The 230686-nt window shown below is 44.0% G+C and carries 218 protein-coding genes, 10 pseudogenes, 2 riboswitches and 1 other annotated feature (2 of these 231 cut by a window edge); of the genes and pseudogenes, 178 read left to right on the top strand and 50 right to left on the bottom strand.

The window, feature by feature from the left end:
* On the bottom strand, nucleotides 1-792 hold the 5' portion of the coding sequence (locus tag NLX82_RS01585; protein ID WP_069080287.1) for an amino acid permease. Its footprint begins 525 nt before the window's first position; only the first 792 of its 1317 coding nucleotides appear in the window; the start codon lies at nucleotides 790-792; its stop codon lies off the left edge, out of view.
* A gap of 115 nt (nucleotides 793-907) precedes the next feature.
* On the opposite strand from NLX82_RS01585, the gene NLX82_RS01580 reads away from it, so the two are divergent.
* The 17 genes from NLX82_RS01580 to NLX82_RS01495 all read left to right on the top strand — a co-directional run bounded on the left by NLX82_RS01580 (nucleotide 908) and on the right by NLX82_RS01495 (nucleotide 21731).
* Entirely contained in the window at nucleotides 908-1804 is an 897-nt protein-coding gene (locus tag NLX82_RS01580; RefSeq protein WP_076159370.1) for a LysR family transcriptional regulator, read from the top strand.
* 126 nt (nucleotides 1805-1930) lie between these two features.
* Nucleotides 1931-2488 (top strand): outer spore coat protein CotE, encoded by a 558-nt coding sequence (locus NLX82_RS01575; RefSeq protein WP_013310588.1) that lies wholly within the window; start codon nucleotides 1931-1933, stop codon nucleotides 2486-2488.
* A 121-nt stretch (nucleotides 2489-2609) separates the two neighbouring features.
* A complete protein-coding gene (locus NLX82_RS01570; protein WP_076159222.1) occupies nucleotides 2610-3845 on the top strand; it encodes a putative amidoligase domain-containing protein in 1236 nt (411 codons plus the stop codon).
* Nucleotides 3846-3955: 110 nt separating this feature from the next.
* Complete coding sequence (gene mutS / locus NLX82_RS01565) at nucleotides 3956-6775, top strand: DNA mismatch repair protein MutS (RefSeq protein WP_254347430.1); 2820 nt, start codon at nucleotides 3956-3958, stop codon at nucleotides 6773-6775.
* Between the two features lie 63 nt (nucleotides 6776-6838).
* Nucleotides 6839-9013 carry a DNA mismatch repair endonuclease MutL gene (gene mutL / locus NLX82_RS01560; protein WP_068942656.1) on the top strand — a complete coding sequence of 725 codons (2175 nt, stop codon included), beginning with the start codon at nucleotides 6839-6841 and terminating at the stop codon, nucleotides 9011-9013.
* Between the two features lie 12 nt (nucleotides 9014-9025).
* Nucleotides 9026-9877 carry a class I SAM-dependent methyltransferase gene (locus NLX82_RS01555; RefSeq protein ID WP_068942654.1) on the top strand — a complete coding sequence of 284 codons (852 nt, stop codon included), beginning with the start codon at nucleotides 9026-9028 and terminating at the stop codon, nucleotides 9875-9877.
* Nucleotides 9861-10841, top strand: coding sequence for a tRNA (adenosine(37)-N6)-dimethylallyltransferase MiaA (miaA, locus tag NLX82_RS01550; RefSeq protein ID WP_023989044.1), 981 nt, complete (start codon nucleotides 9861-9863; stop codon nucleotides 10839-10841). The genes NLX82_RS01555 and miaA overlap by 17 nt, the downstream gene beginning before the upstream one ends.
* A gap of 20 nt (nucleotides 10842-10861) precedes the next feature.
* On the top strand, nucleotides 10862-11107 hold the full coding sequence (hfq, locus tag NLX82_RS01545) for an RNA chaperone Hfq (protein WP_023989043.1): 246 nt from the start codon (nucleotides 10862-10864) through the stop codon (nucleotides 11105-11107).
* A gap of 190 nt (nucleotides 11108-11297) precedes the next feature.
* Nucleotides 11298-13958 (top strand): PBP1A family penicillin-binding protein, encoded by a 2661-nt coding sequence (locus NLX82_RS01540; RefSeq protein ID WP_028540710.1) that lies wholly within the window; start codon nucleotides 11298-11300, stop codon nucleotides 13956-13958.
* Nucleotides 13959-14122: 164 nt separating this feature from the next.
* A complete protein-coding gene (locus tag NLX82_RS01535; RefSeq protein WP_028540711.1) occupies nucleotides 14123-14680 on the top strand; it encodes a ribonuclease FAU-1 family protein in 558 nt (185 codons plus the stop codon).
* On the top strand, nucleotides 14677-15372 hold the full coding sequence (locus tag NLX82_RS01530; protein WP_023989041.1) for a YdcF family protein: 696 nt from the start codon (nucleotides 14677-14679) through the stop codon (nucleotides 15370-15372). Before NLX82_RS01535 ends, NLX82_RS01530 begins: the two co-directional genes overlap by 4 nt.
* A 115-nt stretch (nucleotides 15373-15487) precedes the next feature.
* Nucleotides 15488-16471 (top strand): AAA family ATPase, encoded by a 984-nt coding sequence (locus NLX82_RS01525; RefSeq protein WP_025718768.1) that lies wholly within the window; start codon nucleotides 15488-15490, stop codon nucleotides 16469-16471.
* A 113-nt stretch (nucleotides 16472-16584) separates the two neighbouring features.
* Nucleotides 16585-17871: a GTPase HflX gene (gene hflX / locus NLX82_RS01520; RefSeq protein WP_023989039.1), complete on the top strand. Its 1287-nt coding sequence runs from the start codon at nucleotides 16585-16587 to the stop codon at nucleotides 17869-17871.
* Between the two features lie 111 nt (nucleotides 17872-17982).
* Nucleotides 17983-19236, top strand: coding sequence for a methionine gamma-lyase family protein (locus tag NLX82_RS01515; protein ID WP_076159213.1), 1254 nt, complete (start codon nucleotides 17983-17985; stop codon nucleotides 19234-19236).
* A gap of 83 nt (nucleotides 19237-19319) precedes the next feature.
* The gene (locus tag NLX82_RS01510; RefSeq protein ID WP_007430683.1) at nucleotides 19320-19733 is read left to right on the top strand and encodes a MerR family transcriptional regulator; all 414 of its coding nucleotides are present in this window, start codon (nucleotides 19320-19322) and stop codon (nucleotides 19731-19733) included.
* A 117-nt stretch (nucleotides 19734-19850) separates the two neighbouring features.
* Nucleotides 19851-21179, top strand: a complete 1329-nt coding sequence (gene glnA / locus NLX82_RS01505; protein ID WP_013310575.1) for a type I glutamate--ammonia ligase — start codon at nucleotides 19851-19853, stop codon at nucleotides 21177-21179.
* Nucleotides 21180-21545: 366 nt separating this feature from the next.
* Nucleotides 21546-21731 (top strand): hypothetical protein, encoded by a 186-nt coding sequence (locus NLX82_RS01495; RefSeq protein WP_068942649.1) that lies wholly within the window; start codon nucleotides 21546-21548, stop codon nucleotides 21729-21731.
* Between the two features lie 28 nt (nucleotides 21732-21759).
* Here the strand turns inward: NLX82_RS01495 and NLX82_RS01490 are convergent, their stop codons facing one another.
* Both NLX82_RS01490 and NLX82_RS01485 read right to left on the bottom strand, forming a co-directional pair.
* Nucleotides 21760-22116 (bottom strand): DUF6199 family natural product biosynthesis protein, encoded by a 357-nt coding sequence (locus NLX82_RS01490; RefSeq protein WP_237449129.1) that lies wholly within the window; start codon nucleotides 22114-22116, stop codon nucleotides 21760-21762.
* Nucleotides 22100-22534 carry a hypothetical protein gene (locus tag NLX82_RS01485; RefSeq protein WP_023989036.1) on the bottom strand — a complete coding sequence of 145 codons (435 nt, stop codon included), beginning with the start codon at nucleotides 22532-22534 and terminating at the stop codon, nucleotides 22100-22102. Before NLX82_RS01485 ends, NLX82_RS01490 begins: the two co-directional genes overlap by 17 nt.
* Before the next feature lie 472 nt (nucleotides 22535-23006).
* Between NLX82_RS01485 and NLX82_RS01480 the strand changes: the two genes are divergently transcribed.
* From NLX82_RS01480 to NLX82_RS27490, 5 genes are all read left to right on the top strand, one after another.
* A complete protein-coding gene (locus NLX82_RS01480; RefSeq protein WP_023989035.1) occupies nucleotides 23007-23204 on the top strand; it encodes a hypothetical protein in 198 nt (65 codons plus the stop codon).
* Nucleotides 23205-23327: 123 nt separating this feature from the next.
* Nucleotides 23328-23603, top strand: a complete 276-nt coding sequence (locus NLX82_RS01475) for a hypothetical protein (RefSeq protein WP_023989034.1) — start codon at nucleotides 23328-23330, stop codon at nucleotides 23601-23603.
* 54 nt (nucleotides 23604-23657) lie between these two features.
* On the top strand, nucleotides 23658-23876 hold the full coding sequence (locus NLX82_RS01470; protein ID WP_254347429.1) for a hypothetical protein: 219 nt from the start codon (nucleotides 23658-23660) through the stop codon (nucleotides 23874-23876).
* A gap of 144 nt (nucleotides 23877-24020) precedes the next feature.
* Nucleotides 24021-24191: a hypothetical protein gene (locus tag NLX82_RS01465; RefSeq protein WP_023989032.1), complete on the top strand. Its 171-nt coding sequence runs from the start codon at nucleotides 24021-24023 to the stop codon at nucleotides 24189-24191.
* A 170-nt stretch (nucleotides 24192-24361) separates the two neighbouring features.
* Entirely contained in the window at nucleotides 24362-24487 is a 126-nt protein-coding gene (locus NLX82_RS27490; RefSeq protein ID WP_023989030.1) for a hypothetical protein, read from the top strand.
* A gap of 61 nt (nucleotides 24488-24548) precedes the next feature.
* Here NLX82_RS27490 and NLX82_RS01460 read toward each other — a convergent pair whose 3' ends face one another.
* A complete protein-coding gene (locus NLX82_RS01460; protein WP_023989029.1) occupies nucleotides 24549-24875 on the bottom strand; it encodes a hypothetical protein in 327 nt (108 codons plus the stop codon).
* A gap of 135 nt (nucleotides 24876-25010) precedes the next feature.
* Between NLX82_RS01460 and NLX82_RS01455 the strand changes: the two are divergent.
* From NLX82_RS01455 to NLX82_RS27885, 5 genes and pseudogenes are all read left to right on the top strand, one after another.
* A pseudogene (locus tag NLX82_RS01455) lies at nucleotides 25011-25648 on the top strand (hypothetical protein).
* A gap of 302 nt (nucleotides 25649-25950) precedes the next feature.
* Nucleotides 25951-26208, top strand: coding sequence for a YdcF family protein (locus NLX82_RS01450; RefSeq protein WP_071558643.1), 258 nt, complete (start codon nucleotides 25951-25953; stop codon nucleotides 26206-26208).
* Nucleotides 26209-26264: 56 nt separating this feature from the next.
* The gene (locus tag NLX82_RS01445; protein ID WP_071558644.1) at nucleotides 26265-26720 is read left to right on the top strand and encodes a DinB family protein; all 456 of its coding nucleotides are present in this window, start codon (nucleotides 26265-26267) and stop codon (nucleotides 26718-26720) included.
* 404 nt (nucleotides 26721-27124) lie between these two features.
* The gene (locus NLX82_RS27890) at nucleotides 27125-27343 is read left to right on the top strand and encodes a hypothetical protein (RefSeq protein WP_023989025.1); all 219 of its coding nucleotides are present in this window, start codon (nucleotides 27125-27127) and stop codon (nucleotides 27341-27343) included.
* The gene (locus NLX82_RS27885; RefSeq protein WP_370671133.1) at nucleotides 27297-27521 is read left to right on the top strand and encodes a DNA methyltransferase; all 225 of its coding nucleotides are present in this window, start codon (nucleotides 27297-27299) and stop codon (nucleotides 27519-27521) included. Before NLX82_RS27890 ends, NLX82_RS27885 begins: the two co-directional genes overlap by 47 nt.
* A 116-nt stretch (nucleotides 27522-27637) precedes the next feature.
* Here the strand turns inward: NLX82_RS27885 and NLX82_RS01435 are convergent, their stop codons facing one another.
* Complete coding sequence (locus NLX82_RS01435) at nucleotides 27638-28195, bottom strand: MepB family protein (RefSeq protein WP_254347427.1); 558 nt, start codon at nucleotides 28193-28195, stop codon at nucleotides 27638-27640.
* Between the two features lie 482 nt (nucleotides 28196-28677).
* Here NLX82_RS01435 and NLX82_RS01430 point away from each other — a divergent pair, with 482 nt between their 5' ends.
* Both NLX82_RS01430 and NLX82_RS01425 read left to right on the top strand, forming a co-directional pair.
* Nucleotides 28678-29457, top strand: coding sequence for a collagen-like protein (locus tag NLX82_RS01430; protein ID WP_254347426.1), 780 nt, complete (start codon nucleotides 28678-28680; stop codon nucleotides 29455-29457).
* Nucleotides 29458-30045: 588 nt separating this feature from the next.
* Nucleotides 30046-30186: a hypothetical protein gene (locus tag NLX82_RS01425; protein ID WP_179086224.1), complete on the top strand. Its 141-nt coding sequence runs from the start codon at nucleotides 30046-30048 to the stop codon at nucleotides 30184-30186.
* A 64-nt stretch (nucleotides 30187-30250) separates the two neighbouring features.
* Here the strand turns inward: NLX82_RS01425 and NLX82_RS27485 are convergent, their stop codons facing one another.
* Nucleotides 30251-30493: an IS3 family transposase gene (locus NLX82_RS27485; RefSeq protein ID WP_081391287.1), complete on the bottom strand. Its 243-nt coding sequence runs from the start codon at nucleotides 30491-30493 to the stop codon at nucleotides 30251-30253.
* Between the two features lie 983 nt (nucleotides 30494-31476).
* On the bottom strand, nucleotides 31477-32382 hold the full coding sequence (locus NLX82_RS01415; RefSeq protein WP_254347425.1) for an EamA family transporter: 906 nt from the start codon (nucleotides 32380-32382) through the stop codon (nucleotides 31477-31479).
* A 666-nt stretch (nucleotides 32383-33048) separates the two neighbouring features.
* Here NLX82_RS01415 and NLX82_RS01410 point away from each other — a divergent pair.
* From NLX82_RS01410 to NLX82_RS01380, 7 genes and pseudogenes are all read left to right on the top strand, one after another.
* A pseudogene (locus NLX82_RS01410) lies at nucleotides 33049-33186 on the top strand (PTS transporter subunit EIIB); the annotation flags it as partial.
* Between the two features lie 200 nt (nucleotides 33187-33386).
* Nucleotides 33387-33563: a PTS glucose transporter subunit IIA gene (locus NLX82_RS01405; protein WP_254347424.1), complete on the top strand. Its 177-nt coding sequence runs from the start codon at nucleotides 33387-33389 to the stop codon at nucleotides 33561-33563.
* Nucleotides 33536-33724, top strand: coding sequence for a PTS glucose transporter subunit IIA (locus NLX82_RS01400; RefSeq protein ID WP_335582454.1), 189 nt, complete (start codon nucleotides 33536-33538; stop codon nucleotides 33722-33724). Before NLX82_RS01405 ends, NLX82_RS01400 begins: the two co-directional genes overlap by 28 nt.
* Nucleotides 33725-33746: 22 nt before the next feature.
* Nucleotides 33747-34851 (top strand): annotated as a pseudogene (locus tag NLX82_RS01395) (family 1 glycosylhydrolase).
* 399 nt (nucleotides 34852-35250) lie between these two features.
* Nucleotides 35251-35733 carry a hypothetical protein gene (locus tag NLX82_RS01390; protein ID WP_254347423.1) on the top strand — a complete coding sequence of 161 codons (483 nt, stop codon included), beginning with the start codon at nucleotides 35251-35253 and terminating at the stop codon, nucleotides 35731-35733.
* Nucleotides 35734-36113: 380 nt separating this feature from the next.
* Nucleotides 36114-36476 (top strand): annotated as a pseudogene (locus NLX82_RS01385) (Kelch repeat-containing protein); the annotation flags it as partial.
* A gap of 13 nt (nucleotides 36477-36489) precedes the next feature.
* Complete coding sequence (locus tag NLX82_RS01380; RefSeq protein ID WP_254347421.1) at nucleotides 36490-37305, top strand: Kelch repeat-containing protein; 816 nt, start codon at nucleotides 36490-36492, stop codon at nucleotides 37303-37305.
* Between the two features lie 57 nt (nucleotides 37306-37362).
* Here the strand turns inward: NLX82_RS01380 and NLX82_RS01375 are convergent, their stop codons facing one another.
* Complete coding sequence (locus tag NLX82_RS01375; RefSeq protein ID WP_023989013.1) at nucleotides 37363-37695, bottom strand: hypothetical protein; 333 nt, start codon at nucleotides 37693-37695, stop codon at nucleotides 37363-37365.
* 887 nt (nucleotides 37696-38582) lie between these two features.
* On the opposite strand from NLX82_RS01375, the pseudogene NLX82_RS01370 reads away from it, so the two are divergent.
* The 5 genes and pseudogenes from NLX82_RS01370 to NLX82_RS01345 all read left to right on the top strand — a co-directional run bounded on the left by NLX82_RS01370 (nucleotide 38583) and on the right by NLX82_RS01345 (nucleotide 42287).
* Nucleotides 38583-38829, top strand: a pseudogene (locus tag NLX82_RS01370) (YolD-like family protein).
* A gap of 152 nt (nucleotides 38830-38981) precedes the next feature.
* Nucleotides 38982-40127, top strand: coding sequence for a hypothetical protein (locus tag NLX82_RS01365; protein WP_254347420.1), 1146 nt, complete (start codon nucleotides 38982-38984; stop codon nucleotides 40125-40127).
* Nucleotides 40128-40141: 14 nt separating this feature from the next.
* Nucleotides 40142-40528: a hypothetical protein gene (locus tag NLX82_RS01360; protein WP_028541735.1), complete on the top strand. Its 387-nt coding sequence runs from the start codon at nucleotides 40142-40144 to the stop codon at nucleotides 40526-40528.
* Between the two features lie 496 nt (nucleotides 40529-41024).
* Nucleotides 41025-41294: a CPCC family cysteine-rich protein gene (locus tag NLX82_RS01355; RefSeq protein WP_023989009.1), complete on the top strand. Its 270-nt coding sequence runs from the start codon at nucleotides 41025-41027 to the stop codon at nucleotides 41292-41294.
* An 885-nt stretch (nucleotides 41295-42179) separates the two neighbouring features.
* Entirely contained in the window at nucleotides 42180-42287 is a 108-nt protein-coding gene (locus NLX82_RS01345; RefSeq protein ID WP_023989007.1) for a hypothetical protein, read from the top strand.
* An 856-nt stretch (nucleotides 42288-43143) separates the two neighbouring features.
* Here NLX82_RS01345 and NLX82_RS01340 read toward each other — a convergent pair.
* From NLX82_RS01340 to lexA, 5 genes are all read right to left on the bottom strand, one after another.
* Nucleotides 43144-43635: a PLAT/LH2 domain-containing protein gene (locus NLX82_RS01340; protein WP_068942634.1), complete on the bottom strand. Its 492-nt coding sequence runs from the start codon at nucleotides 43633-43635 to the stop codon at nucleotides 43144-43146.
* Nucleotides 43636-44334: 699 nt separating this feature from the next.
* Entirely contained in the window at nucleotides 44335-44475 is a 141-nt protein-coding gene (locus NLX82_RS01335) for a hypothetical protein (RefSeq protein ID WP_175405307.1), read from the bottom strand.
* 40 nt (nucleotides 44476-44515) lie between these two features.
* Complete coding sequence (locus NLX82_RS01330) at nucleotides 44516-44680, bottom strand: hypothetical protein (protein WP_013310546.1); 165 nt, start codon at nucleotides 44678-44680, stop codon at nucleotides 44516-44518.
* 236 nt (nucleotides 44681-44916) lie between these two features.
* Nucleotides 44917-45219 carry a hypothetical protein gene (locus NLX82_RS01325; RefSeq protein WP_028541732.1) on the bottom strand — a complete coding sequence of 101 codons (303 nt, stop codon included), beginning with the start codon at nucleotides 45217-45219 and terminating at the stop codon, nucleotides 44917-44919.
* Between the two features lie 281 nt (nucleotides 45220-45500).
* The gene (gene lexA, locus NLX82_RS01320) at nucleotides 45501-46127 is read right to left on the bottom strand and encodes a transcriptional repressor LexA (RefSeq protein WP_013310545.1); all 627 of its coding nucleotides are present in this window, start codon (nucleotides 46125-46127) and stop codon (nucleotides 45501-45503) included.
* A 188-nt stretch (nucleotides 46128-46315) separates the two neighbouring features.
* On the opposite strand from lexA, the gene NLX82_RS01315 reads away from it, so the two are divergent.
* The 4 genes from NLX82_RS01315 to NLX82_RS01300 all read left to right on the top strand — a co-directional run bounded on the left by NLX82_RS01315 (nucleotide 46316) and on the right by NLX82_RS01300 (nucleotide 48580).
* Nucleotides 46316-46684, top strand: a complete 369-nt coding sequence (locus NLX82_RS01315; RefSeq protein WP_034095187.1) for a LysM peptidoglycan-binding domain-containing protein — start codon at nucleotides 46316-46318, stop codon at nucleotides 46682-46684.
* Between the two features lie 108 nt (nucleotides 46685-46792).
* A complete protein-coding gene (locus NLX82_RS01310) occupies nucleotides 46793-46999 on the top strand; it encodes a DUF896 domain-containing protein (RefSeq protein WP_013310543.1) in 207 nt (68 codons plus the stop codon).
* Nucleotides 47000-47120: 121 nt separating this feature from the next.
* Nucleotides 47121-47630 carry a hypothetical protein gene (locus tag NLX82_RS01305; protein WP_025724118.1) on the top strand — a complete coding sequence of 170 codons (510 nt, stop codon included), beginning with the start codon at nucleotides 47121-47123 and terminating at the stop codon, nucleotides 47628-47630.
* A 155-nt stretch (nucleotides 47631-47785) separates the two neighbouring features.
* Nucleotides 47786-48580 carry an HAD family hydrolase gene (locus NLX82_RS01300; RefSeq protein WP_218061355.1) on the top strand — a complete coding sequence of 265 codons (795 nt, stop codon included), beginning with the start codon at nucleotides 47786-47788 and terminating at the stop codon, nucleotides 48578-48580.
* Between the two features lie 99 nt (nucleotides 48581-48679).
* Here the strand turns inward: NLX82_RS01300 and NLX82_RS01295 are convergent, their stop codons facing one another.
* Entirely contained in the window at nucleotides 48680-49222 is a 543-nt protein-coding gene (locus NLX82_RS01295) for a 1,2-dihydroxy-3-keto-5-methylthiopentene dioxygenase (RefSeq protein ID WP_023989001.1), read from the bottom strand.
* 281 nt (nucleotides 49223-49503) lie between these two features.
* Between NLX82_RS01295 and metH the strand changes: the two genes are divergently transcribed.
* The 26 genes from metH (at nucleotide 49504) to NLX82_RS01165 (ending at nucleotide 77134) form a co-directional block, all read left to right on the top strand.
* Nucleotides 49504-52944, top strand: coding sequence for a methionine synthase (gene metH, locus NLX82_RS01290; protein ID WP_069080595.1), 3441 nt, complete (start codon nucleotides 49504-49506; stop codon nucleotides 52942-52944).
* Nucleotides 52945-53023: 79 nt separating this feature from the next.
* A complete protein-coding gene (gene rnz / locus NLX82_RS01285; RefSeq protein ID WP_076159192.1) occupies nucleotides 53024-53953 on the top strand; it encodes a ribonuclease Z in 930 nt (309 codons plus the stop codon).
* A gap of 463 nt (nucleotides 53954-54416) precedes the next feature.
* Nucleotides 54417-55265 carry a TIGR01457 family HAD-type hydrolase gene (locus NLX82_RS01280; protein WP_081384262.1) on the top strand — a complete coding sequence of 283 codons (849 nt, stop codon included), beginning with the start codon at nucleotides 54417-54419 and terminating at the stop codon, nucleotides 55263-55265.
* A gap of 70 nt (nucleotides 55266-55335) precedes the next feature.
* Nucleotides 55336-56154, top strand: coding sequence for an Fpg/Nei family DNA glycosylase (locus tag NLX82_RS01275; RefSeq protein WP_028541727.1), 819 nt, complete (start codon nucleotides 55336-55338; stop codon nucleotides 56152-56154).
* Complete coding sequence (locus NLX82_RS01270) at nucleotides 56144-56992, top strand: deoxyribonuclease IV (RefSeq protein ID WP_179085389.1); 849 nt, start codon at nucleotides 56144-56146, stop codon at nucleotides 56990-56992. The genes NLX82_RS01275 and NLX82_RS01270 overlap by 11 nt, the downstream gene beginning before the upstream one ends.
* 72 nt (nucleotides 56993-57064) lie before the next feature.
* Complete coding sequence (locus NLX82_RS01265; protein ID WP_025724126.1) at nucleotides 57065-57403, top strand: cyclic-phosphate processing receiver domain-containing protein; 339 nt, start codon at nucleotides 57065-57067, stop codon at nucleotides 57401-57403.
* Nucleotides 57400-57714 carry a thioredoxin family protein gene (locus tag NLX82_RS01260; protein WP_076159187.1) on the top strand — a complete coding sequence of 105 codons (315 nt, stop codon included), beginning with the start codon at nucleotides 57400-57402 and terminating at the stop codon, nucleotides 57712-57714. The genes NLX82_RS01265 and NLX82_RS01260 overlap by 4 nt, the downstream gene beginning before the upstream one ends.
* Nucleotides 57711-58484: an ABC transporter ATP-binding protein gene (locus NLX82_RS01255; RefSeq protein ID WP_023988993.1), complete on the top strand. Its 774-nt coding sequence runs from the start codon at nucleotides 57711-57713 to the stop codon at nucleotides 58482-58484. Before NLX82_RS01260 ends, NLX82_RS01255 begins: the two co-directional genes overlap by 4 nt.
* A gap of 22 nt (nucleotides 58485-58506) precedes the next feature.
* The gene (locus NLX82_RS01250; RefSeq protein WP_068942695.1) at nucleotides 58507-59565 is read left to right on the top strand and encodes a 23S rRNA (cytidine(2498)-2'-O)-methyltransferase RlmM; all 1059 of its coding nucleotides are present in this window, start codon (nucleotides 58507-58509) and stop codon (nucleotides 59563-59565) included.
* A 181-nt stretch (nucleotides 59566-59746) separates the two neighbouring features.
* The gene (locus tag NLX82_RS01245; protein WP_081326442.1) at nucleotides 59747-61240 is read left to right on the top strand and encodes a serine/threonine-protein kinase; all 1494 of its coding nucleotides are present in this window, start codon (nucleotides 59747-59749) and stop codon (nucleotides 61238-61240) included.
* A 39-nt stretch (nucleotides 61241-61279) separates the two neighbouring features.
* The gene (locus NLX82_RS01240; RefSeq protein WP_068942623.1) at nucleotides 61280-62266 is read left to right on the top strand and encodes an SAF domain-containing protein; all 987 of its coding nucleotides are present in this window, start codon (nucleotides 61280-61282) and stop codon (nucleotides 62264-62266) included.
* 22 nt (nucleotides 62267-62288) lie between these two features.
* On the top strand, nucleotides 62289-63002 hold the full coding sequence (locus NLX82_RS01235) for a hypothetical protein (RefSeq protein WP_068942622.1): 714 nt from the start codon (nucleotides 62289-62291) through the stop codon (nucleotides 63000-63002).
* Entirely contained in the window at nucleotides 62999-63856 is an 858-nt protein-coding gene (locus tag NLX82_RS01230) for a hypothetical protein (protein WP_068942621.1), read from the top strand. The genes NLX82_RS01235 and NLX82_RS01230 overlap by 4 nt, the downstream gene beginning before the upstream one ends.
* Nucleotides 63857-65692, top strand: a complete 1836-nt coding sequence (locus tag NLX82_RS01225; protein WP_068942620.1) for an ATPase, T2SS/T4P/T4SS family — start codon at nucleotides 63857-63859, stop codon at nucleotides 65690-65692.
* A complete protein-coding gene (locus NLX82_RS01220) occupies nucleotides 65682-67766 on the top strand; it encodes a hypothetical protein (protein ID WP_076159181.1) in 2085 nt (694 codons plus the stop codon). Before NLX82_RS01225 ends, NLX82_RS01220 begins: the two co-directional genes overlap by 11 nt.
* A gap of 51 nt (nucleotides 67767-67817) precedes the next feature.
* Nucleotides 67818-68297: a hypothetical protein gene (locus NLX82_RS01215; RefSeq protein WP_023988985.1), complete on the top strand. Its 480-nt coding sequence runs from the start codon at nucleotides 67818-67820 to the stop codon at nucleotides 68295-68297.
* Nucleotides 68298-68337: 40 nt separating this feature from the next.
* Nucleotides 68338-68733 (top strand): hypothetical protein, encoded by a 396-nt coding sequence (locus NLX82_RS01210; RefSeq protein ID WP_076159178.1) that lies wholly within the window; start codon nucleotides 68338-68340, stop codon nucleotides 68731-68733.
* Nucleotide 68734: 1 nt separating this feature from the next.
* Entirely contained in the window at nucleotides 68735-69289 is a 555-nt protein-coding gene (locus NLX82_RS01205; protein ID WP_254347419.1) for a hypothetical protein, read from the top strand.
* Nucleotides 69276-70265, top strand: coding sequence for a hypothetical protein (locus tag NLX82_RS01200; protein WP_076159172.1), 990 nt, complete (start codon nucleotides 69276-69278; stop codon nucleotides 70263-70265). The genes NLX82_RS01205 and NLX82_RS01200 overlap by 14 nt, the downstream gene beginning before the upstream one ends.
* A gap of 183 nt (nucleotides 70266-70448) precedes the next feature.
* Nucleotides 70449-72002, top strand: coding sequence for an ABC-F family ATP-binding cassette domain-containing protein (locus NLX82_RS01195; RefSeq protein ID WP_023988981.1), 1554 nt, complete (start codon nucleotides 70449-70451; stop codon nucleotides 72000-72002).
* Nucleotides 72003-72095: 93 nt separating this feature from the next.
* A riboswitch (TPP riboswitch) is annotated at nucleotides 72096-72204 on the top strand.
* A gap of 264 nt (nucleotides 72205-72468) precedes the next feature.
* Nucleotides 72469-73062: a thiamine phosphate synthase gene (locus NLX82_RS01190; protein WP_023988980.1), complete on the top strand. Its 594-nt coding sequence runs from the start codon at nucleotides 72469-72471 to the stop codon at nucleotides 73060-73062.
* Between the two features lie 64 nt (nucleotides 73063-73126).
* Nucleotides 73127-74275 carry a glycine oxidase ThiO gene (gene thiO / locus NLX82_RS01185; RefSeq protein ID WP_023988979.1) on the top strand — a complete coding sequence of 383 codons (1149 nt, stop codon included), beginning with the start codon at nucleotides 73127-73129 and terminating at the stop codon, nucleotides 74273-74275.
* Complete coding sequence (gene thiS, locus NLX82_RS01180) at nucleotides 74272-74475, top strand: sulfur carrier protein ThiS (protein ID WP_013310519.1); 204 nt, start codon at nucleotides 74272-74274, stop codon at nucleotides 74473-74475. The genes thiO and thiS overlap by 4 nt, the downstream gene beginning before the upstream one ends.
* Nucleotides 74476-74477: 2 nt before the next feature.
* Nucleotides 74478-75245 carry a thiazole synthase gene (locus tag NLX82_RS01175; protein WP_076159169.1) on the top strand — a complete coding sequence of 256 codons (768 nt, stop codon included), beginning with the start codon at nucleotides 74478-74480 and terminating at the stop codon, nucleotides 75243-75245.
* Nucleotides 75242-76303 (top strand): ThiF family adenylyltransferase, encoded by a 1062-nt coding sequence (locus tag NLX82_RS01170; protein WP_076159165.1) that lies wholly within the window; start codon nucleotides 75242-75244, stop codon nucleotides 76301-76303. The genes NLX82_RS01175 and NLX82_RS01170 overlap by 4 nt, the downstream gene beginning before the upstream one ends.
* Nucleotides 76304-76441: 138 nt before the next feature.
* On the top strand, nucleotides 76442-77134 hold the full coding sequence (locus NLX82_RS01165) for a response regulator transcription factor (protein ID WP_023988976.1): 693 nt from the start codon (nucleotides 76442-76444) through the stop codon (nucleotides 77132-77134).
* Nucleotides 77135-77200: 66 nt separating this feature from the next.
* Here NLX82_RS01165 and NLX82_RS01160 read toward each other — a convergent pair whose 3' ends face one another.
* Entirely contained in the window at nucleotides 77201-77698 is a 498-nt protein-coding gene (locus NLX82_RS01160; protein WP_028541710.1) for a C40 family peptidase, read from the bottom strand.
* 280 nt (nucleotides 77699-77978) lie between these two features.
* Nucleotides 77979-78620, bottom strand: a complete 642-nt coding sequence (locus NLX82_RS01155) for a thiamine diphosphokinase (protein ID WP_023988974.1) — start codon at nucleotides 78618-78620, stop codon at nucleotides 77979-77981.
* A gap of 148 nt (nucleotides 78621-78768) precedes the next feature.
* Between NLX82_RS01155 and NLX82_RS01150 the strand changes: the two genes are divergently transcribed.
* Nucleotides 78769-79233, top strand: coding sequence for a low molecular weight protein-tyrosine-phosphatase (locus tag NLX82_RS01150; RefSeq protein WP_023988973.1), 465 nt, complete (start codon nucleotides 78769-78771; stop codon nucleotides 79231-79233).
* A gap of 144 nt (nucleotides 79234-79377) precedes the next feature.
* Here NLX82_RS01150 and NLX82_RS01145 read toward each other — a convergent pair whose 3' ends face one another.
* A complete protein-coding gene (locus NLX82_RS01145; protein ID WP_025724149.1) occupies nucleotides 79378-80112 on the bottom strand; it encodes an alpha/beta hydrolase in 735 nt (244 codons plus the stop codon).
* A gap of 255 nt (nucleotides 80113-80367) precedes the next feature.
* On the opposite strand from NLX82_RS01145, the gene pdhA reads away from it, so the two are divergent.
* The 8 genes from pdhA to NLX82_RS01100 all read left to right on the top strand — a co-directional run bounded on the left by pdhA (nucleotide 80368) and on the right by NLX82_RS01100 (nucleotide 91782).
* Nucleotides 80368-81435 (top strand): pyruvate dehydrogenase (acetyl-transferring) E1 component subunit alpha, encoded by a 1068-nt coding sequence (gene pdhA / locus NLX82_RS01140; RefSeq protein ID WP_013310511.1) that lies wholly within the window; start codon nucleotides 80368-80370, stop codon nucleotides 81433-81435.
* 100 nt (nucleotides 81436-81535) lie between these two features.
* On the top strand, nucleotides 81536-82516 hold the full coding sequence (locus tag NLX82_RS01135) for an alpha-ketoacid dehydrogenase subunit beta (RefSeq protein WP_013310510.1): 981 nt from the start codon (nucleotides 81536-81538) through the stop codon (nucleotides 82514-82516).
* Nucleotides 82517-82550: 34 nt separating this feature from the next.
* The gene (locus NLX82_RS01125) at nucleotides 82551-84164 is read left to right on the top strand and encodes a 2-oxo acid dehydrogenase subunit E2 (RefSeq protein WP_053325598.1); all 1614 of its coding nucleotides are present in this window, start codon (nucleotides 82551-82553) and stop codon (nucleotides 84162-84164) included.
* A gap of 3 nt (nucleotides 84165-84167) precedes the next feature.
* Entirely contained in the window at nucleotides 84168-85589 is a 1422-nt protein-coding gene (gene lpdA, locus NLX82_RS01120) for a dihydrolipoyl dehydrogenase (RefSeq protein WP_023988970.1), read from the top strand.
* Nucleotides 85590-85843: 254 nt separating this feature from the next.
* Complete coding sequence (gene thyA / locus NLX82_RS01115) at nucleotides 85844-86638, top strand: thymidylate synthase (RefSeq protein WP_023988969.1); 795 nt, start codon at nucleotides 85844-85846, stop codon at nucleotides 86636-86638.
* 17 nt (nucleotides 86639-86655) lie between these two features.
* Complete coding sequence (locus NLX82_RS01110; protein ID WP_023988968.1) at nucleotides 86656-87144, top strand: dihydrofolate reductase; 489 nt, start codon at nucleotides 86656-86658, stop codon at nucleotides 87142-87144.
* Nucleotides 87145-87382: 238 nt separating this feature from the next.
* Nucleotides 87383-88870 (top strand): glutamate synthase subunit beta, encoded by a 1488-nt coding sequence (locus tag NLX82_RS01105; RefSeq protein WP_023988967.1) that lies wholly within the window; start codon nucleotides 87383-87385, stop codon nucleotides 88868-88870.
* A 563-nt stretch (nucleotides 88871-89433) separates the two neighbouring features.
* Nucleotides 89434-91782 (top strand): type IA DNA topoisomerase, encoded by a 2349-nt coding sequence (locus tag NLX82_RS01100; protein ID WP_076159555.1) that lies wholly within the window; start codon nucleotides 89434-89436, stop codon nucleotides 91780-91782.
* A 69-nt stretch (nucleotides 91783-91851) separates the two neighbouring features.
* Here NLX82_RS01100 and NLX82_RS01095 read toward each other — a convergent pair whose 3' ends face one another.
* Both NLX82_RS01095 and NLX82_RS01090 read right to left on the bottom strand, forming a co-directional pair.
* Entirely contained in the window at nucleotides 91852-92616 is a 765-nt protein-coding gene (locus NLX82_RS01095) for an HAD family hydrolase (protein ID WP_068942617.1), read from the bottom strand.
* Between the two features lie 66 nt (nucleotides 92617-92682).
* Nucleotides 92683-93600, bottom strand: coding sequence for a hypothetical protein (locus NLX82_RS01090; protein WP_025722652.1), 918 nt, complete (start codon nucleotides 93598-93600; stop codon nucleotides 92683-92685).
* A 437-nt stretch (nucleotides 93601-94037) separates the two neighbouring features.
* On the opposite strand from NLX82_RS01090, the gene NLX82_RS01085 reads away from it, so the two are divergent.
* The 5 genes from NLX82_RS01085 to NLX82_RS01065 all read left to right on the top strand — a co-directional run bounded on the left by NLX82_RS01085 (nucleotide 94038) and on the right by NLX82_RS01065 (nucleotide 99461).
* Nucleotides 94038-95195, top strand: coding sequence for an MFS transporter (locus NLX82_RS01085; RefSeq protein ID WP_071558664.1), 1158 nt, complete (start codon nucleotides 94038-94040; stop codon nucleotides 95193-95195).
* A gap of 82 nt (nucleotides 95196-95277) precedes the next feature.
* Entirely contained in the window at nucleotides 95278-96003 is a 726-nt protein-coding gene (locus tag NLX82_RS01080) for a phosphonate ABC transporter ATP-binding protein (protein WP_023988962.1), read from the top strand.
* Nucleotides 96000-97334: a hypothetical protein gene (locus NLX82_RS01075; protein WP_023988961.1), complete on the top strand. Its 1335-nt coding sequence runs from the start codon at nucleotides 96000-96002 to the stop codon at nucleotides 97332-97334. Before NLX82_RS01080 ends, NLX82_RS01075 begins: the two co-directional genes overlap by 4 nt.
* 1 nt (nucleotide 97335) lies before the next feature.
* The gene (locus tag NLX82_RS01070; protein ID WP_023988960.1) at nucleotides 97336-98034 is read left to right on the top strand and encodes a response regulator transcription factor; all 699 of its coding nucleotides are present in this window, start codon (nucleotides 97336-97338) and stop codon (nucleotides 98032-98034) included.
* Nucleotides 98031-99461: a sensor histidine kinase gene (locus NLX82_RS01065; RefSeq protein ID WP_023988959.1), complete on the top strand. Its 1431-nt coding sequence runs from the start codon at nucleotides 98031-98033 to the stop codon at nucleotides 99459-99461. The genes NLX82_RS01070 and NLX82_RS01065 overlap by 4 nt, the downstream gene beginning before the upstream one ends.
* A 79-nt stretch (nucleotides 99462-99540) precedes the next feature.
* On the opposite strand, the gene NLX82_RS01060 is transcribed toward NLX82_RS01065, so the two are convergent.
* Nucleotides 99541-100767 carry a glucose-1-phosphate adenylyltransferase gene (locus NLX82_RS01060; RefSeq protein WP_069080602.1) on the bottom strand — a complete coding sequence of 409 codons (1227 nt, stop codon included), beginning with the start codon at nucleotides 100765-100767 and terminating at the stop codon, nucleotides 99541-99543.
* Nucleotides 100768-101003: 236 nt separating this feature from the next.
* Between NLX82_RS01060 and glgB the strand changes: the two genes are divergently transcribed.
* Nucleotides 101004-102926 (top strand): 1,4-alpha-glucan branching protein GlgB, encoded by a 1923-nt coding sequence (gene glgB / locus NLX82_RS01055; protein WP_068942610.1) that lies wholly within the window; start codon nucleotides 101004-101006, stop codon nucleotides 102924-102926.
* A 21-nt stretch (nucleotides 102927-102947) separates the two neighbouring features.
* On the top strand, nucleotides 102948-104390 hold the full coding sequence (glgA, locus tag NLX82_RS01050; protein WP_076159558.1) for a glycogen synthase GlgA: 1443 nt from the start codon (nucleotides 102948-102950) through the stop codon (nucleotides 104388-104390).
* 88 nt (nucleotides 104391-104478) lie between these two features.
* On the opposite strand, the gene NLX82_RS01045 is transcribed toward glgA, so the two are convergent.
* Together NLX82_RS01045 and NLX82_RS01040 are read right to left on the bottom strand one after the other, a co-directional pair.
* Complete coding sequence (locus tag NLX82_RS01045) at nucleotides 104479-105549, bottom strand: glycine-rich domain-containing protein (protein ID WP_069080604.1); 1071 nt, start codon at nucleotides 105547-105549, stop codon at nucleotides 104479-104481.
* A 42-nt stretch (nucleotides 105550-105591) separates the two neighbouring features.
* A complete protein-coding gene (locus NLX82_RS01040; protein ID WP_069080605.1) occupies nucleotides 105592-106770 on the bottom strand; it encodes a M20 family metallopeptidase in 1179 nt (392 codons plus the stop codon).
* Nucleotides 106771-106918: 148 nt separating this feature from the next.
* On the opposite strand from NLX82_RS01040, the gene NLX82_RS01035 reads away from it, so the two are divergent.
* From NLX82_RS01035 to NLX82_RS01025, 3 genes are all read left to right on the top strand, one after another.
* Nucleotides 106919-108382: an ABC transporter substrate-binding protein/permease gene (locus NLX82_RS01035; RefSeq protein ID WP_023988953.1), complete on the top strand. Its 1464-nt coding sequence runs from the start codon at nucleotides 106919-106921 to the stop codon at nucleotides 108380-108382.
* A complete protein-coding gene (locus NLX82_RS01030; protein ID WP_013310491.1) occupies nucleotides 108369-109091 on the top strand; it encodes an amino acid ABC transporter ATP-binding protein in 723 nt (240 codons plus the stop codon). The genes NLX82_RS01035 and NLX82_RS01030 overlap by 14 nt, the downstream gene beginning before the upstream one ends.
* A gap of 235 nt (nucleotides 109092-109326) precedes the next feature.
* Nucleotides 109327-109495: riboswitch (cyclic di-AMP (ydaO/yuaA leader) on the top strand.
* A 6-nt stretch (nucleotides 109496-109501) separates the two neighbouring features.
* Nucleotides 109502-110170 (top strand): 3D domain-containing protein, encoded by a 669-nt coding sequence (locus NLX82_RS01025; RefSeq protein WP_069080606.1) that lies wholly within the window; start codon nucleotides 109502-109504, stop codon nucleotides 110168-110170.
* A gap of 198 nt (nucleotides 110171-110368) precedes the next feature.
* Here NLX82_RS01025 and NLX82_RS01020 read toward each other — a convergent pair whose 3' ends face one another.
* A complete protein-coding gene (locus tag NLX82_RS01020; RefSeq protein WP_023988951.1) occupies nucleotides 110369-111175 on the bottom strand; it encodes a polysaccharide deacetylase family protein in 807 nt (268 codons plus the stop codon).
* A gap of 305 nt (nucleotides 111176-111480) precedes the next feature.
* Here NLX82_RS01020 and NLX82_RS01015 point away from each other — a divergent pair, with 305 nt between their 5' ends.
* The 11 genes from NLX82_RS01015 to mobB all read left to right on the top strand — a co-directional run bounded on the left by NLX82_RS01015 (nucleotide 111481) and on the right by mobB (nucleotide 119425).
* Complete coding sequence (locus NLX82_RS01015; RefSeq protein ID WP_023988950.1) at nucleotides 111481-112503, top strand: NADH:flavin oxidoreductase/NADH oxidase; 1023 nt, start codon at nucleotides 111481-111483, stop codon at nucleotides 112501-112503.
* Between the two features lie 87 nt (nucleotides 112504-112590).
* Nucleotides 112591-113259 carry a PspA/IM30 family protein gene (locus NLX82_RS01010; protein ID WP_254347418.1) on the top strand — a complete coding sequence of 223 codons (669 nt, stop codon included), beginning with the start codon at nucleotides 112591-112593 and terminating at the stop codon, nucleotides 113257-113259.
* Nucleotides 113260-113390: 131 nt separating this feature from the next.
* Nucleotides 113391-113798, top strand: coding sequence for a DUF350 domain-containing protein (locus NLX82_RS01005; RefSeq protein ID WP_013310484.1), 408 nt, complete (start codon nucleotides 113391-113393; stop codon nucleotides 113796-113798).
* Nucleotides 113799-113822: 24 nt separating this feature from the next.
* Complete coding sequence (locus tag NLX82_RS01000) at nucleotides 113823-114329, top strand: DUF4178 domain-containing protein (RefSeq protein WP_076159561.1); 507 nt, start codon at nucleotides 113823-113825, stop codon at nucleotides 114327-114329.
* 13 nt (nucleotides 114330-114342) lie between these two features.
* Complete coding sequence (locus NLX82_RS00995; protein WP_025722664.1) at nucleotides 114343-115098, top strand: DUF4247 domain-containing protein; 756 nt, start codon at nucleotides 114343-114345, stop codon at nucleotides 115096-115098.
* Nucleotides 115099-115283: 185 nt separating this feature from the next.
* Nucleotides 115284-115736, top strand: a complete 453-nt coding sequence (locus tag NLX82_RS00990; RefSeq protein ID WP_068942596.1) for an SRPBCC family protein — start codon at nucleotides 115284-115286, stop codon at nucleotides 115734-115736.
* A gap of 192 nt (nucleotides 115737-115928) precedes the next feature.
* Nucleotides 115929-116642 carry a hypothetical protein gene (locus NLX82_RS00985; protein WP_076159564.1) on the top strand — a complete coding sequence of 238 codons (714 nt, stop codon included), beginning with the start codon at nucleotides 115929-115931 and terminating at the stop codon, nucleotides 116640-116642.
* Nucleotides 116593-117141 (top strand): accessory gene regulator ArgB-like protein, encoded by a 549-nt coding sequence (locus tag NLX82_RS00980; RefSeq protein WP_076159567.1) that lies wholly within the window; start codon nucleotides 116593-116595, stop codon nucleotides 117139-117141. Before NLX82_RS00985 ends, NLX82_RS00980 begins: the two co-directional genes overlap by 50 nt.
* Nucleotides 117114-117245: a hypothetical protein gene (locus tag NLX82_RS27480; protein WP_023988946.1), complete on the top strand. Its 132-nt coding sequence runs from the start codon at nucleotides 117114-117116 to the stop codon at nucleotides 117243-117245. The genes NLX82_RS00980 and NLX82_RS27480 overlap by 28 nt, the downstream gene beginning before the upstream one ends.
* A gap of 357 nt (nucleotides 117246-117602) precedes the next feature.
* Nucleotides 117603-118880: a molybdopterin molybdotransferase MoeA gene (locus NLX82_RS00975; RefSeq protein WP_076159570.1), complete on the top strand. Its 1278-nt coding sequence runs from the start codon at nucleotides 117603-117605 to the stop codon at nucleotides 118878-118880.
* A complete protein-coding gene (gene mobB / locus NLX82_RS00970; RefSeq protein ID WP_028541693.1) occupies nucleotides 118877-119425 on the top strand; it encodes a molybdopterin-guanine dinucleotide biosynthesis protein B in 549 nt (182 codons plus the stop codon). The genes NLX82_RS00975 and mobB overlap by 4 nt, the downstream gene beginning before the upstream one ends.
* A gap of 4 nt (nucleotides 119426-119429) precedes the next feature.
* Here the strand turns inward: mobB and xerS are convergent, their stop codons facing one another.
* On the bottom strand, nucleotides 119430-120530 hold the full coding sequence (xerS, locus tag NLX82_RS00965; protein ID WP_076159573.1) for a tyrosine recombinase XerS: 1101 nt from the start codon (nucleotides 120528-120530) through the stop codon (nucleotides 119430-119432).
* A gap of 116 nt (nucleotides 120531-120646) precedes the next feature.
* Here xerS and NLX82_RS00960 point away from each other — a divergent pair, with 116 nt between their 5' ends.
* From NLX82_RS00960 to NLX82_RS00930, 7 genes are all read left to right on the top strand, one after another.
* A complete protein-coding gene (locus tag NLX82_RS00960; RefSeq protein ID WP_254347417.1) occupies nucleotides 120647-121156 on the top strand; it encodes a GNAT family N-acetyltransferase in 510 nt (169 codons plus the stop codon).
* 284 nt (nucleotides 121157-121440) lie between these two features.
* Nucleotides 121441-123057, top strand: a complete 1617-nt coding sequence (locus tag NLX82_RS00955; protein WP_076159635.1) for an ABC transporter substrate-binding protein — start codon at nucleotides 121441-121443, stop codon at nucleotides 123055-123057.
* Between the two features lie 50 nt (nucleotides 123058-123107).
* On the top strand, nucleotides 123108-124034 hold the full coding sequence (locus NLX82_RS00950; RefSeq protein WP_254347416.1) for an ABC transporter permease: 927 nt from the start codon (nucleotides 123108-123110) through the stop codon (nucleotides 124032-124034).
* Nucleotides 124035-124064: 30 nt separating this feature from the next.
* A complete protein-coding gene (locus tag NLX82_RS00945) occupies nucleotides 124065-124961 on the top strand; it encodes an ABC transporter permease (RefSeq protein WP_254347415.1) in 897 nt (298 codons plus the stop codon).
* A 45-nt stretch (nucleotides 124962-125006) separates the two neighbouring features.
* Nucleotides 125007-127139 (top strand): ABC transporter ATP-binding protein, encoded by a 2133-nt coding sequence (locus tag NLX82_RS00940; protein ID WP_254347414.1) that lies wholly within the window; start codon nucleotides 125007-125009, stop codon nucleotides 127137-127139.
* A 114-nt stretch (nucleotides 127140-127253) separates the two neighbouring features.
* Complete coding sequence (locus NLX82_RS00935) at nucleotides 127254-128426, top strand: M20 metallopeptidase family protein (RefSeq protein ID WP_068942589.1); 1173 nt, start codon at nucleotides 127254-127256, stop codon at nucleotides 128424-128426.
* Between the two features lie 472 nt (nucleotides 128427-128898).
* Nucleotides 128899-131970: a X2-like carbohydrate binding domain-containing protein gene (locus NLX82_RS00930; RefSeq protein ID WP_254347413.1), complete on the top strand. Its 3072-nt coding sequence runs from the start codon at nucleotides 128899-128901 to the stop codon at nucleotides 131968-131970.
* A 345-nt stretch (nucleotides 131971-132315) separates the two neighbouring features.
* Here NLX82_RS00930 and NLX82_RS00925 read toward each other — a convergent pair whose 3' ends face one another.
* Complete coding sequence (locus NLX82_RS00925; RefSeq protein WP_025720621.1) at nucleotides 132316-133233, bottom strand: AEC family transporter; 918 nt, start codon at nucleotides 133231-133233, stop codon at nucleotides 132316-132318.
* Between the two features lie 250 nt (nucleotides 133234-133483).
* Here NLX82_RS00925 and NLX82_RS00920 point away from each other — a divergent pair, with 250 nt between their 5' ends.
* Both NLX82_RS00920 and NLX82_RS00915 read left to right on the top strand, forming a co-directional pair.
* Nucleotides 133484-134488, top strand: a complete 1005-nt coding sequence (locus tag NLX82_RS00920; protein ID WP_254347412.1) for a copper amine oxidase N-terminal domain-containing protein — start codon at nucleotides 133484-133486, stop codon at nucleotides 134486-134488.
* 188 nt (nucleotides 134489-134676) lie between these two features.
* Nucleotides 134677-135465, top strand: a complete 789-nt coding sequence (locus NLX82_RS00915; protein WP_023988932.1) for an SDR family oxidoreductase — start codon at nucleotides 134677-134679, stop codon at nucleotides 135463-135465.
* Nucleotides 135466-135559: 94 nt separating this feature from the next.
* Here NLX82_RS00915 and NLX82_RS00910 read toward each other — a convergent pair whose 3' ends face one another.
* Nucleotides 135560-136288 (bottom strand): DsbA family oxidoreductase, encoded by a 729-nt coding sequence (locus NLX82_RS00910; RefSeq protein WP_254347411.1) that lies wholly within the window; start codon nucleotides 136286-136288, stop codon nucleotides 135560-135562.
* A gap of 212 nt (nucleotides 136289-136500) precedes the next feature.
* Between NLX82_RS00910 and NLX82_RS00905 the strand changes: the two genes are divergently transcribed.
* The 11 genes from NLX82_RS00905 (at nucleotide 136501) to NLX82_RS00855 (ending at nucleotide 148604) form a co-directional block, all read left to right on the top strand.
* The gene (locus NLX82_RS00905; protein ID WP_053325576.1) at nucleotides 136501-137529 is read left to right on the top strand and encodes a LacI family DNA-binding transcriptional regulator; all 1029 of its coding nucleotides are present in this window, start codon (nucleotides 136501-136503) and stop codon (nucleotides 137527-137529) included.
* Nucleotides 137522-138400, top strand: coding sequence for a ribokinase (gene rbsK / locus NLX82_RS00900; protein WP_068942581.1), 879 nt, complete (start codon nucleotides 137522-137524; stop codon nucleotides 138398-138400). The genes NLX82_RS00905 and rbsK overlap by 8 nt, the downstream gene beginning before the upstream one ends.
* Nucleotide 138401: 1 nt before the next feature.
* Nucleotides 138402-138836 carry a D-ribose pyranase gene (gene rbsD, locus NLX82_RS00895; RefSeq protein WP_023988928.1) on the top strand — a complete coding sequence of 145 codons (435 nt, stop codon included), beginning with the start codon at nucleotides 138402-138404 and terminating at the stop codon, nucleotides 138834-138836.
* 30 nt (nucleotides 138837-138866) lie between these two features.
* On the top strand, nucleotides 138867-140348 hold the full coding sequence (locus tag NLX82_RS00890) for a sugar ABC transporter ATP-binding protein (protein WP_023988927.1): 1482 nt from the start codon (nucleotides 138867-138869) through the stop codon (nucleotides 140346-140348).
* Nucleotide 140349: 1 nt separating this feature from the next.
* Complete coding sequence (locus NLX82_RS00885) at nucleotides 140350-141318, top strand: ABC transporter permease subunit (RefSeq protein ID WP_013310465.1); 969 nt, start codon at nucleotides 140350-140352, stop codon at nucleotides 141316-141318.
* Nucleotides 141319-141352: 34 nt separating this feature from the next.
* Entirely contained in the window at nucleotides 141353-142273 is a 921-nt protein-coding gene (gene rbsB / locus NLX82_RS00880) for a ribose ABC transporter substrate-binding protein RbsB (protein ID WP_023988925.1), read from the top strand.
* Nucleotides 142274-142492: 219 nt separating this feature from the next.
* Entirely contained in the window at nucleotides 142493-143500 is a 1008-nt protein-coding gene (locus NLX82_RS00875; RefSeq protein ID WP_069080613.1) for an ABC transporter substrate-binding protein, read from the top strand.
* Nucleotides 143501-143532: 32 nt separating this feature from the next.
* On the top strand, nucleotides 143533-145248 hold the full coding sequence (locus NLX82_RS00870) for an ABC transporter ATP-binding protein (protein WP_069080614.1): 1716 nt from the start codon (nucleotides 143533-143535) through the stop codon (nucleotides 145246-145248).
* Between the two features lie 68 nt (nucleotides 145249-145316).
* Entirely contained in the window at nucleotides 145317-146267 is a 951-nt protein-coding gene (locus NLX82_RS00865) for an ABC transporter substrate-binding protein (protein ID WP_256715645.1), read from the top strand.
* Between the two features lie 224 nt (nucleotides 146268-146491).
* The gene (locus NLX82_RS00860) at nucleotides 146492-147556 is read left to right on the top strand and encodes a FecCD family ABC transporter permease (protein ID WP_025720646.1); all 1065 of its coding nucleotides are present in this window, start codon (nucleotides 146492-146494) and stop codon (nucleotides 147554-147556) included.
* 1 nt (nucleotide 147557) lies between these two features.
* A complete protein-coding gene (locus tag NLX82_RS00855) occupies nucleotides 147558-148604 on the top strand; it encodes a FecCD family ABC transporter permease (protein WP_075154258.1) in 1047 nt (348 codons plus the stop codon).
* Nucleotides 148605-148721: 117 nt separating this feature from the next.
* Here the strand turns inward: NLX82_RS00855 and NLX82_RS00850 are convergent, their stop codons facing one another.
* The 3 genes from NLX82_RS00850 to aiiA all read right to left on the bottom strand — a co-directional run bounded on the left by NLX82_RS00850 (nucleotide 148722) and on the right by aiiA (nucleotide 150408).
* On the bottom strand, nucleotides 148722-148889 hold the full coding sequence (locus NLX82_RS00850) for a hypothetical protein (RefSeq protein WP_007432475.1): 168 nt from the start codon (nucleotides 148887-148889) through the stop codon (nucleotides 148722-148724).
* 514 nt (nucleotides 148890-149403) lie between these two features.
* The gene (locus tag NLX82_RS00845; protein WP_141697507.1) at nucleotides 149404-149583 is read right to left on the bottom strand and encodes a hypothetical protein; all 180 of its coding nucleotides are present in this window, start codon (nucleotides 149581-149583) and stop codon (nucleotides 149404-149406) included.
* A gap of 69 nt (nucleotides 149584-149652) precedes the next feature.
* Nucleotides 149653-150408 (bottom strand): quorum-quenching N-acyl homoserine lactonase AiiA, encoded by a 756-nt coding sequence (aiiA, locus tag NLX82_RS00840; protein WP_254347410.1) that lies wholly within the window; start codon nucleotides 150406-150408, stop codon nucleotides 149653-149655.
* A 169-nt stretch (nucleotides 150409-150577) separates the two neighbouring features.
* Between aiiA and NLX82_RS00835 the strand changes: the two genes are divergently transcribed.
* From NLX82_RS00835 to NLX82_RS00810, 6 genes and pseudogenes are all read left to right on the top strand, one after another.
* Nucleotides 150578-150850 (top strand): hypothetical protein, encoded by a 273-nt coding sequence (locus NLX82_RS00835; RefSeq protein WP_028541675.1) that lies wholly within the window; start codon nucleotides 150578-150580, stop codon nucleotides 150848-150850.
* Between the two features lie 383 nt (nucleotides 150851-151233).
* On the top strand, nucleotides 151234-152190 hold the full coding sequence (locus NLX82_RS00830; RefSeq protein WP_103744538.1) for a tyrosine-type recombinase/integrase: 957 nt from the start codon (nucleotides 151234-151236) through the stop codon (nucleotides 152188-152190).
* A gap of 455 nt (nucleotides 152191-152645) precedes the next feature.
* Nucleotides 152646-153647 carry an ROK family protein gene (locus NLX82_RS00825; protein WP_254347409.1) on the top strand — a complete coding sequence of 334 codons (1002 nt, stop codon included), beginning with the start codon at nucleotides 152646-152648 and terminating at the stop codon, nucleotides 153645-153647.
* Between the two features lie 36 nt (nucleotides 153648-153683).
* Nucleotides 153684-154061, top strand: a pseudogene (locus NLX82_RS00820) (MFS transporter); the annotation flags it as partial.
* A gap of 533 nt (nucleotides 154062-154594) precedes the next feature.
* Nucleotides 154595-155401 carry an HAD-IIB family hydrolase gene (locus tag NLX82_RS00815; RefSeq protein WP_053325565.1) on the top strand — a complete coding sequence of 269 codons (807 nt, stop codon included), beginning with the start codon at nucleotides 154595-154597 and terminating at the stop codon, nucleotides 155399-155401.
* 60 nt (nucleotides 155402-155461) lie between these two features.
* Complete coding sequence (locus NLX82_RS00810) at nucleotides 155462-156364, top strand: ROK family protein (RefSeq protein WP_023988912.1); 903 nt, start codon at nucleotides 155462-155464, stop codon at nucleotides 156362-156364.
* Between the two features lie 358 nt (nucleotides 156365-156722).
* Here the strand turns inward: NLX82_RS00810 and NLX82_RS00805 are convergent, their stop codons facing one another.
* Together NLX82_RS00805 and NLX82_RS00800 are read right to left on the bottom strand one after the other, a co-directional pair.
* A complete protein-coding gene (locus NLX82_RS00805) occupies nucleotides 156723-158684 on the bottom strand; it encodes an endonuclease MutS2 (protein ID WP_254347408.1) in 1962 nt (653 codons plus the stop codon).
* 694 nt (nucleotides 158685-159378) lie between these two features.
* Nucleotides 159379-160563 (bottom strand): annotated as a pseudogene (locus tag NLX82_RS00800) (IS1380 family transposase); the annotation flags it as partial.
* A 105-nt stretch (nucleotides 160564-160668) separates the two neighbouring features.
* Between NLX82_RS00800 and NLX82_RS27880 the strand changes: the two are divergent.
* The 10 genes and pseudogenes from NLX82_RS27880 to NLX82_RS00755 all read left to right on the top strand — a co-directional run bounded on the left by NLX82_RS27880 (nucleotide 160669) and on the right by NLX82_RS00755 (nucleotide 168106).
* Complete coding sequence (locus NLX82_RS27880; RefSeq protein WP_028541667.1) at nucleotides 160669-160854, top strand: competence protein CoiA family protein; 186 nt, start codon at nucleotides 160669-160671, stop codon at nucleotides 160852-160854.
* Nucleotides 160802-161476, top strand: coding sequence for a hypothetical protein (locus NLX82_RS00795; RefSeq protein WP_068942561.1), 675 nt, complete (start codon nucleotides 160802-160804; stop codon nucleotides 161474-161476). The genes NLX82_RS27880 and NLX82_RS00795 overlap by 53 nt, the downstream gene beginning before the upstream one ends.
* Nucleotides 161477-161658: 182 nt before the next feature.
* The gene (locus NLX82_RS00790) at nucleotides 161659-161829 is read left to right on the top strand and encodes a hypothetical protein (RefSeq protein ID WP_023988909.1); all 171 of its coding nucleotides are present in this window, start codon (nucleotides 161659-161661) and stop codon (nucleotides 161827-161829) included.
* A gap of 356 nt (nucleotides 161830-162185) precedes the next feature.
* Nucleotides 162186-162881 carry a response regulator transcription factor gene (locus NLX82_RS00785; RefSeq protein WP_013310135.1) on the top strand — a complete coding sequence of 232 codons (696 nt, stop codon included), beginning with the start codon at nucleotides 162186-162188 and terminating at the stop codon, nucleotides 162879-162881.
* 1 nt (nucleotide 162882) lies between these two features.
* Nucleotides 162883-163938, top strand: a complete 1056-nt coding sequence (locus NLX82_RS27690; RefSeq protein ID WP_367995867.1) for a HAMP domain-containing sensor histidine kinase — start codon at nucleotides 162883-162885, stop codon at nucleotides 163936-163938.
* Nucleotides 163939-164159: 221 nt separating this feature from the next.
* Nucleotides 164160-165341: an alpha/beta hydrolase family protein gene (locus NLX82_RS00775; RefSeq protein ID WP_068942559.1), complete on the top strand. Its 1182-nt coding sequence runs from the start codon at nucleotides 164160-164162 to the stop codon at nucleotides 165339-165341.
* Between the two features lie 90 nt (nucleotides 165342-165431).
* Nucleotides 165432-166382 carry an ABC transporter ATP-binding protein gene (locus NLX82_RS00770; protein ID WP_254347406.1) on the top strand — a complete coding sequence of 317 codons (951 nt, stop codon included), beginning with the start codon at nucleotides 165432-165434 and terminating at the stop codon, nucleotides 166380-166382.
* Between the two features lie 13 nt (nucleotides 166383-166395).
* Complete coding sequence (locus tag NLX82_RS00765) at nucleotides 166396-167112, top strand: ABC transporter permease (RefSeq protein ID WP_023988904.1); 717 nt, start codon at nucleotides 166396-166398, stop codon at nucleotides 167110-167112.
* A 380-nt stretch (nucleotides 167113-167492) separates the two neighbouring features.
* A pseudogene (locus NLX82_RS00760) lies at nucleotides 167493-167740 on the top strand (YdeI/OmpD-associated family protein); the annotation flags it as partial.
* A 72-nt stretch (nucleotides 167741-167812) separates the two neighbouring features.
* Nucleotides 167813-168106: an ROK family protein gene (locus tag NLX82_RS00755; RefSeq protein ID WP_226887809.1), complete on the top strand. Its 294-nt coding sequence runs from the start codon at nucleotides 167813-167815 to the stop codon at nucleotides 168104-168106.
* Between the two features lie 159 nt (nucleotides 168107-168265).
* Here the strand turns inward: NLX82_RS00755 and NLX82_RS00750 are convergent, their stop codons facing one another.
* The 4 genes from NLX82_RS00750 to NLX82_RS00735 all read right to left on the bottom strand — a co-directional run bounded on the left by NLX82_RS00750 (nucleotide 168266) and on the right by NLX82_RS00735 (nucleotide 173857).
* On the bottom strand, nucleotides 168266-169654 hold the full coding sequence (locus NLX82_RS00750; protein WP_028541659.1) for a sigma-54 interaction domain-containing protein: 1389 nt from the start codon (nucleotides 169652-169654) through the stop codon (nucleotides 168266-168268).
* Between the two features lie 190 nt (nucleotides 169655-169844).
* Nucleotides 169845-170804 (bottom strand): DUF561 domain-containing protein, encoded by a 960-nt coding sequence (locus NLX82_RS00745; RefSeq protein ID WP_023988901.1) that lies wholly within the window; start codon nucleotides 170802-170804, stop codon nucleotides 169845-169847.
* Nucleotides 170805-170887: 83 nt separating this feature from the next.
* A complete protein-coding gene (locus NLX82_RS00740; protein ID WP_023988900.1) occupies nucleotides 170888-172132 on the bottom strand; it encodes an L-lactate MFS transporter in 1245 nt (414 codons plus the stop codon).
* Between the two features lie 117 nt (nucleotides 172133-172249).
* Nucleotides 172250-173857, bottom strand: a complete 1608-nt coding sequence (locus tag NLX82_RS00735) for an acyl CoA:acetate/3-ketoacid CoA transferase (RefSeq protein ID WP_023988899.1) — start codon at nucleotides 173855-173857, stop codon at nucleotides 172250-172252.
* A gap of 833 nt (nucleotides 173858-174690) precedes the next feature.
* Between NLX82_RS00735 and NLX82_RS00730 the strand changes: the two genes are divergently transcribed.
* The 6 genes and pseudogenes from NLX82_RS00730 to NLX82_RS00705 all read left to right on the top strand — a co-directional run.
* Nucleotides 174691-174987, top strand: coding sequence for a PTS sugar transporter subunit IIB (locus NLX82_RS00730; protein WP_023988898.1), 297 nt, complete (start codon nucleotides 174691-174693; stop codon nucleotides 174985-174987).
* 482 nt (nucleotides 174988-175469) lie between these two features.
* Entirely contained in the window at nucleotides 175470-175844 is a 375-nt protein-coding gene (locus NLX82_RS00725; RefSeq protein ID WP_226887810.1) for a hypothetical protein, read from the top strand.
* A gap of 380 nt (nucleotides 175845-176224) precedes the next feature.
* Nucleotides 176225-176899 carry a response regulator transcription factor gene (locus tag NLX82_RS00720; RefSeq protein ID WP_023988895.1) on the top strand — a complete coding sequence of 225 codons (675 nt, stop codon included), beginning with the start codon at nucleotides 176225-176227 and terminating at the stop codon, nucleotides 176897-176899.
* Entirely contained in the window at nucleotides 176896-178263 is a 1368-nt protein-coding gene (locus tag NLX82_RS00715; protein ID WP_071558674.1) for a sensor histidine kinase, read from the top strand. Before NLX82_RS00720 ends, NLX82_RS00715 begins: the two co-directional genes overlap by 4 nt.
* A gap of 228 nt (nucleotides 178264-178491) precedes the next feature.
* Nucleotides 178492-179454: an alpha/beta fold hydrolase gene (locus NLX82_RS00710; protein ID WP_202404184.1), complete on the top strand. Its 963-nt coding sequence runs from the start codon at nucleotides 178492-178494 to the stop codon at nucleotides 179452-179454.
* 189 nt (nucleotides 179455-179643) lie between these two features.
* Nucleotides 179644-179847 (top strand): annotated as a pseudogene (locus tag NLX82_RS00705) (ABC transporter ATP-binding protein); the annotation flags it as partial.
* A 134-nt stretch (nucleotides 179848-179981) separates the two neighbouring features.
* Here NLX82_RS00705 and NLX82_RS00700 read toward each other — a convergent pair.
* A complete protein-coding gene (locus NLX82_RS00700; RefSeq protein WP_068942553.1) occupies nucleotides 179982-181199 on the bottom strand; it encodes an MFS transporter in 1218 nt (405 codons plus the stop codon).
* Nucleotides 181200-181588: 389 nt separating this feature from the next.
* On the opposite strand from NLX82_RS00700, the gene NLX82_RS00695 reads away from it, so the two are divergent.
* Nucleotides 181589-182692 carry a DUF3900 domain-containing protein gene (locus tag NLX82_RS00695; protein ID WP_028541652.1) on the top strand — a complete coding sequence of 368 codons (1104 nt, stop codon included), beginning with the start codon at nucleotides 181589-181591 and terminating at the stop codon, nucleotides 182690-182692.
* A 118-nt stretch (nucleotides 182693-182810) separates the two neighbouring features.
* Here the strand turns inward: NLX82_RS00695 and NLX82_RS00690 are convergent, their stop codons facing one another.
* Complete coding sequence (locus NLX82_RS00690) at nucleotides 182811-183740, bottom strand: L-lactate dehydrogenase (RefSeq protein WP_023988890.1); 930 nt, start codon at nucleotides 183738-183740, stop codon at nucleotides 182811-182813.
* Between the two features lie 232 nt (nucleotides 183741-183972).
* Here NLX82_RS00690 and bcaP point away from each other — a divergent pair, with 232 nt between their 5' ends.
* The 11 genes from bcaP (at nucleotide 183973) to NLX82_RS00635 (ending at nucleotide 194340) form a co-directional block, all read left to right on the top strand.
* Nucleotides 183973-185364: a branched-chain amino acid transporter BcaP gene (gene bcaP / locus NLX82_RS00685; protein WP_254347405.1), complete on the top strand. Its 1392-nt coding sequence runs from the start codon at nucleotides 183973-183975 to the stop codon at nucleotides 185362-185364.
* A gap of 164 nt (nucleotides 185365-185528) precedes the next feature.
* Nucleotides 185529-186779, top strand: coding sequence for a WD40/YVTN/BNR-like repeat-containing protein (locus tag NLX82_RS00680; RefSeq protein ID WP_023988888.1), 1251 nt, complete (start codon nucleotides 185529-185531; stop codon nucleotides 186777-186779).
* Nucleotides 186780-186932: 153 nt separating this feature from the next.
* On the top strand, nucleotides 186933-187115 hold the full coding sequence (locus NLX82_RS00675; RefSeq protein WP_023988887.1) for a hypothetical protein: 183 nt from the start codon (nucleotides 186933-186935) through the stop codon (nucleotides 187113-187115).
* A gap of 188 nt (nucleotides 187116-187303) precedes the next feature.
* Nucleotides 187304-187699 carry a DUF2500 domain-containing protein gene (locus NLX82_RS00670; protein WP_013371386.1) on the top strand — a complete coding sequence of 132 codons (396 nt, stop codon included), beginning with the start codon at nucleotides 187304-187306 and terminating at the stop codon, nucleotides 187697-187699.
* Nucleotides 187700-187833: 134 nt separating this feature from the next.
* A complete protein-coding gene (locus NLX82_RS00665; protein WP_023988886.1) occupies nucleotides 187834-188583 on the top strand; it encodes an SDR family NAD(P)-dependent oxidoreductase in 750 nt (249 codons plus the stop codon).
* A gap of 120 nt (nucleotides 188584-188703) precedes the next feature.
* Nucleotides 188704-189126: a cell wall hydrolase gene (locus NLX82_RS00660; protein ID WP_023988885.1), complete on the top strand. Its 423-nt coding sequence runs from the start codon at nucleotides 188704-188706 to the stop codon at nucleotides 189124-189126.
* Between the two features lie 56 nt (nucleotides 189127-189182).
* On the top strand, nucleotides 189183-189638 hold the full coding sequence (gerQ, locus tag NLX82_RS00655) for a spore coat protein GerQ (RefSeq protein WP_023988884.1): 456 nt from the start codon (nucleotides 189183-189185) through the stop codon (nucleotides 189636-189638).
* 388 nt (nucleotides 189639-190026) lie between these two features.
* A complete protein-coding gene (locus NLX82_RS00650; RefSeq protein ID WP_175405309.1) occupies nucleotides 190027-191328 on the top strand; it encodes a hemolysin family protein in 1302 nt (433 codons plus the stop codon).
* Between the two features lie 203 nt (nucleotides 191329-191531).
* A complete protein-coding gene (gene bioB, locus NLX82_RS00645) occupies nucleotides 191532-192539 on the top strand; it encodes a biotin synthase BioB (RefSeq protein ID WP_023988882.1) in 1008 nt (335 codons plus the stop codon).
* Nucleotides 192540-192575: 36 nt separating this feature from the next.
* A complete protein-coding gene (locus tag NLX82_RS00640; RefSeq protein ID WP_023988881.1) occupies nucleotides 192576-193694 on the top strand; it encodes a glycerol dehydrogenase in 1119 nt (372 codons plus the stop codon).
* A gap of 154 nt (nucleotides 193695-193848) precedes the next feature.
* Nucleotides 193849-194340, top strand: a complete 492-nt coding sequence (locus tag NLX82_RS00635) for a hypothetical protein (RefSeq protein ID WP_023988880.1) — start codon at nucleotides 193849-193851, stop codon at nucleotides 194338-194340.
* A gap of 76 nt (nucleotides 194341-194416) precedes the next feature.
* Here the strand turns inward: NLX82_RS00635 and NLX82_RS00630 are convergent, their stop codons facing one another.
* On the bottom strand, nucleotides 194417-195649 hold the full coding sequence (locus tag NLX82_RS00630) for an aminopeptidase (RefSeq protein ID WP_023988879.1): 1233 nt from the start codon (nucleotides 195647-195649) through the stop codon (nucleotides 194417-194419).
* A gap of 162 nt (nucleotides 195650-195811) precedes the next feature.
* Between NLX82_RS00630 and NLX82_RS00625 the strand changes: the two genes are divergently transcribed.
* The 9 genes from NLX82_RS00625 to NLX82_RS00585 all read left to right on the top strand — a co-directional run bounded on the left by NLX82_RS00625 (nucleotide 195812) and on the right by NLX82_RS00585 (nucleotide 205873).
* Nucleotides 195812-196108, top strand: coding sequence for a hypothetical protein (locus NLX82_RS00625; protein WP_023988878.1), 297 nt, complete (start codon nucleotides 195812-195814; stop codon nucleotides 196106-196108).
* 126 nt (nucleotides 196109-196234) lie between these two features.
* Nucleotides 196235-197038, top strand: coding sequence for an MBL fold metallo-hydrolase (locus NLX82_RS00620; protein ID WP_023988877.1), 804 nt, complete (start codon nucleotides 196235-196237; stop codon nucleotides 197036-197038).
* A gap of 137 nt (nucleotides 197039-197175) precedes the next feature.
* Nucleotides 197176-198195, top strand: a complete 1020-nt coding sequence (locus tag NLX82_RS00615) for an aldose 1-epimerase (protein ID WP_013310435.1) — start codon at nucleotides 197176-197178, stop codon at nucleotides 198193-198195.
* Nucleotides 198196-198349: 154 nt separating this feature from the next.
* The gene (locus tag NLX82_RS00610) at nucleotides 198350-199051 is read left to right on the top strand and encodes a FadR/GntR family transcriptional regulator (RefSeq protein WP_075154251.1); all 702 of its coding nucleotides are present in this window, start codon (nucleotides 198350-198352) and stop codon (nucleotides 199049-199051) included.
* Nucleotides 199052-199153: 102 nt separating this feature from the next.
* The gene (locus tag NLX82_RS00605; protein ID WP_023988875.1) at nucleotides 199154-200698 is read left to right on the top strand and encodes a 2-isopropylmalate synthase; all 1545 of its coding nucleotides are present in this window, start codon (nucleotides 199154-199156) and stop codon (nucleotides 200696-200698) included.
* 165 nt (nucleotides 200699-200863) lie between these two features.
* Nucleotides 200864-202252 carry a class II fumarate hydratase gene (gene fumC / locus NLX82_RS00600; RefSeq protein ID WP_023988874.1) on the top strand — a complete coding sequence of 463 codons (1389 nt, stop codon included), beginning with the start codon at nucleotides 200864-200866 and terminating at the stop codon, nucleotides 202250-202252.
* A gap of 198 nt (nucleotides 202253-202450) precedes the next feature.
* Nucleotides 202451-203917: a potassium/proton antiporter gene (locus NLX82_RS00595; protein WP_023988873.1), complete on the top strand. Its 1467-nt coding sequence runs from the start codon at nucleotides 202451-202453 to the stop codon at nucleotides 203915-203917.
* Nucleotides 203918-204138: 221 nt separating this feature from the next.
* Nucleotides 204139-205260, top strand: coding sequence for a phosphodiester glycosidase family protein (locus NLX82_RS00590; protein WP_023988872.1), 1122 nt, complete (start codon nucleotides 204139-204141; stop codon nucleotides 205258-205260).
* 241 nt (nucleotides 205261-205501) lie between these two features.
* Nucleotides 205502-205873 carry a hypothetical protein gene (locus NLX82_RS00585; protein ID WP_023988871.1) on the top strand — a complete coding sequence of 124 codons (372 nt, stop codon included), beginning with the start codon at nucleotides 205502-205504 and terminating at the stop codon, nucleotides 205871-205873.
* Nucleotides 205874-206085: 212 nt separating this feature from the next.
* On the opposite strand, the gene NLX82_RS00580 is transcribed toward NLX82_RS00585, so the two are convergent.
* Nucleotides 206086-206649, bottom strand: coding sequence for a recombinase family protein (locus NLX82_RS00580; RefSeq protein ID WP_034095184.1), 564 nt, complete (start codon nucleotides 206647-206649; stop codon nucleotides 206086-206088).
* 318 nt (nucleotides 206650-206967) lie between these two features.
* On the opposite strand from NLX82_RS00580, the gene NLX82_RS00575 reads away from it, so the two are divergent.
* The 6 genes from NLX82_RS00575 to NLX82_RS00550 all read left to right on the top strand — a co-directional run bounded on the left by NLX82_RS00575 (nucleotide 206968) and on the right by NLX82_RS00550 (nucleotide 212641).
* Nucleotides 206968-207390 carry a MarR family winged helix-turn-helix transcriptional regulator gene (locus NLX82_RS00575; protein WP_023988869.1) on the top strand — a complete coding sequence of 141 codons (423 nt, stop codon included), beginning with the start codon at nucleotides 206968-206970 and terminating at the stop codon, nucleotides 207388-207390.
* A gap of 126 nt (nucleotides 207391-207516) precedes the next feature.
* On the top strand, nucleotides 207517-208545 hold the full coding sequence (locus NLX82_RS00570; protein WP_023988868.1) for an NADH:flavin oxidoreductase/NADH oxidase: 1029 nt from the start codon (nucleotides 207517-207519) through the stop codon (nucleotides 208543-208545).
* Nucleotides 208546-208589: 44 nt separating this feature from the next.
* Entirely contained in the window at nucleotides 208590-209333 is a 744-nt protein-coding gene (locus NLX82_RS00565; RefSeq protein ID WP_023988867.1) for an SDR family oxidoreductase, read from the top strand.
* A gap of 221 nt (nucleotides 209334-209554) precedes the next feature.
* Complete coding sequence (locus tag NLX82_RS00560; RefSeq protein WP_071558682.1) at nucleotides 209555-210190, top strand: NAD(P)H-binding protein; 636 nt, start codon at nucleotides 209555-209557, stop codon at nucleotides 210188-210190.
* 101 nt (nucleotides 210191-210291) lie between these two features.
* Entirely contained in the window at nucleotides 210292-210666 is a 375-nt protein-coding gene (locus NLX82_RS00555) for a nuclear transport factor 2 family protein (RefSeq protein ID WP_254347404.1), read from the top strand.
* 830 nt (nucleotides 210667-211496) lie between these two features.
* Nucleotides 211497-211749: a binding site (T-box leader), on the top strand.
* Between the two features lie 67 nt (nucleotides 211750-211816).
* Complete coding sequence (locus NLX82_RS00550; protein ID WP_023988864.1) at nucleotides 211817-212641, top strand: ATP-grasp domain-containing protein; 825 nt, start codon at nucleotides 211817-211819, stop codon at nucleotides 212639-212641.
* Nucleotides 212642-212887: 246 nt separating this feature from the next.
* Here NLX82_RS00550 and NLX82_RS00545 read toward each other — a convergent pair whose 3' ends face one another.
* From NLX82_RS00545 to NLX82_RS00540, 3 genes are all read right to left on the bottom strand, one after another.
* Complete coding sequence (locus tag NLX82_RS00545; RefSeq protein ID WP_483312053.1) at nucleotides 212888-215416, bottom strand: Tn3 family transposase; 2529 nt, start codon at nucleotides 215414-215416, stop codon at nucleotides 212888-212890.
* A complete protein-coding gene (locus tag NLX82_RS27875; protein ID WP_483312052.1) occupies nucleotides 215413-215856 on the bottom strand; it encodes a DUF4158 domain-containing protein in 444 nt (147 codons plus the stop codon). Before NLX82_RS27875 ends, NLX82_RS00545 begins: the two co-directional genes overlap by 4 nt.
* 146 nt (nucleotides 215857-216002) lie before the next feature.
* Entirely contained in the window at nucleotides 216003-216542 is a 540-nt protein-coding gene (locus NLX82_RS00540; RefSeq protein ID WP_023988862.1) for a helix-turn-helix domain-containing protein, read from the bottom strand.
* A gap of 269 nt (nucleotides 216543-216811) precedes the next feature.
* Between NLX82_RS00540 and NLX82_RS00535 the strand changes: the two genes are divergently transcribed.
* Together NLX82_RS00535 and NLX82_RS00530 are read left to right on the top strand one after the other, a co-directional pair.
* Nucleotides 216812-217225 carry a DoxX family protein gene (locus NLX82_RS00535; protein WP_028541642.1) on the top strand — a complete coding sequence of 138 codons (414 nt, stop codon included), beginning with the start codon at nucleotides 216812-216814 and terminating at the stop codon, nucleotides 217223-217225.
* A gap of 49 nt (nucleotides 217226-217274) precedes the next feature.
* Nucleotides 217275-218141, top strand: coding sequence for a VOC family protein (locus NLX82_RS00530; RefSeq protein WP_028541641.1), 867 nt, complete (start codon nucleotides 217275-217277; stop codon nucleotides 218139-218141).
* Between the two features lie 73 nt (nucleotides 218142-218214).
* Here the strand turns inward: NLX82_RS00530 and glsA are convergent, their stop codons facing one another.
* Nucleotides 218215-219153 (bottom strand): glutaminase A, encoded by a 939-nt coding sequence (gene glsA, locus NLX82_RS00525; RefSeq protein ID WP_254347403.1) that lies wholly within the window; start codon nucleotides 219151-219153, stop codon nucleotides 218215-218217.
* 135 nt (nucleotides 219154-219288) lie between these two features.
* On the opposite strand from glsA, the gene NLX82_RS00520 reads away from it, so the two are divergent.
* Entirely contained in the window at nucleotides 219289-220347 is a 1059-nt protein-coding gene (locus NLX82_RS00520; RefSeq protein ID WP_254347402.1) for a DUF1835 domain-containing protein, read from the top strand.
* A 107-nt stretch (nucleotides 220348-220454) separates the two neighbouring features.
* Here the strand turns inward: NLX82_RS00520 and NLX82_RS00515 are convergent, their stop codons facing one another.
* Complete coding sequence (locus tag NLX82_RS00515; RefSeq protein ID WP_254347401.1) at nucleotides 220455-220757, bottom strand: hypothetical protein; 303 nt, start codon at nucleotides 220755-220757, stop codon at nucleotides 220455-220457.
* A gap of 292 nt (nucleotides 220758-221049) precedes the next feature.
* On the opposite strand from NLX82_RS00515, the gene NLX82_RS00510 reads away from it, so the two are divergent.
* The 5 genes from NLX82_RS00510 (at nucleotide 221050) to katA (ending at nucleotide 225783) form a co-directional block, all read left to right on the top strand.
* Nucleotides 221050-221955 carry an NUDIX hydrolase gene (locus tag NLX82_RS00510; RefSeq protein WP_254347400.1) on the top strand — a complete coding sequence of 302 codons (906 nt, stop codon included), beginning with the start codon at nucleotides 221050-221052 and terminating at the stop codon, nucleotides 221953-221955.
* Between the two features lie 28 nt (nucleotides 221956-221983).
* A complete protein-coding gene (locus NLX82_RS00505) occupies nucleotides 221984-222466 on the top strand; it encodes a riboflavin biosynthesis intermediates N-glycosidase (RefSeq protein WP_254347399.1) in 483 nt (160 codons plus the stop codon).
* A gap of 5 nt (nucleotides 222467-222471) precedes the next feature.
* Complete coding sequence (locus tag NLX82_RS00500; RefSeq protein WP_254347398.1) at nucleotides 222472-223371, top strand: TIGR02452 family protein; 900 nt, start codon at nucleotides 222472-222474, stop codon at nucleotides 223369-223371.
* 60 nt (nucleotides 223372-223431) lie between these two features.
* The gene (gene cysC / locus NLX82_RS00495) at nucleotides 223432-224034 is read left to right on the top strand and encodes an adenylyl-sulfate kinase (RefSeq protein WP_023988854.1); all 603 of its coding nucleotides are present in this window, start codon (nucleotides 223432-223434) and stop codon (nucleotides 224032-224034) included.
* A gap of 291 nt (nucleotides 224035-224325) precedes the next feature.
* Nucleotides 224326-225783 carry a catalase KatA gene (katA, locus tag NLX82_RS00490; protein ID WP_075154248.1) on the top strand — a complete coding sequence of 486 codons (1458 nt, stop codon included), beginning with the start codon at nucleotides 224326-224328 and terminating at the stop codon, nucleotides 225781-225783.
* A gap of 119 nt (nucleotides 225784-225902) precedes the next feature.
* Here the strand turns inward: katA and NLX82_RS00485 are convergent, their stop codons facing one another.
* The 6 genes and pseudogenes from NLX82_RS00485 to nikA all read right to left on the bottom strand — a co-directional run.
* Complete coding sequence (locus NLX82_RS00485; protein WP_023988853.1) at nucleotides 225903-227213, bottom strand: MATE family efflux transporter; 1311 nt, start codon at nucleotides 227211-227213, stop codon at nucleotides 225903-225905.
* Entirely contained in the window at nucleotides 227180-228022 is an 843-nt protein-coding gene (locus NLX82_RS00480) for an ABC transporter ATP-binding protein (RefSeq protein ID WP_068938778.1), read from the bottom strand. The genes NLX82_RS00485 and NLX82_RS00480 overlap by 34 nt, the downstream gene beginning before the upstream one ends.
* Nucleotides 228015-228849, bottom strand: a pseudogene (locus NLX82_RS00475) (ABC transporter ATP-binding protein). The gene NLX82_RS00480 and the pseudogene NLX82_RS00475 overlap by 8 nt, the downstream one beginning before the upstream one ends.
* 7 nt (nucleotides 228850-228856) lie before the next feature.
* On the bottom strand, nucleotides 228857-229711 hold the full coding sequence (gene nikC, locus NLX82_RS00470) for a nickel transporter permease (protein ID WP_076295099.1): 855 nt from the start codon (nucleotides 229709-229711) through the stop codon (nucleotides 228857-228859).
* Nucleotides 229708-230652 carry a nickel ABC transporter permease gene (gene nikB / locus NLX82_RS00465; RefSeq protein WP_068938781.1) on the bottom strand — a complete coding sequence of 315 codons (945 nt, stop codon included), beginning with the start codon at nucleotides 230650-230652 and terminating at the stop codon, nucleotides 229708-229710. Before nikB ends, nikC begins: the two co-directional genes overlap by 4 nt.
* A gap of 1 nt (nucleotide 230653) precedes the next feature.
* Nucleotides 230654-230686, bottom strand: the 3' end of a protein-coding gene (gene nikA / locus NLX82_RS00460; protein ID WP_254347397.1) for a nickel ABC transporter substrate-binding protein. Its footprint extends 1503 nt past the window's final position; 33 of the gene's 1536 nt are visible here — the last part of the coding sequence; its start codon lies off the right edge, out of view; its stop codon occupies nucleotides 230654-230656.

Raw genomic sequence — 230686 nt, 5'->3', positions numbered from 1 at the left:
AGCCCGACTAATCACCCATACGAGCGAAGCATCCGAATCCCCTGCAAGGTAACTTTGTGTGCCCACAGTAGCCAGCGCAGTTAAGAAATAAAGCAAACCAACAATGACGGCTGCAATGGTCACGCCTTTAACGGCTGCTCTCTGGGGATTGGTGAATTCCTCTGACATATGGGACACAGCCTCCCAACCGATGAAGCACCAGAACAGAATCGCGGCCGCTTGACCGACAGGGAACCAGCCATGTGGAACAAACGGGGTGAAATGGACTGTTTCCATCTGAGGAAGTGCTGCGGCAATGGCGAATATGAGGACGGCAACGATAGCTATGACGACAGCGATCTGAATACGTCCCGCGACCTTCATGCCGATCCAGTTGATGATCAGGCCCACCGCCAACATAGCAGCGGCTAACATCATGCGGCTTTCATCTCCCCAGCCCATGGCTGCGGTCATATAGCCGGCTCCAGTGAGTGCGGCAACAGGTGCCCCAATCGGAACCGACATGAGAAAAAACCACCCGATATAAGCACCAGCACGTGGTGAAAAGGCCAACGTGACAAAATGCGATACCCCTCCCGCATTCGGAAATTTGGCGGATAGAAGACCCATGGAAAGTGCCATTGGCAGGATGAGCAGGGTCATAAAGCCCCATGCCAGCAGCGATGCCGGTCCCGCCATTTGGGCGGCAAGTCCAGGCACAATCAATATCCCTGAACCCAGTACAGCTCCGATATAGAGTGCAATGGCCTGTGGAAGACCAATGGTGGATTGAAGTTTACTTTCATTTGTCATGCAGAAAAGCCTTCTTTCTCTTGTTATTTTCTCCAGCTTATCAGATAATCAATCTATCGGAAAAACGGAATATAACGATTGCTTGCATCGGAAAAACCGATTGAAGGAGCGGATTATGGAATCGCGGCATTTGTTTACCTTTTTAACTGTAGTTGAGGCAGGCAGTTTTACGCGAGCAGCGCGTATACTGGATTATGCACAGTCGAGTATCACTGCTCAAATTCAAACGCTGGAGGCAGAGTTGGGTACGCCGCTTTTTGATCGCATTGGCAAGAAAATCATGCTGACGGATGCTGGACGACGTTTGCTGCCCTATGCGCAGGAAATTTCCAAGATGCATGCTATGGCCAAGGATGCGCTTCGTTCAGAAACGGAATTGGCAGGCACGCTGAAAATAGGAGCACCAGAGTCTCTGGCCGCTTTTCGTCTGCCGAGTCTGATCCGTGAGTACAGAGAACGGTATCCGAAGGTTAAAATTGTCCTTAAACCCGGCGAATGCTGGGAATTACGCGATTTGATCCGCTCCGGTGAGCTGGATTTGGCTTTTTTGCTTCAGCCTGAGACGGAGGATAGAGAACTGAATGTCACCACGCTTATTCATGAGCCGATGGCCTTGGTTGCTCCACTTAAGCATTCGCTGGTTACCTATACCCGGGTAGATCCTGCTGACTTGAAAGACGAAACCATTTTGCATACGGAGGCAGGATGTACGTACCGTATCCTTTTTGAGCAGTATTTGAATAAACACGGTATTTTTTCAGACCCTAGCCTGGAATTTTGGAGTATTGAAGCCATCAAGCAGTGTGTCATGGCTGGATTGGGTATTGCGCTGCTTCCGCTGGTAACGGTACAAAACGAGCTGCGAGAAGGTAAAATGGCGCGTTTAGCCTGGGATGACAGTGAACAGCAGGTGGCTACTCAGGTCGCCTATCACACGAAAAAGTGGAAATCCCCGGCTCTTAGTGAATTTTTACAGATCGTTGAGCAGCATGTAACACATTGGCGTGCATGAGTTCAAGCCATCGCGGCATATGCTTATACAAATAATATTTTTTCCTTTTCGCCTATTCACTCAACATTCGCCCACAACCTGCATACATATGTATGGAATGATTGATTGTATGGAGGAGGTTCAAGAATGGCATTAAGTCATAAAAATCGTAGAGAGATTATTACCAAAGCGATCTGTGGTAAAGGTCGCAGATTCTCTACCGTAACCCATACCGTAACTCCGCCGAATAATCCGACGAGCATTTTAGGGGCATGGATTATTAACCACCAGTATGAAGCTGTGGCGGCGGGGGACGGCATTGAGGTCGTCGGGACGTATGATATCAATATTTGGTACTCATACGATAAAAACTCGCAGACCGATGTGGCCAAGGAAACGGTGTCGTACGTGGAAAATGTGCCGCTCTCGTATCTTGATCCGAAGCACCGGGCGTCTACAGTGGAAGTATCCGCCGAAGCTACACAGGAGCCGAGTTGCGTCGAGGCCAGTGTGTCTTCTGGAGGTGGCAGCGTAATGATCCGGGTCGAGCGGGAATTTGCGGTGGAGCTGGTGGCGGAAACGAAGATTGTTGTAGAAGTATTCCCGAATGGTAGCAGCGATGATTTTGACAAAGACTTTGATTTTGGAGCGGAAGAGGGGGACTATGAGGAGCTCGACCCCGACCTCATTGACGACGAGCTCTGACAGAAGTAACCAAAAAGAGGGCCTCTTTACTCTTTGCGCCGGCTGATTCTGCGCAGGGGGCAAAGGCCCTCCTTTTTTGTTATTGTGGGTTGAAATCCGTACGTAGTCCGTAGGGGGGAATATGATGCAGCAGCCGGGACAGGCGCTCATACGCTTCAGACAGATGCCAAATGATGAAAAAAAGCGTAGACTGGAGCGTTCAGGCATAGCGGTGCAGTGGATGGATAGCAGTATAGCAGATTTTGCGATAGGCTACGCGGTGCAAATCCATCTACTGCGAGTGTTGGAAATTCGTAGACGTGCCATCGAAGGCCCTTCCAAAGTCCGCGCATACGATCTGTCTGAACTGGATCAACATTCACCGCTCTATGTCCGGATGGAGCGGCTGGCTGTACGAGCGTTGTACACACTGGGTTTGGACAGTGGTGAGGTGGTACTGACGCCGCTGGGGGAGCGCAGCTGTCAGGTGCGCGAAATCTCGGCACAGCCATGGCTGAACGATGGACGTTTGGCCACATTATATGAAATTGCTGCGCGCGAAGGGGATGTTGAGAGTGAGAATCTTTCAGCGCAACGAGGAAGAGATCGACTGCTCATCGGAATGGACCCTGAATTTGTGCTGGTTCGTATGCCCGAGGGACGGGTCGTTCCGGCCTCAAGATATTTGGGTCGTCTCGGCATAGCCGGCTGCGATGCTGTTACTCGTCGAGGACGAACACTGTATCCAGTCGCTGAGCTTCGCCCTGCGCCGAGTGGAGATCCGGCCCATCTGCTGAAGCACCTGCGTCAAGCTTTTGCAACAGCAGCCCGGCGCATTGCCGACCGCACACTCATCTGGCAGGCAGGGGGGATGCCGCAACCGGGTTTTCCGCTGGGCGGACATCTGCATTTCAGCGGGGTTTCGCTAAACGGTGCCTTGCTTCGGGCACTAGATAACTATTTGGCACTGCCTTTGGCGCTACTGGAAGACAAGCGTGCGGCTCGACGCAGACCGCATTATGGCAATTTAGGTGATTTTCGCCGTCAGTCGTATGGAGGCTTTGAATATCGTACACTGCCCAGTTTTCTTATCTCGCCACAGCTGGCGAAAGGTGTGATTGGAATGGCGTTTCTCATTGCCTCTCAATATCCGCGTTTGCAACGTAGGCCGCTGGGTGAGGAGGAGGCTCACAGAGCCTTTTATGAAGGAAATCAACTTGTCCTTAAGGAGTATATGGAACCTCTTATTTTGGACATGGTTTCACTGGAAATATACTCGCAATATGAAGCTTATGTAGCGCCATTGCTGGACAGCCTCCGCAAGGGGAAACAGTGGGATGAATCACGGGATTTGCGCCCGTATTGGAAGCTTACGTAAAATCAAGTGTCGACACCAGGAATGGTTTCATGTTATCGACTGTCATTTTTGATATAATGAGAGATAATTATAAGTTTAAACGGAACAAAGTGTGGGGGTTAGTAAACGGTATGTCCAAATATACACCGATGATTGAGCAGTATTTATCCATAAAAGAGCAGGCTAAAGATGCATTTTTGTTTTTCCGCCTGGGAGATTTTTACGAGATGTTTTTCGATGATGCAATTCTTGCATCCAAGGAGCTGGAAATTACACTTACGGGTCGTGAGGGTGGCGCCACGGAAAAAATTCCGATGTGCGGCGTGCCTTATCATTCAGCGGAAAATTACATACAGCGCCTCATTGAGAAGGGTTATAAAGTGGCCATCTGTGAGCAAATGGAGGAAGCCTCAGCTACGAAGGGGATGGTGCGGCGGGATATTGTCCGCGTTGTGACCCCGGGTACGGTAATGGAAGGCAAGGTGCTGGGTGACAAATCCAACAACTATATGGTATGTGTCACAGAGACGGACGGGATGCTGGCACTTGCGGCGTGCGACTTGTCAACAGGTGAATTGTATGTGACCTCTGTGCCTGATTCGAAAGAATGGCTACTAGATGAAATTAACATTTATGAGCCTTCCGAAATGTTGGGGGATGGTCATCTGCTCGATTTTGTGACAGCCCGTATGTCCCCCGTTGGACGGCGCGTTGTGTATACGGCTTGGGACAAATCCAAGGATGATCTGGTTCGGGATCAATTTGGCGAAGCCACATGGGCAAGGCTTACGGAGGAACGTAGACGGTGCGTATCGCGCCTGATTTCCTATTTGAATGAAACGCAAAAAAGATCGTTAGGCCAATTGACCCAAATCTCGGTATATGAGCCAAACCATTTTATGATTCTGGATCCATTTACCCGCAGGAATCTGGAACTGGTGGAGACGGTACGTGAACGCTCAAAGAAAGGCTCGCTGCTGTGGCTGTTGGATCGCACAGAGACTTCCATGGGAGCGCGTCTGTTGCGTCGTTGGATTGACAAGCCGTTGTTGAGCATCAGTCTTATTGAGGAGCGCTTGGAGGCGGTGGACAAGCTATACCACCAATTTATTTTCCGAGAGGATGTACGTGCTCAGCTTAAAGAGATTTACGATCTGGAGCGTCTAGTTGGGCGGATCGCCTTTGGTAGTGCTAATGCACGTGATCTGATCGCTCTCAAGCTGTCGCTGGCCCGAATTCCGTCTTTACGCGAATTGTGCGCTGAATCTCCTTCGAAGACGCTGAGACGAATTGCACAAACGCTGGATAGCTGTACAGACCTGTGTGCGTTGATTGAGGAAGCGGTGGCGGATGAACCGCCGATTTCCGTAAGGGATGGAGGTCTTATTAAGGAAGGCTACCATCAGCGTCTGGACGAACTGCGCGAGGCGAGTGTGAACGGTAAGCGTTGGATCGCTGAGCTAGAGGCCAAGGAACGTGCAGCAACCGGCATTCGGTCACTTAAGATTGGATACAACAAAGTATTTGGTTATTATATCGAGGTGACCAAATCCAATTTGGCTTCATTACCAGAAGGTCGATATGAACGCAAACAGACGTTGGCGAATGCGGAACGGTATATTACACCGGAGTTGAAGGAAAAGGAATCTCTAATTCTGGAAGCCGAGGATAAAATGGTTGATCTGGAGTACACGCTTTTCTCCGAGCTTCGCAGTAAACTGAACGCTGAAATTCCACGTTTGCAAAAGCTGGCAGAACAAGTGGCTGAAATTGACGTGTATCAGTCGCTGGCTTCGGTTAGCTCGGAACGGGGATTCGTGAAACCTGAGCTGACTACAGGATATGATTTCGTAGTGGAGCAGGGTCGCCATCCCGTGGTGGAAGCTGTAATGAAAGATGGCGGTTTTATCGCAAACAGCACGGTGTTGGAGGAAGCCGATGCGCATATTCTACTTATCACTGGGCCGAACATGGCTGGGAAAAGTACGTATATGCGTCAGGTTGCGCTTATTGCGATTATGGCTCAAATTGGCTGCTTTGTCCCTGCTGCACGTGCCAAGGTGCCAATGCTGGATCGCATTTTCACACGGATCGGCGCGGCGGATGATCTCATCGGCGGGCAGAGTACGTTTATGGTCGAAATGGCAGATATCCAAGTAATGACGGACAAGGCAACTCCGCGAAGCTTGATCATTATTGATGAACTGGGACGAGGTACGTCCACCAGTGAAGGAATGGCAATTGCACAGGCAGTCATCGAATTTGTCCATGACACGATTGGCTGTAAGGCGCTGGTATCCACGCATTTCCATGAGCTGGCACATTTGGAGCAAGGCCTGTCTTCGCTGCGAAATTACTCTATGGCCGTGCAGGAAAGCGGCGACAAGGTGAATTTCTTGCGCAAGCTCATACCGGGAGCGGCTAGCAGTAGCTATGGTATTTATTGTGCTCGGCTTGCAGGTTTGCCCAATAACATTATTGAGCGAGCGAATGGACTGCTGAATGGTTTTGAACAGGCAGCGGCTCAAGTAACGGCAGGTACCGAGACAGTAGTAGGAGGGAAGGAAGGGACTGATCTTCGTACAGTTTCAGGGACAGAAGATATTTCTTCTTTGACCGAATATAATTCAGGCCAGACATTGCGAGAAAGCGGAGAAACTGCATCATCAGCTCAGTCTTTATCACAGCAGGCCACCCTGGTAAAAGAAGATACTCTGCAGACGGTGGAAACTTCCAGCACGTTGGAGCAAGGAGCAACCGAAGTGGTACAGCTGTCCATTTTCGGAGAGCAGGAGCTTGCCGCCTCCAAGCCACACGCAGAGACAGTAGAGGCTAATCCGATTGTGCGCCAAATTTTGCGCAAGGTGAAAAATGCTGATGTCATGAATATGACTCCTTTACAGGCAATGCAGCTATTAAATGATCTTAAAAACAAGGCCAATGGCCTGTAGTTAAAATAAGTGACATTATTCTTATTTTTCATCACACTTTGAAGTCAGGAGGAGGTTAAAAGGATGTCTAAAATTCGGGTACTGGATGAACATATTGCGAACCAGATTGCTGCCGGTGAGGTCGTGGAACGTCCAGCCTCCGTCGTGAAGGAGCTGGTGGAAAATGCGATTGATGCAGGCGGTACGCGGGTGGACGTATGGGTAGAAGAGGGCGGCCTGCAAAGTATCCGGGTGACGGATAATGGAAGTGGCATTGAGCCTGAAGATGTGGAGACGGCATTCTATCGGCACGCGACAAGCAAAATTGGACATGGTCGCGACCTGTTTCAGATCACAAGTCTCGGCTTCCGAGGAGAGGCGTTGCCAAGTATTGCGGCTGTATCGAAAGTAGAGTTGCTTACAGCAGCCGGAGATGACGGACGTGCCCGTAAATTAGTGATTGAGGGCGGTAAGCTGTTGCTTCACGAGGATGCTGCTAGTAGACAAGGGACGGATTTTACCGTACGGGAGCTGTTTTATAATACACCTGCACGGCTGAAATATATGAAAACAATCCAGACCGAGCTGGGACACATTTCGGATGTATTGTATCGAATGGCGCTTTCGCATCCAGAAGTAGCCTTCACATTGCGGCATAATGGCAATACATTGCTGCAAACGCTGGGTAATGGTGATTTGCTGCAGGTGATTGCCGCTATTTACGGAACTTCTGCGGCGAAATCCATGCTGCTGCTGGAAGGAGAGAGCCTCGATTACCGAATTAGCGGCTATGTCAGCCGTCCAGAGTGGACGAGATCAAATCGAAATGCGATCTCTACGGTAGTGAATGGACGTTTTGTGCGAAGCTACGGGCTTAATCAGGCGTTGCTCAAGGCGTATCATACCTTGTTGCCGATCAATCGTTTTCCGCTGGCTGTGATCCAACTGGAAATGCATCCTTCTTTGGTGGATGTTAACGTTCATCCTGCCAAGCTGGAGGTAAGGTTCAGCAAAGAAGCTGAACTGTTTCAGTTGGTTGAAGATTCGGTAAAAGCTGTTTTAGGGCAGCAAGTGCTGATTCCGAAGGCAGTCAAGCGCGAGATCGGTGGCAAGGACAGTGGCTCGTTTGTGCAGGAGCAGTTTCACTTCTCGAAGGGAAATGGTGCGGAAGGGGATACTCCTTCCCGCAAAGACCGGGGGGGAGCACTGCCACTTTCCGTGACTTCGCCGGAGAGCCAGGAACCGCGCCAATCCAATTACTTGAACAGGAACGAAGAGAATAACAAAGGTAGCCAGGAGCGTGAGCAACGTCCGAGCAGGGATAGCCTCTCAGCCATTGGACGGGCAAACAACCTTTCAGGTAAAAGTATTAGTGATGATGAACTGGATGCAGATTTTGTAGAAGAAAACAGCGGGAATGAAGTTAGAGGGGACGTGCCGCTCCCTGATGGGGCGACTGTACAGTCGTCCGAAGGAGATAATGCCGCAATAGGCATATCTTCCTTATACAGTGGAGGGATACAGGAAACGGCTGCTTCTGCTGCTTACCCATCTTCTATGCCGCCGATTGCAGGACACACTACGGATTCCCGTCATTTCGCAGATCAGAAGCCGCGCCAGCAACGTCTAGATGCCGAGCAATTGGCAGCGGTATCGGGAGAAGTTCCAGAGTTGCCCACTTTTCCTGAACTGAATTTAATCGGTCAGCACCATGGGACATATCTGATTGCGCAGAACGACCAGGGCTTGTATTTAATTGATCAACATGCCGCGCATGAACGGGTGAATTATGAATTTTATTATGAAAAATTCGGCAATCCTGCGTCAGTATCGCAGGAACTGCTATTGCCAATTACACTGGATTTTACGCCTTCCGAGACGGAAAAGTTGAAATCAAGGCTGCACTGGTTTGAACAGGCAGGGGTGTATTTGGAGCATTTTGGCGGTCAAACCTTCCGTGTCAGCTCTTACCCGTACTGGCTTCCCCAAGGGGAAGAAGCGGATGTCATTGAGGAAATGGCCGGATGGGTGCTGGAGGAAAGAGCCATTGATCTTGCTAAGCTGCGGGAAGCAGCCTCAATCATGTGCTCCTGCCGGGCTTCGATTAAAGCAAACCAGAAGCTGACTGACCGACAGGCTATCGTGCTGCTAGAGCGTTTGGCAGCGTGCAAACAACCATATACTTGCCCTCATGGGCGACCTATTGTGGTTTCCTTTTCCACATATGATTTAGAGAAGCTGTTCAAAAGAGTAATGTAAGGGAGTATATATATGTTGCAGGATCGGGAAAACCGTGAAGAAGAAGAGCGGTCGAGGCTACGGGAGAAGCAAGTCGAATTACTGGTCACGACAGGGGATTCCCCCTCGGCAGAGGTTATGGAGCGAGCGAAGCTGCTTGCAGCCGAGTTAGGGGTGCTGTATGCCCCTCGTCGTGGCATATCGGTAGCTAAGCTAATTGCGGCTCACAGAGTCCGTCAAGCGTTGGTTCTGGTGCAGGGCGGAGTGAGGCTGATTAGTCCAGAACAATCACCGATGGTTTTTCACCCGAGTATGGGCTTCATTCGCGCCAAACGAGTATTAAAGGGTGAACCTGACCCGATGTTGACGGCTGCCCGGATCGTCCCGGGTGATATTGTGCTGGATTGCACCGCAGGACTTGGTACGGATTCTCTTCTATTTTCAATTGGAACTGGAAGCTCTGGACAAGTCACGGCTGTGGAGAGTTCTTTCCCCGTCTATGCTTTAATCAAGGATGGAATGAGGCATTACCGTTCCGGCAACGCTGAAGTAGATCAGGCCTTTTCCAACATTGACGTTCGTTTTGGTCATCATTTGGACTATTTGCGTAGTTTGCCGGATCGCAGTATAGATATTATTTACTTTGACCCTATGTTCCGTGATCCGTTGCTCGATTCCAGCGCAATCGGTCCATTGAGAGGGTTGGCTAACCCAGACGCGTTGAGTGAGGAAAGTATTATTCATGCGAAACGGATTGCACGAAAAACAATTATATTAAAAGAAAAACGGGGTAGCGGGGAATTTGCCCGCCTCGGCTTCCGTGTGGAGCAGCGGGGCACAACGAAAACAGTGTACGGAGTGATTGATATTGACAGTGGCACCTAAGCCTAAACTACTTGTTCTTGTTGGCCCGACTGCGGTTGGCAAGACGAAACTAAGCATCGAGATGGCTCGACAATTTGACGCAGAAATTATTTCCGGGGATTCCATGCAGGTATACCGTCGTATGGACGTTGGAACCGCCAAAATTTCCGAACAGGAAATGGAAGGAATCAAGCACCATTTAATTGATATTCATGAGCCTGAATACCCATATTCAGTAGCCCAATTTCAGGAAGACTGTCGTCGTCTCATACCTGATATTCAATCTAGAGGAAAGCTACCGTTTATCGTAGGCGGAACAGGTTTATATGTAGAATCAGTCTGCTATGAATACCAGTTTTCCGAGGTAGGGGCTGACGAAGCTTTTCGTCAGGAACAGCTTGACTATGCCGAACAGTTTGGAGCTGAGGCGCTTCATGCGCGACTACAGGCGGTTGATCCCGAAAGTGCACTTCGTTTGCATCCTAATGATCGTCGTCGTGTCGTTCGGGCACTCGAAATTTACCATGTTAGCGGAACGACACTTAGCTCTCAACTTGCCAGTCAAAAAAAGGAATCTCCCTACCAACTCTGCATTGTAGGTTTGACAATGGATAGGCAAATGCTATATAAACGTATTGAAGACCGAATTGACGGGATGCTCGATCAAGGGCTTGTTGCTGAGGTAACCTCCTTAATGGAACGGGGAGTGCGAAGCGATGCCATCTCCATGCAAGGTCTAGGCTATAAAGAGATATCCTCCTACCTGCGGGGAGAAGTGTCTTTGGAAGAGGCGGTGACTTGGCTAAAACGGGATACGCGTCATTTTGCGAAGCGACAGCTCTCGTGGTTTCGCCATATGAAGGATATCCAGTGGGTAGATGTCACTGATTTCGGAAATTTTTCTGCTCATGCAGCCCGAATACACGAAATTATAGCAGGAAAGTTCCGGACAGACCTTGAATATACTTCAAAACAATCCAAATGATTATTGGGGGTACGGCTAAAATGAACAAGTCCATTAATATCCAAGATACGTTTCTGAATCAATTGCGCAAGGATTCTATACCTGTAACGGTATACCTCATCAATGGATTTCAGGTGCGAGGGACGATTAAAGCATTTGACAATTTTACGATTGTTATCGACTCGGATGGAAAGCAACAGCTGATTTACAAGCATGCCATCTCCACCTTTACACCGCAACGCAATGTATCGCTTGTACAGCAACAGGATAACGCTAGCGATAACTGATTACGGCTTGACGGTCGCCCGGGTTCATGAAACTTTTCAGGCGCCCGTCTCGTCTAACTGTATAGGAATGTGACCGGGAGCAACCTGATCAGGGTTGTTCTTTTCATTCCGTTTACTTTCATGCTGCCGACAGCAAGCTTTAAGCTTATGTTAGGTATCATATGATTATTCGCGAAAGGGAGTCAGGGGAATGCCAAACGATTCATTGTCCAGATCCGGCAATCGCAATAGAAACACATCTAAAGAGAAGCCGAAGGGCAAGAAAAAGAAAATAACAGGTAAGCGAGTGGGGTGGACGCTATTTATTACAGCGGCGTTAGCCATATTTTGCGCACTTGGTGGATACTTATTTGTCATGGTTAATGGCGAAAAAATTTACAAAGCCAACAAGGACAAAATTACAGTGAACGAGACATCGAAGGTTTATGACCGCAACGGTGTGCTCATGGGTGAGTTGTCTGTGCAAAAAAGCGATCCTGTCAAAAGTGAAGAAATTCCACCGCTGCTCAAAAAAGCATTTATCGCAACCGAGGATAAGCGTTTTATGGAGCATCAAGGGGTTGATATTTGGTCTATCGGCCGGGCAGCCGTTAAGGATATCGTGGCCCGTTCGGCAGTGGAGGGTGGCAGTACGCTGACTCAGCAGCTGGCCAAAAACTTGTTTTTGACACGTGACAAAACCTTTTTCCGTAAAGCGACAGAGGTATCCATCGCAATGGCGCTGGAGCGGAATTTGACTAAAGATGAAATTATTACACTCTACCTGAACCGGATTTGGTTTGGACGCTCGTATTCTGGAATTAAGGCAGCGTCGGAAGGCTATTTTGGGCAAACGGATTTGAATAAATTAAAATTGTGGCAGGTCGCTACACTGGCAGCTATTCCAAAAGGGCCATCCAAGTATAATCCGATTAGTAACCCAGAAAACTCAAAGGCCCGGCGTGCTGTGGTTCTCCAGCTGATGTTTGAGCAGGGAATGATTGGAAAGCAGGAGATGGAAGAGGCCAAGGCTGTAAATTACGATTACAAACAGCCGGAAAAAGTTCAAAAGTATCAAAATTTTATGGAATACGTCATGGATGAGGCAGAGGATGCGTTGCCAGGAGTTAGCGGTAATGATCTGATTATTGGTGGTTATAAAATTCATACCACAATGGATGCCCAGGCTCAAAATGCGCTGGATCAGGCGATGGCAGATGATGACATGTTCGAAAAAAGTCCGGACGATCAGCCTGTTCAAGCCTCGATGGTCATTATTAACAACCAGACAGGTGGAATTGCCGCGATGGCACCCGGACGGGATTACAAAAAGGGAACCTTCAATCGTGCGACACAGAGCCGCAGACAGCCAGGATCGGCCTTTAAGCCGATTGTAGCCTATGCGCCAGCTCTTGAATCCGGTAAGTTTACGATGGATACCCCTTTGAGTAACGAACGCCAGAGTTTTAACGGATACAGTCCGAAAAACTTGCATGGTTACTCGTCGACCATCAGCATGCTCGACGCCATTACGAAGTCTGAAAATATTCCGCCTGTATGGTTGCTGAACCAAATCGGTGTGGAAAAAGGGGTTCAATTTGCCGAGAGCGTAGGCATTCCGATGGACAAAAATGATCACTCACTTGCTATCGCATTGGGTGGATTAAGCAAAGGAACGAATACCCTTGAAATGGCGCAGGCGTACAGCGCTTTTGCCAATAAAGGACAATTCCAAAAAGCTTATTCTATTAAGCAAATTAACAATAGTGATGATCAAGTTGTTTATACTCATGAAGAGGAAACTAAATCTGTAATGAGTGAAAAAACGGCTTATGAAATGACACAAATGATGCAAAATGTAGTCAATAGCGGTACAGGTCGCAAAGCACGTATTGACTGGCCTGTAGCTGGTAAAACGGGTACGACCCAAAGTGGGATTAGCGGTAACAGTGGTAACCGGGACATCTGGTTTGTCGGTTATACACCGGAATATACCGGAGCAGTATGGATGGGTTATGACAAGCCGGACAGCAAGCATATGCTGAGAAACTACAGTGGGCAGTCGGCAGCCTTTTTCGGAAGGGTCATGGGTGAAGCTCTCAAGGGACACCCGGTTACGCAATTCAGCGAGCCGAAGGGATATGAACCACCAGTTGAGCAGAAGCCAGAAGAGCCGGTTCAGGCTACCGCTCCGAGCGGACTGAGCGGGTCTTATAGTCAGGACACCCAAATTGTATCGTTATCCTGGACTGCGGCTACGGGGGATAATGTACAATACCGCGTGTATCGCAAGGGGACTTCCGATACAGGCTTTACGGCAATCATGGAGGCCATGAAGGGCACGAGTGGTGAAGACACGTCTCCTATAGCTGGAAACACGTATGAATATTATGTAGTAGCTTATGGGGCGGATGGTAAAGAATCCGAGGCTTCTAATACGATCCGTGTGGAAATTCCGGCTGAGACTACTCCGGTTGATCCACAGCCAGGGACTGATCCAAACGAGAATGGAACCTTACCGGATAATGGCGGGGCTACAGACGGACAAAACGGTACAGATCAGGGAAATACAACTCCTGGCGGTATCAATAACAATAATGGCTCAGGTCAGGTTCCGGCATCTCCTGGGGATACTAATGGGAATGGTGCTGGCGGCACAGGTAACAATAGTGGCAATTCCGGCAATGGAAACGATACTAATCAGGGAAATGGTCAGACTACTACACCGGATGCAGGTATTTCTGATGAAGATACTATGGTAAATCCAGAAAACACGGATGCATCTACGACTGAAGTCACAACGGATGGGACTCAAGAAGGCAATTCCAACGGTCATTCGAACTCCAATCGTGGACGTCACAATCGGAATTAGCAAGTATTGCTTTATGCAAGTTGAATTTGTTTCAAATCAAAGGTATTCTCAGTCCGTGAACTGGTCTGAGAATACCTTTTTTGCTGTTTTAAAGGGGTTCTTTTTGAGTGTACAGTTTAAATATGGTAAGCTGGTTTTACCAATGTTGGAGAGGAACATCATTTATGAAGCGCAAATTCGGAGACCGGGCCAACTGGCGCAGAATCACCAATCGCAAGTTTGCTTGCCGGTATGTAGAAAGTGACGCGTTTACAGGATATGTGACCCTGTATACAATTTTGAGTCTCAAGGAGCCGTTATGGAAAAGTTACGGTGGTCATACGTTTTGCATAGCCGATAAAGGATATTCCTGGCTGCAATATTACCCAAAAGGTGAGCACTATGTGGTGACTGCTATGTTTGACAATCGGGAGCAGATCGTTGAATGGTACATTGACACCTGCCGTAATCAGGGTGTGACCGATCAAGGAGTCCCATGGTTTGACGATTTGTATTTGGATGTTGTGGTGCTTAAAAACGGTGAAATCTTCCTAGTGGATGAGGATGAATTGGAGGAGGCGTTACAACGGGGGCATATCTCAACGCAAGAGGCAGAATTGGCTAACCGTACAGCGGCTGATGTGTTACATCAGATAGATGCCCACGTGTTCCCCTATTTTAAAATGTCACTGAAACACCGGTCAGAATGGTTTCACAACGGTGATTTCAAGAGAGAACGGTGAAAGTTTTGCAGTGGATTAAAGACACTGGGCCCAAACGTCCTGAGTTGAAAAGCAGGCAGAGTCGCCTTAAGAAAATATCTATGGTATCCAAGCGTCTTGTACTTTGTTTGATGATTTTCATTTTGGTCGGATTGGTATGGGCAGGTATCCGAGTGTGGAACATGAATACGGCTGCCTCTACCACTCCGCTCCAGCAAGTGCAAATTGGTATCGTACTAGGTGCTTCTATGTGGGGAGCTGAGCCCAGCCCTGGATTGAAGGAAAGGCTGGAAGAAGCCTTGCACTTATACCGCAACGGGACGGTACAGCGTCTAATTGTAAGTGGGGGACTGGATAAACCAGATTTTCCGTATACGGAGGCTGAGGGCATGCAACGCTATTTGGTAGATAAAGGGGTCCCTGTACAGCATATTGTGTTGGAAAACCATGCGACCAGTACTTACGAAAATCTGCTCTATAGCCAGCGCATTATGAAGGAATATGGATGGACCTCCACCGTGATCATTACACATAGCTATCATGGCCCTCGGGCGATGGAGATTGCTCAATTCTTGAATTTTGATCATCCTCAGATGGCTCTGACGGAATCCAAAGTGCTGAATATGCCAATTCATCAATCAAGAGAAGTATTGGCATACGCTAAATGGACGCTGCAACGGTGGTGGATCAGCGCTCAAACTTGGGTTGCCTGAATTTAAGAAAAGGCTTTGTGCACGTTCCCGTTGCTTTTATGCTAATAAGGACATGCCAGACCGAATACATTAATAGGGTAAGCTGTGCCTGAAGAAATGTTGAGGTGATGGATGCATGAACGGACGGGGAATCGCCGCGGGCAAGCGGTCGGAGGAGAGACCTTCCAGACAAATTAATGTCGTGCTGCGTAGCCCGGAGCCGATAGCTTCGGTGACTGTGGACGAGACGGAAGCAGTGGCTTCAACCAAGTCACAGGCTCTACCGCAGTATCTCAGTCTTTATCAGGAAATTCAGAAAGAACTCGATCATCTCGTCGGCTTGGATAACATCAAAGACCTGGTATTTGAGGTATATGCCTTTTTGCAAATCGCCCATATGCGCACGGATGCGGGATTGTTGAGCAATGCACACGTATATCACATGATTTTCAAAGGAAATCCAGGTACGGGGAAAACGACAGTAGCCCGCATTATCGCTAAAATGCTGCAAAAAATGGGGGTACTGAGCAAAGGTCATCTGATTGAGGTGGAGAGGGCTGATCTGGTCGGTGAGTATATTGGGCACACTGCACAGAAAACGCGAGATCTGGTAAAGAAATCTCTTGGCGGCGTGTTGTTCATTGATGAGGCTTACAGTTTGGCACGCGGAGGGGAAAAGGATTTTGGAAAAGAAGCGATTGATACCTTGGTAAAGTCCATGGAAGATCAAAAAAATCAATTTATTTTGATTCTCGCTGGATACTCGGGGGAAATGGACTTTTTTTTACGAACGAATCCTGGTCTTCCTTCTCGCTTTCCAATCCAGTTGGATTTTCCTGATTATACTGTAGATCAGCTTATCCAAATTTCCGAGATGATGGCCAAGGAGCGGGACTATATTCTCATGCCTCAGTCCATAATTAAAATGAAGGAGCATTTGCTAAACGAGCGTAATGACAGTCTTCATGCATTTAGTAATGCACGCTATGTTCGTAACGTGATTGAAAAAGCGATTCGGCACCAAGCTGTCAGGTTGCTCAATCAGTACCGGAGCGGGCAACCCGGCAAGCAGGAATTGATGACGCTGCGTCCAGAGGATTTGAAAATGGACAAAAGATAGGCGATAATAGGAATCTGAATCACATCGAATGGTATGACATCGAACGGGGGCCGGCCTGAACATCAGGTCGGTCTCTGTTCGAGAGTTGACATGAAAATAAAGGAGCAAACAATATGGCGAACTCCACTCATGATACACAAACTGAAATGCAGGACAAGGCGGTACTGGTCAGTCTGATTACGGATGAAGTCAAACGATCTGGCATCAATACGGAATACTCGTTGGATGAGCTGGTGAAATTGGCTGAGACAGCGGGAGTTGAAGTACTGAGCGTCCTGACACAGAATAAGGAAGCCAAGGATTCAAAATGGTTTATTGGCAAAGGAAAAGTAGAGGAATTGCGTGCAGTTGCTGAAGAATTGGGAGCGAATACAGCTATTTTTGATCAGGAGCTCTCGGGGGCCCAAGTACGGAATCTGGAAGAAAGTCTGGATCTCAAAATTATTGACCGGACACAGTTGATTCTGGACATTTTTGCTCAACGTGCAAAAACACGGGAAGGTATTATTCAGGTTGAACTGGCGCAGTTGTCATATTTACTCCCCCGTTTGTCTGGACATGGCAAAAATCTCTCGCGTCTCGGTGGCGGAATCGGAACACGTGGTCCTGGTGAAAGCAAGCTGGAGACAGACCGTCGTCATATTCGTGACCGAATCAGTGATCTGAAACGCCAACTGGAGGAAGTGACTCGTCACCGGTATTTGCACAGGGAGCGCAGACAAAAGAGCGGTATTGTTCAGGTTGCACTTGTTGGCTATACCAATGCGGGCAAATCGACGCTGTTGAAGCAACTGACAGCAGCCGATGTATATATTGAGAACCAACTGTTTGCGACGCTGGATCCTACCTCCAGAACAATGGAGCTACCGAGTGGAAAAGAAATTATTCTTACGGATACAGTCGGTTTTATCCAAAATCTTCCTCATGATTTGGTTGCTTCCTTCCGGGCTACTTTGGAGGAGGCGAATGAGGCTCATCTCATTTTGCATGTCGTGGACGCTTCCTCGGATATGCGAGACGAACAGATGAAAGTTGTAGAGACGATCTTGCAGCAGCTAGGGGCTGCGGACAAGCCTCAGATCGTATTATTTAACAAAAAAGATGCCTGTACCCCTGAGCAACTGGAAATGCTTCCTTCTGGGGAGGGCTATTTGAAAATTAGTGCTTTTGATGAAGGGGATTTGTTGCACATTCGTGAACTGATTCAAGAGCATCTGAGCGGTGATACGCTGAGATTCCGCATTCCTGCGGAACGTGGGGATTTAACCTCGGTGCTTTATCGAATCGGAGATGTACTGCTGACAGAGTATGATGGCAATGATGTCATTTATGAGGTTGAGATTCAAAGAGGCGAGTACGAAAAGTACGGTCATGCACTCAGCGAGTTCACAGAAGGTTAACATCTAATGATGTTTTTGGGTCAATAAAATGATAATACTCATCGTTCAAAGTGAACAATAATATAACATGAATAGCCTAAGGCTGCGTAAGAGAGAGGGTCAAGAAGGTAAATGGTAGTTTTTAGTCCAGAAATTCAGCAAATTCAGAAAACGGCAGAACATAAAATACAAGAACGTATACAGCACATAGATCATATTGTAGATTCAAATCAGTGGAAGGTAATTCAGGCATTTCAGCGGAAGCAAGTGAGCGATTTTCACTTTGCGGGTTCTACGGGATATGCTTACAATGACCGGGGACGTGAGGTGCTGGAAGAAGTCTATGCGGATGTGTTCGGTGCGGAGGCAGCGTTGGTGCGTCCGCATTTTGCCTCGGGTACTCATACAATTGCCACTGCTTTATTTGGTGTGCTGCGTCCAGGGGATGAACTGTTGTACATTACTGGGAGACCTTATGATACCCTCCACAAAGTGATTGGTAAGCCCGGCGATGGAACAGGATCATTGCAGGATTTTGGTGTTACTTATGGAGAAACCGCACTGACAGAGGAAGGTAAAGTGGACTGGGAAGCGGTGGAGGCTGCGATCTATGCCAATACCAAAGTGATCGGTATTCAGCGTTCACGCGGTTATGATTGGAGAGCTTCGTTTAGTGTAGCAGATATTGAAGAAATGACAGCACGTGTGAAGGAAATAAAACCTGACGTCATTGTCTTTGTTGACAATTGCTACGGTGAATTTACCGAGAAGTTGGAACCTACTCAGGTAGGTGTCGATTTGATGGCAGGTTCGTTGATTAAAAATCCCGGTGGTGGCATTGCAGAAACGGGTGGATATATCTGCGGCAAACAAAAGTATGTAGAGCTAGCATCCTACCGATTAACTGCACCTGGAATCGGTGGAGAAGTAGGTGCCATGCTAGGTACTACACGAGGCATATTTCAGGGACTATTCCTTGCTCCAACACTGGTTGGGCAAGCGGTTAAAGGGAGCGTATTCGCAGCTGCGGTCTTTGAGGAGATGGGATTTGAGACCAAACCTGCCTGGCATGAAGAGCGTACGGATTTGATTCAGGCTATTTCTTTTAGTGGACCAGAGCATCTAATTGCTTTTGTACAGGGCATTCAGCGTGCAGCTGCCGTGGATAGCCATGTGGTGCCGGAGCCGTGGGATATGCCGGGTTATGAGCATCCAGTTATCATGGCTGCAGGTACGTTCATACAAGGGGGAAGTTTGGAACTATCTGCGGATGCTCCGATTCGTGAGCCTTATATTGGTTACATGCAAGGGGGCTTAACCTACTCTCATGTTAAATTTGGAGTGCTTATGGCTCTGCAAACGATGAAAGAACGTAAATTATTGTGAGTTTTTCTAACATGTCATTGACACTTTGCATCAGCTAAATGTACAATAAGGTGAATAATAGATCACTGGAAGGTTGATGACAAATGGGCGACGAAATTCGCAGAAATATGGCCTTATTTCCAATAGGTATTGTCATGAAGCTAACGGACTTGTCAGCACGTCAGATTCGTTATTATGAACAGCATAACTTGATAGTTCCTGCCCGTACATCGGGAAACCAACGTCTTTTTTCTTTTAATGACGTAGAGCGTCTGCTTGAAATTAAGGCGTTGATCGAGAAGGGTGTTAACATTGCGGGAATTAAACAAGTCATGAATCCGGTTACCAAGGAATCGGAGGAAGCTACGGTTATTACAGCAGATACGGAAGTCAAACGCCGTGAAATGTCCGATACTCAGCTTCACCGCTTACTGAAACAACAACTTGTTGCAGGCAAAAGACCAGGACAGGTATCCCTGATCCAAGGCGAATTATCACGGTTCTTCAATAAGAGATAATGCTTTGACTTACCTCCTGGTATAAGGTCGCTTTACTTTAAAACCCGGTCTCATCATTTAAGTAATTTATAGAACAGCCGATTCGTATATAGTCGTTACAGAAAGGGAGAGGTTAGAGTGAGTTATAGCAGAGAAGATATCCTTCGGATTGCGAAAGAAGAAAATGTTCGTTTTATTCGTTTGCAATTTACAGATTTGCTGGGCACTATTAAGAACGTTGAAATTCCGGTTAGTCAACTGGAAAAAGCATTGGATAATAAAATGATGTTTGACGGATCTTCCATAGAAGGTTATGTGCGTATTGAAGAATCTGATATGTATTTATATCCGGATTTGGACACTTGGGTTGTATTCCCTTGGGTAACCTCGGATCGTGTAGCTCGTTTGATCTGCGATATTTATAAGCCGGACGGAGTTCCGTTTGCAGGCGACCCGCGGGGTATCTTGAAACGTGTACTTAAGGAAGCAGAAGAGTTGGGATACACTTCGATGAATGTCGGACCAGAGCCTGAATTCTTCTTGTTCAAAACGGATGAAAAAGGCGAGCCGACTACAGAACTGAATGACCAAGGCGGGTATTTTGACCTGGCTCCGATGGATCTGGGTGAAAACTGCCGTCGTGAAATTGTACTTAAGCTTGAAGAGATGGGCTTCGAAATTGAAGCATCTCATCATGAAGTTGCACCTGGTCAGCATGAGATTGACTTTAAATATGCAGATGCAATTAAAGCTGCCGACCAGATTCAAACGTTCAAGCTCGTTGTTAAGACGATTGCTCGTCAGCATGGTTTGCATGCTACCTTTATGCCAAAACCTTTGTTTGGTGTAAATGGCTCCGGTATGCACTGCAATCAATCCTTGTTTAAGGATAATGAAAATGTATTTTATGATGAAACGGATGAACTCGGATTAAGCCAGACGGCCCGCCACTATATGGCTGGTATTCTTAAACATGCACGTGCAATGGCAGCGATCACGAATCCAACGGTAAATTCCTACAAACGTCTCGTACCAGGTTATGAAGCGCCTTGTTATGTGGCTTGGTCTGCAAGCAATCGCAGTCCAATGATTCGGATTCCCGCATCTCGTGGTCTGAGCACTCGCGTCGAAGTTCGTAACCCTGACCCGGCGGCGAATCCTTATTTGGCCTTGGCAGTGATGCTGAGAGCCGGTTTGGATGGTATCAAACGTCAGTTGGCTCTGCCAGCTCCGATTGATCGTAACATTTACGTGATGTCTGAGGAAGAGCGGATTGAAGAAGGCATTCCAAGTCTGCCTGCAGACTTGAAAGAAGCTTTGTCTGAGCTTATTCGGAGCGAAGTTATCTCTGACGCACTGGGCGACCATGCTCTGGCCTACTTCTATGAGCTTAAGGAAATTGAATGGGATATGTACAGAACCCAAGTGCATCAATGGGAACGTGATCAATATCTGACGCTTTACTAAAATGGGAAATCCCTTGGCGCTCTAAGCGTTGAGGGATTTTTTTGTATGTGGGTAATCCATCCGTCATTTGAGACTAATTAGTTCTCCCCACAATCTCCCCATAAAAAAATATTATTGAAGTAGACTCCCGGTAAAAGACTCATATTTCTCCATGCTATTCATCTCTATTTTTTTGGAGATGTGTGCATAAACGTCGGCTGTGAAAAAATTTCAAACTAACGTTGAATGCAAATATGTGTTGGATGCCTTGAAAGTCTTAGAAAATGAAGTCATTACACTCGGGTATACTGGCTCTTCTAAGCTACTCACACTCCAAAGTGACGAGTCGAGTTTCTACATTGTTCTTCCTTATAGGTGGCTGGTTAGATGAGTAAATACTATGCGAGAAAAATGATTTTTACTACTTACTACAGCGGCAGTCGGTCTTTGAAGATTAAGGAAGTTCGTTTGCTGGAAGCTATGGATGAGAGACAGATTTCTGTTTTTGAAAACGTGAGCAGTGACATTTTGGGAGTCGCCGCCAAACAGCAAGTGCCTTATGGATGTGGGTAATTTGAGGATTGAAAACAGATAGTAGAACTTACAGGAATATAACCAAAAGTCCACATGTTAAAAAGAAGAACCCAAAGAGAATCGATACAGAGCCTCTAAATTTCATGTCATCAATGTAAGCATCACTTGGTTCTGAGTCACCTTTGATCTTCCAGGCTTCGTTTGCACGCCATCCCCAAGTGGGATTTCGTTTACTTAAAATACCAAGCGAGAAAAAAATAATCGCAATAAAAATAAGCATGAATCCCATTGGATCAGCCCCTTTAAGTAAACTATACCAAAAAAGAACGACAGATGGAAAGTATCGTCCCTCAAGAACGGATAGAAGAAAAATAAGAGGGCTTTGCCCTCCATCTGAAGGTGTAATTTTAATCTGAATAGGCAACCGCGTTAAAACTTTCTATTCCTATTCGGGTGGCATCCGCTGTGCAAAATAGATATAAGGTATACACCAATTCATTTGATGGTGGTAGAGGGACATTGTAATCGGAAGCATTAATGGTGACGACCTGCACAGCGTTGGGATTTGCCTCGGAGACACTAACAGAGTAAAGGGCGTAAGCAACAGGAGAGTCGAGAGTGCCTCTAACAATAGAAATAGCAATAACGGAGTCAAATGGTGGAGTAGTGGGAAATGAAAGCTCAGCAATCCCTGATAATTGTACACGCATATTTTCCCCAGCGCCCGTCACGTCTAAGCCAAGCTCTGCGATGGCTACAGGAGTATTGGCTGGCAAGGGAATTGAGATTGTATTACCATAGCTTGCATTTTGAGATGTTCGAGCATCTAACAATCTAGTCATTATCTCATCTCCTTTTTGATAGTTTATGCAGAAGATATTCAGTGTTGAGGGCTTGGTAGATATGCCTCTAAGCTAATGCGGTGTATTGCGTCATTAATGGCCCCGAAGAGTAGAGAGGAAGGATACAAGATGGAACTTAGCGAGAAACAGCTGGAGAATGTGAGCACGCTTGGGGCTTAACTTACAACAAGAAGCCGACAAAAAACAATTTTTACTGTGACACGGTCGATCGGTTTGGAATGATCTTGTTGCTAAAGGGTTAGCTACAAAACGAGGCGGACGGGATGAGAAAAGTGCATATTTTCGCCTGACATATGAAGATGCGAAGACCGTTTATACAAAGCCAATGCCATGAAAGTATTTTGGAGCATTGCATTAAAAAGTTTTGAACCCATAGGGGACAAGAAGGAGGGGAACTTTCCATAAAGGAGAGAGACACAATGCATCCCCTATACCAAAGGAGAGATAACCCGTGAGTAAATACAAAGTGTATGAAACAGTAGCGGTGAGACAGTTGGTTTATCTAGAAGAATACGAAGGGAATAGAATGCGTGAGATCGGAGCGCAGATTCGGTCTGAAAAGCCCAATATGATCATAACCCCACAAGAAATAGAAGAATTAGGGGGATTAGAACTGATTGACATAGATATTAGACAAATATACCTATAATGAGCGATAAGCACAGTGAGGTAATACACCTCAAACGCTACATAGAGCGGTTTTACGTGGATGAGGTAGGGAGTAACCACCAATACAATACGCTCACCCAGGAACGTTGGAAGGATGATAGATATGAATGTGTGGCCGATATCGGCTATTAAACAAGATGGTAAGTCCAGATGTGCCAACTGCGGAAAGCCGATAAGCGAAGCTAGAGAAAAACTTACAGGCAGGTTATACGATGGGGAGTTTGCTTGCTGTCGGGAATGTGATGATGAACATGAAGAATTAGGCAGCAGCCCCATTGAACATGGGATAAGATATCGTGATTTGAATATTAAGCCTATACAGGGTGTCGGTCACACGGCACCAAAGGGAGAATATATAGATGAAAATCGTAGTGAATAATGAGCAGGAAGCGGACTGCGTCGCTTCTTCCAAGACGGACACGAATATTCGATCATGGACTTGATCAAATCAGAAAAGGAAAAACAAGAAGACACAGAAGACTTGCAAGGAGAAGATTTTCGCATTTTGGCAGAAGGATTTTTTTGGTCAGAACTGCATATAGAGATTGATCGAAAAGAAGAAGAACTGAAATTTCGAAGACGACGATTGGGTGACAGGAGAATGCAACACTGTGGTACTCATACGACGGGAAACAATCGCGATGAAGATTAACCTATAGTGAGTGAAAAGCGATGGATTCTCCTGAATCGCGGGCTACTTGGCGATACGAGGATTGTTACAATCGTCTATGTCCGTGCTGCTCAGAACGTCTTATAGGAGACGATGAAGACGACGAATGCTGGGGGAGGAACAACAATGACAGATAAACCAGACTGGGAAAAGCGAATGGTTTACTGGATACTGGAAGCCGAAAAAGAAAAAAGTTGGGCAGATAATATAGAAAAACGGTTGTATTTTTCGAACACCGAAAATGAAATTATTGAAAGGAAACATAAAGGTACTCGTCGATACTCAAAAGGAATCTGAATCCCTAATACAACAAAGGATGCAGAGATAGCCAGACTAAACGGGTCACTCATGAAAGCCTTCCAGCTGTGGACTGATTATTTTAATGCACCGAACGCAGAGGGCAAAGTGTGTATTAATATCGAGTTATCTAAAGTGTTTGCGAATGCGGCGGTCAAGGAGGATGCCACATGATACGCGCATATACCACTATATTAGCTGCTGTACTGTTGTTTATAGGTGTAGTACAAGTAGATAGGTATATGTTGATTGAGACTGTGCCGGCAAGCGAGGTGAGGATTAAATATGGCAAATAATAACGATGAAAAAAATAAGCACCTATGAAAAAAAGTGCTTACTTTAAAGTTAGTTTTATTATTAAGGGAATATTTTGTAAATGTAGCCTTGATATAATGGGCATACTTTGTTGTTGCCTTTTTGTTGCCATTTATATAAATTAATATTTCCTCCAAATCCTCCTGTCATGTAAAATTTTTGAGTTGGAACTGTCGATTTCATATCCTCTTTAACTGTTGCACCTCTGATGCCACTTACCCATTTTTTGTTCCCTTGAGGCGGATCATATGGTGACTGAGAAGAAATATTTGCTGAAGTTGGGGCTTGTTCTGCAAAACCTAAAGACGGTACAGACAATGCCCCAAGAAGAACTGTGCCAGCAGCCAAAGCAATAATAGATTTTCTCAAAAGTAAAGCCTCCTTAGTTTGTTTTCTTCGTATGCAAACTATGGTGTAAGGTAATTATAGTGTTTTGATTTACATATATATACCAAAAATAACGATTTCACCAAATTATCACATTATATAAAGGAATGATAAACGATGAATGACGATCAAATGTGTATAGTTAATAGTCTTGAAGATGAGTCTTCTGATACACAAAAGATAATCCAGGTAAACTTTTTTCGGACATTGAGCAGGAAGATATTCGAAAAACAAAGTGGCTTCTTAGTAAGTATGTTGATATGATCGAGGTGATCAAAAACTATGAGTTTGCTCTCCAGTAGATTGAAAACGGAATGTCTGCGTATGAGTTACTTTCCGCCGAGGGGGCAATTGCAAAACGAGAGTCAGGTCAGGAGTTAACGGCAGGTGTAACAGCAAACGCTGTAATCCTAAAGGACAAACGGCATATGAATTACAAATTCTATCAATTCATCACAAACAATGTCCGCTTCGCCGTAAACAACATGAGGGATCCACACGAGGGACTTGCTGCTAAGCTGCTGTTCATAGACGGTAAAAAATACCTCAAGGCCCAGCAGTATATGGAGAAGGGATACAGAAAAGATGTGCCTAGTATCTCAGCCACGACATTTGCAGTTAAACGACGACGAGCGATTGTAAATATAGCAAACAGTCTTAAAATTAATCGGACTTTGGATTTTGTGGTTATTGACTATGGTCGGGGCCGCAACAAGGAGGGTGAAATCGGACTTAGGGTGCCAGAAGTAAATTAGACCGTAAGGGCTTAAGCCTTTGCGGTCTTTATTGAGGTGTCAGAAGAAAATAAAGTTCTAGACAGAAAAATAAAGTAATAGTCTGACGATGCTTCATTAAGCTAACGGGCAGGAAAATTTAACCAAATAGCGAATGGATAGTCTTTGAATACTTCGAAAATACCGGATTCCAGGGTGTTAATACTGAGGAGTTCTACATATGTCATTCCCCTTTGATTGTATTAGTGATTTTATGTTTTTCGAAACGGAGTTGGAACAGTCAGACATTATATTAATTCCCAGGAGCAAGTCATCCTCAATTAATGGAAAGAGTTGCAACATTGTACCATAGCGGTATCGCTCAATTTATTCTACCTTCTGGTGGTACGATCCCTCATGTAGAAACAGCCGAATGGGAGTTTCTAAAAAATGTCGGGGTAGCGTTAGGAGTACCTTCAGAATCATTACTTAAAGAAGATAAAGCAACTAATACCTTTGAAAATGTACGTTTCTCCTTGGAAGTGTTACAGCAACAAGGAATTCATCCAAAAAAGGTTGTTTTAGTTCATTCAAATGATTAAACTAACGAATAACAGTAGGTTCAAGTAATCGATGAAACGAAGAGGGGGGAACCGAAATGAAGACGATCAAGTGCATGATGGACCACCTGTACTGGGCGGACGGGCGCATCTTGGACGTGCTTGAGGAGAGTGAGACGAAGAACAAGGACCTTCTGAAGCTGGTTCGGCACGTCGCGGTCGCGGAACGAGTCTGGCTGTCCCGATTGCAGGGCAAGGGCAGCACGCAATATTCGTTGTGGGAGGAAGTGGAAGACCTGAAGGCGATCCGGACGATGTTCGAAGAAAACGCCGAGCAATATCGCGTCTATATCGAAGGGCTCGAGGAATCCGAGTTGGACGAGATGATCGACTATGCGAACCAGAGCGGGGTTCCGTTCCGAACGTCCGTACGGGACATCCTGTCGCAGGTCCTCTTACATGGGCAATATCACCGGGGGCAGATCAACCGGGCACTTCGGATCGAATCGGCAGAGCCTGCCCAAGTCGATTACATCACGTTCGCGAGGCTCTAACAGGGCCTAATAATCACCATTACTCGGAATGGGATTGGTATTGAACTAACGGGACACGTTAGTTTAATGGAACAGCGACAGTCTAGGACCTTTATTTTTTCATCCTTGGTTGTCGCTGTTCTAATTTCTAAGGTCAGTCTAAAACTTATTTTATGGAGTTTTCTTCGAACAATAAAGTTGTGTACTAGCGAGTCAACTACAATTATTTTCCCCTGTGCGATATACAATAAAGTTGTGTACCAAAATCCAATATTTGCGATTTATATTTTTTTTAATATTCTAAAAATATGTACGTTAAACCCTTATAAATATGTTCTCCTGTCTTTAACTTTTCAAATATTTCTTTACCATAATACCGCTCTCTATTTAAACCAAAGCAGCCGTCCTGATTTTAGCAACGCCTGATGACACTTGTTCATCAGGCTTTTGTTTCTACTAAGAAACATACTTTTGTTATTGTAGAAAGAAAATTTGAGGATGCTATGAATGCTGCTTCCTTTGGTTGGGCACAGTATCGTTTTAAACATGAGCCGATCTTTTACGCTCATCTGAAAAGCAAGGCTCCAGCCCGATACGGTGATCGGAACACAGACTACGGTATGGAAGGCTGGTCTTCCTGTTGAGGAACCGCTGCCTAGGACAGTATGGGAAGTTTCACGGGGCAATGTAAATAAGTATGTTCACCCCACTCAGATGCCCCTTGATCTACTAGCTATTCCCATTATGAATAGTAGCCAGCTTAGTGGCGTAGTTGTCAATTTCTTTGGCGGCAGCGGCTCTACCCTTATGGCCTGTGATTAGCTTGACCGCTGTTGCAGGACCATGGAACTGGACCCGGTATTTTGTGATGTGATTAAAATGCGATATCAGCTGGCAACCGGCATGGAGCCGGTACGTCTTTCTAATGTTGCAACACATTATTCTAAATCGTAAAGTACGTTTTCACGAGAAATGTCTATTGGTTCGTTTACAGGTATGTTAAGAAAATACTTTAACTGCCATGTCTGAGTTTTTTGAGCCTGGAGGCTTGTAGGCGTGTCCCATGGTGGATAAATACGTATTGCTCTTTTACCACCTTCACCTTTGTTAGATAATATTTTATGTTTAATCAGAATGGATTTTGGGAATACAAATTGCCCCAAGCTACTGTCTTTACGTGCACTAATAACCAAAAAGTCGATTGGATCTGATACGTCATAGGGTTGTATTGGTCCATCCCCAATTCTCTTATATATAGTCACAAATTGCCCGATCTTTTTTGGAGTTGTCTTTGCAATACGGAATCGTATAGAGTGGGCATTTAAATTAAAGAAGTAGGCCCCATAGTCAGAGTTTTGTTTTTCTGGAATTGGTCCAGTACATTTAAAATTGCATGGATTATAAACTGAAACTTTAGCGGCAAGCAGGTCGGTATGAATCTTATCAGATGCTGTCCAAGAATTTTGGTCACCAGAAGATATTTCTTTGTTAACCATTGTTATTTATTCTCCCCCATATATAAAACCGTTGTTTAACGTAGCATTCACTATATTAATGTAACCGCAGATGGTTCACAAGTTTGTGTATATTCTGCCTAGTATAAATAAAAAGGGAGACGCGTGAACGTCTCCCCAATGACAATGGGACAGACAACGAATAGCAAGAGACACTACTACAGCGCGAAATAGAGTTCGTAGAGGGTATCCTTGATCAATGGTATAGTACCGAAAGATTGTTAAGGCTGGTATAGCTCAGTGGGTCAAAGACCTACAGGCTAGAAATATAAAAATGCAGATAGTGCAGAATCTGGATCGGTTGATTGAACTGGATATAAGCTTCAGAAGGATGAGCTGTAATAATGCTAACACGATAGAGTCAGACCTATGCCTATTTTCCCAAGATGAAGTCAACAGCCCAATCTTTTTGGTTAATTGCACAATAAGCTACTTTGACTAGACTTTGGAGGTGATCATTAAATATGTTTCGACATTATTATTGGCAAAAGAAAATGCATCGGAGAAAATTTAGAAGATGTGTAGTTAAAAAAGTCAAAGTTTTACCGAAAGTTATTGTTAAAGGGATCCGAGGACCTCAAGGACCTCAAGGACCTCAAGGACCTCAAGGACCTCAGGGACCACAGGGACTGCCGGGTCCACAGGGAGTTCCAGGCGCTCAAGGCCAGCAAGGGCTACAAGGTTTTCAAGGAATTCCTGGACCAACAGGACCAGCAGGAGCAGTAGGTCCAGCAGGACCAGTGGGACCGGCAGGAGCGATAGGACCAGCAGGACCAGCGGGAACGGTAGGGGCGGTAGGACCAGCAGGAGCAACGGGGGCAACAGGGCCTGCAGGCGCCGGGATATCAGACTTCTTAAGTGTTTTCCGAGCAGATCCTGGTACGGGAACTGACACAGTTCCGGGTAACTCACCAATTACCTTTACTGGAGTTTTGGCTAATGTTGGTGGTGCATTTACTTTCACTCCTCCATCTCCAACGATAACAATCAACGAAACGGGGAGCTATCTAATAGATTTTACAATTCATAACCAAGGCAATGCTGACTTTAACCTTACCGTAAATGGATTCCCTGTTACCCCAGTTCCTTTCACGGGTAACGGTGGCGGACCAACTTCGGCAGAAGTCATTATTACTGTAGGGGTCGTTCCTACAACTATTCAATTAGTAAATGCAAATGCAACCCCAGCCCAACTTCATAACTTTACCAATACTACTCTTACTATATTAAAGTTGACTATTTAAGCCATTCTTAATGATATATAGAACATTATATGTAGCCGCTTTAGAAAAGACTGTACGATTTCATATCGTCAGTTTGTCTAATTACACTCATAGTAAGCAGACGTATTTATGGGGGGGATTGTGTAGCATGGCAAGAGAACGTAGTGGTAGTAATAAGATCCATTAAACATTACCACTACTCCAAAGCCTATCTTTAAAGTTAAAATGGAAAATCCGTAGTAACATGGTAAAAAGCAATGATATTATTCAGACATAGAAATATGGATGCTAAGAAGGTCAGGAAACTTTTCCTACCTTCTTTTTTTGTTGTGACAAAATAGGAACTATTGCTTTGATCCGTCAGAAACGACAACTCATGAGCGGCAATCAATATAAATTTTCTTTTTCGATTGGTCGCGAAAAATGGGAAGCTACAGAAGAACGGGCCGAGGTCGATTGGCCTAAAGTTTAGGCATTGCATAAGGAAGCCTTTAATCTTGTGTTGGTAGAAGGACTGACGGAGGATGAATACGAAAATGTAGACGAAGAGGGCATTAAGGAGTTGGACGGCCTCTTAGAACGATTTATATAAGGAGTCGTTTCCACCTGATGGAGATTATGAGCCTGACGACGAAGAAGGCCAAGAACAGAAACCGGGAATTCGAAATCATTCTCCATGGTGGTAAGGTAGAAAATAAAAAGCCGAAGAAGGTCAAGTCGCTATCTGATCTTGGTTTCTTCGCAAAGTAAATTAAGAAGCATCCGCAATCATGAAGTGACCCCTGTCAAGCAGACAGCTATCAAAAAGCAATAATTAAGCAGCCTGAGTCCTGTACTCATAAGGAGTCAGGTTGTTTAGTTTCTCTTGAAAGCGTTCATGGTTGTAGAAATGGATATACTTCTGGATGGCATGCTCCACCTGTTGAGCTGAGGCGAGAGGTATATTGAAATCCTTGGTCGCTATGCAGTAAGACCTCGCGCGTCCTGTCGCTTCCTTGCCTTTTTCACCGTATCTAACACCAGGCTCAAATCTTTCTGCGGCTGATCTGGTAGGCAACCATTACGTTGTTAAGAAGATCCTGAATCGCGGAAAGGAGAGTCTCTGTTCATTGAACATGAGGTAAGTGATGTCCGTTACCCACTTTTGATTCGGCTGGTCAGCCTTAAACTCCCGGTTCAGATGATTGCCAGAAACAACGTAGGCTACTTTCTTACCATAGTAGCACGATGCTATGTCCCTTACTAAGCAATTCTTGGATCACCGCAAACTTTTTACTCTTGGGTACAGCATCCATTCCTCCTTTCACATTTGCAAGAGCCTTTTTAGCATTTCATTTTCCGCTTCGAGGCGTTTCAGCTTGACCTCCGGATATTCGGGTCGTGTTCGAGGTCTGCCGATGCCTGGCCCTTTTGCTTTGCCTCGTTTTTCCTCTAGACCATTAACTTACTTATCTTCTCTTAGAAAAGGAAACCGGGATCGGCAAGAATACATGGATCTGGCGTATACCTGAAGCAATCCATGATTTAAACAAGCGAATCCCAAGGACTATCGAATTAACAGAAAATGATGATGTATACTTTCCAAATATTGAACAAATCTTTGAAGTTTACAAAAATGACAAGAACAGAATATTTAACGAGCTTCACTTCATCGAAGCAACTTTCATTTAGCATTATAATGAGGCTAAGAGTCTAAAAGAGGGGCTTAACCAGCCTAAAGATAATTTGATTATGCTTGATAATAAAAACAGAAAACATACGAGTTTGGAAAATTTGGGGAGCTATATTTGAAACTGAGGAATCTAATCCTGCGAAAAAAAATTTAACCTTTCAAACATGAAAAACAGGTTTAGCCATATATTCAAAAAGGACCGATAGGTCCTTTTTTGTTTGAACAGAGCGGGTGAATCTTCTAAGACTATGATTTTGAAATCTGGGATGAGCGTTATAAGCCCCCGCATTTTACACAGCGTTGCAAATGCTTCAAATCTTATTCTGAAATCATTGTCCATTTAACCTATTAAAATTATAGATATCTTGTTATACTGTGTTCTTCTTAACTAAAGTCTGTGGTCTTGATCCTCTGTGTCTTATGTTGCTAAATGCGATGCCGCATAAAATGATGATAACACCGATCCATTGAGACCAGCCTACAAATTCTTCTAATACAAGAGAAGACATAATAACGGCCATGGGTAATTCAGATGCAGTCATAATTGTACCCATTCCTGAACCAATATGTGGCATACCTATGGAGTACAAAAGCGGAGGCAGCACTACTCCGAATACCCCGAGGACTAATCCAAAAGGACTCAATCCTGTCAGCACATCGAGGTTAAATAAGAAGGTTGGCGGAAATACCACAAAAACAGTAATAACAGCTCCGGTTGAAAGAAGGGCGCTTTTCAGTATGGGCGAAGTTTCTTTCGCAACAGCACCACTGAGGAAAACAAATAAAGCGAATGTTGAAGCAGCCAATAGCCCCCAAATCGTTCTTTGCCACGAGAGCGAGAGATCACCTTGAGAAAAAATGTTTGCCGCCAAAACCGAGCCGATGAGCAGTATTCCAATCGAGATAAGTTTACCCCTGGTTGGTTTTTTCTTCTGGAGAACCCATTCGTATAGTGTCCCAATCCAAACAAACTGAAATAAAAGGACGATAGCTAGGGAAGCATTTATGGTCTGTAGCGATTGATAATAAAACATACCTGTCAGTCCAAATGGAATTCCGGATAGAAGGAGTTTTGTAACCTGCTTGTACGTAAGGTTTTTCTTTTTTACAAAAATTACAAACATCCAGCTCAAAACTGCACCAAAGAAATACTGCGCACCAGTTACCTCTGGTGTTGAAAAACCAGCGCTATATGCCAGTTTAACAAATGTGGAAAGTATGCCATAACAACAACCTCCCAAGAAAACAATAACTGCATAATGCCACAACTTCATGAACAATCCTCCTTTTTTGAATACAAAAAAGCCACACAAATGCGTAAAGGCATTCGTGTGGCGAAAATAGAGATGACTCTCTAGAAAAATCCACATCCATCGGGTTTTAGTATTTCGTTCATTTCGGTATCAGTATAAAAGCAAAGGTTTGTTCTTGTCAATAATCTGATTCGGAGAGAATCAGGATGAAATCTAAAGTAGGTCAAAGCGACAGTAACAGTTAAATACAAAGTAATATGATTAAATAGCAATCAAGCCCAAATTATTTTTTAAATATTTGGGCCAAAATTACTTCATATATGAAATGTAAGAATGTTCATGTGAATTCCTCTCTACAAGTTAAATTCCAGAGAAAAAAACCTTGCATTTTCAAAAAAGAGTGTTTTATTATTGTCCGCAAAGGGAGCTTGTACATCAACTGGATTGTGACTGTTCAATCAGGCAATACCATTTCTGGCCAGAAAAGACGTACCTTCAGCTAACTTTCACAAAATTTGAGGGCTGTGACAAATCGGAAATCGCTAACACAGCCTTACAGGATTTAACCGTCGCAGGGCAAAACCTGGATCGCTAAACTTCCAGCATGGTGATGTTGCCTAAGATCTATGCACGGGGCAGCTATTCAGTTTTTTTAATGCAAAGTCACAGCTGAGAGGAAGAGCATTCATGAATTATGACCAGTTGACCAAGGAGATTTTGTCTCGAGTTGGCGGTATTGAAAGCGTTACCATGGTTATTCATTGTGTAACACGATTGCGCTTTCAATTGAAGGACGAAGGATTGTCCAAAACGGAATGGCTGCGACAGGAATGATTAAAGGATTCAATGAACTGTTTTTGCTTTCGGTTGGATTACTGAAACATCTGGGACGTATCAATTGTCTTGACCTACTTCATTGGTTTTAAAGATCCAACAGAAACAATGTCAACAAATATGGGCGACAAACAAGAACCCATTCCCAACACAAGTCAATTGAATGACAACCATTTGAAATTGTTAGTCCGATGACCGGTACTGTTGTTAGACTCCAAGATATTAAAGACGAGACTTTTGCAGGAGAGCATATGGGGAAAGGGATAGCCATCCGCCCCACGAATGGACGTGTCGTTTCCCCAGTGAACGGCATTGTACAAACGATTTACCTAAACATGCCATTGGTCTCATTAGTGATGACGGGGTAGAAATACTCATTCATATCGGACAAGATACGGTTCAGTTAAAAGGTCAGCATTTCAATGCATTTGTTAAGGATGGTGATCGTGTTCAGGTCAGTGATGTCATTGTAGGGACCAAAAATGACATAGTTAATGAAAAAGAACAATTAATCAAAGTATATGTATAGAAAAATAGGGAGGTACGTGGAAATGTTTAATGAAATCACTAAATTCCCGGATAATTTTCTGTGGGGTGGAGCTACAGCTGCGAATCAAATTGAGGGAGCTTACCTGGCTGATGGTAAGGGACTGACGACCATTGATTTGATGCCGACGGGGCCCAAACGTAATCAGGTTTCGACTGGCAACTTAAATTCATTTGTACCCGAGGAAGGCGAGTTTTATCCTTCACATGAAGCTATCGATTTTTATCATCGTTATAAAGAGGATATCGCGCTTTTTGCTGAAATGGGTTTCAAATCATTTCGAATGTCGATCTCCTGGGCCCGTATCTTTCCCAATGGTGACGATATAACTCCAAATGAAGCAGGATTGCAATTTTACGATGACGTGTTTGATGAACTTCTGAAGTACAATATTGAGCCTGTCGTTACGATTTGTCACTTTGATTTACCCGTGAACTTGGCGAAAACGTATGGCGGCTGGAAAAACCGAATCATGATTAAACTATTTGAAAAATACTCTAAAACACTGTTTGAACGCTATAAAAATAAAGTGAAATACTGGATGACATTCAATGAAATTAATATGTTATTGCATCTTCCTTATACAGGAGCGGGCATTATTTTTGAAGAAGGCGAGGACAAACAACAAGTTCTGTATCAAGCAGCGCATCATGAACTGGTTGCAAGTGCACTAGCAGTCAAGGCTTGTCATGAAATTATTCCTAACGCCATGATGGGATGTATGTTGGCGGCTGGAAATGTGTATCCATACAGTAGCAATCCGGAAGATTACTGGGAAGTAATGAATCGTTGAGAACGGACTTGGTGCGCAAGATACTCTTATGGACAACGATACCATTGAAGACGATTACCGCATCTCGTATTTGGATCTTCACTTTGCAGAGATTGCTGAAGCAATAAAAGATGGGGGTGATATTATAGGGTACACAAGTTGGGGGCCGATTGATCTTGTGAGTAACGGTACCGGCGAAATGAAGAAGCGGTATGGTTACATCTATGTGGACAAAAACAATGACGGTTCTGGCACGCTTAGAAGAATTAGAAAGAAAAGTTTTCATTGGTACAAAGACGTCATTGCGAGTAATGGAACAAAGTACTTTCAGAAATAATCACTTTATCTGTAATGGACCGCATAATCTTAAATTTTTGAAACTGCTGCAAATTGAAAGGGCATCAGACACTGATGTTCTTTTCTTTAGTTAGGGTGAAAAATATTGTTTATTGAATTTGTTTGTTTATATCACCAAGTTTAGTGGCTTTGGTGTAATACAACCGTTGGGCGAGGATTTGATAGATATTGTGGACTACGGCGCAGTTGGAGAAGATTACACCGGAGTTAATTAAGATTAACGGATCTTATTTCTTTCGTGAGCAGTTTGAATTTAGAGTGGACGCGAAAAAGGAGACTTAATCAAATGTGTATTTTTCATGTCAGACAAAGCTCCCCTTACTTTGACAGTCATTAAGCTGTTTATTAATGAGTATTAAAAGAAGGAGAGGACAAAAAAATGAGAATGAAATTAGGAAGGAAAGCTACTTTATGTTTTTCCACAATCGCTCTCTTGTTTTCAATTATTGCTCCGTTGTCAGCTTCTGCAGATGCAGCAACTGTAACGCTTGACACTTACAAAAATTTTGAAAATCAAGAAATAGTTTTATCACAATCAGTAATATTAAAAGATGACACGGCATATACAGATGTATCAGTTACAGGGAAAAGAGTGAAACTTTCAATTAATGGTTTGGAAAATCCTTTTAATGCCAATTATAATAATCGTTTGGTCTGGACAAGTGATGAAAATACACCGAGTATAGAAAATACGTTATCAGTAAAAATTGCACCAAAAACAGGGAGTCTTTACGGTTCCAGTAGCTATGAGAACCTTTCTCTGATAAAACAAAAGATCAACTCTGATTCAAAAGTATATGGATGGATTCAATTAGAATCAAAAGAGTGGGCTAAAGCAGGATCAGCTATAATTAAATATTAAAAAATCCTTAACGTTTGAGGTAAGTGAATGCTCAAATAAAACAGAAATCTCTGCTAACCATAATTGGTCGGCAGAGATTTTTCGTTGACCAGTTTGAATTAGAGTAGATGTGAAAGGCTCAACTGGGTAACTGGTATGAGTCTTTTTTATACCCATTAAAAAATAAATATGAAAATATTTAGATTATATTTATAGATCAGCAAGTTTATGTTTAGGCAGGTTTTTAAGAATGATTTATCTTCGTAATAGTTCAATATATGGCTAGGAGGAGATCGAGTGATAAGTAAAATCAAAGCATTATGGAGTATTTTAATTGTAGTGATAGTGTTCTTGAATAGTCAGCTTTAGAGGTAAAAGCAGAAGCTGAAAGCGATGAATGGTCGATTAAAACGACTATGGAAAATCCTAAGGTGGTAAGTGCTGTTTCTGAATTGAATGGCAAGATATTTATTTTCGGTGGTTCTTCAGAATCAAACCCATATAAGGATGTTCAAATTTATGATCCGAAAAATAATATATGGGCCTCAGGAAGTAGCATGCCTACGGCTCGTTCTACAGCAACTTCCGTTGTTTATAGAAATGATATTTATGTTATTGGTGGCTATACAGGTAATGCCTTTAGCTGGACAGGAGGCTCCTCAGTAAATAATGTTGAAGTTTACAATACCCAGACAGATACATGGAGTGTTAGGAAAGCTATGCCGCAGGCTGGCTTTAGGTTCGTTGACAAGTGTTTTGTATAAGGGAAAGATTTATGTGTTTGGTGGGATGACAACAAATACGCGTTCAGTTGCTACTGTCCAAGTATATGATCCGGCTTCCGACAGCTGTTCAACGAAGAAACCTATGCCGAATACACTTCATGGTTCCTCTGCAGTTGTACATAAGGACAAAATCTATCTTGTAGCAGGTAGACATATTGATAATAATTCAAATGTCTCACTAAACACATTTCTTGAATGTGATCCTGATAACGATAACTGGTCAACTAAACCCAATCTTTTGACAGCACGTGGAGGGGCCCAAGCTGTCATTTATTCCAATAAAATATTTGCTATTGCTGGAAAAACTGAAGCAGGTGGACGTAGTTATGAACTTAATACAGTAGAATCCTTTGATTTTGAACAGAATAACTGGTCTCCTGAGGCTAGCTTAAAGCAAGCCAGAAGTGGGGCAGGGGCTATAACATTAGGTGGACAAATTTACGTTATTGGAGGAAGTCAGAGTACATTGGCAAATTCTCCGGTTAATACTATAGAGATATTCGGGAAGATTGACGGTTCCACACCTGAGCCGGCACCAACTCCCGAACCAACTGATCCATCTCTACCAACTGGGGACCGTGCAATTCTGGTGGTTACTATGACAACTGGTTTGGAAAAGGAGTTTGACCTAAGCATGAAAGAGGTCAATGACTTTATCTCATGGTATGAGGGCAAGCAGGCTGGTTCTGGATCGGCTTCATACGCCATTAATAAACACGATAATAATAAAGGTCCATTCAGCAGCCGAAAGGATTACATGCTATATGATCGTATCCTAACATTTGAAGTAAGTGAATATTCTAAATAAATTTAAAAGCTCTGCTAACCTTAATTGGTCGGTAGAGCTTTTAACTGTTCACGCCTCTTATAATGTATCAAGGTATTCTTTCTGGGATTTGATATAATCTTCCACACCATCATGATAGGTAAATCTACCGCCATTTTTATCAATAATCCAGTTGATCTTCTCGTCATTTAACAAGACTCCATACATGCAGTGATGAAGCAGTTCAATTTGTTTTTCATCCCTAATTCGGATCAAGTGTTTTTCTTGTTCGTCAATGAGGTACCATTTCGTTTCTGTTTCATCTACATCTAGATCTACATCCGCATCCACATACAGTATTGATACCGACAAGGGGAATGGCCAGTCAAACCAATGTTCTCGCTTGTCTTCTCTATAACCTTCAAATGCCATGGTTATTTCCTCCTACTTGGATAATTTCCTGATTAGTTAAATGTAACTAACGTGCTGCGATTGTACGCTTTATTGAACACTGTTTTTTGGGAACTCGCAGCTATCCTCAGCCTTTGGCATCTTGGCACCAATGGGGTGAATGACCTGCCGTTTGAGGTTGGCACGAACTGCGATGCGTCTGTTTAGGCTGGGTTAATGGGGGGGAGGTCCGAACTTTATTGTAAATCCCTCATTTGCTCAATTTGTAAAGGCAATGCTGGTTCAAGGGAGAATTTTCGGCAGTAGCCCCTTTTGACAATGGACGAGTAGGCTTTTAGGAATACACACATTAAATTTACTGCTGTTCTTGTCTTATCCTATTGGCTCAGGAATATCGCCCCCATATTCTTTCCATGGCTTTACGTGCGCCATCGTAAACTTCTGCAAAAGTTTAGTGTAACTTTGGCAACCGTCTATTCCGCTATTGTTGTTGCATAATAGTTGTGTCCACTTTCGTCGTTCATTGTTCTGATCTGTATAGTATACGGAAACGCCGGGTAACAAAAAAGTTGAACGCTTTGTTACCTGATATCGAACGCTACTCCAATACTCTACAATAATTCTGCTGAGCGAAGACGGGTGCCCAACATGATGGAACTGGAGATAAAGACAGGTAGCAGTGTAGTGGACATAAAGGCGCGCGGTTGCTGGCTTTGGGAAGAAGGGGACAACAAGAGCGATATGCGCTCTATATTGTAATCATAGAGGGCTGGGATGGTGACCAAAAGATCATTACATTTTCCTCGTCTGGAAATAGGCATTATACGTTATTAAACCTCCAATGATCTGGAGTTTATTTTTTGTACTCAGAATATAATTTGTGCATAACACATCAGGAGCCTACATACATGTCAAAAAGACTCGAAGGTAATGGATTATGGGAAAGCAGCTGCATCTTCATACTGGAACATAAGGAAGCGTATCTAAAGCTCATGAAAGACCGTCAAGGGCGCGGCAAGCCAGAGTTGGATGATCAGGAAGTGCAGCTAATCGAACAAGCGCTAATAGATTCCTACAACTCACGTACGGCTGTCACGCGGTGAGGATGATTTTAGCTGGATTAAGTTGGAGGATATTATTTCTGCAAGTACATAAAAGGCCCTAGGTAACCGGGTCTTTTTTACGTCTTTTACCAAGTTAAAATATGTTTACTATTTAATATTTTTCGTATATATTAATATTTGGAAATTATTTTTCATAAATTTTTCCTGCGAAAATAGATTGAATTAATAGAGGAGATTATCTCAATGAGCATTTCATTAAGAATAGAACGTAAATCCGGTGGTGAACCAATCGAGTTTATAAAAGGTGAGATCACTGGCTTTACTTATAAGAATAATAGTTCCATAAACCTTTCAGCTAAGTCTACAAACTTGGCTCATTCGCTACATATTCGAAGCAAAATTCCGCTTCATTCGCTTCCTTCAGTTATATACAATGCGGATAATTCCAACATGCTGTACACATGGGCAAACGCAGAATATAAACCTGATAGTGAGGACTACTATCGAAAATGTAACATCCAAGTCGTGAGAAATGAAAACGCGATCCGTGATATTACGTTTACACACGCTTATGTAGATAAGTATCAAGAACAAATTGATACCAGCAAAGAGATTCTTGAGTTTGAACTTGTTTTAAAACAAAAAGAAGATCAATTGGGAAAAATTCAGTACACTCCTCAGTTAGAACTTAAGGAAACAAGAGAACAGGATCAGCCTGATGTCTCGCAAAAAATACTAGAAGGCGCATATAGTAAGAATATGTTAGTGTATGCAGGAAATAATACTTTTCCGTTTGAAAATCCTATGGTAGAACTAGAAAAGACTTGGGTACGAGGCGTAGAGAAGGTAAAAGATTCGACAGACACTGTAATACATTTTCCTGATCGTAAAGCATTTACATTAGTAGCTGTTCCTATAGCTCGAAAGAAGTACGGGGACATCACAGCCAATTTACTTCAACATTCCCTTGATTACAAACCAGGACATTTACACTTTAATGAGTGGTCGTATGAGGCGCAGCAAATTAAAAAATCCAAAGAACATAATATGTATGTAATTGATAAAGCAGTACAAAAAGCTAACGACAAAAAAGTTAAAAGTTTTTCAAGTGAGGGGTCTATTGCAATTGAAAGTGACAGAGATTTGTATAACGCTTTTCACAAAATGAAGTACAAAATAGATGGAACATATGTAAAAGGACAATGGGAAATTACTACAATATATTATGATAAATATAATTTTGAATATAATTTTAAACAAATGTTTACTGGGGACAACAAGCTCGGTTGGGCTGCGGCCAACCTAACAAATTTAATGGAATCATGGGGAACACTCAATGAGTATACATCTTATGTTACAGTAACTGATACAAAAAAGGCTTGGAAGTGAGGTGTGAAGTGCAGATGAAGCGCAGATACATCTACATTTTGATCTCTCTACTAGTTATAGCTACTACTTTAATTTTTCTGGCAAATTCTGGAGACGACACAATCAGGAAGTACCCATATGGCAAAGATACGTTAGAGTTTTTTGGAGATGGGACTTTTCAGATTTACAGAGGAGGAGGAGCCGGTGAGCCTCCAATACTATACACTCATCAAATTGAAGCTCCAAATTCAGTGATTGATAACGTTCTGTCTTATAAAATAGAAAAAAATATCGTATACGTGGTTGGTGAAAAAGGCTTCATTAAATTGGATTCAAGTACCAACACGTACGAGCAAAAGAAACGGATTTCCGACTTTACTTCCAAAGATAGAGAAATATTCAATAAATTAATAGAAAAATAGAAGTTATCATAGCAAATGTGTTAGAAAGGGAGCTTTAATTTGTTCACTAAGGTTAAGTTAATATGCGCTTTAGTTGAGTAATTGTTATGTAAGTATTCTAAATTTATAAAGAATGGTTAACCACCAGTGGTGATTTTATGATTATTAAAATTGAAGGTCACTTTTTTCAAAATTTGATTACTGGTCACCAATGCACACAAGAAGAACTATATCAAAAGTATATACAAGCAAAAATGATAACTCTTAATATTAGAGATTTACCTGATATATTTTGTCGACTTCATAATTTTAATCGATTGCGTTTTGAAGATGACACAGAGGTTGGTTATGTGATTGATACAGATACAGACAGGATATACAGACCGATATATTGATGTTTAAAGCGATTTATCCGAAAGAGATCTTCCTATCTCCTTAAATTACAAGTAATGAAGGACTCACATAACTGGCTGACAGAACAAAAAATAGATACATAATAAGGAGAGGTCTTATAGCGGTGGGAAAATATACTTGTCCTTGCTGTGGTTACAAAACCTTAAACGATGAACCGCCTGGAACCTATGATATTTGTGAAATTTGTTTTTGGGAAGATGATGGTATTCAGTTTGCAGATCCTGATTATGATGGTGGGGCAAACATAGTATCTTTAAGACAGGGCCAGCAAAATTATAAAGTATTTGGCGCTTGCGAAGAAAAATGCATAGAGTTTGTGAGAAAAGCCTCAGATAAAGATATACGCGATACGAACTGGGAACCCTATAACTAACTGAAACGTTAGTTCTACTTGCCATCTAATGTTAAGAGGAATTTTCTTGAAGTTTTTGAAGGAGCAAATATAGATATGTGGGGTGGCACTGGAACGCGCCTAAGGGTTTAATCGATTAGCCAGGCAAAGAGTGGTACAAGGGCTTCTTCGGGGATTCCACCACAAATACGGCCTTTTTTATCGTTGGGGATAAGATCAAAGTAACAAGCCAAGGTACTTGGAACTGGACAGTACGTTTAATATCGTAAGGCGAGTAGCCTGACCTTACATAAATTCTTTTGAAATATCACCAAACCGTTGCATAATCCGAAAGAATGGGTGATACCCTACTGGCATGCGCTGACGGGATGTTTATTGTTTTGGAATATAGTAGAATTCATTAATTGAGTCTTGAGGAGTGAAAAATATATACTCGAAGCCATAACTCAATGCAATTATATTGAATTAAGGCAGATATAAAGAAGGACTCTATCAGCTAAATGCTGTAGGAGTCCTTCTTGTTGTTCTTTAGTTGTGGCAATAGTAAAGGTTCTTCATCAGTGGCACCTTGCTGGATACGCTGGTAAAGTGTTTTTATTTTCCTAGAAGTCCATCCCATAAACAAGACCTCGCATAGCCTGTGGAGTAAACAAAGGAGGCGTTACGTGTGAGAGGAATAGAAAGAGGCTACGAAGAGACGGCCGGGAAGATTTGGACATCGATAGCTGCTGTCTTGGCACTCTTCATTTTGTTGGTAATCATCTTGAAATTAATTCTTTTATAAAGATTATTAGGCTCTACCGGTTTATCTGGGTGTGAGCCTTTGTTTTGTTTACCTGCATGCCCTATCACTGAACGTATTTATACATATATTAAGGTGAACGACAAATAAAGGAGGTTTAAGACATGGGTGCATATGAAGGTGCAGGTGGCGGCGGTGTATGGACTTCTACAGCGGCAATTTTAGTGCTCTTTATTCTCTTAGTTATCATCACTAAATCACTTTGGGTTTAATTCGTGAAAAGAACTGTTGGATAATACCACTTCACTCATGGATGGCAAATAGTTGAACTCAATGAGCGCATAAGCTATTTGGCAATAGCTACAGTATTCGCTTCTCTTTTGGCGAATACTTGGTGGATTTCCTGCCATAATAGATTTGCGCTTATTGTATTTTGTAAGAAGGGGAATGTTTCATTGAATGGGTATAATCCTTCCTAATACCTAAATTTAATCTCAGATAGGGCCTTATTAGTTTGCAACAATAACTGGTATGAGTCTTTTATTTGCGATAATACGCACGATACTTTGACACATCTTTCAGTATAGTATTTAGAAGATTTATTATACTTTGGAGGTATCCTATGATAAGAGAATTGGCTTGAGGGTTAATTGCTTTCACTGGCGGCTATTGGGGATGAGATTATTGTGAAAATACAAGAGAGTAATGTAACTGTTGATCATAAGTACAAAGTGGTAAAGTAGAATACCGAACTGTTCGCAGCTACGCTAAGTCAGGTAGATGGAAATAATAATCCAATATTCGAAAATGTACATGATCAACTTAAAAGTATTGGGGCTAAAAGAGACATGCTAAATCGAAAAAATTAGGTATTGTGTTTTAATGCTTGAATTCTTTTTAAAGCTATGATTTTCTTAGTAGATTCAATATATTTTTCCAACGGCCATTTCTTAGCTTTTGTTTATATAGCAAAATCATATAACATTTTTCCCATTAGTGAGTTTATTCTTAAAATTGATTCTTGAGATGGGGTTATAATTACGGCGATACAATTTTAGTAGGATTATTCATCCAAAACTAAAAGACTCTATCCAAATATCGACAGAGTCTTTTGTATGAATATTTGTTTTAGGATGGAAAAAGTGTTTCGGAATCTGCGGAACCGCCGTCACCAAGCCAACGGTTAGGACCTGCAAATGAGAAAGTTTTCCCGTTTCCAGATATTTTGACATTAGCGATTTTCCAACCTGGTTTATACCCAGATCCATCAGTTCTAATAGTAATTTTTCTGATGTCACCTAGGTTACTAGTGCTGATTCTTGTTGTATCGGAATCTCCTTGTTCAAAGCTACCATTGAGTGTAGCGGTAGCATAATCTCCATTAGAACCATACAGAGTTATAGAGATGTTCGAGTCTGTTCCGGCATCTTTGAGATTGGCCGTATTTACAGTAGCGACATATTCAACATTAGCAAAAGGCGTAACAGACTCTATACTTCTATTTGAGTCTTGTAATGAACTATAAGTGTCACTTGTGACCTGATCTGCAAAAGAAGGTGCAGCAAAAGCTACAGATGAGATAAGCATTGCTACTGATGCTAGTAAAGATACTTTTTTCATTAAATTGTTACCACCTTTCTAGTATTTGTATTTAATGTTATACATGTGTAATGTATTTGTACATAGTTCATTGGTTGTGAAGAGAAATTTTTTTCTTGTCTTTGTTTGTTGTATTTTATCTTTATATGTCGGATATTAGCTTTCTAAATAATCATGTAAGGGTATGATTATTTAGAGAAGGATTTTTAGCGCTTATCCAGAATGAATTGTCGAGTTGATCAACATGAATCATACATATGAAGTGTTGATCCAATATCGAATTGTTTTCAGCTGCATTAAGTCAGATAAGAGCATCTGTAGTCCAGCCGTTGAGTAGGATATGATGGAGTTTGTGGAATACGGTGGTGGGCAAGTGGGGCCTTATAAAGTTTTAAAATAAAAAATTGAGCAAACAATGCAGCAACGTACAAACCATGGACGGATATACAGCCGGAATACTTAAGTTAAAAAAGCTGAAGCAAGTTTGAGGGCTATAGGTGTGGTCAGTTGTACACAAAGTATTTGAGTCAAGAATGCTGCTGCTTTTGACTGGGTACCATTTCGCTTCTGTTTTAACCAGTGGAAGCATAGTTGAATATGTATGGTATTTAAAAGGAAGGCAACTGAATTTAGCAGTTCTATGGGATTTAGGAGTTGGGTGTATCGTTTAACACAAAAAAAGCAGGAAGAATCCTTCCCGCTTTTGCTTGAAAACGATTATTAACGTCTGCGTTGTCTATCATTTACGCTAAACAGATTAACAGCCAGTGCGTTACCTCTTGCACGCGCAATGGCTCTTTGAGTGGAACGGATGTTTAATCTTCTTCTTCTTAAATCACGTTTGCAATGTCTTCTGTTCATAATATCACCTCCCTTCAAGAAATGAAGGTACGGTTAAATCTTAGTGGCGTTTATGCTTACGCTTGGAAATTTTGATATTCAAGGCATTGGTTGCTAGTGCATTTCCGCTTCCTGTTTTAGCAGCTGCGGCTTGAAAGACTTTAACGACCAGATATCTGTTTTTCCCGATGCGATGCTTATACGTTTTAACTCTATTTCTGATCATCTGCATATCTCCTTTGCTTAGTTCTGCTATATACATATGTCAATTGTGATAGTAATGTATCAGCATAAATCTATTAAAAGCAAAAAGAAGCTAGTACCTATATTCCTAATGGATAATAAAAAAACTCATGCGAACCTGTCTTCGCCTTTTCAACTTTACGTTGCAGGAGAATGTTACAGGCAGGTCGGCATGAGTCTAATAGTGTAGATAAAGATAATAGGCAGTTAGTATGAAAATTATTTACTATTAAGAGTGTTAAGTTTTTTCTCGTAGTACGCCTCTTGAGCAAGAATATGATTCAGTTGTTCAGAGAGCTGTTTATATTCTTGGCTGTCTTCTGGATAATTATTTCTTTCGAAAATTACAGCTTCGAGTTGCTTTTCTAAATACCTGAAATGGATAAGTATTTGTATATACTTAATACGGTCATAGGTTGTTATGTGGGAGTTCTCTTTTGCATACAAATGATCCATTGTTGGAACTACACAGCTTATGGCGATAAATATCACAACAAACGCTGAAATTATAATTTTTTTCATTTAATTCCTCCTACAGAGCTATAAGTAATTAATATACCATATTTATCTAAAACAAAGAAAGATCTATTAGTTTTGCCCATGACAGTATAGCTGCTCAAGGTCAGTGGGGAATTATTTGAGATGAGGAGGCTGATTTTTAGTAGAAAAAATAGGGATAGGTTGCTGAAATGAAAAAAAGTTGTGAGATACATAATAAACATAATAGCAATACAAAACCGGCTTGCCCTAGGCAGCCGGTTTTGTATTAGTGGATAGAATAACGGGGAAGAAAGAACGAGAAATCAGTGGAAGTCCCGGAAGAGTCCTACAACCTTGCCCAAAATGCTGACGTGTGTCAGGCGAAGCGGTTCAAAGGCTGGATTTTCAGGTTGAAGCCGGATATGATCCTTTTCTTTGTAGAAGGTTTTAACTGTAGCTTCGTCTTCATCTGTCATAGCTACAACAATATCACCATTATCAGCGGTCTGCTGCTGACGTACGATTACATAGTCTCCGTTAGCAATACCAGCTTCAATCATGCTTTCGCCTACAACAGATAACATGAATATTTTATCCTCACCAACAAAGTGTTGGGGAAGAGGAAAGTAATCTTCAATATTTTCTGTCGCCGTAATAGGAAGGCCAGCAGTTACTTTGCCGACGACGGGGACACGACTAATGGAGTAATTAATCAAGTTGCTGTTATCCGATTCGTCTTGACCGAGTAACTCAATAGCCCGTGGTTTTGTAGGATCGCGGCGAATGAGTCCTTTTTTCTCTAAACGATCCAAATGACCATGAACCGTAGAACTGGAGGCTAATCCGACAGCCTCGCCTATTTCGCGTACAGAAGGGGGGTATCCCTTTAGACGCACTTCATTGCGGATAAATTCAAGAATGGCCTGCTGGCGGCTCGAAATCTTAGACATACCGTATCAACCCCATTTAGTAACGTTTGGGAAAATTATAGCATAGAACCTCCGTTCGTACAAACATAAGTTCTAAATAATCCCTAAAAATAATTACGAACTTTTGTTCTCTTTTCTATTGAACAAAACAAATGTTCGTGTTATATTGTGAAAACATAAGAACAAACGTTTGGAGGACACAGCCAATGATGAAATATAGCACTTATCAAAGTATTTTTCCGATGAATTTAGAAAATTTACAGGAGACTCGAAAAGAGGGTAGGGCACGTTTTATGCAGATTATTACCAATACTCTTTTACTTAAGCTTCTTATTATAGTGATTGTTGCTTGGATTGCAGGGGCAGGTGTACTTACAGTTTTCGCGGCACCTTCAGCTTCCAAGGAAGAAGTGACTAAACTGACCGTACAACCTGGGGATACGTTGTGGGAGATTGCCGCAAATCATAAACCGGAACGAATGGATACACGGGTATATATAGAAGGAATTGTGCGGATTAACGGTTTGGAGGATCGGGGAGTGCAGGCAGGTCAGGTACTCAAGCTTCCTAACTTCTGATCTATAGACTATTAGAGCTTGTCAGGGAGCGTAATACGGGAGCCTTGACAAGCTCTTTTCTACATGTCAAAGTGTATTATATCTTTGCTTTTATGGAGGGGACACAATTTGGATATAGACAGCTTGGTACAGCGCATTAATGAATTAGCGCGCAAAGCAAAATCCGAGGGTTTGACGGAAGAGGAAGCCACAGAGCGCGCCAATCTTCGGGAAATTTATTTAGGTAACATTCGCCGTAATTTTCGGCAGCAGCTTGAGACGATTGAATTTGTGGACGATGATACATCGAAAGGAAATGACGGGCTGAAGCATTAATGTTGTTAAAGCGCCCAAGCCTGCAATTTGCCTTTTGTTTTAGGTACCTTTTCATGGTATCTATATAGATCAGTTTTGAGGCAATTGTTTTAATGTAATATATCTGGGAAGGAATTGAGAGATGGCCCGATCATTTGAAAGAAAAGTACGCAAAAACACAGCGCATTTAAATAAATCGCGCAAAAAGCAAGGCATTCAAACCATTAGCGGCGCAGGTTCTGCAATGGATATTTTCCGTGGCCGTAACATTACTGTGCCAATTATGCTGGCTGGTCTTTCTGTATTGTACATGCTTATGAGTTACTTTTTGACTAAGACCGGTATGCGAGGGATGGATTGGCTTGTATTCGGCTTGTACTTGATGCTGGCTGTTATCTTTTTCATCCGTCGTCCTTATTTGAAAGTGGGAAAGGATACTCTCTATATGCTGAAAGGTGGTAGAGAACGTCCAATGACGGCAGGGGACATGAAAGCCATCAAGATTGAAAAGGGTTACGTAACCGTTGAAAGAAAAGGTAAGGGTGGTAATTTTATTTTCACAAAATCATTAGGTCGCTATGACACGGATGCCATTGCAGAGCGACTTGAGAAGTTTGCGCTATCCAATCAGATACAGGTAGACAAGAAATAACTGATTTAGCCTGTAGCTCTGTAACAAAGGCCGTATGATGTTATTTCATATAACATGCTGCGGCCGCTTGCTTAATATGGGCACACATAACGATTCAAATGCTTAATCAAGCAAATAGGCGTACATATACTGTGGAAAGAGAGTGGATAATTCAGATGACGATTCAGGCGGTAATGTTTGATCTTGATGATACCCTTTTGTGGGATGAACGTAGTGTAGAAGAGGCATTTGATGCAGCGTGTCAAACAGGCTCCCGTGAAGCAGGCGTTGATCCAAAAACTCTGGAGGAAGCCGTACGTAAGGAAGCACGCGCTTTGTATGAATCCTATGAAACCTTTAGTTTTACTCAAATGATCGGCATTAATCCGTTTGAAGGATTGTGGGCGAATTTTACAGCAGGTGAGCAACCTGAATTCCGCCAATTGGAACAGTTGGCCCCTGTTTATCGAAAGGAATCATGGCGCAGAGGACTCCAGCAACTAGGGATAGATAATGAGAAGTTGGCGGAAAAGTTGGCTACCCAATTTGCTTCGGAAAGACGCGCGCGTCCACATGTATATGAAGAAACGTTCGAGATTCTAGAACAATTGAAGGGACATTACAAGCTGTTATTGCTGACAAATGGCTCCCCTGATCTACAACAGGAGAAACTGGATGGAGTTCCTCAATTAGCTCCTTTCTTTGATCATGTTGTCATTTCAGGTTCATTTGGTCGAGGCAAGCCTGATCCGTCTATATTCCAGCATGCTTTGGGGCTTCTTGGTATTGAGCCTGAACATGCTTTAATGGTAGGAGATAAACTGACGACTGATATTCAAGGAGCGTTGGCAGCAGGTGTACACTCGGTCTGGGTGAACCGAAACACTAAAACCAATACCACAGAGATCAAGCCGAAGTTCCAAATCAAGCATCTGTCTGAATTGGACGGAATTATTCAATCGTTAAACTAAGAAATCAATAGTCTTTAGAAACGAGTATTAAGAAAACTCCCTTCGCTATTGTTACAAAGCAGAGGGAGTTTTTTTATTCACACAAGGATAAATTCGTAATTATGCTTTAATGAAGGTTGGATCTTCATACGGTTCGGCAATCCAGCCATTTTCTTCGATGAACAAGCGGATTGCGACGATCTTTTGATTCTCCATTAAAGTGAAGAAGTGAGGTATATTTTCAGGTACGGAGATAACGTCCCCCGGTGAAAGCTCTACGTTAAAATAGCCGATCTCTTCAGGGCCTTTAATGATGAAGATGCCTTTACCAGCGACAATGGCACGGATTTCATCCTCGGTGTGGGTGTGAATTTGCTCAAACTTGGCCAGCAGCTCGTTCAAATTCGGCGTTGCTTCAGATAAAGTGATAACGTCCCATATTTTATATCCGCGACGTGCGGCTAAATCCTTGATTTCGGGTTCAAATGTTTTGAGAACAGCGGCCTTTTGATCATCTGTTAAGGTAAAGTTTTCTTGCAGCTCCCCAGACAATTTGGAAGCATCCCAATGTTCATACAATATCTCGTGACTCTCCAGAAATTCACGTACTTGTTCTTCACCGCTAATTCGTTCATTGGTATTACGTATTAAGATTTCGGCCATATATATATACCCTCTTTTCCACTTGGATTAATGTTGTATAAAGAATACCATGTCTTGAAACGTTGTACAATACAGGATTTCAACATTTTATAATGCAAATGACCATAGCTAAAGGATGCAGGGTTAAGTACGCTCTATAATGCTACAAACTATAAAAATGGATAAGAGAAGTCATTTTTACAAAGAACAACCTGTATAAAACGTATGTTTTTACTTCAATCTATCTAAATGATACGGTTTCTGCTAAACTAGGATTTAACGTTTTGCGGGGGTGAAGAAATTTGGATAAAGTTAGCTTGCAGGATGCATTACAACGAAGAATACTCCTTCTTGATGGGGCCATGGGCACCATGATTCAACAGGAAGACCTTTCCCCCGATGATTTTGGTGGGGAAGAGCTGGAGGGCTGTAATGAAATGCTGGTCTTAACGAGACCGGATGTCATTCAAGGGATTCATGAAGCATACTTGAAGGCCGGAGCAGATCTAATTGAAACGAATACATTTGGAGCAACATCCGTCGTTTTGGCGGATTACGATATACCAGAACGTGCCCGTGAAATTAATCTGGTGGCGGCCAAACTGGCGCGTAACGCGGTGGATAAATACAGCACTGCGGACAAGCCTCGTTTTGTAGTAGGAGCTATGGGCCCAACCACGAAAACCTTGTCTGTCACAGGTGGGGTTACATTTGCTGAACTGATTGAAAGCTATCAAGAGCAGGCCTTGGCGCTTATTGAAGGCGGGGTCGATGTACTGCTATTGGAGACCTCACAGGATACGCTTAACGTCAAAGCTGGAAGCATCGGAATTCGGCAAGCTTTTGAGCAGACAGGTATCGAGCTTCCGCTAATGATTTCAGGCACGATTGAGCCTATGGGAACGACGTTGGCCGGACAAAATATCGAATCCTTTTGCATATCACTGGAACACTTGCACCCAATTTCGATTGGATTGAATTGTGCTACAGGTCCAGAGTTTATGCGTGATCATATTCGCTCTCTGTCTGAAATGTCCTCTGCAGCTATTAGCTGTTATCCAAATGCGGGCTTGCCCGATGAAAATGGCCAATACCATGAATCGCCTGATTCTTTAGCACGTAAAATGGCTGCTTTTGCTGAAAAAGGCTGGTTGAATATTGCTGGGGGTTGTTGTGGTACCACGCCTGAGCATATTCGAGTTATGAGTGAAAGTATGGCGCAGTTTGAGCCGCGTCCGCTGGTAGGTCATCATCCTCCTGCCGTATCGGGCATTGAGCCTGTATATATTGAACAGGACAATCGTCCGTATATGGTTGGTGAGCGAACGAATGTTCTGGGCTCCCGCAAATTCAAGCGTTTGATCGTGGAAGGCAAATATGAAGAGGCATCTGAAATTGCCCGTGCTCAGGTAAAAAGCGGAGCGCATGTCATTGATATTTGTGTGCAGGACCCGGATCGCGATGAAATGACGGATATGGAAGCATTTTTGAAACTGGTTGTAAACAAGGTAAAGGTACCTTTAGTGATTGATACCACGGATATTAAAGTCATTGATAAAGCACTTCAATATTCGCAAGGCAAGGCAATAATTAACTCCATTAATTTGGAGGATGGTGAAGAGAAATTTGAGAAAATGGCTCCTCTTATTCATAAGTACGGCGCCGCTGTTGTTGTTGGAACAATTGATGAACGCGGACAGGCTATTTCACGTGAGGATAAGCTTGAGGTAGCTAAACGTTCTTATGATCTGTTGGTGAACCGTTACGGTTTGGCAGCGGAGGATCTAATTTTTGATACGCTCGTATTCCCAGTAGGAACAGGTGATGAGCAATATATCGGTTCAGCTAAGGAAACCATTGAGGGCATTCGCATTATTAAAGAAGCGCTTCCCGGGGTGCATACCATCCTGGGCATCAGTAACGTATCTTTTGGTTTGCCGGAAGCGGGTCGTGAAGTGCTCAATTCCGTCTATTTATATGAATGCACCAAAGCAGGTCTGGACTATGCGATTGTAAACACTGAGAAGCTTGAACGTTATGCATCCATTCCAGAGCATGAGCGGAAACTTGCGGAAGACTTGATCTATAAAACAAATGACGATACTTTATCCGCTTTTGTAGCAGCTTTCCGTAACAAGAAAGTGGAGAAAAAAGAAAAGATATCAAACCTTTCGCTCGAAGAACGACTGGCTTCCTATGTAGTCGAGGGAAGTAAGGAGGGACTCATTCCGGATCTGGAGCAAGCGCTCGTGAAATATTCTTCGCTGGAGATTATTAACGGCCCGCTGATGAAGGGGATGGAGGAAGTAGGACGACTGTTTAACAATAACGAACTGATTGTTGCGGAGGTGCTGCAAAGCGCTGAAGTGATGAAGGCGTCCGTAGCCTATTTAGAGCCGTTCATGGAGAAGAATGAATCCTCAGTAAAAGGTAAGATTTTGTTGGCTACAGTCAAAGGTGATGTGCATGACATTGGTAAGAATCTGGTGGAGATTATTCTATCCAACAATGGTTACCATATCGTGAATCTGGGTATAAAAGTACCACCAGAACGCATTATTGAGGCTTACCGTGAAGAAAAGGCCGATATGATTGGCTTATCCGGACTGCTTGTTAAATCGGCACAACAAATGGTGCTGACCGCACAGGATTTGAAAAATGCGAATATTGATATTCCAATAATGGTTGGTGGAGCTGCTTTAACACGTAAGTTCACTAAAAATCGTATCCGTCCTGAGTATGATGGTCTGGTTGCCTATGCAAAGGATGCTATGGATGGGCTGGATATTGCCAACAAGCTTATGAATCCTGAGTCCCGCAAAAAAATGGCTGAGGACATGGAGGCTGAGCGGGAGGCTGAAGCGGCAATAGTAGTGGAAGCCAAGCCGCTCCCTAAGCTCACTCGAGCTGTGCGCTCTAACATTGCTCAGGATCTGCCCGTCTATATTCCACCAGATACGGATCGTCATGTACTGCGTAATTATCCACTGAATTATATTTTGCCTTACGTGAATATGCAGATGCTAATGGGGCATCATCTTGGTTTAAAAGGAAATGTTGAGCAGCTGCTGGCTTCGGAAGATCCGAAAGCGATTCAGTTGAAGGAAACCGTGGACAGCATCATGTTTGAAGCTGTGACAGACGGAATCATCCAGGCACATGCTATGTATCGTTTCTTTCCAGCGCAGTCCCAAGGAGATCAAATTCTGATCTATGATCCCTCGGATGTGAGTAAGGTACTGCACACATTTACATTCCCGCGCCAGCAGGTAGAGCCTTATCTATGTCTGGCTGATTTCTTGAAATCAGTGGAATCCGGAGTTATGGACTATGTAGGTTTCATGGTCGTTACAGCTGGTCATGGGATTCAGCAGATATCTACCCAGTGGAAAGATAAAGGAGATTATCTGCGCTCGCATGCACTTCAAGCGGTAGCACTCGAAGTAGCAGAAGGGTTAGCGGAACGGCTTCACCATATTATCAGGGATAGCTGGGGGTTCCCGGACCCTGCCGATATGACAATGAAACAGCGACACGGTGCCAGATATCAAGGCATTCGGGTATCCTTTGGCTATCCGGCATGTCCAGATCTAGAGGATCAGGGGCCGTTGTTCCAGTTGTTAAAACCTGAGGATATTGGCGTTGAGCTGACGGAAGGGTTTATGATGGAACCGGAGGCTTCTGTATCAGCCATGGTGTTCAGCCACCCTCAGGCGCAGTATTTTAACGTCGAAAAGGTTTAACACCTTTATCAGATGGGATAGCAAATACCCTCCGAGCTTCGGAGGTTTTTTGCTGGTCAGCAGGAAGAAGGTTAATGTTATGGAATTTTATTTTCTCGGTACAAATGCAGGGGTGCCTACGATTCAGCGAAATGTAACGTCCATCGCTCTTCGTTTGCTGGAAGAACGAAGAAGCATGTGGCTGTTCGACTGCGGCGAAGGCACTCAACAAGAGGTATTGCGTTCGCCGCTCAAACTAAGCAGACTTGAAAAAATATTTATCACCCATTTGCATGGGGATCATCTTTTTGGTCTGCCGGGACTGCTGTCGAGCAGAGCGTATCAAGGGGGAACGACACCACTGACGGTATATGGGCCGCCTGGAATCCAGCAATATATCGAGCTATCTTTAGGGATCAGCCAATCGCGTATCAATTACCAACTACATATTGTGGAGCATACGGGCGGGGTTCTGTTTGATGACGGACAATTCCGGGTAGAGTCAGCTTTGCTGGATCATCGGATTGACAGCTATGGCTACCGAGTTGTAGAGATGGATAAGCCCGGTAAGCTTAACCAAGTGCTGTTGGAGCGATATGGTATTAAGCCCGGCCCGGTGTACGGTAAGTTAAAGCGTGGGGAAAGCGTGGAGGTAGAGGGTGGAGTTATTTTGCATCCTCAGGATGTACTGGGTTCGCCGAAAAAAGGGCGTATCGTCACGATTTTAGGGGATACGAGACCTTGTCCGAATACGGTAGTGCTGGCTCAAGATGCAACTGTCGTCGTTCATGAAGCCACTTTTCTGCATGAACTGTCAGATACAGCATACGAGTATCATCATAGTACGGCGCTTCAAGCAGCGGAAGCTGCAAAAGCCGCAGGTGCGGGTCAGCTAATCATGACGCATTTTAGTTCTAGGTATAAAGATCAGGAGCAGCTTCAGCCATTGCTGGAGGAAGCGCGAAGCATATTTCCCAATTCATTGCTTGCGGAGCAGCATGTGTTGTTACCGGTACCCGATATCGGTTAATAAACGATTGGAGAAGATATGTTCATGGGTGCCGGGGCTTGCCCCGGTGCCTTTGTTTTTCACCCAAATTATTTTCCGGGAAAGCGCAGGATGCGACAAGAGATGAGAACCCGTACACGGTGGTAGGGGATGAATTTGTTCTACCACATATAGAGGCGTGTCATATTCGAGTTTCTATATATCGAATTTAAAGGATTCTATTTCTTGAGTATGACCAGGAAATACAGGAGATTTCCTTTGAGGAAATAGCTCCTTCGATGGATTTCGACGAAGAAGTGAACTTATGTCATGTGAAAGCGACGGCTTTTAGCGAGGAATGGCGCCATTTTGGAGGGTTTACCAGCAATTCATGGACTTCATAAGCATTTTTGACTTAAGATAGATGAGATGAATGGAGACGCCGATTATTTAATGACCTGAATAATTAAGGTGGTTAAATAAGAAGGAGAACATCGTTCATGGGATGAATTATAATTTTCAATGCTATGATGTGAATGGATTTGAAGTGGGGGAGGGGATTGCGATAAAATCGTTACTAATTGATCTGGATGGAACACTTTATCATGGAAATCGGATGATCAAGGGTGCGGATCTGTTCATATCCCGATTGCGTACAGACCAGATACCTTATGCTTATGTTACAAACAATGCTTCACGTACACCCGAATCGGTGGCTGAGCATTTGGTTGGTATGGGAATTGAAGCGGCCAGCCATGAAGTATATACTTCGGCGTTAGCAGCTGCACAATATGTTGCACAGCAAAGTCCTGGAGCTCGTGTCTATTGTATTGGTGAAACAGGATTACGCGATGCACTCACAGGAGCCGGTTTGCAGCTTGTTGAGAACCATCCTGATTATGTGGTGCAGGGGATAGATCGTCAATTTACATATGATGCGCTGGCCGCTGCCATGCGTTGGATTCGGGAAGGAGCAACTTTTATTTTGACAAACCCGGATCTCCAATTGCCTTCACATGATGGGCTAACGCCAGGTGCAGGTACGATTGGAGCTGCAATTGAAGCGGCTTCACAGGTAAAGCCTATTGTCATCGGCAAGCCTTCAAGCGTATTGATGAACTATGCGCTGAACCGCTTAAACATTAGGGCGGATGAAGCTCTGGTTGTGGGCGATAATATGCTTACAGATATTGCGGCAGGTGCAGCAGCAGGTTGTAAAACAGCTCTGATCCTGTCGGGCGTGACGACCCGCGCTAATATGGACGAACATGTGCGTACCGTTGGAGTGAAACCTGACCTGATGTTTGAAAATCTCGCTGAACTGCAGGACTGGATGAAAGAAGAGCTGAAATAATAGAAAGTATATGTCTTACAAAACTTGCGAGAATTAAAAGCTATGTAGCTACGAAAGGAAAGATGTTGATATGCCGGAACTTCCTGAAATGGAAAACTACAGAATCTTATTATCAAAACAAATTTTGGACATTCCGATTACTGGAGTGACGGTTAGCCGTGAAAAGTCCATTAATACTGAAGTGGAAACGTTTGAGAAGCAATTGCTGGGAACGACCGTTGTATATTTAGAGCGTCGAGGCAAGCATTTGATTTTTCATTTAAACACGGGCGGGCGGCTCGTACTTCATCTGATGTTGGGAGGACTGTTATATCTGGGAACGGAGGAGCAGCGTCCAGATCGTACAGTTCAGATCGAATTAGATTTTAGTGGATTAAAGCTTTATTTTATCGGACTGCGCTTAGGTTATCTGCACTTGCTGACGGCTAAAGAAACAGAGGAGGCTTTGTCAGACCTGGGACCTGATCCGTTAGACCGCCGCATGACATTGGAAAAGTTTACAGCACGGCTGAAGGGACGCCGGGGGATTTTGAAAACAACGCTGGTGAATCAGCAGATTTTTTCGGGTATTGGCAATTGTTATTCGGACGAAATTGCTTATATCGCCGGATTTACACCGGGTTCCAAAGTACAAAACATTGTGCAGTCGCCAGAAAAAGTGGAAAAGCTATATCATGCCACTCAATCCGTACTACGTGAAGCTACTGCGGAAGGCGGGTACATGGAAATGCCTCTAATGGAGGGGGACACGCTAACAGGTGGATTTGATCATCAGTGTCGAGTATATGACCGCGAAGGAGAAGAATCTCCAAGTGGCGGAAAAATTGTAAGGGTTGAACTGGCGGGGAAAAAAGCATTTTATTGCCCGGTACAGCAGCATGATGCCTAAATTGCTCATCGGCTCCCATGTGAGTACGCGTGGTGGCTTTTCCAAAGCCGCTATGCGTGCGCGAGAGCAGGGGGGACGTTCATTTCAATATTTCCCGAAAAATCCTCGTAGTCTTAGACTGAAGGAATGGAGTGCAACTGATGCTGCTGCTTGCAACGCTTACTGTTTAGAGCACCAGCTTCAATCCATTGCTCATTCACCATATCCTGTTAATCCGGCTCATGGGTCCGAGCGTGGTCAGGAACTTTATGAGCTGACGATTGCTTCATTACGCAATGATCTGGATATTGCTGAAGCCTGTGGGTCAAAAGGGATCGTCGTTCATTTTGGGCATCTGCATTCGTCAGACCCACTAGAGGGCTATCGTAACATTATTAACTGTTTTAATGATGTGCTGGAAGGCTGGCAAGGAAAAGCTAAAATATTGATTGAAAATCAGGCGGGGGATCACGGGCCCATGGGAACCACGCTTGAGGAACTGGTGCAAATCCGTCAGTTGTGCCAGAATCCTGACAGTATCGGCTTTTGCTTTGACACTTGTCATGCGTATGCAGCGGGATTATGGAACGGTGGAATGGACGAGGCTTTGATCGAAAAAGGGAATCGTCTCGGCTATTGGTCAGCTCTGTGCGGAGTTCATTTGAACGATTCTAAATACCCGTATGGCTCTAAAAAAGACAGACACGCCCGCGTGGGCCAAGGCTACATTGGTACTCAAGGAATGCGTTGGATGACAGATCAGGATGCTGTAAGAGGTATTCCTATCGTTTTGGAGAGTGGGACTGGACCTGATGGGACACATCAGGAGGATATTCAAATGATTCTAAGCTGGGACTAAATCGGTCTGATTGATAATAACTATCATTGAGGCTTGTGAGCTTGCATTTATGGGAAAAAGGAGGAGAAGTTGATGTATTTGTTTATGGACGATTATCGGCCTTGTCCTCCGGGCTTTAAGCTGGCAAGAGATGCGGATGAGTGTCTACTGCTACTTCATGAATACCCTATTTCAATACTATCGCTAGATTATGATTTGGGTCCAGGTCAGCCTACGGGAAAGGATGTGGCTGCTGCTATCGCAGGGAAACGGTTATATCCACGTGAAATTTACTTGCATTCCTCCAGTCCAGAGGGGCGGCGAGCCATGTACGAGCTACTCTATGCGAATAAGCCAGAGGGAGTCACCGTGCATAACGGGCCCATACCCGAGGAGCGTATGCGAGAGATCAGAAAAGGGTCTGAACGATGAAAGAGATCGGACAAAAAGAGGTGCGCCGTGCCATATGGGAGGGATGCAAGCTGGCTTTGTTTGTGTACACTCCCATGTGTGGAACATGCGCGGCTGCCCGTAAAATGCTGGAGGTAGCAGAGTATTTGCTCTCTGAAGAAGCAGTGGTGCAGAGCAACATTAACTATATTCCTGAACTGGTACAGGAGTACCGGATATCCAGTGTTCCCGCGCTTCTTATATATAATGGTGAAAACAAAAATCCTGAAATCATCTACAAAATGGAATCTGTAGAACACTTGCTGAGCAAAATAAGGAGCGTGATGGAATGATATCCATGAAGAGCATTACGTTGCAGCGGGAAGAAAGACGGATTTTGGACGATGTAAGCCTGGACATACGAGAAGGTGAACATTGGGCTATTCTGGGTCGCAATGGCTCCGGTAAAACAACATTGCTGGAAATGATGACAGGGTATATGTTTCCAAGTCGTGGTACGGTTGAAGTGCTTGGGCAAATGTATGGTCAATGTGATGTGCGGGAAGTTCGCAAACAAATCGGATATATCAGCCAGACTTTGTTGGAAAAGCTGGCGCTAAAAGATCCCGTTTGGGAAGTGGTCGCTACAGGTGCGTATGCTTTTTTGCGCTTTTATCAGGAAATTCCGACAGAGGCAAAAGAAAAGGCCATATCTTTGCTGGAGGGTATGAATTTAGGCGACTTGATTCATCACCCGCTGGGGACGTTATCTCAAGGAGAACGTAAAAAGGTGATGCTGGCCCGCTCACTGATGGCAGAACCTCGTCTGCTAATTATGGACGAGCCTTGTGCCGGGTTGGATCTATTTGAGCGGGAAAAAATGCTGGTCGAGATTGATCGGCTCCGCAAGCGGGAGTTATCAGTGGTCTATGTGACTCATCACATTGAGGAGATTGTCCCCCTCTTTACACATGTTGCATTGATTCGTGATGGTAAGGTCGCAGCAGCTGGCCCGAAAAAGGAAGTTTTAACGAAAGAATTGATTATGCACACATATGAAGTTCCGGTTGAGCTGGATTGGGATGGAGAACGCCCCTGGATTCGGGTGTGCACTGGAGGGTAATGTTATTTTGGAGGAACTATATATGAGTACAGATGAACAAAGTGAATCTACTTTGTCATCATCAAGATTTGTTTGTACAGCCAATCACGGTTTTGCACCCTATGCTCAAGAGGAGCTTAGAAGAATATTTGGCTCTGTTAAAAGCACGATGCTTTTACCTGGTGAAATTTTTCTGGCTACATTACCTGCGGAAGAAATTGAGGCAGTGAGGACAATTACAGGTCAGCCGCCGATGTTTTTGCGTCACTTATTTCCTGTTCATTTTCAGGAAGAAGGAACGGACCTGGTTCATGTACAGGAGCGTCTGGTTGCATTCATCCGTAACCGCAAGGAACTGATGGATCAACGTGTTTCTTTACAAGTGCGCAAAGGATCTAATAGCAGTTGGACTGAAAGTGCAGGTGCGCTCAAGCAGGCTTTGAGTGAACAATTAAGTGATCTACCTATGGAGCAGACAGTACAAGGCGCCGATGTTATTGTGTCCGTTTTTGCAGATACAGATACGTGGTATGCAGGTGTATCGCGTCCTGAGGACAATCTATCGGATTGGAGCGGAGGCGCGGTTCGTTTTCAAAAAGAAGATGGACAAATTTCTCGTGCCAAATTCAAGCTATTGGAAGCAGAAGCAACGTTCGGCATAGATTTTGCCGCTTTCCATCAGGGACTGGATATTGGGGCAGCACCGGGTGGATGGACTTCCTTCTTACTGGAACGGGGACTGAAAGTTACAGCGGTTGATCCGGCAAAGATGGAGCCATCACTGATGAAGTACGCCAATCTGACTTTTTTGCGTAAAAATGCAAGTGAAGTCAAATTTAAAGAGAATTCGTTCGATCTGCTGGTTTGTGATATGAGCTGGAGTCCTAAGCAAATGGCAAGGCTCGTTACTGATTTACTATATAGTTTGCGAAGTGGTGGTACTGCTATCGTTACGGTCAAGCTAATGCATAAAAAGCCCTTGGCGCTCATTCATGATGTAATTGCTTCATTTGAAGAGTCCGGCATGCAGATTCAGCGAGCTAAGCAGCTATTCCATAACCGAGATGAGATCACCCTGTACATGATCAAGTATGGAAAATAATACTTTACAATGGATACAGGTGTGCTATATAATAAATCCAAATTGTTCCTTAAAAAATAATAATCACGTTTAAATCAAGGGAAAGCATCCCGCGAAAACGGTTTTCATGACGACATGGAAATTTGATTTTGCGGCAGCTTTCCCTTTTTTGCGTTGTCTGCTTGAGAAAGGAGGTAGGAGAATAATGAAGCAACCATCACAGTTGGAATTCGGATCAATTATCGGTGAGCGGTACCGTATTGTTCGCACATTGGGTTCGGGAGGAATGAGCCGCGTGTTCATGGCAGAGGATTTAAAACTGCCAGGCAAGCAATGGGCGGTGAAGGAGTCGGTTGCCGGGCCACAAGTGATGAAGCTTGTACGCACGGAGGCAGAGATGCTGATTTCCCTAAGCCATCCACGTTTACCGAGAATTGTTGATTTTTTTGAGCATCCTCCATCTGGTGCGGTATATCTGGTCATGGATTACATCGAAGGAATTACGCTGGAAGCATACATGAAGGGCTACCAAGGCTATATTCCACAGGAGCAAATCGTCCCATTCGCTTTGCAGCTACTGGATGTGTTGGACTATTTGCATACCCGTCAACCGCCAGTCATTTACCGGGATCTGAAACCAACGAATATTATGCTGACACCGGAAATGGAATTTATACTGATTGATTTTGGAATAGCGAGGAGCTATAAGGCTGAACTGGATCAAGATACGGTAAAGCTGGGCACAGTGGGCTTCGCTGCTCCGGAGCAATATGGAGCTGGTCAGACGGATGCTCGTTCAGACTTATACAGTTTGGGAGCGCTGCTATTGTATCTTTGTACAGGAGGCAAATATAGCGAGTGGACTGCGGGAGTAGAAGGGTATATTCGCGGAGAATTGCCCCGCCATTTGATCCCAGTGATTCGAAAACTGCTGCGTCAGCATCCTGAGGAACGATTTCAATCTGCCGGGGAGGTCATTGGAGAACTGCGGCGCAGTGCTGATTTTCAGCCTGCTCAACAAGGAATTTCCGTTAATGATGCCTCAATGGATTATGCAGGTACAAGGGTAGTGGCTGTACTGGGTGTATCTGCCGGCTCCGGTGCTACGCATACAGCAATTGCGGTAAGCCACTATCTGGCTCGAAGGTCCCGCTCCGTAGCTTTGGTTGAGCTGCACAGCACAGCCAAAGCATTTGCCCGACTTCAAGAAGTCGTAGAAGGCACATCTGTTGGACAATCGAGTTCAAGTCGGCGTTTTGAAGTCGATGGAGTACATTACTGGCGACAAACATCTCGTGCGGATGTCATTTCTTTGTTGGGTGGTTCCTATAGATTTATCGTACTGGACCTGGGGAGTGGGCAGGACAATGAACGACTGGAAGAATTCTTGAGAGCCGATTATCCGCTCGTCGTTGGCTCAGGGGCCGAATGGAGAGTTCAGGATATAGCAGGGTTAGCCCGATCTCTTCAGCGCCATCCACAGCACAAATGGAATTACTGCTTGCCATTGGCAACCTCGGAGGCGGCCCGCAGGCTTCGTAAGGAGCTGGATCACGATAAAGTATTTGCTCTACCGTTCCACTCAGACCCCTTCGAACCGGATGATGAGATGGATCAGGTGTTGGACGAGCTGTTTCGCGGAGTCATTCCAGATACCCGGAGAAGACGCTTCGTATTCCTTAAGCGACGGCGCTAGATAGAAGGTATATATCAAAAGAGGCAGGGGAGAAGTTGTGTGTCTAAGCTAAGAAAAAGCAGTAAACAAAAACTATACGCCGGTTGCATTGGCGCTGGGATTGTTGGCATTATCTTTGCCGGCTACCTTATGGTTAATATCCATCAAATGAATGAGGTCAGGAAACAGGCTGAGGTAGAGGCAGAACTGAAATGGAAAGTGTATGAACAGGAGCAACGAACCGCGAAAAAAGGCTGGGTGGTTGTCCGTGACATTTCTCCAGGTGAACAGATTGCATCTAATGATTTGAAGGGAATTAAAGTTCCCGGTTCTCAGGCTCCATCAAATTTGCTGGCAGATAAAAGTGAAGTTTCCGGAACCACAGCCAAGATTGAGCTTAAAAAAGGATCTGTGCTTACATCGGCTATGATAACTGCTGATGAACCCACACCTAAAGATTTACGCAACCGTGAGCTAAAGGTGGTGGTACTACCCAACAGCCTGAAGTCGGGGGACGAAGTGGATATTCGCATTCAATTTCCAACAGGTCAGGATTACATTCTATTATCCAAAAAGAAGATTTCCCGACTGGAAGGTCCAATTGTCTGGGTCACTTTGAATGAGCAGGAAATTTTATCGCTTTCGAGCGCGATTGTTGATGCCTATCTGCATAAAGCATCTATCTATGCCCTAACCTATGTCGATCCCCAATTTCAGCCCAAGGCAATCCCGACCTATCCGCCTAATGCCCAGGTGTTAGCGTTAATGAATAGTGATCCGAATTTGATACGCGTGGCTGAACAAAAGCTGTCCAAGCAGCTGCGGGATTCGCTTGAAAATGCAATTAATTCGTCAAACAATGTGATTTCAACATCCGTGGAAAGAAGTCTGAGTGAGGAAATTGCAGCTCAGCATGCGGGTGCTACTATAGAAAACTCAGCAAGCGGGATTGATGCTACAAGAAATGAATATGAGAATGAGCAGGATCATCAAGAACAAACAAAGATTCTGACGCAGGGCGGAAGCTCTGATCCGTATGCCAAATAAATGAGAGAAAAGGAACGGAAGTATGAAAACATGGATATTTGCCGGGCTTTGTGACAAAAGCGATACCTTGTTATATATCAGCAGCATATTAGCAGCTTCCGGCCAACAGGTACTGCTTGTGGATGCTACGCTGCGGGGACAGTATCGGTATAGCATAGGGATGCTCGACAAACCACTTCCCATTACGCAGTTTAGTGGTTTTGATGTAGCAATTGGATTTACAGCATGGGAAGACCTGCATACCGTTATGATAACTGATCAAAAGGCGGAGCAGGCTTATGACATTGTTATTTTGGATGTAGAGTTACCTGATTTTTGTCCAATTTCTGTTTGGAAAGGGGCAGAACTGCGAGTTTGGGTCAGTGATTATAGCCGTATGCTAATGCACAACGGACAGAATTGGCTTGAGCATTTATTCAGTCAACCCGAATTCCCCAAAGATCTTGTATTTCACAAGCTATTTTTACAGGCTGTGGATTGTGGTGTGGAGGAGCCGTATCTGTGGGAATACATGAACCATTTCCCGGCTTCTTGGCAGCAAGAGCCATATGTTCTGCCATGGGATGAGGGGCTGCTTGCTCTGAAACTGGAAAATGAGCATAAAAAACAGCTACTACTAAAACCGCTATCCAGAATGTATAAGAAAGAATTATGCCGTTGTATTGGGGAATGGATGAGTTGGGAATTAAAAGTGAGTCGTCGTGCGCTAAAACGTGCGGAAAGGAGTAGAGCATGAGTACCATTTTGTTTTGGAGCCCCATTAAGGGGGCTAGTGGAAGTAGCTCTTTGGCGGCAGCAATAGCAATTACCATAGGAAATCTATATAGAGGAAGACTATTATTGACTCATTTAGGTCGTAGATATACCGGTATTGAATCAGGATTACCTATACAGGAGTATGGTATGGATGATCCAACCCTACAGCTTCAGGAAGGGGGCTGGGATGCTGCCGCACGTTTAGTTCTGCGAGGGACACTGTCTAAAGAAAATATTCGTAATTATACGACACCTGTACTCGAACATACTTTGGATGTACTTGAGGGAACCTCCAGCTTTGGAGCTGCACCGCCGTTACTATCTCCAGGGCTTGTACGGGCAGTAATAGATACAGCGAATCAATATTATGATTTAACGCTGATTGATGCAGGAAGTGGAGCAGGGTGGGGGGCTGTACAGCATGAAGCATGTGCACGAGCCAAACTGGCCGTTCTTTCACTCACTCAGAATATGCGAGACTTAGATGCTTATTTTGAATCCGTGTCTCCGTTATCTACCTACTCATCATTGCCCTTATTAATAGTACTTGGGAAATATGATGTGCATTCTCAAGCGAATGAAACGAATATTCGTAGGAGATATGGCTACAAAGGTGCTTTGTATACAGTCCCTTATAGCACCGGATTTATGGACGCATGGAATCGCAGGGATGTGATCGGCCATGTGCAGCGTGAGGTACGAAGTGGAAAAGAGCAGCACCGCAAGCTTTTTATGCCCGTAGGGTGGGCGCAGAGTATACGACATATCATCAAAGTTATTCTGGAGGCGGCAGAGTCCGACCTTCGGCTCAAGGCTTTGGAGAGGGGCGCTTAAATGCTGTCCGCTCAAATGATCAACGGATTGATTCTTACCTGCATAGTACTGATGTGCATCGTACTGATTATTGTTAAATATCGAGGGAATCTCCACTCGCGACATTCAACCCTTCGGGTAGAAAAAAAGAACGAAGATGCCACATTCGAAACATTAATAGAGTATATCAAAAATGCACTTCATGAACTGAGTCATAGCCAGATGGCGGATGCCGGATTGCATGAAGAGGAATATAGACGGCGTATCCATCAAAGGGCGGAACTACGCAGGGCGTTAAAGGACTGTGCCAATGGCAGCATTGGAGATAAACGTTTTGTTAAAAATCTGATGGCTAAGCTTCTGATTAACGGTTACGGCTTAAACGAGAAAATCGTCGATACTGTTATGCCATTCTCCAGACCTGAGTTGTTTAGCATACAGGATCAATTCGAAATTATATTTTACCAATACCAGCAGAAGTTTGGCGCTGATGCACTATCACGTTTATTGGATACTTATGACTTAGCCGAAATGAGGTATTCACAGCAAGGTGAAGAAGATGGAAGTTATCTCGTTACCGCAGAGGATATTCGTTATATCTATGATTGTGAGTACCGCCCTCTTTCCTTTTTGGAGAAAGTGGATATTATTGTCCAGCGCATTTATCAGCATTACAAAGGCTTTTCCGTCATTGATGATATTCGTGACCAGCGGATCGACGGTGTAAGTGGGGGCGTCAGTGGTATGCCGGAAGGTGGGATTCCTGCATCATCAGACTGGCCTTCGGATGGGTATGTATTTGAACAAACATCTGCGCCTACTGCCAATGGTTATGAGAGCGTATGGATTTTTTATAAAGGTAAAACGATCCATCTTTCGTTCCTTTCCTTCGGATCTGAGCGTGAACTTAAAAGGGTGTGCCAAAATATTTACAAATACAATTACCCGGGACAGCTTTCCGAAGCGAATGGTTATAAGGTCAACGAAATGAAGGATGGGTCGCGGGTAGTGGTAGTGCGTCCTCCTTTCTCAGAATCGTGGGCTTTCTTTGTTCGTAAATTCGATATTCAAAGCGCATCACTGGAACAGTTAATTAAGGGACAAAATGCTGATTTTCCAATCCAGTTACTTTCTTATTTAATGAAAGGTAGCCGGATTACTGCTATTACAGGCGCGCAGGGTTCAGGTAAGACGACGTTGTTAATGGCGATGGTCAAGCATATTTATGCTTCGTATACGCTTCGTGTTCAGGAAATGGCCTTTGAACTGCATCTACGCAGCATTTACAGTCGCCGTAACATTCTTACCTTTCGAGAAACGGACCATATTTCAGGACAACAAGGACTTGACTTGCAGAAAAAAACAGATGGAACCGTCAATATACTAGGCGAAGTAGCAAGTGATGAAGTAGCTGCTTGGATGATACAAATGTCGCAGGTTGCCAGTCTGTTCACCATTTTTACTCATCATGCCAAAACATTTCGTGATCTCGTGTTTTCACTTCGTAATTCATTGCTCAAAACAGGAGTATTTCAGCATGAAGGCATCGCTGAGGAACAGGTAGTTCATGTCATTAACTTTGATGTGCATCTCAAGCGTGATGCGGAAGGGAGACGCTACATCGAACGGATCACAGAATGTGTGCCGCGTGACCCGGATCATACAGATGCAGGATCCAATGCTTCATCGAGCTATAGTTATCGCCACGTTATGGAATATCGGAACGGAAGCTATATACCGATGGAGCCCTTAACTGCCAAAAGTGCAAAAGAAATGTGTGAGCAGATGAATGTAAAGGATGCCAGAGATTTCCGCAGTTTTTTGACCCGCTATTGGGAGGAAGACTATGAGTCTTAAAGAAATTTTATTATGGATTTTACTTATATCAGGTGGGGGCTTTGCGCTTCTATATATAGTTTTGTGGGGGTTGCATAAGCGCAATAGTCATGCAGTTCGCAGAGGACGAATTTATTCTGTGGAGGAAGGACGCAAGGGAAAAGCGGTACTGCAACGTGAGCTGCAAGCCTTACTGCATAAGTTGTATACGCTGTGTATGAAGGTCCCTTTCTTATCTGGATACATCACGAGTGTACGTAAGCGACTAGCTGGTCAGCATGCCTACGATGAGTACAAGCTTCGCCTACAGACTATGAAGATGACACTGTTCATCTGGGGGGCTTTTACTTGCAGTGGCGTTGTGCTGGTCATGATGAAGCCAGGAATAGAGTTTGCTATATTGGCTGTTTTATGCGGAGTGGTAATCAACAGTCTTATTTTGGATATGGCCATTAGCCGGATGGAAAAAAGGCTACTTGCACAGATGATCGAATTATTCGCCAATGTACGTCATTATTACCATCAGCACGGTATGGTGGAGGAAGCCATATCCGAAGCGGCCGATTTAGCTGAGGCAGAGGCTGGGAGACACGCACGACTCATCCATGAGGCGCTAACAGATGTTGATCCGCACGAAGCATTGGAAAGATACTATGAGTCGGCTCCTAATCGATTTTTAAAAGCTTTTGCCGGTATCTCATATATGGTAATGGAGTTTGGTGACCGGGTTGATGAGGGGGGCTCCATTTATTTGAAGGGGCTCGGCAGTCTCGCACGCGAAATCCAGTTGGAGTTGCTGCGAAGAAATAAACTGGACTATCTGTTAAAAAGTCTAAACGTGATCGCACTGGCACCTGTTTTCTTTACGACCCCAATCGAGACATGGGCGAGATCCAGCTTTCCATCCATGGATGAGTTTTATCAGGGAAAATTGGGTTATATAACGAAATTGTCCGTTTATATTGTGATAATCGTATCTTATTTCCTGTTACAGAAACTGCAACAGACCGATGAGACAGGATATCGTGCGGGTAGAGGCCGGAGGGTTTGGGAGCAGAAGCTATACCGTTTTCCCATCATTCGTAATGTGGTGGATTCTTTAATTCCGCGTCAGCATATGTCTTCTTATTTCCAAATAACCCGTCTATTAAAGGAAAGTGGTGCGGAGGTTAAGCTGGAGTGGCTCTACATACGCAGAATGGCTCTTTTTATCGTAGGATTGGTGCTCAGCATCAGTACGATATTTTTTTTACATGAAGCTGAGAAAACGCATATCCTTCACGCCCCAGTACAATCAGGTCAAATGTTTGGACGTTTAAGTCCGGTGGAGCAAAAAGAAGCTTCGAAGCAGAGTGAGATTGATCGCAAAATCATGCATTCGCTGAACATGAGGGCGAACAGCACATACGAACAAACGTACGTTGTTTTAGAGCATAATGCTAATGGAACTGCTACTCCTGAACAGCTATCCACAAATACTCGGCGTATCCTCCAAAAGCTGAAAGATTGGAATGATGAATACATCAAGTGGTGGGAAGTACTGATTAGTTTGATTGTTGGGTATGTAGCCTATCAAATGCCTATGCTTTTATTATATTTGCAACGAAAAATGCGTCGGTTGGATATGAGGCATGAGGTGTATCAATTTCAAACGGTTATTTCCATTTTACGGGTTATGGAACGAATGTCTGTCGAGGAGATATTGGAGTGGCTGAACAGATTTTCAGTTATATTCAAAAGACCTCTGCAAAAATGTTTGCTTCATTATGAACACGGGCCAGAGGCAGCTCTCGACTTGCTAAAAGAAGAGGCACCTTTGCCGGAATTTCAACGTCTAGTGGACAAGCTCCATTTGTCTTTGGGTAAAATTACGATTCGAGAGGCCTTCGATGATTTGGAATCCTATATGTCCTACTATTTCGAACAAAGAAAACAGGAGTATGAAAAAATAATAGACAGCAAGGCTATCTGGGGGAGGATGATTGGTTTTGCCCCGATGTATGGTCTTATCTTTTTATATTTGGTGATTCCGTTGATCGGTATGAGCTTTGTTCAAATGGATAACTATTATGAGCAAATACAAAAAATTCAGTGAAAAAGTTCTATTATGACTAATACAAAATAACAAGCTAAGGAGAGAAAAATAATGAATAACGCATCAACAGCTTTAAAGGTAGCCGCTGGGATATTTTTGACCATCGCTCTAATTACGATTGTAGTTATACTGTTTATTTCAGCCCAGGAGGCGACTAAAACGGCACAAAACAATTTTGCTGATATCCAGACCGAATTGTCTCAGGCCTCTTTTACGGTATATGACGGCACAACGATTAGCGGTTCCCAGGTGACCAATGCGCTGCGGAAGTTTCAGGGGAAGGACCAATTCGGCATTCAGATTAAAACCGGCAAAAATATGGCAGGCCAGTGGTACGGTAATGCTCTGAACATTAGCCCAGACAGTGAACAGTATGGCGCCGTGAATGGCGGCAGTGATAAGACTGGGAAAATCACGAATACGCTTAATGAGAAAGAGAATGAATACGTAAATCCAAGTGGCAAATTCAAGGCTGAAATCGTCAAGGACAAATCGAACGTTGTCCGTGGATTGTTGTTTACCCAGTCCTAAGCACTACAGTAAAGATAATAATCATAAGGGGGATGAGAGTATGTCTGATCACGCTTCAAGCATGCTGCGGCTTGGTGTGTCAGTTATTCTGTTCATAACCGCATGTGTAATGGCAGCAGACTTGTCCAGCCAGCTGGATGGTGCACTGGAATTAAGATCACAGCAGGAAGAGCATTCTGAAGGGCGAATAGCCCGTACTGCTGGGGTGGGGTTGCCGGAACGGATAAAAGGAACTCAGGTAATGCAGGCAATTCGCATGAACTTACAGGAGGGGATTTCGATTCATGTCGACGGGACAGAGTACGATGCGTATTCTGAACCGTTTGAGCCTGATGTATCGACCTTAGATGCTTCTTCTTTATATTCCATATACCCACAGCGTAATGGGAATGGGGACATAACATCTGTACGTTTTGAGAAATTGGGGGAGGAATGAAGTGGTTCAAACAATATCCAAGCTGCTAGGGGCGCTGATCGCTGTATTGCTTTTGTACATCGTACCCGCAGCTCAAGCTGCTGAACGGCAGGAAGATATATCCGGGTTAAATACATATCATTCAACTGTACGTTTTGTTGATATGGTAAGAACCAAAGGTTACATTACACCGACGATGTATAACGATTTTATGCGTGATCTGGAATTGACAGGCAATATGTACGAAGTTGACTTGGAGCATATGCACAAAAAGTATGTACCGGAATATGCAGATGCCGCGAAGCCAGACAGTTTTCTGGGCAATTATGAAACTGTATATGATGGGTACTATAATCCGCAAATCTTACCTGTACTGTTTCCTGACAATCAGCAGCCAAAATCAGATCAGCTACGTCGGTATACCTTGATGGCCGGGGATTATTTTACGGTCCGGCTACATAATACGAATCGGGCTCCTGCGGACTTGTACAAATCATGGCTTCTCGGTGGGGCAGATAGCGGAAAGCCGGCAGTTACAGCTTCTTACGGGGGCATGGTTCTGAATGAAGATTACTGATTTTGCAGTCATATTTATACTTTTGTTTTTGCCCTTTGGTGTAGTTAGTGACTTACGGGTCCAGAATCAGCGTGAAGTGCAGCAGCTAGAAATGAAATATACGTCGGCTCTCCGTACCGCAGTTCAGGATGCAGGGGCTATGCTCTCACAGAATGAACGTCAAGAACGCGAGGCCGGATACGGATCGGATAAGTTTTTTCGTGTAGATAAAGAAGCAGCGCTGCACACGTTCCTGCACACCCTTTTTCTTAATGTAGGCATTGATGGGGATATAGTAGCACAACGTGCATTATTGGATTACATACCAGCCATTGTAATTCTAGATTATGACGGTTATTATGCGTTCACTTCAGAAGCCTATACCGACGAGCATGGACAAGCTGCCATAGGTCCCAAATGGAGCGAAAAAAAGCCATATGCCTATGTTGATTCAGTAGGCAACAGTGTGGGGTTCACCTTGGATAATTATGTGCACGCATATGATGCGCGGAATCACAGGTGGGTGGAGGGCTTTCAAAAGGAACTTCAGGACCAGACCCCTATATCTTTACTGAATAATTCAGAAACTTTTGAGCAAATACGTCGTTCCACCATCGTTCGCAGCGTCCAAGAGGACCTGGCGCGAATTATTAATGTCCATAACGAAAAAGCTGCACGTAACGGCATAACTTATACGTTCACGCTACCGCTCATTCCGCAAGAGGAGTGGTACAACACAGTAGATGATGTGGGTCTGATCGCGTTTATCCAAGGCATTCCGGTCGGAGACAGGTATTACAATAACTATGGATTTGGTGGTGGGAGAGTCGTTAGAAAGCAAGACATTATAGGCGGCATAGAACCAGATACTGGGATGAAATATTTTTATAGAGATTCATGTCCAGCTCCCTTTAAAGCGAGTGAACGTTTTGCGGATGAAAAATCTGCAGCAGCTGCGGGATACTTTGAGTACAAATGTTATAATGGCTTAAAATAATCACCTTCATGGGTGGTTTTTCTTTTTTTAGGCAGATCCATATCAAAAACCTTAAAAATCGCTGTTTTCCATATTCCGATATGGTTGCAGAATGTGCTACAATAAAGCTTTGAAAGAAACGAAATGCATATGAAATAAGAACAGTCGGCAGCGCCGATGACAATAAGGAGCCAAAAACAGCTTATGAGTTTATTGACTGTAGAAAATGTATCTCACAACTTTGGGGACCGCGCATTATTTAAAAATGTTTCCTTTCGATTGCTTGCGGGGGAACGTGTAGGTTTGGTAGGAGCTAACGGTGTCGGTAAATCGACACTCATGAACATTCTGACTGGAAAATTGCTTAAGGATGAGGGTAAAGTGGAATGGACTCCACGTGTACGTTACGGCTATCTGGATCAGCATACCAAGCTGACACCGGGCAAAACGGTACGTGATGTTTTGAAAGACGCTTTTCTTCCTTTGTTGGAATTGGAAAAGGAAATGATGCAGATTACTGACAAAATGGGGGATGCTTCTCCTGAAGAGTTGGAAGTGCTGCTGGAACAGATGGGTGAAATTCAGGAGCAACTGGATATGGGGGATTTTTACCTCATTGATGTGAAGGTTGAAGAAATGGCGAATGGACTAGGTCTGTCGGCCATAGGACTGGACCGGGATGTATCTGCACTTAGCGGTGGGCAACGGACAAAGGTGCTTCTTGCTAAGTTGCTGTTGGAAAAGCCAAATGTCCTGCTGCTGGATGAGCCTACCAACTATTTGGATGTAGAGCATATTGAATGGCTTACGCGCTATTTGAAGGATTATCCCTATGCTTTTATTCTTATTTCACATGATACTGAGTTTATGAACCAGGTCGTTAATGTTATTTACCATCTTGAATTTGCCAAGATGACCCGTTATTCAGCTAACTATGAAAAGTTTCTTGAAATGGCGGATCTGAACAAAGCTCAGCATATTGATGCTTATGAGAAGCAACAGGACTTTATTAAGAAACAGGAAGATTTTATTCAGCGTAATAAAGCGCGTGCCTCTACATCAGGCCGAGCAAAGAGCCGTGAAAAGCAACTTGATCGGATCGAACGTATAGATAAGCCTGAAGAAGCTGCGAAGCCAACCTTTCAATTCAAAGAAGCACGTGCAAGCGGAAAGACGGTATTTGAGGGTATTGATTTTGAGATTGGTTATACGCATGCCCTTTTGCCTAAAATGTCCATGACGATTGAACGTGGCGAAAAGATTGCTATTGTTGGCTACAACGGTGTCGGTAAATCGACATTGCTCAAAACCATATTGGGAAAAATACCGCCAATCAGTGGAAAAACCTATCAAGGTGATTTTTTGCAGCCCGCTTATTTTGAGCAGGAAGTAAAGGCGGAGAAAATTACACCGATTGACGATGTGTGGAATGAATTCCCACATTTGAACCAGCATGAAGTACGAGCGCATTTGGCGCGTTGCGGTTTAAAGAATGAGCATATCACGCGTCCGCTATCTGCGCTCAGTGGTGGAGAACAGGCTAAAGTCCGTCTTTGCAAACTGTTAATGCGTGAAAGCAACTGGGTACTGTTCGATGAGCCTACCAACCACTTGGATGTTAAAGCTAAGGATGAGCTGAAACGTGCCTTGAAGGAATACAAAGGGACCGTATTGCTTGTATCTCACGAACCGGACTTTTACGAGGATTGGGTAACCAAAACGTGGAATGTGGAAGAGTGGTCAAGTAAAGTTAACTAACATCAACTAAATCCAATTCTGCATATTTCACACGAAGTGGGGTTTGCAGAATTAGGAAAATATGCTAAGCTATCTTTAGCTTATACAATAAAATAGTCACACTAGGGGAGCCGCCCATGCGGCTGAGACGGAATAAATGGATTTCGGACCCTTTGCACCTGATCTGGGTTATGCCAGCGTAGGGAAGTGAGCGCCGTACAAACAAGGCAACACCATCTTATTTTTGTTTGTGCGTGGGACGATACACGTATACGGATATCATTGTCCGTTCGATTATTGGACGTTCGTTAAACCACTTCCTTGGGGAAGTGGTTTTTTTGCGTTTCGTTCACTTTAAGTTGTTCGAGCTTCCGTAGACGATTCACATACAATCCTCTTTCATTACTGCTGGTAGACGTGACTGGCTAAGCTTAGATCTTTTAGTCCAATGTGAGGTGAAGACAAAATCGAATTACACGCAATTTCGATGGAAAAGGGCACTTTTGCACAAGCAGCCCAAGTGGCTGCTGTGATTTGTCCGTATGTTCATTATGTACACGCACGTTTAAAACAGAATGGTGCCTCTGCATTGCTATCTTTGACTCGCAGCATGGTGGAGCAGGGAGTTCCTTTGCAACAAATTGTAGTAAATGATCGTGTGGATGTAGCTTTACTTACTTTGGTTGGAGCCGTCCAGCTACCAGCTAATGGATTACCTGTAGCGGATGTGAAAAGCCTACTTCCAAAGGGTACACGCTGTGGAGTATCTGTGCATTCCTTGAAGGAGGCGCAGACTGCCGAGCGGGTAGGAGCGGACTATGTACTTTATGGTCACATATATGAGACCCATTGTAAGCCCGGTATTGTACCACGGGGTTTAGCTCAGCTTGAACATATTTGCAGGCTGTCGAACATTCCGGTGATCGCGCTGGGCGGCATACAACCGCACCATATCCCGGAGCTTTATAGGGCCGGAGCAAGCGGAATTGCGGTGATGTCTGGTATATGGGAGGCTGAGTCGCCCGTTGCAGCTGCGCTGGAATATAGGCGAATGGCAGATCTTGTAGTTCACAACCTGTAGCGAGAAAACGAGAGTAGAGGCAAGCTGAAAGCAGAATGGTTTATGGAGAGGAGACACGGAACAAATGCCAAAGATACACACAGAGGCAAGAGCGATAGGACACGCTGAATGCTTGGTCATAGGTGGAGGTGTCATCGGCAGTTCCATTGCTTACCATGTGGCCAAGGAGGGAAGAAGTACGATCATGCTGGAACGATTGATCCCGGGTGAGGGAGCCTCAGGAGCAGCGGTTGGAATGCTGGCAGCGGAAAGTGAAGAGTTCACCGACTCTGAGCTGGCACGGTTTGCTCGCATAAGTCGAGACGCATTCCCTGAGCTTGTCTGTGATCTGGAGCGTTTGTCAGGTATTTCGGTGGAATTCCGTACAGAAGGATTTGTGACTCCTTTCCGTACGGAAACTGAAGGCCAAAAACGCTGGAAAGCTGCTAAAACGCGAGAGGATGATTGTCCTATCTGGTGGGATGCGAAGGAATTGGCCCGACGAATTCCAGGTTTGGATGAACAAGCGATCGGGGCAATATATCGTTCAAAAGAGACACAAGTGGCTCCTGTCCAGCTTTGCCGTGCTTATGCAGGTGCTGCTGCGGTGCTGGGGGCAACGGTATGGTCTGGTACACAGGCAGAGCAACTGGTCATACAGAATGGTCGAGTTTGCGGTGTTCGAACAGATAGTGGCTTTTTTTCCTGCGATCAGGTCATTATTGCCGGAGGCTTGGATAGCATGAAATTGCTAGCGCAGGTTGGATTTGAATATCCACTTTATCCGGTCAAGGGCGAAGCGGTAGCGGTCTCCTTGAAGGATCACCCGTTAGAATACACCATTTATGCTGATGATATTTACCTCGTGCCTAAACAGAATAACGAGCTTTGGATTGGGGCAACGAGCCTTCCGCATCAATATGACGAAGAGGTGACCGTAGGAGGCTTGGAGGGGTTGCTGGCACGTGCCTCTGCTTGGCTGCCGCGCGTCCGTGAAGCTTCTTTTATACGCACTTGGGCGGGCTTACGTCCGCAGGCCGCATCAGGTCATCCTTTTATAGGCACTGTCCCTGGGGTCGAGGGCGTATATGCTGCCGTCGGGCATTATCGCAACGGTGTCCTGCTGAGTGATGCTACCGGGCGTGCGCTGGCAGCTATGCTTAATGGGGCTGGTGCAGCTGAACTTGGGATAAGTAGATTTTCTTCTGAGCTCCTCAAGGAGGAAAGCTTATGAAGCTGACGATTAACGGCCAGAGCCTGACCTTTTCTAATCGAATCACTCATGTGGATCAATTGCTACATGAGCTTGATGTAAAGGTGAAAACTGTAGTGGTAGAGCTGAATCGGCGTATATTGACCCGTGAAGATCATGATGAAGCAGTACTGAAGGATGGAGATTGCCTAGAGATTGTACATTTTGTGGGAGGCGGTTGATCATGTTAACCATTGGAAAAGCATCTTTTACCTCAAGGTTGTTGTTGGGAACAGGAAAATTCACTGATCTGGATATCCAATCCCAAGCCGTAGAGGCTGCTGAGACGGAAATATTGACGTTTGCTGTACGGAGATTGAACTTGGAGGAACGGGATAAGCAGCATTTTCTCGATATGCTGGATTTGAGCCGATATACACTTCTTCCCAACACAGCAGGGGCTACAACAGCAGAGGAGGCCATTCGTATTGCCCAATTGGCAAAAGCCTCCGGCTTGTGCGATATGATTAAGGTGGAAGTCATTGGGGATAGCAAGACACTGCTGCCTGACCCTTTTGAAACGTTGAAAGCTAGTGAAAAGCTGTTAGAAGAAGGCTTTATCGTGCTGCCCTACATATCGGACGATGTGATTCTAGCCAAGAGGCTACAAGAGCTTGGAGTACACGCCGTTATGCCTGGAGCTTCACCGATTGGTACAGGACATGGTTTGCTCAATCCGTTTTCATTAGAGCTAATTATTGAACAGGCGGAGGTCCCGGTTATTGTCGATGCGGGTATTCGCTCACCCAGTGACGCGGCAATGGCGATGCAGTTGGGGGCAGATGCTGTTTTGTTGAACACAGCCGTATCAGGAGCGAAGAACCCAGTAAAAATGGCTGAGGCCATGAAACTGGCTGTTCGTGCTGGAAGATATGGTTTTGAGGCGGGGATGATTCCTGTAAAACGTTACGCTTCAGCGAGCAGTCCGACAGAAGGCATGATTCAGGCATGAAGGTATCTGACAAATCCGGTGCAGGAGGAACACATCCAAGTGACCGTTATTCCAGACAAGAAAGATTCACACCCTTTGGACCGACAGGACAACGTCGGCTTGCTTCCTCTCACGTATTAATCATAGGTGTTGGAGCGCTAGGCACAGGTATTGCGGAAACACTTGTTCGCGGGGGCGTAGGTACAGTGAGCCTCGTAGACCGGGACTATGTGGAATGGAGCAATTTGCAGCGCCAACAGCTTTTTCAGGAAAGTGATGCTGCGCAAAGATGTCCCAAAGCAGTAGCTGCTCAGCGAAGATTAAAGGATATTAATTCGGAAACGGTTATACATGCACATGTACTGGATGTTAGGGTGGAAGAGCTGGAAGAGTTGATCCAGGGGGTAGATCTCGTAATGGATGCAACCGATAATTTCGATACCCGACTTCTTATGAATGACATGGCACTAAAGCATCGGATTCCTTGGATTTATGGGGGATGTGTGGGCAGCTATGGTGTAACCTACACCATTTTACCGGGTCAAACGCCTTGTCTTCACTGTCTGCTGGGAACTGTGCCGTTTGGTGGTGAAACCTGTGATAGCGCCGGGATTATTCCGCAGGCCGTACAGATGGTCACGGCTAACCAAACTACGGAAGCTTTCAAACTTCTGGGTGGATATCCAGAAGATTTGAGAGGAAAGCTGCTTTCGTTTGATTTGTGGAAAAATGAGTATGTAGCGATAGCAGTAGATAGCGTTAAAAAGGAGAATTGTCCTTCTTGCGGCAACCAACCGACGTATCCCTACTTGTCGGCCTCTTATCGGCAGAAAACAGATGTTTTGTGCGGCAGGGATACCGTTCAAATTAGACCAGCAAACCCGACACATCTGAATCTTGCGGAAATAGCAGATAGATTTGCTTCTTTGGGAGAAGGAAAAGTAGAGCAGAATCCGTTTTTGGTTTCCTTTAGTACAAGCGAGCATCGCTTGGTTGTTTTTGCAGATGGCAGAGCGTTGATCCATGGGACAAAGGACGTGGCAAAAGCAAGAAGTCTGTATCATCGCTATTTGGGTTAAACCATAAAAGCAGAAAGCCATTCTTTGGAGAATGATTTTCTGCTTTTTTGTTACAATAATATTAATATGCTTTAATGGCTTATAACAAACTTGTTCGTATCCAATGTAATGCTATGTCCAAACCAGGTGGGTGAAAAGATGAGCCCGTTAATTTTACTTGTGGATGTAAATGAAGCGTCTCCCGTAATTGTACTTCCATTGGAGCAGGCAGGTTATCAGGTGGTACATGTTAGCAATACATCGGATGCAAGCTCTTATGCAGCCCACAATCCGGTGAATTTGCTACTCCTGAACATAGGAGATGAACAGGCGGATACACAAGGCTTGATTCGCATTTTGCAGCAAAACCATCCTCATGTCCCGCTATTTGCAATGACTTCATCAGATGAGGAGGACCATATTGTTTCCTGCTTTGAACAAGGGGCACATGATGTGATCGTTCTGCCCTTTTATCCTAGAGTTTTTCAGGCAAGAGTGGCTAATTTATTGCGGATTTTTGGTATTGAACGTGATGTGAAAAGGGCGATCGAAGCGGGTGATTTACATATAGACAATGCAAGCAGAATGGTGAGCAGAGGGGGACAAAAGCTGGAACTAACTCCGAAAGAATTTGATCTTTTGCTTCATCTGGCGATACATCTTAACCAAGTTTGTAGCAGGCAGCAAATTCTGAAGGATGTTTGGAAACATGATTATATCGTTGATACGAACGTAGTAGACGTCTATATCAGACATTTGAGGGTTAAAGTAGATAAAGGGTATAAGTTTAAAATGATCCGTACGGAACGAGGTATTGGTTATTCACTCAGAACACCAACCGTATCAGAATAGCATAAGGCATATAAAAAAAGCCGGAACTTTTCGTCCCGGCTCGCATATTTCAAAATGAGTTTCATACTACAGCACGCGGCGTGCTTTAATGTATGTTCTTTTCCAGTTGCCGGAGTTCAAATCGGAGATGGTCACGCCAGGTCCGCCGTAAGTGTGTAAAATTTTACCCCCGCCCATATAGACTGCTACGTGGGTAATGTTGCGTCCTGTGGCACGGCTACCGCTTGAAAAGAACACTAAGTCACCTTTTTTCAAATTGGACTTGGATACGGCATGTCCGACTTTAGACTGTTGAACAGAAGTACGTGGCAAATCCACTCCGTATTTCTTGAATATGTGCTTCATGAAAGAAGAACAGTCAAAATTACGTGTAGTGCTCGTGGAAGCTCCAAACTTATAAGGAGTTCCCATATATTTTTCACCGTAGTTAATTACTTTTTGGCCTACTGAAGTAGTAGTGGCAGCTTGTGCCGTATTTGTTCCCTCAATTGCAAAAGTACCAAAGCCGATAGTGGCTGCGACCCCTGCTATAATTACCTTTTTTATGATTTTCTGCATATTCATGTTGTAAGTACCTCCAGAAATTGATTTGTGCAATATTTTGCTGAGTTGCTAACTAACTGACAGCGTTGAGTATAACAGTTTTGAAACCGCCTAATAGTTGGAAAATAACTCTCAAATGCTTGAGGGACAAGACTTACACAGCGTTTATTAAAAAACGATTAAAAATTACAATTTGTAAAAAATATATCGATTCATAGATCTCTATAAACGGAAAAACCCTTGTTAATCAAGGGTTTTGAGTGAAAGAACAATCTGAACAATGGTTACAACAATGTCATAATTAATCCTTGCTTTGAATAACGAGTAGTAGACCGCTTTTGATGGAAATCGTACCTTTTGAAGCCGTTAGCTTATTACTGACAGCACGCGATTGTCCCATTTTGAGGGTGGCATTATGTAGCGGATACATAAATCCTTCCAGTTGTATACCTGTTACTTCGGAAGTCATAGGAAGCAGCGATGTATATGTATAGCCCATAGGCTGGATCTCAAGCGTTGATCCGGTGAGCTCAATATAATTATGTGCGTCCATAATAGCGCAGCTAATATGATGCTGCATTGCTCGTACCAATATTTGAACATTAGCTAATGTGTGATCCATCCGGGTGCCAGTCACACCAAGCAACAATACATGATCTACGTGCTCGTCCATAGCGATTTCCAAAGCAAGCTCAGTATCTGTTAAGTCTTTAAGTACTGGATCACACGCAATCATACGTTGGCTTGCTAATTCTACCTTTTCTTTTTCCTCTGGTGTGATCGAATCAAAATCTCCTACAGAGACATGTGGTGTAATACCGTGTTCGATCAGGAAAAGAGCACCTTTATCTGCACCTATAATAAAATCATCGGGTTGTATTTGATGTAAATCTTCTTCATTAAGACGACCGCCTGAAAATACAATCGCTCGTTTTTTTGTCATAATCAACATCCTTTCTTTCTGATACGATCCTATATATACCATCGTTTTTAAGTATACCGCGTTAAATATGGCTTGCACAATTTTGGAGGACACGGATACAATGAAACAGAAAAAAGGAAGTGTAACGTGTAATAGGAAGGAGAACGAAATGATTAACGTTTTGTTTGTATGTTTGGGCAATATTTGCCGCTCTCCGATGGGGGAGGCGATACTGAGACATAAGGCGCAGGAACGGGGATTGGGTGCAGAAATCGGGGTAGACTCGGCCGGGACAGGCGACTGGCACATCGGAAATCCCCCGCATGAGGGAACACTAAAGCAACTTAAGCTGCATGGAATCAGCGAACAAGGCATACAGGCGAGGCAAGTAACGGGCCGCGATTTTGACGCGTTTGATTATATTGTGTGCATGGATGACTCCAATGAACAAAACATGCGTAAGATTGCAGGTGGGGCGGAGGCTGATATTCTAAAATTTATGGATTTGCTCCCTCAAGAAAAATTAAGAGAAGTACCCGACCCGTATTTTACAGGGAATTTTGAAGAGACCTATCGATTAATGGACGCAGGGTGCGACGCCTTGCTGGACAAGATCATAGAAGAAAAGCTATAATGTGAACGAAAGATGACGGCAATAATTGCCGTTTTTCGTTATACACTTTTGAAAGCGTAACCAAATTATGAAAAAGAGGAAGGAGCTTTATGACCTATTAGGTCAATGCTCTCATTCCCCTTAGTTACCTGGAAGAATATTTACTCAGGCGCGATCCAAAAAATACATTAGCGCGTCAGGCAACTCGTTTTGCCAAAAGCCCCACAAATGTTTGCCATCCTTTTCACGGTAAGAAACTTCAGCGTTCCGTTCGCGCAGCAAATCTGCGCATTGACGGTTAAGCTCTACAAAGTTGTAAATGCCAGTATCACTCTCAAATGCATCTTCCTGAAGGCCAACCGTCATCCACACCCGCAAATGAGACAGATCTTTCTCACGGGCGATGATTTCCTGCGAAGCTTCATAGTAAGCACCTGAGAGGCTGATAATGCGGTTGAACAGCTGAGGATACATCAAAGCCAAATGCAGAGACACACTGCCTCCCAGTGAATCCCCCGCCAAAATGCGGGACGCTGCATCTTTTCTTATAGGATACTTTTGCTCTACATAGGGAATAATCTCTTCTGCAAAACAGGCGGTATACGCCTCAAAACGATTGCCAAAGGGAGCATACTCCTGAGTTCTGATTTTGGTGTTCACTTCCACTCCTACAATAATGAAGGGTTCGACGCCCTCATCTAGAATGAGGCGGTTGGCGTGAGTTGCAATGCGGCCAAAATTGAAAAATTCTTCTCCGTCCTGACAGTATACGACCGGGTAGCTCAATATTTCATTATAGCCGGGCGGCAAATAAATCCGGAGAGTTCTGGTCTCGCCAAGAAAGCGGCTGTCTACTTCGTCTTTAAGGATGGTTCGTTTTAAATACCGAGAATCCGTCATTTTTCGTCACCTTTCTTGGGTATTATTTTGCATTCGGGATCACAATAAGTTAAGATTACCCTGATTGCAATAGATGTTTAAAATTTCAATCATGTACTAAGCTGTTATAGTAAAAAACATACCCTGTTACACACACAAAAATGTGGCAAACTCAAAAAAAATAACTAAAACTTTGACGCGAGCGATATAACAGGTGTATAATAATCCTATAACAGCGGAACTTGATATTCAAATTTTTTTGTTGAGGTGAAGAAAATGAGCAAGGTTCCTTATGAAGTTTACACAGAGGAAGTTGAGGCGCTGTCCGTACTTTCTCCGGATGGTGAAATTATCAATAAAGATATGTTGCCTAAACTTACAGATGATCAATTGAAAGAAATTATGTATCGAATGGTATTTACACGTACTTGGGATGACCGTGCCGTTAACTTAGGCCGTCAAGGCCGTCTCGGTTTCTACGCTCCGGTATCTGGACAAGAAGCAACCATGATTGGTAGCGAATATGCGCTCCAAAAAGAAGACTTTATTGCTCCAGGCTATCGCGATATTCCGCAAATCGTTTGGCATGGCCTGCCATTATACCAAGCTTTCTTGTATTCCCGTGGTCATCAACACGGCGGCCAAGTGCCGGACGGTGTTAATGTACTGATGCCGCAAATCATCATTGGCGCGCAAATTTTGCATGCTATGGGTATTGCTATGGGTTACAAACTGAAAAAGCAAAAACAAGTCGCCATTACATATACAGGTGACGGCGGTTCTTCCGAAGGTGATTTCTACGAAGGCCTGAACTATGCTGGTGTATACAAGTTGCCAGTTATTTTCTTTGTGCAAAACAATGGTTACGCGATCACGACTCCATTTTCAAAACAAACGGCTGCTCTTTCGATCGCTCATAAAGCAGTAGCTGCTGGTATTAAAGGTGTGAAAATTGACGGCATGGACGTGCTTGCAGTTATTAAAGCCGTTCAAGAAGCTGCTGAACGTGGACGTAATGGTGAAGGTGCTACATTGATTGAAGCTGTAACGTACCGTTTCCGTCCGCATTCCCTTTCTGATGATGCAACAAAATATCGTTCCAAAGAAGAAGAAGGCGAATGGAATGCGAAAGATCCGATTGCCCGCTTTGCGAAATACCTTGAAAAAAAAGGTCTTTGGACTGAAGAAGATACAGCTCGCGTAAAAGAAGAAGCTAAGGCAAAAGTGAACGAAGAGATCAAAAAAGCCGAGAAAACAGAGAAAATGACAATTCCTGGCCTGATTGATAGCATGTTCGAAACAACGCCTAAGCACTTGGAAGAACAAAAAGCTGATTTTAAATAATTGAACTTAAAAGAGACCGGGCGGTAACCCGATCCGGTCTGCTTTTCGATTGACCTGAACTGAAATTGATCTGTCAATGTTTAAGGAGGAAATGAAGCAAATGGCACAAATGAACATGAAAGAAGCGATTCGTGACGCACTGCGCGTAGAGTTGAAACGCGACCCTAACGTCCTGCTTTTCGGTGAAGACGTAGGTCATGTAGGTGGCGTATTCCGCGCTACGGAAGGTCTGCAAAAAGAATTTGGCGAAGAACGTGTATTCGATACTCCGCTAGCGGAATCCGCAATCGGGGGTCTTGCTGTGGGTCTGGGTATTCAAGGCTTCCGCCCTGTAGCTGAAATCCAGTTCGTAGGCTTTATCTTTGAAGCACTCGATCAAATGGCAATTCAAGCATCCCGTATGCGTTACCGTTCCGGTGGACGTTACAATTCTCCAATCGTATTCCGTACACCTTTTGGTGGCGGTGTTAAGGCAGCCGAGCTGCATACAGATTCCTTGGAAGGTCTTCTGGCTCAAACACCTGGTATCAAGGTTGTTGTTCCTTCCAACCCTTACGATGCAAAAGGTCTTATGATCGCGTCTATACGCGACAATGATCCAGTATTTTTCATGGAGCATTTGAACCTGTATCATGCATTCCGCGCTGAAGTTCCTGAGAATGATTACACAGTTGAACTGGGCAAAGCTAATGTAGTTCGTGAAGGTTCCGATGTGACGATCATTACTTACGGTATGATGGTACACACTTCGATTAAAGCTGCTGATGAGCTGGAAAAAACAAAAGGTATCAAAGTAGAAATCATTGATTTGCGTACCATTAGCCCGATTGACATTGATACCGTTGTTGCTTCTATTCAAAAAACCAATCGTGCCATCGTTGTTCAAGAAGCGCAAAAGAGCTCCGGTGTAGCTGCTGAAGTTATTGCACAAATTAACGAAAAAGCAATCCTGCATCTGGAAGCACCCGTTCTGCGTGTAGCAGGTCCAGATACCGTTTATCCTTTTGCTCAAATTGAAGATACTTGGTTGCCAACGCCAACACGTATCATTGATGCGGTTAATAAAGTATTGGAATTTTAATTAAAGCACACCGTAAATTTGGGAGGTTTTAAACGTGGCTAAATTTGAATATAAATTCCCGGAGCTAGGTGAAGGTCTTCACGAAGGCGAAATCATCAAGATTCACATCAAGCCCGGCGACAAAGTAACAGATGAAGATATCATCATGGAAGTACAAAACGATAAGGCTGTAGTTGAAGTTCCTTGTCCGGTTAATGGTACAGTACAAGAAGTATTTGCCAAAGACGGCGACATCTTTAACGTAGGTCAAGTCGTAGCTGTAATTGATGCAGAAGGTGAACTTCCTGAACAAGAAGATGCACCAGAAGCACCAGCTGCTAGCCCTGAACCAAGTGCTGCTGCACAAGGCGGAGCTGCAGGTACAGCTAGATTTGAATATAAATTCCCAGAGCTGGGTGAAGGTCTTCACGAAGGCGAAATCATCAAGATTCACATCAAGCCCGGCGACAAAGTAACAGATGAAGATATCATCATGGAAGTACAGAACGATAAGGCAGTAGTTGAAGTTCCGTGTCCAGTCAATGGTACGGTTCAAGAAGTATTTGCCAAAGACGGTGACATCTTTAATGTAGGTCAAGTTGTGGCTGTAATCGCTGCAGAGGGCGAACTTCCTGAACAAGAAGATGCACCAGCTGCTGTGAAACAAGAAGAGGATGCTGCAAAAGGCGGAGCTAACACAAAACCAGTTGCAACACCTGCTGCTTCTAACAAAGACGTACTGGCTACACCTAGCGTCCGCAAATTTGCTCGTGAGCAAGGTGTAAACATCGCTCAAGTGAGTGGCTCCGGCAAAAATGGTAAAATCACCAAAGAAGATGTAGAAGCTTTCAAAAATGGTGGAGGTCAAGCGGCTGCACCAGTAGCGAAAGAAGCTGCAAAAGCACAAGAGCCTGCTAAGAAAGAAGCGAAAGCTGCAGCACCATCTGCACCAGCAGCAGATCCACGTGCTGAGGAAGAGCGCGTACCATTTAAAGGTATCCGCAAAGCTATTTCCAATGCTATGGTTAAATCGGCTTATACGGCTCCGCACGTTACGATTATGGATGAAGTAGATGTAACTGAACTGGTTGCTTTCCGTACTCGTATCAAACCAATTGCTGAGAAGAAAGGCACAAAAGTAACATACCTGCCATTCATCGTAAAAGCTTTGGTTGCTGCTTCCCGTCAATTCCCGGCTCTGAATGCCACGATCGACGAAGAAGCAAACGAAATTGTCTACAAAAAATACTACAACATCGGTATCGCTACAGATACAGACAACGGCTTGATCGTTCCTGTTATCAAAGATGCTGATCGTAAGAGTATCTGGATGATTGCTGATTCCATTCGTGATCTAGCTGTGCGCGGTCGTGATGGAAAATTGGCTGCGAATGAGATGAGAGGGAGCACAATCTCCATCACTAACATCGGTTCCGCAGGCGGTATGTTCTTTACTCCAATCATTAACTTCCCTGAAGTTGCGATTTTGGGTACTGGCCGTATCAGTGAAAAAGCAGTCGTGAAAAACGGTGAAATTGTAGCTGCTCCAGTAATGGCTCTTTCCTTGAGCTTTGACCACCGTATTATTGACGGTGCAACTGCTCAAAACTTCATGAACTATATCAAACAGCTGCTCGCTAACCCTGAGTTGCTTGTTATGGAGGTGTAATCAATGGTAGTAGGAGACGCTTCTCTGGATATTGACACATTGGTTATCGGTGCGGGTCCTGGCGGCTATGTAGCTGCCATCCGTGCCGCACAATTGGGACAAAGCGTATTGATCGTTGACAAATCTGAGCTGGGCGGTGTCTGTCTGAACCGTGGATGTATTCCATCCAAAGCTTTGATCTCTGCAGCTCATCAATACGAAGCAGCTAAACATGGCGAGTCTTTCGGTATTACGGCTGAGAACGTAAAAGTAGACTTTGCTAAAACACAAGAATTCAAAAACGGTGTTGTTAAGAAAATGACAGGCGGCGTAAGTGGCTTGCTCAAAGGCAACAAAGTTGAAGTTTTCAATGGTGAGTGCATGTTCATCAACGAAAACGAAGCGCGTGTATTCAACGAACATGAATCACCACGTTACCGTTTTAAAAATGCAATTATCGCAACAGGTTCCCGTCCAATTGAACTAAAGCCATTCCCATTTGGCGGACGCATTCTGTCTTCTACAGAAGCATTGAACCTGCCTGAAATTCCGAAAAGCCTGATCGTAATCGGTGGTGGATACATTGGTGCAGAGCTTGGACAAATGTACTCCAAATTCGGTTCCAAAGTAACGATCATTGAAGGTATGGATACAGTGCTTCCTGGTTTCGACAAAGATATGACTTCAATCGTTGCGAAAAGCATGAAGAAAACTGGCATCGAAATCTTCACTGGCGCTAAAGCGGAAAGTGCAGAGCAAACAGATAAAGACGTAACAGTGAAATTCTCCGTCAACGGCGAAAGCAAAGAAGTAACTGCTGATTATCTGCTTGTAACTGTTGGACGTCGTCCAAACACTGACGGTGAACTGGGTCTGGATCTGATCGGCCTCGAACTAGATGAGCGCGGAATGGTGAAAGTTGACCACCAAGGACGTACTAGCATTCCTCACATCTTTGCAATCGGCGATATCGTAGCTGGTCTTGCTCTGGCGCACAAAGCTTCTTACGAAGGTAAAGTAGCTGCTGAAGCAATCGCAGGCGAGCCGTCTGTAGTAGATTACAAGTGTATGCCGGCTGTCGTTTTCACAGATCCAGAATGCTCCAGTGTAGGCTACACAGAGACACAAGCCAAAGAAAAAGGCTACAATGTCAAAGTTGGCAAGTTCTCTTATGGAGCAAACGGTCGTGCGGTTTCCCTGAACGCTGCTGAAGGTTTTGTGAAAATCGTAGCTGACGCTGACACAGGTCTGGTACTGGGTACGCAAATCGTAGGTCTGGAAGCTTCCAACCTTATTGCTGAGCTGGGTCTGGCGATTGAAATGGGTGCTACACTCGAAGATATCTCCTTGACTATTCATGCTCACCCTACATTGGGCGAAATCGTTATGGAAGCAGCGGAAGTCGTGCTGGGTCATCCGATTCACGCATTGGCACCACGTCGCTAATACCATTTTTCATTATCTCGTTTTTGGTTTTCATACATGACAAAGAGAGGCAAGGAGCGCTATATCTGCGCTCTTTGTCTCTTTTTTTTCAAGCTTTAGGATTTTCAGGACTACCATGAAAATTCACACAGTACATGGTCAACGAAGCACCGTACATGATAAACTAAATATAGATATTGGTGCAGAAAGAGAATTTTAAAGATTAGAATCTGGCGATGCCAGGTTTTTATTCATGCTCAAAGGAGAGGAATAACGTGCGCAACTATTTGGAACTGCTGGAGGATATTTTAGAGAATGGAGTGAAAAAAGAGGATCGTACAGGGACGGGAACATTATCTGTTTTCGGAAGACAACTCCGTTTTGATCTGGCCAAGGGCTTTCCGTTGGTGACCACCAAAAGAGTACATTTGAAATCCGTTATCCATGAATTGTTGTGGTTTTTGCGAGGAGATACCAATATTTCTTATCTCAAGGAGAACGGAGTTACCATTTGGGATGAATGGGCCGATGAGCAGGGCAATCTGGGGCCTGTATATGGATCGCAATGGCGCTCGTGGGAAACAACAGATGGACAACATATTGACCAAATTTCGAATGTCATTGAGGCTATTAAAAATAATCCGGATTCACGTCGACACATCGTCAGTGCTTGGAATGTGGCTGAAATCGAATCGATGAAGTTGCCGCCATGTCATTTTGTATTTCAGTTCTATGTAGCTGGAGGGAAACTTTCCTGTATGCTAACGATGCGTTCTGTGGATACCTTTTTAGGGTTACCGTTCAATATTGCAAGTTATGCATTGCTAACGCATATGGTTGCACAGCAGTGCGGTTTGGAGCCCGGCGAATTTATTTGGTCAGGCGGCGATGTGCATATTTATTCAAATCATATGCAGCAAGTGCATACGCAGTTGGAACGTGATCCTTATCCGTTGCCTCAGTTGAAAATTCTGCGCAAGCCGGATTCGATTTTTGATTATACCTACGACGATTTTGCTTTTGAAAATTACGAGTATCATCCAGGGATTAAGGCGCCTGTCGCCATCTGATTAGAGGAGGTGGAAAAATGGGCATTTCAATGATATGGGCTATGGCACAAAATGGTGTGATTGGCCGGGATAACAAACTTCCCTGGCGCCTCCCTAGAGACATGGCCTTTTTCAAAGAGCAGACGATTAATAAAACGGTACTCATGGGACGCAAGACGTGGGAATCCTTTGGAGGAAAAAGCCTGCCAAACCGACGTAACGTCGTCTTGACTCGAGATCAGCGCTATCAGGCAGAAGGTGCAGAAGTAATTCATTCACTGGAAGAAGGGCTCCAATTAGCAAAGCAGGAGGAGTTAATGGTCATTGGAGGAGCGGAGATTTATTCACTGTTTTGGCCACATGCTGATCGGCTGATTGTGACTCGGATTGAGGAGACTTTTGAAGGCGATACAACCTTCCCTGAGCTGGGTTGGAACGGCTGGAATATAGTCAGTGAGACCCCGGGTATCAAGGATGACAAAAATCCCTATGAGTATCGTTTTGTTGTTTACGAGAGAACGGAATAAGAATAGACTGTATCCAACCCCACTCATTTGAAAAATTAATAAACCATATAAAAAATCCTTTTGGCTGTTGATGCAGAAAGTTGCATAAGTTTTCATCACTTTTACGCTGTATTGTGATACAATAAATCAAATTCAACGAGAACAGACCCTTTCATAATACAAACAGACAAATTCGAATTTGACTTAAATTCTGAATGGATGATCGGGGTTCATAAGCGAAGAGATGGGGGAACGTAACATGTCTACACCAACTGGATTTATGGAATACACACGGCAGCTTCCTACAGACCGGGACCCGGCAGAGCGTATAAAGGATTGGGAAGAATTCCATAAGCATATGTCCGAAGAAGAGCTGCGTACCCAAGGGGCGCGTTGTATGGACTGCGGAACTCCTTATTGTCATACGGGGATGGATATCATGGGAGCAACTTTAGGCTGCCCGGTTCATAATCTCATTCCGGAATGGAACAATCTCGTATATCGTGGTTTGTGGAAGGAAGCACTAGAGCGGCTGCACAAAACGAATAACTTCCCGGAATTCACAGGTCGTGTCTGTCCTGCGCCATGTGAAGGTTCGTGTACAGTCGGCCTGATCGGACAGTCTGTTACAATTAAAACCATTGAGGAAGCTATTATCGAAAAAGGCTTTGAGGAAGGTTGGGTCGTTCCTAATCCGCCAGAAAAGCGTACAGGCAAACGTGTGGCTGTTGTTGGTTCGGGTCCGGCAGGTTTGGCTGCAGCTGCTCAGCTTAACAAAGCAGGGCACAGCGTGACTGTGTATGAGCGTGCGGACCGTGTGGGTGGATTATTGATGTATGGAATACCGTCTATGAAATTGGATAAGAAGGTTGTTCAGCGGCGTGTGGATTTGCTAGAGGCTGAAGGTATTCAATTCATCACAAATACGGAAATCGGCAAAGATATCCCTACCGATCAGTTGATTGCTGAATATGATGCGGTTGTCCTATGCGGTGGTTCTACGAAGCCAAGAGAATTCAACATTGAAGGTAGCGATTTGAAGGGTGTTCATTATGCGATGGACTATCTGAATGGTACCATCAAAAGTTACTTGGATTCCAACCTGGAAGATGGCAACTATTTGTCCTCCCAAGGTAAAGACGTTATTGTAATCGGTGGTGGTGATACGGGTTCAGACTGTGTAGCTACTTCTTTGCGTCATGGTTGTCGGAGTGTCACTCAATTTGGTACTCACACCAAAGCGCCTATGGAGCGTGACCCGATTGCCAATCCTTGGCCACAATTTCCAAACGTGTATTCTCTCGATTATGCACAGGAAGAAGCGAAGGCGCTGTTCGGAGAAGATCCGCGTGAGTTCTCCATCATGACGACCAAATTTGTAGGTGATGAGAACGGTAATTTGAAAGAGCTACACACCATTCAAATTCAACGGATTGTTGATGAAACGGGCCGCAAAATCTATCAACCGATTCCAGGTACGGAGCGCATATTCCCTGCACAAATTGCTCTTATTGCCATTGGATTTGATGGTCCTGAGCAAACGATTGTAGAGCAAATTGGTTTGGAGACGGATCGTCGCTCCAACGTTAAAGCACGTTATGGAAAATATGTTACCAATGTAGATAAGGTTTTTGCTGCAGGTGATATGCGTCGCGGACAAAGTCTTGTCGTGTGGGCTATTAATGAAGGTCGCGAAGCTGCACGAGAGGTTGATAAATACCTCATGGGCGCTACCGTTTTGGTGTAATTATAAATTTTATGTTACGGATCAGTCAAAGCTCCATCTTCGGATGGGGTTTTATTGTATTTCAAGCTGAGTGTCTCAGAAGTGAAAGATGAATAAATGTTTATTGGTCTACAATATTTTTCTCAATTAATTTTCTATGGTGGTATGTAAAGTATTGTGAAATGTATGTTATATAATATGACTTTTATTCAGTTGTGTAATCATATATCTCTTATATAAAATGATCATAACATAAAAAAGAGTGTTTAGTGTAGCTTTTTTATAGAAAAAAGAATTAATTCACAAGAAAATTAGATAAAATCCGATATTTATGTAATATAAACTAACATATACATAACTTTTATTGACTGTTTAAAATCATGACCTGAGAGAAGCATGGCATCTATGGTATAATACACGTATATTGTTGAAGCGTTTGACTAAATGAATTTACAAAGGAGCTTTCATCGGGAGAAGGCTCCTTTTGCATGAGGCCAGGATACCTGTGTTTTCATTAACATTCCATGTATATGTATGATTCATGGAGGAGAAACAGAAGGCCGTCAGGAAGGAATGGAGTATGAATGAAGACGTTGATTATTGCTGAGAAACCAGATATGGGACGGACGATTGCCGCTGTTATGGAGCCGCGGGCTAAAAATAACCGTACCTATTTGGAAGGTGAGAAATACATTGTAACCTGGGCGATCGGACATTTGTTGGGTTTGGCTGAGCCGGATGCATACGATGATAAGTACAAACGATGGAATATTAAGGATCTTCCTATTATCCCTGAGCAGTTCAAAATTGTACCGAATCCGAAAACAAAAGATCAGCTGAAAATGATTGGTGAACTGGCTAAACGCTGCAATGCTATCGTAAATGCTTGTGATGCTGGACGGGAAGGGCAATATATTTTTGCGTTGATTCAGCAGCAATTGAAGTTGCATCAGCCAGTTAAGCGGCTGTGGATTTCAGATTTGACAGCGGAAAGTATTGCGACAGGCTTTGAACGATTGCGAGATGCTTCGGAGTTTGAATTTCTGACTCAAGCTGCGAGGGCACGAAGTGAAGCGGACTGGCTGATCGGAATGAATGCTTCCAGAGCGTTCACAACACGACATAATACACTGCTGTCAGTAGGACGGGTGCAGACTCCCGTGCTGGCACTGATTCATGACCGGGAAAAGGAAATTGAGGCATTTCAGTCTCAAACCTTCTATGATGTGTGGGCTGAATTTAAGCAAGAACAGATCAAGTACAAAGGTGCGTGGCAGGGGGATCGGTTGACGAAGCCAGAGGAAGCTGAGGCGATCGCTGCGGCCGTTCGTGGAAAAACAGGTAAAATCATCAAATATGATACTAAGCAGACAAAAGAGTATCCTTTTAAATTGTACGATTTAACGCTGCTTCAACGCGAGGCGAATGCCAAGTACGGTTATTCGGCCAAAAAAACACTGGATGTGGCACAAGCGCTTTATGAGCGTCACAAGGTCATTTCCTATCCGCGTACCAATTCTAACTATGTGACAGAGCAAAATATAGACGGCATGCACAAGGCACTACGGATGCTGGGGACAGGTCCTTATGCTGATCTGGTACAACAAGCCAACCCCAATTTGGTCCATAAACAGAATAAATCGGTCTGCAATCCATCTCGTGTTGAGGATCACCATGCTATTCTGCCGACGTTAAAAAGGCCAGGAACGCTAAGCAAGGAGGAGCAAAATGTATATGACCTGGTTATTCGCAGGTTTTTATCACATTTTTTCCCGCCTGCTGAATATAAAATGCATACCGTAATGACGCAGGTGGACAAGCATCTGTTTAAAACAAATATCAAAGAGCTTCTTTCCTTGGGTTGGAAAGTAGTTTTAAGTAAGGTTGATCAGGATAAAGGTAAAAAGAGCAAATCACCGAAAAAAGAGGATGAAGAGGAAACGGACGAGTGGACGGATAAGAAGTTTGAGATTGATGCGGGGCGTCCCGTGGATTGTGTTCGGGCCGAGATGAAAGAAAAGGCGACTCAGCCCCCTAAAAGCTACACGGAGGGTACATTGCTTAAGGCGATGGAAAGCGCGGGCAAACAGATGGAGAATGAGGAATTGCGTGAGGTCATGAAGGACGCCGGTTTAGGCACACCTGCGACGCGGGCCGCCACAATTGAACGATTGAAAAAGGTTGGCTATATTGAAATGAAGGGCAAAAAGATTCTTATTACGGAAAAGGGAAAGATGGCTATTGACCTGATCCGTCATGCTGGGGTTGATCTATTAGCCTCGCCGGAGATGACTGGTCAATGGGAACGTCGTCTACACCAAATTTCCAAAGGAGAGGCGGCTCAAGAGAAGTTTATGGATAACGTTAAAAGATTTACGTTGTCCATCATTGACAAGGTGAGGCAGCAGCCACCGGCTCCGGCAAATGCCTTTGGCGAGGAAGCAAGGGGAAAGCGTGCAGCTGGAAAAGAAGGCGCACGTAATGCACGCGCGAGTGGAGGCACCGCCGCTAAAGGGGTGGGGCGTGCTACATCAGGACGCGGTGGAAGCGCAACGCTGGAGCAGGCAGCAGCACCAGCAAGTCGTGCTGCGGGAACAGCGGGTTCCGCTGCACGCAGCTCCTCCGAAGGAGCCTCAGGCTTTTCGGTGAGCCAAAGGCAAGCTTTGGGTAGCTGCCCACGCTCTAATTGCGGCGGAAGCATTATAGAAGGCCGCAAAGGGTATGGGTGCAGCCACTACAAGCAGGGTTGTGGCTTTGTCGTCTGGAAGGAATATGCTGGAAAGCAGATTACCGGAACGATGCTCAAATCTCTGTTGACGAAGGGACAGACGCAATTGTTGTCTTTTAAGCGTAAAGATGGATCGACCGTCAAAGCGCGAATTGTTCTGAATGAACCAGGTACAGGACAACTTAGCGTTCGAGAGGAATCCTGAGACAGGGTTTAGACCACCATTTTGGCTGAATCAAAGGTTGAATAACATTTTAAAAACAAAAAAGGGACCCTATCCGAGGGTCCTTTTTTGTTGATGCAATTGTATGCTTTCGTGGATAACTCGTGGTACTTCCGTTAGCTTCTGTATCGTATACATCACGGAGTTCACGTTTTTTTGCAATTCAACCATATTGTAAATCCATTCCTTAGGCTGCTTGAGATACACAGCATGAATACCTGCGGCAAGGGCTGGAGATACATCAGTGCGCAGAGAATTCCCGATCATCCAGGTGATGCTTCGGTCCAAGCCATTCATCTGGATGATTTCTTCCAGTGCTTCGACATTTTTATGCTGGCGAATGTAGATGCGCTCATTAAAGTAGGTAGCCAGTTTCATTTGTTCAATCTTTCTTTCTTGAATGATCTGCTCACCCCCAGTATAAAGATGGAGGGAATGCCCTGCTTTTTGGAGGGAGTTCAACGTTTCGACCATGCCTGGATACGGTTCGATTTCCTGTTCGTACACACTTCGGCCAAGAGAGCGAAGCTCCTGCTCTTCCCGAAAATCGAGACGGCGTCCGAATTGTTCCGAGAAAAATTGATACGTATCTATCAGAGATTGTGGAAAATGCTCGCTGGCAAAGCCCACTTGATGAACTCCAGCCACATCAATTTCGATTTGTTTTTCACGAATCGTATTTTTCGTTAGATTATGAGTTGCAAACCATTCCTGAAGCAAATCGAAAAAGTGGTTGAGGATAAGGTCAAAATACTTGTTGCAGTGGACTAAGGTGTCATCAAGATCAAATAAAATGTGCTGCTTCGGATACGACATGATGCATACTCCTTCCAAGCCAAAGCTTTAACGCTGCTTTGGTTATAACTAAAAGTACAATTCAAATTACAATCCAATATAGGATTCCAAAAATACCTGTAAATCAGCCGCGCCATCGGGACGGATGCTGAATTTTTCCTTATGATAACGTCCGATGTGAATACGGAGCAGACCAGCCACTCGTAAAATCATCATATCAGACATGAGTGTATCTTCCAAACGGCTCAAATCATGGCGCATATCTTCGAGAGACTTAGGACCTTGAGCTACATAACGCAGAATTCGCAGCCGCTGCGGATCATTGACCGCACGAGTGAGCCGTAGCAGAAGCGTAGGCGGTTCTTCCTCGCTCTCCTCGGGAATATCTACCGGATACTGGATCAGCAGTGTGCGGGTATAAAAACAGTATGAATTAATCGGGCGATTATGGACAACCGGAAATAGGACTACTGTATCCAGGTCTTCCATGTGTGGCACGACTAGTCCAGCTGTCGCATACTCAACCAGCGCTTCTGGTTCCATTTTACTCAGTAGCATGCGCTTTTCCGCAGCGTCTTCTTCTGCCAACACACGTAGTTCGCCTTCCAAGGCTCGAAAATAATCACGATCCCACAATCTGAGGAGTGGTGCGTATACCTTACGAATGCGTAAAGATTCTTCAAAGGTTAAAAAAGGGATATGCGGAACGAGCAGCTCAAACATATCTTTATCCGGACCGTGGTCCAAATAAGAGATATAATCAGATATTTCATCCGATTCCGGTCGAAGTAACGCCCAGGCATAGAGTGCGTCATAATCGCTAAAAGGGCAATCCTGAGCTGTAGCAAGCTCAGTACGAACTTCATGTTGTAGTCGTGCATCCACCTTGTCGATCCATTCATGGCCCAAGTCCATATCTTGGACCCACTTTTTAGTCACATAGGCCATGAAGCTGCCGAGCAATTCATAAATTGGAGAAGTGTCTATTTTAATTTGATAACTCATGGAACCCAATGCCTCCTATTCTGTCTTCTAGCCCAGAGCGGTGAACGTAATTAAGCCCGTCCATAAGCAAAACATGAGCATTTTAATAATTGCTCACTTATTTATTATGGCTTGTTCTGCCAGGGATTGTCCACTATAATATGAAATAGTGCGTTGTGACGTGAATGGGTTCGGATTGAACATACGAGGCTCCTTAACCAAAGGAGTTGGATACATACCAGACAAGCTCTTTCCGTAAAATCGTCATCTCAGATGGCGATTTTTTTCTTCTATTCTTTAATACACTAATTACACCTGAATTTGTATGTGTTTGTCGGTTTTGCAGGACGGTATGGAATACATAGTGATAAGAATTATTATTGATTATGGAATCAAATGCAAATCATTTCTTAACATTGATTTTAATTATTTTATTTGTTCGATCAGGAGGAGCTAGGATGTCGTCGTCGTTACGGGTTCATTATTTTATTTTAATTGCTGTTATTATTGTTGCTGGATTATGCCAAGGTTTATTATTACCTATTCTGTCTATCTCGTTGGAACAAATGGGAGTTTCATCTTCACTAAACGGAATGAATGCGGCTGCCCTGTATATTGGCTCATTCGCAATGACGTTGGTGGCAGAACGGACATTGGGCTTGTTGGGGTTCAAAAAGCTGATGGCCGGAGGGCTTGTGCTAGTGCTCATTACGCTGCTGCTGTTCCCGCTAATCCCTGATATTCGGGTATGGTTCGTACTGCGTCTGCTAGTAGGTATTGGTGACAGTGCACTGCACTACTCTGCGCAGCTATGGATATTGCTGGTGACTCCAGCAGAGAAGCGAGGCCGCAACATTTCCTTTTATGGTATGTCATACGGTCTGGGTTTTGCATTAGGACCATTGGGATTATGGCTACTCGATTATGGAATGCTGGTTCCATTCGCTGCGTTGGCCTTATTGTGCTTGCTTGTCTTGCTGTTGGTGTTAATTAAGCTGCCGGACTCCAGACCGGAGAAGTTGGAGTCCGAGGCACGTCCCACTCAAAGATTTCGTCGCAGTTACAGCTGGGCATGGTACGCTCTTTTGCCAGCATTTCTATACGGCTATATGGAAGCGAGCCTGAACAGTAACTTTCCAGTCTATGGCCTACGTATTGGCTTTCATACCGATGAAATCGCCGTCTTGCTACCGTTCGTCAGTTTGGGAGGGTTAGTGCTGCAGCTACCGCTAGGGATATTGAGTGACCGTTGGGGACGTAAAAAGGTGCTAATGAGCGTAGGTATAGCAGGGGGAATGACCTTTATGTTGCTACCATGGAGCGGTAATCATTTTATGTTCACTTTGATATTGCTGACCCTAGCAGGTGGTTTAGTAGGCTCCTTTTTCTCCCTCGGTTTGGCCTATGCCGCTGATCTGCTGCCCAAATCATTTTTAGCAGCCGCTAATGTACTGGCATCCTTTCACTTTAATCTGGGAAGTGTGATCGGACCTAATATTAGCGGAGGATTGCTGGACTATGGAACTCAAGGCAGCATGTTTCTTGTCCTTGGAGGTAGTTACGTTGTTTTCGGATTGTTAGGTCTGTTTTCCAGAAAAAGAGTACCGGCGGTTTAAAACTGCGGTTTGCATGGTATTTGTTTCACATTTACTATAAAATATAAACAGTATTGATGGCGCGCAAAGGGGAATCACTTAGATGATTAAAATTCGGAAGCTGACCAAGCAAGTGGGGCCTGAACGGACCCAGCTACTTCGAGGAATTGATGCTGAAATTCATCAGGGCGAATTCATTGCCATAGTAGGGCCAAGTGGAAGCGGCAAAACGACGTTGCTTCGCTGTCTTGCTTTACTAGAGCCATGGGATGAAGGCAGTTTAATTGTAGGTGGCAATGATGTGCTGAAATCCGGGTGGACGGGCAAGATGAAAATAAAGCGGGAATGGGCATACCTGGAGCAAAACCCGCATCTAAATATGAATCGAACCGCTCTTAAAAATGTGCTCATTGGCAGATCCGGTCAAACTCCAATGTGGAGAATGGTGACCGGTATGGTGCGTTCCGACGATTACATGGGAGCGATGGACGTACTGGAAGATCTGGGTCTGCTGGATAAGGCGCATGATAAATGCGACAAGCTCAGCGGTGGCGAGCGGCAGCGGGTAGCGACTGCGCGTGCTCTCGTGCACGGAGCCAAAGTTATTTTAGCTGATGAGCCTGTAAATGGACTTGATCCAGCTTCGGCAGCGCATGTATTGGAGACCTTTCGCAAGCTGTGTTCTGACGAGCGGGTGACGATCATTACTGTATTGCCGCTGGAAATGGCTGAACGCTTTGCTTCCCGTATATGGGGGTTGAATGATGGTGAATTGGTGTTTGATATTCAGGGAAGACGATTGACACAAGCAGAAAAGAACAAATTGTGAAGGGGACGGCAAGAGAAGTGAAAATAATGCTGTTGAGAATGGTAGCTGGCTGCTGTTCCTTGCTGCTCCTTGCTGGATTTTTAAGCGGCTGTAATGTTATTAGCGATCCCATTTCGCTGATGGAGACACCGACGATGTCTGACGAGAAACAGCAGTTGAATGGTGCAGTGAATACGCAACTAGGGGCGGTACAGCCTTTAAGACCGAATGACCCAGATGACCCGACGCCAATTCGGACGGGTGATCTGAACAATGATGGCACAGACGAAGCAGTGCTCTTTTATGAAACGCCAGATGAGAGCGTAAAAATACATGGTGCCTTGTTTGAAGATCAGGGCGGAACGTGGGTAAAGAAGCTAACGTTTGATGGGGAAGGCACTGTGCTAGAGTCATTTAAGCTCGTGGATTTAACGAATGATGGAACACTCGATATTGTAGCGGGTTTTTCCAGTGGAGATAGTGGCGATGGCGGGGATCAGAAGGGACTCATCGTGTATTCCTATACCGGAGGAACTCTGGAGAAAATATATGCTACAGGCTATACGGACTTCGTCGTAGATGATTTTAACCATAACAAGATGGACTTGAACGGGGATAATTTGAATGATTTGACGATTATCACGCTGCGACGTAATGAATTCTTTACAGTTAAAACATTTCAATTCAGTGGGGGAACCTTTAAGGAAATCGGATCGTTGGATTTGGACAGTCAGGTCTTAGGTGTCTATAATGTCGTTGCTGGCAAGGTAGCCGAGGGTAGGCAGGGGATTGTTATAGATACCAAAATTGCCCAGACCACTACCGTCTCCAATGTCATTGTGATGGATCACGGCAAGCTCAGGAAGCTTAATCTTATGGATGTCACCTTCAAGGATGCGACCATCGCCAGTGGTGATGTGGATGGTGACGGTATTCTGGAATTTGGTAATTTGGAGAAGCCAAAAGGTTGGAGTAACAAGCCGCTGGATGAGGTTCCATATTTTGTGTCGTTCTATCAGTGGGACGGGGCGAAAGGGACGATTTTTAAGCAGCAGCAGTATCGTGATTCTAATGAACAGGTCTACTTCAGATTACCGAAAGAGCTGCATGGCAAGGTGACGATTGATCCGAAAGTTTCGAAGAAGGACAGCTATTTGCGCTTCATTTTGGATGATACAGACAAAACGATAGCGGAAATTAAATTTTTCTCGTTGTCACAATGGGAGCGAAACAACGAAGGGTATAGCCAACTGTGGCGAACGAATGCGCAGGTCATTGGCATTAAGCGATCCAGTGAGCTGGAACCGCGTAAAACCATAAAAAACAAGATGGGGGAAAGGCAGGTAGAGTAGAGTGAGTAAAGTTTTAATCATGGAAGACGAGGAATCCATTCGCAGTTTTATTGTCATTAACTTGAAACGTAACGGTTTTGAGGTGCTGGAGGCGTCGGAAGGGCATGAGGCTCTGAATATTTTGAACACGGTGCGGGATATTGATATTGCACTGCTTGACGTAATGGTACCCGGTATGGATGGTTTTGAAGTCTGTCGGAGAATCCGGGAAACGAATGAGCGCATCGGCATTATTTTTCTCACAGCGAAGGTACAGGAGCAGGATAAGGTGTATGCCTTGTCTGTAGGGGCCGATGACCATGTGAGTAAACCTTTTAGCCCGACGGAGCTGATTGCACGGATTCAATCGTTATTGCGTCGGGTGAATGTACATCGTGAAACAGCAGCCAAAGTGTCCTTCCAGTCTGGACCGTTTACGCTAGATTTGATTGCTAAGCAATTTAAGAAGAGCGGGCAGCTGATCGAGTTGACACCGACTGAGTTTTCCCTGATTCAATTTTTTCTCGAAAAAGAAAACACGCCGCTCAGCCGAGATGTTCTACTTGATCACGTATGGGGCAAGGAATATATGGGCGATCCGAAAATTGTGGATGTGAACATCCGACGTTTGCGGCAGAAAATTGAAAACAATCCATCTGAGCCAGCTTTTTTACAAACAGTGTGGGGACATGGATATAAATGGAAAGGTCAGTCTCAATGATCAAAAAGGGGATTCGCCGACAGATTGTGCTTCACTATTTTTTCGTAGTGTTCTTGGCGCTTCTGTTAGTAGAAGTCATTTTTATGTTTGCACTCCGGTCGTACTATTACGATTCCATTTACAAACATATCGAAAGCCGTATCGAATCGGTAAGTGAATTTGCACCCAAATTCAAAGAGCCGGAACAGTCTTTGCAATCGTATTTGTTAAATACATTTTCTCTGCCCTTCACTGAACTGCAGTTGCTTGATGAACAGGGAAATGTAATTGATAACTCGACTAATTTTGCAGCAGATCTAAGTGTGCAAACAAGTGATGTGACACAAGCATTAGCTGGAGATACGGGCAAATGGATCGGAAAGCAACCGAGTACGGGGCAGCAGGTGATGGCGGTATCTCAAAAACTGGACAATATCGTCGGAGACCAGGTGTATGTTATTCGGTATACGACTTCGCTGGAATTGGTAAATGATAAGTTGTTTACGATTACGCTGTTTTCTCTTGGCATCATGGCAGCTGTACTGGTTATTGTATTTGTGGTCAGTACAGGGCTCGCGAATTCCATTGTTAGACCAATTAATAATATCCGCGATGTATCTGCTCAGATGGCTCAGGGGAGGTTTGATGCACGCATTGAAGGCGATTATCGCTATGAGTTGGGTGAACTGGCTTCGACTCTGAACTATATGGCACAGGAAATTGTCAGAACAAATCAAATCAAGGATGATTTTATATCATCCATATCTCATGAATTGCGTACTCCGCTTACATCTATTAAAGGTTGGAGTGAAACGTTAAATTCTGGCGGTTATGACCCGGAAGAGACGAAAATCGGGATGAAGATTATTTCTAAAGAGACGGATCGACTGATTGGCTTGGTGGAGGAAATCCTCGATTTTTCCAAGCTGGAGCAGAATGCCATGAAGCTTGTGATGGGAACGGTGGATCTACGGGAGCTTTTGCAGGAAATTATGCTGAACGTATGGGCCAAAGCAGAAATGAAGCAGATAAAACTTCAGCTGGATTCGGAGGAAACGGCATATCTCGTCCATGGAGACGGTAACCGTCTAAAACAGGTGTTTTTGAACATTGTGGACAATGCTATCAAGTTTTCGCATGAAAGCTCAATTATTTTCCTGTCTCTACAACGGATTGATGGCAATATCGAGATATCCGTACAAGATACAGGGATTGGAATTAGTGCTGAAAATCTTGCCAGAGTCAGAGACCGCTTTTTCCAGGTAGACCACCAAAACGGTGGTACTGGACTGGGATTGGCAATCTCGCAACAGTTTATCGAGCGTCATCATGGTCAGATGCTCATCAGAAGTGAACTGGGGGCTGGAACTACGATTACGGTTTCATTACCTGCTCTGCAAGCAGAACAATCCGTGGAACCATCACAACTTACTGAAGGACAGATTTAAAGCCTACTTATAGGTGTAATTAGAAAAACAGCCAGTCCTCTCAATCGGGAGGGCTGGCTGTTTTTAATTTGGGGGTACGTTATGAGGTAAAACCTTCGGCACGCAAGCGTGTATTGCGCTCGTAAGCTTCTTTCAGCATACGTGTAGTTTGCGGTCGTACCGCCATTTTACCAAATACCGTTTCATTGGGTCCGATGACCATAATTTCGCCCGGGTTACCTTTAATGACAGCACCATCGCGAATCACAGCACCTTCACCGATAATCGCATGTTCAATATGGACGTTACGTCCAATGCGTGTGTCAGGCATAACGATACTTTCTTTGATGGCTGATCCTTTACCTACCTCGACACCACTAAATACAACGGAGCGTTCTATTCGGCCCTCTACTTGGCAGGAATCATGCAGCAAGCTGCCCAATGGTTGTGTTTGACGGTTAGGTACCTTTTGTGCGCTCAACCTTGTGCGGCGTTCACGTGTATACATCGGCCAGTCCTTGCGTTGAAGGTCGATAGCACAATCATCCTGTAACAAATCCATGTGTGAATCCCATAGGCTTTTAACGGTACCCACGTCCTTCCAATAGCCCTGGAATTCATAAACGTACAAGGATTCTTGGTCCGCTAACATTTTAGGGATGATATCTTTACCAAAATCATGACTGGATTGAGCATCCTGTGCGTCTTCTAACAGGTAATTTCTTAAGTAATCCCATTTGAAAAGGTAAATCCCCATAGAGGCCAAATTACTTTCCGGTTTCTCCGGTTTCTCTGCAAATTCTGTGACACGCAGATCTTTATCGGCACTCATAACACCAAAACGGTGTGCTTCATCCCAAGGTACCTCCATGACAGAAATGGTAGCCGCAGCTCCTTTTTCCTTATGGTGGTTTAGCATTTCACGATAATTCATATAGTAAATATGATCACCGGATAAAATAAGCACATGCTCCGGATTTTGGCTGTCAATATATTCGATATTCTTATGAATAGCATCTGCCGTTCCTAAGTATTCAGCGTTACCTGTGTTATAAGATGGAAGCAGGGTAATTCCTTTGTCATCTGTTTTTGTAAGACCCCATGGTGTTCCATCCCCGATATGTTCGTGCAAGGATTCTGCCTCATATTGCGTCAGTACACCTACAGTATCAATGTCTGAATTTACGCAGTTACTGAGAGGAAAATCGATGATCCGGTAATGACCGCCAAAAGGTACGGCGGGTTTTGCAATCGTTGAAGTAAGGGGAGCAAGACGGCGTCCCTCTCCGCCTGCCAGCAGCATGGCAATGCATTCTTTATTAAACATTTCGTTTCCCTCCCGGTTTAGTTGTCAGTGTAGTACATACATAAACGGTATGGGGTACTCTTGAAACCATAAGGTATATAAGATTCCCCCAAAACTAAGGTTTATTTTTTTCCTAGTCATTTTTCTGTTCATTGTGGCTAGAATGGGGTAATAACTCAGGTCAGCTTTGACCCAAAAGCGAATGCATTACCGATTCATACATTTTTACCTACAAAACATATAAGGGTGGTGACGTGATGACAGACCAAACTCTTCCGCAACAGGCTATTTCATCAGAAGATATTTATTTGTTTCATGAAGGAACGCTTTATCACAGCTACCGATCTTTGGGTTCCCACCTTACTGTGGAGAACGGAGAACAGGGCGTCCGCTTTACGGTCTGGGCTCCTCATGCTCTCCATGTCGGGCTTGCTACAGATCGCAACAACTGGAATGGGGAACAGGATTCCTTATATAGGGTTCCCAAATCCGGTTTTTGGAGTCGTTTTTTTCCGGGGATATCCCAAGGAACTTTTTACAAATACGAAATTACGGGTGCAAACGGTGAACGATTTCTGAAAGCAGACCCTTACGCGGTACGTGCTGAAGTGAGACCGGCAACGGCTTCTGTGGTAGCTTCTATAGATGGTTATGCTTGGAACGATGCGATTTGGCGCCGAAAACGTAGAGCACCTTATGGAAAGCCTCTGCACATATACGAGCTTCATCTGGGCACTTGGAAGCAAAAAGAAGATGGTACGTTTTATACATACAGGGAAATAGCTGAGCTTCTTGTGCCTTATGTGACCGATATGGGGTATACACATATTGAGCTAATGCCGCTGAGTGAACATCCGTATGATCTTTCCTGGGGCTACCAGCTCACCGGATATTTTGCACTCACAAGCCGGTATGGAGAACCGCATGATTTTATGTATTTGGTGGATCGTTGCCATCAGGCGGGAATTGGAGTGCTGATGGATTGGGTCCCAGCCCATTTTGCAAAAGATGCTCATGGATTAAGGCTGTTTGACGGATCGCCCCTGTTCGAATACGCGGATCCGCTGATTGCGGAAAAGCCCGGCTGGGGAACACTGACGTTTGATTACAGCAAGCCGGAGGTGCGTTCTTTCCTGATATCTAATGCGCTATTCTGGATGGATGTGTACCATATTGACGGCCTGCGCGTAGATGCTGTGACGAGTATGCTACGACTGGATTTTGAAAAGCAGGACGGTCAATATCGTTTTAACTCTAAAGGAGGCATTGAAAATGAGGAGGCTATTGCCTTTCTTCAACAACTGAATGAAACAGTATTCCGCTATTATCCGTATGCTCTGATGATGGCAGAGGAGTCCAGTGCCTGGCCGATGGTGACTTCCCCGGTAAGCGATGGAGGACTCGGTTTTAATTACAAATGGAATATGGGCTGGATGAACGATACGCTTGATTATATCGAAACGGATTTCGATCAGAGGCCGGAGCGCCATAATTTGCTGACATTCCCCATAGCTTATGCGTACAGCGAGAATTTTACACTGCCGTTGTCGCACGATGAGGTTGTTCATGGTAAGAAGTCGTTGCTTGATAAAATGCCGGGTAGCTATGAGCAAAAATTTGCCGGGCTTCGAGCGCTTCTCGGTTACCAAATCACCTCACCGGGCAAAAAACTCTTATTTATGGGAGGGGAATTCGGCCAATTCATCGAATGGAAGGATGAGGAGCAGCTTGACTGGTTTCTGCTGGATTATGACAGTCACCGTTCGCTGCACGCTTTTACGAAAGCGCTGAATCATTTGTATATTCAGGAAAAGGCATTATGGGAACTGGATCATTCGTGGGATGGATATCAGTGGATTGAGGCGGAGGACCGTGGGCAGAGCGTAATTACGTATTTACGTAAAAGTAAAAAGCCGGGAGATACACTGGTCGTGCTTATTAACTTTCAGCCCGTGCCCAGAGAGAACTACCGAATTGGGCTGGAAAAGGCCGGGAGTTATATCGAACTGCTGAACAGTGATCATAAGGACTTTGGGGGAAGGGACCAGCTGAATACGGGAATAATACGGACCGCCCCCATCCCTTGCCACGGACAGCTTCACAGCTTGGAGGTGACCATACCACCCCTGAGCATCGTTATACTCAAGAAAGCGCCTCGGAGGCCTAAAAAAGCAGATTAAACACATAAGGAGGAAGCACATATGAACATTTTGTTTGCGGCAGCAGAAGCACATCCATTTATTAAAACAGGCGGGTTGGCTGATGTCATTGGCGCACTGCCGAAGGCACTTCGTCAGGCGGGGTGCGACGTCCGAATCATTTTACCTAAATATGCGGGGATTCCCGATACTTATAAAAAGTCTCTGCGTCCGGTAGCGGTGAAGCAAGTAGCCGTAGGCTGGCGTAATCAATATTGTGGAATAGAGGAACTGACATTAGACGGAATCAAGGTTTATTTTATTGACAATGAGTATTACTTCGGTCGTGACGGTATTTACGGTTATATGGATGATGGCGAACGTTTTTCCTTTTTTAACCGGGCGATTTTAGAAGTGCTGCCTGAACTGAACTTTCGGCCGGATATTTTGCATTGTCATGATTGGCATACGGCGATGGTTCCGCTGCTTCTGAATGCCGATTATCGACATTTGCCCTTCTACAGTGATATTCGCACGGTGTTTACGATACATAATCTGCTGTATCAGGGGGATTTTCCGTATGAGGTCTTAACTGAGCTGCTCAACCTGGATGGGAGCTATTTCACCCCCGAGGGTGTGGAGTATCATGGCAGACTGAATTTTATGAAAGGTGGGCTTACGTACTCGGATCATGTCACGACCGTGAGTCCAACCTATGCAGAGGAGATTCAAACGGAATTTTACGGATATGGGCTGGAGGGTCTGCTTCGTAAATTGGGAGATCAGGGTCGCTTAACGGGGATTGTGAACGGAATTGACACCAAAAGCTACAATCCTGCCACGGACAATCGTATTTATACGAAGTACCGAACGAATCTGACAAAGAAAAAGGAAAACAAAATTGGCCTGCAGAAGGAGCTGGGTCTGCCGGTGCGGCCAGACGTACCTATGATTGCCATGGTAACCCGGCTTGTAGATATGAAGGGGCTAGATCTGGTAACGAGAGTGCTTGACGAAATCTTGTATTATGATGATATCCAGTTTGTCGTGCTGGGAACAGGGGATCCGGCTTTTGAGCATTGGTTCCGTGAGGCAGCGGGACGCTATCCACTGAAAATGTCGGCGCAGCTCGCTTTTAGCGAACCTCTGTCACGAAAAATATATGCGGCAAGCGATATGTATCTTATGCCATCAAGGTTCGAACCTTGTGGGATCAGCCAACTGCTGGCACTTCGTTATGGAAGTATCCCTATTGTACGAGAAACAGGGGGCCTTAATGATACTGTGCAGGCTTACAATGAATCCACAGGTGAAGGAAACGGATTTAGTTTCACGAACTACAATGCACATGATATGTTGAACACCATTCGTCGTGCTGTTCATTTTTATCGCCAATCTGAGCATTGGTCGAAGCTTACACAGACGGCTTTTGCAGGAGAATATAGTTGGGATGTTTCAGCCGAAGCGTATATGGATATTTACTATTTGCTAACAAAAACGGACTGAACAAATAGGAACACCCCAGTCATGTTAATGAAAAAGGGAATCCCTTTAGCCAAGTTTTCTGGCTGAGGAATTCCCTTTTTTACTATGATCAGTCGCCCCCACCACCACAGCTGCTTCCACATGAAGAGCCACTGCTACACGAAGAATGGCTACCAGAATCGCCTGAATCATGATGAGAAGAGCCTCCATGATGAGAACTGTCATGGGAGGAATGATGGTGCGAGTGATGTGTATCCCAGTTTGAACAGCCGCTTGCCGAGCTACAGCCGAATGAGCTAGCTAATACGGCATTACCTGAAGCATCCGGGTGCATGTGTATGGAAAATTGTTCAGGTTGATACCATGAATACCACACAACAGCTAATAACAAATAGTCGACCTGTAAATAGTTGACCTTAGGCAATTGCTTACCCTCAGGATCATCCACCGCTTTATTCACCCGCTCGTGCAGATGTTGTACAATCTTATGAACCGCTTGTTGGGCCTGCTGTGAAATAGCTATATCCTCCTGCGTATTCCAGCGGTCACCTGCTGGCTGCACGGAAGTTGTGAGTTTGTAATAGCGCGAAAGCTCGTCGCTCGGTAATGGATGATTAAAAAAAGTTCCCCACAAACTGGCGCTATAGCGGTTCCAGCCAAAGCATTCTACATACAACCAGTCAAACCACGCCCGCTCCTCAGGCATCGGCTGAGAGCCGCCGGAATGAGGCGCATGGTGAAGCATACGACCAAAAAAAGCTTCCGAGAATTGCTGATATTCGCGGGTAAACATCAACATTTCGTGCCATAATTCATCCATATCGCTACTGAACATAGGCACTCGATTCATAATCGCGCATAGCATAAAATATCGTTTTAGCTCATGCCAGCGCCAATCATATTCTTGCTCCGTCAGCTCAGGGTGGGCTTCGATTACACGACTCCTTACGCTATGAGCATAGGAGGCGGGAATGGATTGCTCCAGTAGCTGCATTAGCTCTGTAATCTCTGGATGACGCTCCTGCGCAAGGGACGAAGGGGATGGGGAGCTGAGGAAAAAAGCATTCCGGCTCCGTGTTTTTCTGTTTCCCCGGTTTCTGCGTATTGCACGGAATATAAACCAAAAAATGAAGAGGATCACCACAATAAACAACGTCCAAAAGCTGCTCATACTATCCATGATGGCTGACTACTCCTTTCTGAAAGAACACGGAATTAAGATTTAGCGTTCGTTATTCAGCAGAGCGAATTCTTTTTTTATCCGGGCTAGCAGTTCAGGATTCGTGATTACATCGCAAGCAGTCCATGCCAAAGTTCTCGCAGCCAGCAGCATTCCTTCCATGGCCCGGTCCTGCATCGCCAAATCGCGGAATTCTGGTGTATGCAAGGCATGCTTCTCGTCAATAACTTGAATGTAAGGATGGATAGCAGGGCAATGAAGCGATACATTTCCGATATCCATGGAGCCGTGATCTTCGCCTTCTGTTATATCTTCTTGTGAAATGCCAGCCTGCACCAAATTTGCGGTAAACGCATCGGAAAGTACACGGTTCGTGACCATTTCATCATAAGAAGTCTCATAATTGGAGGTCTCCAAACGACACCCGGCCTGTAAAGCAGCTCCTTCAGCAATTTGAATAACACGGCGAGTCAGCGGGTTCAGTTCTTGACGTGTAGTGGCTCTCACATAAAATTGGGCTGAGGCGTAATCAGGAATAATATTGGCTGCTTGCCCACCCTGATTAATGATCCCATGGATACGCACTGTACTTTTTACTTGTTGACGGAACGCATTGATGCCATTGAACGTTTGAATCACAGCGTCCAGCGCGTTAATGCCTTCGTGCGGGCTGGCAGCCGCGTGAGCAGATTGACCAAAAAATTCGAATTGTACAGCATCAATCGCCAGTGATTTGCCTGATTTTTCGTAACGGTCATAAGGATGCGTCATAAGTGCGATGTCGCAATCATCAAACAATCCGGCAGCGGCCATAGGGACCTTTGCACCGCGTGTTTCTTCGGCAGGTGTGCCATATACCCGTACTTCTCCACCAGTTTCGTCGATGATCGACTTGAGGCCGACGGCAGCACCAGTACTCATCATACATATCAAATGGTGCCCACAGGCGTGTCCTAGACCTTTCAGAGCGTCATATTCTGCCAGAAAAGCGACAACCGGTCCGGGTTTTGCAGATTTGTAAGTTGCAATAAAGGCTGTTTCTATGCCCAATACAGGTGCCTGGACCTCAAAACCGTGAAAAACCAGTTCTTCTTTTAAACGGGCAGCGGCCAGAAATTCCTCGTTTCCAAGTTCAGGATTTGCGCCAATAAATAACGAAATGTCCTTAAACCGTGGGGCATGCTGCTCGATGGTCTGTTGAATGGTCTGTTTAAAATCCATGCTGAAAACTCCTTTATATAAGCTGTAATGTAGGTACTGCGTTAGGTATGCTGAAATTGTACTATAACATTCATTGCATAATCATGCATATTCATTTATAATGACACAATCTTATTTATTATAAAGAATTTAAGGAGAGAAAAAAAGATTGAAAAAGGCATATCGTTTTACCGCCCTGGTTTTGACGGCGGTTATCTTGCTGTTGACTGGTCTTCCCATGCTCAATGCATACGGAACGGAAGCAAAGCCACAGAAAAAACTTGTAGTGGGCATGAGTGCCGACTTTCCGCCGTATGAGTTTCATAAAGTCATTAACGGTAAGGATACCATTGTTGGGTTCGATGTGGATATCGCCAAGGAAATCGCCAAAGATTTGGATGCGGAGATGGTCCCTGAAGACATGAGTTTTGACTCTTTGCTGCCTGCTCTGCAAAGTGGTCGTGTAGACTTGGTACTGTCCGGTATGACACCAACGGATGAACGCAGAAAGAGTATTGATTTTTCGGATGTATACTATCGCTCCAAGCAAGTCATCATGGTACGCCCAGAGGATAAAGACAAATATCCGACGATGGATGCTTTGAAAGGCGAGAAGATCGGAGCACAAAAGGGAAGTATTCAGGAAGAGATTGCTCAAAAAGTGCCCAATGCCTCTGTAACTTCACTGGATAAAATATCTGACCTGGTACTCCAGCTGCGGACCCAGCGTGTGAACGCTGTCGTGATCGAAGATACGGTTGCTAAAGGATACACGTTAGACGGTACCGTAACCCTTGCCAAGGCTGTGCCTGAGGATGCGGGAGCAGAAACAGCTGTAGGTATCCGTAAAGGGAATGCAGAATTGCTTGCTTCTGTAAATAAAACGTTGGCTCGCCTGAAAGCAGACGGGTCGATTGAGAAGTTTTCCACGGAAGCGAGTGCACTTTCTGCGGATCGTCAGGTTTCTTCTAATAACATTGTAGATATTTTTTGGAAATACCGCAGTTTATACGCTACGGGTATCGGCTACACCTTGTTGCTGTCTGCGCTCGGAGTACTGTTCGGATTCATCATTGGTCTGATCATATCCTTGCTACGTATGAGTGGAGTACGCATCATTGAGTGGTTAGGTACCACTTATGTAGAGATACTGCGTGGCACACCTATGCTGGTGCAACTCATGATTATTCACTACGGGGTTGCTTTGACGCTGGGTGTCAATTTTACTCCACTCCAGTCTGGTATAATCACATTGTCTCTGAATAGCTCGGCATATCTGGCTGAAATTTTCCGTGCAGGTATCCAGGCAGTAGACCGTGGACAGATGGAGGCTGCCCGTTCATTGGGTATGGGACGAGGCAAAGCTATGCGTCATGTCATTTTGCCGCAAGCGTTTAAATCTATTTTGCCTGCTATCGGTAATGAGTTTATTACGATCATTAAAGAATCATCCATTATTTCGACCATTGGGATGGTGGATATTATGTATCAGGCCCAGGTCATTAAGAACATTACCTACGAAGGATTAAGTCCGTTCGTAATCGCAGCCGCTATTTATTTTGTAATGACATTCAGCTTGTCTAAGCTGCTGGGTTTATGGGAAAGGAAGTTGAGAGCCAGTGATCACCGTTAAACAACTGCGTAAATCGTTCGGCAAGAATGAGATTTTAAAAGGCATTGATATAGATATCGCCAAAGGTGAAGTCGTCGTCATCATCGGTCCCAGCGGTTCGGGGAAGAGTACGTTTTTGCGTTGTATGAATCTGCTAGAACAGCCTACGGACGGGGAGATTTTGTTTGAGGGCGAGCCGATTACAGCTCGTGGTCATAATATTAATGTAACCCGGGAGAAGATGGGGATGGTGTTCCAGCATTTTAATCTGTTCCCGCATAAAACAGTGTTGCAGAACCTGACGCTTGCACCAACGCAGGTTAGAAGACAGTCAGGGAAGGAAGCGGAAAAAATTGCGCTAGAACTCCTGCGTACCGTAGGGCTTGAGGATAAGAAGAATACCTATCCGAACCAGCTATCCGGTGGTCAGAAGCAACGTATTGCGATTGCGCGTGCTTTGGCCATGCAGCCGCACGTAATGCTGTTCGATGAGCCGACTTCTGCATTGGACCCTGAAATGGTTGGAGAGGTTCTGGATGTAATGAAGAAGCTCGCCGAAGGCGGCATGACCATGGTAATCGTGACGCATGAAATGGGCTTTGCCCGCGAGGTAGGCGATAGAATTATCTTTATGGATAACGGTCAAATTGTAGAGCAAGGTACACCAGAGCAGGTATTTGGTACTCCAAGCCATGATCGCACCCGTGATTTTCTTGCCAAAGTATTGTAAGAAAGTGCTGATATGAGCTATAAAAAAGCCCTCCGTTTGACGGAGGGCTTTTTCTTTTTTTTGTCACCATTTCACCATATTTTCGTAACAAATATTCATTTCTTGGTGACAAAATTGTAACGAGTATAGTATGATGTTCAAGGTTCCCAACATTTTCATGCGGATAAGGTTACAAAATTGTGATATTATGCAGTAAGCCAAAACTTACCGGGACAGCATGCGGTTATGACAAACGCTGAATGCTGGGCCCAAACTATGGGAAGTGCGGGGGACGTAACAACGGCAGTCTTTCCGAAACGTCATAAGACGATATGGAATATGCCTAGGGGTGAATTGCACAAGCATAGGGCTTCTCCTGAGTCCGAATCCGACAGCTAACTTCGCAGGCATAACAGAGGAGGTACATATCTTTGAAACATCTAAAACATATTGGAAAAAACATGAAATTTGCGGTGCTTGCCGCAGCCATTGCAGGGCTGGCACAGACAGCTGGAGTAGCGGATGCTGCTTCGCTTCATACTGCCAAAGATGGCGATACCTTCTTTTTGCTTGCTCAACGTTATGGAGTATCAGTGGACGAGCTGACGAAGGCGAACCCAAACATTGCCTCTAACAATATATATGCAGGTCTGCAAATTAAGGTACCTGGTGAAAAAAGTGTGAATGCAGCTTCGGATTCGAAGCCTCAGCTTCTTACGGAGAAAGCACCAGCGAATGAGGGGCCAACGATTGAAGCGTGGGGCAAAACATTTAACTATAGCAAAATAGTTGACGTTAAGGCTACTGCGTATTCTGCCGCAGCCGATGAGAATGGTAAATGGGGAGCAGTGGACTACTACGGCAATCCGCTTAAACTAGGTACAATTGCGGTAGACCCGAACGTCATTCCGATGGGCACGAAAGTGCTGGTTACAGGCTATTCCCACCCAGGTTTGCCGGATCATTCTTTTGTAGCTGTCGCTCGTGATCAGGGCAGCGCCATTACAGGAAAACGGATTGATATCTTTATTCCTGGCAACAAATCATTTGTGAACGACTTTGGATTTCAAAATGTGAAGCTGTACGTTATTGATAAATAGCATTATACGTATATATGGTTTAATTAAACATAATATATATTATGTAAACTTAATGCCTGTATCCTACCGCATATAACTAGGTCAGACTCTTATCAGGTCCTATCCATAAAAAAGGCTGTCTTGACGAGCAGAAAACTTCTGCTGGTAAGACAGCCTTTTTACGTTGCTTTAGCTTGTAGCTCAATCATAAACATATGGTTATTTCTGTTCCGATGTGTGGAGTAGCCGGGGGACTGTCACAAATTTGTAGCCCTTAGCTTTTAGAGAGTGAATTAGACCCGGCAGAGCTTGGACAGTGCCTTGCAAGTTGGAACTTTGACCTCCACCTGCGTGCATTAAAATAATAGAGCCAGGCCCAGTAGCTGGGATCACATTGCGCTGAATTTGTGTTTTACTTAGTCCCTTCCAGTCGAGAGAGTCTACATTCCAATTGACAATCATGTAGCCATGACGACGTGCCCACTGGATTTGAGGCTCCGTGATTTCACCGTAGGGTGGACGAATCAACTTGGGGCGAAAACCTGCGCTGGCTTGTAAAATACGTTCTGTTTTTGTAATCTGGTTGCGAAAGCGTTCTGGTGTGGCCTTCCTAAAATCCGGATGAGTATAGGAATGGTTTCCTATAGCATGGCCTTCACGGATAATACGGCGTATGATCCCCGGATGCTTTTCCGCACGGTGACCGACGATGAAAAATGTAGCTTTGATGCCATTGGCGTGTAATACGTCCAAAACCTGCGGCGTATACCTAGAATCGGGCACATCATCAAAGGTTAGGGCAATTTGGCGGGTGTGTGGGCCGCACATTTTAAAAATGTCCGCATGTTTTTTTCGCAGCATTGCTAATGTAGGAGTTGCTCGATCTGTGCTCTGTTGTACAGAAGAAGCAACAGCTGCTTCCTTGGGATGGGGCGTTCCGATGTTGGGAGGCGCATCCGCGTGAACGGGTAAACTTGAAAATGCTAGTAACAGTGCCAAGCCTGGCAACACTCCCCTGTACGGCATATGTATCCCCCCTTTCCGTGCAGTGATACCTAGTGGTGCTCTCGACTATTATGTACCTGTCCTATTAAAAATATGCTGGTTACCAAGTTCGGCTCATAAACGACTGGAAAGAAGTCCACGATGAAACGATTATCAATGAAGATGATGGAGCTAAACGCACATATTCTCTTAAACATGACCGAAAACAGGAGCATTTTCGCAAGTTTTAGCCTTACAACGAATTCGGTATACCGTGACAGCTGGTGTATAATGGGGATGCAATTCATAATTATACAGACATGGAATTGAAGGAAGGATGGATAAAAGTGACCGACTTGTTTACTCCTTATCAATTAAAGGGGCTTTCTTTAAAAAATCGGATTGTCATGCCCCCGATGTGCCAATACAGCGTGGAGGCCAAGGACGGAAATCCAACGGATTGGCATCATGTCCATTATGTGAGCCGGGCAGTAGGAGGCACTGGACTTATTATTGTGGAAATGACAGCGGTCCATCCGGATGGACGTATTACAGATCGTGATTTGGGTATTTGGAGTGACGAACATATTCCTGCATATCGTAAGATTGTAGAGGAAGTTCACAAGTATGGTGCCAAAATTGGCATTCAACTAGGCCACGCTGGACGCAAGGCTGAAGATGCTGAGCAACCTGTAGGTCCTTCCTCGATTCCTTTTAGCGAACGCTTTAAAGAGCCGCACGCCTTAAAGACAGCTGAAGTCAGGGAACTGGTTCAGGCATACAAAGAAGGCGCGCGCCGCGCGGTGGAAGCAGGTTTTGACACGGTCGAGATACATGGCGCTCACGGCTATCTGATCCATCAATTTCATTCGCCTTTAACAAATGCCAGAGAAGATGAATATGGGCAGGATTTGTCACTGTTCGGTGTTGAGGTCATACATGCTGTTAAAGAGGTTCTTCCTGCTGATATGCCTGTGCTTATGCGGATATCTGCCAAAGAATACGTCGAGGATGGATATAATGTGGAATACATAACAGGCGTAGGGGAACGATATCGTGATGCGGGTGTGGACATTTTCCATATCTCTTCTGGTGGTGAGGGTCCGATTGGTTCTGGCGGAGGCCCGTCTGCGCGTGCCGGCTATCAGGTGGATTTGGCTCATACCATCCGTGAAAAGCTGAATGTACCTGTAATTGCTGTTGGCTTACTGGATGATTATGAGGACGCCCGTCGGGTTGTTCAGCAGAAAGAAGCTGATCTGGTAGCAATAGGCCGTGCCATGCTGCGTGATCCCTATTGGGCGCTGCATGCATCGCGGGAGCTAAAAGTACAGGCCGACATCCCAGAGCCTTATTTGCGCGGCTTTTAGATATTTTTGAAACCCTCTTTGCAAAGCTTGCGTAAACATGTGTACAGAGCTTAAAATTTAAGCATTCAACTCTAGGAGGAACTTCACATGTCTATTTTCAAACGATTAAGAGATCTTACGATGTCCAACATTAACGCCATTATTGACAAGGCAGAAGATCCAATTAAAATGACGGATCAATACATTCGTGATATGCAAGAGGACCTGGAAGATGCAGAGAAAGCGGTAGCCGCTCAAATTGCTATTGAAAAGAGATTCAAACAGCAATACGAAGAACAGGCTGCTTTGGTAAAGAAACGCGAAGAACAGGCACATACCGCTGCAAAAGCACAAAATGTAGATCTGGCTCGTCGCGCGCTGGAAGAAAAGAAATCTGCTGAACAAAAAATGAATGAGTTCAAAGCTGGTTACGAACAGAACAAAGCTGCAGCCGATAACCTGCGTGGCAAGCTGGATGAAATGCGCAGACAGCTGACAGAAATGAAAAACAAGCGCGAGACACTGGTTGCCCGTTATAATGCAGCTAAAGCGCAAACTGAAATTAACAAAGCTATGAACGGTTTTAGCTCTGATACGGCAACTGGCGGATTGAAGCGTATGGAAGAAAAAATGCTGCAAGCAGAAGCACGTGCCGAAGCGAGCAACGAAATGTCTTCTAAGGAAAAATCGTTGGATGAGGAGTTCAAAGAGCTGGATAAGAAAAGCGCCGTGGACGATGAGCTTGCCGCTTTGTTGAAGCAATACGAAAATAAATAAGAACATTTTAGCAGTGCCGCCAAGTGTGATTGCTCAGGAAGCGAAGGAGAAACGTTTTCTCCTTCGCTTTTCCCTGCCTGGAGGCGTAAAATATTATATGAAGGTCAAGAAGATGTGGAGGATGGTATGAAATGCATTTTTTAGAAACGATGAAAGCAATGCTTGTATGGACTGGTGCGGGGGCTATTTTGATCTTCGCATTAATGTATGTCGACTCTTTATTTACGAAGTATAAGGATTTTGCCGAAGTGAAGGCTGGAAATATGGCCGTAACGGTACGAATGATTATGAAGTTAGTTGCACAAGGCTATATCTTGTCAGGCTCTATCGCTACAGCTAATAATTTGCTCGAAGCGCTTGTGTATTCTGTGATCGCCTTTGTCATCCTGCTTGTTTTGGAAGTTATTGTACGTCTGCTGTTGCGGTACTGGGCTCAGTTTGATCTGGATAAAGGTACACAGGAAGGTAAAATTGGTTTCGGTCTGTTTTCAGGAGCGCTGCATCTGGTTGGCGCCTTGATCATTACAGCATGCTTCTAGGCTAAGAAAGGCAGGAATATAACCATGGGTGTGTGGAAACGAATTTCAAATCTATTTGCTAAGCCGGAGCCGCCAAAAGCAGAGAAAAGCATGCTTCACTTAAATCCAGGTGATATCTGTGAAGTGTCGCTTGTCACCTATGAAGTGGTAGGTCGTGTACATAATCGTGCCCGGAATGCCGTTGTTTTGACGCTTCAGGATGGTAATCAAGTCAGTTATCTTCATATTGAGGAACGGGAAACACTGCAATTCGGACTATATCAGGCCATCGACGGCAGACTTGACAACCCCGAGGAAGTGCCGACCATTTTAGAGCTGGATGATACAACGTATCATTTGGAGGAGCAGTATTCTGGGCATGTTACCGTCATGGGCCGTGCTCCTTTCCGACAGGGTGGAGAGCAGCATGTGTGGCAGTACCAGTCTGATGATTACCATCTGTTGCGGGTAGAGTGGCAGGACGGTCGCTTTATGCTTTATGAAGGAGAAGAAGTGATTACCGGAGACGTCAGGGTTATTCGGGCGAGCTAGGAGAGGGTTACACATGAGCAAACGCACCTGGCAGTATGCATTAAAGGTCATTGTGGCGCTGAGCTTGTTCGTATCCGTGTTAAGCGGCTGCGGCGCGCCAAGTGTAAAAGATACGTATCCGTTGGAATCGGTTAGTGGCAGCGGAAACTCGACCTCGTATGTATACCGGGCAGCTGGCAAGACAGTCCCGGAAGTAGCGGAGGAATTGAAAGAACAGCGTACACCGGAACAAATGTCACCGCAGAGCAATGAGCGGATGTTTCTGGTATATAGCGATGAGTGGTACCATTTGCAGCAAGATCCAGCTAAGAAGGAAGATACACTCATTGAAATTGACAGTAAAAAGTATGTCGAACAAAATTACAGTTCAAGCTTTCTAAAAGGATACTTAACCGCAACTGTACTGGATGCTCTGTTTGATTCATTGCGTGGTTCAGGCTCCTATCGAGGCTACTCCAGCAGAGATGTATACCGACCTTCTCAGGGCCAATATCGTGCTCCTACGGTGCAGGAGAAAAAGGCGATTCCGCCAATTACGGTGGAGCGGAAAGGTTCGGTTACCCGTAGAGGAAAGAACTCGGATTCTAGCGTTGGATCAAGCGGAAGTTTGTTCGACAGAGGGTCCAGCAGTTCACCAAGCAGAGGCTCGATTTCACGTGACCGGAGCGGCAGCGGCGGTTCCAGCATATTTGATTCGCCGCGTAAATCTTATAGTAAGCCCAAAACACGTAGCGGTTCAGGTAAAATCAGCCGACGAAGTCGACGATGACGGGTATCGTCAATTTATTTGAAAACAAAAGATTTGCGGAACTGTGGTACTGATGCACAGTTCCTTTTTTATTTTTAGAGATGATGTTGGTGATCATCTAGCGGCACAGCCAAACCTACACTTTTATGGATATAATAATGTAGAGATAATCAAAACTTTGTTTGATTGAAGGGATTGAAAATTAAATGGTACTATCTATTTCTTGGCCAGATCTTTCACAAAGACCATTTAATCTAATGGTGGAACGAAAAATGGAGTGTTCTCCGAATGTCCTGTATCAGGCTTGGACGAAGCAGTTTGACAGTTGGTTTGCAGCCCCAGGATCAGTATTAATGGAGGCTGAAGTGAACACGACCTTCTTTTTCGAAACGCATTTTGAGGGGAAGCGTCATCCACATTACGGAAGATTTCTAAGACTTGAGCAAAACCGACTGATCGAGCTGACTTGGATTACTGGCGAAGGCGGTACCAAGGGAGCTGAAACAGTTCTCACTGTTGAGCTTAAACCTCGCGGTAATGGCACGCATCTTTACTTAACGCATGCAGGTTTACCAGACGAGAATTCAAGAAACCAACATGAGCAGGCTTGGCCGCTTGTACTTGAGCAGCTCGACAAAAGGATGATGCCAGATAGATAATTCAGAAGGTTCCAGGCTAAAACTGCAACAAGAGGACGATTTTAAAATCGTTCTTTTTATATTTTTTGATGACAAAAATAAATATTTACCTTACATAAAAACAAATATTACCAGTTTACTAGATTATTTCATTGCCACATCTAATAGTAAAATATACAATTACAACAGGCGAAATAAGAGGATGGTGTATCTGTGTTATCTGCTTTTTTATATATATCACTTGGTGTATTCGATGCTTTGGCCGCTGTTATTTTGGTCTTAAAGCTTTATATGCTTCCCGTGAGGGAATATCGTAGAAAAATATTATTTTATGCAATTGGCATAGCTTTGTTTTCCTTTCTAATGAGGGAAGTTATAGGCTTGCCTAAATTAGATTTGCCGCTTCAGTATTTGTTAATGGTTATCTTTTTTAGATTTGGTTTAGGGATCAAAACCCATCTAGCAGCTTTTTCTGCTGGTTCTGGTCTAACGGCCTACATTAATTTACAACTTTTTGTATTTCTGTTTGCGTATTTTTTTGGAGTAGCAGAACCAGGTGCTATTAATGATACTTCTGGCTCTTCTATTTACGTTATTCAGTTAACTTCTATTATTATTGCGTGCTTTATTTCTTATATAATGGGAAAATATAACTTTGGTTTCTCGTTTATAATTCAGCCTCCACATGATTTTTTAAGAGCTGAAAATTACTTATCATCCCTAAATAAAATGTTGATTCTAGGTGCTCTAATATCAGCTGTCACCATTTTTATTACTTTGTATATGCTCTATAGCTCAAATACCATAGGATTACTATCCATTTCATTGCTTACTTTCGGCGTGTCGTATTTCTTTTCAGAGAGAGGAGATTATGAGGATGCTAGAAGCGCTATCACGGTACATCGCAACGGAAATAAAAAAAGCTGATCCTGATGGTCCAACAAGTGTAGAAGTGATGGAATATGCGCTTGGTATAAAAATTACCGAAGTGTCTTCGATACTAATGGTTGCGATTATAGCTTGGATGACTGGGCATTTTTTGGGGTCGTTATTAGCTCTAGTAACTATCATGTTTGTAAGAAGATTTTCAGGAGGGGCACACTTCAGTAATCTTACATTTTGTGTCTGTTTTACAACGGCAATATGTGTAACTATACCTCTCGTCTCTTTAAATTTATCAACGATTTTGATTATTAATGCTTGTTCAGTATTAGTGTTTTTAGTTTATGCACCCAATCATTTTATTTATATTCATAAGACCAATAACCACAAATATTATAAAACGGTATGTGTTTTGATTTGTGCGGTGAATTTTTTTGTACAATCCCACATAATATGCTTATCTTTAGCTATTCAAGCATTCAGTATTCTTCCTTTATGGAAAGGAGGTGAACGAAAATGGATAAGAAATTGGCGAGAGCTTTAAATTTAAGACTGGGAAAATACGCTAACGAATCTACCAAAAACGAAAAAACAGTATTTGGCGCTAAACCGATACCGGCAGAGCTCAAGAAAAAAGAAAAGAACTGATTATGTACCGCGTTACTCTAGACATTGTTCTTATACGATCGGGGTAACTGCACAGGCTTGTAAGGAAGCTTTTCAGCTGTGAGATCGAGTCTAGCGCATTTGAAGGCCTGGTACGATTCGAAGCTTCACTTGCTCTATTTCTCATAATAAGCTTGAAGCACTTATAAAGTTATGGAAATGACCCGTGGAATTCACGGGTTATTTTATTGCCAACATACTTATATAGTAAGCCCAAAACACGCAACAGCACGGGGAAAAGCAGCCGAGTTTGACGTTCTAAACTCCGCCCGGATTTGCCAGATAACGGTTTTAGCGTTATAACAGAAAGAGGGCATTTTAGAAGAACGGAGTGAGATTATGAATCATACATCATTAAACGCAGAAAAATTCCAGCGTAAAGCAGTTCAGGTGGAAGAGGCACAAAGCAGGATAGCTAGCTATGTTAAACAGGGTGAAAGGGAAGACGTAGAGCTGGAGCAGGCGCATGGACGTTATTTGGCGATGGATTTGACCGCACCACACCCGTATCCCCGTTTTCGTCGGTCAGGTATGGACGGTTATGCGATCCTAGGCTCGGACACCGAAGTGTGCTCATCCGGTCAGGAAATCTGGCTACATGTGATTGATGAAATTCCATGTGGCACCGTATCGGACAAGCGGGTGGAGACTGGAATGGCTGCCCGCATCATGACAGGAGCGCAATTACCTGAAGGAGCGGACACGGTTGTCATGCTGGAAGCGACACAGCTGCGTGAGGAAAACGGACAGACATATGTCGGCTTGAAGAAGCGTATAGAAGTTGGCAAAAATGTGACACAGATTGGTCATGAGATTCAGGAAGGTCGGCTTTTGCTTAGTAAGGGAACCTGCCTGGGAGCAGGGCACATCTCGGTACTGGCTACTTTTGGAGTACACCGGGTACCTGTTTACAGGAAGCCAAAGGTGGCCGTTTTTTCTACAGGATCGGAATTACTTGCAGTGGATGAGCCGTTACAACCGGGGAAAATTCGAAACAGTAATACATATATGTTGGCTTCTCAAATTAGAGAGGCAGGAGGAGAGCCGTTTATTTTACAAGCCATTCATGATGATTTGAGCCTTGCCCGTACTTCTGTACGTGAAGCGATAGCTGCCTATGATATCGTGGTCACGAGTGGAGGAGTATCAGTGGGGGATTTTGATATTATGGGTGATCTGGTACGACAGGAAGATGTGAATATGCTGTTCAACAAGGTTACGATGCGTCCAGGAAGTGTGACCACAGCCGCAGTGATTGACGGCAAGCTGTTATTTGCGCTTTCAGGCAACCCCGGTGCGTGCTTTGTAGGCTGTGAGCTGTTTGTACGGCCGACGATCCAAATGATGGTATCTTCGGCACATCCATATTTACAAACCTGGACGGCGAAGTTAGGCGCAGATTATATGAAGGTAAACAACTATACACGCTTTGTACGCAGCTCTCTGGAGATACGTGGTGGACAAGTATACGCGATTCCTGCGCGAGTAGATGAATCCAGTGTCATGGTGACCATTAAGGACAGCGACTGTCTGATCGTGATTCCTCCCACAACAGAAGGATTACGCGAAGGTGAAGAGGTGCGTGTACTGGTGTTACAAGGTGGACAGGTGACGTGAATACGAAACATCCATTTGTATGTCAAATCGTCGGATTCAAAAATACGGGAAAAACGACCTTTCTCGGAGGATTGATTCGTTATGTGCAGAAGTCAGGTCTACGCGTAGCAGTGATTAAGCATGATGGACATGAATTTGAAATGGATCATGAGGGTACAGATACGTTCAAGCACCGACAGGCGGGTGCTGAAGGCATAGCTATTGTTTCGGCTGGAAGAACAGCCATTTTAGAGGAGAATAGTCAGCCTGTCACCGGACTGATCCGGCATTTTCAGGCCTATGATTGTGTGTTGCTAGAAGGCTTCAAGCAAGAGGATTATCCGAAGCTGGTCATGGTGCGGGAACAATCGGATGCTCAGCTTACCGATAAGCTGACAAATGTACAGGGAGTAGCGGTTTGGGAGCATCAAATGGATTGGGCTCAAGGTCACTACTCAGATGAAATGATACAGATATTTCCTGCCGAGGCCAACGGACCCGCAGGCCGCTGGCTACTCGAACAGATTCAAAAGCAGATAGAAGGAATGAGGAATGAGCAGGGGTGAGACATCAATCGGCTGAGTCGGTTAGAGTCTCTACCCGCCGTTCGATCGCCTGAGACATGGTTTTGTCAGTCAGGTGAGCATACACTTCTGTTGTTTCTGTCGAAGCGTGCCCCAGCTGTTCCTTTGTTTTGTAAATATCATTTTGTAAATAATAGTCAGTAGCAAAGGAATGACGAAGCTTATGCACGGTAAGGTAAGGCTTGCCGAACCGTTTGGCGTACTTAATGATCATTGCCTGAATCGCTCTTTTGGTCATTCGTTTGCCTTCTGTACTGCCGTTAGGACGTGTGACAAAGAGAGCCTTTTCTTTTTTTGGAGCGCGGTAACGGGTATGTCTCAGGGACAAATAAAGTACGAGATCATCTTTGGATTGCTCGCGGAAATACACCGGCGTTTTAAAGGTTTCGTCGTTATTGCCTTTGCGGTACACATATAATAGTTTATTGTTTATGTCTAAATCGTCCAGATTCAGATTGACGATTTCAGATACGCGCAGGCCTGAGTTCAGAATGAGGCTGGCGATGCAGGCATCCCGTTCCTTATTTAGTTCATAGGAGTATAATGCTTGCTTGTTATCGGCCAAATCTTGACCATAGCCTTCATAAATATAACCGATGAATTCAAGCAGTTCTTCCTCTTCCAGTATTTTACCTTTAAGCTTAGCCGCCGTATCCTTGGGTTTATGTATACGCTTGATTTCGACCTTAGCCATAATGTTGCGTTTGAGCAACGGATAAAAATTTTCATCCTCAGCGATCTGACTTAAATAATGAAAAAGCGAACGCAGAGACGATAGCTTACGTGAAATGGTAATACGGGAGTTGGAGCCTTCGCGCTTAGTAGACAGGAATAATCGAAAGCCTGTAATACTGTTCATATGAAGTGTCTCCAACTCTTCCAGTGTAACTTGGGCATTCGTTTCTCCGGTGGACAAGCCTTCCGCGCGAAGCCATGAAAAGAAAGCTTCGTAATCCCGCACATATTCTAGTAATGTGGAAGGGGACAGGTCGGGCAGCTTATAATCCATAAATTGCTGCACGTACCATGGTAATCCCGGCATTTTTTCATCTAGTTTGCGCCGGTCGATGATCTTTTGTATATTCATTGAGTTCCACCTCGTCCGGTCATAATATATATGTATTTTAGCATATTTTGAACAGCACTGGATGGGATGTAATTCGAAGTTAAAGAACAGATTGAACCGCCAAGAGAGGTGAAAGTATGGGGTATAATATCAAATCGGAACTGAAGCTGTCTATTAAGAGTGTACCGGAGTCGCAAAAGGACATTATTGTACAGCTCATGCAATTTTATTTATATGATTTTACAGCCTATCTTCGAATTGATGTCACTGAGAAGGGGACATTCCCGGCTTATCCAGACTTGTATCAATATTGGACGAGCGGTGAACAGAAGCTACCTTTTCTGATTTGGAGACAGGATATTCCTGTGGGTTTTGCACTCGTTGACCGAATGTCCAGCAATCGAGAAGCTGACTACTACATGGCTGAGTTCTTTGTACTTCGTCCTTATCGGCATAATGGGGTTGGGACTTGGGCGGCTCATGAGCTGTTTGGACGTTTTAACGGACGTTGGAAGGTGACCCAAATGAGCGCGAATAGGCCGGCACAGTCCTTTTGGCGTAAGGTGATTGGAAGCTATACGAAAGGTGAGTACAGGGAACAGACACATCCGGTAAGAGGGAATAACAGTCAGTTTTTCAATACCTGAAAAATTCGAAATAGAAAGTAAGTAATGAAAAAGAGTCGGGGAGAGTATCCTATCGGCTCTTTTTTGTTGTCAATTCAAGTCTTCTATCCATCTATAGAGCATTCCAATTAGAACCTGCATTGACACTATAAAAACGCAGGTATACAGTTATTAACATAATTCATATATATCTCATTGGAATTATCAACAATGAAACATCGGCTCCAAAAATGCAATGTAATCATAACATCACCCATCAGATCGGAGAGTGTTTTTAGGTGAAACGAACAAGTCGATTTGCAAAAATGGTAGCTGTAACCCTGTCGATGGTGCTGGTCTTATCGGCATGCTCGGGTAATAGCGGGGCCAATTCTACGAATACTGAGGCGAATGCAGCGGGAGGCGGGCAAGCTGCAGAAGGTGGAGATCTTACCTATGCACTGGCAACATCGCCGGATTCACTGGACCCGCATAAGAGTGGATTGGCAGTAGCATCTCGGGTATATCGTGCGATATTCGATAACTTGGTGGTAAAGCTACCGGACAATACGATTAAGCCTTGGCTGGCAACCGAATGGAGCGTTTCCGAGGATGGAAAAAGCTATACATTCAAGCTGCGCAAGGATGTTAAGTTCCATGACGGAACTCCGTTCAATGCGGAAGCCGTCAAATTTAGCTATGATCGGATTATTGATCCGCAAGCCGTAGTAGGTAATGCCGCTAACTTGCTGGCTCCCTATGAATCCTCACAGGTGATTGACGAATACACGATTAAATTGAATCTGAAACGACCATCGCAGGCATTTTTGAGCAATTTAAGTGTTCCGGCTGTAGCCATTGTTTCGCCAGCAGGAGTTAGAAAATATGGAGATCAATTCGGTAAGCATCCAGTGGGTACAGGCCCCTTTAAGTTTGTAAAATGGGACGAAAATGCAGAAATCAAAATCGAACGTAACCCGGATTACAAATGGGCACCGGAAACTATTGAGAATCAGGGAGCGCCGTATTTGGACAGCGTGACCTTTAAAATTGTTCCGGAGGAGGCGACCCGGATCGGCAGTGTGCAGAGTGGGCAGGCTTTGGCCGCTGAAACCGTCCCACCGCAGAACATTTTGACGTTGAAGAGTGACCCTAATTTCCAATTGTTGCAGGTCAATACCCTAGGATTGCCATATACACTGTTCATTAACCAAAAGAAGACACCGTGGAATGAATTAAAGGCGAGGCAGGCATTGCAATATGGTATTGATGTGGGGACGATCGTCAAAACGCTGTATCTAGGAACTTATGAACAGGCTTGGTCGCCACTCACTCCAGGTATTTTTGGATATGATAAATCACTGGAAAACGGCTTGCAGCCTGATCTTAACAAGGCCAATCAGTTACTGGATGAGTTGGGGTGGAATAAGGGAACGGATGGTTTTCGGGTGAAGGATGGACAACGTCTTACGCTGCATTATGTAGACGGCACTCCGAACCGTGAAAAACGGAACGACATTGCAGCCATTATTCAGCAGCAGCTGAAGAAAATCGGTGTTGATGTGAAGATTGAAATTACCAAGGATATTGCAACAGTTGTATATACGAACGGAAACTATGATTTCTACGGAAATAGCCAGGTCAATGTGGACCCGAACGCTTTATATGCTTTTTACCACACAGCGGCAACAAATCAGCGGCCTACACTGCCTAACTTCTCCAATCCAGAGGTCGACAAGCTGTTGGAGCAGGGAGCTATTGAACAGGACGATGCCAAGCGGGAGGAGATTTATAAAAAGGTGCAACAGCTAATACGTGATCAGGCCGTCATCATTCCGATTTATGTTTTCCCTTATACGGTTGGAGCAGCCAAGTCAGTGCAGGGTCTCAAATTCGATTTAGTGGGTTATCCGCTCTTTAACGATGTGCGTATTCAAAAATAGTATTGCTAAGTAATTTCTGGGGACCATCCAGTAGGGAAGGAGTGTGGGCTATGATCAGAGCTGTTGCAGAAAGACTGGTTACTTCTTTGTTGGTCATTCTGGGTTCCTGTATTTTGGTATTCAGCATTTTGTATCTGCTCCCGGGGGACCCGGTAGATTCGATTCTTGACCCTTCAACGGCCACGCCAGAGATGATCGCCAATTTGCGTCATAAGCTGGGAGTGGATCAGCCTTTTCATGTTCAGTTTTTGAACTATTTCGGAAATCTGCTACAAGGTGATTTTGGAAAATCACTGCTCAATGCTGATCCGGTGCTGCCTAAAATATGGGTCAATCTCCCGCCTACACTGGCGCTGACGCTTGCCGGTTCTGCTATTTCGGTCATTATCGGTGTCCTGCTCGGAGTGCTGTCGGCCATTCATCGGGATAAGCCGATTGATATCATCGCACGAATTGTTGGATTGTTCGGCATTTCTATGCCCACATTCTGGTCAGGCATTCTGCTGTTGCTTATTTTCTCCATTCACTTGGGATGGCTGCCTGCTATGGGCTCGGGCGGTTGGAAAACTCTTGTGCTTCCGTCTCTCACTTTGGGCATTGTCGGTGCAGGGTTCATTGTCAGAATGGTGCGTAACAGTATGCTGGAAGTCATTAATGAGCAGTTCATCGTAACGCTCCGTTCCAAGGGTTTGTCTGAGAAGGTTATTATGTATCGCCATGCGCTACGCAATGCGTTGATTCCAGCGATAACGATGATCGGGATGCTAATGGGAGAAATGCTGGCCGGAGCAGTTGTGAGTGAGACGGTATTTTCACGGCAAGGCATTGGGCGTTTAATTGCGGACGCAATTATGGCTAAAGACTTAACAGTTGTGCAGGGAGTTGTATTGTTCTCTGCCATCATGTATGTGATCGTAAATCTACTGGTGGATATATCGTATACGTTCATTGATCCAAGGGTTAGACGCTCGGCGTAAGCTGGAAGGATTCAGGGAGGAGGAAGTCGGTTGAGAGAAACAATGGCTGCCAAAACAATTTGGAAGGAAAGAAAGCTGCGGGTAGCTCGGCAAACTGGAAGGTGGCGGCTCGGTGGAGTGTCGGATGGGTTCGTATATGCGGCGGGACTGATTATTGTGTTCGTAATCGTCTGTGCGGCGTTTCCACAATGGATTGCTTCTTATGCACCCACAGAAATGTTAAGCGACCATATTTTACAAGGCCCAAGTGCTTCTCACTGGTTCGGGACGGACTATTTTGGGCGGGATGTATTCAGTCTGGTTGTTCACGGAAGTCGGGATTCTCTGTTTATTGGCTTCATGTCGGTACTCGTCGGCGGTCTGGTGGGTGGAATTATTGGTGCGCTCTCAGGTTACATTGGCGGTACAGTGGATTCGATACTGATGCGATTTATTGATATTTTGATGACTATTCCCGGAATTCTGCTGGCTTTGGCGATTGCGGCGGCTCTTGGCCCAAGCTTGTTCAATATTGTGCTGGCGGTAGCCATATCTGCTGTCCCCGGTTATGCAAGAGTTATGCGAGGCCAAATTATAAGTATAAAAGGACGTTCTTACGTCATTGCTTCGCTTTCCATCGGAGTTACACCTTTCGGCATCTTTTGGCGTCATGTGCTTCCTAATTCCTTGTCCCCTTTGCTCGTGATGGCGACGCTTGGCATCGGTAGCGCTATTTTGGCCGGATCGGGATTAAGCTTTCTGGGACTTGGCACGGTAAAGGAAATTCCAGATTGGGGAACAGTATTGTCTCAAGGACGAGGATATTTGACAGTAGCTTGGTGGATATGTACCTTTCCTGGCCTAGCTATTACGTTGTTTGTGTTGTCAGTCAATATTTTGGGCGACAAGCTGAGAGACCAGTTGGACCCGAAAAAGAACGCAAACTAGCATCAGGAAGCCTATTCTTAAGTGCTATAGAAGGAGGGAGTTCGTTTGTCATCATTGCTGGAGATTGAACATTTGTCGGTCGATTTTCACACTAAAAAAGGTTTGCTGCAAGCACTCGACAACGTATCACTGACGATCAGGGCGGGAGAAACGGTCTGCCTCGTCGGTGAATCTGGCAGCGGAAAAACGATTACCTCCAAGGCGATTATGCGGCTAATCGATTATGAGAACGGACGAATTGCCCAAGGACAAATACGGTTGCAGGGCATAGATTTGACCGTTTTGTCACAGCAGGAATTACGCTCACTTCGTGGTAAAAAGATGGCGATGGTATTTCAGGAGCCGATGGCGGCGTTTGATCCGGTGTACACTATCGGGTATCAGCTGATAGAAATCATCATGGAGCATGACCGGAAGACACGAAAGCAAGCATGGGCTCATGCGGTTCATTTGCTGAACAGGGTAGGGATTCCTGAACCGGAAATTCGTATGAAGCAGTACCCCGGAGAGCTGTCCGGTGGGATGCTGCAACGGGCGATGATTGCAATGGCACTTTCATGTGGCCCTGAGCTGCTAATAGCGGATGAACCAACAACGGCGCTGGATGTAACGATTCAGTCACAAATTTTGCAATTGCTTCAGGAATTAAAGACAGAATTCAACATGTCGATTCTGTTGATTACGCATGATTTGGGTATTGCCGCAGAGGTTGCGGATCGAATTGTTGTGATGTATGCCGGTCGAGTTGTGGAGCAAGCAGTAACGGAAGAACTGTTCGAGCTGCCATTGCACCCTTACACTAGAGGGTTACTTCGTTCGGTGGCAACACTGGATACAGATCGCAGCAGCAAGCTGTTTTCGATCCCGGGGGCAATTCCGAGCCTGAGTGCATTGCCTTCCGGCTGCTTGTTTCACCCGCGTTGCCCGCATGCGACAGATCAATGCAAAAACGAAGCGCCACCGCTGGCAGCCAAGGATGAACGCGAGGTAGCTTGCTGGCATTCGGAGCAATTGGCTGCCTCCGACGAGTGGCATATTACAGAGCTATCGATGAAAGGGCAGATCACGGCAAATGCTGTTGCAAAGGCAACCGAAGTAAAGGAAGAATTGACGAACGTATCTGCTGTTGATGGGGCTAAGGTGAGCAGTCATGGCGTACAGGTAAAGAACTCCCCTAAATCCAATGAGACTATCACGGAAACCGTCCAGAACAAGCAGGACTTGTTTAGAGTGGATGGAATTCGCAAGTATTATCCGGTGAAAAAAAGCTTTCCCGGTCGGACGGGTGCTTCGATCCGGGCGGTGGATGATGTATCGTTCTCAATCCGGCAGGGCGAAACCTTTGGATTGGTCGGAGAATCCGGCAGCGGTAAGTCTACTTTAGGCCGGCTGCTGATGCAGCTGGAACGTCCGACCTCAGGGCAGGTATGGTTCCAGGATCGGGAGCTGACACGTTTAGGAAATTCTGAGTTGCGATCCGTTCGCCGTGATATGCAGATGATTTTTCAAGACCCCTACGGATCACTTGATCCACGGTGGAATGTGGGAGATATCATAGGGGAGCCGCTTGCGGTTCATGAAGGGTTGTATGGCAAGGCAAAGCAGGAACGGGTGGAAGAACTCCTGAGCGCTGTTGGATTATCACCTTCGCTGGTTACTCGGTTTCCGCATGAATTTTCGGGAGGACAGCGGCAGCGAATCGGGATAGCCCGTGCCATTGCTCTGCAACCGCAGTTTATTTTGGCGGATGAGGCAGTGTCGGCTTTGGATGTTTCCGTTCAGTCACAAATTGTCAATCTGCTTCAGGACTTACAGCGTAAGCTGGATACAACCTATTTGTTTATTGCACACGGATTGCACATTGTCCGCCATATTTCAGATCGGATAGGGGTTATGTACTTGGGGAAACTTGTAGAAATTGCGCCAAGTGACGAGTTGTTCAGGCATCCTGCCCATCCGTATACCCGGGGGCTTGTTGCCTCGATACCTAACCCAAATCCGAAAAACCGTCGGGAGCTAATTACGGTACAAGGTGAGATTCCTTCGCCTGCGAAGCCGCCATCCGGCTGTCGTTTTCATACCCGCTGTCCACTAGCGACCTCGCGTTGTCGTGAGGAAGCACCTGAGCTGACAGCGATTAGCACAGGACATTATGCCGCTTGTCATTACCCGGCCTAGGTTCAACCCCTTCCTTTGATCTGCTATCGGCATGATAAGAGAGCTACATTCTACAGGCCGTTCATGGTAAGATAAGGATAGAAGTATATAAATTCAATAGGAAAAGAGGGTATTATGCTAGATAAATGGGTTCAGGAATTAAAAGATGATGAACAAGAGCTGATTGCGTGGAGAAGACATCTACATCAGCATCCCGAGCTGTCTTTTGAAGAAACGAATACGTCTGCATTTATCGCCGATCAATTGCGCTCTTTTGGTATTGAGGTAAGAACGAATGTGGGTGGAAACGGTGTGCTCGGGTTTTTAGAAGGCGGTCAGCCAGGTAGAACGATTGCATTTCGTGCTGATTTTGATGCACTTCCCATTCAGGATGAAAAGGATGTGCCTTATAAATCGACCGTTCCGGGTGTTATGCATGCCTGCGGACATGATGGTCACACGGCTGCGTTACTTGGAGTGGCACGCGTGTTGAGCCATAACCGTGAGGCGCTGAAGGGAAAGCTTGTGTTTATTTTTCAACATGCGGAAGAAAAACCGCCTGGCGGAGCCAAGTTTATGATTGAGGATGGCTGTCTGGATGGGGTAGAGGCGGTATATGGTATTCACCTCGCATCTGAAATTCCTTTTGGTAAAATTGGATTAAAGAGTGGGCCTGCGATGGCGGCTGTCGACGCGTTTACGATCCAGATCAACGGTAAAGGCGGGCATGGCGCACGACCGCATCAGACGGTGGACTCTATTGTTATCGGCAGTCAAATTGTGAACGGGTTGCAGCAGGTGGTTAGTCGCAGGGTGGACCCTATTGAATCAGCAGTGTTAACGATTGGGGTATTTCAAGCTGGAACTGCCTTTAATGTGATTGCAGATAAGGCTAAAATTGAAGGCACCGTACGTACGTTTAATAAGGAAGTGCGTAAGGAAGTCGAGAATGAAATTCGCAGTATCGTCAAGGGGTTGACTGAGGCTTATCATGCCGGATACGAAATTGACTATCTGAATGGCTATCCTTCTTTGGTGAATGCCGAAGCCGAAACGGAACGTGTACGCGAGCTCATCGGCAGACTGTATGGAGCAGACGCTTTTTTGGATTTGAAGCCGGTCATGGGAGCAGAGGATTTTGCTTATTATTTGGAGCATCGACCGGGAGCCTTCATTCATGTGGGTGCACGCAATGAGGATGAACGAACGCATTTTGCTCATCACCATCCTCACTTTGATTTTGATGAGCGGGCATTGCTCGTCTCAGGGCATATTTTTTTAGCACTGGCGCTTGAATACTTGCAATAATAGGCATATGTTTATGACTGACGACATATTAACGAAGCTGGAACCGCGCATAGCGCGGTTTTTTGTTGTAAATCCAAGTATTTTGACACCCATAAAGAATGAAAATTAAGTAATTAATTCACTATATGAAAAATTCATAATAGAATTAAATAAAAGGTATTAACTCTGAAGGAAGTTCAAACCTCCTATTATAAGCTGCGGAGCAGGAGATAAAATTGTATTATCTTGATTTTTCGCACAAGGAAATGGGAAAAAGATGACGAATCTATTGAGCAAGACACCGATGTAAGCGCTAACAAAACCAGTGTTGCACCGTATTTATTGGGAATGAATGGGGGTGAGTCTGAGAGGACATTTGTCAGAATTGTGAGAAGCAACGATAACGATAGGAACGAATTCAGAATCGGCTGATTACTTTTATCTCAAAATGACTCGCATAGTCAATTGATAATGAAGAAGGAGGTTGAATTCATTGACTAAGGCAAAAAACAGGTTGAGAATTGCTTGTTTGGCGCTTGTGGTAGCGGGTGCTTCCTGGACAGGAATGATAGCGCCGACTCATGCTGCTCCAAGTGACGATTACAGTTGGAAAAGTGTGGTTACGGGTGGAGGAGGAGGTTTTGTACCTGGCATTATTTTTAATGAAACGGAAAAAGACCTGATCTATGCCCGTACAGATATTGGAGGAGCTTACCGCTGGAATGCTGCCAATGAGAGTTGGATTCCGCTGACGGATTCTGTGGGCTGGGAGGATTGGAACAAAAATGGTGTCGATGCACTAGCGACTGATACTGTTGATCCGAATCGTGTATATATAGCTACAGGTACGTATACTAATTCATGGGATAAACAAAACGGGCAAATTATGCGTTCCATCGACAGGGGCAATACGTGGCAGACAACCAAGCTTCCTTTTAAGGTGGGGGGCAATATGCCGGGGCGTTCAATGGGTGAACGTCTGACGATTGATCCAAATAAAAATAATATTTTGTTCTTTGGAGCTCGAAGTGGTAATGGACTATGGAAAAGCTCTGATTTTGGAGCAACTTGGAGCAAGGTAAGCAGTTTCCCGAATCCAGGGACGTATGTACAGGACCCTTCCAATGAATATACCAGCGACATTGTCGGTTTATCGTGGATCACCTTTGACAAAAAAACAGGCTCTTCCAGTAAAGCAACGCAGACGATCTATGTAGGTGTTGCAGATAAAAAGCAAAGTGTCTATCGCAGTACAGATGGCGGGACAACCTGGTCTGCTATAGCGGGACAGCCTACGGGCTATTTGCCACATCACGGTGTGTTATCACCGGACGGCAATCTATATATTTCTTATAGCGATGGAGCAGGTCCATATGATGGATCAAAGGGTGAACTGTGGAAATTGAATACAGCAAGCGGGCAATGGACTAACATTAGCCCCATAGGTAGCAGTAGTGCGGACAATCATTTTGGATATGGTGGACTGACGGTGGATGCCCAGAAGCCAGGTACACTCATGGTTGCTACGTTGAATGCCTGGTGGCCGGATGAAACGATTTATCGCAGCACTGATAGTGGGGCAACTTGGAATCCTATTTGGGAATTTGATGGTTATCCGTCTCGTAAGCTAAAATACAATCTGGATATAAGCGGTGCGCCTTGGCTGACTTTCAATGCCAACCCTGCTCCACCGGAAGTATCGCCCAAGCTGGGGTGGATGATTGGAGATCTGGAGATAGATCCATTTAATTCAGACCATATGTTGTACGGCACCGGAGCTACGATTTATGGCTCTAAAAATCTGACCAATTGGGATAAAGGCGGAAAGCTGGATATTTCAGTAGCCGCTAAAGGGGTAGAGGAAACGGCAATTTTGGATCTGGTGAGCCCTCCAACCGGCGCGCCTTTGGTGAGCGCAGTAGGTGATGTCTCTGGATTCAGACATGACGATTTATTCAAGGCTCCAGCTAAAATGCTGGATAATCCGACCTTTACAAGCAGCGAAAGCATTGATTATGCCGAGCTGAATCCTTCTTTTATGGCCCGAGTAGGTAAAGCGGATTATAAAAAAGATCCAAATGCCAAATCCATCGGTTTTTCCAATGATGGAGGAGCCAACTGGTATAAAGCAAATAGCGAGCCTTCCGGTACAGCAGGAGGAGGCAGCATCGCCGTAGCAGCAGATGGTAATGGCTTGCTGTGGAGTACATCAGACAAAGGTGTGTTCTACTCCAAAACTGGCGGCAACTCATGGACAGCAAGCACAGGGATTCCAGCGAATGCAAAGATCGTCTCTGACCGAGTGAACCCTAATAAATATTACGCATTTGCCTCCGGGAAAATATATGTGAGCACCAATGGAGGCGTATCCTTTACGCCATCAGCGGCAACTGGCTTACCGACAGCAGGCAATGCTGATATTGATGCTGTACGAGGAGCAGAAGGAGATGTGTGGTTCGCCGGAGGCTCCGAGGATGGAGGACCATACGGCTTATGGCATTCCAAGGATTCAGGTGTTACATTCACCAAACTCGATAATGTGCAGGAAGCGGATTTTGTAGGCTTTGGTAAGGCAGCGCCGAACCGTACGAATGCAGCGGTATTTATCGTTGGTAAAATTGATGGTACACGTGGATTTTACCGTTCGGACGATGCTGGCGCAAACTGGGCGCGCATTAATGACGACAAGCATCAATATGCTCGAGTGACCAAAATTATTGGGGACCCTCGGGTTTATGGACGTGCTTATCTGGGAACGAATGGCCGTGGCATTCTGGTGGCAGATCGTGTGGGTGGTGATCAGCCATCTACCGGGCAAGCAAGTATTACACCAACGACTGCAACCTATGGAGTGAATAACAGCAATACGGATCTTACTGTCAAGCTAACACTTAACGGCAATACGTTAGAAGCTATCAAGCAGGGGAGTGTGGTGTTGAACAAAGGTGAAGATTATACGCTTAGTGAAGAAACAGTCGTTCTTACCAACAAGTATTTATCTAAACTTCCTAAAGGAGAGACAGCACTAAACTTCCATTTTAGTACAGGTAATGATGTGTTGTTTACGATTACGGTGAAAGGGGATACGCCAAGTGAGCCGGGAACAGGCGAGGGCGTTCTGAAGGTGCAAACCTTCAATGGGAATGTATCCGCCACAAGCAATACAATCAGTTCCAAATTTAAAATAACCAATACGGGAACCTCATCAATTTCCCTAGCAGACGTGACATTGCGTTATTATTACACCATTAACGGGGAGAAAGCACAAAATTTCTTCACGGATTGGTCGAGCGTCGGTACAGGGAATGTGATTGCTAGCTTCAAAACATTATCCAATGCGAAGCCAGGGGCAGATTCTTATGCAGAAATCGGGTTTAAATCGGCTGCGGGTTCTTTAGAGCCCGGTCAAAGTGTGGAGTTGCAAACCCGGATATCCAAAGAGGACTGGAGCAGTTACACACAAACCGATGATTATTCATTTAATCCCACAGCAAACAGTTTACAAGATTCTGCTAAAATAACCGCTTATCTGTCTGGAAGCAAGCAATGGGGAATTGAGCCCTAAACCTTAATAAGAATAATCCTAAGTCAGCCACTCTAATGAGTGAGCTGGCTTTATTTTTGACGACCTTATTGTCCCGCATTCTTTTTTTTGGAAAAAGCAACGACAAGTTGAAAACAGCTACTAATAGAGATTCAAATTAAATAATATAATTATTTCACTATATGAAAAATTCATAATAGAAAAAAAACTCTTTCTCGCATACGATCTCCACAAAACAAACACACCACTTTAAGTAGAAAAAAGAAACACTAACACGAACATTTGTTCCCTTTATCTTGAAAAAGAAACGCTCCTGTCCTTAGACAAAAAGCGTCTTTAATCCATTTTTTATATTTATCATACACCTCAAACAAGATGCCGGGATACTGAAATTAACAGTGTCATCGTAATGACATTCACAATCGTAGAAAGTAATACTGTTTGTGCGGCAAAATCGGGTTCATTTTTATATTCTTCCGCTAAAATACTTGTATTAACGCCGGTAGGCATACCCGATGCAATGAGCAAGGCTTGAGCCGGAATCCCCTTAAGACCCAGCAGCAAGACGAGCATAAAACCGACCATTGGACCAGCAATCAGACGTAGTACCATACTAATGTACACGGCTGTCCGGCGCAAACGAAAGGGATATTGCACAATTTGTGCTCCCAAAGTAAGCAGAGCCACAGCAACCATCGACTGACTAATATAATTCAAAGGTTCAGCCAGTAAATTAGGCAACGGACTATGCAGCAGATTAAGGAGCAAACCTAGCGCAAGCGCATAGGGAACAGGCATTTTAAAAAAGTTAATTAATATTTTTCGAGTATTGGCCTTGCCGTTTTGCACAACAAAAGTGCCGTATGTAAAAGTGACAAAGCTTTGAAAGGTCATAATCAGAGCTTGAACGGAAATGGCCAACGGGTCACCTTTAAACACCAACTGATTGATTGGCAGACCATAATTTCCTGAATTATCTAGCATCACACTATTTGTAAAAGCTCCGCGCATTCCGGGGCTGTATTTCAGAGATCTGGCGACGGTAGTGCTGATTACGTACAGAATAGCTATGTACAAGGCATAAAAAAGTGAAACCTCACCCATGAGCATTAAAGAAATTTCCGAGTTATAAAGACCTGTAAACACAACTGCGGGGGTGATATAGTAAAAATTGATTTTAGCTAAGGTATACAAATCCAGTCGAAAATAATATTGCATGATACAACCAAAACCGATAAGTACAAAAATAGGTAAAACAACGTCCAAAAGAATGGTGCCGAACATGTCTGTTTCATCTTCTTTCTATTATGCGAATGTAAAGGCTGATTCTTAAAAATGCATGTGTAATTCTCATTATACTGTGTAAATAGGTTAGGCGTATAATAAAATTTTATAGTGATTTTGACAATATGGACTGCAGCTATAGTAGTGTCTCACACATTAGATAAGAAAAGATAAAAAATCAGCTTAGAGAAGCCGTTAATACATCTAGGGACATTTGAGCCCGGTCTTTACTATAAGGAGGAATCGCATCATGAGAAACACTTGGACAGCTTTACTAGCGTGTATACTGGTCTTGGGTTTGGCAGCGGGAACCGCTGAAGCCAAGCAGGGACGCGGAAATGATCAGGAGAACAAACAGGAAGCAAAGACGTCTGTTAAAGACGGGAATGAAAAGAGCGGGGAAGAGCTAATCAATCCCCATGACTCAGACAATGATCAGTCCAAAAAACAAAAGGACAAAGCATCCGGGAAAAAGGATGAAAACAGTAAAAAAGACAAACACGCAGAAATCAGAAAAACCGAACCTGTTGCAGTAACAGATGATACATACGAGGAGTCCAAAGACCATAATGGTCACAAGGGACGCAACGGTTACAAAGGTCTGCTTCACGCGGTAGAAAATACGAAGGATAAGCCGGCAGGAGCGGTTATTGCGAATCTGCTGCTTACGAAATACCCAAACCGTTTGACTCCGGAGCAGGTTGCTGAACTTGAATTGATCCGGAATTCTGGTAAAGCACTGACTGAGGCAGCTGAGCTACTGGCTGAAAACGGAAATGTGACTGATGCCGTTTACATGCAGGAGGAGGCGGCACTGGCTAATGTGTCCGATCTGGACAGCTACAAAAAGCTGGGTGAATTCTCGAAGAAGGCCGGACGGCCGTCGGGTATGAAGCTGTTCGTGAATGGTGAAAAATACGATGCCAAACCGATTAACCGCAATGGGACCACACTTGTTCCGTTTAGAACAGCTTCCGAAGCTTTGGATGCAAAGGTTTCCTGGGATCCGAAAGAAAAGGCTGTTACTGTCACCCGTAACGGCGTGTCCGTCAAATTATTTGTTAACAGTCCAAAAGCATATATTAACGGTCAGCCGTATTCTATCGAGCAGCCAGCATCCATAGTGGATGGGACGACAATGGTACCTGTAAGGGTAATCGGAGAGGCCTTGGGGACAAATGTTAAATGGGAGCCTGAGAGCCAGTCCGTTGTTGTATACGAGCAGACAACAACAACACCTGCATCAACATCATAACGTGCTGTAAACAAAAAGGGCCCTGACTAACTGTCAGGCCTTTTTGTTTTACCTTGCAATTAATGATTTCGTATTCTTTTTAATGGTGAGAAGATAGATAGCCTTCATAATACTACCAAGCTATTCGCATTATGTGCTGGTCATGTGTACAATTAAATAGAGAACGCTTAGAAAAGGGAGTGTCATAGATGGATTTAGGATTAACGGGAAAAACAGCCTTTGTTGCAGGTTCCAGTAAAGGACTCGGCAAGGCAAGCGCACGAGAGCTGGCACGCGAGGGTGCGAATGTCGTCATTTCAGGACGGAACGAAGCAGAGCTTCAGCGGACGCAGGCGGAATTACTGGAAACAGCGAGTGGCCGCGTTGAATATGTAGTTTGCGATGTAACAAAACCAGAACATATCTCCCAGGCCATCCGCCGTACAGCTGATTTGTTTGGCACCGTGGATATTTTGGTTAACAATGCGGGTGGGCCTCCTGCCGGTACCTTTGATGATTTTACAGATGAAGTGTGGATGCAGGCCTTTGAACAAAATTTACTTAGTCATATCCGGTTGATCCGTGAAGTGTTACCATATATGAAAAAACAACAAAGCGGTAGGATTTTAAATATTGCTTCTTCCTCAGTTAAGCAGCCAATTCCGGGGTTAATCATTTCAAATACGCTGCGTACTGGAGTTGCTGGATTGGCAAAAACATTGTCTCTGGAATTAGCTCCTCATAATATTCTGGTACATACTGTAGCACCGGGGAGAATTGCAACTGATCGCGTGCGTAGCTTGGACGAGCATCGAGCTGAGAAAACCCAGCAAACGACGGATCAGGTTCGCAAACAAGCAGAAGAGGGCATTCCATTGGGACGGTATGGAGAGCCTGAAGAGTTCGGTAAAGTTGTTGCTTTTCTGGCGTCTTCAGCTTCATCCTATTTGACAGGGAGTACCATCCTTGTGGATGGCGGAATGATTAAATCGTTATAAAATAAAGATGCGTGCCAGCCTCAGGTTTAATTGAGTGCTGGCACGCTTTTTTAAAATTTATTTAGGAAGTAGAAAATCTTCATTCACGGACTGTTCAGCCCTCACGGCCTGGAAGCTCACAACCCTCATCGGTACATAAACCACCTGCATCTTGTTTGGACGAGCTGCCGCTTATCATGGTGAAAGGTGAGCGTTCATCCCATGCTTTTTGAAGCGCATCATGAAATACTTCCTCCGGCTGGGCACCAGAAATAGCAAATTTTCGATCAAATACAAAGAATGGCACACCCTGAACACCCAACTCAGCGCCTTCGGCTTCATCAGCTCTAACTTCGTCGGTAAAACGGTCACTGGCTAATATAGCAGCCGCTTCCTTTTGACCCAAACCAACTTCAGTAGCCAGCGCTACCAGCACTTCATGATCCCCTGTATGCTTGCCTTCGATGAAAACAGCTTGGAATAAACGCTCGCTCAGCTCCAGCATTTTGCCTTGTGTTTGAGCCCAAAGTGTTAAGCGGTGAGCATCAAGAGAGTTCGTCGGCACCATGGCATGAATATTATAATCAAGACCCGCAGAGCGTGCGTTTTCGTTCATTCGATCATTCATAGCCTGAGCCTCTTGCAGACTGACCCCATATTTAGCTGATAGTTCTTCATTGATCGTTTTACCACTATCTCTCACAGCATTCGGGTTCAATTCGAAACTCTTGAATGTCAATTGCACCTCATTGCGATGTGGGAATTGCTGTAATACTTGCTCCAAACGGCGTTTGCCGATATAACAGAATGGACACATATAATCAGACCAAACTTCGATATTCATAAGGAAAAAGCCTCCATGTATACGTATTTTATTGAGTAACTGGGAGTGGTGCTCCCCCCTTTAGAATGTGTATTAAGGTGGAACTTCATTAGTTACAATAAGAATTATAAAGCTAAAGCATTCAACGTGCAAATAATTAATGCTTGTCAAAAAATTAATGCTGTGATATTTTATATGTGTAACCGGTTACACATTGGAGTTGAACCTACACTATGACAACAATTAAAGAAGTCGCCAGCTTTGCAGGTGTTTCCGTAGCGACCGTATCCAGAGTTATTAATGAAACTGGATATGTACATGAGGATACACGGCGAAAGGTAGAGGCTGCTGTGAAGCAGTTAAATTACAAGCCTAATGAAGTTGCACGTTCTTTGTATAAAAAGAAATCCAGATTAATCGGCCTGCTGCTGCCGGATATTACGAACCCTTACTTTCCCTTGTTAGCTCGTGGGGTGGAGGATCGAATGCAGGAAAATGATTTTCGGATTATTTTCGGTAATAGTGATGAAGATCGCCAAAAAGAATTGGATTACATGGATACTTTTGTTCAAAATAATGTCGTTGGTGTTATTTCTTCTACCAATGATCCCGATGCCGATTGTTATGCCAAACTGAAGATCCCGGTCGTTTTTCTCGATCGAACTTCCAGTGACAGCCTCTCCGTATATGCAGATGGAGCCCATGGCGGTTGCTTGGCTGCTCAAGAAATGGTTGCCCGCGGCAGCAAACAAATTACAGTCATGCAGGGCCCTGCACATATTCGTCCAGCACAAGACCGTTTTCGCGGGGCGGTTGAAGAGCTTCAGCAATCCGGAATTGCTTACCATGTGGTCGAGACAACCTCCTTTTCGTTCAAGGAGGCCGAGTCGTGGGCCAAAGAGCTGTTTAGCAAGTACCCGGATACGGACGGAGTTATCGCAAGTAACGATATCGTGGCTACAGCGGTGATGCATGAGGCACATAGATTAGGAAAGAAAATCCCTGATGATGTTCAAATTATCGGGTTTGATGATATACCATTAAGTAGTTTGTTATTCCCGCCTTTGTCAACGATCCGACAACCTGCTTATGAAATGGGCTGGGAAGCAGCAGGGCTACTCATTCAGTTGATTGAGCAGTCGCAAGTAACGAAGTCAAGCGTACCTAATCTTCATTCGAAAGTACTTACCTATTCAAGCATACAATTGCCCGTCAAATTTATAGAACGGGAAACGACAAGAAAGGTGGATCATGATGGCTAAAATTTCAATTATCGGAAGCAGTTCTATGGATCTCGTAGTTACTTCGTCCAAACGTCCCGGTGCTGGTGAAACGGTATTGGGTGAAAGCTTTACAACCGTACCTGGAGGTAAAGGAGCCAATCAGGCAGTAGCCGCAGCACGACTCGGAGCAGACGTTACGATGATTGGACGTGTAGGGGATGACCATTTTGGAGAACAGATTTTACGGAATTTTGAAGAAAATCATGTTCATACTGGCTATGTGAAACCGGTTACACATATGGAAAGCGGTACAGCGCATATTGTACTAGCTGAAGGTGATAACAGTATTGTCGTGGTAAAAGCAGCAAATAATGAAGTGACACCCGCCTATGTGGAAGAAGCACTTGACGTCATTCGAAGTTCGGATATTGTGTTAATTCAACAGGAAATACCGTCGGAAACGGTTGTTTATGTAAGCGAAATTTGTGCGAAGTACCAGGTACCCTTGTTGCTGAATCCAGCCCCGGCTCGTGAAGTGGAAGAAAGCGTAATTGCGAATGCGACCTACATTACGCCAAACGAGCATGAAGCTGCCATTATGTTTAAGGATATGAGCCTGCAAGAAGCGTTGCGCAAATATCCCAACAAGCTGTTTGTGACTGAGGGCAGCAACGGTGTACGATTCTTCGACGGAGAACAGGAAGTCGTGGTTCCTACTTATAAAGTAGAAGCCGTTGATACAACAGGTGCAGGAGATACGTTTAACGCTGCTTTTGCAGTGGCATTGGCTGAAGGAAATTCGTTGGCAGACAGTGTGAAATTTGCTAATCGTGCTGCGTCATTGTCCGTAACCAAATTTGGAGCCCAAGGTGGAATGCCAACCCGACGTGAAGTGGAGGAGCAAATATAATATGAAGAAACATGGAATCCTAAACAGTCATATATCCAGAATACTGTCGGATCTCGGCCACACAGACTATATTGTCGTGGCTGATGCTGGCTTACCTGTTCCTGAAGGCGTTACCAAAATTGATTTGGCCCTTAAATTGGGGGTTCCATCCTTTCAGGACGTCGTTGATGTCATTGCAGCAGATATGGTGATCGAAAAAGTAATGCTGGCCGAAGAAATTAAACAAGAAAATGAACAAGCATTACAGTATATTATGCGCACCTTTGCAGGGGAGCAATTAGAACAGCCACAGCTTAATAAGCAGGCAGCCGTCATTGAGTTTTGCCCTCATGAACAATTCAAGGAGCTGACCCGGTATGCGAAGGCGGTCATTCGTACAGGAGAGGCTAAGCCGTTTGCCAATTGTATTTTGCAGGCAGGAGTTCATTTTGGATAAATCAATGTTGAATAAAAAGGAGGGTACAGCATGCAGATTCAAATGAAAGGAATTCACAAAGCCTTTGGAACCAATCAGGTACTGAGTGGTGTTGACTTTGATCTTCGTGAAGGAGAAGTACATGCCCTCATGGGTGAGAATGGTGCAGGCAAATCAACGCTGATGAATATTTTAATCGGACTGCATCGGCGAGATGAGGGAACGATCATCATTGACGGTCAGGAAACCTATTTTGCCGACCCCAAAGAAGCGGAGCAAAAAGGAATTGCTTTTATTCACCAGGAACTGAATGTGTGGCCGGAGATGACCGTGCTGGAAAATCTATTTATCGGCAAGGAAATGACATCCAAGTGGGGCTTACTAGACAGCTCCAAAATGAAAGCGCTAGCAAATGAACAATTCAGCAAGCTTTCGGTAAATCTTCCATTGAACGGTGAAGCAGGCGATTGTTCAGTGGGTCAACAGCAGATGATTGAAATTGCCAAAGCACTCATGACGGATGCTAAAGTTATCGTGATGGATGAGCCGACAGCCGCCTTAACCGAACGAGAAATTCAGAAGCTGTTCGAGGTTATTACTTCCTTGAAAAAAGATGGTGTTTCGATTGTGTATATTTCACATCGGATGGAGGAGATATTCGCGATCTGTGATCGGATTACCATCATGCGTGACGGGAAAACGGTGGATACTCAGGCGATTCCCGATACGCATTTTGATGAAGTTGTACGGAAAATGGTGGGTAGAGAGCTGACTGAACGCTACCCGGTAAGAACGCCTGCTTTGGGAGAAGTGGTGCTGGAGGTCAAAAATGCTTCGCATAAAGGGTTATTTGAAAATGTGAATTTCACTGTACGATCTGGGGAAATTGTAGGTTTTTCAGGCTTAATGGGCTCGGGACGGACCGAGATCATGCGGGCGTTATTTGGACTGGATGCTTTGGATCGTGGTGAGATTCATGTGCGTGGAAAAAAAGTGTCTATTCGTAAGCCGGATGATGCGGTGAAACTAGGGATTGGCTTCATTACAGAAGATCGAAAAGATGAGGGCTTGGTGCTGGACTTTTCCATCCGGGAAAATATGGTGCTGCCAAATCTGTTCAGCTTTACTTCAAAAGGATTTATTTCAGGTAAAAAAGAGCTAGATTTTGTTAACACTTTAATTAAGCGCTTACAAATTAAAACCCAATCGGGCGAAACAACGGTTCGCAGTTTGTCAGGTGGTAATCAGCAAAAGGTGGTTATTGCCAAATGGGTAGGTATTGGTCCAAATGTACTCATTCTTGACGAACCGACGAGAGGTGTGGATGTGGGAGCCAAGCGGGAAATCTACCAGTTGATGAACGAGCTGACCGAACGTGGAGTCGCGATTATCATGGTATCCTCGGAACTCCCTGAGGTACTCGGCATGAGCGATCGTATTGTCGTGGTGCACGAGGGAAAGATCAGCGGAGAGCTGAGCAGGGAAGAAGCCACACAAGAAAATATTATGACGCTAGCTACAGGAGGACAGTAATATGACAACTATGAATGAATCAAAAAGCAGCAAAGGCTTTCAAATGTCACAAATCACACAGAAGCTTGGCCCGTTGTTGGGACTCATTATTTTGGTAATTATCGTATCGGTCTTAAATCCCAGCTTTTTGGAACCGCTTAATATTTTGAATTTATTGCGCCAGGTATCTATTAATGCGTTAATTGCGTTCGGTATGACCTTCGTTATTCTCACAGGCGGAATTGATTTGTCAGTCGGCTCCATATTAGCACTATCCAGTGCGTTTGTCGCAAATATGATGCTGGCCGGGTTCGATCCTATTTTGGCGATTATCATTGGCTGTGCATTGGGTGGCGTGATGGGCATGGTCAACGGCTTGATGATTACGAAAGGTAAAATGGCTCCGTTCATCGCTACACTAGCAACCATGACCATTTTCAGAGGATTAACACTCGTTTATACCAACGGTAACCCTATTACAGGACTCGGAGACAGTCTGGTATTTCAATTGTTCGGTCGTGGCTATCAGTTCGGTATTCCGGTTCCAGCGATTACGATGCTCATTACCTTTGCTGTCCTATGGATCATTTTGCATAAAACACCATTCGGACGCAAAACGTATGCCATCGGTGGTAACGAGAAGGCTTCGATTGTATCCGGTATTAAAGTACCGCGTGTGAAAATTTGGATTTACTCTCTGGCTGGAATGCTTTCCGCGTTGGCGGGTGCTATCTTGACCTCACGTTTGAACTCGGCACAACCGACAGCGGGTACTTCTTATGAACTGGATGCCATTGCGGCTGTCGTATTAGGTGGAACAAGCCTCTCGGGAGGACGCGGACGAATCGTAGGTACGTTAATTGGTGTGCTTATCATCGGTACACTAAACAATGGCTTGAACTTGCTGGGGGTTAACTCTTTTTATCAAATGGTCGTAAAAGGGATAGTCATCGCTATTGCTGTATTGATTGACCGTAAAAAATCCGCATAATACACCTAATCTGCGTAGAAGGAGACACATAAATATGAAAAAGCTTATATTAATCATGACTGCCTTGCTGCTCCTGCTCATGACAGGGTGTTCCTTGGAACCGCCCGAATGGGCCAAACCTAAAGCGGCCGCGAACCTGAAGGACATTAAAATCGGCTTGTCGATCTCAACGCTGAACAATCCATTCTTCGTCTCTCTCAAAGACGGAGTTGTGGCAGAGGCCAAAAAACAAGGAATGCAGGTCATTGTTGTGGATGCACAAAATGATTCGGCGAAACAAAGTAATGACGTGGATGATCTGATTCAACAGGGAGTAAACGCGTTACTCATTAATCCGACAGATTCGTCGGCCATCTCCACTGTGGTACAATCAGCGAATGCATTGAACATCCCGGTTATTACACTGGATCGTTCTGCTGACAAAGGAGACGTAAAAGCACTCGTCGCTTCAGACAACGTAGAGGGAGGACGAATGGCTGCCAGATATGTGATTGATCAAGTTGGAAAAGGTGCCAAAGTGATTGAGCTGGAAGGTGTTCCAGGAGCATCCGCTACCCGTGAACGTGGGAAAGGCTTCCATGAAGTAGCAGATAAGGATCTGAAAGTCATAGCAAAACAATCGGCCGATTTTGATCGGACCAAAGGTTTGAACGTGATGGAAAATCTGCTGCAAGGAAACCCGGACGTACAGGCAGTATTTGCCCACAATGATGAAATGGCGTTGGGTGCGATCGAAGCAATCCAAAGCTCAGGTAAGAACATTCCAGTCATCGGTTTTGACGGTAACGAGGATGCGCTTAAATCAATTAAGGAAGGGAAACTGACAGCCACCGTAGCTCAGCAACCCGAGCTTATTGGTCAATTGGCGGTGCAGGCAGCCAAGGATGTACTTCAAGGTAAAACCGTGAAAACATCCATTCCCGCTAAGCTGGAGTTAGTGGATCAATCGAAATAAAAAGGGCGCTTGACTCAACATATTAAGCTATTCGGACTGATGCTGTAATGCGCATCAGTCCTTTTTTTGGCTATTCTACAATGACGATACATACACATAAATGGAAGTTTTTTATTTTTGTATTGTAAGAAGAGACGGTAAAAGATAGAATAACAATTATATGATAATGAGAATCACTATCATATTATGAATTGTATATATCTAAGGAGGACGTATATTGTGCAACAAAGGTACAGATTAAAATGGGAATCCACGCTTTGTCTTGTGGTTCTTTTGATGGTTGTATTGAGTGCATGTGGAAACGCAGCTAGTAACAACCAGACAAACGACAAGACTAGCACTAATGATCCCTCCGGGCAATCCAAAACGGTTGTCATGCGCGAGTATACTGATGCCACTGGCAATAAGATCAGTATCCCTGCAAATCCACAGCGAGTTGTCACGACACAATATTTGGATGCTATGCTGGCCTTGGGAGTTAAGCCTGCAGGTGCTGCTTCCCATTTGTTGGAAGGCAACTATTTAAAAGGTAAGATTGACGGAGTTGCGGATATTGGGAACCCGACAAATGTAGAAAAGGTGCTGGAGTTACAACCGGACCTGATCATCACAACAGAATATACCACGCCAGAAGTGAAGGAGCAGCTGGAGAAGATTGCTCCAACCGTAGTCGTTTCGTTTGGAGAAGGCGATGTATTTGAGCAACTGCGGAATGTCGCAGCCGTGCTGGGTAAGGACAAGGAAGCCGAGCAGTGGATCGCTAGTTTCAACAAAAAGGCTGAAGAAGGTCGAAAGAAGCTGGCTGGAAAATTTAAAAAAGATGAAACGGTTACGATTTATATGGCCTACGATAAGAATGTGTTAAGGGTATACGGAGCGCGGAATGTAGGACATGTTATTTACCGTTCACTGGAATTGAATCCTCCTGAGTACATACGCCAGAAGCTGGCGAAGGACCCGAGATTTAATTATGTTTATGATGTTATTTCAATGGAAAAGTTACCTGAACTATCAGGAGACCGAATTATTATGCTGGTTTATGATGAAGCGAGCAAGGACGGAATGCTTAAGCAAATTGAGCAAAGTGCATTGTGGAGAAATCTCCCGGCTGTCAAGAACCACAAAGTGTATTTCATCAAAGCTGACCCGTGGTTTACCTACTCGCCGCTGGCTATTGACAAATCGCTGGATGAAGCCGTTAACATGCTTTCCGTCGATCCTAAATAATCACTCGAAATTAGAAAGGAGAAGTCATGACTATGCTTAGACGATTTTTTGAATACTACCGTCCTTACCGGACTTTGTTCATCATTGATTTCTCTTGTGCCTTGCTAGCTGCACTGCTGGAGCTGGCTTTTCCGCTTGCAGTCAACCGGGTGGTCGATGATTTGCTGCCCAGCGGAAACTGGAAATGGATTTTATATGCCTGTCTAGCTCTACTCGGTATTTATGTCATAAGTGCTGCGCTGAATTACGTGGTTACCTATTGGGGGCACAAGCTGGGCATTAACATCGAATCGGACATGCGTAAAAAGCTGTTTGATCGGGTACAAAAGCAATCTTTTCGTTTTTTTGACAATAACAAAACAGGGCATCTCGTTTCACGTATGACCAACGATCTAATGGATATTGGGGAAATTGCCCACCACGGACCTGAAGATTTGTTCATCGCGTTGATGACACTGGGGGGAGCCTTTGGTATCATGCTCGGTATTAACTGGAAGCTGGCTGTACTGACTTTCATCATTGTACCCCTCATGATTTACTTGTCTCTTTATTTCAGCCGAAAAATGTCTGCTGCTTTCCATCGTATGTTTTCTGATATTGCGGATTACAACGCTCGTATTGAAAATAACGTCAGCGGGATTCGTGTTGTTCAAGCGTTCTCCAACGAAGCTCATGAAATGGAGCGTTTTGCTGAAAATAATGGACGTTTCCGTAAAACGAAGCTGATCGCGTACCGGATTATGGCCTGGAATTCCTCAATTAGTTTTATACTAATGAAGCTGGTTTCATTGTTTGTGCTTGTGTGTGGAACATGGTTTGTTATCAAAGGACAGATGACCTACGGGGAATTTATCGCATTTGTGATGCTGTCTAATGTATTCCTGGGGCCGATTAAACAAATTAATTCTGTCATCGAAACGTATCCGAAAGGGATTGCTGGCTTCCGACGGTATCTGGATTTGCTGGAAAGTGAATCGGATGTAGAAGATCTGCCAGGAGCCAAGGCGGTTAGCCATCTTAATGGAGATATTCAATTTGCAGGTGTAACGTTTGGTTACGAGAACAAAGATAAGGTATTACGCAAAGTGGACCTATCTATCCATGCGGGTGAAACCGTAGCACTTGTGGGTCCTTCAGGAGCAGGTAAAACGACACTTTGCAGTTTGTTGCCTCGCTTCTACGATGTCGAGGAAGGCAGCATTACCATTGATGGGATGGATATCCGTGAAATGAAGCTGGAATCGCTGCGATCCATGATTGGTATCGTACAGCAGGATGTATTCCTCTTTGATGGAACGATTCGTGAAAATATCGCTTATGGTAAGCTGGATGCTTCGGAAGAAGAAATCTGGGATGCTGCTCGTCGAGCTCAGATTGAAGACCTTGTTCGCTCATATCCGGATGGTCTGGATACAATGATCGGTGAGCGGGGTGTGAAGCTCTCCGGTGGTCAAAAGCAACGTTTGTCTATTGCCCGGATGTTCCTTAAAAATCCGCCAATTCTCATTTTAGATGAAGCGACATCAGCATTGGATACAGAGACAGAAGCCGCGATTCAGCAGGCGCTGACAGAGCTATCCCAAGGCCGTACGACACTCGTTATTGCGCATCGTTTGGCAACGATCAAAAATGCTGACCGCATTATCGTAGTTGCAGATCAAGGGATTGCCGAGCAAGGCAGACATGAAGAGTTATTAGCAGTAAAAGGGGCATATAGCCGCCTGCACCAAGCTCAATATGGAACGTAAATAGGTCGATATGACGCCGTAAATAGAGAGAGGAATGAACGAGTTTGACAAAGAAAATGTGGATTGTGATGATGCTTCTGTCAGTCATTTTAGTTCTTACCGCCTGTGGTGGAAACGTAAAGCAGCCGGATGAAAAGCAGAATCAAACTTCTAGTGAACAAAAATCAGAGGAAACGAAAACAGTCAAAACGATTCATGGAGATATTAAGATACCGGTTCACCCTCAGCGGGTTGTAGTGGATTTGTACCTGAATGATTTATTAGCACTAGGAATTAAACCTGTGGGAAGTGTTAAATATTATCTGGATAATCCGTTTTCGAAGGATCTTGTACAGGGAATTACAAGCATTGGAGACCGCGGAAGTGTATCCATTGAGAAAGTATTGACTCTGCAGCCGGATTTGATTCTGATTGGTTCCAAAGATGCTTCTGAATATGAAAAATACAGTAAAATTGCTCCGACCATCGTGATTCCTTATGGAACGTACAAGAATGTGCATGAGGAACTGACAGCTTTTGGTGAACTGCTTGGAAAAGAACAGGAAGCCAAAACATGGCTTGCTCAATACGATCAGCGAATGCAGGCTGCACGTGACAAGCTAAAGGGAATTGTTCAGCCTGGAGATACTTTCACCGTAATGGAAGCTTCGGAAAAAGAATACTATGTCTATGGTGATAATTTTGGCAGAGGAGGACAGGCGGTATACAGAGGACTGAATTTGACACCTCCGCCGCTTGTCCAAAAAGAATTATTAGGTGAGACTCAATGGAAATCGGTGTCAAAAGAAGTCATTAATCAATATGCCGGCTCTTATATCTTTCTGACGGTTAACAAGGATTTGGGCGGTTACGAAGGAGACAGCATATGGAAATCACTGAATGCAGTCCGGCAAGGTAAGGTTTTTGAGCTCCAAGAGGATCGATATTGGTACTTCGATCCCATCGCTATTGTAGGGCAAGCTGAAGAAATCGCAGATATGATCGTCCAGCGGAATAAAGAGAACGCCGCACAGAAGTAGTCGCTTCGGTGTTGTTGGCAGCCCTTTGGTATTTATGCCGAAGGGCTTTATTTTTTCACAATAGGGCAGATCATTAGGCATTCCTCGAAATTTGCTATTGAAGCCGTTGCCACATTAATTTACAATAGTAAAGATTGCATGATAATAATTCTCATTATCAACATCATCTTCAACACAGTTCGTGATAGCTACATACTATTCAACAGTAAGGGTGAACAATAGTTATGAAATTATCAGAATCATCGGATAGCCCTGCTCAAAGTAATCATAACCAGTCGCCGACTCAATTCCACTCGCGACCTTGGGCGGCTTCGCTTATCCTGACAGCTGGGCTTGGACTTTTAGCGTTCGGTATCGCGCTATCCCTATCTTTTGGTGCAGCCTCTATTAGGCTAGAAGAGGTATGGAACGCCGTTTTTCATTTTAAACCCGAGTTACAAAACCATCAAATTATTTGGGAAATCCGTCTACCTCGGATTCTGGGTGGGGTTCTAATCGGAGTTTGCTTTGCCGTAGCAGGTGCAATTATGCAAGGAATGACCCGAAATCCGCTTGCTGACTCGGGCTTGCTTGGACTGAACTCGGGAGCCAGCTTGGCGATGGCGATTTGCTTTGCCCTTTTTCCCGGATCTTCCTTTTTACAGTTAATGTTGTATTCCTTTGTTGGTGCAGCTCTGGCTGTTGTGATGGTATATGGTACAAGCTCCATCTCCAAATCAGGTCTTACGCCAGTTCGTCTTGTATTGGCGGGCGCAGCTGTCACGGCATTGCTGTCTGCCTTAGGAGATGCAATTAGTTTGTACTTTAATGTTGGACAGGATTTAGCCTTTTGGTATGCCGGAGGGCTTAGTGGAACCAAGTGGGTTCAGCTCGGTATAGTTTTGCCTTGGGTTGTGGCAGCTTTTATCGGCGCTCTCATGTTGTCGCGCTCCATTACGCTGCTTAGTTTGGGAGACGAAATTGCGTTAAGTCTAGGTCAGCGAACTGGGGTGGTAAAGGTAGTCGGGATGATTCTTGTTCTGATTCTGGCGGGTGCAGCGGTGTCGTTGGTTGGTTCTATAGGTTTCGTGGGATTAATTATTCCCCATATAACCCGCAAGCTGGTTGGCGTCGATTATCGCTGGATTATTCCATGCTCGGCCATTATGGGAGCTTTACTCATTGTATTTGCCGATCTGGCAGCCCGTATGATTAACGCACCTGAGGAAACACCGGTGGGCGTACTTATTGCCTTAATTGGGGTTCCATTCTTCCTTTATCTGGCACGTAAAGAAAGGAGGGCGCTGTAAGATGAATAACGTTACGAATGGGGCTATTGCCAAAGCTAGTCATCGTAAAAAAATCCATGATTGGATGGTTGTAATTATTCTGATCGTATTGCTCATTGCTGCGTTCACCATAAGCGCGAATACGGGAACTATCCGGCTTTCGCCAATGGAGCTATTTAGAACCTTGTTTGGACAAGGGACTCCACAGCAGGAATTAATCCTCTTTGAATTCCGATTGCCGCGAATGGTTATTTCTCTTCTAATCGGTGCAGGTCTCGCTGTTTCTGGCTGCATCATGCAAGGGGTCTCACGTAACGGCCTAGCGGACCCTGGTATTCTGGGGATTAATGCGGGCGCCGGGCTGATGGTCATGCTGTTTATATTGCTTTTTCCATCTATGCAAACTACGAATTCATTGTTTTTACTTCCCGCTCTTGCGCTGATTGGATCAGGAGCAGCTGCTATTCTCATCTACGCGCTTTCTTACAAGAAAGGCGAAGGAATTTCCCCGACAAGGCTACTGCTGAGCGGAATTGGCGTAGCAGCGGGTATCAGTGCTGCGATGATCATTATGACTCTTAAGCTGACACCTGAAAGTTACACGTTTGTAGCTAATTGGTTAGCAGGAAGCATCTGGGGCTCAAACTGGAAATTCGTAATGGCTCTGTTGCCTTGGCTAATTGTATTGCTTCCTTTCGCATACTACAAAGCAAATGTGATGAATGTGCTTAATCTGGGAGATCAGACGGCATTGGGGTTGGGTACACCTATCGAAAAGGAACGTATTCTCCTTCTCGCTGCTGCGGTTGGATTGGCTAGTTCTAGTGTTTCGGTTAGCGGCGGTATCGGCTTTGTCGGTTTGGTGGCTCCACATTTGGTGAGAAAGCTGGTGGGTCCGAAGCATAAAATGCTGCTGGTAACCTGTGCTTTAGTTGGAGGACTCCTGGTACTTGTAGCGGATACGATCACACGATCCTTACCTCTACAGAAAGAAATACCGACAGGTTTGATTGTAGCCATCATTGGTGCGCCATACTTTTTATATCTGCTGAGTCGCTCCAAAGGGTAACATCACGAAAGGGTACCACCTGTCAATTAAAGGATACACACAACAAATAACCTTCAACACCACTAAGGAAGTGGGGCTGAAGGTTATTTTTTTCATTTGATTTAGCAGCCTTTCATCTCAACGGGAAGTATTCAAGGCATGAGAGGTTTGATGCAGCTCTCTGATCATTTTATGCAACGTGTAATTTTCCTGACGTGTCACGCCGTGTTGATTTTCCTGAACCAGCAACTGATGGATGTTTCGTTTTAGAATTTCACTTCGACGTTCCAGCATTTCGGTACTCATAAATAAATGAACACTCCCTTTGTCATGAATAAACCTACATTTTTGAAATGAGCATAGGCTGAATATAAGTTTGCCTTTCGACTTCTTTAAGTATATCGTGCTAGATGATCAAGGGAAAACGGAGCGAGACTGCAAATTACTTTTTCTCATCATCCATGCCGTGTCGACAGCGACTCACCCCATGAGTTCTTAGATATACTTCCTGATGCTGGCGATAACAGGAGATTAGACGTAATTAACTTCATGTATATAATTTGACTAGCTCATGTTTTTTGATATAAACGGATTTAGTGTATTAATCCATTTAAAATTTTGCTGAAAGCTATGGAGGGGAGCAACTAGAACTGCAAAGGTGTATTCAATGCAACATTGGTTTATTCCATATCAACGAGCTCCGTTAACCAAATTTTGCAGTTCTAAATGTCGGAGTCATTACAACTACCTAAAGAAAAGAAAAGAATAAGAGGCTATAACGTTTTGGAAGTGAGGAGATACAATATTGATTATTTAAAAATCAAATAAAGAAATTGAGATCATGAGGGGAGCTGGCCGAATTACGACTATTCTGCCAGTCCGCACCACTTGCCTTTGAGGCCGAACTTTTCAAGTCCTGTGTGTACGCCGTAGACGTATACTGGAAGCCATGATCCGAATGAAGCACGGCTCTGGATACGTCTATTTTGTGTGCATTCATAATACCAATTTCTTTATACCCCGGACCGAAAAGATCCGGAATGGTGGAGAAATAGCTGCTTTATTATCATTATTTGTATTGTGGATATACCGGCTGAACGGCTACCTGCTCAGGATCATGACCGAAGAACAACAGATTCGGCTTAACCTCCTGCACAATCTGCTGAATGCGGGCGATTGACTGGCGTGCCTGTTCACGGTCAAAGCCGTCAAACGGCACGTCGTTTGCGTAATTCTCCTGCGTGTAGGCAACATCAATCGTCAGCATGACCGGACCCGATTCCTTTGTTGTGACCAGCGCGGACTGATGACCCGGCGAATGACCCGGAGTATAGAACAGTTGCAAACCTGGAACCAGCTCATGATCCCCTTGAAGCAGTCGGTAATTCAAGTCCGCCTGCACGCATTCCGGTGGCGCATACTGCAGATTACCGATCGCAGCGTCTGCTTCGGTCTGCTGCACATAAATCGGTGTATTCGGAAAATGCGGATTGCCTCCAGCATGATCCATATGCATATGAGAGATTACGATGGCATGGATATCGTCCGGTTGATAGCCGATCCGATCCAGTACAGCCACGATACTATCATCGGCTGACATATGGGGAATGAAGCGCCCTTCTAACGGTGTACTTTTAAAATAATTTGGATTGTTGATAAACGAATCCGGCATACCGGTATCAATGAGAATCGGACCGTGATCTGTCTCCAGCAGATACGACCAGATTTGCAGGCGCACCAGTTCACCGGGCTGTGCATGATGGTTGAGTGAGGAGCGATCAATATCAAGCTGACCGATCGGTAACCAGTACAATTTGTTAATCATACAATCATCCTCCAATCTTAGTTTACATAATAATTATTATGTAGTTATGAATCAGGGTTTCGGCTGACAGAAAGTGATGTTTGTATTTTCGTTTGTAAGATCCGGGTGCTGGAGCCTCATGCTGTCGTTGTAATCTCACTCTTTCGAAAATTAATTTTTAATAGTTTAAATGATAAGGCATGTAGGCGTCCAGCAGAAATTTGCCCAGAAGCTGGATCACACGGTCATCATCTCGAAAATCGGTGAAATTCTTGGTGATCCACTGCTGCTATTGGGTGAAAATTACAATCAGCTAGCAGGCTATCATATGGAGATGGTGCACGCGCCGGAAGATGATCCGGATAGCGAGCTGGAAACTGCATATGATATTCATGTTTTGGCCACTATGGCGATTTTGACTGCTACCGATCGAGAGCAGCGCCCCAGCTTGCTGATGAAGTAGAGAAGTGGTGCTGCATGCAAGACTATTGGCTATTTAGTTTTGTTTTGGATATGAATGAATTACATTCGGAGAACTTTTCTTGAGCGTGTTTTAATTTGTCTACATTGTGGGATCGACCCCCTCTGACCCTATGCCACCCCGTTAAGTTCTTTGAAATGTCTGCTTGAAGGCGATACCAGGCTGGACAAGAGGGGAGCGCTTTATTTATACTTAAAAAGCGCTTAAAAAACAGCGTATAATATAAATTATACGCTGTTTAGGTTTAAAACGACTTTTAGAATCCCTCCTGCATAAGATGTCGATTGGATTGTCGATAAAAATCAGACGAAAATGATCGTTTTACAGTATATTTCGGAATATGAACTGAATTGGAGGCGAACGGGATGAAAAAAGAGTTGCGACATGTGGAGCTCGATACAACTGAAGAAACTGATGAAATATATACTGAGGAGCTGGAAGCTTTTTTGATCTGGATGAAGGATGCGGGATATACGATACATACGCAAAAAAATTATATGGGGGATGTAAAGCAATTTTTGCGCACGTTGCGTGAAAAACCACTCGATCAGGTGAAGAAGATTCATGTTATGTCGTATTTGTCTAAAGCGCGGGAGGGAGGCGCCGGAGATAGTACGCGGAACCGGAAGCATGCAGCGGTGAACAGTTTTTTTAAAGCGCTACAGGAATTTGAGTTATGCAGCACAAATCCGGCAGCGGGAATTAAGAAAGCAAAGACTGAAAAGAATCGTATGCCCGTCTATCTGGATGAAAAGGATATTCATCCGTTTTTGCTCGCGGTGGAGGGGAAATATGCAAATCGTAATATGGCTATTTTTCTGCTGATGGTCTACATGGGATTGCGGGTGGGGGAGGTTCATTCATTGAATGTCTCGGATTACAGCCGAGAAAGACGTACGTTAGATGTGTTCGGTAAAGGACGTAAGTGGCGTACTCTCCCGGTACCGGAAGCCGTATGTGATTTTGTAGAGCATGCGTTGGAGGAAAGATTGACGCCGTGGAGAGGTAAAGAGGATGCGATGTTCATATCCCAAAAAGGCCGCCGTCTGGCAGTGCGCACCATTCAACAGATCGCTACAGAAACGTTCGAACGATTCCAGCAAGATAAGAGTATAGAACGCCGGGAGGCTTATTCCAGCCATAAGCTGAGACATACATTTGCGACAATGCTATTACGTAAGGGAGCAGATCTGCGTACTGTACAGGAGCTACTGGGGCATTCATCCATTCAGACAACCACAGTATATACACATGTCACTGATCGGGAAAAAGAAAAAGCAATGGATAAGCTGGATATTCAGATACCGATATCAGGATTGTAAGTATAGCATGAAAGTTGAGATTAAATGAAAAATAGTTTACATAATAATCATTATGTAAACTCGTCAGAGGAAATTACATCCTGACTTGAAAATCACATCAACGGCTTTAGGTCATTATGATCATGAACGTAGTATTCTTTTTCATAGCGTTAGTTTTGTTTTTGATTGATTTGCTCCAACCTGATACTGATTAGCTGCCACCCAATCATTTTGCGCATACGATTCGATTTTGGTTCTTCAACAGCATTCTTCAATAGATTAGCCTCCTTATTTTAGCGATCATCTTATGTTAAGCATGAGAATAATTCAGAATAAGCTGGAAAGCAATAGTGAATTAAAGGTTAGTACGATATTACCTTGACAAAGGTAATATTTTACTGCAAAATTAGTGAAACAAATTTATAAATATGGTTTATAAAGTTGTTTTATGATGTTATAAAAAGAAGGTGCTATGTATGGAAAAAGCTAATACAAATTTAATTAAAGAAATAAATCTGAACCTGGTTCGCAAAGTATTGAAACAGATCAGTAAGACAACAAAACCCCAACTAGCCGCATTGACTGATTTAAGTGTGGTAACTATCAATACCCTTATGCAGGAATTGCTTAATAATGGAGAGATCTTTGAAGATGAAATCGTCCCTTCAAACGGAGGCAGGCATGCGTTAACCTATCGTTTTAATTATGAGTATAGTCTAGCACTGATTATACATATTAACGAAAAACAAGGGACAGATGTAGTGTGTACTACGGTAGTGAATTTAAATGAGGATGCTCTGATGAAAGAAGAGCATCCCTTTCAAATTTTTAATGCTACACAATTTTATTCCACGATTCAAGACATCATTTCCCTCTATCCTTCCATTAAAGTTATTGGAATAGGAATCCCGGGACAATCTGTAAATGGAGAAATTACAGTCAGCAGTCATGAAAGATTAAATGGAATTCGGTTGGCAGAGGATGTGCAAAGCAAATTTGGTTTGCCGGTTATTGTGGAGAATGACGTAAATGCCGCTATATGTGGTTACGTCTATAGAGAACAAATAGATGAAGATCAATGTGTACTGGCTATTTATTTTCCTGAGAATTCTCCACCAGGAATGGGGATTTATTTGCGAAATGGGATTTTAAAAGGAAAACATGGATTGGCTGGTGAAATCAAATTCCTTCCGTCGATAGTTTGGGATGAGAGTAAGGGAACGGAAGTTTTCTTCAATAGTATATGTGAAATTATTCAAATATTACAATCTGTATTTGATCCTGATCGAATTGTGATCTATAGAGAGAATATAGAAGAAGTGTCTTTCTTTCATTTTTTAGAATCCTACAAATCTAAACATAAGATGCCTTTGTATCCTAAGGTTATTTTCTCAGATTTATTTTATGAAGATTTTAAAACAGGGTTGAGAGGGTTAACTCTAAAAGAATTGGAACGTCCAATCATTGTCTTTAAATAATGTATATATGTGTAGTGAAGAGAGGGAGAGAAATGATGGCAACGTGTTGCCGCGATACAAAATCCCATAACCGAAATCCAATCAGACTACTCACAGAGAGATCACAATACTGTACAAGTTAAGAACATCCCCAAACAAAAGCTAATTCGAATGAAAGGAGTTAAGGACACGCTTATTGCTTTTTTGTTTTATTGTGGTGTGGAAGCCATGGTGGGCTTATGGGGAGCCAGCTATTTGGTAGGGGCCAGAAACATTACAGCCGAAACTGCAGCTGGCTGGATATCCTTATACTACGGTGGAATTACGATAGGCAGGCTTATTACGGGGTTCGTAACTTTAAAAATAAATAATCGTATGTTAATTCTGGCTGGCCAACTTACTGCAATTACAGGAGGACTCATTTTGTTGCTTCCTTTTTATGCTGTTCAGTTCAGAACAAGTGAATCGTACATTGAAAAAGAGAACTTTGAACGGTTAACCCAAGATTATATCTTAAATCATAAACACCCATGACAATAACGTGCTTTTCTATAAATTATCACTTGACCTGAAACGCGTTTCATCAGCTAAAGTAAACGTGTAACCTAAAAGAGAAAGCGAGGGCACTCTATGATCTCACTGATTTTACTTTGCTCAGTCATATGGATTGGTACTTATTGGTGCTTAACATTATCCGGGCAGCCTAAGGAAGTAAAACCTTACCGCTCCATCGATGATTTTTTTGAATAACTTTGTATGTCCACTTAATAAAGGAACTTTTTTTACTCACTTTATTAATATGTTTAATTAAATGGTTTAATAAGTGTACAGGGTATGTAATGCACCTATTAAATGAATGTTTGAAGATTTTAATAGAGATTTTGATGTTGATCCATGGAAAGAAAATGAAAAGCCGTAAATTAAACTTGGCTAATAAAGATCTTTATATATTAAGGGAGGATTTATATATGTTTAAACTGGTAGTAAGTGATCTGGATGGTACTTTTCTGAATAATAGTAGCACTTTTGATGCAGAATTATTTAATCAGGTGTATGGAGAAATGCAAGAAAATAATATTTCCTTTGTAGCTTGTACAGGCAAGCAGTGTGAAAGAGTAGAAGAATTATTTGGCGAGCACGGAAAAGGGATCTGGATCTTAGGGGACAGTGCTACGCGGATTAAAAAGGATGGAGTCGTCGTCAAAGAGTTTACGATTGAACGCAATTTAGCTTTACAAGCGATAAGAGATATCGAAAGTTTTTCCAATGATTTCATTATCATAGCATGTACAACGGCAGCAGCATTTGTTCATTCTTATATTCAAGACGAATACTATAAAATTGTGAAAGGCTCGTATAAAGAAGTGATTAAAATTGATTCATTTGATCAAATCAACAGTAGCTTTCTTAAAATAACTGTATATGATCCAACTGGAAGAAGTTCCTTATTAAGAAAACATGTTGAAAAGACTCTAATGGATCAAATTTATATCGTTGATTCTGAAGCAAATTGGCTGGATATTACAGCCCTTCATACCCATAAAGGGGAGACGGTAAGAAAACTCCAAGAGATATTGGGGGTTACTGAGGATGAGACCATATCTTTTGGAGATGGTGAAAATGATGTGGAACTTATGAGTATAGCAAAATATAGTTTTGCTATGAAAAACGCATGTGAGAATACTAAAAATGCTGCCAGTTTTATCACTAAATCCAACGAAGAAAACGGTGTCTTATTAACGATAAAAAAAATGATGGATTTACAAAAACAATAATATTAATTATCGTTATGGAGAGAAGACCCCAAATTGCCTCATGAAAGGACTATACGTAGCATGAAAAATAAAATACTGGTTTTTGATATTGGTGGCTCTTTTATTAAATTTAGTTTGTATTTTCAAGGTGAATTTATGTGCAAGGGGAAAGTTAAAACTCCATTGGACTCACTTGAGAATCTGCTTGTAGCTTTGAAGCAAATTCATAATCAGTTTATGGATGAATGTGAAGGTATAGCCGTCAGCATGCCAGGTATTGTGAATTCGGAAAGCGGTCACATGGTGCATGGCGGTTCATTAAGATATATAAATGATATAAATATGCTTGACGTTTTTAAGAAAGCGTTTCACAAGCCTGTAGCGATTGAAAATGATGGAAAGTGTGCTGCTCTTGGAGAAGCATGGCGTGGTTCATTACAAGGGATTACCGATGGTGTCGTTCTGGTCGTTGGAACAGGGATGGGCGGTGGAATCATCTCTCAAGGGAAATTGTTGAAGGGCCATCATTTATCAGCTGGGGAGTTCTCCTTCATTAGAACGAACAACGAAAATGCAGACAATGATGATTATCTGCTTGGTATGCAAGGGAGTAGTTTTGTTTTAACTAAAACCGTTGCGAAAGCCAAAGACCTTCCTGCAGATTCTATGACAGGTGAAAAGATATTCAAGTTCATTGAAGAAGGTGATGGCACGGTCCAAACGATTTTTCGAGAATACTGTAGGAACATCGCAACACAAATCATTAATTTGCAATCCATACTTGATCCTGAAAAGTTTGTAATTGGGGGAGGCATATCTGAAAATCCATTACTGGTTATTACCATTAGGGAAGAGCTAGAAAAGCTTTATAAGGATTCTTTCTATAATTTTGTGCGTGCAGATATTGAACAAAGTAGATTAGGCAATGAAGCGAATTTGCAAGGTGCTATATATAACTACAAACAATCCTATCATCTTGAATGATAACAAAAGTTATATTTCGATGAGCGCGGGATTGAGTATTACAAACAAATAAAATAACAATAAAAGAGCGTGCCTTAACTTTGGACACGCTTTTTTTGCATTACAGACGTTTGATATAGGAGCTTTATATAATGAAGCTGGATTGAAGGTTAGAAGCCGAGTTTTACATGAACTTGGATGTCTGATTTATCTTGTCCTATCTAGTAAGGAATTATTAAGTTTACATAATATATATTATGTTTTTTGTGTGGTAAAATCTGCAAGTGGATCACTCTTATCAAGTGTCCGCTTGCAGATTCAAGTTTCACTGACAATATAAAAGTAACTTATTTTTTATATTGAGAATATACGCATGTGTCTATATTTCATTTTCCGGGGGAGATTCAATCATCACTCCTTCGACATGCTTGCGTCCCAGCAGTTTTCGTTTTTTGCGGTTTTTCTTGGTTTCTAAAACAATATCCAGATCATAGTCGTCAGGATACAATTCAGTAGCAGCGATGTGAAGGGCGAGCCTCTTTTTGTTTATGGTTAGCTTCTGTCCTTGGATTAAAATCTCGACATTCCCCCGTTCATCCTCGGTTTTGTATACAATTCCAGTTCGATCCAGGTAGCCTACGTAAACACTATCACCAAGGGCAAATGGCTTGGTTTTGAGAGGAATTTCTTGTTTCCCCCGTTTTGTGACTGTACCGTCTAAAGCTGCTTTTTTAGGGAGAGGCTTATTTGCATCATCAGACTTTTCATCATCTACAGAAGGGGGAATAACAAACGATTCCTGTGTTTTCCGAGACACTCTGCCTGCAGAAATGGCCTCAGAACGCTCGATAATACGTGTCCACATGCCCAGCTTCAAGGCAATCGCATATGCATAGCTTTCTCCGGCCTCTCCAATGCGAAGTCGGTACAATGGTTGCAGCGTTTCGGTATCAAACTCCATACGAGCATTCTGAAATCCCGGTGTGTTTTCAGCAAAATGCTTGATTTCGCTAAAGTGGGTTGTAGCCACTACTGTCGCCCGGCGACGGTGGAATTCTTCTAGCAACGCGATAGAGAGCCCTACCCCTTCTCCCGGATCGGTACCAGATGCCATCTCGTCAATCAGGATCAGAGTAGAGTTGCCCGTCGTTTCTAAAATGCTAATCATGTTGCGGATGTGTGCAGAAAAGGTGCTCAAAGCATGTTCAATGCTTTGTCCATCCCCGATGTCAACCACAATTTCCTCGAATACAGCCATTCGGCTGCCATGCAAAACAGGTACCAGTAGCCCAGATTGCACCATTAATGTTAATAGACCGACGCTTTTGAGGGCCATCGTTTTTCCGCCTGTGTTCGGTCCGGTGATGATGAGTGAGGAATATCCTTCACCAATTGAGAAATCAAGCGGCACCATGGTATTGGACATCAACGGGTGACGTGCACCTCGGATGTCTATAATCCCGTCAAGGTTAAGTTCGACAGGGACTGCATCCAGAGTCATGGCGTATTTGGCTTTTGCCAATAAAAAATCCAGTACACCTACCGTCTCTGTATTGATGCTTAGTTCCCGATTGTATAACTCAGCCATTGCCGTCAGGTCTCCCAGTACTTTCATTTCTTCTTTTGATTCTTCTGCCATGTTCGCGCTCTGATCGAATTGCAGATTCGTGATCTCGGCAGGTTCAACGTAAACCGTTTGACCACTTCCCGATTCATCCAGTACATTGCCTTTCACTTGTTTACGGAATTCTTTTTTGATTGGAAGCACGTAACGGCCATTGCGCTGACTAATCATATTTTCCTGCATAATGGATCGGTGACGGCTGGTGAGAGAGTCAAGTTTTCTCTTGATACGTTCTTCAGTAACCGCAATTTTTTTGCGAATTTTAGCTAGTTCTTTACTGGCGATATCCGTCACACGTCCCGAATGAATACATCTTTCGATTTCGGATAGAAGTGGCTCCATGCTATACATGGAAGATGCATAAGCGCTGACGGTTGGAGCAGCGTCCGCCTTGGAATGCATATATTTTATTAGTTGAATGCAGCTTCTAATGAATTGGGCCATATGAGAAAAATCGCGCTCGCTGAACATATACCCGGTCCCGAGCAGATGAAGAATGTGCTCCATTCCTTCCAACGAAGGGACAGGGACGCTTGCTCCATGGCGAATGATCTGTAAGGCTTCGTTCGTTTCGTCAAGACGAATCTTAATTGTACGGATATCAGTAATTGGGCGCATAGAAGCAGCGTGACGCTTACCCAGGTAAGAAAAAGCACATTCGGAAACTCTTGTTTTAATTTGATCATATTCCAAACGCAGCATTGTAGTTTCGTTCATGAATAAATCGCTCCTTTAGTTGTGTAGTGTCAGGATTTTGGAAACCTTGCTGTTAAAATAAAAAAGGGCGGAGAATGAACAAAACGTTCATTCTCCGCCCTTAAGGAAAGAGGGAATTTATCATCAAATAAGCCTGTTATGCAGCTTTTGTAGTTCCGAGTTCCGTGTTTCCAATTTATTCACGCAACAGCTCTTTTCTAAGCTATTTGGATCGAATGGAAGACGTTTAAAGGGAAGTTACAAAATCTGAAAACAAAAAAACCGCGCTGAACACAGCACGGAATAGGGCCTGGATGAAGATAATCCCGAAGGCGATTTATGATATCCGCATGTTCTTAACTAATATCAGGGTAACAACAAAGCAACAAACAAACCTGTCCCCGAAGGATACAAGCGCCTGATGATACTCCCTGAATATGCAATTGCTTAGTTAAGAACGTTCACCGACATCAAAATCTCTCCCTTAATTGAAGATATAACCATACTATACGATTGGACAGGCGTTGAAGTCAAGGTCGACTTCTTTAATTCGATACAATGGTGATCATAAAAATAACATAATATATATTATCCTGAATTTCGAAAGCCCGTAAGATCAAAGAAGCCAGAGACTCACCGCTCAAAAAACCTGTAAGAATCAGGGTGTATTAACAGGGGGAATATTCCAAAACGGCTTACCAGCACGTAGATTCCGGAAGAATTCCAGACGAAACCTTGCAATCGTGTAGCCCCTATGAACCGGTTCGCAGCAATCTTGTTTGAATCGCTCGTACAGGTTATAGGCCAGTAATTTTACGAGCAGGTCAATTTCATTGGCTTCAAAAGAGCCCGTGGCGATTTTATCGATGGCAAATCCGCACTTGGCTTCCTGGATGTAGTTTTCCATACAACACCGCTGGTTGTAAAAGCGCCACAAATCGATGGATTCCCACTCCAGGCTCGTGACGATCGCTTCATACTCCCAATCGGTATCCAGCAGGAGACAAGCTTGGTCGTCCTGAACGACTTTCGCCTTGCGGATGACGGCGACCCGCCGCGGTTTCTTCCAAGACGTGGCTTGGTACCAAAGGGCGATGCCTTCAATGATCCAGTCTTCGTCCACGTAACGTTTCCAATACCGACAAGCGGCCACTTCAGCCGCCAAACGTTTGGTCCATTTCATTTTGCCCACATAGCCGATCTGCCGTCCTTTCCAGAGCGAATAGAAGTCTTCGCCGCCAAAGCCCTTGTCAAACCGGGCGTATTGGACCGGGTGCTGACCTAAGAGGTCAAAGGTCTCTTTCAGAAAAGGGGCGGCCTCGGTGGACGAGTGAACGTTTCCTGCCCGTAGCACGGCATTCAGGCAAAGGCGGGACTGTCCTTCAAAAGCGAGCAAGGGATGATAGCTTTTGCGCCCCGTCTTATGGGCATTCACGCCTTTCGCCGCTTGGGCCTGATTGCCGTAGACCGACTCCACGGTCGAATCCAAATCGAGAATGAGCTTGGAGGGCAGACAAGGCCGAATCACTTCGAGGTTCACTTGCCGGAGTTCCCTTCGTACATTAGGATTCGTTTTTCCCAGCCGATCCAGTTCCTTGTACAGAAGCGAGTGGTGTGGACAGCGTCCACCGAGAAACCGCTGAAGGAGGGAGTCCTTTTGCTATCGACGAAAGTGAAACAGACGCTCACAGCCCAGTATCCAGCCGACGATGAGGTGTAGCAGAATGCGGTGCACTGGGAACAGTGCATTGTGAGTTTTGCCTCCGGATAAGGTTTGGAGCACAAGGCTCAGTTTAATTTTTTCGAGATAATCGAGGAAGATCTTGCTTCCTCCGATGTTTGTGGACTGGTTTAGGGAAAATTAGGTCTTGATTTTATGGATGGGTGTGGTAGACTTCACCTAAAAGGTGCTCCTCTCTTTGGGTGATTTTGTTCTCGACAAACACCATTCTACCAAAGATTTGAGCCCTTTTTTTATTTTTTATAGAAGGTTACTTTCAGGATAATGTACAATTGGTTAAAAGGTAAATTTCCTAATGCATTTGTGGAATTTGAAGTGTATATCCCCACTACAAGGCAAATAGCAGATATTTATGTTGAGCATCAAGATGGAGAGTATGAGGGAATGAAATGGGCTTTTGAATTTCAGCATAGCCCCTCTTACCATTGCCCAATGGGAAGAACGTCATAATTTATTTGAGTCCGTTAGTATTCAAGATTTCTGGATCTTTGATAAGTCCAAATTCATGAAATTTTCTTCGGTTAGAGACTATACAGATGCTAGAAAAAGAGTGGATTTCGATGAATACATTTATAAAAAAATAGGTTTGGTATACTTTCTCGATGTCGAAGAAGCCAACTTAACCATTGAGTTCAATTACTCTTTAACATCAAGAACGACCAATGTAAACGGCCACGATAGAAAACAATATTTTACTTATCATAATCCTGAAGATATTTCGGTTCCAATATCTAATGTGAGAGTAAGAAAATGCAAAACATACGATTATTGTGTTTTGGTTTCGGATAGTTTAGAACCATTCATGGAAGATCGATTGAGATATATCCTGAATCTTCTTTTACAAAAAAGTTTACAAGAGCGGGAAGAACTTTTTCTAAAAAAACTGCAAGAAATGGTTAGCTTTGCTAGCGCTATCTATGGAGAAAAGTTTATGAATCGCTTAAAGGTAATTATTGGGGATAGTGATAGGGAATTTTCTTATTATCAAACTTCAGTAGGTTCATTTGATGACGGATCTTATGATAAAGAGAGAACTTCAATAAATTTAAAGATAGCGAAGATATTTCATTAAGAGCATTAACAAAGCTTATTTCCCCTAGTGATTTTGTGCTGATTGGTGCTTTAAAGAGACAGGGGGACATGACTCTACGAGAGTATGTAACAAGTAAACACAAAAATGAGATCTCGTTAGTGGAGTATGTGTATACAGAACACAGAGACACTCTGGATAGATTAACAAGGAGAAATAAAATCTTGGTAAATAAAATGCTGGAAGAGGTTAATATCAAGCTTTGTGTTCATGGTGGTGCACGTACTTCTACGGACTATGCAATTCAATATTTATACCTTGATTCTATTTACGAAGTGGAGAATTGCATCAACAAGATTAAGGAATTATTATTTATATCAGATCCGTTTGCGTAATTCTGATCATCAATTGTTTAAAAATAGCCTACAATAGCCGGTACCAAAGAATCCTGAATCATGAAATTCATGAACACCGCATAAGAAGAAAGATTTTTGATATTATTTATCCGAAAGGAATAAATGTTCGTATATTTATCTGTTCTAAATTGACACTGACGCCCATACTCGACCGCTATTGAAGGGCATACCAGCTTGTTAAATCCAGAATTCCCCAAGGCGTTGCTCAAGCTCTTATTCCAGCGTATCCGGAACTGGAGAGGCGCTTTGAGCGCGACTTTTTTTGTCAATTCGAGTCCATGCGGTTCTTGTGTTATATAAATGCAGTCCATTTAAAGAGGTTGGGAGGTATAAAGATGCCAAAAACGATATTAGTTGTAGACGACGATGAAGAAATCGTAAAACTCATCACAAAGAGTTTAAGGTACGAGCAATTTGCAATAATTTCGGCATGTTCCGGGAAAGAAGCCTTATCTGCATTGGAAGAAAATCACATTGATTTCATCGTTCTTGATATAGTGATGCCTGATATGGATGGACTTGATGTCTGCAGAAGTATCCGAAATTCTTATAATGTCCCAATTCTGTTTTTAAGTGCGCGTGATAAGGACATTGATAAAATCGTCGGGCTCGAAATAGGAGCAGACGATTACATGACCAAACCTTTCAGTATTCAGGAGCTTGTCTCCAGGATAAAGGCTCACTTCAGAAAAGTGGACAGGCTTTTTAAAGAGTGGGATGAACTTAGTCCCAGTAACGAAAAGGCGGATGCTCCGCTCATTTTGAACGATAAGACGTTTGAAGCATTTCTGAATAGCAGGAAGCTCGACTTATCAACGAAGGAATTTCAGATTCTGTCTATCCTCATGCGCCACCCCAATCATGTATTGACTCGTGAGCAGATATATGAAAACGTCTGGGGAGACGAATACGGAGAAATAAATACCGTAACGGTTCATATAAAAAATATCCGTAAGAAACTTGGTTCTGAATATGACTTTATTAAAACAATATGGGGCATAGGATATAAATACACGGAAAGAGAGCAATAGTATGAAACTGAAAATAAAGCTTCCTCTTTTGTTCCTGCTGATGTTTATAATATTCATGTTTTCGATTGGAATGTATCTGAAGCTTGTCTTTGCAGTATATTCCCCTATACGCAGTTCATTGCTGGACTCGCGATATATAGCATTGCTCCTGCCCATATTTGCAATTGCCTGTTTCATATTTATTATTCTGATTATCTATATTCATTTTTGCATAGAGAAACCCATTCAGCTTCTGAATACCAGGCTTGAAGAAGTAAATATTGTACATCCACTGCCTCCGCTAGCTCTGAGAAGTAATGATGAGATCGGAGAACTTTATAAGCACTTCAATAAGATGGAGCATCGGCTTCAACTCGCGCACAAAGAGCAGATCGATATGATCGCGGCAATTGCCCACGACTTGAAAACACCCTTGACATCTATTAATGGTTTTACTGAACTGCTGGCTACACACAAGGATTTACCAGAAACTGAAAAGCAGGAATATTATGATTTGATTCAAAGGAAGTCAGGATATATGGTCGAACTCATCAATGATTTCTCCAGTTTCACCAAAGAAAAACTGGAGTTGGAATCTATGGTAGCTAAACCTGTAAAAGCATCAAAATTATTTGAAAACATTGCCCTTGAATATGAGTATGAGTTGGCGGGACTTGACAACGAGCTTACTTGCCGCCATTCATTCACGGAAAATATATTGCTGATGGTCAATGAACCGATGATACGTCGGGTTTTCGGCAACCTCTTTAGCAATGCTGTAAGATATGGAGGGAAAAATAAACTGAAAGTGTATATGACCGGATACCCGCTAGGACAGTATGCCTTTTTTCAAATCGAAGATAATGGAATTGGAGTGCCGGATAAGGATATATCTTCTCTGTTCCTCAAATTTTTCACTGTGGATAAATCGCGGCAAATCCAAAAGGGCGGGCTGGGTCTGGGTCTTGCAAGCTGTAAATCCATTATTGAACATCATAGGGGCGAAATTTGCGCCTACCCTTCCGAATATGGCGGTTTGGGGATAAGATTCAGCCTTCCCTTGGCCGCACAATACTGATTTTATTTTTGCACATTTTCTTTTACTACAGGAGTTAAAGGCTGCTGCCAGGTGTGAACACCCAGGCAGCAGCCTTTTTTGTTTTTTCAGCGGTTTATAGTTTTTTATATTCTCTTTATAAACATTTATTTTTCTTTTAAAGAAGCTTTATCTTTGTGTTGTAAAAATTACTTGTAGTAAAAAAACTACAATCACTAGAACTGGAAAAGGAGGATGTTGCAATGTCAATTGAGTTCAGCCGTTGGCCCAATAACTACATGATGTCATACCAAGTCACCAAAGCTTTAGGTATGGCAAGCCTCGGTGCTACGGACGTCACCGAGATCTACGAGGCCTGCAAAAAAATCGACCCCGATGACAAGGACACGTGGCACAGGGAATGGCTCATAACGGCTCAGGCATTGGAAAGACACGGCAAGGAGGCCGAAACGGCTGGAAACTGGTATACAGCACGAAACTGCTACATTCGTGCCTGCAATTACTACAGAATTGCGGAATATGTGGTGATGGATGATGACACCGAGAAAATCCGTATATTTAAGAAAGTAAATGAACTCTTCGAAGCTGCCGGAAAGTACTTCGATGTCCAACCGGAGAAGATCCAAGTCGATTACGAAGATGTCAAGTTGGATGGTTACTTCTTCTCCCCTTCCTGGAAAAAAGGTCCGAAGCCGACCCTTTTTGCTCTCAACGGTGGCGACGAGTGGTCAATTGAAAACTATTTCTGGCTAGGTCCCGCTTTTATTTCGTGTGGATATAACTTTCTGGTCTATGACCAGCCTGGCACCGGCCTCTCGCTGTACGAAAAGGGAAAAGGAAGACGAGCGGACAGTGAGGCTTTCCATTCCCGAGCAATCGACTTTCTTCTAACGCGGCCGGAAGTCGATCCCGATAAGATTATCGTGCACGGGGAGAGTTTTGCGGCTTACGACTCGCTGCGATTCGCTTCGTTCGATCACAGGATTGCTGCCGTCATCTCCGACGGCGGTACGCACGCCTTCGACTGGGATGCCATGCTTAAATGGATGCCGCCGAGTCTGGCCGCACACGGCATGAGAATTCTGGGGGCAAAAAGCTTGGAGGATTTTGCGGGGAATCCGCGTTTTGCCTATGATCTTGAGGGCGTGCTCCACCAGATAGAATGTCCGCTTCTTGTAATGCACGGAGCGGAAGAGATATTGGTTCAGCCAAATCCGCTGACACAAGCCTTGAAGAATTACGAGCAAGCGGGTTCGAAAAACAAGACGTTCTACCCGATAGAGGATAGACGACTTGGCGGATTAGAACACTGTCAGGTAGACAACATCAACGTGCTGCATGAGGTAGTGCTGAATTGGCTCTGCTCAATTGGGCTTGGGCCAGCCTCGCCTCGCTTAAGCGATTGCCAGGACATCATAAAGTAGATTTATTGAAAAATTTCTGATTGAGCTTGTTCAGGAGTGTCGTACTTAGAATCCTGAATAAGCTCTCTCTTTATGGAGGAGTTGAAGGCTATGAGTATTTTATCAAAGGAAAAAAATGGAGGAACGCCCGCCATACAAATTGAGGGAGTGCACAAAAAATTTGACGACTATATCGCATTGAACAATCTTTCGCTGGAGGTGAGCCGAGGAGAGATATTTGGATTTTTGGGACTGAATGGCGCTGGAAAGACAACGACCATAAAGATGCTCTTGGCGATGCTCAAGCCAACCTCCGGCAAGCTCTATATGTTAGGTGAAAAGGTCGATGCCGGAAACTATAAATTATGGGACAAGGTTGGATATTTGGAGAAGGCTACTTTTTATCCCGATTTAACTGTAGTTGAAAATCTTGACATAGCACGACGCATGCAAGGGGTGCCTGACAAAGATTCCGTAAATCGGGTTATCTATAAGTTGGGGCTTGAGCCGCACAAACAGAAAAAGGCAAAGAATCTTTCTTTAGGAAACAAACAGCGCCTGGGACTTGCGAAAGCAATGATTCACAATCCGGAAATTCTAATATTGGATGAGCCGATAAATGGCCTCGATCCCGCAGGCGTGGCGGAGATACGGAATATGTTATATGGCCTAGCGAAAAATTTCGGCGTAACTGTTTTTATATCCAGCCATCTGTTAGAGGAGCTCTCGAAAGTTTCCACACGCATTGGGATTATTCACAATGGCCATCTTGTTAAAGAAGTCGCAATGGATAAGCTGGAGCAATCGTTACAGAAAAACTTAGTGGTGAATGGCCGCGACAAACATGCCTTAAAGGAGGTGCTTGAAGAGCATGGATATGAATTTGAGGAGACAATAGACGGCTATATTAAACTAACCGATGACCACGCAGCGGATAGTCCTGAACGACTGGCCGAACTGCTTGTTAAATCCAATCAACCGCCAACATTGCTTCGAGTGATTACGGAGGATTTGGAAGGATATTTTCTCCGCACAATTGGTATGACAAGGGGGAATATATAAGGGGGAATATATAATGAATATTTTTTCTGTCTTACATTGTGAGATTCGCAAGATTATCCGCGCCAATGTGTTTTGGTTGGTATTTCTTATTTTTGCATTTGGGCCAATCATGATGGGTGTCGGAATTATTTTATCCAGTGACGCCGGCGGCATCAATTGGAAAATGTATTTAACCGAATTGCTTGATAGTCTTGCCCCGCTGGGACTTATCGGGTACACCTTTATCGCGGCATGGGTATTTGGACGAGAGTTTTCGGATAAAACAATTAAAGATTTGCTTGCAAAGCCCGTTTCCAGATCGAAAATTGTACTTTCCAAATTTATTGTAATTTTAGCATGGAGCCTATTACTTTCCATGTATATGTTTGCCATAGGTTTTGCCGTGGGGGGTATTCTAGGAGTTGCGGGCGGGTCAGCTTCTTTTATTTGGAATATCTTCTTTAAATTCATTATAACATCGCTATTGTTTATTATTGTTACCACACCAGGCACTCTTCTGGCCAATGTGAGCAAGGGATACTTGGCACCATTAGGACTCATCCTGATAATCGTCATTCTCTCAAATGTTTTGGCCTCTTTTGGATTCGCCCCCTATTTTCCGTGGACCATCCCGTCGGTATTTCAAAGCACCGGGTTTTTAAAGTTGAGTAGTATAATCATTCTTGCGTCTACGGGAATAGCCGGAATAGTCGGAACATTTGCCTGGTGGAGATTTGCCGAGCAGCAATAAACGCGCTACATGCACTGAGTTGTAGATATATCAATTATGAAAAGGAACAACAATCTCTCCGCTGCTCGCACGTTCATGCTTGACGATAAACTAAGCGCTGGATTGGAGAGTGTACCACCATATCTATCAAAGCGGCCGTAAACTTTATAAAACTGCCAGTGACAAAGGGCATAAATATAACGATCAGAGCAAGTTTTCGAGAATTATTGAATCCAACGGCTCGCATTATTTCATTTCATTACATTAAATTATCCCGGTATTGTCAAATTGAATATGGAAGATCACCGTATAGAAATTATAGACGAGCGGATAGAACCCGTTCAAAAGATGATCTTTGACCCTGAGCGCGGCTATTTGTCCAACAGTGTTTAGGAGGAGGCGCTGTTTGGATGGAGGAAGCCGGTCTTGCAGTGGAACTGAAAAACATGCCGAGTATATGGTTCCCGAAGAACTGCGGCTTAAATTCGAGGAGCGACCGGTCCTAAAAACGGCGTTTGAAGCGTTGACGCTCGGACGCCAGAGAGCGTATCTGCTGTATTTTTCAGAACCGAAGCAGTTCAAAACGCGCGTTTCAAGGGTTGAAAAATACACACAGCCCATTCTGGAGGGCAAAGGGTTGAACGATTAGAACGGACAAATGGATCGGATAGTCTCAAGAAATACGAAAGGCGAGGAACATCTGCCGAAGAGCAGGTGTTTTTTGCTTAGAATTACAGAGGGAGCAGCAACGATTTTTCAAGAATACTATAGAAACATTGCAACTCAGATTATTAATTTACAAACAATTCTTGACCCTGAAAAGTTTGTAATTGGGGGAGGCATATCTGCGAATCCTTTACTCGTTGTTACCATTAAAGAAGAGCTAGAGAAGCTATATCTAGATTCGATCTTAAATTTTGTACGTGCAGATATTGAGCAAAGTAAATTAGGCAATGAAGCCAATTTGCTAGGCGCTATATATAACTACAAGCAAACACATGATCTTGAAGTATGACATTCATTTTATTTTGACGGGTGCATAATTGAGAAAAATAAACCGTTACAAAAAAGAGTGCCTTTAACCTGAGACACGCTTTTTTGTATGAAAGCCACTAGTATAGGTGACTTCTATGAAAATGGGAAGGATAGGCCCTGTGTGCTCTGTACTTCGTAGTTAAACCTTCAGCTTTGCAAGAATGTCCTCCATCTTCTTCAGCTTACGATAAACAGCGGAGCGATCAATTCCTAGCTGTCTGGCTGCTTCGGCACTATTGCCACCACAGACCTGCAGCATCTGCTGAATGTATCGTCCCTCGGTTAACGCCGTATATTCCTTCAGCCCGCTCAGTTGACTGCGATTGGCCTGAATGAAATGGTCCAATGTGAACCAGTCTGTAACTTGTTCGACCGGCTGCTGCTGGCGCAGCACGGTCTGATCAGTTACGATCAATCGTTCGATGTAATTACGAAGCTCACGCGCATTCCCATGCCATGGCTCGGCTAGCATTCTTTGAAATTCGTCCGCTGGCAATACATACTTTTTATCATATACCTTATTGAAATGAGCAATAAAGCTGGAAATCAGTCCGACGAGATCCAGTCTGCGACTACGTAGCGGCGGGATATGGATCGGAATGACATTGATTCGATAGTACAAGTCCTCGCGAAACAATCCTTTTTTCACCATACTCCATAGATCACGATTGGTAGCAAATATCATCCGGCATTGAATGAGAATGGCTTCGGTGCTCCCCACACGCCGGAATTCACCACGCTCAAGCACATCAAGCAGTTTGGCCTGTATTTCCAGTGGAAGCTCGGCGACCTCATCAAAGAACAAAACGCCTCCTCTGGCCACCTCAAACAAGCCTTGCTTCTCGTCCATTAAGCCGGGCATAGCCCCCTGAACATATCCGAACAGCTCATATTCGAATAATGCGGCTGGAATAGCGGCACTATTAATCGGAATGAAAGGTCCGTTCCACTTCGCGCTCTGGCGGTGAATGTATTTGGCAATTACTGATTTGCCTGTCCCTGATTCGCCCAAAATCAGTACTTTGCTATCGTAAGAAGCGATCTGGTCACACACCTGAATAATTTGCTTCATCGCCAGGCTCTCAGCAATGATCCCGTTATTCTTAAGTACAGAGGCTGAAGTGACTGAACGTTTGCTGTTCTCATACGCATGTGGCAGCGTAGGGGCAGCTATGATGGATAATCCACCTTTATAGTTGTTAGTACTGGTAACAACGAGCTGCACCTCATCTGTACTATCAAGTATTGGAAGAGCAGTGGACTTGAGCTTAAAGCCACGTACAGTGTTGATATACTGAGTTACCTTTTGTTTGGACTGTATTGCTTTCATTGTTATTGATTCCTTGTAGTAGCCGGCTTTCACCAGGTCCTGTACATTGTAGCGCAACAGCTCCTCCAACGGAATGCCGATAGTCAAGGCAGTGAATTCATTGGAGATTAAAATATTACCTTTGGAATCCGTGACAAACAGAGGGGCAGGGGACTGATCGCTCTCATCGGTGGAACGTTTATCTATACGTCGGGTCATGATCGATCAACTCACTTTTGGATTATCGAGGCTATGCTGAAGTGATTGTTTCATTTTTATTATATCTGCTTTACGCTACGAACAACAGAGGTTACCCAGATAAAAATTAGCACGCAAATCTAATCAAAAAACGGACCGTTTCCTATTAAATATGGATATGGTCCGTTTTTTTCTTTGTTTACAAGTTATATTATACTGATGCTATCTGCTCACCGGTAATCTGTGTCTGTCCAAGACGATTTAGCAGTGCCTGCGCTTCGCTGAACATTGTCGTAATCATCTGCTCAACTGTCGTAATCTCGTCGCACAGGCCGCATATTTGTCCTGCCATGACCGAACCGCGATCTGTATCACCTTCGAAGACGGCTTTGCGCAGGGAGCCAAGGCTGATCTTCTCCAATTCGTCACGGGAGGCATGCTCTTGCTCCAGCTTGAGGTATTCGGCGATCATGCTGTTCTTGATGCTGCGGACGGGTCCACCGATGCTGCGTCCAGTAACCGTAGTGCTGGTATCGTCGGCGTCAATGACGGCTTGCTTGAAATTGTCGTGCGTCGGGCATTCGACGGTGGTGAGGAAGCGCGTTCCGACCTGAACTCCCTGTGCGCCGAGTGCAAAGGCTGCTGCAATTCCGCGTCCATCGGCAATGCCGCCTGCGGCAACGACAGGGATGGATACGTTGCTAACAACCTGTGGAACGAGTGCCATGGTGGTTGTTTCACCGACATGGCCGCCAGCTTCTGTACCTTCGGCCACGAGGGCATGTACGCCGATAGCCTCCATTTTTTTGGCAATCTTGACGGAAGGGATGACGGCGATCACCTTAATGCCATGCTCCTTGAAGATTGGCATATACGGAGCTGGTGTGCCCGCGCCCGTCGTAACAATGTTGACTTTTTCCTCGACGATAACCTCGATCAATTCGGGAATATTATGCATCATCAGCATCAGATTTACGGCAAACGGCTTGTTGGTGGCTGCGCGAACCTTGCGAATTTCTTCACGAAGTACCTCAGCCGACATGCCCCCAGAGCCAATAATGCCCAGCCCGCCAGCATTGGATACAGCACTTACGAGTGGTTCACGGGCAATTTGGGCCATAGCACCTTGGAAAATAGGGTACTGGATACCGAGCAGTTCTGTAATATTCATGGTTAATTCCTCCAATATAAATTTATAGGTTGTACTATACTTAATACTAAAAATAGTGATTTGCTAATATAGCAACGGATTGATCAAACGGTTTCAACAGCAGCTGGTGCAGGGTTCTTACCATTTTCCAAGGCCTTATACAGGAATGTCAGCGCGAACCCGACCAAGGCAATAACGAGCGCAATGTAAAAGGCGTTGGTGAATATGCCGTTATTGGCGGCAGCTACCGAGTTCGCAATTCGCGGTCCAAAGAATGCGGCACCGGAATAGCCGATAAAGGTTATTCCGTAGTTGACACCATAGTATTTCATGCCAAATTTCTGTCCGACGATTGAAGGGAAGACGCCCATCGTACCACCAAAGCACAGGCCGATGCCAATAATGGCAATAGCAAATCCAACTATGGAGCCGGATAATGCAAGTGTCAGCATCATGGTGGCAATGACCAGATAGATCATCATCAGACAACGCAGATGGCCAATCTTGTCTGATATGGCTCCCCAGAAAATGCGTCCCAGACAGTTGCTAAGCGAATAAAGACTCACGAACAAGGCTGCTATACTGGCCGATAGACCGAACATCGTCTGGCCAATGACGGAAGCATTGGATGTAACCATCATGCCAGATAAAGCGCCGATCAGGAACAGGCAAGCAATGACGTAGAACAGGGGTTGCTTGATCATCTGCCGCCAGTTCAAGTTCACGGCAACCGGACGTAAACCTGACGTCTGCGGTGGTGTCCAACCAGCAGGGATATATCCTGCCGGACAAGCTTGAGTAAATAGCCCACCTGCCAAAATGACGATCAGAAAGGAGGTGCCAAGGATCATCATAGTGGTCTGAACTCCTGAGTGGGTAATCATCGCGTTTGCAAGTGGGGCAATGATTACTGTTCCACCGCCATAACCTGCAGTCACGATTCCAGCCGCGAGTCCGCGTTTGTCTGGGAAGAACTTGATGGTGTTACCGATTGTTGCCGCATAGACGACACCTTGTCCAAGACCAGAAATGATGCCATACGTCAGATATAGCATCCAAGGTGCAGTCGCAAGGCCAGTCAAGATGAAGCCAAGTCCAAACATGGTACCGCCAATGAAGATGGCAATTCTGGCACCTCCCCGGTCTACGAGCTTTCCGCCAAGAATCGCCGGAATCGGTGCAATTGCGCCGTTAATCGTAAAGGCCATCATAATTTCAGGCATGCTCACTGCAAGCATTTTACTCAGTGGCAGTGCAAAAATGCTGAAGGCGTAAATAGAGCCGACGCAAATATTGATCAGGGTCGCGGCGATTAGAATGCGCCAGCGATTCAGTTGTACATTTTCCATTTCGTGTTGGTCCTTTCTGATGCAGGATCAGTGCGCGTGGGATGAAGCATTACTCCGCAATTCCATAATTCGTGTCTGGTAGTCCGTTTGACAGCTACCGGTATCTCCTGAGCTGTACTATACAGTAGTCAAAGCGACATCCTCATGCTTCGCTTGCTCGCTACCCTTGATCGTAATCACGTCATGCAGCTTACCCCAATGTTCACAGAACATGCCGGCGTCCATTTCCTTCAGTTCTGGTGAGATGACAGGCATGAAGTCCATCTGATCGAGAATCTGGGTCTGCAAATCAATGCCAGGCGCGATCTCTGTCAGTGTCATTTTTCCATCTTGCAGCTGGAATACCGCACGTTCCGTCACATAGACGACCCGCTGCTTGACCTTGGTCGCATAAGAGCCACTGAAGGTAATTTGCTGGACCTCCTTCAGGAATTTCTTAGTTTTACCCTCCTGTACAATCCGTAGCTTGCCGTCCTCAACAGCAATTTGCAGGCCTCCTGCTGTGAAAGTTCCGGCAAAGACGAGCTTTTTGGCTGATTGGGAAATGTTGATAAAGCCGCCACAGCCAGTAACACGGGTACCGAACTTGCTGACATTCACATTCCCGGATTCGTCGGTCTGAGCCAGCCCTAGCACGGATAGATCAATACCACCACCGTCGTAAAAGTCGAACTGGGACACATGATCTACGATGGCCTCAGAGTTGTACGCATGCCCAAAATCCTTGATGCCTGCTGGTACGCCGCCGACTGAGCCTGCTTCGGTTGTCAAAATCAATTGGTCGCTGACGCCTTCCTCTGCCGCAACCGTAGCCACACATACCGGAATACCCACGCCAAGATTCAGAACGGTATTTGGTACTAGCTCAGCTGCGGAACGACGGGAGATAATTTTACGCTCGTCGAGCGGAATCACTTCCATGGCGTCCATCGGTACCTTCACATGTCCTGCGAAGGCAGGGCTGTATTGTGTGTTTTCAGTCTGGAAATGATTTTTCGGTTCGGAGATAATTAGATGATCGATCAGAATGCCTGGCACTCTAACATCCTTCGGATGCAGGGTCCCGTTCTTGGCCACAGTCTCTACCTGAGCAATTACGATACCGCCAGAATTGCGCACTGCCTGAGCAATCTGTAGAACCTCCATATGCAGGCCTTCCTTTTCCAGCGTCAAATTCCCGTTCTCGTCAGCTATGGTACCGCGGATCAATGCGACCTGAATCGGGAAGCTCTTATAGAACAGCCATTCTTCGCCTTCCAGTTCAATCAGCTTGACGATCTCCTCCGTTGTGCAGGCTGACATTTTGCCGCCTTCCACACGAGGGTCGACGAAGGTCTCCATGCCTATCTTGGTAATGACACCTGGGCGCTTGGCAGCAATTTCACGGAACAGCTGTGTGATTACGCCTTGCGGCAAATTGTAGGCTTCACATTTATTGTCTTCAATTAATTTAGCCATAGCAGGCGAAGCAAGGGCGATCCCGCCGATCCAGCGTTTGATCAGACCTTCATGGCCTAGATGGCTCATTCCCTTGGTCCGGCGGTCGCCAACCGCACTGGCATGAACAACTGTTAGGTTGCGAGGATGACCAGATTCCAAGAATCGTTCTTCGATGGCGATACCCATCTCCTCGGCCCAACAGGAGAGCCCAAATCCGCTTGCGGCAATGGTGACTCCATCCGGGATAAGTGCTGCTGCTTCACTCGCTGAAATGATTTTGGACATAGAGTGCTCACTCCTTCAATAAAATGGATTGAAATCATATGTATATAAGTACATATATTAGAAGTTCACATTACGTGCGGGCAAGCTGCCGAGTGTCATGTGCAAGCTAATTGCCGTCATCACGGAATAAGTAGAAAAATAGAAAAGCGGATATTCTGTTTATTGTGTGAAAACATTCACTTTCACTCCGGAATGAATTGTGAATATTTTCACTTGAATCATAATGCGTGTTTTTTTTCTCGTCAACGGGGGGCCAACGACTCGGGATAGAGGTGAGGAAGTGTAGCAAAATTGCGAATATGATGAGGGGTGAAAGGTTAGAAAAGCATGCAAATAAGGAAGAAAAATTGTTTATGGCAAGGGGCCTGAGCATAATAGAGCCTTGGAACACGGGATATAAAAGGAACGATGCCTTGTTTCAATAAGAAGAATCAAGGGGAGCCGAGGGAAAGTCTGGGGAAGTTATTATGCGTTGGCAAAAATGCAACACTTTCTTGATCTTGTGAGAATGGACGATGGGCAGAGGAGCCATTAAACCTTGAGGGTACTGGGGATATTCAGCAAGTAAGCACTATGTAAGTCCAATACATAACAATTCATATACCCAGGGCGAAGGGAGAATTCTGCATGAACAGTTTAAGGAGTTCAAAAATAATGAAAAAAATTTATGTTGTCTGTCGAGGTAGATTTTTTCGCAATTTTGCTACGATAGACTTTTTCGGAAATGGAAATACTTGACTGTAGAAACTTGGTATTACTTAGCTATCACAGTCCGTCCCGAGCTAAGAGCTACGTTTCGAGCCCTGTCCTCGAAGGAAGCAAACGCCTGATAAATGAAAAAGATATTGCTGGCTTGCGCAGGAGGATTTTCTACAAGTATGCTGGTGGAGAGAATGAAAGAGGCGGCTCGTGCACAAAATGTGGAAATTGTAATCGAAGCTTGTAGTGAGAGTAGCATAAGAGAGCATATGCCGGTCAATATTGTTATGCTGGGCCCCCAAATGGGACACGCGGAAGATGACGTGAAGAAAGAAGTGGGCAACGAGATTCCAGTCACTGTAATCAATATGATGAATTATGGAATGATGAATGGAGCGAATGTGCTGAAAACAGCGCTGGATATGATTTAAATCGCCAACTTTATAAAGCGTTATCATTCCTCACATTTAAACCTTTAAGACTACTTATAAGCAGTCTTAAAGGTTTTTTATTTCTGTATCCATAAGTTATGTTCAAGCATCCATATTTTGAAAATTCGATAAATTAAACAACAGAGATTAGATATTGATATGTTAAAACTACAGAATAGAAAATTAATCTCGCAATAAATATTATGTTAACTTAGTAGCGAATGGATGTTATTATCTTTTGGATGAGAATGATAATCATTATAATTGTAATCATGAATGGAACTCGTATGCACTACGAATCCAGATAAGGGAGGAAGCGATAACAAGATGAAGATACATAATTCTCCGTCTACATTTAATGATTACTATAACCATATAACCATATAGCCGATTCAAACCTTATAAACGATGAAAATGATCTCACTCAATCGGCATTGAAACATGAACATATTTATCATATACCCGAATAGTGGGGAAGCGGTGTGCATCGTACACATTTTTTACGTAAAGGCTTCGAGCTTTCGCACAGTAAAATGCTATTTCATGATCCAGTCCAGATTACAAGAAGGTTCGTTACGCCTTATTTAGAACTAGCGCTGAACATCGACTATTCAGCCGCCTGGTCCGTGGATGAATTTCGTTCAGAGCGTGAGCATGGAAGGCATGTACAGCTCATTTACATGAATGATGTGAAGATCCATGCGGCGATGCCAGCAAGCAAGGCGATGAATCACATGGAGCTGCGTTTTAACCCTTTGCTATGGAGAGAATTGCTACAAGAACTGGATATTCGTCTGGAGCAATCTTTTGCTTGTATGGAGACGCTAATTACTCCTGACATGCGAGCTATTGCTTAGGAATTGTCATCTCATCCTTATCAGGGCATAACCCGACAGCTTTTTTGGAGAGTAAGGCACTGGAACTTATAGCTCTGTCCCCATTAATGCTAGTAGGGTGTTTTTAAATTAACAGGAGTGTCCTTATGACAAATGATGAGCATTCCTGGTTTCAAGAAGCAAAAAAAGTATAACCGAGGCAGGGATTTAAGACGTCCTGCAGTGCCCGCCCTTTGGGTATTGGTAAATCAGGACAACAGGGCCATGATGAGGGCTATGAGGCCTGCGGAAACCAGGAGGAATAACTCTGTAAAATTATAGGAAGAATAGGAGCGATTCAATTTTATCTATAGTATAATGGTTACTTCAATATGGGATGAAAACAGGGAAAGAGGAAACGAATGCCTACTATACTGGTTGCTGACGACGATGCGAACATTCGCGAACTGGTCTGTTTATTTCTACGCAACGACGGATTCGCAACAGCCGAAGCCGCAGACGGCAAGGAAGCACTGACCGTCTACGCTACAACGCATGTCGATCTTGTCGTGCTCGATATTATGATGCCGATAATGGATGGTTGGACGTTATGCAAGGAGCTCAGAAGAGCCAATCCTGATCTTCCCTTACTTATGCTGACTGCGAGAGGCGAAACATGGGAGAAAGTGAAAGGTTTCGAACTTGGAACCGATGATTATTTGACGAAACCGTTTGATCCACTGGAATTGACAGTTCGGGTCAGAGCACTGCTGAAACGCTATCGGATTGGCACCACGCAGATGATCCAGTTCGGCAACGTCATCCTTGATCGGCAGACCTATAAGGTGATGAGAGGGACGGAGTCGCTCACGTTGCCGCTCAAGGAGTTCGAATTGCTGTATAAGCTCGCTGGAACACCTGGACAAGTGTATACGCGCGAGCAGTTGATCGATCAAATTTGGGGGATCGATTATACTGGAGATGATCGAACGATAGACGTACATATTAAACGCCTGCGCGAACGGTTCGCTACAACACCCGATTTTCGTATCGAGACGGTGCGTGGACTTGGCTACCGGCTTGAGGTTTACGAATGATCAGATCCTTATATACACGTGTTGTCCTGACATTTCTGGTCTCCGTCCTCGCGGGCACGATCATTGCTTTTTTTGTAACATTTTGGGTGTTTGAAGAGAAATTGAACGAAAATTTGCAAACCACCTTATTTAACTTTGGTCAGGACATTGTCCGGGTTTACGAAACCATTCCGTTACGTGAAGCGGACTTATTCGTAAGTGGAATGAAACAACTCGATTCCTATTATATTCGAATTTTTGATGAAACGGGGCAGTTCCAGTCTTACGGAACGCTTAACGGACAAAAACCTGTTACTGTGACGATGGATCAAGTAAGGAAAGTATTGGGTGGAGAAGTTGTTCAAGTTAATCCGAGTAGTGTTTCAATGAACCTCTTGGGACTGAGGTTGAAAACGGAAATGGGAATGAAAGCGATGTTTGTGGAGCCGCTTATGTATCCTTCCGTCTCTTTTGCCCAAAAATGGTTATTTACTTTTTTGACCTATTCGTTGGTAACAGGAAGTCTATTGATTTTGGTTGCCTCTATATTCCTAGTCAGACCGATCAAAAAACTGACAAAAGCGACCAGACGTATAGCAGTTGGAGATTTCAACGTCAAGCTGAATATTAAGCAAAAGGGTGAGCTAGGTACTTTGGCTCGCAGCTTTGAAGAAATGATGCATGATCTACAGCAACTTGAGCAGATGCGTAGGGAGTTCGTCACGAATGTGTCGCATGAAGTTCAGTCGCCGCTCACCTCGATATCCGGTTATGCTATAGCACTCAAGCAAGTAGATATAGCAGATAACGAGCGAAGTCGTTATCTCGATATCATCATCGCGGAAGCAGATCGGATGTCCAAGATGAGCGATAGCCTGCTAAAGCTGAGTTTGCTTGAATCGCAGTCACAGCAGATGCGGCTGGTCACGTTCAGCCTTGATGAACAGATCAGACGAGTCATCGTCGCGATCCAGCCGCAATGGTCGGCTCGCAACATCCGTTTCAAGCTCAATTTGAAGACCGTTCGCCTATTGGCGGATCAAGATCAATTAAACCAGGTATGGACGAACATACTCGGTAATAGCATCAAATTTTCCAAGGATGGCGGCGTTATTAACGTAAGCATCAAGCAAGATATCAAAAGCGTAACAGTCCGAATATCCGATACGGGCATTGGTATTTCCCTTGAGGACCAGAAGCGTATATTCGAGCGATTTTTTAAAGCTGATCGTTCCCACAGTCGTAAATATGGCGGTAGCGGTATGGGACTCGCCATCGTTAAACAGATCGTATCGCTTCATCAAGGCGACATTCGAGTGGAAAGTGAACCCGGCCAAGGAACGACCGTCATTGTCACCTTGCCAATCACAACGCCACCAGATTAGTTAGATTCATAGGGTATCATTCGGATTATCTAAACCGCATTTTCCATGATACAGCATAATGTGCAGTTTCCTTGGACAACGTAGCATTTTTTTGCTTGTTCATACTCCGTTCATATTGTCGTCATAGGGAGTACATCTTCTTTCGTTAAGCTTTCATTAGCGGCTCGTTAAGGTAGCCCAACAAACAGAATGGGACAGGAGAAGTTGAGCGTGAAACGAAGAGAGGTAATGAAAATGAGGAATGGAACGAGAACAAATAAAGTACGAAGCATTTTGCTTAAAATAATAGGAACAATAATTATAGCAATCGTGCTTTTTCTAGCCGTTGTCTATACAGTTAATATTATCAGCAGCAAATCAGAGCAAGGAAAAATACAATCCTATGGTCAGTTCGTACCTGTAGATGGGAAAAAAATGAATGTTTTGATTCAAGGAAAAGGCGAAGAGACCGTCGTGTTACTACCAGGTTATGGAACAGCAGCACCAGCACTTGATTTTAAACCGCTAGTAGAAGAGCTATCTCCATTTTACAAAGTCATCGTTATTGAGCCTTTTGGTTATGGATTAAGTGATCTAACCGAAAAGGAACGAAACACAGAGAATATTGTAAGTGAAATTCATGAAGCTTTACAGAGTCTTAAAATTGACCGATATATTCTAATGGGTCATTCCATTGCAGGCATTTACGGACTGGATTATGTGAACAAATATGAAAACGAAGTGAGTGCTTTTGTCGGGATTGATAGCAGTGTTCCAACGCAAGGTGGTATGGATGCTGAATTACCAATAAAAACGTTTAAATTTCTCAAAAAATCAGGTTTAGCCAGATTGGTAATGAAACTAACTGGTGACCCATATGCTGGACTACCCTATGATGATGAAACAAAAGAACAAATGAGAATTCTTTCTCTAAAAAACATGTATAATTCCAGCACCTCAAACGAAATGGAAAATATTTATCCTAATTTTAAAGCAGCTAAAAATTTAACATTCCCAAAAAATCTGCCCCTTATTTTCTTTATACAAGCGAATAATACAGATGTGGAAAGATGGATACCACTACATGAAGAGCAAGTCAAAAATTCTGTTCATGGAAAAGTAATGACACTTGAAGGAGAACATTATTTACACCATACCAAATCAAAGGAAATCGTTGAAAACTTCAGGAGCTTTATGAAAGAAATAAAATAAGTGCACTGAAAAAGACACCTTCACTATTTTCTACAAATGTATAAGTGATATAAAAAACCGTCCTTTGGTCATATCCCTGTCAAGTAGACAGATGAAAAAAGCTATGCAGCCAGCGCGTGCGGATACTCAATCGGTGCGCGCTGTTTGAGTTAAGACTGAAATCACTCGTAGTTATAAAAGTAGAGACAACAACAGGCAGGTGAGCGTATCGTCCAATTGCTGAACGAGCCAGTGATGCTGGGTGACCAGCTGCCTTCGGAAAGACACGACATTGAGCTGAGGCGCATAAGTTTTGGGTATGGTGACCAGCCTGTACTGCGGGATGTGAGCAGGCTTATGCCATTCCATTCTTTCACAGCGCTTGTAGGTCCTTCTGGTAGCGGAAAAAGTACGGCCTGTATGCACGATTGTGGAAAAGACAGCATGAAGGAAGAGAGTCATAATCTGTATGAAATCATGATACAAACATTAAGAAACCGCCCCCGGAGGATGCCATATCATATCTCCAGGGGCGGTTTCTTGTGCTGTTATTTAGAATCATCGGCTATGACAGCTTGTACGGGCTGCCTGTCACGAAGCAATGGTAACAATAGCATCGCTCCGACCAAAAACAAGCCGGCGCTCACGGTATATACGGTGTTCAGGGAGGATTCGTGTTTGAGTGTTCCGCCCATACTCATACCGACGACCATCATCCCAGAGAACAGGGGAGAGAGGGCACCACCGACGCGGCCGATAAAAGCAGCTTCGGCGTTTTTCATCATCATTGTGTTGATACCGATATGAATGCAAGGATAAAATAGGCCGCTGAAAACTTGTAGTGCCATGGTCAGCACAATATTGTGTGACCATCCGACACCAAAGGTTGTCAGTGTGCTGACCAAAAGTCCGGCCACCAGCAGCAATTGCGGCTGTACTTTTTTGGCAACCCCCATAATCAGGCCGCCTCCCACCAGCATAGCCGCTCCGTTCGCCATTAACGGCCATTGCAGGAATTCCTTGTTTTGTCCAAGGTTCTCGATGGCGACAAAAACCATTAATGGTTGAATAAGTCCGACCGCCAGCCCAATTACGGTAAATGTTCCCCCAAGCGTGCGAAGTGTGCGGTTATTCCATACATAACGTATTCCTTCTTTAAGCTCTTGAATGAAATGAGTTGGTTGATCATCTATCTCAAGTGATTGTTCATCTTGTGGAATGCGAGTCAGAACAAGCGCCGAGATGAGAAACAATATTCCGGTTATAGACATTGAAGTGAAAATTCCAAAGTGTTGATAAATAAATGTACCGATAACAGGGCCGATAACCATAAATAATGCCATGAGAGATTGAAAAAGGGCCATCACTCCCTGTAGCTGTTCTGGTGCTACATGCTGCTTAAATATCTTCATCGCAGACGGCTGAGAAAATTGAGATAGAATGGCTGAAAAGAAAGTGGACAGCAAAAGCACCTGCCATGACCCGTACCATAATGCCAACAAAACAATAAAAATAGAGGCCGCGGATAGCAAATCGCAACTAATCATGGTCCGTTTGGGCCGCCAACGGTCCGCGAATGTTCCTCCAATGATAGCGAACAGAAAAATAGGCATGAATTCAGCAACCGAAATGAGCGATACGTATACGGGATCATTATTAGTCAAATCTGTTACATACAACAGTATGGCAAAGTTGCGCACCCAAATGCCCAAATTTAGCAGCACATTGGAGGCGATAATGGTCCTTATATATGGATTTTTAAACAACAACAAACTCTCCTTTCCTGTTTTCAGGGCGCAACCCCCTTGAAATATCATTTTATATAAACAAAATATATTTTTGTCTATATAATAATAGATAATATAATAAATCAACTACTTATTAGTCAAATGTTTTTTGAAATCATGAAGAAAGTAGAGCATGGAAAATAAAGAGGTCAATGATCCTTAAGGACGTGAATTAGAATAGTGGTAAAAGTACTCACTTTAAACTTGTGAATTGGGAATGATAACTAAACGAAAAAATGATCAACATAATAAATATTATGTTAACTAAAATGTTTATCTAGTAATAGGGATCTGAATCCGATGTACCTTTTAAAATCATAGTGATATAATTACGCGTACATGCCTGAAAAGGAGCGAATGGAACGTAAATGAACTTTCAAGTGGATTTTTTATCTTTTTTTGTAATTCAGGTAGATGGAAAAGAAGGACAGGGTGGTAAGTCCTATAAGCATTACGCTACAATGGACGACTACGATTATGACGAAAGCGATGTTAAAAAATTTCTGGACGGGGAATTTGCTCGTATTAGCAAGCGTAAGGTTGAAAAAAACCCCAGCACAGAGCAGGCACCGACCAAAATCGGCCGCTTTATCGTCGAACCGGAGCATGAATTGAGCAGTAATCCGAATTTCAATATGTTCGCCCGACTGCGGGCAGCAGAGGATAAGGAAGATTTTAAAAATGCTTGTGACGATCTGGTGCGGATGTATCTGGATACGAGCGCAGTACGCGGCGGAGCGCTAATCATTGTACAGGCTACCTTGAATACACACTCGGATGATCCGTTTATTTTTGTGCTTAAATGTGATTTTGAACCTAAAATTGCCAGAATTACTGAAAGCAGTCTGGTGAGTGAGGTCGAAATGGCTATTTCTGCCCGTAATATGAAATCCATCATGTATCCTTACATGCTTGAGGAAGGGATGAACGATGAGTGGGAGCTTAAAATTCACCAGTCTTCGCATGCCCGGTATTTTGAAGATTTTTTGAAATTCGTGACCTATGAGCAATCCATGCCGGAAATCGTCAATGAGCATGTCATGGGCTTCGTTCAGAACTATGTAGAAACCAAATGGCCGGATGCATCTAATGAGGAAAGACAGCAGGAAGAGCGCGATCTGGAATTGTGGGCGGCTAGCGAAAAACGGGATCTGCAAGGGAAATGGGAACCCCTTCAGGTCGTAGAGGCTGCACAGCATATTGTCGAGCTGAAACCAGAAATTGAAGTTCGTTTCAAACTAGATGATACGGCCGTGCGTGGGCTACTGTCCGACTTTGGCGCCAAACTGCATATCACGAAACTTCATGATAGATATGCACTTATTATTGAAGGTGATGCATTTACGTTTGAAAAGGGATTTTCACCGATTGAGTTACTCCAACCTGAATCGTTTGAAACGGTGGCTGAGCGGCTAAAAGAGAAACGCCAGCATGAAAATGAGGACGTGGATGGCGATACGCCACCTTGGTAATTCGAATGCATAGCAGGACGACAAACTGAACTTTTACATTATAATGACTAAAAAACTGGCCTCTCAACGGATATTACCGCTGTGGAGGCCAGTTTTGTTTAGTATTTATGTTCGCGATCTACATATGAACTTTGCTAATTTGATTCTTCAGCTTGTCCGCAGATTGAAGCAATCTTGCACGTTCCTCGTCATTGAGCGGAAGATCCAAAATTTCACGTACCCCATTGTGATCTACGATACTTGGAACACCTAAATATACGTCAGATACTCCGTTATAATCTTCCAGCAAGGTGGACACATTAAGTACCGACCCCTCGTCCCCGAGAATGGCGGCTACGATTCGGTCGAGAGCCAGCCCGATAGCATAAGAAGTTGCGCCTTTAGCATCTATAATTTCATAGGCAGCATTCTTGGTATTTTCAAAAATTTCATTTTTCGTTTCTTCACCCAGTTCCAGTGGAGTTCCAGCTACGTTGGCTGTGCTCCATACAGGTAACTCGGAGTCACCGTGTTCTCCAATAATATGGGCGTGGATGCTTCGTGGATCGATGCCCTTTTGCTTCCCGATCAAATAACGGAAGCGTGCGCTGTCCAGCAACGTACCTGACCCAATGACTCTGCTTGAAGGCCAACCACTGCGTTTCCAAGAGATGTAGGAGAGAATGTCCACTGGATTGGTAGCGATCAGCAAAATGCCATGTGTATTGACCTTGACGATATTATCAATAATACTTTCAAATATTTCGGCATTGCGCTTCAGCAAATCAATGCGCGTTTCTCCAGGCTTTTGTGAAGCACCTGCTGTAACAATAATGATATCTGCATCACGGCAGTCTTCATAATCACCTGCCCACACTTTGACACCACCGAGAAAGGGAAGCCCATGATTCATATCGAGCATTTCCCCCTTCGCCTTTTTGACGTTGACATCAATAAAGACAAGTTCTGACATGCGTTGGCGCAGCAGTAGGGTATAGCCGGTTGTTGTACCAACCGCTCCCATGCCGACAATGGCCACTCTACTTCGTTTGTAAGGTTTTAAGCTCATAAAATCCTCATCTCCTTCTCGGGTTGAATACCTTTTCATTTTGGGGTATTTCTTAAAAATTTATCTTTCCAACTTAGTGTACCGTATATATTTACCCACCGCAAAGAAATATGACATTTTTCCTTGACTTCAAAGACGAGCTCGCTAATAATTAATCGAATGATAAGAACACGCACTAAAGCGTTGCAGCACCGATATTGACGCATGAAATTATGGAAAGAGGATTCGGCATATGGACTTATTTCGAAAAAAAACAGGACTGCTCCCGCATGAGGAAAGCGGATCTACAGGTCACTTAAAGAGAACAATGGGTGCCTTTGATCTCACCATGCTAGGTGTAGGATGTATTATCGGTACTGGGATTTTTGTTATTACTGGCAAGGCAGCAGCAGAAAATGCAGGTCCTGGATTGATGCTCTCCTTTGTTATTGCAGGTATTGCCTGCGTACTAGCAGCCTTGTGTTATGCGGAGCTTTCATCTACAGTTCCCGCAGCTGGGAGCGCTTATGCGTATAGTTATATTGTATTTGGAGAAATTTTGGCCTGGGTACTGGGGTGGGACCTGATTCTGGAATACGGAGTGGCGGCCGCCTCTGTGAGTAGTGGATGGTCTGCTTACTTTCAAGGCTTGCTGGCTGGATTTGATGTACATTTACCGCTGGCTTTAACCGCAGCCTTCGATTCAACTAAGGGAACCATTATTGATCTACCAGCCGTGTGCATCATTATGCTCATTACACTGTTACTGAGTCTCGGAGCCAAGGAGACGGTCCGATTCAATTTAATAATGGTTTGTGTTAAAGTCGGAGTTGTATTGCTATTTATTGCGATCGGTATCTTTTATGTTAAGCCTGACAACTGGACACCATTTTTGCCTTATGGTTTTTCTGGTGTTTTGAGTGCTGCGGCAATCGTATTTTTTGCTTATCTGGGTTTTGATGCCATCTCAACTGCAGCCGAAGAGGTTCGCAATCCGCAGCGGAATATGCCCATCGGCATTATTTCTTCTCTAGCGATCTGCACGGTACTGTATATTGCGGTTTCAGTTGTACTAACTGGAATGGTACCTTATACGCAGTTGGGGGTAAGTGATCCTGTTGCGTTTGCTCTCCGCTTTATTCATCAGGATTTTGTTGCCGGATTGATTTCAGTCGGTGCGATTGCGGGGATGACCACCGTTTTACTGGTGCTGTTGTTTGGTCAAACGCGGTTAATTTTCTCTATGTCACGTGATGGCCTTTTACCCGTTTTTTTATCCAAAATAAATGCCAAAACTCAAACACCGATACGAAGCACTTGGCTGGTGGGCAGCATTATCGCATTGGCTAGTGGATTGTTTCCATTACATGCACTGACCAATTTGACGAGTATTGGAACCCTGTTCGCTTTTGCTGTGGTATCGGTAGGGGTTATCGTGCTGCGCAAGAAACGCCCTGATTTGAAAAGAGGCTTTACCGTGCCGTGGGTGCCGTTGCTCCCGCTTTTAAGTGCTTTGGTTTGCATCGGTCTGATGCTTCAGCTTCATATTAGCACCTGGATTGGATTCATTGTGTGGCTCCTGCTTGGATTGCTGATCTATTTCTTCTATGGATACCACAAAAGTTTGTTGAACCGTAAATCTTAATAAATTCTAGTATAAAAAAAGCCGGCATCCTGCACTTTTGTGAAGGGTCCGGTTTTTTTTGACATTACGCGAAAAGTGTCACATAGAGGCGTTTATGGTATAATTCTGTTTCAGATAAGCTTTTGGCACGTGATTACAGCATGCCATCGAGGGAGGATTTTTATATGAAACTGCGCTGGCGTGCGCTCTTAGGGGGAGTACTGCTACTGACGGGCATTCTACTGACTGCCTGTTCTGCTGAAGCCCCAGAAACGTTAACTAAACCTCCGATTGAGGAACCTGATGACCAGGGTCAGACGATTACTATTAATCCACCAGTGACTCCAAAGGTGGGCGATCCCAACGCCAAATATGTAGTTCAGACGCGAATAGCGGATTTTCATTTAATTGATAACAATAAAGGGTTAGTTTGGGGAGTTACCCATAATGAGCTCCGGCTTTATGATACTCATGATGGCGGAAAGACATGGAATAATATTTCCCCCTCCGAAAATGTCCAATTTCAAGACAAACTTGAATATGGAAAGGACATCAGTTTCACTGATTCTCGTCACGGTTGGGTTGTCCGTCAAAATTTGGACAAAACAGCAACCGTCATTCTGAGAACAGCAGATGGAGGACAGAGCTGGGATGTTTCAGCGCTTCCAAGCGGGGATCATGTGAGCTCGATTCAATATGTAAATCCAACTACTGGCTGGATCATGGCATATGTAAAACTGAATGAGCAGGATCAACAAAAACTGTTGTATCACACCACTGACGGGGGAGCCACGTGGAATAAAGTTGCGCAAAGTTCTGGTACGACATCCAACAAAACAGGCTCAGGTTTACCCGATCGGGGCAGTCTGGCAGGAATGAGCTTTTCTTCCAACAATCAGGGATTTGTAGCGATCAATCTGGATAGCAGTGTTAAGTTATACAAGACTTCGAATCAAGGGAAAACCTGGACTCCGGTAGCTAACAGAATACAAGGCTGCCCTCAGGCCAAAGCAGAAGCTCAGCAGTCTCTGAAAGGGAGCAGTTCCTCGTATTGGATTCCGGTTCTTTGCTATGGGGCTAACGGCACAAAATATAATGGACTGTTTACAAATGATACAGGGGCCCAATGGAGCGGTGTGCCTTTGGGTCTGAGTAGCAACATTAATTCTATTATCCCTGGACGTACGTTTCTAAACGAAAAGGAAGGGTGGATCATAACTGAAACCGGAATGAGCCGTACATTGGATGGGGGAAAGACGTGGACAAGTCTCACAGGCAACAAAGTGCTACCTTTGAAGCTAAAAGACTACCCACGTTCAGTCAAGCTCCGTTTCGCTTCTTCTTCGGTGGGTTGGCTCCTTTTGGAACGCCTTGATGACAAGAAATCACTGCTGCTGAAAACGACGGACGGCGGTGCGAACTGGAGAATTTTATAATCGCTATAAAGCTGATTGCCCTGGGGTGTTTTTCCCAGGGCGTTTTATTTTTAAAAAATTTAAATTTTATACGACTATATGTGAAAAAAATCACAAACCAACGAATAAGCCGCTGTTATACTAAACCTGTAAACAACGATAGGAGTGATAATCATGAGAGCGAATCAGGATCATATGTTAACCCAATACTACCTTCAATTTTGTTATACTTGCCAGGATGCCTATGGTTGCACGACTGAAGAGGACTGCAAGCAGTGTGCAGAGCGTTACGCTGAAGACGAAGATCATGAAGTTCTGAATGAAACACAACGTTATCTCCAGCTTGTACATGTGTAAATCGATGCATCATTCTGATATCGCCATATCTTGAGCCTCCCGGATTATTCCGTGGGGGCTCTTGGCGTTCTTGAGAGTTGCTATCAAATTTGGGCAGGAACATACATATACTGTTATAGAAAGCTTAGGTCAGGTCAGGATGCCCGGTAGTTTCCCTGTGGAATGCCTGGCGGAGAGGAGTGCGGTGCATGGGATTTGAGTCATTATGGATGTTCGATTGGCTGGGCACGGTACTGCCCGTATTTTTCGTTGTCGTGTTGGGAATTGTCGTGTTGTCTGCAGGCAGGGAAGTCATGGAATGGAGTCGGAATAAAAGACAGCCTGTATTGACGGTCGGTTCCCGAATTACAGCCAGAAGGACACATCTCCAACAGAGGCGGCAGGAGGAACAAGGGACTCGTACCTATACTTTCTATTACGTAACCTTCGAGGTGGAGAGTGGCGACCGGATGGAGTTCAAGGTATCTGGGGAAGAATATGGTCAATGCGCTGAAGGTGATGAGGGACGGCTTACTTTTCAGGGTACAAGGTATATCGGGTTTCAGCGTCTTAATCGCTATAGCTTGGAACAGGTTAAAATGTAGATTTCAGTCTAATGTTCTTGGATTCATTTACAGCCTTCTGCGAGAAATCAGGGTAGGGGGCTGTAGATGTTTCTTGTACAGCACATTTTGGTACATATATATTAGAACAGAGTAGTTCAGAGGAGGAATGATTTGTGTCATTTGAGGGACAAGTTGTTATTGTAACAGGAGCGGCGCATGGCATCGGGAAAGAGGTCGCTTTTGCCTACGCTGCTCAGGGTGCCCATGTTGTATTTGCGGACCACAATGAGGAAGAGGGTGCCGCAGCCGCTGCAGCAGCCCGGAACGAAGGCTATCAGGCCATTTTTATTCCTTGTGATGTGCGGAAGGAAGAAGATATAGTGGCGCTAATCCGTGCCACGGAAGAAGAATACGGTACGATTCATACGCTAATTAACAACGCTGGCGTGTCCAAATGGAAATCTCCATATGAGTTAACGATAGCAGAATGGGATGACATTTTGAATACAAACGTACGCAGCTGTTTTATTGCCACTAGGGAAGCGGCTAAGGTAATGAAACGAAACGTAGAAGGTGGCTCTGTGGTCAATATGACCTCTACACGAGCTTTCATGTCAGAGCCGGATACAGAAGCCTACGCGGCATCCAAAGGAGCCATTGCGGCCCTTACACACGCGATGGCTATGTCGCTAGGAAAGGACGGGATTCAGGTCAATTGCATCAGTCCAGGGTGGATTGAAACCGGGGATTATGAGCAACTGCGTGCAGAAGACCATCAACAGCATCCGTCTGGGCGAGTAGGAACCCCTAAAGACATCGCACGGGCCTGTCTGTATTTGACACAACCTGGCAATGATTTTGTAACAGGCACGAATCTGGTAGTAGATGGTGGCATGACGCGCAAAATGATTTATGAGCCATAATAAAAGCCTAAATGAGTAGTCCCAGTCTTGGGGCTATTTTTTTGTTTTTCTGGACTGTCACCCATTGGGCATTTGTACCATACGATAGGGTATGTGATGGAGAAGCGAGGAGGGGACGCGGTGGCTGTAATCAAGACCAACTCAGAGGATGTAAGGACCCTCGCCCGACTGATGCGGGCTGAGGCCGAAGGCGAAGGAGAGCAGGGAATGCTCATGGTCGGTAATGTTGGGGTGAACCGGATTTTATCCAATTGCCTGGATTTCCAGGGCATACGTATGATGAATGACATGGTGTTTCAAAGCCCCGGCGGGTTTGAGGCTACTCAGAAGGGGTATTTTTATCAGAAAGCCCGTGATCGGGACATTCGACTTGCCCAGCGTGTAATCAATGGAGAGAAAATACGTCCGGCATCCAATTCATTATGGTTTTTCAGACCTGCCGGAGACTGCCCAGATACCTGGTATAGCCAGGTCAATACCGGACGTTTTAAAGCCCACTGCTTTTTTAGCCCGACTGTACAGGATTGTCCTAATGTATATTAGACAATTTACAGAATGGCTTGAAGAATTAAATTTAAACCATTTTAGGAGGAATTTACATGATTTCACAGCAAGCTTACCGTCCCGTATCTTATGCTTCCGGCAATGGGTATCCCGAATGGCCAAGAGGGATGACTCCAATCGGAACCATGCAGCCTATGACTGGCTTTCCACCTCAAGTAAGTAGTGGCAGCCCTATGACACCAACGGGTACCGTAGTGCAGGTTCAGACTCCGCAATACGAGCAATCATACATCGAAAATATTTTACGCTTGAACTTAGGAAAAACGGGAACTTTTTATATGACCTATGAAAATAACCGGGAATGGAATGCGAAAATATTCAAAGGCATTCTGGAAGCAGCAGGTCGGGACCACATTATTATTAGTGATCCGGCGACGGGCAAACGGACCATTCTACTAATGCTAAACCTGGACTATGCAACATTTGATGAGCCGTTGTTGTACCAATATCCCGGCGTCATCGGGAACCCGGGTGCATCCCCGGTTCGCTGATGCCTTAATATATATGAGTCTACATCCTCTGCCAGACGGCAGGGGATGTATTTTGTTTATAATCTTTCTCAAATATAGTAGCTTTCTTGATGGTAAGCGGCGAAAACGAGAGCTTTACAACCTAAATGATAGAGGAGCTGTTTTTTCTGACATTGCTTGTGGTTTGACTGTATAGAGTATAGTTATATAATTAAATATAAGCTGATGAATGATCTAATCATTTATGCGGAATATGGCTTTGGAAGCCGGAAGGAGTGAATGTGTTGGGAAGTTGACGCTGCTTATGATGTGTTATCGTTCTGTCTATGATGAAACTATCCGAAGGAGGTGCGCCTGTCTGCCGTAATGACGGCTGATGGGGAGCATATTGAGTGACCCTTTACCGAGTATGTTTAACTTATTTATTGTTTTTGCATTAGTACTATTGAATGGTTTTTTTGTATCTGCGGAATTTGCCATGGTGAAGGTCAGAGGCAGCCGTATTGAAACATTGGTGGAAGCGGGCAATAAAAAGGCCGTGTACGCCGCCAATATGTTACACAACTTGGACGCTTATTTGTCTGCCTGCCAGTTGGGTATTACACTAGCATCGTTGGGACTAGGATGGATCGGAGAGCCGGCCATCGCACATTTGATCGAACCTGTATTTACAGCCGCCGGATTAGGAGCGGTATATGTGCACGGTACTGCCGTGGTTATTGCATTTATTGTCATTACGATTCTGCATATTGTCTTGGGTGAATTGGCGCCCAAAACGATAGCTATTCGTAAATCTGAGACCATTACGCTGTATTCAGCCATGCTGATGACTTGGTTTTACAAGTTGATGTATCCATTCATATGGGCGTTGAATGGAATGGCGAACAGCCTGCTGCGTTTATTCCGTCTGGAGCCGGTATCCGAGAATGACGATTCCGCGCATACCGGAGATGAAATACGCATTCTGATGAAAGAAAGCAATAAGAGCGGACTAATTGATAATACGGAATTGGCGCTTGTTGATAATATATTTGATTTTACCGACACGACCGCCAGGGAAATCATGATTCCGCGAACTGAGATGATCTGCTTATACAGTAATGAGTCCACAGAAGAAAATCTCGCGATTGCGACGGAAAGCATGAGAACCCGTTATCCAATCTGCGCCGAAGATAAGGACCATATTATCGGCTTTATCCATATTAAGGACCTTCTACGGGCGAACACACTGGATACCCGTACGATGATTCGACCGATTCTTGCTGTCCCTGAATCTACGCAAATTAGTGATCTGCTCAAACGTATGCAGCGTAGCAAGACGCAAATCGCAATTTTGATTGATGAATATGGCGGTACATCGGGTATGGTAACACTGGAAGATATTATGGAAGAAATCGTTGGTGAAATTCAGGATGAGTTCGATCAGGAGCGTCCAAGTTGTGAGCAGATTAATGACGAGGAATTTTCCATTGACGGCATGTTATTAATTGATGAAGTGAACGATCGCTTTGGACTGGATCTTGATCATGAGGATTATGATACGGTAGGGGGCTGGCTATACTCACATGTCGAGGTTATTCCCCCACTGCCTGGCCAGTCTGTAGTGTTTGAGGGATGTATGTTCACGGTAGAAGAAGTTGAAAACAAGCGGATTTCACGTATTCGGCTGATAAAACAGCCTATCATCGTGGAAGAAGCAGGAGTCTCATAACGGAATAAATCTAGAGAGCGACCTTGAACGATGTGGGGTCGCTTTTTATTTTGTCTTCTTTACAGAATGGACATGAATTGATATGATGTTCGTGTAATTGTCAACCTTATTATAATTCTTTAGGTTGACAATAAAAAAAGAACTTCTCTACGCTGAAAATCTTATCCATTTACCTGATCATTAAATTTTGGGAGGCAAGAAGTATGAATTTACTAAACAAGGTTATAGAATGGGACTCGTTGGCTGAAAAAGCAATACACGGCAGCCGTGTATTGCTGGAAGAAGGCATAGCGGTACTGGAAGCCGACGATGAAGAATTATTACCGATTATGCAAGCTTCATTTCGGGTGCGGCATCATTTCTATGAAAAAAAAGTAAAGCTCAACATGATCATCAATGCCAAAAGTGGCCTATGCCCGGAGGATTGCGGTTATTGCTCACAATCTATCGTATCCACGGCGCCTGTGAGCAAGTACAGTATGTTGGACAAGGAATCACTATTGGCTGGAGCTAGGGAAGCAGTAGCGCGGAGAGCAGGGACCTATTGCATCGTAGCTTCCGGCAAAGGTCCAACAGATCGAGAACTGGATCAGGTGATTGAGGCAGTACAAGAAATTAATCGCACGATGCCGCTCAAAATTTGCGCCTGCTTAGGGATTCTCAAGGGAGATCAGGCACGGCGGTTGGCAAAGGCTGGGGTACATCGATACAATCATAATTTAAATACAAGTAAGGCCAACTATCCCTCGATTACAACCACACATACATACGATCAACGCGTCGAAACTGTGAAAATGGCTCAATCTCACGGAATGTCTCCATGCTCTGGCGTTATTATCGGGATGGGGGAAACGAATGAGGAAATCGTTCAAATGGCTTATGCCTTACGGGAGTTAGATGCTGACTCTATTCCGGTTAACTTCTTGAATCCAGTCCCTGGAACCCCGTTGGAGGGAGCAAAGCGAATATCACCTATCCAAGCTTTGAAGGTGCTGGCACTGTTCCGCTTCATCTGTCCATCCAAAGAAATACGCGTTGCAGGTGGACGAGAGTTGAATTTACGCTCGTTACAACCGCTATGCCTGTATGCAGCGAATTCAATTTTTGTAGGAGATTATTTAACGACAGAAGGCCAAGAGGTCACATTTGATCATCAAATGATTGAAGATCTTGGTTTCGAAATTGAGATGTGTGCCCTTTCAGCCGTATAATAGAAATTGTACAAACTTGGAAGGGAGAGTTAAACGATGAGCGAAAAAGTATTTATTAGTCCAGGTAAATATGTGCAAGGGAAAAATGTGATTGATAAAGCTGGTGAGTATGTTAAGCCATTTGGTCATACTGCCTTGGTTATTGCGGACAAGCTGGTTTGGGAGATTGCAGCCGACCGCGTGGTAAAAAGTCTGGAACAGACTGATATTACGGCGGTTAAAATTGAGTTTCAAGGGGAAGCATCCAAAAATGAAGTCAACCGCATTGCGGATCAGGGACGAAGCGCCCAGGTCGACATTGTCATTGGTGTAGGTGGTGGTAAAACGCTGGATACTGCCAAAGCCGTTAATGAACTACTCGGTTCCTCGGTTGTGATTATTCCAACAACCGCTTCTACAGATGCCCCTACTAGTGCACTATCTGTTTTGTACACTGATGAGGGTGCATTTGATACGTATACCTTTTTCAGTAAAAATCCGAGCCTGATCCTGGTGGACACGAAAGTCATTTCTCAAGCGCCGCCCTTGTTTCTCTCCTCAGGTATTGCAGATGCCATGGCGACGTGGATTGAAGCCCGTGCGGTCATTGAAGCTCGCGCAACGACAATGGCTGGTGGTTTGCCAACCTTGGCGGCAGAAGCCATTGCGTCCAAGTGTGAGGAAGTTCTTTTCGATTACGGACTGCAGGCTTACGAATCCGTGAAACGCAAAGTCGTCACACCTGCGCTTGAAGCGGTAGTGGAAGCCAATACGTTGCTAAGCGGTTTGGGCTTTGAAAGCGGCGGTTTGGCAGGCGCACATGCGATTCACAATGGTTTTACCGTTCTGGAAGGAGACATTCATCACCTGACACATGGTCAGAAGGTAGCTTTTGGCACCTTAGTCCAGCTTGCCTTGGAAAAAAGACCTTTGTCCGAGGTGGAGCGGTATATTGACTTTTATCTAAAACTCGATCTGCCTGTCACGCTGGAAGACATTAAGCTCCAGGAAGCTTCCCGAGAGGATTTGTACCGGGTAGCTCAGGCTGCTACCAAAGAAGGCGAAACTGCTCACAATCTACCATTTGCTGTCACAGCGGATGATGTGCTTGATGCGATTTTAGCGGCTGACCAGTATTCACTTGCCTACAAGGCTAAAATTGGATATAGAAACTAACCCCATACGAAATAAAGTAGAATCAAAGGTCGCTGATCAGCGGCCTTTTTCCCATTATTTAACTTGCAGCTTATGTTATGATTTTTATGGTACATAATCAGGAAATGCCGGGAGTATATTTATGGCTCCCCTAAAATTTGAGAGGGGTTTAGCGATGGCAAAATGGAATGTAGAAGATCAAGGTACTCAATATAGTATTGAGTACAAGCGTAGCTTAACTGGCGGAAAAATTATTGTAAATGGAAGCGAGCAGAAGGTTAAAAGCCAGAACGCATTTTTGAACTTGATTGATTTTCCAATTAGATTGAAAGAAAAAGCTGTAAATGTTGTTGTCATTGGCAACAAAGCAGATTTAGCCGTGGACGGTGTGTATCTTGGGTCCAATCAACCTTATGTTCCTGTGAGTAAAGTTCCCGGCTGGAGTTGGGCTTTTGTCGTGGTCAGTTTGGTTATAGGATGGCTATTTGCTGGCATCTTTGGTCTGTGTTTGGGGATATTAGGCAGTATGTTTTATGTGAAATCATCTTTATCCATGCATCAAACCACCAATCGAAGAGTTGTAAATTGTCTTATTGTCTTTTTTATCATCAGCGTGATACAAATTGTTTTTGGAATTGCAGCGAATTCTTGGATTAACACGTTGTAAAATAGATCTAACATAGCCTATAGGATGAAGCAAGAAGGCTCTCACGCATGAAGCGGTGAGAGCCTTTTTTGCCGTGTTAGATCGCCCAATTTCCTTTACGGAAGATAGGTTCCTCAGTACCGTCCTCGGTAACGCCGTTGATGTCCATTTCACCTGAACCGATCATAAAGTCGACGTGTGTCAGGCTGGAATTCAGGCCGTTGGCAGCCAACTGCTCTTGAGTCATATCCTTGCCGCCTTTAAGGTTAAATGCATAGGCATTACCGATGGCCAAATGGTTAGAGGCATTTTCATCAAACAACGTATTATAAAATAAAATATTTTTATCAGAGATAGGTGACTTATGAGGTACGAGAGCAACCTCACCCAGATAGTGTGAACCTTCATCCATTTCTACGAGATGCTGAAGAGTTTCCAAACCGATCTCTGCCTGTACATCGACAATACGTCCATTTTCAAAAGTCAGTGAAAAGTTGTCGATGATATTTCCGCTGTAGCTAAGTGGCTTGGTGCTGCTGACCTTACCGTTCACTCCCGTTTTGAGCGGAGCTGTAAACACTTCCTCGGTAGGCATATTGGCTACAAAAGTATGTCCCTGTTGGTTGACGCTTTCGGCTGCTACCCACAGATGATCTTTTGCCAATTCGATGGTGAGGTCTGTGCCTGGAGCCAGATAATGCAGCTTTTTATAGCGTTTGGCATTTAAAATATCAGATTTGCTGGAAAGGGTTTTCAAATGCTCTTTCCACGCCTCCACGGGGTTATCCAGATCCACACGCACGGTGCTGAAAATGGCATCCCACAGTTTATCCATTTGCTCTGAAGCTGGCAGATCAGGGAATACTTTGGCAGCCCACTCTGCTGAAGGATAAGCAATCAGAGACCAACTGAATTTGTCGGCCATTTGAAATTCGCGGTATTGACGTAATTCATGTGACCGCACGCGCTGGGCAGCAGTAATTCGGCTGGACGGAATCCCTTTAAGCAAATCCGGATTTTCTGCAATGACATGCAGTACAGCTGCGCCATTTTCGACCTCTTCAGTCATTTCGGCTGCGTACCATTTGGGAGCAATATTAAAAGTTTCATCAGGAGCTAGTTCATACTGTAATCGAGTAATGGTCTCATCACTCCATTTTACTGTAACCAGCTTGGCTCCAGCAGTATACGCTGATTTGACGATAAGTCTCACGAGTTCGGCGGACAAGATTGGCGCATGAACGATGAGTGTCTGCCCAGGATGTACATTGGCGCCGACCCGAACGGCTAACTCGGCATATTTTTGCAATTTTTGTTGAAAATCTGACATGTAACTTTCCTCCATTTCACGAAAAGCCTTAAACAAGGCTTGGGTAACTTGCACAGTTTTTTTGCAAATTCCACACATAGCTTATATATTGTACAATGTAACGAAAAGGTTCACAAATCAGTTTTGGTACTATTTAGTGAAAATGAAAGGGCGGATAGATGAATGACAGAGCAAAATTCACCTCAGGAAGTGAAAGAAGTACATATTCAACAGGCACAAATGACAAGAGATGAGAATGGTGCTTATCTGGGCCAAGTGGTATTTGGAGTAGACGGACAGAGCTCTGTATATGAAATCACATTCCACAGTAAAAGGGGAAAGGAATGGGATTACAGTCTCCATTTTGCAGGAGAGCCACGGGTGGAGGAAGAGATGCTGCAAATGGATAGCTGGATTGAAGAGAACGATGATTTGTTCGATTATTTGCTAGATACGGCATGGAGCAAATTACCCGAGTAATGTAAACATGGTCTATTTTCGTGACAAGCGGATTATATTTAGCAGTGTCCGCATAATCTGCTGACATGGGGGAAGCCTAAAGGTCGATATTAACAGGAAATTCCATGTGAATAGGAGGGTGAAGCTTTGGCAAATCATCTGTTCACCGAAGGAATGACGGCAAATGAAGAGGCTGCTCCCGATCTCCTGAGCTTACGGACGCTGTTTGTAAATATGTGTTTTATTGGAGAGCCGGGAAGCCGCTCCTGGGTGCTGGTGGATACGGGGATGACAGGATTTACAGACTCGATTATACGCCTGGCAGAGGAACGGTTCGCTGGCCCTCCAATCGCTATTGTGCTTACACATGGTCATTTTGATCATGTAGGTTCGGTTATTGAGTTGGTACAGCATTGGGGTACACCTGTTTATGCACATCCTTTGGAATTACCTTATTTGACGGGAATGAAGGATTATCAAAAACCTGACCCTAGTGTAGGGGGAGGTTTAATGTCGGGCATTTCCTTCTTATACCCCAATGATGCTATAGATCTCGATGATCGCATCACATCCCTGCCCCAAGATGGCAGTGTCCCCGGTGCCCCTGGTTGGAAGTGGCTGCATACGCCAGGACATACACCTGGTCATGTATCGCTTTTTCATGAGCGAAGAAGGTTAATGGTGGCCGGTGACGCTTTTATTACGGTGAAACAGGAATCGGCACTGGCCGTTATTTTACAGGAAAAAGAAATACATGGACCTCCTGCGTATTTTACAACAGATTGGCAAGCTGCGCAGCGTTCGGTGGAAATGCTGGCCAAGTTAAAGCCTGAGATTGCAGTCACAGGACATGGTCATTACATGCGTGGTGCTGAGCTGACAGATCAGCTGGAGCAACTGGCGGGAGATTTTGAGCACATGGCTGTACCCAAACAGGGACGTTATGTGTAGTGATGTGTGAAGGACGATGCCTTGCGGGGCATCGTTTTTTGTGTGGACGTGGAATTTTTTTGCTCAGCATGGTATAGTCAAGCCAAAAGCTAAACGCTTTCATTAAACATCGTCATTTCATCAAGGAGGATTTTTTGATGACACAACAACATGCTGCAATTGGTGATCTTTATTATGGAATACCGGCGATTCGTCTTAAATTTGGACGATATGAAGCGGTTGCCCTGCCGGGAAACGGCGCAAATCTGATTTCTTTTCGTGACAATGAAACGGGATATTCTTTTCTGCGTGAGCCAGATGCTGAGAGCATAGAGGCTTTTAAGCAAAGCCCGTCCGTTTACGGAATTCCTTTCCTGTTCCCTCCGAATCGGTATGAGGATGGAAAATTCCTGTGGAATGGTGTTACATATGAGCTGCCGATAAATGAAGAGGCGACCCACAACCATCTGCACGGCTTTTTACACACTGTTCGGTGGGAGGTTGAGGACTACGGTTCCGGAGAGCAAGGCAGCTATGTGGTAATGAATCAGCATGTAAGGGAAGGACATCCCATGTTCCGCTATTTACCCTTCACCTTTACCATGAAGTTAACGTACAGCCTGGACGAATTTGGCCTGCATCAGCGTTATGTGATCCATAACGAGGGCGATCAACCGATCCCCAACTTATTTGCCTTTCACACAGCGATTCGCGTTCCGTTCGTACCCGATAGCTCGCCTGAGGATTACAAGATTAAGGTCACAATCGGTGAGCGTCGTGAGCTGACGGAACGGTTGTTGGCCACAGGTCAGTTCCAGCCTTTATCTCCGGAAGAGGAACTGCTGAAGACGACGGGAGTTAGTCCTTATTTTGCCTCTATGGATAATCATTACACGGCAGCTCCGCAAAATGGACGCAACTACATGGAACTGACACACAGTAAGACAGGGGCTACCCTCGTATACGATGTAGGTACAGCTTATAAGCATTGGATGATCTGGAATAACAAAGCGAACAAGGAATTCATCTGTCCTGAGCCGCAAATGAACATGATCAATGCACCGAATCGTCCGGACCTACCAGCGGAGGAGATCGGATTGATTGCACTGGCTCCAGGCCATATTTTTGAGGCAACCAGCCGTTTGTATTGTATTACACCTAATAAATCGAAATCCTAGCATTTAATTTATCCTTATAAGCCTGTATCGTGTCCAACGGTGCAGGCTTTATTTGGGTATGTAAAGCACAGGTAAGGGACAATGGGGAAGGAGGACGAAAAAGGTTGCAGAATGCCAAGCAGTCATAGTATGATACGAAACAGGAGATGATCAGATGAATTTTCCTTTTCAAGCCGTCAAACGCAAGCAAATCGCCGATGAAGTAGCTGAACAGCTGCAACGAAAAATTGCTGCTGGTGAATGGAATGTGGGCACAAAGATTCCAACCGAGCCTGAGCTCATGAAGCTATTCGGAGTCGGGCGGTCTACAGTGCGTGAAGCGGTTAGCGTTCTGGTACATGCCGGTCTATTAGAGAAAAAGCAAGGACACGGAACTTTTGTCTGCCAACCGACAACTTCTCAAGAGCCATTGGATTACCGTCTAAGCCGTGCTGAAATTATTGAGGTTTATGAAGTGCGGAGTGTGTTGGAACTAGAGATTGCCAGATTGGCTGCATTACGTCGTAATGACGAGGATTTACACTTAATGCGTGCGGCGCTGGACCGTCGTGCTGCAACTTTGGTCGCTGGAGATTTGTCTGGGTACTTAGATGCGGATATCACTTTTCACTTGGCTGTTGCCGGAGCTACACGCAATAAGGTGCTTACAGACGTATATGGCAGCTTTGTAGAGGCCATTCGCAAGGCGTTGAACAATCTCATTACCGATCCAGCGATGCAAAATCATTTTACTTTGCAGCATGAAAAAATATATGAAGCAATCCGGGATCAGGATGGCAAGGCTGCCGAGCTGTATAGCATTCAACATTTGGACGGCACCAAGCTAGAGCTGCAAAAGCATATGGGAAGTTCATAAATTTTTTTACTTTTAAACATCAGATGATCAGATGAATAATAAAACGAATTTTCAGCCTTCTACTCGAACATCTCCTAAAATCAATCCAAAGGTGGTATCTGTATGCGCAAAATATGGGTGTTGGACACAACGTTAAGAGATGGAGAACAATCACCAGGAGTTAGCTTAACCAGCACAGAAAAGGTGGAAATTGCTCTTCAGCTGCAAAAATTAGGCGTAGATCGGATTGAGACTGGCTTTCCAGCAACCTCGCCTGGTGAGATTATCAGCATGCAGGAGATTGCCAAACAGGTTACCCAAGCAACACTGGTTGGTTTTGCACGCTCGAAGGAACAGGATATTGATGCAGTCAGAGAGGCGCTACAAGGAGCTGAGGATGCCTGTCTTCATTTATTCCTGGCTACCTCGCCCATTCACCGCCAACATAAGCTGCGAATGGATAAAGCGAAAGTATTAGAGACCGCTGCAGCTGCCATTCGTTATGGACGCAAGTATTTCAGCAAGGTAGAATTTTCAGCAGAGGACGCCAGTCGTACCGAGCTGGACTTTATTTGTGAGGTCGTGGATATGGCGATTCGTGCTGGAGCGACAGTCGTCAATTTACCGGATACGGTGGGATATGCCTCGCCGGACCAGTTCGGTGAAATGTTTAGAATTGTAAAACAACAAGTGCCCGGTATCGAAAAAATACAACTTAGCACACATTGTCATGATGATCTTGGTATGGCAACAGCTAACACGCTGGCGGCTATCCGTAATGGTGTAGACCAATTTGAAGGTACCATCAATGGCATCGGTGAGCGAGCCGGAAATACACCTATCGAGGAAGTTGCACTGGCCCTTGACACTAGAACCGAGCTCTATGGTGCACAAACGAGTCTGGTTTTGGAGGAGCTGTATGCCACCAGTCGCCTGGTGAGCAAACGTACGGGGATGTCGGTACCGGGAAACAAGGCCATTGTTGGAGCCAATGCGTTTGCACACGAGTCTGGTATACATCAGGACGGAATGCTTAAAGAGCGTACAACGTATGAGATCGTGTCCCCTGAGCGTATTGGTCTGAAGACAAGTAAACTTGTATTGGGCAAGCACTCGGGTAGACATGCATTTAAAGAAAAACTGGCGGACATGGGGTTTGAAGCTTTGACGGAGGAACAGCTGCAAGAGGCGTTCCGCAAATTCAAGGACTTGACGGATAAGAAAAAACAGGTGTTGGATGAAGATTTGCTCGTCCTGATGGATGAAAGCCGCAATGCCTCGCCTCAAATTTACACACTGGATTCCATTCAGGTGTCCTATGGCAATCAGTCGGTTCCAGTCGCATCCATTCGGTTGAGTAAACAAGATGGGACAGCAATTGATGAAGTAGCAATGGGTAACGGTTCTGTAGATGCGATTTTCCATGCTATAGACAAGGCCAGTGGTGAAGAGGTGGAGTTGGAGGATTACTCGATCCAATCTGTAACATATGGCAAAGATGCATTGGGGGAAGTACACGCCATTTTGAGGCAAGGTGAGTACACAGCACTGGGAAGAGGCACAAGTACTGATATTTTGGAAGCTAGCGCCAAAGCTTACATCGATGCGCTGAACAAGCTACTGGGCAGAAAAGAAGTCCATGGCAAAAGAAATATCACCATTAGCTGAACTTAGTGACCCAGGATAGTAGCGGAAATCTCCTTTTGCCTCCTCTGGCCTTATCGTAAAAAAGCGCTTGCAAAATAAATGATAACATTTGAAATTTAATGTATAATAGGCAAGAGAGATCACCATATTTTGTCTGAATTACATAGGCCAAGAGGAGGAAATGAGTTGAACTACCGCATCGAAAAGGATACGTTGGGCGAAATCAAAGTACCGGCAGACCGTCTGTGGGGAGCGCAAACACAGCGCAGTAAGGAAAATTTCCCGATTGGTTCGGAGAAAATGCCATTAGAGGTCATACAGGCGTTCGCGGTGCTTAAAAAGAGCGCGGCGATCAGTAACTATAAGCTGGGTAAGCTATCACAGGAGAAGCAGGATGCCATTATTTATGCAGCAGACGAAATTCTCGCAGGGCGAGTTGATGACCATTTCCCATTGGTTGTATGGCAGACAGGGAGCGGTACGCAGTCCAATATGAATGTGAATGAAGTGATTGCTCATCTGGGAAGCCAATGGTTACAAGAGCAGGGAAAAGATACGAAGCTGCATCCCAATGACGATGTGAACATGTCGCAAAGCTCAAACGATACGTTTCCTACAGCGCTTCATGTAGCGGGTGTCATTGCAGTGGAGGATCGTTTGTTGCCTGCCATCGATAAGCTGAAAGAGACTTTTCAACAGAAGTCAGAGCAATTCAAGGATATTATAAAAATTGGACGAACCCATTTACAAGATGCGACACCGCTTACGCTGGGCCAGGAAATAAGCGGCTGGTATGCCATGCTGGACAAGAGCAAGCGAATTATCATCGACACGGTTCAATACATGAAGGAGCTGGCGATTGGCGGTACAGCGGTGGGGACAGGAATTAATGCTCATCCAGAGTTTGGCTCCCGAACCTCTGCGGAAATTTCCAGTTTCACTGGCAAAACGTTCACTTCCGCACCCAATAAATTTCATGCATTGACCAGCCACGATGAAGTGGTGGCCGTACATGGAGCAGTCAAAGCGCTCGCTGCCGATTTGATGAAAATCGCCAATGATGTTCGCTGGCTGGCAAGTGGTCCGCGTAGCGGTTTGGGGGAAATTACGATCCCTGCTAACGAGCCAGGTAGCTCTATCATGCCCGGTAAGGTGAATCCGACCCAGAGCGAAGCACTGACGATGGTCGTTACTCAAGTAATGGGTAATGATGCAGCTATCGGCTTTGCTGCGAGTCAGGGTAATTTTGAACTGAACGTGTTTAAGCCAGTAATCATCTACAATTTTTTGCAGTCTGTTCATCTGCTGGCCGATTCCATGATTGCTTTTAATGACAACTGTGCGATCGGCATTGAGCCTGATCTCGTTAAAATTGAGCACAATTTGAATAATTCGCTGATGCTGGTGACGGCATTGAATCCACATATCGGATATGAAAATGCCGCTAAAATCGCCAAACTTGCACATGCAGAAGGACTGTCTTTAAAAGAAGCGGCACTCCGCAGCGGACTGTTGACTGAAGAACAGTTCGATCAATATGTTGTACCTGCGCATATGATTCATCCTAAAGCCTAAAGCACGACGATTGTCTCTGCTTAAGCCTTATAAAAAATATACAAACCAGCTCATCGAGTGCGATTTAGCACAGACCATGAGCTGGATTTTTTGTTTTCTCATATATTTTTTTACTTAAGATTAGTATTCTGTGTGATTTGAGGGTATATAGATAGAAGGCGAAAAATTGAACATCCATTTTCAAGATAGGAGAAGCGTATGGAACAGACAACCCTTATAAATTTGATTGTGCTTTTGCTGTCCAGCTTGCTGCTGGTCGGTGTGCTGACTACCAAATTTTCCAGCCGTTTCGGTATGCCTGCGCTTGTTTTGTTTATTGCCGTAGGTATGGTGCTTAGTCAGTTTATTTATTTTGATAATGCCTTTATCACACAGCTGGTGGGCATTCTCGCGCTCATTGTAATCTTGTTTGAAGGCGGGATGCAGACAAAGTTTGCAGACGTTAAGCCAGTTATTCGACCTGCGTTATCATTATCAACGTTAGGGGTCATCATTACGACCGTAGTCATTGGCGTATGCGCCAAGTTTATTTTAGGCGTAAGCTGGATGGAATCCATGCTGTTTGGCGCTATTGTCGGATCGACGGATGCGGCAGCCGTGTTTTCCGTTCTAGGAGGTAAAAACATCAAAAAACGAATTACCTCGACGCTCGAAGCGGAATCCGGCAGTAATGACCCGATGGCTGTATTTCTCACGGTAACATTGATTGAGCTGATACATCACCCTGAGCAATCCATTTGGATACATATCTTGTTGTTTTTATGGGAAATGGGTTTTGGTTTAGTCGTTGGTTTTGTACTTGGACGTATAGGTGTATATGCGATTAATAAAATGAATTTTGATTCATCCGGTTTGTATCCTGTAATGGCGCTGGCATTTGCAGTCTTGACGTATGCAGCGGCATCGTTACTGGAGGCAAGCGGATTGCTGGCGGTTTATGTCATGGCCATTGTCTTGGGAAATTCCGACTTGACCTACAAGCGATCCATTATTCATTTTAACAATGGTTTCGCCTGGATGGTGCAGATTATGATGTTTGTCCTGCTCGGCCTATTGGTCTTTCCTGATCAATTGCTGGGCATTGCGTGGCAAAGCTTGGCGCTCTCCTTCATCCTCATGCTCGTGGCTCGTCCAATAGGCGTGTTCCTAAGCTTGCTTTTTTCCAGGTACTCTGTGCGCGAGAAGACACTGTTATCCTGGGCAGGACTGCGGGGGGCGGTACCTATTGTACTAGCAACCTATCCTTTACTGGATGAGATGGATGTAGGACCCTTGTTTTTTAATGTTGTATTTTTCGTCGTGCTCACCTCTGCGATCATTCAAGGTACAACTATTTCGTGGTTAGCGGTGAAGCTTGGCTTGATGGACCCTAACGAAACATCGTCTCCTTCATTGCTGGAATTAGTTTCTCTGGGGAAAACCACTTCGGAAATCAACCACATTCAGGTACAAAAGGGGATGTCGATAGCGGGCAAAGCGATTCAGGATATACAGTTGCCTGAAGATATTTTATTCACAGCCATAATTCGGAACGAGCAAATTATTGCCCCTAGAGGCACTACTGTAATTGAACCGGGCGATACATTGTATGTGCTTAGTCCCAAACTCAAGCGACAGCAGATGAAAGAACTGTTCATGCTACTCGAACCAGAGGCTGCTCCGTAAAAAGCGTAGAGTACCCTTAATTACAGTCCTTCACATTCATGTGGAGGACTTTTTCCTGTGTTTTTTTCAGAGTGGATGAATCTGTTAAAAAATTGACACTATCATTCTACAAAATTAGTTTATGATATTGTCGTTAGATGTCGCTGCCTATCATTACGGATCATTTGATGGGCAATAGTGATGAATAAGATAGAAGTCACCAATAACAGGAGAGATGATAAATGAAACCGGAAGTCTTGCCACAGCGTGCAGCAGCTCGCAGGCAGAAAAATAGAAAAAAGAAACGAAAAGGAAAATTCGGTCGCTTTATACTGCGACTTTTTATTGTATTCCTGTTAGCAGGAATAGGGGGTGGTGCGTGGTTGTTCCTAACGTCATCTGGCAAGGACATGCGCTATTTGGCTGCCGATACGCTGATCACAACCCAACATCGTCACTGGGCGAAGTACTTTATCGGTGAAGCAGAGGCAAAAAAACGTGTGGCTGAATATTCGGCCCGTTTTGAAGCGATGGGTGAAGAGAAGGACAGACATACAATCAATCTACCTGATCTGATACCGACCAAAGTACAACAAACGCCGCTGGTTGAAGTGGAAGAGGTATCGGGCCGTAACTATCATGGCTATGTTATGACGGTGCATGACCCCACTAAAATCCGGCTCGGGGTTCCTTCCAAGGTCGGCCGGGGAGAAAGGGTATCTAGTATGGTCGAGCGTTTAGGGGCTGTTGCTGGCGTAAATGGCGGTGGCTTTGCCGATCCCAACTGGAATGGGAATGGTTTTAAACCGATTGGCGTTGTCATTTCCCAGGGCGAGATATACTACAATGATATGGGCAAAAATGCCTCTGTTCAAATCGTAGGTATTGATAAACAGGGAAAAATGATAGCCGGTCACTATTCGTTGTCTGAGTTGTCCAAAATGAATGTGCAAGAAGCGGTTACTTTTCAACCACGCCTAATCGTGAATGGGAAAGGTCTGATTCGCAATGCAAGCGAGGGGTGGGGAATTGCTCCCCGTACCGCAATGGGGCAAAGAGCAGACGGGGCCATTATATTCGTGACCATCGACGGTCGTCAGCCTGGGTACAGTATTGGTGCCAACTTGTATGATATGCAAAATATTTTGCTTAAACACGGAGCGGTTATCGGTGCTAATCTGGATGGAGGTTCTTCAACGGTGCTAGTCAAGGATAATGCCATTGTGAACAAGCCTTCTTCTGAATACGGAGAGCGGTATTTGCCGACTGCGTTTCTCGTATTTGAGCATCCAGAGACCGTTAGTATCCCGAACATATGGGAAGGTCTGAATCCTGGAGACATTGACGCAGCCAAAAAGAGATAGATTAGGAATGAATAAGTTCATTAAGTGAACGGAGACTGATGACCAGCCAGAGATTCATGGTAAATTAAAAGAAGAAATATACGAGGGAGATCTGGCGACAGCACGCGAAGCGCTAATCCGTTTAGACAGCAGCACTGTCCATCCTTATATAGAAGCACATAATCCTAACACTGAGCTTCTATCCAGTGTCTATATGTTCCCTCAAGGCGAAGCATCGCGCTATTTTACAGTAGGTGGGGGTGTGCTGAATCTGGTTGAAGTGAAGAACGGTTTTCCAGTTGTCACCTATCAAGGGTATGTGGGTGCTCCCTTTGATAAAACATTTACAATGGAATACGATCCGCTGGAGCGTTTTATGGTGAATAAAGCCAAAAATCAGTGGGGAACTTATCCGAAGCTAAATAAGCCGCTGATCTACGAGTTTACTACAGGATGGGGAGACAGCAGCACTACTTATTATGGACGGATTACCACGCTAAATAAAGAAGAACTGCTGGGTACTACGGGTGATCCCGTAACTGGACTCCCGGCTAATACCAAACAAATTATGAAAACCTTCAAGCTGCCGTGGGAATCGCGTACAGATGCCCCAGCAGGCGATGGAATAAGTTAAGAGCAGCAATAGTAAGGAAAATTTAAAAAGCGCGTATCGTTGAAGTAAAGATACTTCCCGGTACGCGCTTTTTTAGATGGAATTTGTACTTTTGTTGCTTCATGCTTGCTTAAGTATCTATTAGGCCTAGTCACAGGGTTGCTGTCATAGACCGCAAAGTAGCAGATAAGTGGAGAGATGATATGAGAAAACAGGAGCAAAGTGTATGCTCCTTATGTTGTTTCTAGGGTCCGCTTCTGAATAGCTCTGTATAAAGAACCTTGTGAAATACCAGTGCCTTCTATAATTTCTTTTACAGAGTATTCCTTACTGTCATACATTCGTAGGGCCAAGGCTATTTTATCCTTGTCGACTTTCGGTCTTCCAAGCTTTTTCCCACGCTTCTTACTTGCTTCCAATCCTTCTTTTACTCGTTCAGCGATGAGATTCCGTTCCAATTCAGCAATCACACACATCATTTGAAACATAGCCTTTCCTGTTGATGTTCGTGTGTCCATATTCTCTTTTAAGGAGACAAATTGTACTCCTATATCTTCAAATTCTTGAATGATACTTAAAATATCGAGCGTTTTACGACCCAGACGTGAAATACTCTCTACTACAACAATATCATTTGCCCTAATCACATTCATTAAATTCTGCAGACCTTGACGGTCTTTCACTGTACCAGTGAATTTTTCATCAATTATCTTTTCGCAGCCATATTCCTTTAGCATGCTAAGTTGTCTGTCTAGGTTCTGATCAATCGTGGAAACGCGGGCATGGTTTTTGGTAATGTAGTTGTAAAAAAAGAGATGTCGTATGTGCTTGAAGGTGATTAAATGACCTCTCAAACACGTTAGTTATTCAAGAAAAGGGCCAGATAATTGAATAACACTTGGTGGTTAAATTGGATATTTTACACATAGGTTGTTTTCTTTTGGATACCCATTTAGGTACCTAACATTCAGTAGTAGAAATTTGACTGTTTGCACTTCACTTTGGTAAAATTATATGTTAAAGAATTATTATGTAACATGGTTTAGATATCGTACCAGTTTGTGCATATATTCTGATTAGAACGCAATAATATAATGTAGAATAGGTGGAATATCATGAATACTAATCATGATTTTATGGATCATTGGTTAACCATAGACTCTATACAAAATAAAATAAAGAAAGAATTGGAGAATGTCCTGCAAGCGGAGTACAGCTTATCTTTAAAAGAATTCTACGTACTCTACTACCTTTCCAAAGCACCAGACAAAAAGCTCAGATTACAGCAATTGCAAGAGATGATCGGTTTAAGTCAGAGTGCGCTTTCTAGGCTAGTAGGTAATATGGAAGCGAACAGCTGTGGTGCATTAGAAAAGCATGTTTGTACAGATGACCGTAGAGGTTCCTATACTCGCCTAACTGACTTAGGTGAGAAGAAACTACAAAGAAGTTTAGTTTCTTTCCGAGAAATACTAAAATCATATCTCTCTACGGTTAATGTTGAAGGATTAATGAAACAGTTAATAGAAGAGTTATAAAAATTCCTAATCAGTCAAAGTACTCATTTTTCAGATGGAGTACTTTGACTTGACATGGAGAAAATTTAGCGTTAAATTATATGCATGTGTCATGCATATAATTTAAATAAAAAGGAGTTTTTTATCATGGAACATTTATTTAGTCCTTATAAGATAAAAGGATTGGAGTTAAAAAACCGTATTGTGATGTCTCCAATGTGTCAATATTCGGTTGAAAATAAAGATGGGATCGCTACGGATTGGCATTACCTGCACTATGTAAATAGAGCGATCGGTGGAGCTGGATTTATTATGATTGAAATGACAGATGTTGAGCCTGATGGCCGTATTTCAGACTTTGACTTAGGATTATGGTCAGACGAGCAAATCCCTGCTTTAGCAAGAATTGTAGAAGCTTGCCACCGTTATGGAGCAAAAGTTGGTATTCAAATCGCTCACGCTGGACGTAAAGCAGAAGATGCTGCTGTGCCAGTTGCACCTTCTGCTATTCCATTTGATGAAAATTCAAAAACACCTAGAGCTCTTTCAACAGATGAAGTGAAAGAAATGGTAGAAAAGTTTCGCAAGGCCGTACAGCGCGCAGTAAAAGCAGGATTTGACACAATTGAAATCCATGGTGCTCATGGATATTTAATTCATCAATTCCACTCTCCTTTAACAAATAAAAGAAATGATGAGTATGGAAAGGATCTAACTAAGTTTGGCCGAGAAATTATTGAAGCAGCCAAAGCTGAGATACCAGAAGATATGCCGTTAATGATGCGTATATCTGCTAAAGAATATGTAGAAGGTGGATATGGAATTAACCAAAGTATAGAGTTTACAAAAGAATATCAAAAAGCAGGAGTAGATATCTTTGACATCTCTTCAGGTGGTGAAGGTCCTATTGCTGCTTGGGGAAAACCTGGTACGCATGCTGCTTATCAAGTACCACTAGCTCGAGAAATTAAAAAAGCTCTCAATGTTCCGGTCATTGCAGTTGGAAGATTGGATGCCCCTGCATTGGCAAACGCTGTTATCGGAAATGAGGAGGCAGACCTTGTAGCTGTTGGACGAGGAATGTTACGAAATCCTCATTGGGCATTAGAAGCTGCAGCTACATTAAAAAAAGAAACGACTGTGCCTACACAGTACGCAGATGGTTTTAGAAGATAAGTTGAAATGACAAAAGATAAAAACCTAAAGGAGGAGTATAAAAGATGTCATATATTCAAGACAAAGTAGTCATTATTACAGGATCTTCAAGTGGGATTGGAGAAGCAACAGCGATTCATCTTGCGAAGAATGGAGCTTCTGTCGTTCTAGCTGCCAGAAATGAAGAGAAACTAAAAAATCTAGCAGAGCGAATCAATAAAGAAGGGGGGAAGGCTTCTTACAAGGTGACAGATGTTACCGTCAAAGAAGACGTTCAATCTCTCGTAGACTTTACAGTAGATAAATTCGGAAGAGTTGATACGTTAATTAACAGTGCAGGGATGATGTTGTTCTCCATGTGGGATAACGCTCATGTAGACGAATGGGAAACGATGATTGACCTTAACGTAAAAGGTGTGCTGTATGGAGTAGCTGCGGTCCTACCTCATATGAAGAAACAAGGAAGTGGACAAATCATTAATGTAGGTTCTATTGCCGGTCATGCGATTGGTGAAGGTCATGGTGTGTATAGTTCTACGAAGTATGCAGTAAGAGCAATTACCGAAAGTCTACGTAAAGAGGTATCGGTCAAACATAATATTCAAGCTGTTTTAGTCTCACCAGGTGTCATTGCAACTAATTGGCAGGATACAGTGACAGATGAAGATGTAAAATCTGTACTGGGAGAATTAAATAAGGTAGCTATTGACGTAGACTATGTAGCTGAAACAATTGGATTTGTGGTTAATAAGCCTGCGAACGTCATGATTAATGATGTGATTGTCACACCTACAGCACAGGAATGGTAATGAGGTAATTTGAAAGAAAGACTTCTGATTACGAAAGAAAAGAGAGGTAATTTACCCCACTTGATTTTGTCTATAAGAATTAGATAATAAGTTTTTACACTTATAGTTTGTTTTAAATTGAATAGAGTAAAATAATATCAATATGGTCAGACCATGTTAATATCATTTTTATCACTATAAGATAAATACTCATTTAAATTCATTTTTGGGGAGGTTTTTTCATGAAGGTATTAGTAGTAGGAGCTAATGGTCGAGTAGGTTCACATCTTGTTGATAAACTAGTTGAGAACGGACATTTTGTTTACGCAGGAACTAGAAGGGATAACCTCACAAGCAGTTCGAACAATGTTCGCTATGTTCATATAGATTTATTAGCGAGCCCTGAAGCAATAGCTGAGAATATGTATGATGCAGAAGCTATTTTCTTTGTAGCTGGTTCTAAAGGAAAAGATTTATTGAAGATTGACTTAAATGGTGCTGTTAAAGTGATGCGCGCTGCTGAGCACAAGAAAATAAAAAGATTTATCATGCTTAGTTCAGTTTTTGCCCTAAATCAAGACAAGTGGAATCAGTCTTTTCTAAAAGATTTAACAAATTATAATATTGCTAAACATTTTGCTGATCATTGGCTAATTAATAATACCAAGCTAGACTATACAATATTACAGCCTGGTGTTTTAAAAGAGGAGCCTGGATCTGGAAAAATAGATGTCAATATTGATTATCCTGGTGAAAATTCTATAGAAAATGTAGTGGATACGTTAGTTCAGAGTTTGCAAGACCCTAATACCATCGAAAAAGTCATCACAATGAGCGATGGTAAAACTCCTATATCAGATGCTTTGCGGAATTTATAAGAATAGCTTTTATATGTGCTAATTAAATAAAACGAGCCTGGGTTAGAAAACTTTATTATCGTTAAACGGACTATTTATAACTTAAGGGGGATTTAGGAAAAATGAGCAAAACAGCAATAAAAGATTACGATGAGATTATTAAAGTGGTGAATAAGTATATAGAAGGTCTTATTTCAGGGAACAAAGAAGTAGCAAAGCAAGCTTTTCATAAAGATGCAACTATGTACGGTTACAATACAACTGATGGCTTTCTAGGAGGACCTATTCAAAACTTATGGGACTTTATGGATAAAGCTGGTCCTGCAATGAATCTTAAATCAAGGGTTGATATTCTAGATGTTGAAGGAACGATTGCTTCTGTTCGTATAAGTTTAGAGAATGATGCATATGGCGAATCATACACTGATTTTCAGCAATTACTTAAACTAGACGGTGAATGGATCATTATTTCGAAGTTATTCCATCTGCATTCGTAAAAAGTAATTTCCAAATAGAATCATAAGCCTGTCTCAAAAATAGAGGACTGTCCACTGTTTTTGAGACAGGAATTAAAACCTTTTAAACAGTCAGATCGGTGATAATTATGGGTAAAAAAGCAGGACAAAACCAATGTAATGCGAATCCTAGACAAGAAGAAGATTACGTATAACTACTATTCCTACGACAGTACAAAGCTTAATTTTATTGATGTCACCATTTAGATGATTATTGGCTTGTCTAGTTAGTGTTAGCTAAAAATTACGGGTAACTTTAAACGTGGTAACATTCGGAACTTTCGGTCTATTAGCCTTTATAAATGTAAGAGTTTTCATAAAGGGTCCAGAAATAAAAAAGCCTGATATACAAGAGGGGATGGTGAGATAATCCTCTTTTTTCTTTTTATTGAACTAAAAGAAGGAAATTTACGGTATTCAAAGGTTTTAGAATATCTTATAATTTAAAAAACAGGTGTAGATTTGAAACAAAGTACCGTTTATAAAAAAGATGTACCGTTTTAATGAAAGTTATACCGTTTGCAAAAAAGTTACGATGCTTTACCCCTTTGGATAAGATTATCTAAGGGGTGTTTTTTAGTGAATTGAAAAGTACATCTGAATTAAAAGGTGAATTAAGGAACTGTTGAGTGACAACATAGTTGTTCCGTTAAAGGGCCAGATTGTGGAGCAAAACTTTTAAAGGGAATTGGATATTTAAATTAAAGTGTAGAAGCAAATAATTGTATAAAGAAATCCAATTAACTTCCTTAAATAACCATTTGTTTTATTTTCGAATTAATATATAATAATGCTAATTAATCTAATTTTATTTAAATTCTATGAAGAGAAAGAGTACGTTATTGTTTCTGTTCCAAAGAGAGCTGGTGTTTTGCTGAAAACCAGTGTTCAGATAATAACCGAAAATCATCTCTGAGAAGTAAAGCCGAATGTTTAGTAAGCTTTATCGGTATCCACCGTTACAAGGGACAACGTATGATTGTACGTTTGTAAAGGGTAATAAAGTGTTATTCAAACATTTTATTAAACAAGAGTGGTACCGCGAGTTTCAATCTCGTCTCTTACTGAGACGGGATTTTTTTTTAGGATGTTTTTTTACAATAAGAATTTAAGAAAAGCAGGTGAAGGCGTAATGAAGACGCTACTATTTGTAACAGATTTATATTATGAAGCAAAAGGAAGAAACTATTATGAAGAGGATTTATTTCTTACTTCTAAACTTAGAGAAGCCTTTAATTTGGTCATCTGTCATCCTGAAGATATCGAAGCATTTGAAGATCATGCTGATTTAATTGTTTTCCGAAATGCAGGTCCAGTCGCAAATTTTAAAGACAAATATGAAGCGTTCCGCAACCGAATTGTTTCTAAACATTTAAACACATATAATTCGTTTGATGGGAAGGCTGATATGAACGGAAAAGAATATTTAATAGAACTAACAAATGCTCATTTTCCTGTTATTCCAACGATTGATACGCTTGATTCCCTAAATAAACTCCCTAATGTAGACACGTATATCGTAAAGCCGAAAGATGGAGCAGATTCTATCGGGATGGAATTTGTTACGAAAGATGAATTGAGTGAAAAAGTTAATTCAGAATCGAAAAATACATTGGTACAACCATTTATCAATTTTGAATATGAAGTCTCATTTTATTTTATCAACAAAGAATTTCAGTATGCTCTTTATGCACCGGATAAAGATAAAAGATGGGAATTGAAAGAGTATGTACCTACGGAAGAAGATTTAGCTTTTGCTAAACGTTTCATCGACTGGAATAATCTTGACTGGGGGATTCAACGAGTTGATGCCTGTCGAAGCGAACAAGGGGAGCTTTTATTAGTCGAATTAGAAGATTTAAATCCCTATCTTTCCTTATTAGAATTATCTGAAGAGACACGTCAGAATTTTGTAGAAGCAATGAAAAAATCATTACAAAAAGCTCTTCAGGTTTAAATTTTTACTGTTCTTATAGAACTATACCAGCTAATATAAGCATCTTAGTTATTCCATTATAGGGCGCGATTGTGGAGTATCAAAGGTAGAAAATGATCAAACTTTTTTATAAAACCGAAACTTAAATCTGTAGAATAAGAATCCATTTTGATCAATCTTTTTTTCAAAGTGGATTCTTATTATTTACCGTAAAAAATACGAGTTTGTGAGGTGTTTTTGATCAAACTTTATTTCAAAGCAACACTTTTATGAAATTTTTAGATTGATTGGAATTCTCTTATTCATATTTAATTTAAATGTCCCATATGGATTCACATGGTTATAAAATAAAGGTGTTAATCCTCTAAAGTCTTCGGGAGTCATCCTCTTTAACCAATACTGATTGTTATTATAGAGAATCTCTTGAACCATTAAAGTATTGATATAAACTAAGCAGTTTTGAAGCAATTGGAGCGATAATGCAGATACTTCTTGGTCTTCTAGAGAATTGAACCGAATTTCGCTATTCTTTCCATAAAAAATGTAATTGTTAACAGAATTCCAATGTTCAACGGTATTTAGTCCTTCATGGATTTCTCTACGAACTTCCTCAAAATGCAGATAATCACATAAGAAAATGGTTTTTATCGCTTTCCCTAACTCACATAAAGCTTGGTAAGTCGGGTGCTTCGTATCTCTCGTAAATCGCTTTAAAATAGCTTCTGCTGATGCAGTTCCTAACCGTAAAACAGTCGCAAACTTAATGATTTGCTCATACTGTTGACGGATGAGATCCCAGTTAATGGGCCTACTTAATACAGGTTGTAAGTGAGGATATTCCTCATTCATTCCGGCTTCAGGACGATATAATTTTTGAGAGCCAATATTTTTGAAGCGTGGCATCAGCTTAAAATCAAGCAAATGACAAAAGGCAAAAGCAACGACACTTTGTCCATGCGTGTCTACATAATTTCGGTCTATTTCCATGTCTGTACAATGACGAAGAACACCCTCCATCATGGCTGCAACTTCGGAGGAAAGACAAGTTTTAAGCTGAGAATAGATACATGCTGACTTGCGATCTGTATGCCAATATATCATGACTCCATGTCTTTTATAACGAGGATGCCATTCAGTAAGAAGGTTTTGATCCCACGATCCAAAATGTTTTGAATCGGAAGCGCAGGCGGTAGTAGCTTCCCCCCACACCTCTTTTATTCGATGGTAAATGATTTGCTTGGTAACCTCTGCATTGGCTTTTCGCAAGTGATCTTTATGAATAAATTTATTACGGATATACTGAAGTTCACGATAGCTATCTTGGTTATTTCCAGCAGAGACAGCTTTTAAACCTGTATTTGTTCCCAATCCAAATAGACTGAGAAGTAGCCGACGTTGAATCGTTTCCTCATCTAAAATAGACCGGTCCGCTGTAGTTTTAAAGTGCTTGGTGAATCCAGTATGAAAGTCTGTTTCTTTTAATAAATCTAAGAGGTTGATATTGGACCAACGGTTTCTGATCTCCTGTTTAATCATAGACAAATGTGGAGGTTCGGGCTGCTTTTCTAGCGGGGTAACACGAATCCATCCCTTGTTATTTCTGCTGGTAATCGCAACTTTATCGTTGCTCTTATCTTCAAAGCCTTGGTTCAGTAAATAGAGCTTATCTTTCATCAGTTGTATAATGTCCGAAATAAAAGGCTCTACATCGAGTGGCGCTTTTAGCGCTTGGAAATATTCTTCTTTGTGTTCTTCAAAATCTTGGGGCAGGTCTTCATCAGGATTTCGATATCGGTCAGCGCCCTCAATCCAGATTTCCTTACACCGAAATCGCGTGCGAAGGGATTGTAAAACAGCAATCTCATAATTAATTCGGTTAACTCTCTCTATCCCCTTGCTATCTTCCTCAATAATGATATCCTTCCACTTAGGCTGAATGACTCCTTCAATAGGAACTTCGTCCCCAACTGCAAAAAAACGCTGACCACTTTCACTGTATTCTTGAATAAGTTGAAGAGCTTCAATGATAGGTTGATGGGATAGATTATTAGACTTAAACGTAAGGTTTTTTAGGATATCACAGAGAGCTCTCCTATAGTGCCCTCGATAGGAAGAGTGCATCTTTATATAAATTTTTTCTTTGTATTCTCGGTTGTTTCTTGTCATGTCTTTAATAATATCCCGAATGGTGGAAGAGCTTACGATTGGATATAAAGTATCTTGAATGATTCCATCTGGATGATCAACTGTTGCTTTTAATAAGTTGAGAATGTGTTTATTTTTCCCCTGTACTTTTTCTAACTCTGCCACTGTTTCATTACGGGTTGTATTCTTTGCTTTATTTCCAAACTTAAGCGTGATTTCATCTAACAAATCAGCTAAATAATCGATGATTTCAGCTTGGCGATGCCAAAATAAAATAGCAAGTAAGGTGTAGCGAATAGGCATTGGGTGTGCACGCAATTCTGTTACTGTCTCAGTAGCTGCACGAAGCCGATATTTCTTTATTAATTTTGGAGTCAAATGATGAAATAAACCATCTGGAATTTGAAGGTGTCGAATAGCCAATAATTTCTTAACTTCCATCTCCATTGTATTGACACTTGGTTTACGAGGGGAAGAAAGTAGGTGCCGAAAAGCTAAAATGTCCCTTTCCTCTTCATCAGATTCCCCCTTATCATGGGAGTCTAATAAAGAATCTAATCGAGCGCATGTCTTAGAAGATAATTGCTGATAGGTTTCTTCGTAGAAACCCTTTTCAAAGGTATCAATAGCAGAATCAATTATTCGGTTCAATCCCCGGCAGAAGGTGGTTCAACTTTCCACTTGCGAAAAAGACTATATGCTTGGTTTTTTAAATAGTCTGTATCATGTGTAAATGGAACCTGTTCTACTAACCATTGTTCTAAACGTTCATTATCTTTACGGGTAAGTTCCTGAAAACCGAAGAAGTCTCGAATTTGCTTTCTATGGTAGGTGTAATTCCTTTCTTCAGCTCCCCAACGATATTGGTCGAATAGATCAGGAGACAGCTCGAGTTGCTTTGCAATATACTCAACAACAGGCCTTGGTATGTCACTTCTTTTGGTTGGGAATCTAGCCTCATGCTGAAAATACTTTAATAACACCGTAAAACCAAGACGGCTCGCACCAGTTTTGTTACCGATTAATTTACGCTCGATGTTAACCAAAATAAAATGTTCTAACAGCTCGTCTTCTGTCCAACTCCTCTTCATGTCTGTATCTCCCTATATATGTAATATTTTTACCTATACTGTTAGTTTAGGTAAAAATAAACATTAAAAAGCCTTATTCGGCCTATATATTTTACATATTAATATCTACTTTGCGGTCTATGACAAGAACCCTGTGATCAAGCCTATTAGGCGTCATTTTCTGCTTCGAGAAATACGGAAATCAGGATACGGGCGTTGTTTTCACCCACGTTTTTGGCATAATGGGGGATAGCTGCCCTCCAGCTAAAGGAATCTCCTGCTTCCAAAGTAGCTGAATCCTCGCCTTGCTCCACGTATACCGTGCCCTCCAAGATAAAATGAATCTCATCCCCCGCATGAGCATGCTCCTCTTCTGTAGATGAGCCTGGCGGCATGTCCACCAGCATCATTTTAACGTTTCCTTGCCCCCCCAAATGATCGACCTGGAGGTTGTTTTTACCATATAACGTTTTACGACGCTCGTCCTTACGAATCACTTGCATCCGTTCCTCTTCTTTAAGAAGCAGAAAAGCAAGGGGAACCTTAAGCGCATTTGCGATACTGTCCAATGTTGCGATGGAAGGGGAGGTTTTATTATTTTCTACTTGACTCATAAACCCTTGCGATAGTCCGGTTCGTTCACATATTTGCTGGATGGATAAATTTTTACGTTTACGAGCGGCGCGTATGTTGCATCCTATACCCATAGAGCGTTCCTCCTTTAAGGGAATATAATGTATACTAATTTATTATTTATCATACCAAATAATTTGTTGACAGACTACAGTTTCTTATGATAAATTCACACTACAAAATAATTATTTCTATTACTAATAATTCGAGTTTGATTCACACTAATGTGGTGCGGCAGAGATTCAGACAGTATTATTTTTTTAACCAAATTATTAGTAATATAAATTAATTATTCATATGCACTTGTATGAGTGTAATAAACAAACAGAATGGAGAGATAAACATGAGTTCAGCAAGCAAAAACATTTCTACAATTATGCGGATGGCGCTGGGAATTTTGTTTTTGGCACACGGAATTGCTAAATTCCAAATGGGGTTGGGTAATGTAGCAGGCTGGTTTTCCAGCATTGGCGTTCCAGGATTTTTAGGTTATGTCGTTGCGGTGATTGAGTTGGTCGGTGGGATTGCATTGATTCTTGGATTGCTCACTCGCTATGTATCTGGGCTTTTGGTTATTGTTTTGATCGGCGCCATTTTTACAGCAAAATTGTCCGGCGGGTTGATGGGGAATGGTCAAGGCGCTGGCTATGAGCTGGATATTGCTTTTATTCTGGTAGCTCTTCATCTGGTATTTGCTCCAACGACTCGATTGTCTCTGGATTCTTTGTTCAGCCGTCGTGAGTCAACCAAACAATAATTTTTGATTAGCTTTAGTCCTCCAATCCATATAGAAAGAGGGAAATCTCATGACAGCACATATTCATGACAACACCAAAATCGGGCAGGTTTCATTAAAGGTTAGTAACTTGGAGCGTTCTATTCAATTTTATACAGAGGTCGTTGGTTTTCAGTTGCTGCGTCAAACGGCGGATACCGCTGAATTGACTGTCGATGGGAAGCATGCGCTACTGATCCTTAACTATATTGAAAATGCAGTTATTCTGCCGCGTCAATCTGCTGCCGGGTTATATCACTTTGCTATTCTTCTCCCAAACCGTGTAGCTCTGGGCCTGTCTTTACGTAATCTGCTGGCTCATGAGATTGAAATCGGACAGGGAGACCATGATGTAAGTGAAGCTCTATATATCCATGACCCTGATAATAACGGAATCGAAATCTATGCAGATCGTCCCCGTGATCAGTGGAAAAAGGATGCAAATGGATTTTACATGATGGGAACAGATCCCGTGGATGCAGAAGACTTGGTTGCGATTTCCGAAAATCTACCTTGGCAGGGACTACCGCAGGGAACGGTAATCGGGCACGTCCACTTCCATGTGTCTAATTTGCTCAAAGCACAGCAATTTTATTGCGATGTGCTTGGCTTTGACATTACGTGCCGGTATGGCTCTTCAGCCTTGTTCGTTTCCGCAGGTGGTTACCACCACCATATGGGCTTGAATATATGGGCAGGTGAAGGAGCACCACCAGCTCCTGAGCACGCTGCAGGATTGGATTATTTTGAATTGATCGTACCGGATCAGAATGAATTGGATGCCATTGTAGCTCGTTTAGAGGCAGCAGGCTATGGAATGCAAGAACGCGATGGCGCCAAGTATGTAGCTGATCCGTTCCGCATTCAAATTAAACTGATTAACGGTCAAATCTCGTAACATAGAAGACACGCAACAAAAAAGGGTATTCCTATGAGCCGTAAAGGCTGGGAATACCCTTTTTTTCGTATACTTAGAACAAGCTCCAGTCCAAATCCCGAGACATCTTCTCCAGCAAGTGTACACCGGCTGTACTGTTGCCCATACGGTTCAGAGAAGGTCCAACCAGTCCAATGCCATATCGTCCGGGTACCATCGTCATAATACTGCCTGATACGCCGCTTTTGGCAGGTAGTCCGACTTGAATGGCGAATTCCCCTGAAGCGTCATACATGCCGCATGTCGTCATAAATGTTTTGGCGATCTGTACATAGCGGCGGGGAATCAGCGGTATACCTGTCACTGGATCTCGACCATTGTAAGCTAATACAAGTCCCATACGAGCTAAATCAGTACAGTTCAATTTGACAGCACAATGTCTGAAATAAACTTCAAGCACATCCTCCACATGACCTCTTAAAATTCCTTTTTCCATTAGAAAATAAGCAAGGGAACGGTTCAAATGGCCTGTAGCTGATTCTGAATCGTAGACATCCTGATCATATTCCAATGTGTCATTGTGGGTAAGCAGGCGGAAAAATTGGAGAACACGGGCAAATCTCTCTTCTGGACTGTTCCCGCGAATCAGAGAGGAGACTGCGATTGCTCCGGCGTTAATCAGTGGGTTAAACGGAATGCCCGGCTCAACTAGTTCTAGCTTTAGCATGGAATTAAAACGGTCTCCGGTAGGCTCCATACCCACCTTAGAGAAGACAACGTTTTCTCCATTATCCATCAAGGCCAGAATGAGCGTAAATACCTTTGAGATACTTTGCATCGTAAATTGGATTTCCGTATCCCCGGCTACCACGGTCTCGCCCGCACCGTTCATTACAACAATACCCAGCGCGTCGGCTGGTGCTTTGGACAGCTCGGGAATATATGCTGCTACCTTGCCATGAATATACTCATGACGGCTTTGTTCTACCCATTCCGGCAGTTTGGTCTGTAATCTCTGCCACTCCGATGTCATTTATTTTCCTCCAGTCGAGTAACCAATCTGTGGTATTTTATTGTAGAGTAAGAAGTGATAGCTATACGCCTATTCTAAAGATATTTCTGGTCGAAAGACAAGTTTGAATTGAATTTGATAAGAGGAGGTAGTGATTTGTTGTTATCTCATAATGAACCGAATTTTGATGAAGACTATGATGAGGTTTTTAAGGGTCGAAGACTTAGAGGTTTTGTACGTAGTGTACTGGAGCAGGCTGCAGCCTTATCAGACAAAAATCCTGAATGGGCTAACCCCATATTGAAACAGTGGGCAAATGATGTGGAAACGAGCCGAAATGAGCGTCTGGAGCATGAACGCTCCCGGGAGAGGCATGTGCATCTATTGTTTTCTCAGTCTGCCGCAGGCTCGATGAAGGTAGGACTTTCCGGTGCAGGATTGCGGCTTGAGAGTATCGTTCTGTCTTTTAATGATCAGTTTTCCATAGGACCATTGTGGAGGTTGGAAACATCAGAAGGACAAGAAAACCGTCACAGCTGGTTGGCTGAACGGATGATGCATTATGAGTTTTTCCATTACGCCAATTGGGAGCAGCGTATTGAACAGATGATGGTTACCCTTAGTGAAATTCCGGATGATAAGTCGATCACGATCTGGTGTGGCTCTAATGCTGACGAGCAGGTTGGATTACGCTTTGCATTATATCTCTTGCGCAACAGAGCTACACCTATTCGAGTCATTAATGTCACGGATACCTTGGAGCGGGAACCGGATGATTATTTATATAATGAGAGTCCATTCCCTTTATCCATGGGCGTGGTGCATTCGAAAGAAATCGAACGGTTCATTAAGCGAAGTAAAGATGAACTTTATGTGGTGTGTATGGAAGACCGACGTCGATACGAACGGGAGTGGTTGGAGCTTAGCGAGCAAGATAGTGTCCTGAGATTATGGGACAATGACCGTATTGTTCATGTGCCGGAGGATTATTTGGATAAGGCCATGCTTGATATGATTAGCCAGATACAGTTAGCTGATAATCTGGAATTTGTGAACACCGGAAAAATAATAGGTCAAGCTTTAACGCAGTGGTCGCAGCCAAGAAGCGATACTTTTTTGGAATACCGGATTCAACAGTTGATCGCTTATGGCAAACTTGATTTTCAGGGGATGCCGGGAATGATGAATCGTTATGCTGTGAAAATAAAAGAGTAAAGCGAAAAGAAATCAAATAAAACTGCCGACGAGATCGGCAGTTTAGTTTAAAGATCTTCTGATGATCAGGCTATTCATCGGAAGGTTATTTTGCTATGTAATTAGAATCAATAGTAGCTGCTTGAATTCAATGAACTTATGATGGCAGGCAACAGAGCAACAGCCATAATGATATAGATCACAATTACAATAGCTGCCCAAAGAAGGCCTGCTTTAGCATAGTTAGCTTTGCTCGGATTAGTCGAGCCGCTAAATGCCCACACAAATAGCATAATAAGTCCAACTACCGGTATAGCCATCAGAAGTAAACTGATCATCCACTCCTTGAATGATACAGGAGGCGGGTAAACAGGGGCTGGTCTGGATGGTGCTCCTTGCTGATTGAATTGCGGATTAAACTGGTTAGACAATTAGATCTTCTCCCTACGTGATTAGTATGTTGTGTTTCCTATATTGACCAAAACATCATACATGATATGACAATAAGCAACAAGTGAAATTCAGTAAACAGTCTAATAGTACTATCAAATGATTAAAAATAGGACTATACACCCTATTGACGAAGCAGTTTTTATATAATACTGTATTGATATTAACATTTTGTTTTTATCAATTGATTCAAATTAAAAGTTACATAGAGCATTCGTCACTTTTGAATTAAAAGCGACAAATGACCCATATATGAACAGGTAGGTGACGCAAGTGACAGATGGATCGAAACATAATCACAGTGGCTTGACGGAAGAGGAGTTCTTGGCCCTGTATGATGCGAATGTATATGAGCGCCCATCCGTAACGGTAGATATGCTGCTATTTACGGTAATGGATCAGCTCCAACAAAATTACCGGAAGCTGCCGGAGAAGACCCTCCAGCTTCTTTTGATCCAAAGAGGGGAGCATCCCTATATAGGGCAATGGGCGTTGCCGGGTGGTTTTGTAGGCATAGATGAAAGTCTGGAAGAGGCTGCACGACGCGAGCTTAAAACGGAAACGAATGTGGATCAGATTTATATGGAGCAGCTATATACTTGGGGAGATGTGGCACGTGATCCGCGTATGCGGGTAATTAGCTGCGCTTACATGGCATTGGTGGACCACGATTCCTTGGAGTTAGAGGCGGGGGATGATGCCGCTGATGCCCAATGGTTTGAGCTAGATTACAGCGTAGCTCAGGAGACGCGGACGAATCAGCCGGAAGGTTACACATGGGAACAAGACATTGACATCACATTGAAGCATGGGGACATCCATCTATCAGCCAAAGTAAAAATAACTGAAATTCTTAAGGGAAGAACCATTGAAATCAAGCGAGAGGTGCTGGAGTCACAAGGAATTGCTTTTGATCATGCCAAAATTATTGCGTACGGTATAGAGCGTCTGCGCAGCAAAATAGAATACACAGATATCGCGTTTCACCTGATGCCAGCTCTATTTACACTGAGTGAGCTTCAGCAGGTGTATGAAATTATTCTAGGTAAGGAGCTGTTGGCCGCAGCTTTTCGTCGCAAAATAGCTGATCTCGTGGAAGAAACCAATGAGTATAGAAAGGCGGCTGGACATCGTCCGTCCAAGTTATACCGATTTAAGCCTCGGTCGCGTTTTATGTAGCATAAGGAATATGAAATGAGGAATCTTCATGGAAAAGTTTACATTTTTTTATCGCAGTCATTCGCCATTTTCGCAATGGTATCCTTCTGATTTTGTCGTGGATGGATTGGAGTTTAACTGTGCCGAGCAATATATGATGTTGAAAAAAGCACAGCTTTTTGGGGATGAAGAGGCGGCCTTGAAAATTATGCAAGCCTCTACCCCAAGGGAGCAAAAAGCCCGGGGCCGCAGTGTGCGCGGATTTGACCAATCCTTGTGGGAGGCCAATTGCCGGCAATTTGTATATGACGGTAATTACGCCAAGTTTACACAAAATCCGAATTTGCTCAAGCACCTGCTTAAAACGAAAGGAACCACTCTGGTTGAGGCTAGTCCGACCGACACCATTTGGGGTGTAGGCTTAGCTGAGAGCGATGCTCGTATACGGAACCGCAAGCTATGGCGTGGCACGAACTGGCTAGGAGAAATATTGACGAATTTACGTGAGGATGTATTGCAAAAGGAGGAATAGTCATCATGAAAAATACAATGAATTCCCGGAGCAACCGGGATGCCCGATCGCATATGGCGAAGGAAACACTATCCATTTTGGAACATGGGAATTATACGAATATCAAACTGGTTCAAGTAAATATGACAAAAGAGATAGGAAATGCGGTCACAGGCTCGAAGTTATATACACCTTCTCAGCTGGTAGCTGTAAAACAAGAGGCAGAGCAAAGAATAAAAAGTATATTGGGGCCTTCTTCCCGTATAGACGAACAGACGATCATTGCAAAATTGGAAATTACGGGAGAAAGCACGTTACAGGCGGCATACAGACTCCAGGTAGAGGAGAAGCTGGCCCACGTGGCGTGTTTGAATTTTGCATCAGCCAAAAATCCGGGAGGTGGATTTCTCGGAGGCAGCCAGGCTCAAGAAGAAAGCTTGGCTCGTTCGTCAGCATTGTATCCTTGCATTTCACAAATGGAAGAGATGTATGGACATAATCGGAAGCTGCGGAGCTGTTTTTATTCAGATTATATGATTTATTCGCCTGAAGTTCCGGTATTTCGGGATGATCAGGGGACATTGTTGGAGAAGCCGTATCAAGTCGATTTCCTGACCGCACCTGCTGTAAATGCTGGAGTTGTGCGAGAACGGGAACCAGAGCAGGTGAATCGGATTGGTGAAGTGATGCTGGAGCGGATTCGTTACATTCTTGGAATGGCTAAGCAAAACGGCGTAGAACATCTTGTGCTGGGAGCCTATGGTTGCGGAGTATTCCGCAATAAGCCGGAAGAGGTTGCCCTCTGGTTCAAGCAAGTACTTGTAGATGAAGGATATGGCTTGTTGTTTGACCGGATTGTTTTTGCAGTGTTGGATCATAAAGCAGAGCAGCGTACTTTAAACAGCTTTAAAAATGCTCTATCCTGAAGCTTGAGCTGTGCATAAAAACTGTTTACTATAATATCTCATGAAAAAGGAAGGTGCTGAATGAATCCATCTTCGAATATAACCTGGCATGTGTCCGATGTTGATAAGCAAGCGCGTCAGCTTTTGAATGGACATAAAAGTCCGGTGCTTTGGTTTACGGGGCTGTCTGGTTCGGGGAAATCAACGGTATCCTCCACACTTGAAAAAGCGTTATACGCACAAGGCATACACACGTTTATTTTGGATGGGGATAATGTTCGGCACGGTTTAAATCGGAATCTAGGTTTCCTGCCCGCTGACCGCAAAGAAAATATCCGCCGTATTGCTGAAGTTGCAAAGCTAATGGCACATGCGGGTGTTCTAACGATTTGCGCCACCATCTCCCCTTATCGTGAAGATCGTGAAATGGTAAAGGACATTTTACAGCAGGAAGGTTGCTATGAGATTTATATACAGTGCAGCCTGGAGGAATGTGAGCGACGCGATCCAAAAGGAATGTACAAGAAAGCACGTGCCGGAGAAATTCATCATTTTACGGGGATTGATGCTCCCTATGAAGCACCGCTGGAACCGGATCTAATCGTATCGACTGAAGGTCGGGAGGTAATCCAGTCGGTTCAGGATATCTTGGATTTTCTCGATAGGAAGCTGCTTCTTTTATGATTTTATGATGAATTCTACATGAATATTGTCTGAAAGCCTCCATGCCAAGACTTCGAGAAGTGATCAAAGTAATCATTACGGAACGTGAAAATTGAAGCATAGCTATTAGTAAATAAATACAGTGCTGCATATACGGCAAGCCTTATCGGGCTTGCTTTTTTTGTTTATGATTTTAAACTAATTCTAAATCCTAAATTATAATAATTATAAAAAAGTATTGATTTTTGTTTGTGCACAATTTATAGTGAAAGGCACATAGTCAACCAATTCATTCAAGAGGTGATTTCAATCATGAGTAACCAACCAACGAACCTGACTACAAGCTGGGGCGCTCCTGTTGGAGATAATCAAAATTCGATCACAGCAGGCTCACGGGGTCCCGCACTAATTCAGGATGTGCATCTGCTGGAGAAATTGGCACATTTTAACCGGGAGCGTGTGCCGGAGCGTGTCGTTCATGCAAAAGGTGCAGGGGCGCACGGATATTTTGAAGTCACTAATGATTTGTCTGCATATACAAAAGCAAGCTTCTTGTCCGAGGTAGGCAAGCGTACACCGATGTTTATTCGCTTTTCTACTGTGGCGGGCGAGCTGGGTTCGTCCGATACTGTACGCGACCCACGTGGTTTTGCGGTGAAGTTTTATACAGAAGAAGGCAACTATGATCTCGTGGGCAATAATACACCTGTGTTTTTTATTCGGGATGCCATTAAATTTCCTGACTTTATTCATACGCAAAAACGTCATCCCCAAACCCATCTGAAAAACCCGAATGCGGTCTGGGATTTCTGGTCCTTATCTCCTGAATCGCTGCATCAGGTAAGTATCCTTATGTCTGACCGCGGTATTCCAGCTACACTTAGACATATGCATGGTTTCGGTAGTCACACGTTCAAGTGGGTCAACGCCGAAGGACAGGCAGTATGGGTGAAATATCATTTTAAAACGGAGCAAGGTGTGCAAAATCTTGATGTGGATTTGGCTGCGAAAATTGCCGGTGAAAATCCTGATTATCATACAGAAGACTTGTTTAATGCCATCAAAAAAGGTGATTTTCCTGCATGGAAACTTCATGTGCAGATTATGCCGGTAGAAGATGCAGATACGTACCGCTTTGATCCATTTGATGTGACAAAAGTATGGTCTCAAAAGGATTATCCGCTGATTGAGGTTGGGCGCATGGTGCTGAATCGCAATCCTGAGAACTACTTTGCTGAGGTAGAGCAGGCGACATTCTCTCCGGGTTCATTTGTTCCTGGAATTGAAGCATCCCCGGATAAAATGCTGCAAGGACGCCTGTTTGCCTACGGCGACGCACATCGCTACCGTGTAGGTGCAAATCATAATTCGTTGCCTATCAACCGTCCGCATGCAGAAGTACACAACTACCAACGCGATGGTGCATTACGCAGTGACAGCAATGGCGGAGGATCTGTTTATTACGAGCCTAATAGTCTCGGTGGACCCAAAGAATCACCTGCGCACAAAATTGCTCCTTTTGAAGTGTCTGGCGAAGCGCAAAGTGTAGCCTACGATCATCATGATCACTACACACAGCCAGGCGACCTGTACCGCTTGCTCAGTGAAGAAGAGCGTGCACGTCTGGTCCGAAACATCGTAAATGCGATGAAGCCCGTAGAAAGTGATGAAATCAAACTGCGTCAGATCGGTCATTTTTATAAAGCTGATCCTGAATATGGACGTCGTGTAGCCGAAGGTTTGGGCTTGACCGTTCCTCAAGGCGAGTAGAGGTATCTGCAAACTCTAACCTGAAAGCCGTATGAATATATAATAAAAGGATGTCCCAACACCACGTACATGGTGGATGGGACATCCTTTGTTTTGAGAGCGATGTAAATCAGGTGCTGCTATATCCTCTGCAAGCGAGGTAAATAGATTACAAGAAACAGCGACCGTCCTAGGGCAAATACAATAAAGGACAGCCAAAGTCCGTGATTCCCATAATGGGGAACGCACCAGAAGAGAGCGATCAAAAAGCAGAGCAATGAGATCAGCATCGAATTACGGATCGGATACGTTACCGTCATCCCCGTAAACACACCGTAGAATACCAGTCCCAGTCCGGCTGCCAGCGGAAAGACCACAAGCCATCCATTATAAGGGCCTGTAAGGTTAATCACTGTAGCATTATCCGTAAATAGCGAGATAAGCGGCTCTTTCAGTGCGAAATACAATCCTCCCGTCACTACGCTGGTCACCAGTGTCCAGAACCAGGACAAGTGAATAACCCTTTGCAGCATTTTACGATCCCCGGCACCCCTAGCCTGACCCGTCATAATGCTACTGGCGTTGGCGAACCCATCAAAAAAGTAAGCCATAATATAATGGATCTGCAACAAAATAGCGTTCGCCGCCAACTGATCGGTTCCAAAGCTCGCACTGCGTGCCGTAAACAGATTAAACATTGTCAGCAGACAGGCTGTGCGAATCATGAGATCAAGGTTTGTTGCCATGACATTTTTCAACTCTGAAGCTCCAAACCAACCTCGCCAATTCATCTGTCCGCTTTGCTTCCATTCCCTCCAAATCGATGAGCGGAACACCAGCGCCAGACCCAATACACATGCAAGAATTTCCGCAATCAGAGTAGCGCTTGCCACACCCGTGACATTCCAATGCATCATCTGTGTAAATACAATAGCTAATACCATATTGATTACGTTCATTGAAATTTGCAAAAATAATGTAGCCTTCACACGGGACAATCCCATCAGCCAGCCGAGCAGCACATAGTTCACCAATGTTAGAGGGGCTCCCCAAATACGAATGTTAAAATAAATCGCTGCCTGCGCCGCCACATCCTGTGCCGGATGGATTAGCTGAAGAGAAGCCAGCAGAATTGGCTTTTGCAACACAATGAATACCGCACCAATGAGTAAAGCAATGGCCAGTGGGCGCATGAGAGCAGCTATGCCCTGGTCGTTATTTTGTGCCCCTGCGGCTTGTGCCGTGAAAGCTGATGTGCTGACTCGCAGAAAGCCAAACAACCAATATAAAGTATTAAAAATAAGAGTGCCCACCGCTACACCGCCTAAATACGCGGAATGGCTTAAATGACCGATTACAGCTGTATCCACCGCACCGAGCAGCGGGGTTGTAATCGTCGAAATAATTAAAGGGATAGCTAAAGCAAGATAGGCTCGGTGGGAAGGCAACATGTTGAAAAAACCTCCAGTAATGATTGTGTATAGGGATGGCGATCCGAATGAAATAATGCTTCTTTGGGAAAATGCTCAAGCACACTGCCTTCTTTCATGACCATGATTCGATCACTCATAAAGTGCACAGCCGCCAGATCATGTGAGATAAACAGATAAGCCAGTCCTAGCTCATCCTGCAAATCTTTGAGCAGATTCAAAATGGTGGCTTGTGTGGTCACATCCAGACTTGCTGTTGGCTCGTCCAATACGATAAAATCCGGCTCTGTGCTGATGGCACGTGCGATGGTTACACGCTGCTTTTCCCCACCGCTGAGCTGATGTGGAAACTTGTCCAGATAGCTGGCTGGAAGCTTTACCATCTCAAGCAAATGTTCTGCTGTATCCCGACGTTCTGAGGACTTACCCGCCATAAAGGAAGGAACATAGTACTTAAGCTGGTCCAGTGGCTCCAGCAGGGATTGCAGGATGGTTAGTCTGGGATTCAAAGCCGCGGATGGATGTTGAAATACTGCACCCAGCCTGCTGCGAATCCGTTTTAATTCGCTCCGCTTTAGCCCTCGAATAGACTGTCCATCCAGTCTAAGCTCACCTTGATCAAACGGGTCCAATGTCAAAATACAGCGAGCGAGTGTGCTTTTCCCACTGCCGCTTTCCCCGACGATACCCAGACATTCTCGGGGGGAGATCGACAGAGCAACATCTTGCAGCACCGTTTTACCTCCAGCGTAAGCCTTCGTCAAACCGGAGACGGTCACGACAGCATTAGACGTGTCTTGCTGCTGAGCGTAGGCGGCTTGATTATTCATGTAAAGCGCTCCTTTCCAATGCGTTCTGTTTCAGTGCTGTTGTAAGGCAAACGTGCTGGAGCGCCCGGAGACAGCGGTGGAATAGCCGCCAGTAGACGACGAGTATACGGGTGGGCCGGATGGTTCAGCACCGCTTGCGTTTCACCAGTTTCAACTAGTGAACCTTCGCGCATCACTGCGATTCGATCTGCATACTTGCGTACATGACGCAGGTCATGAGTGATCCACAAGACGGAAATACCCGTCTCCGTCCGGATTTGGTCAATGAGCTGAAGCACCCGATGAGCTGTGAGCGTATCCAGCGCAGTTGTAGGCTCGTCAGCAATAAGCAACTTCGGCTCCAGTAGTAGTGCAGCCGCAATAGCTGCCCGTTGCAATTGACCGCCGCTGAGCTGAAACGGATAGCTGCGGTACACGCGCTCGGCGGGAAGCTGTACGCGCTTCAGCACCTCGATACAGCGTTGCTTACGTGCCTTGCGATCTTGTTTGCCATGGGCGCGCATCAGCTCGTTCAGTTGGCTGCCCACACGCAGAAAGGGGGTGAAAGCCCCGTGGTAGTCTTGAAAAATGTAAGATATTTCACTACCAAGCAAAGAACGTCTTTGTTTAGCGGATAGATCCAGCAAATTATTGTCCTTCCAAGCAATAATTCCTTCCGCTGTAACAGAAGAGGGGAGAAGGCCGCCGATAGCAAATGCCGTCATGCTTTTGCCACTACCGCTTTCGCCGGCTAGAGCACACCATTCCCCCGGACGAACGGCAAGCTTCAGTTGCTCTACAATCGTTTTTATATTTGTCCGAATCGTTAAGCCTTCAATAGTCAGCATGTACAGCTCACTCCTCTGTCCGGGTTTTAACATCATAACGGTCGCGCAGTTTGTCTCCCAATACGTTCGCCAGTAGCACTGTTAGCACGACAGCTATCCCTGGAACCAGCATCAGGTGGGGAGCCATTTGAAAATACGCTCGTCCTTCATTCAACATCGTACCCCATTCGGGAATTGGCGGCTGTGGACCTAAGCCCAAAAAAGATAGGGAGGCAATCATTAAAATGATTTTGCCGATATCCAGCGTAGCTAGCACAAGAACATTCCCAATTGCATGGGGGAGAATATGCCGCATGACAATCCGCAGGGAGGAGGTACCCGCCAGTATGGATAACGAAATGTAATCCTTTTGCTTTTCAGCCAGAACGGTACTACGCACCAGGCGCGCATAACCAACCCATTTTACCGCAGTCACCGCGAAAATAAGATTTACTAAGCCTGGTCCGAGCAAACCGCTCAGTACAATGGCAAAAATATAATCAGGTAATGTCATGAAGGCATCGACCACCCGTTTGAATACACGATCCATCCAGCCTCCAATAAACCCTGAAAGCAGACCAAGAGGGACCCCAACAACCAGCGAAACGGCCAAAATCAATAAACTGGTTCCGACAGTCATCCGAAGTCCAGCTATCACTCTCGATAGTACATCTCTGCCCAAATGATCTGTTCCCAGCCAGTGTGTAGCGCTGATCGATTGTAGTCGATTCCCCATCTGGATACGATACGGATCTTGCGGAGCAAGAAACGGAACGACTGTAATTGCTGCAAGAATGAGCAGGATGGAGAGCGACACGATCCATGTATTGGACAATCGCGTTCTGGTGAGCTGCCTGTTTTCCGCATGTACGGATTTTATCATGATAAACGTTTCTCCTTCAAAGCGATTTCAGGATTGACCCAACGGTAGGACAGCTCTACCAAAATATTGATACATACAATGAATGCAGCCATAAATACGGTATAGCCCTGAATAATGGGGTAATCCCTTGCAGCAATGGCATCCACAATCCATTTGCCCAGCCCTGGATAGGCGAATAGCACTTCAATCACGACTGTGCCTCCCAGTAGGCTGCCTATACTCTCACTGAATACCGTAATGAGTGGAACAAGACTGTGACGGAGCATATGTCTGAAAAAAATGCGGATGGGGCTGATTCCACGCGCTTGCGCCGCTTTGATAAAGTCTTGCCCAGAGCTTTCAATCAGACTTGCGCGGATCATTCGTACATAAACGGCCGCCATTGCCAATCCCAAGGTAAGAGAAGGGAGTACCAAATGAAAAGCGGTTCCTTCACCCATAGACGGCAAAATACGTAATTTAACTGCAAACCATTCGATAAACAAAAGCCCCAGCCAAAAGCTGGGAATCGAGGAGCCGATTAAGGCAAACACACGACTGGCTCTGTCAATCCAGCGGGTACGGTAGAGCGCCGCCATCGTTCCCAACGGGAGAGCTATCAGCAGCATAATGAACAGAGACCCTCCGGTAAGCAGCAGTGTATAAGGCAGTTTTTCCATAAACTCTGTGAATACTGGACGATGGGTTAAATAAGATTGTCCAAAATCAAACTGAAGCAACTGAACCAACCACTTACCATATTGCACAGGTAATGGTTGATCCAGCCCCAGTTGGCTGCGCATATCCATAATTTGCTGATTGGACACAGCTACATCGTCGACTCGGAGAATGCTCCGGACGGGATCGCCCGGAACAAGCTTAAGCAGACAGAAGCTCACAAAGGAAAGAATAAGAAAGAACAAGACCAGTTCAAGAAACTTTTTGGCGATGGATTTAAACATGCTAGTTCACATCCAGGTCCTGGGTCAGCAAGTA

Source organism: Paenibacillus sp. A3M_27_13 (assembly GCF_024213315.1).
GTDB classification, from domain to species: domain Bacteria; phylum Bacillota; class Bacilli; order Paenibacillales; family Paenibacillaceae; genus Paenibacillus; species Paenibacillus polymyxa_B.
This window is presented reverse-complemented; position numbering and strand designations above follow the sequence as displayed.

Excerpts from the sequence above, each read along its gene's own strand:
- NLX82_RS01260 (WP_076159187.1), top strand. The coding sequence starts at position 57,400 with ATGAAAGAGATCGGACAAAAAGAGGTGCGCCGTGCCATATGGGAGGGA.
- NLX82_RS00830 (WP_103744538.1), top strand. The coding sequence starts at position 151,234 with ATGAAAAAAGAGTTGCGACATGTGGAGCTCGATACAACTGAAGAAACT.
- NLX82_RS00775 (WP_068942559.1), top strand. The coding sequence starts at position 164,160 with ATGTCAATTGAGTTCAGCCGTTGGCCCAATAACTACATGATGTCATAC.
- NLX82_RS01220 (WP_076159181.1), top strand. The coding sequence starts at position 65,682 with ATGAGTCTTAAAGAAATTTTATTATGGATTTTACTTATATCAGGTGGG.
- NLX82_RS00950 (WP_254347416.1), top strand. The coding sequence starts at position 123,108 with ATGATCAGAGCTGTTGCAGAAAGACTGGTTACTTCTTTGTTGGTCATT.
- hfq (WP_023989043.1), top strand. The coding sequence starts at position 10,862 with ATGAACAAGTCCATTAATATCCAAGATACGTTTCTGAATCAATTGCGC.
- mutL (WP_068942656.1), top strand. The coding sequence starts at position 6,839 with ATGTCTAAAATTCGGGTACTGGATGAACATATTGCGAACCAGATTGCT.
- NLX82_RS00805 (WP_254347408.1), bottom strand. The coding sequence starts at position 158,684 with ATGAACGAAACTACAATGCTGCGTTTGGAATATGATCAAATTAAAACA.
- NLX82_RS00825 (WP_254347409.1), top strand. The coding sequence starts at position 152,646 with ATGGAAAAAGCTAATACAAATTTAATTAAAGAAATAAATCTGAACCTG.
- NLX82_RS01315 (WP_034095187.1), top strand. The coding sequence starts at position 46,316 with ATGAAATATAGCACTTATCAAAGTATTTTTCCGATGAATTTAGAAAAT.
- NLX82_RS01095 (WP_068942617.1), bottom strand. The coding sequence starts at position 92,616 with ATGTCGTATCCGAAGCAGCACATTTTATTTGATCTTGATGACACCTTA.
- NLX82_RS01300 (WP_218061355.1), top strand. The coding sequence starts at position 47,786 with ATGACGATTCAGGCGGTAATGTTTGATCTTGATGATACCCTTTTGTGG.
- NLX82_RS01570 (WP_076159222.1), top strand. The coding sequence starts at position 2,610 with ATGATGCAGCAGCCGGGACAGGCGCTCATACGCTTCAGACAGATGCCA.
- NLX82_RS01470 (WP_254347429.1), top strand. The coding sequence starts at position 23,658 with ATGGACTTGATCAAATCAGAAAAGGAAAAACAAGAAGACACAGAAGAC.
- NLX82_RS00740 (WP_023988900.1), bottom strand. The coding sequence starts at position 172,132 with ATGGAAAATGTACAACTGAATCGCTGGCGCATTCTAATCGCCGCGACC.
- NLX82_RS01155 (WP_023988974.1), bottom strand. The coding sequence starts at position 78,620 with ATGACAAAAAAACGAGCGATTGTATTTTCAGGCGGTCGTCTTAATGAA.
- NLX82_RS00975 (WP_076159570.1), top strand. The coding sequence starts at position 117,603 with ATGAATCATACATCATTAAACGCAGAAAAATTCCAGCGTAAAGCAGTT.
- NLX82_RS00860 (WP_025720646.1), top strand. The coding sequence starts at position 146,492 with ATGAAATTATCAGAATCATCGGATAGCCCTGCTCAAAGTAATCATAAC.
- NLX82_RS27890 (WP_023989025.1), top strand. The coding sequence starts at position 27,125 with ATGACACTTGTTCATCAGGCTTTTGTTTCTACTAAGAAACATACTTTT.
- NLX82_RS00750 (WP_028541659.1), bottom strand. The coding sequence starts at position 169,654 with ATGACCCGACGTATAGATAAACGTTCCACCGATGAGAGCGATCAGTCC.
- pdhA (WP_013310511.1), top strand. The coding sequence starts at position 80,368 with ATGAGCAAGGTTCCTTATGAAGTTTACACAGAGGAAGTTGAGGCGCTG.
- NLX82_RS01060 (WP_069080602.1), bottom strand. The coding sequence starts at position 100,767 with ATGTTTAATAAAGAATGCATTGCCATGCTGCTGGCAGGCGGAGAGGGA.
- NLX82_RS27690 (WP_367995867.1), top strand. The coding sequence starts at position 162,883 with ATGAAACTGAAAATAAAGCTTCCTCTTTTGTTCCTGCTGATGTTTATA.
- NLX82_RS00810 (WP_023988912.1), top strand. The coding sequence starts at position 155,462 with ATGAAAAATAAAATACTGGTTTTTGATATTGGTGGCTCTTTTATTAAA.
- NLX82_RS00850 (WP_007432475.1), bottom strand. The coding sequence starts at position 148,889 with ATGAGTACCGAAATGCTGGAACGTCGAAGTGAAATTCTAAAACGAAAC.
- NLX82_RS00690 (WP_023988890.1), bottom strand. The coding sequence starts at position 183,740 with ATGAGCTTAAAACCTTACAAACGAAGTAGAGTGGCCATTGTCGGCATG.
- NLX82_RS00785 (WP_013310135.1), top strand. The coding sequence starts at position 162,186 with ATGCCAAAAACGATATTAGTTGTAGACGACGATGAAGAAATCGTAAAA.
- NLX82_RS00675 (WP_023988887.1), top strand. The coding sequence starts at position 186,933 with ATGAGAGCGAATCAGGATCATATGTTAACCCAATACTACCTTCAATTT.
- NLX82_RS01190 (WP_023988980.1), top strand. The coding sequence starts at position 72,469 with ATGGAAAAGGGCACTTTTGCACAAGCAGCCCAAGTGGCTGCTGTGATT.
- NLX82_RS01145 (WP_025724149.1), bottom strand. The coding sequence starts at position 80,112 with ATGACGGATTCTCGGTATTTAAAACGAACCATCCTTAAAGACGAAGTA.
- thiO (WP_023988979.1), top strand. The coding sequence starts at position 73,127 with ATGCCAAAGATACACACAGAGGCAAGAGCGATAGGACACGCTGAATGC.
- NLX82_RS01235 (WP_068942622.1), top strand. The coding sequence starts at position 62,289 with ATGAAAACATGGATATTTGCCGGGCTTTGTGACAAAAGCGATACCTTG.
- NLX82_RS01105 (WP_023988967.1), top strand. The coding sequence starts at position 87,383 with ATGTCTACACCAACTGGATTTATGGAATACACACGGCAGCTTCCTACA.
- NLX82_RS00615 (WP_013310435.1), top strand. The coding sequence starts at position 197,176 with ATGACACAACAACATGCTGCAATTGGTGATCTTTATTATGGAATACCG.
- glgA (WP_076159558.1), top strand. The coding sequence starts at position 102,948 with ATGAACATTTTGTTTGCGGCAGCAGAAGCACATCCATTTATTAAAACA.
- NLX82_RS01135 (WP_013310510.1), top strand. The coding sequence starts at position 81,536 with ATGGCACAAATGAACATGAAAGAAGCGATTCGTGACGCACTGCGCGTA.
- NLX82_RS01000 (WP_076159561.1), top strand. The coding sequence starts at position 113,823 with ATGGGTGTGTGGAAACGAATTTCAAATCTATTTGCTAAGCCGGAGCCG.
- NLX82_RS01390 (WP_254347423.1), top strand. The coding sequence starts at position 35,251 with ATGAGAATGAAATTAGGAAGGAAAGCTACTTTATGTTTTTCCACAATC.
- NLX82_RS01340 (WP_068942634.1), bottom strand. The coding sequence starts at position 43,635 with ATGAAAAAAGTATCTTTACTAGCATCAGTAGCAATGCTTATCTCATCT.
- NLX82_RS01345 (WP_023989007.1), top strand. The coding sequence starts at position 42,180 with ATGGGTGCATATGAAGGTGCAGGTGGCGGCGGTGTATGGACTTCTACA.
- NLX82_RS00670 (WP_013371386.1), top strand. The coding sequence starts at position 187,304 with ATGGGATTTGAGTCATTATGGATGTTCGATTGGCTGGGCACGGTACTG.
- NLX82_RS01210 (WP_076159178.1), top strand. The coding sequence starts at position 68,338 with ATGTCTGATCACGCTTCAAGCATGCTGCGGCTTGGTGTGTCAGTTATT.
- NLX82_RS00765 (WP_023988904.1), top strand. The coding sequence starts at position 166,396 with ATGAATATTTTTTCTGTCTTACATTGTGAGATTCGCAAGATTATCCGC.
- xerS (WP_076159573.1), bottom strand. The coding sequence starts at position 120,530 with ATGAATATACAAAAGATCATCGACCGGCGCAAACTAGATGAAAAAATG.
- NLX82_RS00995 (WP_025722664.1), top strand. The coding sequence starts at position 114,343 with ATGAGCAAACGCACCTGGCAGTATGCATTAAAGGTCATTGTGGCGCTG.
- NLX82_RS01430 (WP_254347426.1), top strand. The coding sequence starts at position 28,678 with ATGTTTCGACATTATTATTGGCAAAAGAAAATGCATCGGAGAAAATTT.
- NLX82_RS01110 (WP_023988968.1), top strand. The coding sequence starts at position 86,656 with ATGGGCATTTCAATGATATGGGCTATGGCACAAAATGGTGTGATTGGC.
- NLX82_RS01465 (WP_023989032.1), top strand. The coding sequence starts at position 24,021 with ATGACAGATAAACCAGACTGGGAAAAGCGAATGGTTTACTGGATACTG.
- NLX82_RS00535 (WP_028541642.1), top strand. The coding sequence starts at position 216,812 with ATGAGTTCAGCAAGCAAAAACATTTCTACAATTATGCGGATGGCGCTG.
- NLX82_RS00635 (WP_023988880.1), top strand. The coding sequence starts at position 193,849 with ATGGCAAAATGGAATGTAGAAGATCAAGGTACTCAATATAGTATTGAG.
- NLX82_RS00605 (WP_023988875.1), top strand. The coding sequence starts at position 199,154 with ATGCGCAAAATATGGGTGTTGGACACAACGTTAAGAGATGGAGAACAA.
- NLX82_RS00885 (WP_013310465.1), top strand. The coding sequence starts at position 140,350 with ATGACAACTATGAATGAATCAAAAAGCAGCAAAGGCTTTCAAATGTCA.
- NLX82_RS00640 (WP_023988881.1), top strand. The coding sequence starts at position 192,576 with ATGAGCGAAAAAGTATTTATTAGTCCAGGTAAATATGTGCAAGGGAAA.
- NLX82_RS01330 (WP_013310546.1), bottom strand. The coding sequence starts at position 44,680 with ATGATCAGAAATAGAGTTAAAACGTATAAGCATCGCATCGGGAAAAAC.
- NLX82_RS01165 (WP_023988976.1), top strand. The coding sequence starts at position 76,442 with ATGAGCCCGTTAATTTTACTTGTGGATGTAAATGAAGCGTCTCCCGTA.
- NLX82_RS01100 (WP_076159555.1), top strand. The coding sequence starts at position 89,434 with ATGAAGACGTTGATTATTGCTGAGAAACCAGATATGGGACGGACGATT.
- NLX82_RS01525 (WP_025718768.1), top strand. The coding sequence starts at position 15,488 with ATGAACGGACGGGGAATCGCCGCGGGCAAGCGGTCGGAGGAGAGACCT.
- NLX82_RS01085 (WP_071558664.1), top strand. The coding sequence starts at position 94,038 with ATGTCGTCGTCGTTACGGGTTCATTATTTTATTTTAATTGCTGTTATT.
- NLX82_RS00610 (WP_075154251.1), top strand. The coding sequence starts at position 198,350 with ATGAATTTTCCTTTTCAAGCCGTCAAACGCAAGCAAATCGCCGATGAA.
- NLX82_RS01150 (WP_023988973.1), top strand. The coding sequence starts at position 78,769 with ATGATTAACGTTTTGTTTGTATGTTTGGGCAATATTTGCCGCTCTCCG.
- NLX82_RS00630 (WP_023988879.1), bottom strand. The coding sequence starts at position 195,649 with ATGTCAGATTTTCAACAAAAATTGCAAAAATATGCCGAGTTAGCCGTT.
- NLX82_RS00650 (WP_175405309.1), top strand. The coding sequence starts at position 190,027 with ATGTTTAACTTATTTATTGTTTTTGCATTAGTACTATTGAATGGTTTT.
- NLX82_RS01435 (WP_254347427.1), bottom strand. The coding sequence starts at position 28,195 with ATGGTTAACAAAGAAATATCTTCTGGTGACCAAAATTCTTGGACAGCA.
- NLX82_RS00505 (WP_254347399.1), top strand. The coding sequence starts at position 221,984 with ATGGAAAAGTTTACATTTTTTTATCGCAGTCATTCGCCATTTTCGCAA.
- NLX82_RS00720 (WP_023988895.1), top strand. The coding sequence starts at position 176,225 with ATGCCTACTATACTGGTTGCTGACGACGATGCGAACATTCGCGAACTG.
- NLX82_RS01475 (WP_023989034.1), top strand. The coding sequence starts at position 23,328 with ATGAATGTGTGGCCGATATCGGCTATTAAACAAGATGGTAAGTCCAGA.
- NLX82_RS01270 (WP_179085389.1), top strand. The coding sequence starts at position 56,144 with ATGATGCCTAAATTGCTCATCGGCTCCCATGTGAGTACGCGTGGTGGC.
- NLX82_RS01010 (WP_254347418.1), top strand. The coding sequence starts at position 112,591 with ATGTCTATTTTCAAACGATTAAGAGATCTTACGATGTCCAACATTAAC.
- NLX82_RS01510 (WP_007430683.1), top strand. The coding sequence starts at position 19,320 with ATGGGCGACGAAATTCGCAGAAATATGGCCTTATTTCCAATAGGTATT.
- NLX82_RS01230 (WP_068942621.1), top strand. The coding sequence starts at position 62,999 with ATGAGTACCATTTTGTTTTGGAGCCCCATTAAGGGGGCTAGTGGAAGT.
- cysC (WP_023988854.1), top strand. The coding sequence starts at position 223,432 with ATGAATCCATCTTCGAATATAACCTGGCATGTGTCCGATGTTGATAAG.
- NLX82_RS01305 (WP_025724118.1), top strand. The coding sequence starts at position 47,121 with ATGGCCCGATCATTTGAAAGAAAAGTACGCAAAAACACAGCGCATTTA.
- NLX82_RS00560 (WP_071558682.1), top strand. The coding sequence starts at position 209,555 with ATGAAGGTATTAGTAGTAGGAGCTAATGGTCGAGTAGGTTCACATCTT.
- NLX82_RS00925 (WP_025720621.1), bottom strand. The coding sequence starts at position 133,233 with ATGTTCGGCACCATTCTTTTGGACGTTGTTTTACCTATTTTTGTACTT.
- rbsK (WP_068942581.1), top strand. The coding sequence starts at position 137,522 with ATGGCTAAAATTTCAATTATCGGAAGCAGTTCTATGGATCTCGTAGTT.
- lpdA (WP_023988970.1), top strand. The coding sequence starts at position 84,168 with ATGGTAGTAGGAGACGCTTCTCTGGATATTGACACATTGGTTATCGGT.
- NLX82_RS00890 (WP_023988927.1), top strand. The coding sequence starts at position 138,867 with ATGCAGATTCAAATGAAAGGAATTCACAAAGCCTTTGGAACCAATCAG.
- NLX82_RS00710 (WP_202404184.1), top strand. The coding sequence starts at position 178,492 with ATGAAAATGAGGAATGGAACGAGAACAAATAAAGTACGAAGCATTTTG.
- NLX82_RS00565 (WP_023988867.1), top strand. The coding sequence starts at position 208,590 with ATGTCATATATTCAAGACAAAGTAGTCATTATTACAGGATCTTCAAGT.
- NLX82_RS01575 (WP_013310588.1), top strand. The coding sequence starts at position 1,931 with ATGGCATTAAGTCATAAAAATCGTAGAGAGATTATTACCAAAGCGATC.
- NLX82_RS27880 (WP_028541667.1), top strand. The coding sequence starts at position 160,669 with ATGTACAATTGGTTAAAAGGTAAATTTCCTAATGCATTTGTGGAATTT.
- NLX82_RS01255 (WP_023988993.1), top strand. The coding sequence starts at position 57,711 with ATGATATCCATGAAGAGCATTACGTTGCAGCGGGAAGAAAGACGGATT.
- NLX82_RS00485 (WP_023988853.1), bottom strand. The coding sequence starts at position 227,213 with ATGTTGCCTTCCCACCGAGCCTATCTTGCTTTAGCTATCCCTTTAATT.
- NLX82_RS00590 (WP_023988872.1), top strand. The coding sequence starts at position 204,139 with ATGAAACCGGAAGTCTTGCCACAGCGTGCAGCAGCTCGCAGGCAGAAA.
- NLX82_RS00570 (WP_023988868.1), top strand. The coding sequence starts at position 207,517 with ATGGAACATTTATTTAGTCCTTATAAGATAAAAGGATTGGAGTTAAAA.
- NLX82_RS01405 (WP_254347424.1), top strand. The coding sequence starts at position 33,387 with ATGACCGGTACTGTTGTTAGACTCCAAGATATTAAAGACGAGACTTTT.
- NLX82_RS01200 (WP_076159172.1), top strand. The coding sequence starts at position 69,276 with ATGAAGATTACTGATTTTGCAGTCATATTTATACTTTTGTTTTTGCCC.
- NLX82_RS01090 (WP_025722652.1), bottom strand. The coding sequence starts at position 93,600 with ATGAGTTATCAAATTAAAATAGACACTTCTCCAATTTATGAATTGCTC.
- NLX82_RS00870 (WP_069080614.1), top strand. The coding sequence starts at position 143,533 with ATGCTTAGACGATTTTTTGAATACTACCGTCCTTACCGGACTTTGTTC.
- NLX82_RS00935 (WP_068942589.1), top strand. The coding sequence starts at position 127,254 with ATGCTAGATAAATGGGTTCAGGAATTAAAAGATGATGAACAAGAGCTG.
- NLX82_RS00625 (WP_023988878.1), top strand. The coding sequence starts at position 195,812 with ATGACAGAGCAAAATTCACCTCAGGAAGTGAAAGAAGTACATATTCAA.
- NLX82_RS01450 (WP_071558643.1), top strand. The coding sequence starts at position 25,951 with ATGGAAAGAGTTGCAACATTGTACCATAGCGGTATCGCTCAATTTATT.
- glsA (WP_254347403.1), bottom strand. The coding sequence starts at position 219,153 with ATGACATCGGAGTGGCAGAGATTACAGACCAAACTGCCGGAATGGGTA.
- NLX82_RS00815 (WP_053325565.1), top strand. The coding sequence starts at position 154,595 with ATGTTTAAACTGGTAGTAAGTGATCTGGATGGTACTTTTCTGAATAAT.
- NLX82_RS00735 (WP_023988899.1), bottom strand. The coding sequence starts at position 173,857 with ATGTCCAAAATCATTTCAGCGAGTGAAGCAGCAGCACTTATCCCGGAT.
- gerQ (WP_023988884.1), top strand. The coding sequence starts at position 189,183 with ATGATTTCACAGCAAGCTTACCGTCCCGTATCTTATGCTTCCGGCAAT.
- NLX82_RS00865 (WP_256715645.1), top strand. The coding sequence starts at position 145,317 with ATGATGCTTCTGTCAGTCATTTTAGTTCTTACCGCCTGTGGTGGAAAC.
- NLX82_RS01365 (WP_254347420.1), top strand. The coding sequence starts at position 38,982 with ATGAGCATTTCATTAAGAATAGAACGTAAATCCGGTGGTGAACCAATC.
- NLX82_RS01425 (WP_179086224.1), top strand. The coding sequence starts at position 30,046 with ATGGAGATTATGAGCCTGACGACGAAGAAGGCCAAGAACAGAAACCGG.
- NLX82_RS01005 (WP_013310484.1), top strand. The coding sequence starts at position 113,391 with ATGCATTTTTTAGAAACGATGAAAGCAATGCTTGTATGGACTGGTGCG.
- NLX82_RS27480 (WP_023988946.1), top strand. The coding sequence starts at position 117,114 with ATGGATAAGAAATTGGCGAGAGCTTTAAATTTAAGACTGGGAAAATAC.
- bioB (WP_023988882.1), top strand. The coding sequence starts at position 191,532 with ATGAATTTACTAAACAAGGTTATAGAATGGGACTCGTTGGCTGAAAAA.
- NLX82_RS00575 (WP_023988869.1), top strand. The coding sequence starts at position 206,968 with ATGAATACTAATCATGATTTTATGGATCATTGGTTAACCATAGACTCT.
- NLX82_RS00910 (WP_254347411.1), bottom strand. The coding sequence starts at position 136,288 with ATGAATATCGAAGTTTGGTCTGATTATATGTGTCCATTCTGTTATATC.
- NLX82_RS01325 (WP_028541732.1), bottom strand. The coding sequence starts at position 45,219 with ATGAAAAAAATTATAATTTCAGCGTTTGTTGTGATATTTATCGCCATA.
- NLX82_RS01265 (WP_025724126.1), top strand. The coding sequence starts at position 57,065 with ATGTATTTGTTTATGGACGATTATCGGCCTTGTCCTCCGGGCTTTAAG.
- NLX82_RS00960 (WP_254347417.1), top strand. The coding sequence starts at position 120,647 with ATGGGGTATAATATCAAATCGGAACTGAAGCTGTCTATTAAGAGTGTA.
- rnz (WP_076159192.1), top strand. The coding sequence starts at position 53,024 with ATGGAATTTTATTTTCTCGGTACAAATGCAGGGGTGCCTACGATTCAG.
- NLX82_RS00845 (WP_141697507.1), bottom strand. The coding sequence starts at position 149,583 with ATGAATGCACACAAAATAGACGTATCCAGAGCCGTGCTTCATTCGGAT.
- NLX82_RS01555 (WP_068942654.1), top strand. The coding sequence starts at position 9,026 with ATGTTGCAGGATCGGGAAAACCGTGAAGAAGAAGAGCGGTCGAGGCTA.
- NLX82_RS00915 (WP_023988932.1), top strand. The coding sequence starts at position 134,677 with ATGGATTTAGGATTAACGGGAAAAACAGCCTTTGTTGCAGGTTCCAGT.
- NLX82_RS01580 (WP_076159370.1), top strand. The coding sequence starts at position 908 with ATGGAATCGCGGCATTTGTTTACCTTTTTAACTGTAGTTGAGGCAGGC.
- NLX82_RS00980 (WP_076159567.1), top strand. The coding sequence starts at position 116,593 with ATGCTAGAAGCGCTATCACGGTACATCGCAACGGAAATAAAAAAAGCT.
- NLX82_RS00990 (WP_068942596.1), top strand. The coding sequence starts at position 115,284 with ATGGTACTATCTATTTCTTGGCCAGATCTTTCACAAAGACCATTTAAT.
- NLX82_RS00695 (WP_028541652.1), top strand. The coding sequence starts at position 181,589 with ATGAACTTTCAAGTGGATTTTTTATCTTTTTTTGTAATTCAGGTAGAT.
- thiS (WP_013310519.1), top strand. The coding sequence starts at position 74,272 with ATGAAGCTGACGATTAACGGCCAGAGCCTGACCTTTTCTAATCGAATC.
- hflX (WP_023989039.1), top strand. The coding sequence starts at position 16,585 with ATGGCGAACTCCACTCATGATACACAAACTGAAATGCAGGACAAGGCG.
- NLX82_RS01445 (WP_071558644.1), top strand. The coding sequence starts at position 26,265 with ATGAAGACGATCAAGTGCATGATGGACCACCTGTACTGGGCGGACGGG.
- rbsB (WP_023988925.1), top strand. The coding sequence starts at position 141,353 with ATGAAAAAGCTTATATTAATCATGACTGCCTTGCTGCTCCTGCTCATG.
- NLX82_RS00500 (WP_254347398.1), top strand. The coding sequence starts at position 222,472 with ATGAAAAATACAATGAATTCCCGGAGCAACCGGGATGCCCGATCGCAT.
- NLX82_RS01295 (WP_023989001.1), bottom strand. The coding sequence starts at position 49,222 with ATGGCCGAAATCTTAATACGTAATACCAATGAACGAATTAGCGGTGAA.
- katA (WP_075154248.1), top strand. The coding sequence starts at position 224,326 with ATGAGTAACCAACCAACGAACCTGACTACAAGCTGGGGCGCTCCTGTT.
- nikB (WP_068938781.1), bottom strand. The coding sequence starts at position 230,652 with ATGTTTAAATCCATCGCCAAAAAGTTTCTTGAACTGGTCTTGTTCTTT.
- NLX82_RS01045 (WP_069080604.1), bottom strand. The coding sequence starts at position 105,549 with ATGGATAGTATGAGCAGCTTTTGGACGTTGTTTATTGTGGTGATCCTC.
- NLX82_RS01415 (WP_254347425.1), bottom strand. The coding sequence starts at position 32,382 with ATGAAGTTGTGGCATTATGCAGTTATTGTTTTCTTGGGAGGTTGTTGT.
- NLX82_RS00835 (WP_028541675.1), top strand. The coding sequence starts at position 150,578 with ATGATAAGGCATGTAGGCGTCCAGCAGAAATTTGCCCAGAAGCTGGAT.
- NLX82_RS00730 (WP_023988898.1), top strand. The coding sequence starts at position 174,691 with ATGAAAAAGATATTGCTGGCTTGCGCAGGAGGATTTTCTACAAGTATG.
- NLX82_RS01515 (WP_076159213.1), top strand. The coding sequence starts at position 17,983 with ATGGTAGTTTTTAGTCCAGAAATTCAGCAAATTCAGAAAACGGCAGAA.
- NLX82_RS01360 (WP_028541735.1), top strand. The coding sequence starts at position 40,142 with ATGAAGCGCAGATACATCTACATTTTGATCTCTCTACTAGTTATAGCT.
- NLX82_RS01175 (WP_076159169.1), top strand. The coding sequence starts at position 74,478 with ATGTTAACCATTGGAAAAGCATCTTTTACCTCAAGGTTGTTGTTGGGA.
- NLX82_RS01250 (WP_068942695.1), top strand. The coding sequence starts at position 58,507 with ATGAGTACAGATGAACAAAGTGAATCTACTTTGTCATCATCAAGATTT.
- NLX82_RS00540 (WP_023988862.1), bottom strand. The coding sequence starts at position 216,542 with ATGGGTATAGGATGCAACATACGCGCCGCTCGTAAACGTAAAAATTTA.
- glgB (WP_068942610.1), top strand. The coding sequence starts at position 101,004 with ATGACAGACCAAACTCTTCCGCAACAGGCTATTTCATCAGAAGATATT.
- NLX82_RS00770 (WP_254347406.1), top strand. The coding sequence starts at position 165,432 with ATGAGTATTTTATCAAAGGAAAAAAATGGAGGAACGCCCGCCATACAA.
- NLX82_RS01195 (WP_023988981.1), top strand. The coding sequence starts at position 70,449 with ATGAGTTTATTGACTGTAGAAAATGTATCTCACAACTTTGGGGACCGC.
- bcaP (WP_254347405.1), top strand. The coding sequence starts at position 183,973 with ATGGACTTATTTCGAAAAAAAACAGGACTGCTCCCGCATGAGGAAAGC.
- rbsD (WP_023988928.1), top strand. The coding sequence starts at position 138,402 with ATGAAGAAACATGGAATCCTAAACAGTCATATATCCAGAATACTGTCG.
- NLX82_RS01535 (WP_028540711.1), top strand. The coding sequence starts at position 14,123 with ATGAAGCGCAAATTCGGAGACCGGGCCAACTGGCGCAGAATCACCAAT.
- NLX82_RS00745 (WP_023988901.1), bottom strand. The coding sequence starts at position 170,804 with ATGAATATTACAGAACTGCTCGGTATCCAGTACCCTATTTTCCAAGGT.
- NLX82_RS01080 (WP_023988962.1), top strand. The coding sequence starts at position 95,278 with ATGATTAAAATTCGGAAGCTGACCAAGCAAGTGGGGCCTGAACGGACC.
- NLX82_RS00595 (WP_023988873.1), top strand. The coding sequence starts at position 202,451 with ATGGAACAGACAACCCTTATAAATTTGATTGTGCTTTTGCTGTCCAGC.
- NLX82_RS01160 (WP_028541710.1), bottom strand. The coding sequence starts at position 77,698 with ATGAATATGCAGAAAATCATAAAAAAGGTAATTATAGCAGGGGTCGCA.
- NLX82_RS00555 (WP_254347404.1), top strand. The coding sequence starts at position 210,292 with ATGAGCAAAACAGCAATAAAAGATTACGATGAGATTATTAAAGTGGTG.
- NLX82_RS01065 (WP_023988959.1), top strand. The coding sequence starts at position 98,031 with ATGATCAAAAAGGGGATTCGCCGACAGATTGTGCTTCACTATTTTTTC.
- NLX82_RS00530 (WP_028541641.1), top strand. The coding sequence starts at position 217,275 with ATGACAGCACATATTCATGACAACACCAAAATCGGGCAGGTTTCATTA.
- NLX82_RS01275 (WP_028541727.1), top strand. The coding sequence starts at position 55,336 with ATGCCGGAACTTCCTGAAATGGAAAACTACAGAATCTTATTATCAAAA.
- NLX82_RS00855 (WP_075154258.1), top strand. The coding sequence starts at position 147,558 with ATGAATAACGTTACGAATGGGGCTATTGCCAAAGCTAGTCATCGTAAA.
- NLX82_RS01215 (WP_023988985.1), top strand. The coding sequence starts at position 67,818 with ATGAATAACGCATCAACAGCTTTAAAGGTAGCCGCTGGGATATTTTTG.
- NLX82_RS01170 (WP_076159165.1), top strand. The coding sequence starts at position 75,242 with ATGAAGGTATCTGACAAATCCGGTGCAGGAGGAACACATCCAAGTGAC.
- NLX82_RS27875 (WP_483312052.1), bottom strand. The coding sequence starts at position 215,856 with ATGAAGAGGAGTTGGACAGAAGACGAGCTGTTAGAACATTTTATTTTG.
- NLX82_RS00715 (WP_071558674.1), top strand. The coding sequence starts at position 176,896 with ATGATCAGATCCTTATATACACGTGTTGTCCTGACATTTCTGGTCTCC.
- aiiA (WP_254347410.1), bottom strand. The coding sequence starts at position 150,408 with ATGATTAACAAATTGTACTGGTTACCGATCGGTCAGCTTGATATTGAT.
- mutS (WP_254347430.1), top strand. The coding sequence starts at position 3,956 with ATGTCCAAATATACACCGATGATTGAGCAGTATTTATCCATAAAAGAG.
- NLX82_RS01485 (WP_023989036.1), bottom strand. The coding sequence starts at position 22,534 with ATGACTAGATTGTTAGATGCTCGAACATCTCAAAATGCAAGCTATGGT.
- NLX82_RS00920 (WP_254347412.1), top strand. The coding sequence starts at position 133,484 with ATGAGAAACACTTGGACAGCTTTACTAGCGTGTATACTGGTCTTGGGT.
- nikC (WP_076295099.1), bottom strand. The coding sequence starts at position 229,711 with ATGATAAAATCCGTACATGCGGAAAACAGGCAGCTCACCAGAACGCGA.
- NLX82_RS01335 (WP_175405307.1), bottom strand. The coding sequence starts at position 44,475 with ATGAACAGAAGACATTGCAAACGTGATTTAAGAAGAAGAAGATTAAAC.
- NLX82_RS00905 (WP_053325576.1), top strand. The coding sequence starts at position 136,501 with ATGACAACAATTAAAGAAGTCGCCAGCTTTGCAGGTGTTTCCGTAGCG.
- NLX82_RS01040 (WP_069080605.1), bottom strand. The coding sequence starts at position 106,770 with ATGGATTTTAAACAGACCATTCAACAGACCATCGAGCAGCATGCCCCA.
- NLX82_RS01495 (WP_068942649.1), top strand. The coding sequence starts at position 21,546 with ATGAGTAAATACTATGCGAGAAAAATGATTTTTACTACTTACTACAGC.
- lexA (WP_013310545.1), bottom strand. The coding sequence starts at position 46,127 with ATGTCTAAGATTTCGAGCCGCCAGCAGGCCATTCTTGAATTTATCCGC.
- NLX82_RS01020 (WP_023988951.1), bottom strand. The coding sequence starts at position 111,175 with ATGCCGTACAGGGGAGTGTTGCCAGGCTTGGCACTGTTACTAGCATTT.
- NLX82_RS27490 (WP_023989030.1), top strand. The coding sequence starts at position 24,362 with ATGATACGCGCATATACCACTATATTAGCTGCTGTACTGTTGTTTATA.
- NLX82_RS00480 (WP_068938778.1), bottom strand. The coding sequence starts at position 228,022 with ATGAATAATCAAGCCGCCTACGCTCAGCAGCAAGACACGTCTAATGCT.
- NLX82_RS01540 (WP_028540710.1), top strand. The coding sequence starts at position 11,298 with ATGCCAAACGATTCATTGTCCAGATCCGGCAATCGCAATAGAAACACA.
- NLX82_RS01280 (WP_081384262.1), top strand. The coding sequence starts at position 54,417 with ATGAATTATAATTTTCAATGCTATGATGTGAATGGATTTGAAGTGGGG.
- NLX82_RS01375 (WP_023989013.1), bottom strand. The coding sequence starts at position 37,695 with ATGGCATTTGAAGGTTATAGAGAAGACAAGCGAGAACATTGGTTTGAC.
- NLX82_RS00550 (WP_023988864.1), top strand. The coding sequence starts at position 211,817 with ATGAAGACGCTACTATTTGTAACAGATTTATATTATGAAGCAAAAGGA.
- NLX82_RS00955 (WP_076159635.1), top strand. The coding sequence starts at position 121,441 with ATGGTAGCTGTAACCCTGTCGATGGTGCTGGTCTTATCGGCATGCTCG.
- NLX82_RS00680 (WP_023988888.1), top strand. The coding sequence starts at position 185,529 with ATGAAACTGCGCTGGCGTGCGCTCTTAGGGGGAGTACTGCTACTGACG.
- NLX82_RS01225 (WP_068942620.1), top strand. The coding sequence starts at position 63,857 with ATGCTGTCCGCTCAAATGATCAACGGATTGATTCTTACCTGCATAGTA.